Annotated in this window: 143 protein-coding genes and 5 tRNA genes (1 of these 148 only partly in view); 80 read left to right on the top strand and 68 right to left on the bottom strand. The window is 42.6% G+C overall.

The annotated features are described in order from the left end of the window. On the top strand, nucleotides 1–188 hold a 188-nt coding region (locus K7A41_RS07680), incomplete at its 5' end, for a hypothetical protein (protein WP_265713225.1). On the opposite strand, the gene K7A41_RS07675 is transcribed toward K7A41_RS07680, so the two are convergent. Further along, the gene (locus tag K7A41_RS07675; RefSeq protein ID WP_265713224.1) at nucleotides 181–462 is read right to left on the bottom strand and encodes a hypothetical protein; all 282 of its coding nucleotides are present in this window, start codon (nucleotides 460–462) and stop codon (nucleotides 181–183) included. The genes K7A41_RS07680 and K7A41_RS07675 overlap by 8 nt on opposite strands. Nucleotides 463–922: 460 nt before the next feature. Between K7A41_RS07675 and K7A41_RS07670 the strand changes: the two genes are divergently transcribed. The 6 genes from K7A41_RS07670 to K7A41_RS07645 all read left to right on the top strand — a co-directional run bounded on the left by K7A41_RS07670 (nucleotide 923) and on the right by K7A41_RS07645 (nucleotide 10,720). Next, nucleotides 923–2,113: a Pycsar system effector family protein gene (locus K7A41_RS07670; protein ID WP_265713223.1), complete on the top strand. Its 1,191-nt coding sequence runs from the start codon at nucleotides 923–925 to the stop codon at nucleotides 2,111–2,113. 45 nt (nucleotides 2,114–2,158) lie between these two features. Further along, nucleotides 2,159–4,171 (top strand): polyphosphate kinase 1, encoded by a 2,013-nt coding sequence (ppk1, locus tag K7A41_RS07665; protein WP_265713222.1) that lies wholly within the window; start codon nucleotides 2,159–2,161, stop codon nucleotides 4,169–4,171. Nucleotides 4,172–4,174: 3 nt separating this feature from the next. After that, nucleotides 4,175–5,074: a hypothetical protein gene (locus tag K7A41_RS07660; protein WP_265713221.1), complete on the top strand. Its 900-nt coding sequence runs from the start codon at nucleotides 4,175–4,177 to the stop codon at nucleotides 5,072–5,074. A gap of 2 nt (nucleotides 5,075–5,076) precedes the next feature. Then, nucleotides 5,077–7,674: a BamA/TamA family outer membrane protein gene (locus tag K7A41_RS07655; RefSeq protein ID WP_265713220.1), complete on the top strand. Its 2,598-nt coding sequence runs from the start codon at nucleotides 5,077–5,079 to the stop codon at nucleotides 7,672–7,674. A gap of 11 nt (nucleotides 7,675–7,685) precedes the next feature. After that, nucleotides 7,686–10,046 (top strand): GAF domain-containing protein, encoded by a 2,361-nt coding sequence (locus tag K7A41_RS07650; protein WP_265713219.1) that lies wholly within the window; start codon nucleotides 7,686–7,688, stop codon nucleotides 10,044–10,046. A 62-nt stretch (nucleotides 10,047–10,108) separates the two neighbouring features. Further along, nucleotides 10,109–10,720 carry a trimeric intracellular cation channel family protein gene (locus tag K7A41_RS07645; protein ID WP_037533980.1) on the top strand — a complete coding sequence of 204 codons (612 nt, stop codon included), beginning with the start codon at nucleotides 10,109–10,111 and terminating at the stop codon, nucleotides 10,718–10,720. A gap of 32 nt (nucleotides 10,721–10,752) precedes the next feature. Here the strand turns inward: K7A41_RS07645 and def are convergent, their stop codons facing one another. Next, entirely contained in the window at nucleotides 10,753–11,334 is a 582-nt protein-coding gene (gene def / locus K7A41_RS07640; RefSeq protein ID WP_028071170.1) for a peptide deformylase, read from the bottom strand. Between the two features lie 302 nt (nucleotides 11,335–11,636). On the opposite strand from def, the gene K7A41_RS07635 reads away from it, so the two are divergent. From K7A41_RS07635 to miaA, 3 genes are all read left to right on the top strand, one after another. Beyond that, nucleotides 11,637–12,413, top strand: a complete 777-nt coding sequence (locus tag K7A41_RS07635; RefSeq protein WP_265713218.1) for a hypothetical protein — start codon at nucleotides 11,637–11,639, stop codon at nucleotides 12,411–12,413. A 61-nt stretch (nucleotides 12,414–12,474) separates the two neighbouring features. Next, nucleotides 12,475–13,647: a Gfo/Idh/MocA family protein gene (locus K7A41_RS07630; protein WP_265713217.1), complete on the top strand. Its 1,173-nt coding sequence runs from the start codon at nucleotides 12,475–12,477 to the stop codon at nucleotides 13,645–13,647. Beyond that, nucleotides 13,644–14,543: a tRNA (adenosine(37)-N6)-dimethylallyltransferase MiaA gene (gene miaA / locus K7A41_RS07625; RefSeq protein ID WP_265713216.1), complete on the top strand. Its 900-nt coding sequence runs from the start codon at nucleotides 13,644–13,646 to the stop codon at nucleotides 14,541–14,543. The genes K7A41_RS07630 and miaA overlap by 4 nt, the downstream gene beginning before the upstream one ends. Nucleotides 14,544–14,592: 49 nt before the next feature. Here miaA and K7A41_RS07620 read toward each other — a convergent pair whose 3' ends face one another. From K7A41_RS07620 to K7A41_RS07595, 5 genes are all read right to left on the bottom strand, one after another. Beyond that, nucleotides 14,593–16,146: an Rne/Rng family ribonuclease gene (locus K7A41_RS07620; RefSeq protein ID WP_028071167.1), complete on the bottom strand. Its 1,554-nt coding sequence runs from the start codon at nucleotides 16,144–16,146 to the stop codon at nucleotides 14,593–14,595. A gap of 304 nt (nucleotides 16,147–16,450) precedes the next feature. Beyond that, nucleotides 16,451–17,287, bottom strand: coding sequence for a tetratricopeptide repeat protein (locus K7A41_RS07610; RefSeq protein WP_265713213.1), 837 nt, complete (start codon nucleotides 17,285–17,287; stop codon nucleotides 16,451–16,453). An 18-nt stretch (nucleotides 17,288–17,305) separates the two neighbouring features. Then, a complete protein-coding gene (locus K7A41_RS07605) occupies nucleotides 17,306–17,590 on the bottom strand; it encodes an HU family DNA-binding protein (protein ID WP_028071165.1) in 285 nt (94 codons plus the stop codon). Nucleotides 17,591–17,837: 247 nt separating this feature from the next. Continuing rightward, on the bottom strand, nucleotides 17,838–18,905 hold the full coding sequence (locus tag K7A41_RS07600; protein ID WP_265713212.1) for an aminotransferase class I/II-fold pyridoxal phosphate-dependent enzyme: 1,068 nt from the start codon (nucleotides 18,903–18,905) through the stop codon (nucleotides 17,838–17,840). Between the two features lie 142 nt (nucleotides 18,906–19,047). Continuing rightward, nucleotides 19,048–20,028, bottom strand: coding sequence for a D-2-hydroxyacid dehydrogenase family protein (locus K7A41_RS07595; protein ID WP_265713211.1), 981 nt, complete (start codon nucleotides 20,026–20,028; stop codon nucleotides 19,048–19,050). 401 nt (nucleotides 20,029–20,429) lie between these two features. On the opposite strand from K7A41_RS07595, the gene K7A41_RS07590 reads away from it, so the two are divergent. The 3 genes from K7A41_RS07590 to K7A41_RS07580 all read left to right on the top strand — a co-directional run bounded on the left by K7A41_RS07590 (nucleotide 20,430) and on the right by K7A41_RS07580 (nucleotide 23,001). After that, on the top strand, nucleotides 20,430–21,044 hold the full coding sequence (locus tag K7A41_RS07590; protein WP_265713210.1) for a hypothetical protein: 615 nt from the start codon (nucleotides 20,430–20,432) through the stop codon (nucleotides 21,042–21,044). A gap of 7 nt (nucleotides 21,045–21,051) precedes the next feature. Continuing rightward, nucleotides 21,052–22,122: a sensor histidine kinase gene (locus K7A41_RS07585; RefSeq protein ID WP_265713209.1), complete on the top strand. Its 1,071-nt coding sequence runs from the start codon at nucleotides 21,052–21,054 to the stop codon at nucleotides 22,120–22,122. Nucleotides 22,123–22,251: 129 nt separating this feature from the next. Then, nucleotides 22,252–23,001 (top strand): LytR/AlgR family response regulator transcription factor, encoded by a 750-nt coding sequence (locus tag K7A41_RS07580; protein ID WP_028071161.1) that lies wholly within the window; start codon nucleotides 22,252–22,254, stop codon nucleotides 22,999–23,001. Nucleotides 23,002–23,030: 29 nt separating this feature from the next. Here K7A41_RS07580 and K7A41_RS07575 read toward each other — a convergent pair whose 3' ends face one another. The 3 genes from K7A41_RS07575 to K7A41_RS07565 all read right to left on the bottom strand — a co-directional run bounded on the left by K7A41_RS07575 (nucleotide 23,031) and on the right by K7A41_RS07565 (nucleotide 25,258). Then, a complete protein-coding gene (locus tag K7A41_RS07575; RefSeq protein ID WP_197734462.1) occupies nucleotides 23,031–23,495 on the bottom strand; it encodes a hypothetical protein in 465 nt (154 codons plus the stop codon). 10 nt (nucleotides 23,496–23,505) lie between these two features. Continuing rightward, the gene (locus K7A41_RS07570; RefSeq protein WP_265713208.1) at nucleotides 23,506–23,982 is read right to left on the bottom strand and encodes a hypothetical protein; all 477 of its coding nucleotides are present in this window, start codon (nucleotides 23,980–23,982) and stop codon (nucleotides 23,506–23,508) included. Between the two features lie 139 nt (nucleotides 23,983–24,121). Further along, entirely contained in the window at nucleotides 24,122–25,258 is a 1,137-nt protein-coding gene (locus K7A41_RS07565) for an SH3 domain-containing protein (protein ID WP_265713207.1), read from the bottom strand. Nucleotides 25,259–25,467: 209 nt separating this feature from the next. On the opposite strand from K7A41_RS07565, the gene K7A41_RS07560 reads away from it, so the two are divergent. From K7A41_RS07560 to K7A41_RS07540, 5 genes are all read left to right on the top strand, one after another. Beyond that, nucleotides 25,468–26,805, top strand: a complete 1,338-nt coding sequence (locus K7A41_RS07560; RefSeq protein ID WP_265713206.1) for a metal-dependent hydrolase family protein — start codon at nucleotides 25,468–25,470, stop codon at nucleotides 26,803–26,805. Between the two features lie 151 nt (nucleotides 26,806–26,956). Further along, nucleotides 26,957–27,766, top strand: a complete 810-nt coding sequence (locus K7A41_RS07555; RefSeq protein ID WP_028071157.1) for a hypothetical protein — start codon at nucleotides 26,957–26,959, stop codon at nucleotides 27,764–27,766. Then, nucleotides 27,766–28,530, top strand: coding sequence for a methyltransferase domain-containing protein (locus K7A41_RS07550; protein ID WP_265713205.1), 765 nt, complete (start codon nucleotides 27,766–27,768; stop codon nucleotides 28,528–28,530). The genes K7A41_RS07555 and K7A41_RS07550 overlap by 1 nt, the downstream gene beginning before the upstream one ends. Nucleotides 28,531–28,538: 8 nt before the next feature. Continuing rightward, nucleotides 28,539–30,692 carry a 7TM diverse intracellular signaling domain-containing protein gene (locus K7A41_RS07545; RefSeq protein ID WP_265713204.1) on the top strand — a complete coding sequence of 718 codons (2,154 nt, stop codon included), beginning with the start codon at nucleotides 28,539–28,541 and terminating at the stop codon, nucleotides 30,690–30,692. 77 nt (nucleotides 30,693–30,769) lie between these two features. After that, nucleotides 30,770–31,855 carry a sensor histidine kinase gene (locus tag K7A41_RS07540; protein ID WP_265713203.1) on the top strand — a complete coding sequence of 362 codons (1,086 nt, stop codon included), beginning with the start codon at nucleotides 30,770–30,772 and terminating at the stop codon, nucleotides 31,853–31,855. Nucleotides 31,856–31,878: 23 nt separating this feature from the next. Here K7A41_RS07540 and K7A41_RS07535 read toward each other — a convergent pair whose 3' ends face one another. The 3 genes from K7A41_RS07535 to K7A41_RS07525 form a co-directional block, all read right to left on the bottom strand. Next, nucleotides 31,879–32,343 carry a response regulator gene (locus K7A41_RS07535; RefSeq protein ID WP_028071153.1) on the bottom strand — a complete coding sequence of 155 codons (465 nt, stop codon included), beginning with the start codon at nucleotides 32,341–32,343 and terminating at the stop codon, nucleotides 31,879–31,881. A 141-nt stretch (nucleotides 32,344–32,484) separates the two neighbouring features. After that, nucleotides 32,485–32,557, bottom strand: a tRNA-Lys gene (locus K7A41_RS07530). 165 nt (nucleotides 32,558–32,722) lie between these two features. After that, nucleotides 32,723–35,926, bottom strand: coding sequence for a S41 family peptidase (locus K7A41_RS07525; protein WP_265713201.1), 3,204 nt, complete (start codon nucleotides 35,924–35,926; stop codon nucleotides 32,723–32,725). Between the two features lie 407 nt (nucleotides 35,927–36,333). On the opposite strand from K7A41_RS07525, the gene K7A41_RS07520 reads away from it, so the two are divergent. After that, the gene (locus K7A41_RS07520; protein WP_265713200.1) at nucleotides 36,334–37,521 is read left to right on the top strand and encodes an MFS transporter; all 1,188 of its coding nucleotides are present in this window, start codon (nucleotides 36,334–36,336) and stop codon (nucleotides 37,519–37,521) included. Nucleotides 37,522–37,635: 114 nt separating this feature from the next. Here the strand turns inward: K7A41_RS07520 and K7A41_RS07515 are convergent. Both K7A41_RS07515 and K7A41_RS07510 read right to left on the bottom strand, forming a co-directional pair. Beyond that, nucleotides 37,636–37,707, bottom strand: a tRNA-Arg gene (locus K7A41_RS07515). Between the two features lie 346 nt (nucleotides 37,708–38,053). Next, a tRNA-Tyr gene (locus K7A41_RS07510) sits at nucleotides 38,054–38,134 on the bottom strand. A 286-nt stretch (nucleotides 38,135–38,420) separates the two neighbouring features. Between K7A41_RS07510 and K7A41_RS07505 the strand changes: the two genes are divergently transcribed. The 6 genes from K7A41_RS07505 (at nucleotide 38,421) to K7A41_RS07480 (ending at nucleotide 44,523) form a co-directional block, all read left to right on the top strand. Further along, nucleotides 38,421–39,053, top strand: coding sequence for a peroxiredoxin (locus K7A41_RS07505; RefSeq protein WP_028071150.1), 633 nt, complete (start codon nucleotides 38,421–38,423; stop codon nucleotides 39,051–39,053). 81 nt (nucleotides 39,054–39,134) lie between these two features. Then, nucleotides 39,135–39,449, top strand: coding sequence for a thioredoxin family protein (locus K7A41_RS07500; RefSeq protein WP_028071149.1), 315 nt, complete (start codon nucleotides 39,135–39,137; stop codon nucleotides 39,447–39,449). Beyond that, a complete protein-coding gene (locus K7A41_RS07495; RefSeq protein ID WP_028071148.1) occupies nucleotides 39,430–39,684 on the top strand; it encodes a DUF6952 family protein in 255 nt (84 codons plus the stop codon). Before K7A41_RS07500 ends, K7A41_RS07495 begins: the two co-directional genes overlap by 20 nt. Before the next feature lie 387 nt (nucleotides 39,685–40,071). Further along, entirely contained in the window at nucleotides 40,072–42,525 is a 2,454-nt protein-coding gene (locus K7A41_RS07490; protein ID WP_265713198.1) for a PIG-L family deacetylase, read from the top strand. An 8-nt stretch (nucleotides 42,526–42,533) separates the two neighbouring features. Next, nucleotides 42,534–42,743 (top strand): hypothetical protein, encoded by a 210-nt coding sequence (locus tag K7A41_RS07485; protein WP_265713195.1) that lies wholly within the window; start codon nucleotides 42,534–42,536, stop codon nucleotides 42,741–42,743. 97 nt (nucleotides 42,744–42,840) lie between these two features. Further along, nucleotides 42,841–44,523 (top strand): sodium:solute symporter, encoded by a 1,683-nt coding sequence (locus K7A41_RS07480; protein ID WP_265713193.1) that lies wholly within the window; start codon nucleotides 42,841–42,843, stop codon nucleotides 44,521–44,523. Between the two features lie 97 nt (nucleotides 44,524–44,620). Here K7A41_RS07480 and K7A41_RS07475 read toward each other — a convergent pair whose 3' ends face one another. The 8 genes from K7A41_RS07475 to K7A41_RS07440 all read right to left on the bottom strand — a co-directional run bounded on the left by K7A41_RS07475 (nucleotide 44,621) and on the right by K7A41_RS07440 (nucleotide 50,709). After that, nucleotides 44,621–45,475, bottom strand: coding sequence for an N-acetylmuramoyl-L-alanine amidase (locus K7A41_RS07475; protein WP_265713192.1), 855 nt, complete (start codon nucleotides 45,473–45,475; stop codon nucleotides 44,621–44,623). An 11-nt stretch (nucleotides 45,476–45,486) separates the two neighbouring features. Next, complete coding sequence (locus K7A41_RS07470; protein WP_028071142.1) at nucleotides 45,487–46,524, bottom strand: DUF3078 domain-containing protein; 1,038 nt, start codon at nucleotides 46,522–46,524, stop codon at nucleotides 45,487–45,489. A gap of 23 nt (nucleotides 46,525–46,547) precedes the next feature. After that, nucleotides 46,548–47,309, bottom strand: coding sequence for a hypothetical protein (locus K7A41_RS07465; protein ID WP_265713189.1), 762 nt, complete (start codon nucleotides 47,307–47,309; stop codon nucleotides 46,548–46,550). Between the two features lie 61 nt (nucleotides 47,310–47,370). After that, nucleotides 47,371–48,204 (bottom strand): glucosaminidase domain-containing protein, encoded by an 834-nt coding sequence (locus K7A41_RS07460; RefSeq protein WP_028071141.1) that lies wholly within the window; start codon nucleotides 48,202–48,204, stop codon nucleotides 47,371–47,373. A 15-nt stretch (nucleotides 48,205–48,219) separates the two neighbouring features. Next, on the bottom strand, nucleotides 48,220–48,741 hold the full coding sequence (locus tag K7A41_RS07455; RefSeq protein WP_051607168.1) for a glucosaminidase domain-containing protein: 522 nt from the start codon (nucleotides 48,739–48,741) through the stop codon (nucleotides 48,220–48,222). A 22-nt stretch (nucleotides 48,742–48,763) separates the two neighbouring features. Next, on the bottom strand, nucleotides 48,764–49,399 hold the full coding sequence (locus tag K7A41_RS07450; RefSeq protein WP_028071140.1) for an O-methyltransferase: 636 nt from the start codon (nucleotides 49,397–49,399) through the stop codon (nucleotides 48,764–48,766). Between the two features lie 239 nt (nucleotides 49,400–49,638). Beyond that, nucleotides 49,639–50,268 (bottom strand): GTP cyclohydrolase I FolE, encoded by a 630-nt coding sequence (gene folE, locus K7A41_RS07445; RefSeq protein ID WP_028071139.1) that lies wholly within the window; start codon nucleotides 50,266–50,268, stop codon nucleotides 49,639–49,641. A gap of 27 nt (nucleotides 50,269–50,295) precedes the next feature. Beyond that, nucleotides 50,296–50,709 carry a 6-pyruvoyl trahydropterin synthase family protein gene (locus K7A41_RS07440; RefSeq protein ID WP_265713188.1) on the bottom strand — a complete coding sequence of 138 codons (414 nt, stop codon included), beginning with the start codon at nucleotides 50,707–50,709 and terminating at the stop codon, nucleotides 50,296–50,298. A 90-nt stretch (nucleotides 50,710–50,799) separates the two neighbouring features. Here K7A41_RS07440 and mqnB point away from each other — a divergent pair, with 90 nt between their 5' ends. From mqnB to K7A41_RS07425, 3 genes are all read left to right on the top strand, one after another. Then, complete coding sequence (gene mqnB, locus K7A41_RS07435; protein WP_265713187.1) at nucleotides 50,800–51,510, top strand: futalosine hydrolase; 711 nt, start codon at nucleotides 50,800–50,802, stop codon at nucleotides 51,508–51,510. A 123-nt stretch (nucleotides 51,511–51,633) separates the two neighbouring features. After that, nucleotides 51,634–52,620 (top strand): pyruvate dehydrogenase complex E1 component subunit beta, encoded by a 987-nt coding sequence (locus K7A41_RS07430; RefSeq protein WP_028071136.1) that lies wholly within the window; start codon nucleotides 51,634–51,636, stop codon nucleotides 52,618–52,620. 120 nt (nucleotides 52,621–52,740) lie between these two features. Next, complete coding sequence (locus tag K7A41_RS07425; protein WP_028071135.1) at nucleotides 52,741–53,496, top strand: DUF6263 family protein; 756 nt, start codon at nucleotides 52,741–52,743, stop codon at nucleotides 53,494–53,496. A gap of 45 nt (nucleotides 53,497–53,541) precedes the next feature. On the opposite strand, the gene gcvH is transcribed toward K7A41_RS07425, so the two are convergent. Beyond that, complete coding sequence (gcvH, locus tag K7A41_RS07420; RefSeq protein WP_028071134.1) at nucleotides 53,542–53,922, bottom strand: glycine cleavage system protein GcvH; 381 nt, start codon at nucleotides 53,920–53,922, stop codon at nucleotides 53,542–53,544. A 100-nt stretch (nucleotides 53,923–54,022) separates the two neighbouring features. Between gcvH and K7A41_RS07415 the strand changes: the two genes are divergently transcribed. Next, the gene (locus K7A41_RS07415; RefSeq protein WP_028071133.1) at nucleotides 54,023–55,219 is read left to right on the top strand and encodes an anhydro-N-acetylmuramic acid kinase; all 1,197 of its coding nucleotides are present in this window, start codon (nucleotides 54,023–54,025) and stop codon (nucleotides 55,217–55,219) included. On the opposite strand, the gene K7A41_RS07410 is transcribed toward K7A41_RS07415, so the two are convergent. The 9 genes from K7A41_RS07410 to K7A41_RS07370 all read right to left on the bottom strand — a co-directional run bounded on the left by K7A41_RS07410 (nucleotide 55,220) and on the right by K7A41_RS07370 (nucleotide 64,998). Further along, complete coding sequence (locus tag K7A41_RS07410; RefSeq protein WP_265713186.1) at nucleotides 55,220–55,891, bottom strand: DUF2461 domain-containing protein; 672 nt, start codon at nucleotides 55,889–55,891, stop codon at nucleotides 55,220–55,222. It lies immediately after the preceding gene. A 7-nt stretch (nucleotides 55,892–55,898) separates the two neighbouring features. Further along, nucleotides 55,899–56,699, bottom strand: coding sequence for a phosphatidate cytidylyltransferase (locus tag K7A41_RS07405; RefSeq protein ID WP_028071131.1), 801 nt, complete (start codon nucleotides 56,697–56,699; stop codon nucleotides 55,899–55,901). Between the two features lies 1 nt (nucleotide 56,700). Further along, on the bottom strand, nucleotides 56,701–56,910 hold the full coding sequence (locus K7A41_RS07400) for a DUF2007 domain-containing protein (RefSeq protein WP_037533976.1): 210 nt from the start codon (nucleotides 56,908–56,910) through the stop codon (nucleotides 56,701–56,703). Continuing rightward, nucleotides 56,885–57,808, bottom strand: coding sequence for a CPBP family intramembrane glutamic endopeptidase (locus tag K7A41_RS07395; protein ID WP_037533974.1), 924 nt, complete (start codon nucleotides 57,806–57,808; stop codon nucleotides 56,885–56,887). Before K7A41_RS07395 ends, K7A41_RS07400 begins: the two co-directional genes overlap by 26 nt. 242 nt (nucleotides 57,809–58,050) lie before the next feature. Beyond that, the gene (locus K7A41_RS07390) at nucleotides 58,051–61,368 is read right to left on the bottom strand and encodes a S41 family peptidase (protein WP_265713185.1); all 3,318 of its coding nucleotides are present in this window, start codon (nucleotides 61,366–61,368) and stop codon (nucleotides 58,051–58,053) included. Nucleotides 61,369–61,504: 136 nt separating this feature from the next. Further along, on the bottom strand, nucleotides 61,505–62,257 hold the full coding sequence (locus K7A41_RS07385) for a zinc ribbon domain-containing protein (protein ID WP_028071128.1): 753 nt from the start codon (nucleotides 62,255–62,257) through the stop codon (nucleotides 61,505–61,507). Beyond that, nucleotides 62,257–63,357, bottom strand: a complete 1,101-nt coding sequence (locus K7A41_RS07380; protein ID WP_028071127.1) for a Nif3-like dinuclear metal center hexameric protein — start codon at nucleotides 63,355–63,357, stop codon at nucleotides 62,257–62,259. Before K7A41_RS07380 ends, K7A41_RS07385 begins: the two co-directional genes overlap by 1 nt. Then, nucleotides 63,347–63,832, bottom strand: coding sequence for a hypothetical protein (locus tag K7A41_RS07375; RefSeq protein WP_265713184.1), 486 nt, complete (start codon nucleotides 63,830–63,832; stop codon nucleotides 63,347–63,349). Before K7A41_RS07375 ends, K7A41_RS07380 begins: the two co-directional genes overlap by 11 nt. A gap of 455 nt (nucleotides 63,833–64,287) precedes the next feature. After that, nucleotides 64,288–64,998 carry an SAM-dependent methyltransferase gene (locus tag K7A41_RS07370; RefSeq protein WP_265713183.1) on the bottom strand — a complete coding sequence of 237 codons (711 nt, stop codon included), beginning with the start codon at nucleotides 64,996–64,998 and terminating at the stop codon, nucleotides 64,288–64,290. A gap of 147 nt (nucleotides 64,999–65,145) precedes the next feature. On the opposite strand from K7A41_RS07370, the gene apaG reads away from it, so the two are divergent. The 4 genes from apaG to K7A41_RS07350 all read left to right on the top strand — a co-directional run bounded on the left by apaG (nucleotide 65,146) and on the right by K7A41_RS07350 (nucleotide 71,442). Then, complete coding sequence (gene apaG, locus K7A41_RS07365) at nucleotides 65,146–65,532, top strand: Co2+/Mg2+ efflux protein ApaG (RefSeq protein ID WP_265713182.1); 387 nt, start codon at nucleotides 65,146–65,148, stop codon at nucleotides 65,530–65,532. Nucleotides 65,533–65,866: 334 nt separating this feature from the next. Further along, the gene (locus K7A41_RS07360; protein WP_265713181.1) at nucleotides 65,867–67,732 is read left to right on the top strand and encodes an ATP-binding cassette domain-containing protein; all 1,866 of its coding nucleotides are present in this window, start codon (nucleotides 65,867–65,869) and stop codon (nucleotides 67,730–67,732) included. A gap of 92 nt (nucleotides 67,733–67,824) precedes the next feature. Next, nucleotides 67,825–69,684 (top strand): tRNA uridine-5-carboxymethylaminomethyl(34) synthesis enzyme MnmG, encoded by a 1,860-nt coding sequence (mnmG, locus tag K7A41_RS07355; protein WP_265713180.1) that lies wholly within the window; start codon nucleotides 67,825–67,827, stop codon nucleotides 69,682–69,684. 168 nt (nucleotides 69,685–69,852) lie between these two features. Further along, nucleotides 69,853–71,442, top strand: coding sequence for an Ig-like domain-containing protein (locus K7A41_RS07350; RefSeq protein ID WP_265713179.1), 1,590 nt, complete (start codon nucleotides 69,853–69,855; stop codon nucleotides 71,440–71,442). Between the two features lie 40 nt (nucleotides 71,443–71,482). Here K7A41_RS07350 and K7A41_RS07345 read toward each other — a convergent pair whose 3' ends face one another. Both K7A41_RS07345 and nadB read right to left on the bottom strand, forming a co-directional pair. Further along, a complete protein-coding gene (locus K7A41_RS07345) occupies nucleotides 71,483–71,989 on the bottom strand; it encodes a gamma carbonic anhydrase family protein (RefSeq protein WP_265713178.1) in 507 nt (168 codons plus the stop codon). Nucleotides 71,990–71,993: 4 nt separating this feature from the next. Beyond that, a complete protein-coding gene (gene nadB / locus K7A41_RS07340; protein WP_265713177.1) occupies nucleotides 71,994–73,586 on the bottom strand; it encodes an L-aspartate oxidase in 1,593 nt (530 codons plus the stop codon). Nucleotides 73,587–75,940: 2,354 nt separating this feature from the next. On the opposite strand from nadB, the gene nadA reads away from it, so the two are divergent. Both nadA and thiL read left to right on the top strand, forming a co-directional pair. Next, on the top strand, nucleotides 75,941–76,936 hold the full coding sequence (gene nadA / locus K7A41_RS07335) for a quinolinate synthase NadA (protein WP_265713176.1): 996 nt from the start codon (nucleotides 75,941–75,943) through the stop codon (nucleotides 76,934–76,936). A 158-nt stretch (nucleotides 76,937–77,094) separates the two neighbouring features. After that, a complete protein-coding gene (thiL, locus tag K7A41_RS07330; RefSeq protein ID WP_265713175.1) occupies nucleotides 77,095–78,147 on the top strand; it encodes a thiamine-phosphate kinase in 1,053 nt (350 codons plus the stop codon). 70 nt (nucleotides 78,148–78,217) lie between these two features. On the opposite strand, the gene K7A41_RS07325 is transcribed toward thiL, so the two are convergent. Continuing rightward, nucleotides 78,218–79,006: a segregation and condensation protein A gene (locus K7A41_RS07325; protein ID WP_265713174.1), complete on the bottom strand. Its 789-nt coding sequence runs from the start codon at nucleotides 79,004–79,006 to the stop codon at nucleotides 78,218–78,220. A gap of 160 nt (nucleotides 79,007–79,166) precedes the next feature. On the opposite strand from K7A41_RS07325, the gene dxs reads away from it, so the two are divergent. Both dxs and dnaA read left to right on the top strand, forming a co-directional pair. Next, a complete protein-coding gene (gene dxs / locus K7A41_RS07320) occupies nucleotides 79,167–81,095 on the top strand; it encodes a 1-deoxy-D-xylulose-5-phosphate synthase (RefSeq protein WP_265713173.1) in 1,929 nt (642 codons plus the stop codon). A 533-nt stretch (nucleotides 81,096–81,628) separates the two neighbouring features. Then, on the top strand, nucleotides 81,629–83,053 hold the full coding sequence (gene dnaA, locus K7A41_RS07315; protein ID WP_104384755.1) for a chromosomal replication initiator protein DnaA: 1,425 nt from the start codon (nucleotides 81,629–81,631) through the stop codon (nucleotides 83,051–83,053). A 150-nt stretch (nucleotides 83,054–83,203) separates the two neighbouring features. Here dnaA and K7A41_RS07310 read toward each other — a convergent pair whose 3' ends face one another. The 7 genes from K7A41_RS07310 to K7A41_RS07280 all read right to left on the bottom strand — a co-directional run bounded on the left by K7A41_RS07310 (nucleotide 83,204) and on the right by K7A41_RS07280 (nucleotide 88,996). Beyond that, complete coding sequence (locus K7A41_RS07310; protein WP_265713172.1) at nucleotides 83,204–83,608, bottom strand: hypothetical protein; 405 nt, start codon at nucleotides 83,606–83,608, stop codon at nucleotides 83,204–83,206. A gap of 48 nt (nucleotides 83,609–83,656) precedes the next feature. Next, nucleotides 83,657–84,046 carry a hypothetical protein gene (locus K7A41_RS07305; RefSeq protein ID WP_265713171.1) on the bottom strand — a complete coding sequence of 130 codons (390 nt, stop codon included), beginning with the start codon at nucleotides 84,044–84,046 and terminating at the stop codon, nucleotides 83,657–83,659. Nucleotides 84,047–84,410: 364 nt separating this feature from the next. After that, nucleotides 84,411–84,785, bottom strand: a complete 375-nt coding sequence (locus K7A41_RS07300) for a hypothetical protein (RefSeq protein WP_265713170.1) — start codon at nucleotides 84,783–84,785, stop codon at nucleotides 84,411–84,413. Between the two features lie 102 nt (nucleotides 84,786–84,887). Then, nucleotides 84,888–85,937, bottom strand: coding sequence for a tetraacyldisaccharide 4'-kinase (gene lpxK / locus K7A41_RS07295; protein ID WP_265713169.1), 1,050 nt, complete (start codon nucleotides 85,935–85,937; stop codon nucleotides 84,888–84,890). Beyond that, a complete protein-coding gene (locus K7A41_RS07290) occupies nucleotides 85,937–86,401 on the bottom strand; it encodes a gliding motility lipoprotein GldH (protein ID WP_265713168.1) in 465 nt (154 codons plus the stop codon). Before K7A41_RS07290 ends, lpxK begins: the two co-directional genes overlap by 1 nt. Nucleotides 86,402–86,457: 56 nt before the next feature. Next, nucleotides 86,458–87,843 (bottom strand): PSP1 domain-containing protein, encoded by a 1,386-nt coding sequence (locus K7A41_RS07285; RefSeq protein ID WP_265713167.1) that lies wholly within the window; start codon nucleotides 87,841–87,843, stop codon nucleotides 86,458–86,460. Between the two features lie 10 nt (nucleotides 87,844–87,853). Continuing rightward, nucleotides 87,854–88,996 (bottom strand): ATP-binding protein, encoded by a 1,143-nt coding sequence (locus K7A41_RS07280; RefSeq protein ID WP_028071108.1) that lies wholly within the window; start codon nucleotides 88,994–88,996, stop codon nucleotides 87,854–87,856. A 209-nt stretch (nucleotides 88,997–89,205) separates the two neighbouring features. Between K7A41_RS07280 and dnaN the strand changes: the two genes are divergently transcribed. The 6 genes from dnaN (at nucleotide 89,206) to nadD (ending at nucleotide 94,036) form a co-directional block, all read left to right on the top strand. Beyond that, nucleotides 89,206–90,327 (top strand): DNA polymerase III subunit beta, encoded by a 1,122-nt coding sequence (gene dnaN, locus K7A41_RS07275; RefSeq protein ID WP_265713166.1) that lies wholly within the window; start codon nucleotides 89,206–89,208, stop codon nucleotides 90,325–90,327. 14 nt (nucleotides 90,328–90,341) lie between these two features. Continuing rightward, the gene (locus K7A41_RS07270) at nucleotides 90,342–91,004 is read left to right on the top strand and encodes a DedA family protein (protein ID WP_265713165.1); all 663 of its coding nucleotides are present in this window, start codon (nucleotides 90,342–90,344) and stop codon (nucleotides 91,002–91,004) included. 344 nt (nucleotides 91,005–91,348) lie between these two features. Then, nucleotides 91,349–91,921 (top strand): CAP domain-containing protein, encoded by a 573-nt coding sequence (locus K7A41_RS07265; protein ID WP_265713164.1) that lies wholly within the window; start codon nucleotides 91,349–91,351, stop codon nucleotides 91,919–91,921. A gap of 89 nt (nucleotides 91,922–92,010) precedes the next feature. After that, on the top strand, nucleotides 92,011–92,886 hold the full coding sequence (locus tag K7A41_RS07260) for a YicC/YloC family endoribonuclease (protein ID WP_081817939.1): 876 nt from the start codon (nucleotides 92,011–92,013) through the stop codon (nucleotides 92,884–92,886). Nucleotides 92,887–92,888: 2 nt separating this feature from the next. Beyond that, a complete protein-coding gene (gene gmk, locus K7A41_RS07255; protein ID WP_028071103.1) occupies nucleotides 92,889–93,458 on the top strand; it encodes a guanylate kinase in 570 nt (189 codons plus the stop codon). 2 nt (nucleotides 93,459–93,460) lie between these two features. After that, on the top strand, nucleotides 93,461–94,036 hold the full coding sequence (gene nadD, locus K7A41_RS07250; RefSeq protein WP_028071102.1) for a nicotinate (nicotinamide) nucleotide adenylyltransferase: 576 nt from the start codon (nucleotides 93,461–93,463) through the stop codon (nucleotides 94,034–94,036). Nucleotides 94,037–94,133: 97 nt separating this feature from the next. On the opposite strand, the gene K7A41_RS07245 is transcribed toward nadD, so the two are convergent. From K7A41_RS07245 to kduI, 3 genes are all read right to left on the bottom strand, one after another. Beyond that, nucleotides 94,134–94,898 (bottom strand): SDR family oxidoreductase, encoded by a 765-nt coding sequence (locus tag K7A41_RS07245; protein ID WP_171019321.1) that lies wholly within the window; start codon nucleotides 94,896–94,898, stop codon nucleotides 94,134–94,136. Nucleotides 94,899–94,903: 5 nt separating this feature from the next. Next, nucleotides 94,904–96,028 carry a DUF4861 family protein gene (locus tag K7A41_RS07240; RefSeq protein ID WP_265713163.1) on the bottom strand — a complete coding sequence of 375 codons (1,125 nt, stop codon included), beginning with the start codon at nucleotides 96,026–96,028 and terminating at the stop codon, nucleotides 94,904–94,906. 87 nt (nucleotides 96,029–96,115) lie between these two features. After that, nucleotides 96,116–96,961 (bottom strand): 5-dehydro-4-deoxy-D-glucuronate isomerase, encoded by an 846-nt coding sequence (kduI, locus tag K7A41_RS07235; RefSeq protein WP_265713162.1) that lies wholly within the window; start codon nucleotides 96,959–96,961, stop codon nucleotides 96,116–96,118. A gap of 154 nt (nucleotides 96,962–97,115) precedes the next feature. Between kduI and surE the strand changes: the two genes are divergently transcribed. The 8 genes from surE to K7A41_RS07195 all read left to right on the top strand — a co-directional run bounded on the left by surE (nucleotide 97,116) and on the right by K7A41_RS07195 (nucleotide 105,471). After that, entirely contained in the window at nucleotides 97,116–97,925 is an 810-nt protein-coding gene (gene surE, locus K7A41_RS07230) for a 5'/3'-nucleotidase SurE (protein WP_028071098.1), read from the top strand. Continuing rightward, the gene (locus tag K7A41_RS07225; RefSeq protein WP_051607160.1) at nucleotides 97,906–98,175 is read left to right on the top strand and encodes a hypothetical protein; all 270 of its coding nucleotides are present in this window, start codon (nucleotides 97,906–97,908) and stop codon (nucleotides 98,173–98,175) included. Before surE ends, K7A41_RS07225 begins: the two co-directional genes overlap by 20 nt. A 105-nt stretch (nucleotides 98,176–98,280) precedes the next feature. Then, a complete protein-coding gene (locus K7A41_RS07220; protein ID WP_265713161.1) occupies nucleotides 98,281–99,150 on the top strand; it encodes a 1,4-dihydroxy-6-naphthoate synthase in 870 nt (289 codons plus the stop codon). A 266-nt stretch (nucleotides 99,151–99,416) separates the two neighbouring features. Beyond that, nucleotides 99,417–102,704: a preprotein translocase subunit SecA gene (gene secA, locus K7A41_RS07215; protein WP_028071095.1), complete on the top strand. Its 3,288-nt coding sequence runs from the start codon at nucleotides 99,417–99,419 to the stop codon at nucleotides 102,702–102,704. A gap of 20 nt (nucleotides 102,705–102,724) precedes the next feature. Beyond that, nucleotides 102,725–103,183, top strand: a complete 459-nt coding sequence (locus K7A41_RS07210; protein ID WP_028071094.1) for an SPOR domain-containing protein — start codon at nucleotides 102,725–102,727, stop codon at nucleotides 103,181–103,183. Nucleotides 103,184–103,196: 13 nt separating this feature from the next. After that, nucleotides 103,197–104,387 (top strand): M20 metallopeptidase family protein, encoded by a 1,191-nt coding sequence (locus K7A41_RS07205; RefSeq protein WP_265713160.1) that lies wholly within the window; start codon nucleotides 103,197–103,199, stop codon nucleotides 104,385–104,387. Nucleotides 104,388–104,398: 11 nt separating this feature from the next. Then, the gene (locus K7A41_RS07200; RefSeq protein WP_265713159.1) at nucleotides 104,399–104,974 is read left to right on the top strand and encodes a thiamine diphosphokinase; all 576 of its coding nucleotides are present in this window, start codon (nucleotides 104,399–104,401) and stop codon (nucleotides 104,972–104,974) included. Beyond that, nucleotides 104,971–105,471, top strand: a complete 501-nt coding sequence (locus K7A41_RS07195; protein ID WP_265713158.1) for a GNAT family N-acetyltransferase — start codon at nucleotides 104,971–104,973, stop codon at nucleotides 105,469–105,471. The genes K7A41_RS07200 and K7A41_RS07195 overlap by 4 nt, the downstream gene beginning before the upstream one ends. Here the strand turns inward: K7A41_RS07195 and K7A41_RS07190 are convergent. Continuing rightward, the gene (locus K7A41_RS07190; RefSeq protein WP_265713157.1) at nucleotides 105,468–106,772 is read right to left on the bottom strand and encodes a M20/M25/M40 family metallo-hydrolase; all 1,305 of its coding nucleotides are present in this window, start codon (nucleotides 106,770–106,772) and stop codon (nucleotides 105,468–105,470) included. The genes K7A41_RS07195 and K7A41_RS07190 overlap by 4 nt on opposite strands. A gap of 230 nt (nucleotides 106,773–107,002) precedes the next feature. Between K7A41_RS07190 and K7A41_RS07185 the strand changes: the two genes are divergently transcribed. The 3 genes from K7A41_RS07185 to K7A41_RS07175 are packed head-to-tail and all read left to right on the top strand — an operon-like array spanning nucleotide 107,003 to nucleotide 107,859. Continuing rightward, on the top strand, nucleotides 107,003–107,317 hold the full coding sequence (locus K7A41_RS07185) for a rhodanese-like domain-containing protein (RefSeq protein ID WP_028071089.1): 315 nt from the start codon (nucleotides 107,003–107,005) through the stop codon (nucleotides 107,315–107,317). A 1-nt stretch (nucleotide 107,318) separates the two neighbouring features. Further along, entirely contained in the window at nucleotides 107,319–107,615 is a 297-nt protein-coding gene (locus tag K7A41_RS07180) for a hypothetical protein (RefSeq protein ID WP_265713156.1), read from the top strand. Between the two features lies 1 nt (nucleotide 107,616). Beyond that, complete coding sequence (locus K7A41_RS07175; RefSeq protein ID WP_028071087.1) at nucleotides 107,617–107,859, top strand: DUF6358 family protein; 243 nt, start codon at nucleotides 107,617–107,619, stop codon at nucleotides 107,857–107,859. Nucleotides 107,860–107,927: 68 nt separating this feature from the next. Here K7A41_RS07175 and gcvT read toward each other — a convergent pair whose 3' ends face one another. The 6 genes from gcvT to K7A41_RS07145 form a co-directional block, all read right to left on the bottom strand. Continuing rightward, nucleotides 107,928–109,010: a glycine cleavage system aminomethyltransferase GcvT gene (gene gcvT, locus K7A41_RS07170; RefSeq protein WP_265713155.1), complete on the bottom strand. Its 1,083-nt coding sequence runs from the start codon at nucleotides 109,008–109,010 to the stop codon at nucleotides 107,928–107,930. 80 nt (nucleotides 109,011–109,090) lie between these two features. Further along, nucleotides 109,091–109,912, bottom strand: coding sequence for a DUF6929 family protein (locus K7A41_RS07165; RefSeq protein WP_265713154.1), 822 nt, complete (start codon nucleotides 109,910–109,912; stop codon nucleotides 109,091–109,093). Further along, nucleotides 109,909–110,595, bottom strand: coding sequence for a pseudouridine synthase (locus K7A41_RS07160; RefSeq protein WP_265713153.1), 687 nt, complete (start codon nucleotides 110,593–110,595; stop codon nucleotides 109,909–109,911). Before K7A41_RS07160 ends, K7A41_RS07165 begins: the two co-directional genes overlap by 4 nt. Nucleotide 110,596: 1 nt before the next feature. After that, complete coding sequence (locus K7A41_RS07155) at nucleotides 110,597–110,965, bottom strand: DUF4359 domain-containing protein (RefSeq protein ID WP_265713152.1); 369 nt, start codon at nucleotides 110,963–110,965, stop codon at nucleotides 110,597–110,599. Between the two features lie 147 nt (nucleotides 110,966–111,112). Then, nucleotides 111,113–111,613, bottom strand: coding sequence for a DUF4112 domain-containing protein (locus K7A41_RS07150; RefSeq protein ID WP_232048651.1), 501 nt, complete (start codon nucleotides 111,611–111,613; stop codon nucleotides 111,113–111,115). Continuing rightward, nucleotides 111,613–112,329 carry an SIMPL domain-containing protein gene (locus K7A41_RS07145; protein ID WP_028071081.1) on the bottom strand — a complete coding sequence of 239 codons (717 nt, stop codon included), beginning with the start codon at nucleotides 112,327–112,329 and terminating at the stop codon, nucleotides 111,613–111,615. The genes K7A41_RS07150 and K7A41_RS07145 overlap by 1 nt, the downstream gene beginning before the upstream one ends. Nucleotides 112,330–112,586: 257 nt before the next feature. Here K7A41_RS07145 and K7A41_RS07140 point away from each other — a divergent pair, with 257 nt between their 5' ends. Both K7A41_RS07140 and K7A41_RS07135 read left to right on the top strand, forming a co-directional pair. Then, a complete protein-coding gene (locus K7A41_RS07140; protein ID WP_028071079.1) occupies nucleotides 112,587–112,778 on the top strand; it encodes a cold-shock protein in 192 nt (63 codons plus the stop codon). Between the two features lie 112 nt (nucleotides 112,779–112,890). Further along, entirely contained in the window at nucleotides 112,891–113,088 is a 198-nt protein-coding gene (locus K7A41_RS07135) for a hypothetical protein (RefSeq protein WP_028071078.1), read from the top strand. Between the two features lie 103 nt (nucleotides 113,089–113,191). On the opposite strand, the gene K7A41_RS07130 is transcribed toward K7A41_RS07135, so the two are convergent. From K7A41_RS07130 to K7A41_RS07120, 3 genes are all read right to left on the bottom strand, one after another. Next, nucleotides 113,192–113,698: a DUF805 domain-containing protein gene (locus K7A41_RS07130; protein ID WP_081817938.1), complete on the bottom strand. Its 507-nt coding sequence runs from the start codon at nucleotides 113,696–113,698 to the stop codon at nucleotides 113,192–113,194. Between the two features lie 87 nt (nucleotides 113,699–113,785). After that, on the bottom strand, nucleotides 113,786–114,508 hold the full coding sequence (recO, locus tag K7A41_RS07125; RefSeq protein WP_265713151.1) for a DNA repair protein RecO: 723 nt from the start codon (nucleotides 114,506–114,508) through the stop codon (nucleotides 113,786–113,788). Beyond that, nucleotides 114,498–114,743, bottom strand: coding sequence for a signal peptidase (locus K7A41_RS07120; RefSeq protein WP_265713150.1), 246 nt, complete (start codon nucleotides 114,741–114,743; stop codon nucleotides 114,498–114,500). The genes recO and K7A41_RS07120 overlap by 11 nt, the downstream gene beginning before the upstream one ends. Nucleotides 114,744–114,960: 217 nt before the next feature. On the opposite strand from K7A41_RS07120, the gene rpmB reads away from it, so the two are divergent. The 7 genes from rpmB (at nucleotide 114,961) to K7A41_RS07085 (ending at nucleotide 123,366) form a co-directional block, all read left to right on the top strand. Then, nucleotides 114,961–115,194, top strand: a complete 234-nt coding sequence (rpmB, locus tag K7A41_RS07115) for a 50S ribosomal protein L28 (protein ID WP_028071075.1) — start codon at nucleotides 114,961–114,963, stop codon at nucleotides 115,192–115,194. A 76-nt stretch (nucleotides 115,195–115,270) separates the two neighbouring features. Continuing rightward, complete coding sequence (gene rpmG, locus K7A41_RS07110) at nucleotides 115,271–115,453, top strand: 50S ribosomal protein L33 (protein ID WP_002998409.1); 183 nt, start codon at nucleotides 115,271–115,273, stop codon at nucleotides 115,451–115,453. 51 nt (nucleotides 115,454–115,504) lie between these two features. Next, nucleotides 115,505–115,672: a DUF4295 domain-containing protein gene (locus K7A41_RS07105; protein ID WP_081817937.1), complete on the top strand. Its 168-nt coding sequence runs from the start codon at nucleotides 115,505–115,507 to the stop codon at nucleotides 115,670–115,672. Between the two features lie 135 nt (nucleotides 115,673–115,807). After that, on the top strand, nucleotides 115,808–116,770 hold the full coding sequence (gene ftsY / locus K7A41_RS07100) for a signal recognition particle-docking protein FtsY (protein ID WP_028071074.1): 963 nt from the start codon (nucleotides 115,808–115,810) through the stop codon (nucleotides 116,768–116,770). A gap of 81 nt (nucleotides 116,771–116,851) precedes the next feature. Next, on the top strand, nucleotides 116,852–118,189 hold the full coding sequence (gene rimO, locus K7A41_RS07095) for a 30S ribosomal protein S12 methylthiotransferase RimO (protein ID WP_028071073.1): 1,338 nt from the start codon (nucleotides 116,852–116,854) through the stop codon (nucleotides 118,187–118,189). A gap of 190 nt (nucleotides 118,190–118,379) precedes the next feature. After that, a complete protein-coding gene (gene bshC / locus K7A41_RS07090) occupies nucleotides 118,380–119,969 on the top strand; it encodes a bacillithiol biosynthesis cysteine-adding enzyme BshC (RefSeq protein WP_265713149.1) in 1,590 nt (529 codons plus the stop codon). 229 nt (nucleotides 119,970–120,198) lie between these two features. Then, a complete protein-coding gene (locus K7A41_RS07085) occupies nucleotides 120,199–123,366 on the top strand; it encodes a TonB-dependent receptor (protein ID WP_265713148.1) in 3,168 nt (1,055 codons plus the stop codon). A 386-nt stretch (nucleotides 123,367–123,752) separates the two neighbouring features. On the opposite strand, the gene ctlX is transcribed toward K7A41_RS07085, so the two are convergent. Then, nucleotides 123,753–124,697 carry a citrulline utilization hydrolase CtlX gene (ctlX, locus tag K7A41_RS07080; protein WP_265713147.1) on the bottom strand — a complete coding sequence of 315 codons (945 nt, stop codon included), beginning with the start codon at nucleotides 124,695–124,697 and terminating at the stop codon, nucleotides 123,753–123,755. 540 nt (nucleotides 124,698–125,237) lie between these two features. Here ctlX and gcvP point away from each other — a divergent pair. Then, on the top strand, nucleotides 125,238–128,111 hold the full coding sequence (gene gcvP, locus K7A41_RS07075; protein WP_265713146.1) for an aminomethyl-transferring glycine dehydrogenase: 2,874 nt from the start codon (nucleotides 125,238–125,240) through the stop codon (nucleotides 128,109–128,111). A gap of 449 nt (nucleotides 128,112–128,560) precedes the next feature. Beyond that, a complete protein-coding gene (locus K7A41_RS07070; RefSeq protein WP_028071068.1) occupies nucleotides 128,561–129,385 on the top strand; it encodes an N-acetylmuramoyl-L-alanine amidase in 825 nt (274 codons plus the stop codon). 68 nt (nucleotides 129,386–129,453) lie between these two features. Here K7A41_RS07070 and idi read toward each other — a convergent pair whose 3' ends face one another. The 7 genes from idi to K7A41_RS07035 all read right to left on the bottom strand — a co-directional run bounded on the left by idi (nucleotide 129,454) and on the right by K7A41_RS07035 (nucleotide 137,957). Beyond that, nucleotides 129,454–129,984, bottom strand: a complete 531-nt coding sequence (gene idi, locus K7A41_RS07065; protein ID WP_028071067.1) for an isopentenyl-diphosphate Delta-isomerase — start codon at nucleotides 129,982–129,984, stop codon at nucleotides 129,454–129,456. A gap of 73 nt (nucleotides 129,985–130,057) precedes the next feature. Further along, nucleotides 130,058–131,371, bottom strand: a complete 1,314-nt coding sequence (locus K7A41_RS07060) for a hypothetical protein (RefSeq protein ID WP_028071066.1) — start codon at nucleotides 131,369–131,371, stop codon at nucleotides 130,058–130,060. 79 nt (nucleotides 131,372–131,450) lie between these two features. Continuing rightward, on the bottom strand, nucleotides 131,451–131,996 hold the full coding sequence (locus K7A41_RS07055; protein ID WP_322784016.1) for an NUDIX hydrolase: 546 nt from the start codon (nucleotides 131,994–131,996) through the stop codon (nucleotides 131,451–131,453). Further along, nucleotides 131,993–133,729, bottom strand: coding sequence for a phospho-sugar mutase (locus K7A41_RS07050; protein ID WP_265713145.1), 1,737 nt, complete (start codon nucleotides 133,727–133,729; stop codon nucleotides 131,993–131,995). The genes K7A41_RS07055 and K7A41_RS07050 overlap by 4 nt, the downstream gene beginning before the upstream one ends. Nucleotides 133,730–133,765: 36 nt before the next feature. Next, on the bottom strand, nucleotides 133,766–134,449 hold the full coding sequence (locus K7A41_RS07045; protein WP_028071063.1) for a hypothetical protein: 684 nt from the start codon (nucleotides 134,447–134,449) through the stop codon (nucleotides 133,766–133,768). Between the two features lie 11 nt (nucleotides 134,450–134,460). Beyond that, entirely contained in the window at nucleotides 134,461–135,234 is a 774-nt protein-coding gene (locus tag K7A41_RS07040; protein ID WP_028071062.1) for an enoyl-CoA hydratase/isomerase family protein, read from the bottom strand. Nucleotides 135,235–135,272: 38 nt separating this feature from the next. Continuing rightward, nucleotides 135,273–137,957 carry a carboxypeptidase-like regulatory domain-containing protein gene (locus tag K7A41_RS07035; protein ID WP_265713144.1) on the bottom strand — a complete coding sequence of 895 codons (2,685 nt, stop codon included), beginning with the start codon at nucleotides 137,955–137,957 and terminating at the stop codon, nucleotides 135,273–135,275. Between the two features lie 185 nt (nucleotides 137,958–138,142). On the opposite strand from K7A41_RS07035, the gene purD reads away from it, so the two are divergent. The 7 genes from purD to K7A41_RS07000 all read left to right on the top strand — a co-directional run bounded on the left by purD (nucleotide 138,143) and on the right by K7A41_RS07000 (nucleotide 148,584). Next, complete coding sequence (gene purD / locus K7A41_RS07030; protein WP_028071060.1) at nucleotides 138,143–139,417, top strand: phosphoribosylamine--glycine ligase; 1,275 nt, start codon at nucleotides 138,143–138,145, stop codon at nucleotides 139,415–139,417. Nucleotides 139,418–139,506: 89 nt separating this feature from the next. Further along, a tRNA-Glu gene (locus tag K7A41_RS07025) sits at nucleotides 139,507–139,578 on the top strand. A 579-nt stretch (nucleotides 139,579–140,157) separates the two neighbouring features. Next, nucleotides 140,158–141,615: an IPT/TIG domain-containing protein gene (locus K7A41_RS07020; protein WP_265713143.1), complete on the top strand. Its 1,458-nt coding sequence runs from the start codon at nucleotides 140,158–140,160 to the stop codon at nucleotides 141,613–141,615. 11 nt (nucleotides 141,616–141,626) lie between these two features. Next, the gene (locus K7A41_RS07015) at nucleotides 141,627–144,710 is read left to right on the top strand and encodes a SusC/RagA family TonB-linked outer membrane protein (protein WP_232048650.1); all 3,084 of its coding nucleotides are present in this window, start codon (nucleotides 141,627–141,629) and stop codon (nucleotides 144,708–144,710) included. An 11-nt stretch (nucleotides 144,711–144,721) separates the two neighbouring features. Continuing rightward, nucleotides 144,722–146,779: a RagB/SusD family nutrient uptake outer membrane protein gene (locus K7A41_RS07010; RefSeq protein ID WP_028069421.1), complete on the top strand. Its 2,058-nt coding sequence runs from the start codon at nucleotides 144,722–144,724 to the stop codon at nucleotides 146,777–146,779. Nucleotides 146,780–146,794: 15 nt separating this feature from the next. Continuing rightward, on the top strand, nucleotides 146,795–147,778 hold the full coding sequence (locus tag K7A41_RS07005) for a DUF4973 domain-containing protein (RefSeq protein ID WP_028069420.1): 984 nt from the start codon (nucleotides 146,795–146,797) through the stop codon (nucleotides 147,776–147,778). 59 nt (nucleotides 147,779–147,837) lie between these two features. Further along, the gene (locus K7A41_RS07000; RefSeq protein WP_265713142.1) at nucleotides 147,838–148,584 is read left to right on the top strand and encodes an aspartate/glutamate racemase family protein; all 747 of its coding nucleotides are present in this window, start codon (nucleotides 147,838–147,840) and stop codon (nucleotides 148,582–148,584) included. A gap of 5 nt (nucleotides 148,585–148,589) precedes the next feature. Here K7A41_RS07000 and xseB read toward each other — a convergent pair whose 3' ends face one another. Together xseB and xseA are read right to left on the bottom strand one after the other, a co-directional pair. Continuing rightward, a complete protein-coding gene (xseB, locus tag K7A41_RS06995; protein WP_265713141.1) occupies nucleotides 148,590–148,814 on the bottom strand; it encodes an exodeoxyribonuclease VII small subunit in 225 nt (74 codons plus the stop codon). Nucleotides 148,815–148,837: 23 nt separating this feature from the next. Next, nucleotides 148,838–150,136, bottom strand: coding sequence for an exodeoxyribonuclease VII large subunit (xseA, locus tag K7A41_RS06990; RefSeq protein WP_265713140.1), 1,299 nt, complete (start codon nucleotides 150,134–150,136; stop codon nucleotides 148,838–148,840). Nucleotides 150,137–150,303: 167 nt separating this feature from the next. On the opposite strand from xseA, the gene K7A41_RS06985 reads away from it, so the two are divergent. The 3 genes from K7A41_RS06985 to radA all read left to right on the top strand — a co-directional run bounded on the left by K7A41_RS06985 (nucleotide 150,304) and on the right by radA (nucleotide 154,665). Further along, the gene (locus K7A41_RS06985; protein ID WP_265713139.1) at nucleotides 150,304–152,028 is read left to right on the top strand and encodes a serine hydrolase domain-containing protein; all 1,725 of its coding nucleotides are present in this window, start codon (nucleotides 150,304–150,306) and stop codon (nucleotides 152,026–152,028) included. Then, nucleotides 152,025–153,185, top strand: coding sequence for a dipeptidase (locus K7A41_RS06980; RefSeq protein ID WP_265713138.1), 1,161 nt, complete (start codon nucleotides 152,025–152,027; stop codon nucleotides 153,183–153,185). Before K7A41_RS06985 ends, K7A41_RS06980 begins: the two co-directional genes overlap by 4 nt. Nucleotides 153,186–153,279: 94 nt before the next feature. Beyond that, entirely contained in the window at nucleotides 153,280–154,665 is a 1,386-nt protein-coding gene (radA, locus tag K7A41_RS06975) for a DNA repair protein RadA (protein WP_265713137.1), read from the top strand. Here the strand turns inward: radA and K7A41_RS06970 are convergent. Further along, entirely contained in the window at nucleotides 154,654–155,337 is a 684-nt protein-coding gene (locus K7A41_RS06970; RefSeq protein ID WP_265713136.1) for a peroxiredoxin family protein, read from the bottom strand. The two genes, radA and K7A41_RS06970, sit on opposite strands and share 12 nt — an antisense overlap. A 71-nt stretch (nucleotides 155,338–155,408) precedes the next feature. Here K7A41_RS06970 and K7A41_RS06965 point away from each other — a divergent pair, with 71 nt between their 5' ends. The 3 genes from K7A41_RS06965 (at nucleotide 155,409) to K7A41_RS06955 (ending at nucleotide 161,259) form a co-directional block, all read left to right on the top strand. Further along, nucleotides 155,409–156,557, top strand: a complete 1,149-nt coding sequence (locus K7A41_RS06965) for a methionine aminotransferase (RefSeq protein ID WP_265713135.1) — start codon at nucleotides 155,409–155,411, stop codon at nucleotides 156,555–156,557. A 141-nt stretch (nucleotides 156,558–156,698) separates the two neighbouring features. Further along, entirely contained in the window at nucleotides 156,699–158,627 is a 1,929-nt protein-coding gene (nagB, locus tag K7A41_RS06960; protein ID WP_410240496.1) for a glucosamine-6-phosphate deaminase, read from the top strand. Nucleotides 158,628–158,769: 142 nt separating this feature from the next. Beyond that, nucleotides 158,770–161,259, top strand: coding sequence for a TonB-dependent receptor (locus K7A41_RS06955; protein WP_265713134.1), 2,490 nt, complete (start codon nucleotides 158,770–158,772; stop codon nucleotides 161,257–161,259). 113 nt (nucleotides 161,260–161,372) lie between these two features. Here K7A41_RS06955 and K7A41_RS06950 read toward each other — a convergent pair whose 3' ends face one another. Further along, complete coding sequence (locus K7A41_RS06950) at nucleotides 161,373–163,889, bottom strand: family 20 glycosylhydrolase (RefSeq protein ID WP_265713133.1); 2,517 nt, start codon at nucleotides 163,887–163,889, stop codon at nucleotides 161,373–161,375. A 143-nt stretch (nucleotides 163,890–164,032) separates the two neighbouring features. Here K7A41_RS06950 and K7A41_RS06945 point away from each other — a divergent pair. Both K7A41_RS06945 and K7A41_RS06940 read left to right on the top strand, forming a co-directional pair. Then, nucleotides 164,033–164,104 (top strand) — tRNA-Glu (locus K7A41_RS06945). Between the two features lie 287 nt (nucleotides 164,105–164,391). Continuing rightward, nucleotides 164,392–164,516 carry the start of a S41 family peptidase gene (locus K7A41_RS06940; RefSeq protein WP_265713132.1) on the top strand. The gene runs 880 nt beyond the window's last position, so 125 of the gene's 1,005 nt are visible here — the first part of the coding sequence; the start codon lies at nucleotides 164,392–164,394; the stop codon falls past the right edge of the window.

Below are 164,516 nucleotides of genomic sequence, written 5' to 3'. Positions count from 1 at the left end.
AAGGGGAACGGAAGTATGCCCGTTCGGACTGCAGCATTGGAGACAGCAAACCTATGGTACATCGGCATGATCCGCCGGACGGTGATAGACCGGACAGCTTCCGCAGACCATGGCCAACAGCGACGCCCCCCGGAGCCCAGGGAACAGATCCTGAAGACGGATTACCAGAGCCGGCAATACTCAGATAATCCTTGACAGTAGCATGGACTCAGCACGGTGGCTCAGCCCTGTTTCCGTGCTGAGCCCGTGTTGAGTCCGTGTTGAGTCCGTGTCCTGCACGCTCTCAGCGCCCCCCGGCCCTGTTCTCACTCCACGGTCATCCTGCCCCGGAGGCGGATAAGGCGCAGAGCAGCAGTAGATCCGCGGTGCACCGCAGCCCGAGAAAACATGGGGCAGCACCGACACACGCACTCCGGACACACGATCTGCTGACTGCCGGGCTGATACAGGCCGGAGGCGCACGACCAGCTATGGATATCCGGTCCAACGCCCAAACGACAATTTGGTAGAGGACAACATATATATTTAGATAGGCTTTACTTAGGGTTTGTTTAGGTTTAGTTTAGGTATTCGTTAGGTAAAAGCTAAACTAAACCTAACGAAAACCTAACTAAGCAATATGTAATATCTAAGTAAATATGGGACTTGGTCACTGTCAATAGAAAACCAGTTCATACAACATGCCGGACAGTGACAAGGCAACAAATACGGATGAAATTGTAAGATATCGTCAGGTAGTTGTTCATCAAAACATCGCGAACAGACTTTTAGCTACGAGGCAGACAATAAAGCAGAGCAGACAGGAAGGAATAGGCTAATTTTCATTAAATTTGATCTAGGTTAAGAAATTACAAAAAGAGATAATATTTATTTAAGATGTTAAAGATATTAGATACTTTTATTCCGATTAACATATTGGTCCATGATAGATTATAACCAACTTTTAAAACAGATAGAAGAATATTCTGGAACATATATCTCAGAAAACATATCGACATGCCACTGTTTTCACAATAGCTTGCACACCCATTCGGTGGTTCAGGCAGCTGAAGAGATTTCTTCATTTTATCAGTTGGATGAGGTGGATCATTTTATTGTGATCAGCGCTGCTTATTTTCACGATTTGGGTTATGTAAAATCTGACAACGCAATTGGTCACGAAAAAAGGAGTGTGGAGATCGCACTGGACTTCTTAAATGATAAAGGTATCCCCGAAGAGGTAAAGGAGAAGATTAAGGGCTGTATCCTCGCGACAAGAATGCCGCAAGAGCCCAATACCCTATTGGAAAAAATACTTTGCGATGCCGATCTATTTCACCTTGGAAGCGATGACTTTGAAAACAGAAACAAACTTATGAAGGCAGAAGCTGAAGCTGTTCTAGGTAAAGAAATCGATAAAGATATTTGGCGCGCAGGAACCATAAAGCTATTATTGAGTCACCATTACCACACGGACTATGCCCGGCAAAAACTTAATGCGAAGAAAGAAGAGAACTTAAAGGAGTTAGAACGAAAACAGGAAAAGTCTATTTCTAAAAATAAAGAAAGCAAAAAAGACGACAAAAAACCGAAAGAGAAAGACAGGAATGGGAAGCCCGAACGGGGTATAGAAACGATGTTCCGAATTACATCCGCCAACAACCAACGACTGAGCGATATGGCCGACAACAAAGCCAATATATTGTTGACAGTCAACTCGATTATCCTGTCGGTTGTCATTGCTGTGTTGTTTAGAAAATTAGACAGCAACGAACATCTCATCCTACCTACGATTATTTTGACGACTGCAGTCGTCGCTACGATGGTTATGGCCATACTGTCCACCATTCCAAAAATTCCTTCTGGAAAATTTTCAAAACATGAAATTGAACAGAAAACGGTTAATCTGCTTTTTTTTGGAAATTTTTACAAAATGAAGCTTGAAGATTACAACGAAGGCATGCAAAAAGTAATGGCCGACTCAGAGTTCCTTTATGGCATGCTCACCAAGGACGTATATTCCCAGGGTGTCGTTTTGGGCAGGAAATATAAGCTGTTACGTTATGCCTACGGTATTTTTATGTTTGGTCTAGTGATTGCAGTCATCGCGTTTGTATTCGCGACACTATTGTAAACTCACAGTTGACCTATTATTGTCATTTCTTCAATCGTTTTATCGATGAAAAAAAAAGACCTATACATCAACAGAGATATCAGCTGGCTTTCCTTTAACGAGCGTGTCCTCGGTGAAGCGGGCCGCCAGGAGGTTCCTCTTTTAGAAAAGCTACAGTTTCTCGCCATTTTTTCATCTAATCTGGACGAATTCTATCGCGTCCGGATGCCCGTATTAATGGCATGGAAAAAAATAAAAAAGAGGAGCGCCGAGACTGGCGTTCCAAACCTTGATATTGGAACCTATAAAAAGGCGGCCAAAATCATAGATAAGCAACAGGAAAAATTTGGAACGTTCCTGTCCGATATTATCCGTCAGCTGGCCGATGAGCGCATTCTGCTCATTTATAATCAACAAATTCCGCCCGAGATTGAAGCCGAAGTTGCCAAATATTTTTTCAATACCATTGCTTCCTATCTACAGATCGTCAAGCTTGACGAAGAGCTTTCTTTTTTTCCTGTCAACAACCAGCTTTATTTCGCGCTTTCAGATAGCAGTTCGTCCAATCTGTTCATTGTAAATATCCCTGCTGACCGAACGGGCCGGTTTTTCACCTGTGAGGTCGATGCCAAGACCTATGTTGTATTCGTTGATGATATTATTAAACTCTTCCTCCCCAAAGCGCTCAATAATAACAACTTAAAATTCTACTCCTTCAAAATCACACGGGATGCTGAACTCAATTTACAGGATGAGTTTGACGGTGACATCGCATTAAAAATCGAGGCTGAGGTCTACAAGCGGGACCTCGGCTACGCGACACGTTTTTTGCACCAGCCCAATTTTCCGGATCATCTGGTGGAAAGGCTGGCCTCGCTTTTCGATCTACGGAAAAGTAGCATTGTAGAAGGCGGTTTTTACCATAATCTGAAAGACTTCTTTGCCTTCCCAATTAAACGGGAAAAGCTATGCTATCCCAAACAACGACAGATCGAAGTCCATCAGGACTTTGGCCATTCTCTTTTCGAACAGATTGATCAACGTGATATTTTAATCTGCACGCCTTATGAATCATTTGATCCTGTTCTTCGTTTCTTTAATGAAGCAGCCATAAGTCCGGATGTAGAGGAAATTCACACCACCCTGTACCGCATCGCCAGCGATTCGCGCATTGCACAAGCACTGGCTAGTGCTGCAAAAAATGGCAAAAAAGTACACGTGTTCGTTGAGTTAAAGGCACGTTTCGATGAGGCAAACAACATACATTGGTCAAGACTCATGAAGGAGCAGGGGGTAAGGATCAGCTACAGCATTCCCAACCTGAAAGTACATGCCAAAATTGCACTTGTCAAACGAAAAAATGGACAGGAGACGGCATTGTTCGGAACCGGCAATCTAAATGAAAAAACAGCAAAGGTATATACCGATTATTTCCTGATGACGTCCAACCGTCAGCTGACCAGCGAACTAAGGCTTTTATTTGATTTTTTGCCCAGCAGAAGAAAGCCTGAGAAGCCAACGGAGATCCCTTTCCAGCAGTTGCTGGTCGCCCAGTTCAATCTTAGGACAGCATTCCTGTTACAGCTCGACGAGGCTATCCGTCAAGCTAAGGCTGGAACAAGGGCTTCCATAAAAATTAAGCTAAACAATTTAGAGGAAGAATCGTTAATCAATAAACTGTACGAGGCGAGTCGGGCAGGGGTACAATTACAATTATTGATTAGGGGAATTTGCCGATTGAAACCGCAGGTCACTGGATTAAGCGAAAATATTAAAGTAAAACGCATCGTGGGCCGCTACCTTGAGCATGGACGGATTTTCATATTCAGCTACGGTGACGACACAACAGTCTATCTGGGGTCATCCGATTGGATGAATCGTAATATTTATCGGCGCATAGAGACCTGCTTTCCGATTGTCGACCCCGACTTGTCCAGAAGGATACAGCAACTTTTTGACATACAGTTTGCAGATGATGTTGAAGCAACTTTTCTAGATGATCTTGGACAAAATGTTCCAGTAGACAAGCAAAGTGGCATAATATCACAACAAAGAATTGTTGATTACTTAAACAACTAATTAATGAAACCAGCAACATTGATGACAACATTGGCCTTTGGATTGACTGCAGCAATTTTACTAGCCTGCAACCCCAATAGGGGGAAAAATGGGAATTCAGGTGAGCCCTCCACCGTAACAGTGGATCGTGGGCAACAGCAGGGCATTCCCTACAAGCTATCTTCGGGCCAGAAGATAAACCTTCCGGATGAACTGCTTGAAATATCGGGCATCACATTTATTGAAGGGGAGGATGACCATATTTATGCTATTCAAGATGAGCAGGGATTGCTATTTACCTATAATCTAACGACACAAAAAGCAACCTATACCCCTTTCGGTAAAGATGGCGATTACGAAGATATCGCCAGCAGCAAAACACATCTCTTCATCCTAAAAAGCAATGGGACTATTTATTCTTTTCCCATCAGCGAAAAGGATAATATCAAAGCGGTCACAGAGCAGAAAGATCTTGTGCCGAAAGGAGAATACGAAGGTCTTTTCGTTGACAAAAGTACCAATCAGGCTTATGTATTGTGTAAAGAGTGTAAGGCGGATAAAAAACAACCACAGACCTCCGGCTATATCTTCACCATAGGCCCGGACGGAGGGCTAAGCCCACAAGGGGAATTTGCTGTTCAGATTGACGAACTGAAAAAGTTCGATCCTAAGATTAAAAAAACATTTAGGCCGTCAGCCTTAGCTAAAAAGCTAGACAGCAATGAATGGTATATTCTTTCTTCTGTTGATAAGGCGCTGGTGGTAACAGATGATCATTTTCACGTTAAATCTGTGACAACTCTTGATCCAAAACTTTTTCCGCAACCTGAGGGGATCACCTTTGATACAAAATTCAATCTCTATATCAGCAGCGAGGCGGGTAGTCAAGATAAAGGAATCATCTATAAGTTCGAAAAAATATAAGCATGAAATCGGCCTTACCTTTCTTTTTACTTTTCCTATCCTTGCATTCCTTTGCTCAGCAGCAAGACATGTCGGCAGGACATAACGGCCTTCCACTTAGCCCTGCAGTGATCAAAGATAGTATAACCGTAGTTGCCAATGCTAAGTACGGAACAGCGGGAGGGTTCAAAAGATTCTTTCTTGGAGAGAATTACCGAAAAGAATGGGCAGCTCCAACCACCCTGCCACGATTACAGCTTTCGAGGCTGTATGGTGGACTGACCCCCGTGAAACAGGGAGGGGGCATGCAATCCGTCTCGCTGCGGCTGCAAGATTCCAGCGGTCGTCAATGGGCGCTTCGTTCAGTCAACAAACGTACGGAATCGCTGATCCCGGAAGAGTTGCATGGTACCTTTGTGCAGGATGTTCTGGATGATGCAACAAGCGCCCAGCACCCGTATTCGGCCTTGATGATTCCACCTCTGGCCCATGCAGTCCATGTACCATATGCGCATCCAGTGATTGGCGTAGTCGCTCCGGACACGATTTTAGGTGAATATGCTCCGCTTTTTGAAAATACTGTAGCCCTATTGGAAGAAAGAGAGCCGTTAGGCGATTCGGACAACAGTCCAAAGGCGGTCCGTAAGATGCAGGAAGATAATGATGATGACTTTAAAGCCAAGGCTTATCTACGTGCGCGTATGTTGGATGTCATCGTTAGCGACTGGGACCGACACGAAGACCAATGGCGATGGTACAACGAGAATCAGGATACCGATGATAAGGACAAAGATTATATTCCCATTCCAAGGGACCGCGACCAGGCATTACGGGTTACGCAAGGATTGTTGATGAAAGACATTTACCAGCGTTTTGTAAACCCGGTCATGCAAGGATTCACCATGGGAATCCCCAATATCAAATATTCATTATTTAAGTCCAAATTTTTGAATGCCCATCCCAGCAACCAGCTTCCGCATAAAGAATGGTCGAAAGAAGTCAATCAATTTGTTTCCCGCCTGACGGACTCGGTACTCCGGCAATCGGTCAACAGTCTCCCCCAATCATCCATAGCGATTCGTGGCGAGCAGATTTACCAGACACTTCAGAGTAGGCGGGATGCGCTACCGGCGGCGATGGAAACCTATTACCGTTTTATCAATACTATCGTGGATATCCATCTTAGTGATAAAAACGAAAAGGTAGAAGTTAAAAGCACGGGCAAAAAAGGCCTCAAAGTGAACGTCTCGAAGATAAACAAGGAAGGAAAAGTTACCAAAACGCTAATGGACAAAACCTACGATAAAGGTTTGACCAAAGAAATACGCTTATATTTAGGCGCAGGAAGTGACACCGTTTTCGTCGACAACCGTAATTCGCCCATAAAACTTCGTATCATTGGCGACAGCTTACCCAAAACCTATGTTGTCACAAACAGCAGGTCCAACATAAAACTTTATGAAAACTCCAAAAATTCGCTCTTTTTAGGTAAAAAAGAGCGAATCAAGCTCCATCGCAGCAAGGACAGTTCAAATATCCAGTTTGTACCGGTTAACCTGTACAATTCCTGGTTACCTTTGATTACCGCAGGATACAATGCTGACGATGGTTTCTCCTTGGGCTTAGGTGCGGCGTACACCCATCAGCGGGGATTTCGGAAAACACCTTTCACCTACAAACAACAGATTACGGTTGCCGCGGCATTTAGAACAGGAGCCTATAAAATCCATTATCGTGGCGAATGGCAGGACGTTGTGGGCAACGCTGACTTGGTGCTCGATGCCTTGGCAAAAGCACCGGACAACACGCAAAACTTCTTCGGTGTCGGTAACAATTCCTTATTTCTAAAGGAGCAACATGGGGCAAAATATTACCGCAGCCGTTTCAATATTTTTAACGTTAATCCTCAGTTGAGATGGCATTCTGGATCTTCATTGCAGTATGCAGTAGGCCCACACATCCAATTTTATCATCTGGACCCAGCAGAAAACCAGGACCGCTTTATCTTAAATCCACAGGCCCTACACTCTTATGACAGCCTTTCTATCACCAATGACAAGTTTTTCACGGGGCTGAACGCTTTCCTGACCCATGACAGCCGCAACCGCAAGGTCAACCCCAGCAAGGGGCTATATATCAACGCAATATTGAATTCCTATCTGGGCCTGAATAAATACTCCCGCAACTCGGCTCAGATAAGTGGCGAATTCGCAGGCTATTTTAGCGCGTTCGACGAAGGCCTTATTCTCGCCAATCGGGTAGGAGGTGGTACCGTCATCGGAAACCCCGCATTTTACCAGTATTTATTTCTTGGAGGCCACGAAAATTTGCGGGGTTTCCGTCAGTATAGATTTGCCGGGGAGCAGATGGTTTATAATAATCTGGAAGCACGGGTGAAAATACATGATGTGAAGAGTTATGTTCTGCCGGGCGAACTGGGAGTCATGGGAATGTATGATATCGGCAAAGTATGGGCACATGGGTACAACAGCAATAGGATCCATCAAGGCATAGGGGCCGGCTTATATTACATTGTAGCGAATGCATTACCGTTACATGTTGTCATGGCCAAATCCAACGAAGGCTGGTATCCTTACTTTAGTACTGGGTTCCGATTTTAACCGTTCAACGCATGGAAATTAAGAACGTACAACTCACCAAAAGCAAAGGTGTTGTCCATAACAACGAAAGAAGGCTCAACTTCGAGCCTTTTTTCCGATACCTCGAATCCTTTACTCAAAATAGTGCTGCTTCGGATGATATGATCCCAGTGCTCGCCCTCGAACGGGTCAAAGAAATTGAGCTTGTCAGCGGCCGGCTCTGTAAACAGAACCTAAATGCTTATAAAGATATACTGCAATTGATCTATAGTTTATCGGTATCGCTTATTGACACCGATCCAAAAAAATACTGGGCTTTGGCCACTCCGCTTGCTGAAGAAACTTTTTATGGCACCGAAGCCTTTTTTGAGCTTTGCAGTCAGCGCTTGGCAGAGCAGGATATCGACGACCAGATACAAGGTGGGGACACATTGAGCAATCAGGAAAAAATGATCTATTCTTTAATTTTCCAGCGTCTATATGGCCTTCCTACACAAGAGAACAATAGCATCGTCTTTCATCACCTCGATACACGGGGCGAAATTATCGATTATTATGACCTTCATATTGACTTCAAATTTGTCGATATAAAGCCCCGGAACGAACTTCCGCATTTTGATGTAAGCCACCTCAGCCAAAACGCAGACGACACATCTTTATTCGACTGGAATAATGTAACCAGCCAGATCAAAATAGAAGACTTTGAGCTGTCGGGATTTACCATGGTGACTTTTAGAAAAAGTAGTTTAGCCCATACGCAAAAACGTATTCAGTCGATGCTATCGGACCTGGAAACGTATAATTACCATATTTTTCTAACAGAGTTGGAGAACATCCTTAAACCCATATTAAAAGGATCGGATACTATTTTTAGCCTATTTCCTTTATTTCAGCTCAATGGCCTTCCATTTTTTGATTATTCCATTACGAATAAAAGCGTGCTGATTTCGGAGACTTATGGAAAGGATGGTGACACAAATATCCATCCCCAAGTTGCAAACTATCTCAAACATCCGTATTTGATCTTTTACAACGCCATGGACGGTGTCAAAAATACAAAGTCTATTTTTGATGAACAGATACACGACTCTGGGGTCAAAACATACCTTTGTATTCCGCTGACTCACAATCATGCCCTATCCGGTATTATGGAAATCTACAGCCGTCAGTTAGATCAGCTGGATACCGAGACCATACATTCCCTGCGTGCACTGGTCCCTTTACTATCCCAGCTATCTCATGACATTACGATGCAATTTAAAAAACGGATCGACGAAATAATTATCAACCGTTTTACCACCATTCAGCCTGCTGTACAGTGGAAATTTAACTATGTGGCTGCACAGTACATACAGGGACTGGAAAATGACGAACAGAATGCGCATATCAAACCTGTCATCTTCGAAGATGTCTATCCTCTTTACGGCGCCATAGATGTCAAGGACTCGACGATCATCCGCAATGCCTCAATCCTGCGGGATTTTAGCTTTAAGGTAAAGCAGCTCGCGCTGTTGATTGACGAATTGTCCCGGGATGGCCGACATCAATTAATTCTGGACTTTTCCAAACGGGTAGATCAGATTACCGATTCGCTGGACCGTATCTCCTTTGACGAATCCATGGTTAAGATCATCGAGTTTTTCCGAAAGGACGTGCAGCCCTTTCTGGATGAAGCCTACAGACAGTTTCCGGCAAAACACGCGATCATATCACACTATGCACAACACTTTTTTACCAATAGGGAGACTGGCGAGTTTTATCGGAATGAATTTGAAACTTCCTTGCGCAGGATCAACCACCTAATCAGCAAGGAGCTCAACCAGTTCAACCATTTTATTCAAGGCAACTATCCATCTTATTTCCAAAAGTTCCGGACCGATGGCATCGAATACGATATTTATATCGGCAAGTCCATCACGCCCCAACAACCGTTTAGCAAGGAGTTTATCAACATCTTTCGACGCCAGCAAATCATATCGATGGCGAGGATCGCTTTAAAAGCCCATCAGGCAAAACAGAGTTTACCGATCGCGCTGGAAACTACCCAACTGATCTTTATCAACCCGCATAGCATTGATATCAGCTTCCGGGAAGATGAACGTCGGTTTGACGTGGAAGGCTCATTAAATATCCGTTATGAGATTATCAAGAAAAGAATAGACAAAATCCGGATAAAGCGGAGCAAGGAGCGCCTGACTCAGGTCAATAAAATTGCAATCGTTTATCTCTCGGACGAAATTTTGGAGGATCTCAATCTGAGTATTCAGGCCATATACGATATGGGCATCATCGAAAATACAATTGAGCATCTGAAGCTTGAAGAGGTGCAGGGTATCGCAGGTTTAAAAGCCATTCGTCTCACAGTGAATCTAAACTACAAAGATTTCTCCTAAATTTGTGGGAGGGTCTCTTTTCAGGGAAATGTTATGGCAATAATTTTAAAGACAGGAGGACGATGATAACGGATGCCAACTACTTTTATCTGAGCGATTTGCTTGGTACTTTATTTTTTGCAATATCGGGGACTTTGTCTGCCAAACGAAAAGACATAGATATCTTCGGCGCGGCTTTTCTGGGCTTTGTGACAGCCATTGGCGGAGGATCTATGCGCGATGTCTTTTTGAATTTACGGCCGGTCTGGGTAAACGACAGTAATTATTTAATTGCTATCTTCTTGGGAATTCTGATTGCGATTATTTTCAACAGGCAATTATACAGTTATTACCGAACCCTTACACTTTTTGATGCAATTGGAATCAGCTTCTTTACCATTTTGGGGGTACAAAAATCATTGAATTACGAAAGCAGTGTATATGCGGCGATCATCTTCGGTATGTTTACTTCGGTATGTGGTGGCATGATACGCGACATTTTGCTGAATGAAACGCCTCTGATTTTTAAGAAGGAGGTCTATGCGACCGCCTGTCTGGCAGGTGGACTGATGTATATTTTGCTAGTGCACCTCCACTTGGATGTATCCTGGGCAGCATTTATAGGCGCCGCAGTTGTGTTTATGATCCGCATGACCGCTGTCAAATATAAGTTGTATTTACCCCGGCTGGACTGAGGCGATGGCAAAAGAAAAAGCGTTAGGGGAGACTAACGCTTTTTCTTTTGCTGTGGGAATCGCATTTTGTAGCCTACCCGAATATTACCTTTAGAAATAGCATCCAGTTTGCTTTTCAGCATGGTCTTCTTCAGCGTGCTCAATTTATCGGTAAAAAGCTTACCTTCGATGTGGTCATATTCATGCTGTACGACACGGGCCGCCAGTCCAGTGAGCTCGACTTCGTGCTCTTCAAAATTCTCATCCAAATAATTGATCCGAATATTTTTGTGGCGCAACACATCTTCGTTGATATCAGGTATACTTAAACAGCCCTCACCAAAAGCCCATTTTTCACCGGATTCTTCAACCATAATGGGATTGATAAAAACCTTCTTAAAGGATTTAAGCAATTCTTGATTCTCCACGTCATCCTCTGCAAAAGGCGTGGCATCGATGACAAACAGACGTATGGGTAAGCCAACCTGCGGTGCAGCCAGCCCCACACCATGTGCGGCATACATGGTGTCAAACATGTCATCGATTAATTTCTTCAAATCTGGATAATCTTCATCTATCTCATCAGCGACCTTGCGCAATACCGGGTCGCCGTAAGCTACTATCGGAAGTTTCATATGTGTATTATTTGTTTTCGTTACCATAGGAATATTCCACGCAATATGTTTCCAGGCTGTGTGCAGCCCTGACTACCGGCATATTTCCTATGTAAATAAATATTGTTCTGCATTTATTATCTGTGATCAAGGGATCGCACTGCCTCCGGCTGTCCAAACGCCCGGTCTCTCCCTTAATCTCATTTGTATTCATGGGCATTCATTAAGGGCACTCGCACATTAATTATATTTTGCACAAAGGTACGGATAATAATTAAAAGCTAATATTTCGTCACAACTTCTATAAAAGTTACTTTTGCTATATGAATCCATCGTTTAAAGATCTGGTTAATCGGTTTGCAGCCGAACTCGAGCAGTCTCTTGGAGCAAAGCTGAGCCGGACCGAATGCGATGCTTTTATACAGCTTACCGCTCCTGAGACGACGAAGATCTTTCTTTATCCCGAAGAGCAACCGACGCGCCATCAGACCTCCGACCCGAGCATTCATATCGATCAAGATCAGCTGGAACAAAAATTCAGCCTTGTTATTCAGCGCATTGTAGCGAAGATAAAGAATAACCGGCGTATTTTCGCCCGGCACACGGTCGTTGCACGTATTGATAAAAAAGTGAGTATGCAGTTTCTCGTGGAACATCATTTACATGTTGCCATCCCGGGCAAGTACCGTTATGGTCTATATGAGCAGGGGGAGCTGGTATCTATTGCCGTATTCTCCGGGGGCCGCCGCATGAACGACAGTCCAGAATCTTACCGTTCCTTTGAACTATTGCGCTTTTGCAACAAATCGGGTTACAACGTCATTGGCGGGCTGAGCAAATTGATCAAAGCCTTTTGCGCGGATTTCTCGCCCGGTGATATCATGACATTTACCGACCGCGACTGGAGCCAGGACTCCTCGCTGGAAAAAATTGGTTTCGTAAAAAAAGAAATATCTGGGCCCATTCATTTTTGGGTAGACGCGACAGGTCGTTACCCTTATCGCAGTCAGGAGGAGCTCAGGACGTTGATAGCCGAACACCCAAAAGGCTTCCTCAAGGAAAATTTGGGAAGCATCAAGATGATTTTATATATTAAATAAGCTAAATTGTGTATATTGTACACTGTTAAATTGAAAAATAAATAATCAAAATAATAATGTTATGAAGAGAAAACTTCGCATGGGTATGGTCGGAGGTGGAAATGACGCCTTTATTGGGGCCGTACACCGTATCGCCGCTTTTATGGATGGTAAGATTGAATTGGTCTGTGGTGCTTTCAGTATAGATCCACAAATTTCAAAACAATCTGGAGAAGACTTATTTGTAGCTCCCGAACGTGTATATCTGAATTATGAAGAGATGATCGAAAAGGAATCTTTGCTTCCAGAGGGCGAGCGTATGGATTTTGTAACGATTGTTACTCCTAACTTTTTACACTTTGCGCCAGCCAAACTGGCAATGGAAAAGGGATTTGACGTTGTTGTCGAAAAACCAATGACCGTATCTGTTGAGGAAGCCAAAGAACTGCAAGCGACGGTTGAGCGTACAGGCCGTACACTATGCCTTACACATACGTATTCGGGATACCCCATGGTCAAGCAAGCGAAAGCCATGATCAAAGAAGGACATTTTGGAAAAATAAGAAAAATCGTTGTTGAATACCCTCAGGGCTGGTTAAGCCGTTTGACGGAGCGTGAAGGCAATGCTGGTGCGGCCTGGCGTGCAGACCCAAAACGTTCGGGAAAATCGCTGGTTATGGGTGATATCGGTACGCATGCAGCGCACCTTGCGGAATACGTTTCGGGGTTAAAGATTCAGGAGCTATGCGCTGACCTCACTACTTTTGTGGAAGGGCGCTTACTCGACGACGACGGTTCGGTATTGCTACGCTTCGAGAATGGCGCAAAAGGCGTATTGATGGCTTCACAGATTTCTGCGGGAGAAGAAAACGCTGTCCGTATCCGCATTTACGGCGAAAAAGGCGGATTGGAGTGGGCCAATGAGGATCCAAATAATCTGATCATCAAGATGCTGGATCAGCCGCGCCAGCTGTACCGTACCGGAAATGCCTATGCAGCTCCCTATACATTGAGTTCCTTTGCGACACACAATACCCGTGTGCCGGCCGGTCACCCAGAGGGCTTACTGGAATCCTTTGCCAATATCTACCGTAACTTTGCTTCGACTGTGACAGCCAAACGTGAGGGCAGGACACCTACCCCCGAAGAGCAGGATTTCCCGACAGTATACGACGGCGTAAGAGGTATGGCCTTTATCGATACCGTAGTTAAAAATAGCGAGGGAACAGAAAAATGGACTAAATTTGTCGTGTGATAGACAGATTAAACCATATACTTTCTCTTTTGGGGCACAGCGTGACCTCAAGAGAGAAAGTTATTGTTATCCTTGGCCCCACGGCATCCGGAAAAACAAAATTGGCCGTACAGCTTGCCCAGCAGATAAACGGTGAAATTATCAGCGCTGATTCGAGACAGATCTACCGCCATATGGATATTGGCACGGGGAAAGATCTGGCAGAATACCAGGATATTCCTTATCATCTCATCAATATTCGGGAACCCGGAGAACACTATAATCTCGGCCATTTCATTAACGATTTTCATCACGCTTACCAATCCATTTTAAAGAGAGGCAAACAGGCGATTCTATGCGGTGGTACGGGTTTATATCTACAGAGTGTCATCCAGCAGAATCCGTATGCACAGATCCCTAGCATAGCAGGTTTCAAAGAGGCTCTGGCTGACCAGCCAACGTCAGTTTTGCAGGAGCGCTTGGATGATTATGATGTTCCGGCCGACTTTCGGGTAGACCGTTCAACCAAAAAGCGGATTATCCGAGCTATTGAAATCATGGAGTTCTTTCAACAACATCCGGGCTTTGCCATCCAACAAAAGAGCCTGGATACGATAGTCTTCGGGCTCAACCCTTCCCTTGAACAACGGCGGGCCAGTATTAGCGGAAGACTTCGGCAAAGACTACACACGGGATTTCTAGAGGAGGTGCAACAGCTGCTAACCGCCGGGATCTCTCACGAGCAATTGCAATACTATGGCCTTGAATATAAATACGCCTCCTTGTATTTATTGGGGCAGATGGATCATGAAAGCTTTGTTACAAAACTGGAGACCGAAATCCACCGTTACGCCAAACGGCAGATGACCTATTTCCGGAAAATGGAGAAAGATGGCATCCGGATCCATTGGATATAACAAAAAAGGGCTAGCATCACTGCTAACCCTTTTCGTTAATCTCTTTCTATTATAACTTGATTTCCTCATCTTTTGCGTTGAAGAAGTGGAATTCAGTTAGATAATATGACGTCATTGGATTTACTTTGATCCATTTACCGTACTTCATAAACCATTTCATTCTTTTTGAGATCAGACCAGACTTAATGTAGGCGTCTATATAAGGGTGAACACATAAGGTCACCTTTTTTTCGTTCTGTTCCTGAAGAATAAAACTCAAATTATTTTCTATATCATCCATCAGGACAATACTTGAGCGGATTTCACCTGTACCATCACAAGCGGGACATTTCTCATTTGTGACGATATTCATTTCAGGCCTTACGCGCTGACGGGTGATCTGCACCAAACCAAATTTGCTGGGTGGTAAAATCGTATGTCGCGCTCTATCCGAAGCCATACACTCTTTTAAGAACGTATACAACTCTTTTCGATGATTGGGTTTATGCATATCGATAAAATCGATGACTACAATTCCACCCATATCACGCAAGCGCAGTTGTCGCGCAATTTCCTTTGCTGCTTCCATATTGACCAGCAATGCGTTGTCTTCCTGATTCTCCTTATTGGCAGAGCGGTTACCACTATTGACATCGATGACATGAAGGGCTTCCGTATGCTCGATGACAAGATACGCGCCACCCGGTAATGTTACCGTTTTGCCAAAAGCTGCCTTGATTTGCTTCTCAACTCCAAAATGGTCAAAAATCGGTTCTTTATGTTTGTAAAGCTTCACAATTTTTTCCAGATCCGGAGATATATCGTGTATATATGATTTTGTTTCTTCGAAGATCGAAGGATCATTAACATAAATATGCGAAAACTCGTCTGTCAAGATATCGCGGAGAATAGTGGATGCACGATCCATTTCACCGAGAACCTTTTGAGGCGGTTCAGCATTCCGAAGACGTTTGGTAAATAGCTCCCATTTTGAGATCAGGTCCAATAGATCACGTTGCAGCTCTTCGACGCCTTTACCTTCAGAGACGGTACGGATAATTACACCAAAGTTTGGTGGTTTTATTCCTTCCACAATCTTCTTGAGACGGTTGCGTTCATTGCTACCTTTGATACGTTTGGAAATGGAAACAGTACTTGAGAAAGGCACCAAAACGACAAAACGACCGGCTATTGAAAGGTCTGAACTCAGACGAGGTCCTTTTGTTGAGATGGGTTCTTTGGCGATTTGTACTGGCACAAGCATGTTCTTGCTCAAGACATCAGAGATCTTGCCAGCTTTATCGATATCCTTTTCAAGTTTTAAACTATTGAGCAGTTTCTCTTGATAACTGCCATTCTTCACTATACGCGTAAGTTTGAGCAACGACTGCACTTGGGGACCCAGATCCAGATAATGTAGGAAAGCGTCCTTTTCGTAGCCCACATCTACGAACGCCGCGTTTAATCCCGGCATAATCCGCTTGATACGTCCGAGATAGATATCTCCGACAGCAAAATTATTATTGGCGGGTTCGCGGTTAAGCTCAACCAGCTGCTTGTCTTGTAGTAAAGCAATAGTTACCCCTTTATCAGGAGTTGAATCGATAATTAATTCCTTTACCAAAAGCTACTCATTTTTGATGCCTATGCGATATGCTACCGCAATTTTAGGCATCCGATTAAACATTTTAAAGAACGTTGTTACGAAAAAAACAATCTACATACCCTGAAAGACATGTAGATCGTTTCGTAAAAGCTATCTCAGCAAAATGGGCCAAGATGTTTAAAAGCTTATCACAAGACTATTTTTTCTTGTGTCTATTTTTTCTTAAACGTTTTTTACGCTTGTGAGTAGCCATCTTGTGTCTTTTTCTTTTTTTTCCGCTTGGCATAGCTAAATTTTTTAATGATTATAAATAATAAATTAATTACTTGCTCAATTCCGCGATCTTTCGATCGATGAATTGTGATAGGGACGGATCAGCTGCCAGTTCCTTACTTTTTTGAAAAGCAGTTATAGCATCATTTTTCATCCCAATATTTTCATAGCCTGTGGCTAAGTAAAAGTATGACTCTGCATCGGGTTTCTGATCGATGACGGTCTTAAAACGCTCGATGGCTTTGTCAAACTGACGGGACTGTAGAGAAAACAATCCCAAAGTTTTGTTTGCTTCTAAATTTTTAGGATCAGCGGCTACAACCTCCCGCAATAAGGCAATACCTGCCATTGGATTGTTTGTACCTGACACCATTGCGGCACCTAATCCTGTTTTTGCATCCAGACTACTTGAATTGGCTTTTAACGCAGCCTCATATGCACGGATGGCATTTTGGTTCAACGCCTGAGCTAAAGTAGAATCCTGCAGATTTGTATAAGCAGTACGATAAGCATTACCCGCTTTCAGCCAATAATCAAATTTGGGTGAAAGCTTGGCCATCTCCTCATAGACAAATGCCTGAGGGGCAGGCTTTGCAACATCGTCCCACTTATTTGCCAACTGTTGCAACAGCTTTATCTTCTCTTCGCCAGAAGCCTTTGCAACCTGGGCCTCAATATCGGAAATTTCTTTGACTAAACTAGCATCTAACCCCTGTTTTGTCATCGAAGAGATATTTTCCAGGTTCACTTCGTTGGAAGGTTCGGATTCAGATGCTGCAGCAGTGTGTTTTTCTTTGTCCACCAAACCTTTAATAGGTTGCGCAAAAAGCACTGCAACCAACGCTACGACTGCTCCGACTACTATTATCTGTTTGGTTTTCGCCATTTTAATCTATTTTAAAGATTATTTATTGCCATTTTTTACTTTCTCAACGAAAATTTTAGCTGGCTTGAAGCTAGGAACAAAGTGTTCTGGAATAATGATTGCTGTATTTTTTGAAATGTTTCTTGCAGTCTTCTCAGCTCTTTTTTTGACTACGAAGCTACCAAAACCTCTTACATATACATTTTCTCCGCCGATCATTGCGTTTTTGACCACTTTAAAGAACGCCTCTACGGTCTCTTGAACATCTACCTTCTCTAAGCCAGTTTTGTTAGAGATTTCTGCAATAATTTCTGCTTTAGTCATATCTATTTTACTGTAATTATTTATTTTTCAACCCTTAAGCCAACTAATGTTTGGGGATGCAAAAGTATTGTTTTAAAATGAGGAATGGAAATTATTTAAATACTTTTTTGATAAATACGCCTCCAAAAGCCAAACATTTACAATCAATTAACCTTATTTTACCACAAACGGTCTGCTAAATAGAATCCAAAAATAAGAACAATTCTCTAATTTACAACAAGTTGATCCAATGCTTGTCACAGAAAAATCAAGATATGCTCATCGCCTTGCCCAGGAGTTCCAAATCTTCCGGTTTATGGTGTGCATTGATGACAATCCGATTCAATAGAGGATCTGTGGGCAAGGGATACGGAAAACTCGACACCAGTATTCCGGCCTCCACTAGCCTTGTATAGAGCCCGGTATCTTGCGATGAAAAAACTGGGAAGTGAGGTATTGACTTTAAGTTACACTTTCCAGCGCTAACATTCGCAAAGTGAAGAATATTCGCCTGTAATCTTTCAAATTGTTGCCTATAAATGTGTTCACCATGTACAAAGGCGTGGAGCGCGGCGGGAGAACTTGGCGATGCGCCGGTATAGAAGTTGGATCTCCTGAATGCCTCTATACGCTTCTTATTCGCCAAAATCAAGCCTGCGTCGGTAGCTAGGCCCTTTGCCAATGAAGCCACAACAATCAGCTCGATATTTCCTTCCGGAAGTTCTTGAGGAAGCAAAGAAAGTCCATCTTTATATAATACACCGATACCGTGAGAATCGTCCAGCAATAGCACAACTTTTTTTTCCTTTGAAATCCGGCTAAAAATGCTAAAGTCATACCGCATCGGTTTCATGTTATCCAGGCTATTGCTGATGATAACAAATGATGTTTCCGATGCCTGGTTAATATAGTCGACGGTTTGCTTACGCCAATTCTCAAAATTGCCGCTGACATCAGGGTTTTGATTTTTCCACAGGGAAGGGTGACAGGAGGGGGCATACAGCAGTTCGCCCTCTGCTGATAATGCTTTTACGACAAATTGTGCCGCAAGATAACCACTTGACAGCAGCAAGCTGTATTCAAAACCAAAGCGCTGTGCGGCATATTGTTCGGCCTCGTCAAATATCGCCTGCTGAACATTATTACTGCGCGAGGTTCCATTGTTAATACCGTACCGCTTTAGTCCCTCAATAAAAAGTTCGGTATATTCGGGATTGGTTGCCAAACCCAAATAAGAAGTTCCTCCGAAAAAAAGGTATTCTCTTCCGTCTAGATATATGGTTCGCCCGGTAGGCTGATTAAGCTTCGTAAAATCCTTCATCTGCAAAATTCTCATGAGCAATACTTTCTGCCTGCAGGGCAGAGACCAGTTATTGCACTCAATATTACACATTTTAACCCAATAAATAAGATAGGATCTCGATCATGTCTGCTGCAGATCACCTACGATAGCAAAGCGCGCCGGACAAATTCACCGGCTATCCATGCGCCGATGCTATGAGTACTTGAGGGTTCACAATATGCTGAGGACGCCCCTGTGCGAAAGCCACGATATTTTCGAAAGCCAATTTAAACAGTTGCTCGTAGGCATTTTCTTCCACGTATCCCAGATGCGGTGTGCAGATCACATTGGGCAGAAGGAATAGAGGGTGCTGGGGATCCAGCACAGGCTCGGATTCATAGACATCGACTGCTGCAGCGCCCGGGGTACCGTTTCTCAATGCCTGAAGTAAAGCCCCTGGCTCAATCAGTTCTGCCCGGGCAGTATTCACTAGCAAAGCAGAGGGCTTCATGGAGCGCAGATCTTCAAGTTTTACGATTCCGCGGGTTGCAGGGAGCAAACGTAAGTGCAAGGTAATCACATCGGCAAAGTGGAAAAAGTCAGACTTGCTTGATGCTGCCAGGCATCCATCTTTTACCGCTTCTTCACGGGAGCCTTCGCTTCCCCAAACAATTGCTTCTGCACCAAAAGCTTTTGCGTATCTGGCTACCAGCCGGCCAATTTTTCCGTAGCCCCATATTCCGATGGTTTTTCCTGCGACCGACTGACCGATATTTATCTGCCATTTTCCGGCTTTCATGGCCGCTACGGCTTCTGGCAATCTCCGCAGACCGGCCATGATTAAAAGCCAGGTCAATTCCGCGGGGGCGACTGGCAAACCGGAGCTTTCGGCCACCGCCACATGGTAAGCGTTACAGGCGTCCAGATCCAAATGGTTGGAAATTTTACCCGTCTGACTTATAAGCCGGAGCTTTGGAAGCAACTGAAGCAATTCTGCAGTGATTTTGGTACGTTCACGGATCAGGAGCAGCACCTCCGTATCCTGAAGTATAGAAGCTAATTCACTGATATCTGTATAGGATTGCTGCAATATCTGAACATCATGACCATCAAGCAACTTGAAACAATTCAGATGCCTGACAGCATCCTGATAGTCATCTAAAATGGTTATTCGCATCTTCTTGAAGTTATTTAGACCTGTGTCTGGCGACAGGTTTTCTTTTCAACCTTTAATTTACGGCATAAAATCGAAAAAGGGCAATTCGTCGTTGTTTTTTGACATTCCATCCACTCTTATGACGAAAGAGGAGTATTCCTGCTCATATTTAGTCAGGAAAAGGAATATGTGAACGTCGTCCTATCGTACCTACAGCAAAGCGGCTCGTCTTTTGGACACTTTTACCTCCGGAAGAAGGATAATCAACTGGAAAACCTATATGCAATTACAATTCATCTAGACAATCTGATGGTTCATCCTCAATTAATTGCTGAGATTGCCGGTTGTATAGAACTTGGCCAATGATTAGAACATCTTATTATAAAACAGCAATATACAGACAAACGCAATTGATATAAATTATGAAAACAGCAATTTTAATTTTGATGTGCCTGTTGGCCACAAAGGCTTCTGCACAGCGCAACTACGAAAAAAACATGACGGAAGCAATGACTTTATGGCGATCTGGACAGGCTCAGCAGGCCGCAGCTAAACTGGAGAGTATTGCCCAGGCCGCTAAAGACAATTGGATTCCTGCCTATTATCAAGCTATGGTACTGACCACAGCCGCCTTTACGGAGCAAGACCAGGAGCTCCGGGTCAAATATGTCGAAGCTTCGGAAGCCATCCTCGACGACAGCAAACAGGACAATAATGCAGAGTGGCTTGTGTTGAGGGCTATGAACAAAACGGCATTTATGCTAACCGATCCAATGACCAAAGGCAAAGAACTTGCCCCCATCATCATTGGGTACTATCAAAAAGCATTGGCCATCGAGCCAAACAATCCCCGTGCAAGACTAGGAATCGCTGAGTTCCAATTAAATTCAAAGAAATATTTCAATCAAGATATAAGTCAGGAATGTGAGGATGTGCGAAAAGCACTATCTTTATTCGATGAAGAGAAAGTAACGATTCCGTTTGCTCCTTCTTGGGGGCGGGACCGGGCGGTGCAGATATTAAAAGAATGTAAATGACATTGCGGTGAAAAGACTACCTTATAAAACCATTGTACAGGCTTTACTGGCAAGCTTCGTTGTCTGCATGTATTTTGTGGTCGTAGCTAAGCTTGACCGCAGGGATATCCCTTGGTTATCTTTTTTTCTCCATCCCCATATGGCCAGAGGTTTGCTATATGGCTTCTTGCTTTTCCTTGGTAATGTATACCTTTCAAAATGGGTATCCGACAGATATCCGTCGAGCAGAGATTTTGGAAAGAGGATGATCGTTTTTTATACTGGAAGCATCATTTTAACCATACTTGTGGTTTTTGCTGTCAATGCTTTTTTCTCTGGTTTATTTGCTGCCGATGGTCCCAAAAGTTTTTCACAGCGTTTTGTTGATTTTATCTATCAACAGCATGTTATCTATTACTTCCAAATAACGGTCACCTCTTTGTTTATTTCCATGGTTTTCTTTGGCTTTTATTTTTATAAACGATTTAAAGACTACCAGATCAAAGAAAGTCAGCAGGAAAAGCAGCAGATCTCAGCCCAATTTGCCTCATTAAAGAACCAACTCGATCCCCATTTTTTATTCAACAGCTTAAATGTGCTGAATAGCCTTATTGAGGAAGATCCCAAAAAAGCGAGCATCTTTACCACAAATCTTTCCAGAATATACCGCTATGTTCTGGAGCATAAAGATAAGAGTCTTGTTCCCTTGCAGGAAGAACTGACTTTCTCAAAAGCGTACCTCTCGTTACTTAGCCTCCGGTTTGAAGATGGCATAGTTATCCACATGGAACTTGATGAAGTCGTTCCGCAAGAGCAGCTATTACCACTTTCCCTTCAATTACTTATAGAAAATGTAGTTAAACATAATGTAATATCCTTTAAAAATCCCTTACTGTTGCGGATCTATCGAAAAGAAGACTATCTGATTGTGGAAAATAAGGTACAAAAAAAGAAAGTGCTGCATCAACAGTCCGGCATAGGACTGAAAAATATTGCGGAGCGTTATGCGTTGCTTTCCGACCGACCGGTCAATATCTGGCAAAATGACAAAACTTTTTGTGTTGAACTTCCGATCATAAAAACCGATCTAGCTATATAAGTCAACGTATGACAAAACTTTGTAACAACCGGACTGGCAGAATCTTCATCGCTAAACAGATTACCGAACCTGTTTCCATTTATTTATCCGAAATTGAGGATTCATTTTTTATTTGAAATACCGCTTTTTATGAGAATATTAATTATTGAGGATGAATTGCCTTCGGCAAGATTACTGCGGCGCAAACTGGAACATTTGGGCTATACTGTCCTCGCTACATTGCAGACGGTGGAAGAGTCCGTTAAGTGGTTTGCCAAAAATGCAGATCCTGACCTGATCCTGATGGACATTCAGCTTGCCGACGGAATTTCATTCGATATTCTTGAGCAGGTAAAACCTGCCGCGGCAATCATTTTCACAACATCTTATGATGATTATATGTTGCGTGCCTTTAAACAGAACAGCATTGATTATCTTCTAAAGCCAATTGATGATACCGAACTCAAAAATGCTATCGAGAAATTTATTCAATTTCGAAAACCTGTTCAGCAAATGGACTTAAGAGCGCTCGAATCCTTCTTTAGCAGAGGTGGGGCGATGTATAAAGAACGGTTTACCATCCGGATAGGCCAGTTTCTAAAAGTTGTCACAACGAAACAAGTCGAATGTATCTATAGCGAGAACAAGGGAACATATGTCTACACGTCGGAAAACGGAAATTATCTTTTGGACCAAAGTCTTGACGCGCTGGAGATGCAACTGTCGCCCACTGACTTTTTCAGGATCAACCGTAGCGCTATTATTCATTTTGATGCCATCAAAAAGATAGCCGTCCATTCCAACGCTAGATTAAAAGTTTTCCTTCACCATTATGGGTCCGAGGACCTTATTGTATCACGGGAAAAGGTCGCCGCCTTCAAAAAATGGTTAGATAAATAAGGGAAAAACACACGCCCTACCCCATGCTATTATAGATTGAGCCGATAGTTTAATGGGATGCTAAACCGCAGCGACACTGCAAAGCCTTTTATCGGCTGATAATCCGTTTTCTTTTTGATGGAAAAACCATAGCCGAAATCCAGATCCAGCAAAGTGGCCAGGCTCACACCAACTTTCGGTGTCAGCGTATAGGGAGTCAGCTCGGCACGGACAAAAGGTGTCAACACGTACGTTTGGGGATAGTATGACAATGCTCCTTCGGGAATTACGGCAAATTTACTTTGTGTCCAGGTGAAATTGGCTGTAGCATCTGCCCGAATAATATGATCCCCCGAAAAAGGAAATGCGAAGTAGGCGCCCGTTTTAACGATACTTCCTTTTTGAAACTGGTAGCTCAGCGTCGGACCGACCAGATAATCCTGCGCTTTCGCTTTGCCGCCAAAAGCAAAATATATCACGATACAACACAGCCAATAAACACTCTTGTTTCGCATCACTCAAGGTTTAATAAATATGAAAATTCAGAGGGATGTTGACCCCCACGGATACCGTAATTCCATCGAGCGGCTTGAAATCCTTCTTGGTGTTATAGTCAAATCCATAACCTATCCCCAAATCCAGAATTGAAAATAAGCTGGCACCGACCTTAGGCGTGATGGTATAGGGAGTCAATTCGGCCTTTACAAAGGGAAACAATACAAAGTCGTTGAGGTAATAGGTAAAGCCGACCTCGGGTATTACGGTCGTTTGATTCTCCATCCAGCTGAAATTGGCTCCGGCATCAATTTTCATGTATTGGAAATCATTGGGCGCGAACAAACCCCAGCCTGAAACTTTCAGAAAATTGCCACTTTGGTACTGGTACCCGACTGAAGGACCCCAGATCCATTTATTATGTTCCTTCCACGACTGATCCTGCGCGTTCGCCAGTGTGACTGCACAGCATAAAAGGACAAACATTAATCGTGTTTTTAGTTTCATCTGACTAAATTACAAACTTATAATCTATTTTACGGAATACAACAGGCAGCCCACAGAATAGTTTTACCCAAAACAGAAAAACCCCCTCGTTTTATTAAGCAATCATAGTCTTTCTGGACTGCACCAAAGGCCCTATCTTTTAAGGTTCGAGTACCTTGATCCGAAGAAACTGGTATCTATCACTCAAGAATCCCCTCTCGGTCCAGTAGGCATCGATATGATTGACTGCTGCGTAAATATGTCCATCCCTGCCCCAAAAAGTGAGATCTTCCTCTCCCGCCGGCATCCAGCACTTAAAGCTAAAAAAAAGCATGGGTGCAATCTTACCTTGTTTCACGTGGAAGAGCTGCAGGTCTCCGGTCGTTTCGTACGGATCGGCATGCAGGGTCATCAAGTATTTTTTGTCTGTCGAGAAATGCGGATAATCGCCACATTCTACGATCAGATGGCCATCGTTTCGATCAAAGAGCCGCACATCTCCACTCTCCCAATAACTGCCGCTTACCGCATAGGCATTCAGAAAATCGTAATGTCCCATATAATCGTATCTGGCGTGAAGCTCGTTGTCTATGTCATGATCAGTAAAGGTCAACCGTCTACCGTTTTTTAAGGGTAAATCCAAGGTCATTCCCGTCTTTTTATAGGAAAGCGTATCCTTCAGCATTTCATCCTGCGCGGTACGTTTAGCAGCCTGGAAGGTTTGTTCGTCTACCAGCTCCAAGTGCAGATACTTGTCCAAGGGCTGTCCCTTTTCATAATAATTTTCCTTATCACCGACCTTCTGTAGTAGAATAAGATTCAGATCTTTGGGCGAAAGTTTGATCTTATCCTGCGTGCCAAGCTTCGCCTTTGCCACATAGACCTTTTCCCATCTCGTAACCTCAATGGTCTGTCCGTCGGCTTCTTTCTGACTACGCTGGATGCGATCCATCACAGCTATCCAATCACCCTCTTCGCCAATAACGTCCAGCTTTGTACCATAAGGGTATCTTCCGAGCGCGGGAGCCTTCTGATCTGCTCCCTGACGCAGCACGGCTCCTTCGCGGTCTATGACATACACGTTTTTAAGCACCGTGGTCTGGTCATAATTGATCGGTAATGCCGGAAATTCCGGTGCTGCCACAGTATCTCTGGCAGAAAGAATAGCAGACTGCGCCGAATCTCTTTGGCGAACTTGCGTATTTTTTGCCGGATTGCCACAGGAGCAGGATAGCCCAGCCAAAACAGCTACGCTCAGGATCATCCGAATCGGTAAAAAAGGCAGTTTTTTCATCATTGTGAAAATAGCGATTCCCATGCCAAAAAAAATACTGGTATTCAGGGGTTATTGCCTATTTTATAAAATTCTTTTGTTTTTAATCTATCCGCTGAAAAACAAAACGTCAATTTATTAGTTAACCTTAATTAGATGAAGCGAGGCAAATAATCCATTATTAGCTTAATCTTTATCACCTATTGTTTACGAAATGAATTATCGCTTCGCTTATGTATTTACGCCATATATTTACCATCATTTACGTTGCGCTCAGCCTTCATGCTGTAGAAGCACAACAAAAGCTTCTGCTGCTGCAAGATGTCAAACTCATCGATCACTCTTCACAGTCACTTACTGGGCCACGGCATGTACTCATTCGGGGCAATCTGATCGAAAAGATCAGCGATTCTCCTATTAGCCTTCCAGACGAGAATCTGTTGAAGATTGACGCCAGAGGAAAAACTTTGATTCCGGGCTTAATCGACGCGCATGTGCATTTGGTTTTTGGGGCATTGACGATGCCACAGATGATGACAAGCGATCTCTCCGAAGAGTTTCTGCTCGAGAGAGTGGGACAATCGGCACAGAAAATGTTGATGCGGGGATTCACCAGTGTCCGTGACGTCGGTGGACCTATATTTCCGCTAAAATCTGCGATCGACAAGGGCAAACTCGCTGGACCACGGATCTGGCCATCGGGCGCGACGATAAGCCAAACCGCGGGGCATGGTGATTTTAGGACGCCGGAAGAGAAATCGCGTCGATTTTTCGGCATCGTGTCAAGAGCGGAAAGATATGGGGCCACTTTTATTGCCGATGGCCGCGATGAAGTATTGACGGCTGTCCGTGAAAATCTCCGTTTTGGCGCGAGCCAAATTAAACTAATGGCCGGGGGCGGCACTTCTTCTGCCTATGATCCAGTAGATGTGACCCAATATACCCTTGATGAAATGAAGGCCGCGGTAGAAGCGGCGGAGGACTGGGGCACCTATGTCACTGTGCACGCCTATACGGCAAGAGCCGTGCGACGAGCTGTCGAAGCAGGTGTCAGATGTGTAGAACATGGCCAATTGCTGGACGAAGAAACCATACGGCTGCTGGCCGAAAAAGGCGTCTGGCTCAGCCTGCAAAACCTGGTAGAAGATACCCCTGATATGGATCCACAACGCCGCATCAAACGTAGGCCAGTGATTGAGGGCCAGACAAAAGTATGGCCGATGGCAAAAAAATATGGTGTTAAGCTGGCTTGGGGAACGGATTTCCTTTTTGAACCCGACTTAAATGAACAGCAAAACTCATTTTTGCTCCGGCTTCAAAAATGGTTTACCAACGCCGAAATTATTAAAATGGTCACACAGGACAATGCAGCCTTGTTACAGTTGGCGGGACTCCGCAGCCCGTATCCCGGTAAGCTCGGTGTGATTGAAGAAGGAGCTATGGCGGACATGCTTCTAGTTGATGGAGATCCGCTCAAAGATCTAAAGCTTTTGGCAGACCCCAACAAAAACTTCCTGCTTATTGTCAAAGATGGCCAGATTTTTAAAAACATTTTGCAGACTCGACAATAAGTGACCTTCGCACGAATATGTGATGTGCTATCTTTAGGGCCATATACGAATAAGGCGGCAACCGTTTAATGGCTTTTTATTTACTTAGGCCGTAAACAGCTTTGGGTTTTATTGATTAGTTTTGTGTTTGAACGACAAATAAATCATTTCGGTGGCATTATTATTCAACGACGGCCGTCCAGTTGTCCGGCTGAGAGCATTTCGTGCAATTGATGATCCTCAAACCTGCGAACGTTTTATAGAGGGGCATGCTCATGTACTGACGGCCATAGGAGTCAAGAAGGTTACTTCATCCAAAAATGAATGGATGTACAATCCAGCATCATTCGTCCTTATCGTCGAATCCCTGGACGGAGAAAAAGTATATGGTGGCGTCCGCATCCATGTGGCTGGCGGTAGCGAAGCTTTGCCAATAGAGCAGGCTACAGGTGCTATGGACGCCCGTATTTATGACCTCGTATACGACTATGCACAACAAGGTACCGGCGAAGGTTGCGGCCTCTGGAACTCCCGTGAGATTGCAGGCTATGGTATTGGCAGTATCTTCTTGACGCGGGCGGGGGCAGCCATAAGCACTCAGCTTGGCATCAAGTCTTTGTTTGCCTTATGTGCTCCTTACACGGTAAAACTCGCCGAAAGTGTGGGTTATCGAATAGATACCAGCGTTGGCAACAATGGGACCTTCTATTACCCCAAACTGGATTTGTTGGCAACGGTCATGATCATGAACAACCTGGATACCTTAACAGAGGCGGATCAGGAAAATAAAGAAGCCATTCTATCGCTGCGCCAAAATTCTGATATTGTCCGTATCGAGACCCTGCGGAAGAAAGAAATTGAAATCCATTATCAGATCGATATTCCTAATCTTGAACGCTGGAATCTGGCAGAAGTGATCAAAAATCTGAAACATACGTCGACAGATCTCACAATAGATCATCGTCATTTAAATATTTTGTGATGGATAAGAAACATTATGGTGCCGGTTATTTACAAGATACCGCAGATTTTCTAAAACAATTAAAAATACAGTCCTATTCCCCTTTTAACAACATCAAAACAGGTGTAATCGCCGATTTGGGCTGCGGAACGGGAATGGATGCCATCAACCTTGCTCAGATGCTGGGCAGTGAAGTGCGTGTCGTTGGAGTGGATCACGACGAGGCGCTAATTGAGCATGCAAAATCTAGCAGTAAGGATATCGGTAATGTCAGTTTCGTGCAAGGGGAAGTGTACCAGCTCGATTTTGAAAATGAAAGCATCGACGGTGTGCGGATGGAACGTGTGGTGCAACACCTCACTGCTCCTGACAAAATGTTTCAGGAGGTATACCGCATACTGCGTCCCGGACAACCTATTGTGATCGTAGAGACCATTTGGAATAGCCTGACGCTATATACCAATCAGGTCGGTATCGAGGCTAAAATAGGTCATTATCTAACAGAAGAAAAGGTCAATAATGGCTGGGCAGGCAACAAGCTTACGGCAGATCTTCTAGCGCATGGATTTCAAGAGGTGCGATTGCAGACGTCCTGTATGGTCTCCCGATCGAGAGAAGAGGCGAACCGCTATCTGTATTTAGATAAAATCCTCCTGGAGATGTTTGACAAAGGAAAATTAAGTCAATCCGAACTCGACGATTTTCAACTGGCTCTTGACAGGGCCGATGAGTGCGGCTGCTTTTTAGTTTCGATGAATTTAGTCATTGCGGAGGCAAAGAAATAGCGATAACGATGAAGCGGTGGTTGGTCTTTCTATGTCTTATTGTTGTCACCTGCTGGCGGCCGGTGCTTGCGCAGCTTACCATTGATCAGCAGGGAAAGCGTCTGCTGGCCGGGCGCCATTTAGAACGCTACATTGGTGTGGAAAATTCGTCATTCTCGGCGATTTTGGCTTCCTCAGCTTTCGTTCCGCTCGACGCGGATGTGCCTAATCTAGGGACGTCGACATCCGCTGTATGGCTACGTTTTCCGATTAAAAACAGTTCGGAGCGAGACCTTGACCTTTTACTGGAAATCGCCTATCCTTTATTGGATGAGGTGGAACTATACAGTCCCAGTGCTGATGGGACCTATCAGTCTTCAGCACTGGGTGAGCATCGCCCTTTTTCTGCCCGAAAATATAAGGTGCCCCAATATGTCTTTGATATACATCTGCCAAAACAGTCTGAAACTGTTCTCTTCCTTCGCGTCAAAAGCACAGAACAGATTATCCTTCCGATTTACCTCACCGATGAGCATAGATTCATGTCTCAAATGAATAGTGAAAGCCTTATCAGTGGAATCTATATGGGGATCGTCTTTATTATGGCGATATATAATCTTTTTCTGTTTTTCTCTGTGCGTGACAAAGCCTATCTCTATTATGTGCTTTATATAGTTTGTGCAGGGGTTACCCAGATGGGTATCGAAGGCTACAGTTTTCAGTATCTATGGCCCAGCTGGCCTTATCTGGCCACAAGAGGACCTATTATTTTCGGGTGCCTCTCGGGCCTCAGTGCATTGCTTTTTGCCGACGCATTTCTTCAGTTCTCGAGCAACGCGTTGCGGTCCCGGCGCATCATCTTGATCTTTATCGGCCTGTTTTCTTGCGGGGGTATCCTGGCCTTAAGCCACCTCACTCAGTTCGCTTTCTTTCTCATGCAAGCGACGACGGGGGTCGGTTCGCTATTTGTTCTTTATATATCCTACCGGATTATGATAAATGGCTTTAAACCCGCAAAATTCTTTGTCTACGGATGGACAGTACTGCTGCTGGGTTCGATCATATTTTTACTCAAGGACTATAGTCTGCTGGAGTACAATAATTTTACGGGTAATGCAGTACAGATTGCATCAGTTATTGAAATGGCACTGCTCTCTTTCGGCCTTGCTTACCGGATTAACATCCTGAAACAAGAGAAGGAAACATCGCAGGCTCAAGCCTTGGCTATTTCACTGGAAAATGAGCAGCTCATCCGGCAACAGAATCTTGTCCTTGAACAAAAAGTCAGCGAGCGTACCCGTGAGCTGAAAGAGTCCAACACATCATTGCAGACGACATTGACACAACTGAAAGAAGCACAGTCACAACTCGTAGCCGCCGAAAAAATGGCATCTTTAGGCCAGCTTACCGCCGGCGTTGCCCATGAGATCAATAACCCTATAAACTTTGTTTCTTCTAACGTAGCCCCATTGAAAAGAGATATCAAGATGATATGGGAAACCCTTGCCGAAGTTGAGCGAATCGCTTTTAATACAGACCTTACGGATAATGAGAAGCAGGTGCAGATCAAGAAGTTTAAAGAGGATATGGACATTGATTATTTGAAGACTGAAGTAGATTTTCTGCTAAAGGGAATGCATGACGGAGCGCATCGTACTGCAGAAATTGTCAAAAGTTTACGCATCTTTTCGCGTGTGGATGAAGATACGTTACAATTTGCCGATATCAATGAAGGCATTGAATCTACCATGATCATATTGAACAGTCTGATCGATAACTCAATTGCTGTAGAAAAGCGCTATGGAGAGCTGCCCAAGGTCGAGTGCCATGCAGGTAAGCTTAATCAGGTGTTTTTAAATATAATCACCAATGCCATTTACGCGATCAACAAAAAATTTAATGGCCGCGATGGAGGTAAATTATGGGTGGAAACAGGGATCGCTGAAGACCGTTTTTCTATTTTTGTGAAAATCGGCGATAACGGGATTGGTATCCCGCCGGAAATACACGACAGGATTTTTGAACCTTTTTTTACAACCAAGGATGTCGGTGAAGGAACGGGGCTGGGTATGTCAATAGCCTATAATACGATCGCCAAGCACCATGGTAAAATAATGGTTGAATCAGAATTAGGGCAGGGCTCGACCTTCATTTTAAACATTCCAGTGGAGCAAAAGAACTGATTCGAATGAAATTTGTGTAGTGCAAAAAAATATCACTAAATTCAGTCATTTTGGAGAGGGAACCAGACTATAGAATTATGCAGAAGGAACTTGAAATACTTTATATTGATGATGAGTTGAACAACCTTGTGGGTTTCAAAGCAAACTTTAGGTACAATTACATCATCCACACCGCATCGAATACTGCCGAAGCGGAAGCTATACTTCGTTCCAATCCGCATATACGTATTATCTTTTGCGACCAACGTATGCCTGAAGAACAGGGTATCGAGTTTCTCCATCGTATTAAGGGTGTTTTTCCAAAGCCGATCCGAATCTTACTGACAGCATATGCCGATATGAATACCGTGATAGACGCGATCAATAAGGGGCACATCTTTCGATTTGTTCGCAAACCCTGGGAGACCGAAGAAATTATTTCAGCCATCGAGGAAGCCAATAAATTCTATGTAGCCAGCTCCTTATTGGAAACTAAAAACCAGGAGCTCCAACGGGCTTACGACGAGCTTGATAAATTTGCGTACAGTGTAAGTCATGACCTACGCGATCCGTTAACGGGCGTACTGTCGGCAGTCAAACTAGGGCTGGAGTTTGATGATATCAATCAGATCCACGAGTTGCTGACTTTGATGGACAGCTCGCTGGTCAGCCTAGATGCGTATATAGACAGCCTGCGCGATTACTATTTGCTGCGCAGAGGTGAACTGCTGTTGTCTGACATCAATTTTGAAGAGCTTTTTGACAGTGTGAAGGAGTTTTATAAGATGTATACGCAAAATAAAGAGGTCGCATTTAATATCTGTGTCGAACAAACGGAAAACTTCCGATGCGACAAAGCTGTTCTGGAACTTATTCTCCATAATCTATTATCCAACGCCTTTAAGTATCAACATAAGGGCCGCGCGGACCAATTCGTCAGCCTTTCAGTCGAAGTATCCAACCGCCTGGCGAGGATCGTTGTCCGTGACAATGGCATTGGCATTTCGCCAGAACATATCGATGATATCTTTAAGCTATTTTTTAGGGCAAGCGACCAGGCCAAGGGAATGGGCTTCGGTTTATACAACGTACAAAATGCTTTGCTCAAGCTTCAAGGGACTATTGATGTACAATCGCACCCCAATGCGGGCACCACATTTACAGTCAGCATACCTGGAAAATAATCTCTGCTGTCCAAATATAAGCGCTAAGAAAGCAACTTTTGACGCAGCATAAACTCCAATTGGTCATTGGAAGACTCGAGCTTTGCGTTTGTCTCCACGATTTTCTGCCGTTCGGCATAGACTTCATAAGCCCGCTGAATGGTTTGATCGAGCTCCGCTTCGTTCCAGGGCTTATTGAGGTAATGAAATATCTTTCCCTTATTGACAGCATCCACTACCGCGGCCATATCTGTATATCCCGTCAATAGAATCCGCATTGGTGCCGCGTCCATTTTAATGATCTCTTCCAAGAATTGCACCCCTGTCATCTCCGGCATACGTTGATCTGTAATGATAACATGTATCGGGTTACTTTTTACGATAGCAATTGCTTCCGCTCCGCTAATCGCTGTAAACACTTTGTATTTTAATCGGAATGTCGCTTTAAAGGAAAACAAATTGTTTTCTTCGTCATCAACATACAATACCGAAATCTTCCTGTCTTCCATAAGTTTTCGTGTTTGATATACAAATTTACGGAATAAAATAGCTGCATTCACTATTCAATTCGAGTTTTTCATGATCATGAACTGCAGGAGCTGTTCTAATAAAAAAACCGTCCTACTCCTGTAAAACGGTTTTCTAGCAAGTGACCCCGCTGAGGCTCGAACTCAGGACCCACAGATTAAGAGTCTGTTGCTCTACCAACTGAGCTACGAAGTCATTCGATAGATCAAATGTAAGGCTCACCGGAGAAAATGTCAAGTATAAGAATGTATTTTTTTCACTTTTATGACATCGTAATGGTTCTCGCCGACATACCTTCGTCAGAATCGAAGAAAGGGAAGATAGAGCGACAATATTGTCGCTCTATCCTGTGACTTGATATTATTTCAGATCGTTTAAAATTTCTTTAACTGCTCTTTCTAGTTGCGGATCTTTATTCTCCATCCTATCCTGAACCGTGTTTTTGACGAAAATATCAGGTGCTACACCGGTTTGTTCCAGATCCTGTCCGTCCAATGTATAGCATCCCCAAGCAGGGAGGCGATAGAAAGAGCCATCGACCAGTCCTTTGCCCGAAGTGAAAATAATCCAGCGATAGGTTTCATTACCAATAATTTTACCCAACTTGAGCGCTTTGAATCCTGCTGCGGTCATCTCCGCATCGCTTAGCGACTGCTCGTTGATCATTAACACAATAGGCTTAGCTGCGGGAGCAAAGTTGCTTTGCGGTGCCCGCTTACCGCCACGGTATTGCCACTGTAGATATGGACGCTGTGACAAAAAGCGTAAAACTTCATCATGAACGTTGCCGCCGGTATTATAACGCAGGTCTAAAATAATGCCCTGTTTATTATTTTCCTGTTCAGCCATATCGATGAGGAAACGCTGTAATTCGCCACCCGACATATTTTTCATGTGCGAATAGGCTATTTTGTTGTTGCTGAGCTGATCGACACGGCTTCGATTATCCTTTATCCACTGATCATAAATCAGCTCCCTGAACGCGGTGCTCGATATCGGGCGTACATGTGTCTGAATATGTTTGCCATTGCGGCTTAAGGTAAGCTGAACCTCCTCTTCTAACGAAGGCCATGTAAAATAGCTATCCCTGTCCAAAGCGGCATCCAACTTAACACCATTCACTGCCAACAGGATATCGCCTTCCTTAATATCTACTCCTGTCTTGGCGGCAGGCCCGTTGGGTAGAATATGGCTAATTTTAAGCGGGTTCTGACTATCGTATTCCACACCAATTTCATTGGTGACAAAGCCAAATGGTTTCCGCTCTTCCGCTCCTGCTGAACTGAACCCCAAATGAGATGAGTTTAGCTCGCCAAGCATATCGTTTAAGAGAATGCGAAGATCATTCCGGTCGTTGATGCCAGGCAGATATTTCTCATATTTCTTTTTAATAGCAGTCCAATCTACACCGTGGAAAGTACTATCATAGTAATTCTCCTCCAAATTAGCCCAAGTCTCATAAAACATCTGGTTAAATTCTTTCTCCAGATCTTTATTGAACTTGTAACTCATGTTGATCGCGTCCAGCTTGTTCATCTCCAGATTATACTTCTGGATAACGCCACGGTTCAAAACAAAGTATTTGCCCGCAGCCTCCAGTACCTGCCCCATGCCTCCTTCGTTCACCTTTTCTGTTTTTGAGGTCGCAAAAGGTTCATAAACTGTACGGTATGTGCTGAATTTACCCTCGTGGTCTGAAGAATAGAACACATAGGATTTATCACCTTTTTGAATAACCATGGGACTGTATTGTGTTCCAGATGTTGGACTCACTTGTTCGATACGGTCGCGCAATCCTTCTAGATCAAGCTGTACAACGACTGCTTTCTTCGCTTCGGCGATGGGAGAACTCTGTTTTTCCTTATCGGAAATTGTCTTATTTTTATCCTTACTAGTGTTTTCTCTTTTTCGAGGATTTTCCTTCTTCGTAGAGGTGTCTTTTTTCACTGCCGGCTGACTAAATAGCTCATCGAATTTCGTACTGCGATAGGGCTGATCAAAATTGCTCAGCGCCATACGGAAAATACTGGAGTTTTGCATGCCCGTAGGATAAGAAGGCTTTGTGCGATTACTGGCAAAATAAATATACTTGCCGTCGGGAGACCAGTAGGGACTAGTCTCCGAAACCCCGGTGTTGGTCAGATTGGATGTCTGCCCGTTTTTTAGATTATGAACGAAGATATCCTGTTCGAAATTACGGATAGCTGTAAATAACAGATAATTACCGTCTGGTGAAAAAGTTGGCTTAGAGTTTTGGAATGCCCAAATTTCATCTTTAACAATAGTCTGGCTCTTTAAACTGCTCAGATCCATGGTACGGACTTCGTCGCGGCCGCTGAGGTACACTGCCTTTGTCCGGTCTGCATTAAAGCTAATGTCGCGATTGTTGCGTTGATCGTGAGTCAGGTGTTTGACGTCGCCTTGACCGTCTGCTGTTCGTGAGAACCAGTTCTGATAACCCTGGAAGGTTTGGCTGTACAACAAGGTTCTGCTGTCATTAAGCCATCTCACCTCCATCACACGCTCTCCCTGCCCTGGCATCTGCCGAACAAATTTACCTTCACTGTCTGCAACAAACAGCTCTCCGCGCGACACAAATGCGATTTTCTTGCCGTCCGGCGATACATCAAAGTCGCTGATATTACCAGAAATATTAAACTCTTTCAGCTTACCCAGCACCTGATTACGATTTAATGAAATATTGGGCTGTACCGTTTTCTTAGTGCGGACGTCATACAAGTAAAGCTGATATCCTTTTTCAAAGGCGATCTTTTCGCCGTTTGCTGCCACAAATGGGCGTTTTATGGCTTCGGAAAAACTTGTGAGCGCTGTGCTTGTTGTGCCATTCAGCTGGTATAGGTTGTATTCCCCGTTGTTCTCATCCGAAACGTAATATACATTACCTTTTTGATCAACGGTAGGCCATAGGTCTTTGCCAATGTAATCTGTATACTGCTGAAATGCTTTGGTCTTGGGGTTGTAGGCATGTATATCGGGATTGAATGCACCTTTATAGCGCTTGCGATTGGCCGAACTGTAACCTTCCCAGCTATCATTGAACAACAGCTCTCCACCAGGCGTAGGCACGACACCGCTGATATAGTTAAAAAAATGCGGAAATAATCGGGTAGCGGTGCCTCCCGTCAAAGGCAGCTGGTAGGCTCCCATACGATTGTATCGCGTAGACGTGAAAAACAGTGTCTGACTGTCCCAGCTCCAGCTGTCGACTTCGTCTGAAGCATCGTGTGCGGTCAACTGTCGTATATCTCCACCGGCCAATGGCATGACATAAACATCCATATTGCCGTTCTGATTACCTGAAAATGCTAACCACTTGCCATCGGGCGAAATCCGCGGGTTAATCTCATTTCCTTCCATTCCAGTTAAACGCACAGCAATACCACCCTGACTATCTACTTTCCACAGATCTCCTTCATAACTGAAGACCATTTCTTTACCATCTGGTGTCAATGTAGGATGGGACAAAAATGTAGGTTGCTGGGCAACAACATAGGCAGTTCCGCCATAGGCCAGAACTGTACTTAAAAGCAGTTTTTTTATCATTATATCTAGGAGGCTAATAATTGTTTGCCTTTAACAAAAATAGAATAGGTTATTGAAAAATTATTGACGTATTGCGAATTTTACATTTTGATTGTATTTGAACATGCTCTACTACGCCTTCTTGAAACAACTTCGTATATTTAAAGTAAAAAACGGGTAAATAAAAAAGGCAGATAAGTTCAACATCTGGTAGCTGTTCATCGCAGAAGTAGGGTAGGGTCAAACAGCACAACAGAAGATAATTTTTATTTGCTATAGATATAATTTTCAACATCGTTTATTATCATTTCTACACTGCCAAATTCTGATGATCTTGTTCTTTCGAGGTTGAATGATTAAATTTCTTTATTGATCATGTAGTAAAATGAAATACTTATCCGTAACTTTGCGGCCTCAAATTAAAAACAATGAATGCAACCTTAACTGTCTCAGAAGAAGACCTTTATAAAAGACGTCACCGTATTCGTATCGCGGTATCTTTATTCTTTTTTTGTCAGGGGATTGCCTTTGCTTCGTGGGCAAGCCGCATCCCTGTTATTAAAGAGCGACTCCATTTGAGCGAGGCTCAGCTGGGAACTATTTTACTGATGCTGCCTGTGGGGCAACTGGCCACTATGGCTCTTTCGGGCAAGCTGGTTACCAAATATGGCAGCGCCAAAGTACTTCGCATTGTGCCGATAGCGTATGTATTGGTTTTGTGTGCGATCGCTTTTGCACAAAACGCCTGGCAACTGGGTGCCATTTTATTCTTGTTTGGGGTGACGGGAAATATGTGCAATATTTCGGTCAACACGCAAGGCGTAGCCACTGAACAGATTTTCAAAAAATCTATCATGACTTCCTTCCATGGTGCCTGGAGTATCGCTGGTTTTACAGGTGCACTGGTGGGACTGCTGACCATGAATCTCGGGCTGGACACATTCACCCATTTTTTGATTATATTACTTTTCGTGGTTGGTAACACCTTAATCAATCAAAAGTACCTCGTCCCGGGAAAGTCTCCACAAAAGGAAAAACGGAGTTTTTTCGCTAAACCGGAAGGAAGCTTATTGCAGCTTGGCATCATTGGCTTTTTCAGTATGGCAACAGAAGGCGCCATGTTTGACTGGAGCGGAGTCTACTTTAAAGAGATTGTGCATGCTCCCGAAAAATTCGTGGTCGTTGGCTATGCTTCGTTTATGGTGATGATGGCCATAGGCCGTTTTGTTGGTGACGGTGCCATCCGCAGGCTTGGACGTAAGAGGACGTTACAATATAGCGGTCTCCTGATGTTTGCGGGGATGATGACCTCGGTTGTATTTCCACAGTTTTTTGTATGCACACTTGCTTTTATGCTAGTGGGCATAGGCGTTGCCTGCAATGTACCATCTGTGTACAGCCTTGCTGGGCAGAATAAAAATGTCCCGTCGGGGGTGGCACTGGCCATGGTCTCTAGCATCAGTTACCTCGGCTTTCTGATGGGACCGCCCTTAATCGGCTATATTGCGGAAGTCTTTAGCCTCCGTTACTCTTACGGTATCTTCGCCTGTTTCGGTCTGCTGATGTTTTTTATGGTTGGGCGATTATCGTTATTCAAAGAAAATCAAGAGGCTTAACCGTACAAAGAAGGCTTTCCGCAGCAGATCCTGCTTACAGTAAACAAAACAGGAGAAATAACTTCCTGCTATTTCTCCTGGAAAAGGAAAACATGACCGCATGCTTCCTTCTTGTAGCCCCGAGCAGAATCGAACTGCTATCAAATGTTTAGGAAACATCTATTCTATCCGTTGAACTACGGGGCCTTTTCAAAAGCCAAACTTAGGTTTATTTTACAAATAAGTCAATAGTTAGATGAAATTCCATCTGATCTTTTTCTAAAAAAGCACGAATTCGTCATTGAATTGCCCCATAGGGCACCGTCGTTCATGGCCGCTCCGGCAGGACTTATACAGCTCAGCACATAACTGAATCGATCGGCTGTATAACGCCTGTTTTTGGTTCAGAGGCTGCTGTGCCAGCGTCTATGAAAAGGAGTCAAACTAACTGTCCAGCATATATGCTAAATAGGACCTATGCTTCACTTTGTCATTTCTGAGGTGCTATGGGTATTAAAACCGAAAAAATAAGGTGACAGGAAAAGAAAAAATGTGGAGGGAGAAGGATTCGAACCTTCGAAGCCGAAGCAACGGATTTACAGTCCGTCCCATTTGACCGCTCTGGAACCCCTCCAGCATTGTTCTGTGTGGAACAGAACGTCGCAAAAGTAGGTTTTGCATAGCGTTTGTGCAATTATTTCGCGCTATAAATTCGTAACTCCCGCTATATGAATTGCTTTATTTTTTTGACGTGGCCTGCAGTCCAGCAAATAGCGAGGATAGGATTGTGTTAATATAAAAAAAACTTATTGTTATATTCTGGTCATAATAGATTTTGACAATAGTACATTGGTAAAATCAATTCGCTTTTTGGCCGGCTTTGCCTTATCTTTGTGTCAACAAAAAAAGAAAGATATATTATGAGTTTCACAGGTAAAAGTTTTCCAAGCATTACAGTAGATGCAATCGATTATTTAGGTGACAATTTGCAGATCAACGTTTTTGAAAAGGCAGTTAAAGAAGGTAAAAAAGTACTTTTGTTCTGGTATCCAAAAGATTTCACTTTTGTGTGTCCTACTGAACTACATGCTTTCCAAGAGGCAGCCGCTGAATTTGAAAAACGCAACACGATCTTAATCGGTGCTTCTTGCGATACAAACGAAGTTCACTTTGCTTGGTTAAATACAGCAAAAGATAACGGTGGTATTGAAGGTGTTGAATACCCTATCTTAGCGGATACCAACCGTAACTTATCGAGCGTATTGGGTATCTTGGACGTTCAAGAAGTCGAGCATCCTGAGTATGGCACTTTAGCTCAAGGTTCTGCTGTTACTTACAGAGCGACTTATTTGATCGACGAGACTGGCCGTGTATTCCACGAGTCTGTAAACGATATGCCTCTTGGCCGTAATGTAAAAGAGTATTTGCGTTTGATCGATGCTTATGCTCACGTACAAAAGTTTGGCGAGGTATGTCCAGCAAACTGGGAAGAAGGTAAGGATGCCATGAATGCAGACAGAAAAGGTGTTGCTGAATATTTAGCAAAACACTAACTATAAAAGGCCTTTGGTCTTAATCAACAGGGGCCTGTACCCGGCTCCTGTTCTTTTCTCTATCAACTTAATAATAAAATCATGTTACAGGAATTAGAAAACGATAATTTACAAGAAATTGTAAACAACAACGATATTGTCATGGTACAATATGCCGCAACTTGGTGTGGCAATTGCAAAATCATGAAACCGAAATTCAAAAAATTGGCCGGCGAAAACGATTCGGTACCGTTTATCATTGCGGATGCCGAAAAATTTCCTGAATCCCGCAAATTAGCCAATGTCAACAACCTGCCGACATTCGCAGCATTCAAAAACGGCAAATTGGTGAATCAGGTACAAACAAATAAGTTGGACGCATTAGTAGAATTATTCAATGAAGCTACCAGTAATTAAACATCTGACAGAATTCATCGAGCAAAATGATGTCGACTATGTATTGGAGACCATTGAGACGTTGGAAGCGCTTACCGAAGCTCCACTGAAAGATGAGGAACTCGACGTAATCGGTGAATTGATTTCAAACCTATACGGAGCTGTAGAGGTTGACAAATTAATCAAAGAAGGTCATTCCAAAAAAGATGCCTTAAATATGTTCATGAAACGTGTTTTAGGTGCAATTGATAAATAATCTACCGTCTGATTTTAAGTGCATTGAAGTGAAGCTTTCTTTTCATACCATTAGCAACACCGCGCTAAATTGTTGACAAAATTTAGCAATGTGGAAAACTAATTGAAGGAATCTGACAGAACTAAATATTTTCTACATATATTTACTATGTTAAAGGTTGCCACTTGGAGCGAAGCGACAAAATAACTATTCTCTAAAACTATTCGTTTCAAGAAAAAATATTTTAATTGTTAAACGGAAATTCCAGCGTGGTTGGGATTTCCGTTTTTTTATGGACTGGAAGCTTTCCTGCTTCATCATTCTGATCCAAGCTGTTTTAGCAGAATATATACATTAAAATTACAATGTGTGGATGTACGATTTTCAATGAAATCTTTATCTTTAAACATGCGAAAACCGTTTCTTTCTGTCATCATCATTTTGTCCAGTCTCTTCTCAAAGTCAACTGTACAGGCACAAAATCCGCAATGGAACGCTGCAGAAATCAAGCTAAACCTCGAAAAGCTGAATGTCCTGGGTTCCGTTTTATATTTTGCAGCACACCCAGACGATGAAAACACACGTCTGATTGCCTGGCTCGCCCAGGAGAAAAAATATAAAACCGGCTACCTGTCGTTGACACGTGGTGACGGGGGACAAAACCTGATCGGTACTGAGCAAGGTATCGAATTGGGGCTCATCAGGACACAGGAACTGCTGGCTGCACGCCGGATAGACAAGGGTGAACAGTTTTTCTCTTCAGCTTATGATTTTGGATTTTCCAAAACGCCGGAAGAAACGTTTGCCTTCTGGGACAAGCAACGTGTATTGCGTGAAGCCGTATGGCTGATCCGGAAATTTAGACCAGATGTCATTATCACAAGGTTTCCACCCGACGCCAGAGGAGGGCATGGACATCATCAGGCTTCGGCCATACTCGCTCATGAAGCCTTTAAAGCAGCGGCAGATCCCCAACAGTTCCCAGAGCAGCTGGAGCATGTGCAGCCATGGCAAGCCAAACGCCTGCTATGGAATACCTTCAATTTTGGGGGCCAGGACAATACGGCCGAGGACCAGCTGAAAGTCGATATAGGTGCATATAACGCACTTCTCGGAGCTTCCTACGGCGAAATTGCCGCACATAGCCGTTCATCTCATAAAAGCCAGGGTTTCGGATCTGCAGCACAACGCGGTTCATCCACGGAATATTTTGAATATGTAGACGGTGTGCCGGCATCGACCTCTCTGCTAGAAGGTGTTGACACCTCCTGGAAAAGAGTAAAAAACAGTGCTAAAGTTCAGTCCAGGATTTTGAAAATCATCCAAAATTACCAAGTCGACAGGCCCGAAGCATCCGTATCGGATCTGATCCAACTTCATCAGGAACTGGACCAGATCGATGACGTCTATTGGCGCGGCGAAAAGAAAAAAGAGGTAGAAAAGCTCATCCTTGCCTGCAGCGGAATCTGGTTTGAGAGCATTGCAAGAAATACTGATTACGCCGTAGGAGATCGAATCCACATAGACAATGCGATTATCACCAGAGCAACAGGAGTGGATGTTGAGCTGCTAAAATTAAATGGAAAAGCGATCAACAAGAAGCTCGCTGGCAACCTTCTTTTTAAAGATTCGATCTTTGTAAACGCAGATAATCTGACACAGCCCTATTGGCTGATAGAGGCTCATGCCAAAGGCAAGTTTAATGTTAGTGATTTTAGCCTTACAGGCTATCCTGACAACCCCAACAAGCCTAAGGTACACTTCGAACTGGCAGTCAACGGCATGCCAATCGCATTTGACCAGGATATTGAATATAAGTATACGGATCCGGTGCGTGGTGAGCTTTATCATCCGATAGCGATCATGCCGCAGATCACGGCTAAAAGCGAAAGCCCATTGGCCCTGATCCGAAATGGCGAAGCGATAAACATTCGTGTCAGCTTTCAGAAGCATGGGCAAATACCGAATCAAGCGGCCAAGCTCAGAGTGCTTGCCCCTAAAGGATGGGAAATCGTTCCTACGGAACTAGATCTCCAATTTGATGCCCATACAAGAGTGCTCTCGAAAGAAATTCATATCAGACCACTAGACGCCGACATTTCTTCTATTGACACCCTCCGCTTTCAGCAGGAACAGAAGGAACCCTTGACAGAGGTGAAAGCGATAGATTACTCACATATTCCGGAAATTGTCTACTTTCCTGAGACCGCGATTAAAATCAGCAATATCCAGCTGCTTAACGAGGTCAAACATGTGGCTTATGTTCATGGTGCTGGAGACCTTATCCCTGAATCCCTAAATGCCATCGGAATTCACGTGGATGTGCTAAGCAGCGAACAGCTATTAAAAACCGATCTTGCTGCTTATGATGCGGTGATTCTAGGCGTACGAAGCTTCAATGTCAATAAAAATATCGCACAGGTCCAGACCAAGCTTTTGGACTACGTCCAAGGAGGAGGTACAGTACTGACACAATATAATGTTAGCAATGGCCTTGTTTCGAAGAATTTTGGTCCTTATGCTTTTTCCCTTGGAAGAAACCGTGTCACAGATGAACTTGCTCCTGTCCATTATGACGAAAAAGATCCTGTTTTTAACTATCCGAATAAAATCACAGCGGCAGATTTTGAAAACTGGGTACAGGAGAGAGGTCTATATTTTGCGGAAAACATTGACAAGCGGTATAGAACGCCTATCGCCATGCATGATCCGGGCGAAGGTTTACATAAAGGCTCTTTATTGGTCACTTCTTATGGTAAAGGCAAGTTTGTTTATACTTCCTTATCTTTTTTTAGACAATTACCGGCTGGAGTTCCCGGAGCTTATAGATTATTTGTAAATTTGTTATCAAAATCAAAATAAATATCATAATGGAAAATCAGATTGACAACAACTGCACACCAATAGATGCTGGTAAAGCAAAAGGAATTATTCTTTTGGTTGCTGTAATATTCGGTGCATTAATTGGCTTCACTGCAAATGAGACATTTCTAAGCATCATTGGCGGTGCTGTTATTGGATTGATCATCGCTGCGTTTTTTAACAGTGTTATCTATCCGCAAAAACCCTCAGATAGATAAACTATATGATGAATAGCTGGAAACGCTTCTATTGGATGGTCGTTATCTGGCTATTTATATGCATTCTTTTTCTGTACTTTTTTACCCTTTACTATACATGAGTGCAGCAGATTGGATCGTTTTATTGCTGACGCTTTTGCTAATTGTTACCTACGGTATCTACAAAAGTAGGGGTATAAAAAATATTGATGGCTACCTTTTGGGCAATCGCTCTTTGCCCTGGTACCATGTAGGGCTCTCGGTAATGGCGACTCAGGCGAGTGCCATTACCTTTTTATCGGCTCCCGGTCTGGCATACTCCTCAGGAATGAGTTTTGTGCAGTTCTACTTTGGTCTCCCACTGGCGATGATTGTACTCTGCATTACATTTATTCCGATATTTCACCGATTGAAGGTGTTTACTGCCTACGAGTTTCTGGAAAAACGCTTTGATGTCCGCACACGTGGACTTACAGCGCTGTTATTTCTGATTCAGCGCGGCATATCTACAGGCATAACAATTTTCGCACCTGCACTGATTATTTCCACCATCCTGCATATTGACCTTACGCTGACTACCTTGGCGATTGGAAGCTTTGTAGTCATCTATACCACGTACGGTGGCACTAAGGCAGTTTCGCATACGCAATTACTTCAGATGAGCATTATATTTGGTTCGTTGCTTATTGCAGGTCTGCTCGTCATCCACCTCCTTCCTGCAGATATTGGGCTCTCTAAAGCACTCCATATTGCTGGAAAATCCGGAAAGACCAACGCGTTGGATTTTACATTTGACCTGAACAATAATTATACACTCTGGACGGGATTAATTGGAGGCTTTTTTCTGCAGTTATCGTATTTTGGTACTGATCAAAGCCAGGTGGGGCGATATCTGACGGGGTCTTCCGTTAAAGAAAGCCGTATGGGACTCATCATGAATGGTCTCCTAAAGGTCCCGATGCAATTTGCCATCTTGCTGATCGGCATCCTCGTTTTTGTTTACTACCAGTATCACCAACCGCCTATCTTTTTCAATCAGGTGGAAATACAGAAATTAAAAGAAAGCCCCTATGCCCAAGCTTACCAAGATCTGGAACACAAACATGCGGAGTTGTTTAAAGAGCGGCTTTCCATCGTGAATAGTGTAAATGATGCTATGAATCAGGATGATCAAGATCGAGTTTCCTTATCCCGAGACGCATTACAACAGGTAAATACAGCATTACAGCTGGTAAAAGACAGTACACTTACTTTGATTAAGAGGGTCAATCCAGCCGCAGAAACCAATGACAATAATTACGTGTTTCTATCGTTCGTCACCAGAACCTTTCCAAAGGGTTTGATCGGATTACTCATTGCGGTTATCTTCCTTGCCTCAATGGGATCAACAGCAAGTGCCATCAACTCGCTGGCTTCTACAACGACAATCGATATATACAAACGCTTTGTCAATCCCAACGCAAGCGAAAAACAAGATCTTTTATGGTCACGTATTTTTACCATGGTGTGGGGAATCTTTACCGTTATCATCGCTCTATACGCCAACAAACTGGGCAATCTATTGGAAGCTGTCAATATATTAGGTTCACTGTTTTATGGCACTATTCTGGGAATCTTTATCGTCGCCTTCTATCAGAAAAAAGTTAGAGGTAAAGCGGTTTTCATTGCGGCTATATTGTCAGAGCTTATAGTCATTGGAATCTGGCTATTGGACAAAATACCATTCCTTTGGCTCAATCTGGTCGGCTGCCTGGCTGTAATGATCATCGCCCACTGTGTTCAGCGCCTTTCGAAGCCTTAGCGCGCTACATCCTGAGCTATATTCCCGGTCTTCCATCCATACGTTATCCGAACTGACATACACTGATCGGCACAGGGCCCAAAGAGCTACTTTACAGTTAATACTTCTGGTAAATATTGTATAAGACACTTTTGTCGTAAACGGTCAGTTCGGGTGTGGTATCCCGTATAATAAACTTTCGCTTAAATGCCACAATGGCGGCTTTGAGATTGGAAGTATCGTAACCGATGACTTTAAGAGCATCAATAGGGTTAAAATTCTCAGGGGGTGCAACGAGCTGGCCCTCATCATACCAGATACCAAACCCTTTAGAAGCAAGCTTTTTCCATGGAAAAAACACACTAGGGTCATTTTTACGTGCCGGAGCGATATCAGCATGGCCAATAAAGTTGCTATTGGGAATCAAATAACGGGCTTTTAGGGTATCCAAAACCGTGATCAAGGAATTGATCTGTGCATCGGGAAAAGGTTCCCTGCCATTATTGTCCAGTTCAATGCCTATGGAGCAGGAATTCATATCTGTAATAGTTCCCCATTTAGCAACTCCCGCATGCCATGAGCGTATGTAGTCGTTTAACATCTGGATAATTTCACCGTTTCGTCCGATCACATAATGTGAACTGACCTTTGTACGCGGGATCTGAAATGTTTTGATAGTCTGCGCAACGCTGTCCTGCGCAGTATGGTGTATAATGACAAAGTTGGGCTTCCGGACATCATAATGAATTGCTTTCTCCTGTCGCCAATAGGGGTGGGAACCCGTCTTTTGGAGCATGATAACCTTTCGCTCTTCCGGTGTCAGCTGATTCGTGTCCGGCTCCGACAGCACCTTTTCTTCCAGTACAGCACCGGCAACAAATGCCGTGATCAATGGCTTCGATACGGTGGCCTGCACCTTGGACTTACAGCTCGCCAAAGACAACAATACAGAAAGTAAAATTCCAAATGACACCGGTCTGACCATTATTTCGGTAAACTATATACAATACCCATCGCCAATGATTGGCTCAACTGTACCCTTGAAATCACATCCGGGTCATAGATCATGATACCATTTAGGTTGACATTGATCACCCGACTGACTTTTGCCGTGACGGTAACATCCATACGATGCGTGGGATCCGAAATCTTTTCGTAGTCGGCAAATAAATTGTAACGAGCCTTGACATTCAGCTTGTCGGTAAAGTTTTTATCCAAGTTGGCGGTTAGCTGAAAAGCCAGCGCGTTGGCAAATGTGCGGTCTTCTTTCACGCCAAATCTTTCGCCGGTACCGGCTGCGGGATTGTTCGGATCCCTATAGTAACCATATTTTTGAAAAAATCCCTCTCCAGAACGTGGTTTTACCCGTTCATCCAAAATAAACGTCTGCCGCGCGGTACCTGTACCAAAACGCAATGAAAATTCATTGCTCGGCTTATATTCAAGACCGAAAGATTCAGTCAGATAGGCGGGAGCCATAAATGCATTTTCAATATAATCAATAGTATCTTTTCCGTTTACAGTCTTGTATTTATAACCAGCATCAAATTGTGATTCGAAGGTAACGGATGTAAACAGCGCCCAATTTGTGGAAAGCTTATAGGATAACTTGTTATCCCAAAATATACGGTCGTTATTCTTTTTTGCAATGTTATTGTTGTTCTTGATCTTACCATAACGCAAATCTACCTCCGTCACAAAGTTAAAATTGTCGCGGGTATAGTCAGATTTGTGATTAGCATTGAGGCCTACAGCGATAGAACCTACACCACCACCTTTCCAGTTGTCGTTGAAAGAAGCCTGGTTCAAATTGATCCCAAATTTGGTCCAATGTTTCCAGTAATCCACCTCAAGATCCAGTTTAGGAATAACCGGGCGGATCGTTTTGATATTTAAGGGTTGCTCTTTTTGTACAGAAATTACGGTATCTGGTTTTGCTCTAAGATCTTTTAGATCCTGTGCCTGTATGCTCGTAAAAGAAAGGCAAAGCACAGCGATGCCGACAAAATTGAATAACTTCATTCTGAAAATGTCTATATTTTTGTTTACGGTACTAATTTATAATTAATTGTTGGAAAAGGCTCAATAAAATATTGAGAAGGGTTCAATCGATAACGCGAATAGCAATCTTTAATATAGTTTGTCAGTTCATAGTCGCTCGCAGCAAGAATAAAAAAGTACGACGGTCTAAAAATCCTTCTGAACTTTTCGGATTCGTCAAAACTGAGGCCGGTCACTTTACTGATCAGCTCCTTCGTAAATTTATAATCGATAACATTTTCTTTATAATCATTTTCAATAGTCTTGGTCAGCCTTCGCGCTCTTTTGGCTTCTTTACTGAATAAACTATAAATAGAATTTATACTTAGTCCCGCACCATGAGGACCTACGGAAAAGACATCTCCATATCCAGCAAGACGATATGCTTTATTATAATCTTCTCGCGCTTTTTTTAGTATCTCCTCTGGACTCTTACGTGCTAATACCTGCACCTCATCAATGTAAATAGACTCCCGTAATAAATGAAACAGAAGGAGACCTTTGTCATCAACAGCCAATGTGTCCGGAAAATAGCCTTTGCTCATGGCGACAATCCGGTCCCCAATACGTGCCTGAAGATCGAATTCGCCCTTGATATTATTATAGATGACATTGCCCGTCCGCAGGTTAGCGAGCTTCACATTGCCTAAACGCTGTTTGGTGTTTTTATCAAAAACAATACCTTCCACTCTTTTCGTCTGACAGAAAAGTAGCGTATAGCTGCCAAGAACCAGCGCGGATAGCAAGATATATTGTATAAACTTCACTTTCGTAAAACTACTATATAGCTATACAAAACTGAAATATTTAACATCTTTTAAAGCGTAACTATTTAGATATAACTAATAGCTGTCCAAGGGAAAGTGTATCCTCTGTAAGACCATTGAGGGATTTGATCTGCTCAACGGACACATTGTACAGTTTGCTCAGCGAATAGAGCGTTTCCTGAGCTTTGACTTCATGGATACGCATCGCTACAGGGCTCTTGATCGAGTCCGTTGTGGCAAGGGCAGGCGGTGTTTCCTGAACATGTTGTACAATTTCCTCTTTTACAACTTCTTCCCGGATTACCTTTTCACGCGATGTCTCACCACGGTCGTATTGGTCAAGATGATAGCGTTCAATCATCTCAATCAACAGATCCGGATAACGTGGATTGGTGGCATATCCGGCAGCTTTAAGGCCTCTGGCCCAACCTTTATAATCATTTTTGTCCAGCTTAAAAAGCGCTGCGTAACGAGGCCGGAGAAGAAACTCAGAATGGTCACGGAAAGACTGTTGGGGACTATCGTATACACGGAAACAATCATTGATTCGGTCATCTGGTCTTGTTACCGATTTACCTTTCCATACACCACCACATTTTATACCAAAATGATTATTTGCTTCGCGCGCCAGATAACTATTGCCGTTACCGGATTCCAGTAGAGCCTGGGCAAGTTTAATGCTGGCCGGAATTCCATATTTATTCATTTCAGCAATTGCTATATCCTTATATTGGGCAATATAGTCATTGCCAGCCATACTTGGCCGGCCGATTGCAGAAGATGAAGAAGTTTTTGAATTTGAACCGGATTTAGTGGAGGATAACGTGCCTCTCCGGCTTGAACATGATGTAATCAACACCATGAATACACACATGCCATAAAAAAACTTCTTCATGCAATAACTTCGTACTTATTTTTTTGTTGACGAGAATCTATTTTGCCTGGAATCGTTATCAAACATATCAAGATGATATAATCTGATCGTTTTGAGTACTTTGGCTGTCCAGTCCTTACTTGTAGAGTATCCCGAACGGGCAATTGCCTTGACCCAAGCTTCATATTTCTCTCCCGGATGTTTTTCAAAAAGGCTTTGGGTAGTCTTCTTTCTTTTTACTATTCCTACAAAATCATTATAGGAATCTAATACTGAACGATAACCCTTGTAGGCTGATCGAATAACCGTACTGTTATTCCTACCTTTGACCCCAAAATGGTTGTTCAAATTTTTTGCTATCCTGCTTCGTCCATTTCCGCTTTCGTGCATGGCAATGGCCAAGATAACCGATGCTGGAACACCATGTTCCTCCATCATTTCTTTTGCTATTGGACTGTACTTTTCGACATATGCCGGACTTTGAGCTGAAACTTTTGCTGTTCCAAAAATCGCCAAAGCCAGTATCAGTACAAAGCTTTTTAATTGTTTTAAATTCATGAAGAATGTTTTAGTTCACAAATTACTTCTTGCGCAATGCAAAAAGTCCGTCTCGAATTGGCAATATTACCTTTTCTACTCGCTTGTCCTGAGCTAAACGTGCATTCAAATCAATGATCTGCTTTGTTTGATTGTCTGGTTTTGCTTCCAATACCTTACCTTTCCATAAGACATTGTCAATCAAAATAAGTCCCCCAGACGGAACTTGATTTATTATCGTTTCGAAATAATATAAATTTCTCTTTTTATCAGCGTCGATAAACACCAGATCAAATGTTTCATTCAATGTGGGTATTATCGTTGCAGCATCACCAATATGATATCGAATTTTATCCGCAAATTCAGATGCATCAAAATAAGCTTGAACACGTTCCTGCAGCTCCTCGTTGATGTCTATGCTGTGGATGATCCCGTCATGTCTGAGCCCCTCAGCGAGACATAATGTGGCATAGCCAGTAAATGTCCCAATCTCCAGAATACGTTTTGGAGCAACCAATTTACTCAATAAAGAAAGAACCCTTCCTTGATAATGTCCAGATAACATATGGGGCATTGTTTCCTTCAAATAAGTCTCCCGATTTACCCTTTTCAGTAACGAATTTTCTTCGTCTGTAGTATGTTCCAAATAGGACTCTAAATCGTCGGCAACAATTTCCATAACCACAAAGGTATCAAAAAACATCTTTATGAAAAAAATATTTTTTTATAAATACCTAATAATCAACAGCATATAATTACCTCTTTGTAAAGAGCTTTCTGTTATAAATGCCTCAAATGCGCAGAAACGCAGAAAACGATTTTTTTTAATTTGCCTCTTTCCGGATGTTGATTCATAAAAAATATGCCCTCGGAACGCTGAGTTACCGAGGGCATATATTTATTATTAAACAATAAAAATTAGGCAAGATCAGCCGTAATCAGCCTCAAAAATTCAGAGCGGGTTACATCGTTCTGGAAGGCTCCTGTAAATGCTGAGGTTGTCGTTACAGAATTTTGCTTTTGGACCCCGCGCATTGCCATACACATATGTTTACACTCCATTACCACAGCGACACCACGAGCTCCCAAAGTTTCCTGAATGCAATCCCTGATCTCGTTGGTTAGACGCTCCTGAACTTGAAGGCGACGTGCAAAAATATCGACGACACGTGGAATCTTGCTCAGCCCCACGATGTGACCATTGGGGATATAAGCAATATGAGCTTTACCGAAGAAAGGTAACATATGGTGTTCACATAGGGAATAAACTTCGATATCCTTTACCACAACCATTTGGCTGTAGTCTTCTTCAAACATCGCACCCCGCAGTACTTCAGCGGCATCAATATCGTATCCGTGGGTCAAAAACTGCAATGCTTTGGCGACTCGTTCCGGAGTTTTGAGCAGACCTTCGCGTTTTGGATCTTCGCCCAGGCTTTCTAATATATCGGTATAATGCGAAGCGATGCGATCTACCTTCTCCGTATTGTATTTGTCGATCTTGATGTATCCATCCAGCTCTTCGCTTTCAAATGAGTGTTGACTCATAGTTTGTACTATTTAATGTATTAAAGATTAGTCGCCAAAATATTCGACGTAGTTATTTTCGGTTTCATGTAAACGGACACAATGCAATGATACGCCCTGTTGTTCAAACAGCGGTTTGAGGATATTGAATATCTCTATGGCGATGTTCTCGGTAGAAGCCATGACCCCCTGCATAAAATCAACATCCAAATTGAAATTACGGTGATCTACTTTATCGATGATACTGCGGTTGATGATCTCTTTCATGACCTTTAAATCAATCAAAAAGCCGGTTTCCGGATTTACGTTGCCCTTGACCGTGACAAAAAGGTCATAGTTATGCCCATGCCAATTTGGGTTGGAACACAGGCCAAATACCTGCTCATTTTGTTCATCGCTCCAATCTTCACGATACAGCTTGTGAGCAGCACAAAAACGTTCTCGACGAGTTATAAATACCATAATAGTACAAAGATACGGGTTTATGCTCAATTTTAACATTTCTATTTTCGCAATGCCGTCAGAATACCGTAATATAATAGGATGTAGTTTATGTTTTGGAACAGGAACAGATTCATGAAGATTATTCGTAAATTTCGTTTTTATAATGAGATTATCATGAAAGTACTAATCGTAGCTGCAACACAATTTGAACTACAGCCTTTTCTTGAAGTTGCAATTAATTACCCAGAGTGTGACACCCTCATTACAGGTGTTGGAATGGTGGCCACCGCATATGAATTAGGTAGAGTATTGCATCAAAACAACGCATATGACATACTGATCAACATCGGCATCGGTGGCTGCTTTGATCGCAGCTTACCCATCGGCCAGGTCGTCCAGGTTGTGTCAGACAGGTTTATTGAATTGGGGGCCGAAGACGATGAGGCCTTTTTATCAATCGAGCAGTTGGGATATGGCAAGTCCACATTTCGGTCTCCGTTATATTTAGGAAAAGAAATAGCCCTACCTTTTTTACCGCAAAGGCATGGCATCACGGTGAATAAGGTTCATGGTAATGAAGAAACGATACGCAGGATCGCTACATTGTATCCAGAGAGTTGCGTCGAGAGTATGGAAGGCGCTGCAGTCTTCTTTGCAGGTGAAAAAATGGACCTCCCTGTTATCGAGCTTCGTGGTATCTCCAATTATGTAGAGAAGAGGAACCGTGCCACGTGGAACATTCCCCAGGCGATAATGCATAGTAATAAGGCACTTATACAAACCTTGGATTACTTGCGGAACCAATTTGATAAAATTTGATACAAAAGTCATTTACTTATTAAAAAATGACATAAAACTATAGAAATACGTTGGTTGAATCTTCAAAATATCAATTTTAAATAGTAGATTTGTAATCTAAAAATTGACACTATTTTACAACTGATGAGAGAAATACAATTCAGAGAAGCACTTCGCGAAGCAATGAGCGAAGAAATGCGTAAAGACGACAAAATATTTTTATTGGGTGAAGAAGTTGCAGAGTATAATGGAGCTTACAAAGTAAGTCAAGGTATGCTGGATGAGTTCGGTGCCAAACGGATTATCGATACACCTATTGCCGAACTTGGTTTTGCAGGGATCGCTGTGGGAGCCGCAATGAATGGTCTTAGACCAATTGTTGAATTCATGACTTTCAACTTTTCACTTGTGGCGATAGATCAGGTGATCAACGCCGCTGCCAAAATTTACTCCATGAGCGGTGGACAGTTCTCTATCCCAATGGTGTTTCGCGGTCCGACAGGTAATGCAGGACAGCTTGCGGCACAACACTCTCAGAACTTCGAAAACTGGTATGCTAACACGCCAGGTTTAAAAGTTGTTGTTCCTTCAAATCCTTATGACGCGAAAGGTTTGTTAAAATCGGCTATCATTGACCCAGATCCAGTGATTTTTATGGAGTCCGAGGTGATGTACGGTGATAAAGGTCAAGTCCCGGAAGAAGAATATTACCTAGAAATTGGAAAGGCAAATATTATCCAACAAGGTACTGACGTTACCGTTGTATCTTTTGGCAAAATGCTTCCTCGAGTTGTTATCCCAGCAGTTGAAGAATTGACAAAAGAAGGTATCAGTGTAGAACTGATCGATTTACGTTCGGTACGTCCTATTGATTATCCAACGATTATCGAATCTGTTAAGAAAACAAACCGCTTGGTTATCGTCGAAGAAGCCTGGCCGCTAGCATCTATATCGACTGATTTAGGTTTCCATGTACAGCGCAATGCATTTGATTATCTGGATGCGCCGGTAATCCGTGTTAACTGTGCAGATGTGCCGCTTCCATATGCTCCGACATTGATTGAAGCAGCTTTACCAAATGTTGCCAAGGTAGTTAAGGCTGTAAAAGAAGTTTCTTACATCAAAAAATAACATAGACATTTTACGGTTAATTATATAAAAAATCCCTTTTATCGATGATAAAAGGGATTTTTTATATAATTTAGTTTTTCACGTATAGTACATGTCCAATTATTAACAAACGAAAGCAAAATGAAAAAACGCACAATGACAAGTCTTATCGCTGTATTTGCATTTATTGCAACTTCTGTATCAGCGCAGCAGAAATATACGCTCAAGGTAAAACCGGAAGAGGGAAAGAAAATCGCACAACAGGTAGCCATGACAATGGATATCGAAACCCAAGGACAACAGATTGCCACCGACTTGACGATGGGATACGATATGATTAATACTGCAAAAAAAGAGGACACCTACTTATTTGAGATCAAGTACACCGGTATTAACATGAAAATGAACAGTGCAGGACTGGAGATGGCCTACGATTCAAAAAATCCAGAAGCTAATGAATTTGCTAAACAAATGCATGCCACAGTTGGCAAGCTATTGGAGAACAACGTCAGGCTTTCTATCGATCAGTACGGTAAATCGACGGATATCACGTTGCCGGAGGGGGTGAACCTTCCATTTGACAAAAGTATGTTTGAAAATATCAGTACTGTACTTCCCGAACAGCCAGTGGGTATTGGCGAGTCATGGACTTCGAAAACAGAATCAGATGAATCAGGAATGCTGGCCGAAAGTAAACTTACCCTTGTTGAAGTGAATGATCAAGGCTATAAGGTGAATGTAGAAGGTAAAATGTTTGGTCCGGACGCAAAGCAAGCTGGCAGTATCCAAGGCTTCTATATTTTGGACAAGCAAACCTGCCTGACGAAAATAACAGAATTGACGAGTGATATCGATATGACTGAAGTAAAAATCAAAACTGTGCTGAAATGCCAATAGGTATAAAAAAAGGGCTTATAGCCCTTTTTTTATATTATACGCTCATTAGGCGTTTATTTCTTCTTTGTATTGTTCTGCGGATAGCAATGCATCGACATCGGCTGCATTGTTTAATTTAATTCGTACAATCCAGCCCTCGCCATATGGATCAGAATTAACCAATTCAGGAGACGCATCAATTGCCTCATTAACAGCTAAAATTGTTGCTGTAACCGGTAAAAACAAATCAGAAACTGTTTTTACGGCTTCGATTGTACCAAAGACTTCGTTTGCGGCAATTTCCTCACCCACAGTGTTAATATCAACAAAAACGATGTCCCCCAATTCACGTTGAGCGAAATCGGTAATCCCTACAACTGCTTCATCACCTTCAACACGAATCCATTCGTGATCTTTGGTGTATTTCAATTCTGCTGGAAAATTCATTGTATCTAATTTTTTGATTTTTAATGCCGTGAAGTTACAAAATATCTTCAATTGTCAAAAATGATATTCATCATAAGATTTTTGTGTTTATTTTTAGGTCATGAATCCTCAAATTACTAAGCTTTACGAGATCGCGAAAAAAAAAGAACGCCGGATAATTGGCTTGATGTCTGGTACGTCCCTTGATGGACTTGATATTGCCTTGTGCAGAATAGAAAATGCTGGAAAAAAAAGCAAAATAAGCTTAGAAAAGTTCATCACCATGGATTATGAGGAGGATTTCCGTTCGAAAGTACGCGAAATTTTTGCAAAGCGAATAATCGACCAGCAAGTATTCTCAGGGCTAAACGCTTATGTAGGTATTGTGCATGCCAGGCTGATCAACCAAGCTCTCCAAGCTTGGGGTATCTCCGCAGCTGAAATCGACTGCATCGCAAGCCATGGACAAACGGTCTATCACGCCCCACAGTCACTGACAAAAGACCTCGGCTGGCCCAATAGTACACTACAGATAGGGGATGGGGATCATATTGCGGTAGATACAGGGATAATCACCCTTTCCGACTTTAGGCAAAAGCACATTGCCGCTGGGGGAGAAGGCGCTCCATTAGCGGCCTATGGAGATTACTTACTGTTTTCTCATCCGACAGAAAATCGATTTTTGCTCAATATTGGCGGTATTTCCAATTTTACATTCATCCCAAACCAGTACAGCGAGTTAAAAGCGTATGCTACGGATCTGGGGCCAGGCAATACCTTGATGAACCAATTCATGAAAGCTCATTTCGGCGTAGAGATGGATAAAGATGCCACAACCGCTAAAAAAGGCAGTGTTCATAATGGCCTATTGGAACAGCTATTATCCGAGGAATTCCTTTCATTGGATTTCCCAAAAACGACAGGACCTGAACTCTTTAACTTATCCTATCTTAGAAAAGCGCAGCAAAAGTCGGGTACACTTGAGCTGTCGGCACAAAATGTAATGGCTACGCTTAACCGCTTTTCGGCACAGGCCATAGTCAATGCCATCCAAAAGCAGTCCGCCGGATTAGATAATGTTGCCGTATATATCAGTGGGGGCGGGCTACATAACCCCTTGCTTGTAGACCATATCAAGGGGAAACTGGGTAAAATAGCAGTATTGAGCTTTGATGCTTTAGGCATTGATCCTGATGCGAAAGAAGCCCTGCTCTTTGCTCTATTGGCTAACGAAACACTCGCTGGCAACAGATCCCATGTCGCCAACATCAAAGATTCTCCTGCAATATGTATGGGCAAAATAAGTTTACCACAATAGCTAATCACCCGCTATCGCTTCGTGTAAAAACTCTTTAAACGGAAGCATTCTTTTGTAAGAAGTAACAATATCTTGCAGAGCGTTTTTGCCTGAAAGCGCATTAACTGTTAAAGGCTGATCCATAACAAAGCTCTTTAACTTGATCAGATCAATATAGGGATTATCTTCTCCATAACCGGCAGGAGCACGTTTTAGCAGATCTTCCTTGTAAAGTGTAATCTTTCCGTCTTCTAAAACTTGATTTATAATTTTTGTCAGCTGCTCCCCATTATAGTCAATTTCCTGTCTAATGGCATCAAGGTGTTGTTTTTCAGGCCGCCAATATCCACAAGCTATAAATGAGTTTTCAGCACCAATATGAATGTAGTATTCAGGTCCCTGTAATTTACGTCCATCGACAGATATGCCAGCTCCAAACCAAGTTTTATAAGGTGTTTTATCATTTGAAAAACGCGTATCTCTGTAAATGCGGAATAAACATTTATTGGCTTGTATGGACGTGTTGATTTTCGGATCGATTTCGCTCAGTGCAGCGATTAACTCTGTCAAAAAAACACGGACATCTGCCAAGGCAGCTTCATATTGATTGCGGTTTTCAGTAAACCATTCACGCGAATTATTTTCCTTCAGTTCGCTGAGAAAATCAAAGGTCGATTTTTGAATGTAGGCCATAACGAATTTAAGCAATTAAGATTAAGAATATATACACGATAGGCGCTGCCAGTAAAAGACCATCAAAACGATCCAAAAAACCGCCATGCCCCGGAAGAATATTGCCCGAATCCTTGACGTGCAGACTCCGCTTTAACATCGATTCCACCAGATCCCCCAATGTACCGATGATACTAATGACTGCAGCTACGGTAATCCATTGCCAGAGTGGTAAGGTTGCAAAGTATTTATGCAGGTTTATAGCCACAACAATCGCCAAAATAAATCCACCGAAAAAACCTTCCCAGGTCTTTTTGGGAGAGATTCGTTCAAATAATTTATGCTTACCAAAACTTCTTCCTGCAAGATAGGCTCCTGTATCATTGGTCCAGAGCAAAATCAAAAATCCCAAGGGGATGTAATGGTTAAAATCTCCTTGGATGAATCCGAGCTTGGCAAACAGGAAAAAGGGTAGGCTAACGTAACCGATTCCCAAAAAGGTATAGGCAATGTCATTAAATGGAAAAACCCGCTTCTGAAAAAGGGAAACCAAGTAGGTCAGACTAATCAACGGAACAATCAGCCATAGGAATCTGGCCTGTAACAGATTCATTGCGACTAGTGATCCCAGCACGAACAAAGTCAGGTTAATGACGATACCAAGCATTTTATTTGGCGACCGCTCGTCTGATGTCACAATGCCATAAAACTCATAAAGACACCAAGCGCTGAGTAATGTATAAAATGCGTTGAATACAAAGGGCCCCAACAACGTGGACACCACCATTATAACAACAAAAAAGATTCCCGTTATTGCTCTTGTTTTCATATTAACGATCTCCTTCCGCTTCCTCAATCAATCTTTCGGCGATCTCTATAGCGTTTTCATTGACATAGAGTTCGATTTTCCCGAACAGATAGGAAGAATCCTGCTTGTTCAACACCACTGCAGGGATACCGTTTTCCTCAAGCATTTGTTTGACAATCTCAGCTTCAATGGCGTTCGTAAATATTTTAATTCTCTTCCAATCGTTCTCCATGATTTTCTTTTTGGGTTGACATATAAAATAAGAATACAAAAATAACAGTAAAAACGAAGGCTACAACATATATCCACCAAGATTGAGGCTCAAAGGCATTGAGTTCGTCATAGCTCTTCCCATTTCGCGCATAATAAAAAGCCATGACGGTAGCACTTGCATTATTGACAAAATGCCCAAATATAGGAAGTATGATATTCTTGCTCCACAGATACAGATAACCGAAAAATGCGCCTAACAGCATCCGCGGTATAAAGCCAAAAAATTGCAAATGTATCGCACTGAAAACAATAGCCACTATCCAGATCACCATATGCGGATTGGCAATCCATCGTGCGACGATATGTTGCAATACACCCCGAAACAAAAGTTCTTCACCTATGGCAGGGACTAACGCCAATACCAGAATGTTGAACAGGAAGCCAGCGATAGCTGATTCCATAATGATGCTTTTGATAAGCTCTCCCGATTCTCTCTCACTCTGCTCCATCCAACGCTGTACTGACTCCATAGCATCCGGCAGTTGCATCGATTCGTTCCAGTGCCCAATAGCATTCATGAGCGGCATAAATGCCAACATGGCAAGAAATATATAAGCAAACTGCTCTGGCCTACCCTTAGTTTCCCGTCTGAAATACGAGATACCGTACCCCTCACGCGTGTTCATCAGGTATGCAGGCACGACAAAAGAACCTAAGCTGCTCATTAATAACAGAAATCGCATTTCGTTGGCGGAACCTTGCATCACGATACTCAACGAAAAGTCTTGCCCTGTAAATTTATAATAAAAGAAAAGCAATAGGATATAGATTACCTGGGATAGAAAGGTAAATCCGATAATCATCAGAATCAAACGTAATAAAGACTGAAGAGGATGTGTTGTTCGTTCGGGATGCATTTTTATTAAATATGCTTTAAAGATAAGAATAAAAGGCTGTTCAGGGCATATATCCAAGCAATTCTGTCTTTTATTTACTTAAAATCAGCATTAATTCTGGGGATGAACAGGCTGGTCGATCAGTAGATAATAGATTAAAAAGGGGCACATTCAGCAGAATGTGCCCCTTTTGATGAAAATGTTAGGCCGGCTTTTCACCGGATCAGTTTATTTATTAAAGGTATTTCCAATGCTTCTATGGACTAATTAACACGGATTGGATCTACAGGTTTTTGTAGATTTTTGTATGGATAAGTCTTCATCTCTTCCAGCAAAATCTTGACTGTCGTTTCCAATTGTGGATCACGGCCCTCCAAGAGGTCTTTTGGCAGCTGTTCTACGAACACGTCCGGTGCCACACCTTCGTTTTCGATAATCCAATTCCCATTAAGATCATATACACCGAAATTTGGAGAAGTGATACGGCCACCATCCAAAAGCGGCGGATAACCACTAATTCCAACCAAAATGCCCATTGTCGTACGTCCAACCAGCTTACCAAGTCCCTTGAAACGGAACATATATGGCATCATATCACCACCAGAACCAGCATTTTCATTGATAATCATGGCTTTCGGCCCATAAATTCCATTGCCCGGAGTCGTAAATCCTCTTCCATCGCGGATACCCCAGCCAGAAATTAATTCCCGCGACAACAGATCGATGACATAATCTGCTACCCAGCCACCGCCATTGTTTCTTTCGTCCATCAATAAAGCTTTTTTATCCATTTGGGAGAAGTAGTAACGGTTGAAGTAGGTATATCCCTCAGGACCCGTATTAGGCATGTAAACATAAGCGATCTGACCATTACTCAGGTCATTTACTCTCTTACGGTTGCGTTCTACCCATTCCATACTCCGCAGGCTCATCTCATCACTGAACGAAATAGGTTTCACCACCACTTCCCGAGCGCCCACAAGAGAAGGCTTGGAGTTGACCTTTAATGAAACCTGTTTGCCGACTGTATTGTCAAAAAGGCTATAGATATCCCTATCTTCTGTTAATTCAATACCATTTACTGCAACGATATAGTCTCCTTCTTTAATATTCAATCCCGGCTCGGCTAAGGGCGCTTTAAATGAAGGATTCCATTCCAGCCGTGTAAATATTTTGGCTATTTGATAATACCCGTTTTTGACGGCATAATCGGCGCCCAGCACCCCCACAGACACCGAAGGGGTAGAAGGTTGATCGCCCGGATAAATATAATTGTGTCCGACAACCATTTCCCCCATCATTTCGTTTAATAGATAGCCCAAATCCGAGCGATGACTAACAAATGGAAGAAATTTTTCATATTTCGTTTTCATAGCGTTCCAGTCAGCACCATGCATGTTTTCTACATAGAAATATTCTTTTTGCATAGCCCATACCTCATGAAAAACTTGTTTCCATTCAGCTACAGGATCTACTAGTTGCTGGATACCATCCAATTTGACTGCACCTGTTGTCGGAGATGCTACTTTCTGACCCGCAGGAACAATATTATAGCCGTTGCTCGTCTGATACAACATTCTTTTGCCGTCTGCACTGATTGCAAAACTACGAGCATTCTCGACTAAGGTTTTATTTTCCAGGTCTTTAAAATCGTAGGCACCTATAGTGCCTCCGCGCTGGTAAGTTAGCTGATTAGGAACCTGCCCATTTAAGCTCCAATAAGAGCCCACAGGTAAAGGCAGTGCTACGATTCGGTTTTCAATGCGATCAAAATCGACCTCAATGGATTTATCTACGGGCCTAGTTGTGGGAGCTTCTTCCTTCTTATCTTTCTTAGGTGCCTTTTTATCGTTCTCCTTCACTCTTGCGGTTTTCTTGTCCTCTGGTACCTCTGATTTTTCAGCTCTATCATCACGTATCTGTTCTTCATCGCTTTCGTTTTTAAAGAAAGAAGGCGTTTTGCTCGAAAGGATAAAGGCATAAACAGTATAATCAACGTTACGCTGTGTTGCTGACATATGCAGCCCAGAATTGGTTAAACCGGTATTGGTACTCGCTGTAAAAAAGAGATATTTACCATCTTGGGAGAAAGCAGTACTACGAACAGAACTCATTCCGTCTGTAATCTGTTGTGTTTTCTTCGTATCTAAATGGTACATAAACACAGCGGGCACACCGTTTTCCAGGGTACGGATATAGGAAATCCATTTAGAATCCGGAGACCAGCTGGGCTGAAAATGGTTGGATACTCTACCCGTCTGCCCACTTAGTTTATCATCCGCTACCTTTACAATGGCTTTAGAAGCAATGTCTATGTAATAGAGATTAAGATGTGCGTCATTATAAAACAACTTCTTCGAATCCGGAGACCAAGTAGGTTCGAAATAAAAATTACTTTGCCCCAGATTAAAGTACAGAGGTTGATCTTTACCAAATTGATCCACCAATACCAACTGATAAGATCCATTCTTATCGGATATATATGAAACCCATTTACCATTAGGTGACCAGTCTGGAAACCGCTCATGGGATCCGGGGGAATTGGAGAGATTACGGGCTTCCCCTTTTTCTTTGGGGACAGTGAAAATCTCGCCCCGAGCTTCAAATAGCGCCCGCTGCCCAGTAGGAGATAACGTTGCATAGCGAATATCGTCTTTCATATTTTTATAAAAAGGACGCTTAAACATCGCATCTGTATTGACAGAGACATGCAAAGTACTGACTTTATTTGTCTCCAGACTCAATGTATTCAGTCTTCCCGCGTACTCAAAAATCAGATCATTTCCATTTCCATTCAAGGAACGAATGTCATAATCTCTAAAATCAGTTAATTTTTCAACTTTCTTTGATTTGGTATCATAGCTGAAGATATTTACTATTTTATCACGATCTGAGAGAAAATATACTTTATTGCCCAACCATAACGGCTTAACATCGTTGCTTTTAACATGTGGAATTGCTTCGATTTCCTTAGTCTTTGTATCAAAAATCCAGATCGTTGGCATACCACCACCCCTATACCGTTTAAATGCTACGCGATCACGTTCGGTAGGATCAGTATTTTTAATATATGCCCAATAGCGTCCGTCCGGAGAGGGGCTGCCCTGCGTAGCTTCTGGCATCATCAGTGCCTTATCCATACCCAGCCGCTGAATATGAGAACTGTACAACCGGGGACTCAAAGCATAAGTAAAATCGCGCGATGTCGTGTAATACACTTCATCGTTATTTAGCCAGCCACGTAGTACATCTGAGGCTGGATGATAGGTAATCCGCTTCGGTTCTCCGCCCTCAATGGGCATGACGTATACATCCGTATTACCATCATAATTACCCGTAAATGCGATTTTCTTGCCATCGGGCGAAAATATCGGATTTTGTTCGACTCCGGGATTAGTTGTCAGACGGCGGGGATTGGTTCCATTTTTGTCTGCTATCCAGATGTCTCCACCATATACGAAAGCAATATTGTTGACACTGATGCTCGGGTTTCGAAGTAATAAAGTCTCTTGCGCTTTAGCATTTGGAATGGCTGTTCCTACCAAAAACGCTGCGATAAACTTGAAATGAGTTTTCTTCATAAATATTTAGTGGTTAAAATTTATATGCAAAGCTACGATTTTGCCGATTGATTAGTTACTTATATCAACAAAGTTGCATAAAAAAGTACAAAAAAAGCCCTGCTCGCTGAGCAGGGCCTATATACTGTGAGTCAGATTAAAAACCGTATTCTTGTTCAATTTCCAATACGATACCTTCATCAACCAATACGCGACCGCAGTGTTCGCAGATTATGATTTTTTTGCGCTGACGAATCTCAGATTGCATCTGAGCTGGGATTTTATTGTGACATCCTGAACAGCTGTCACGGTCAATGGAAACAACAGCCAGGCCATTTTTGAAAGAATTACGCAGACGATAATACACTTTAACCAGACGTTCTTCAATATTCGCTTCAGCTTCAGATGCCTTAGCCAATAAGGCATCCTCTTCCTTTTGAGTCTCAGCAGTAATTGTCTCCAATTCCTTCTTTTTACCCTCAAGTTCGTTTTTGCTATATTCAAGATTACTTACCGTAGCATCATAGTTTTCTGTTTTGTTACGAATCTCAAACTCAGCTTCTTTGATTCTCTTTTCACAGACTTGAATTTCAAGTCCTTGGATTTCAATTTCTTTTGAAATAGCGTCGTATTCACGATTGTTTTTAACCTCATTGAGCTGCGACTCATATTTTTTGATAGCAGCCTGAGCATCTTTAATCATGTTTTTGCGCTTAACGATCGAATCTTCTAAATCGTCTAAGTCCGTTCTGATCTTCTCGATACGAGTTTCTAAACCCGCAATCTCATCTTCAAGATCTGCAACTTCCATAGGCAACTCGCCACGAACCTGGCGAATCTTGTCTATTTTAGTATGTATGGCTTGCAAAAGCCATAATGCTTTCAATTTTTGTTCTACGGTTTGTTCCATCAACTGTAGTATTTTATAGGATTTGTATCTATTTCTGTTGTTAAGGTTGCAAAGTTAGGAAATTTTTTCGTAATAATGTCGTACAATAATTCTTGCGTAAATTGTTCGCTCTCAAAATGTCCTGTATCGGCGATGACAATCTCGCGTTCCGCATCAAAAAATTCATGGTATTTGTAATCAGCGGTAACAAAAAAATCTGCCCCCGAGCGCTTGGCTGCATCCAGTAGGAATCCACCTGCTCCCCCACAGACAGCTATGCGGCTGACTTTTTTATCTAATAAGGCGGTATGCCGAATGACATTTAAGTTAAGCTTTTCTTTTAAATATGCCAAAAATTCTTTTTCGTCCATCGGCTCCACCAGGTTGCCAATCATACCAGCGCCGATTTCCGTGGCCGTATTCTGTAAATCAAATAGATCATAAGCCACTTCCTCGTAAGGATGTACTTCGTAAAGCGCTAAAAGCAGCTTTCGCTCAATAGAACGTCTATAGATCACCTCAATACGTGTTTCCTCAACGCGCTCTTGGATACCTGTTTCACCAATAGTGGGCTGCGCGCCCTCCAAAGGTCTAAAACTACCATAGCCTGCTGTATTAAAGCTACACTGATCATAATGCTTTCCAATCTGCCCTGCGCCGGCATCAAATAGCGCTTGTCTTACTTCTTCCACATGACTTCGCGGCACAAACACAACCATTTTTCGCAATACATTACTCTTGGATGCCAAAATAGCCTGGTTAACTAAACCCAGTCGGTCGGCGATCTTTGAGTTTACTCCCCCGACGATATTATCCAAGTTGGTGTGGATCGCATACAACGCGATTTTGTTTTCTATAGCTTTGATTACAGTACGTTCCACGTAATTTTTTCCATTAATTTTCTTTAATCCTTTAAAGACAATAGGATGGTGGGAGATAATCAAATTACATCCCTTATTTATGGCTTCCTGAACAACAGCCTCTGTACAATCCAGTGAAATCAGAATGCTGCTGATTTCCCGGTTTGCATCACCTACGATAAGTCCGGAGTTATCATACGACTCCTGCAAATCCAATGGCGCCAATTGTTCCAAATACTGAATGACTTCTTTAATTTTCATGATCTATTACTACCTCCTTTTCTCTAAACTTGTTGTGCTCCTCTAAAATCCTACGATTTGCATTAATGTTAAACCAATAATTGGCTAATGTGACAAAGTGCATAACTGCAAGCAGCCCAGAAATTGAAAACGGCATCGGGATATTTGTCACCAGATAAACCCACGCATACAAAGAGCCTTTCTTAAACGTTGGATTTTCTTCCACAGCTATCTTACGGTCATAAAACTCATTAATAAGCGAGTCCCTTAAACGGGAAGCAACCTGAAAATTCCAGTAAATATTAACTAAGGGAACTGCTACCAACCAGGATTGCCCAGGTGTCATTAATCTATTTTCAACGGCCACCAAATTTAACGTCTTGCGGATAGTATTCGCAAACAAGAGCCAAACGATAATCCGTATGGCCAAAATACCGAAAACAATAACTTGCACTTCCGGTTTACTCAATTCATTGATTAATTCTTCTTGTGTCATTCAACTATGCTACTGTATATCTATTTCTCCTGCTCTAACAAATCTACTAATTCCTGCAATTTTTTATCTACGGATTGTGATCCGAGATCAGTTCAAGTGTTTTAAAATGTCGCTGTTTTTAAATTGCTCGGCACCTCCCAAGCACCATGCATAATGACATAAACAGGAGGCTGTGCATAAGCAATTTTACCCCGTGCAATTATCATAAAAAATAATATAGAAATATCCATCTTTGTAATATTCAACATATTATATGTTTTGTTGATTTCGACAGTTATTTATCATATTATTTGGAACGATCCTATACACCAAATATAATCCGGTTTGGATTATCCACAAGACAGAAACTGTAACCACTTACTCACCTCCAATATAACCATTTAACAGTGTTACCATTTTCAATTAATTCTCCCTATTAAAGCGAGATGGGGGAGGGGAGGCACCAACCTAGGTCCCTATACATAGAGCAAAAATATTGCCGGCTTCTTATGGTAGTCCTCTTTATGTTTTTTCCATTCCGCCACAGTGCGAGTACGGATATATTCTTCGCCTGAGGTTACATTGCAAGCAATACAGAGGCCCGTTGCTGGTTTACAGGTCTTGATAATATCCTCCAGAAGCTGATTATTTCTAAAGGGGGTTTCGATAAATATCTGTGTCTGCTTCTCACGCATAGACTGATTTTCGAGTTCTTTGATCTTTTTTGAACGTTCGTTTTTATCAATAGGTAAGTAGCCATGAAATGCAAATTTCTGTCCGCTGAATCCAGAAGCCATTAAAGCTAATAATATCGAACTGGGGCCCACCAGTGGGACTACTTTAATTCCAAGCTTATGAGCTTCCGCGACAATATCCGCTCCTGGGTCGGCCACTCCGGGACAACCGGCCTCTGACATTAACCCAACGTCCTTTCCTCGTTTCAAACCCGAAAAAAATTCGCTAGAATCACTTTTTTCACGGGCATGTTTTCCATAATCATGGATTTTCAATGCACTTTGCGGAATCTTCAACCCAGCTTGTTTCAGGAACTTCCGCGCTGTCTTTTCATTCTCTACAATATATTCATCAAGTGAATTGATCGTCTCAATCAAAAAAGGGGTGAATGACTTGGACGCAGCATCCTCGCTCAAGGGGACAGGGATCAAATATAATACTCCTTTTGCCATATACAAACCTACTAATTAACGCCCATTTAGAAATAGTATTTTTCAAATTGACTTTTGCTTACCTTTAAAAATCGTTAAAATTTCGAATTTTAAACTCATTATTAGTAATTTAGCGTAAGTATTTGTTGCAACAATAAACATCATCCAATGATCACACAAATTACAGAAGGCGTAAAAATCTCGGTTGAAACTAGCTATCAGTCGGAGTATTCTAATCCTGACCGTGAACATTTTATGTTTGCTTATCATATCAGCATTGAAAATCTGAGTGATTACACGGTACAGCTCATCAGCCGATATTGGAAAATATTCGATGCCAAGGGAGATTATAGAGAAGTCTCCGGAGAGGGAGTAGTAGGCGAGCAACCTATAATAGCGCCAGGCCAAATACATCAATATACCTCAGGTTGCAACCTGAATAGTGAGTTTGGATTTATGGAAGGTCATTATAACATGGTTCGTGCGTTGGATAATAGTAGCTTTCAGGTTGAAATACCTCGTTTCAATCTCATTGCTGATTACGCAATGAATTAAATTTATCAAGGTAATATCATTATTGCCAGATTAGCGCACTACGAAGTTTTTTTGCAGCGAATAAGAAAGTATTTCTTTATTTTTGCGAACGTTCTAGTGACATATATAAAAATGCTAAGTATTGAATACCGTTAGCTGCATCCGAGGTCGTATCGGAAGACACCCAGTAGATTTACACAATCAATAAGATTATTGATTAATATATACATAAATGAAAATCAGATATAAATAATTAACATTTTGATTTTCAATAAGATACAGAATTTACAAAAGATATAATCATATCTCAGGTTTTGTATTACATTTTGATTTAATTTAATTAGGGTGATATAACGTGAGTATTTTAGCTACAGAACAAGTAAGCCATTCCTTTCATGACAGATGGCTTTTTAAGGATCTACATTTCGGATTGCAAAAAGGGGAACGGGTAGCCTTGGTCGGAATAAATGGAACAGGTAAGTCGACATTATTATCTATACTGGCGGGTCAGACAATCCCGACGTCGGGAAAAGTTGTCAAAGAGAAAGGTATAAAAATAGGATATTTAGAACAGGAGCCCGATTTCACGGGCCTTCAATCAATCAATGATTTTATTTATAGTACAGATAATGATCAGCAGCGACTCATTAGAGATTATGAAGAACTGTTAGCTTCCGAGCACATCGATCAGTCTAAACTGGAAGATCTCACTGAAAAGATAAGTTCTTTGAATGCATGGGAATATGAACATAATATTAAAACGATTTTGAATCGTCTGAACATTATGGATTTTCAGCAAAATATTCATAGTCTCTCGGGTGGGCAGCGCAAGCGGCTGGCGCTGGCAAAACTCTTGATTGATGAACCAGATGTATATATTTTGGATGAGCCTACCAACCATCTTGACATCGAAACAATTGAATGGTTGGAAAAGTTACTTACCACTGGAAATAAAACAATCCTACTGGTCACACATGACCGTTATTTTTTAGATAATATCTGTACAGAAATTCGTGAACTTGACCGTGGTAATTTATATACATATAAGGGAAACTACGCGTATTTTTTAGAGAAGAAATCGGAGCGGGAGGCCATTGATGCGGTCATGGTCGAAAAAAGCAGAAACTTGTTACGTCGTGAATTGGAATGGATGCGGCGCCAGCCGCAAGCACGAGGGACTAAATCTAAATCTAGAATCGATGCTTATTATGAACTAGAGGAAAAGTCCAAAGCGATAAAAGGAAATGATACTGTGCAATTGAGTGTCAAAGTAAGTAGGCAGGGGTCTAAAATCCTAGAGCTCGATCACATCACCAAACAATACGGAAAAAAGATCATAATAAAGAACTTTTCCTATACATTCAAAAGAGGAGACCGAATAGGTTTAGCAGGAAAGAACGGAACAGGTAAATCGACATTTTTAAATTTGATTACGCAGGAGGAATTAGCTGATGCAGGCAACATAAGCGTCGGTGAGACCACCGTATATGGATATTATAAACAGGGTGGTCTAGCAGTAAATGAAAATGACAGGGTGCTCGACGTGGTAAAAAATATTGCTGAGTATATTGAGATGGCCAACGGCGAGGTAATTACGGCTTCACAGCTATTAACGCATTTTTTATTTCCACCCGAGAAACAATTTGGCTTAGTGAACAAACTCAGTGGTGGTGAGCGGAAACGGCTTCAGCTCATGCGCGTCTTGATGAAAAATCCAAATTTTCTCATATTGGATGAGCCCTCAAATGATCTTGATATTGATACCTTAAATGTACTCGAGGATTTTCTACATAATTATAAAGGTGTATTAATTTTAGTCTCACACGACCGCTATTTACTGGACAAATTAACAGATCAATTATTCATCTTCGAGGGAGATGGAATCATCCGTATTTACAATGGTAACTACGCTGACTTTAAGTTGGAGCAGGAAGAACAACAGCGATCTGAAAAGGAAAAACAAAAAAAGAGTATACAACAAACGGACCTACCTAAGATAAAGGAGGAAAAGAAAAAATTATCATATAAAGAGCAGCTGGAATATAACAAACTTGCAAGTGAGATCGACGAACTCGAACAGGTATTAAAAACTAAAGTCATTCAATTAAACACATTGACTAACCACACCGAGTTAGCGACAGTAGCGGAAGAAATTCAAAACCTACAAAATTTGATTGACAGTAAATCGGAGAGATGGATGACTCTTGCTGAATTTATGTAAAATTTTTCTTGCGTTTCACGTGGAACACCGGGAAAGACTAAATTTGTAAAATAAAGAAAACTCCACGTTTCACGTGGAACCAGAATAAGAAGATGTTTAAAAAATATAATGTAATAGTTGTCGGTGCAGGTCATGCAGGCTGTGAAGCAGCCGCGGCTGCCGCAAACCTTGGTTCATCAACATTGCTAATCACTATGAATATGGGAGTGATAGCTCAAATGAGCTGTAATCCTGCTATAGGTGGCGTAGCGAAAGGGCAAATTGTCAGAGAAATTGATGCCATGGGAGGGTATACAGGAATTATAGCGGATAAGTCAACAATTCAATTCAGGATGCTTAACCTGTCAAAAGGTCCAGCCATGTGGAGTCCAAGAACTCAAAATGACCGTATGCGTTTCGCAGAAGAGTGGCGCTTACAACTGGAGTCTATTCCTAACTTAGACATGTGGCAAGATACAGTTAAGGAAGTGATCGTCAAAAACGGTAAAGCATGTGGCGTCATTACCTCGATGGGAATAGAAATAGAATCGGATGCAGTCGTACTCACAAATGGAACATTTCTGAACGGTGTTATTCATATCGGAGATAAAAAATTTGGAGGAGGCCGAACCGGTGAAAAAGCAGCGACAGGACTTACCGAGCAACTGGTATCATTGGGTTTCGAATCCGGCCGTATGAAAACCGGAACACCTCCAAGAATAGACGGTCGCAGCCTTAACTATAAGCTGATGGAAGAGCAATGGGGCGATGAAAAAAGAGGAAGATTTTCATACAGCAACGTGCAAGTACCGGAAGAACAACGTTGCTGTTGGATCACATATACAAATGAGAAAGTGCATGAAATGCTCAGAACGGGATTTGAAAAATCACCTATGTTTACAGGCCGTATTAAGGGTCTCGGTCCGCGTTACTGTCCGTCAATAGAGGATAAGATAAATCGCTTCGCCGAGCGTGATAGACATCAAATATTTGTCGAGCCCGAAGGCTTTAAAACAGTAGAAATCTATGTAAATGGTTTTTCCACTTCTTTACCCGAAGACGTCCAGTTAAAAGCACTTCAACTTATTCCAGGATTTGAAAATGCCAAAATGTACCGCCCGGGATATGCCATCGAATATGACTACTTTCCACCCATGCAGCTCGATCTCACCTTAGAGACCCAACTGGTAAAACACTTATTTTTCGCTGGGCAGATTAATGGAACGACAGGATATGAAGAGGCTGCCGCACAAGGTTTCCTAGCAGGAATTAATGCTCACCAGCGCATCAATGACCATAAGGAACTTATCCTGAAAAGGTCCGAATCGTATATTGGAGTCCTTGTTGACGACTTGGTCACCAAAGGAACGGAAGAGCCATACCGCATGTTTACTTCGAGAGCCGAACACCGTTTGTTACTACGTCAAGACAATGCAGATATTCGACTAACACCGCTAGCCCATAGCCTCGGTTTGGTATCTGAGCACAGACTTAAAAAAGTCCAAGAAAAAATAGCCAACTCAAATGCTATCATCAATTACCTCAAACAGCATTCAACAAATTTAGATAAGATGAATGCAGTGCTTGCAGAAGTAGGATCATCTGCGCTCGCTCAAAAAACAAAATTAAGTAACGTATTGGCTAGACCTCAAGTCAATATACAGGATATCATAAAAGGCGATAATGAGTTTGCACAATTCGTAGCAAGCTTTGATGAAGAAACAATAGAGCAGGCGGAGATCAATCTGAAATATGAAAGCTACTTTGAGAAAGAAGTTGAAATTGTCAATCGAATGAAAAAAATGGAGGATAGGGAGATAAATACGAATTTTGATTATACGCAGTTAACTTCTCTCTCAATAGAAGCAAGGCAGAAATTGGCAAAAGTTAAACCCCGTACACTAGGCCAGGCCTCAAGAATATCAGGGGTCTCACCGTCGGATATTAGCGTACTAATGGTACACATGAGTTAAAATACTGTAAATCAATAACTTAAAAGAATAAACATGTAAGGCTTAAAATAAGCTATTTAAGACGATATTTTATTTTTCATGACAACTTATTCAAAAAATAATAAAAGTAGCTCAGAAAGGTTTAAAAGCAGCTTTAAAGCAAGAATGCTTATTTTAAGCCTCTTTATAATGCTAATTGCTCTGTCCATACAGTGTGCCAGCATACAACAGCCTACAGGAGGCCCCAAGGATTCCATCCCGCCCAAAATTCTCCAAGAAAATCCTACGAACTTTTCGAAGAACTTCCACGCAAAAAAAATTGTCATAACGTTCGACGAATATATCAAACTTGCCAATCAGCAGAAAGAATTCAGCGTCACCCCAGAGATGGAAAGCGCTCCTCAGTTCAAGGTCAAAAAGAAGAACCTGGAAATTACTTTACCCGATTCCCTTGAGAAAAATACTACTTACAGTATATACTTTGGAAAAGGTCTCGTAGACTATAACGCGGGGAATGCATTGGTAAACTATGCCTATGTGTTCGCTACAGGAGATAAAATCGATTCGCTAAGCATATCGGGCAATGTGAAAAGCGCCACTACAAAGGAAGTTGTCAAGGAGGTAAAAGTACTTCTCATCCCCACAAGCCAGGATTCAATCTTTGGAAAAAAGAAAGCCAACATCTTCACCACGACTGACACAGCAGGCAATTATAAACTCAACAATCTACGCGAGGGAACATACCGGATATATGCGCTACAAGAAAAAAATAACGACCGTATATATAATGCTGCCGATGAAGAAATAGGCTTTTTAAAGGACTCTATCGTGCTCGATCGCGATTTAAGCAATATAAATCTTGAAATATTCAAGGGCATTCCAAAAAAATTCAGAACCCAAGAAAAGAAATTCGAAAAAAATGGTAGTGTTTTGCTGGTATTCAACCGAAGGGTTAACCAACCAAAGCTGGAAATTCTCAACGATGAAGTCAACAACAAAGATAAAATTGTCCGATTCTCAAAAACTTCAGACTCTGCCAGTATTTTCCTTCCCAATTTGAAAATAGACTCGCTAAAGCTTATTCTCAGTGAAAACGATGCTCCCCTAGATACCATACTGGTGCGCAAAGGAAATGTAAAAATAGATCAAACAATTGAACCCATCTTTTCCCCAAATAATGGAAAAGTAGACCGAATAACACACTTACAGGTATCGGCAATTACGCCTATAAAAAGCATCGATAAAACGAAGGTAAAATTTAAGGAAGACTCTCTTTTACGTACAAACTACCAGCTAGCAGTGGATAGTGCAAACAGCAATATATACCATATTCGTTATAATTGGCGGAAAGAAAAAAAGTACCAGATTGAGTTTACCGAAGGTGCAATTAACGGATACTTTGGAGAAACAAATAAAGATAAGAAAATTGAATTAGTCTACGATGACAGTGAAAACTACGGCGATCTTACCTTTGATTTTACAGATCTGGACAGCAATACCACTTACTTGGTTGAACTAATCAACGAAAAGAAAGACAGGGTATACCGTGTAGATAGAATCAATGCCGATACTCCGAAGGTATTGTATAAACAGTATCCGGGCGGAAAATACACGATTCGGGTCATTCGAGATGATAACAACAACGGCATTTGGGACACAGGAGACGTTGAACAACGCACCTTCCCAGAGCCTGTGGTCTACCTAAACAAAGTATTTACCATACGCGCAAACTGGGAGCAAAAAGATAGCTTTTCACTAAATGGCCTCAAAAAAGAGTAATTGAGGCCATTTACAATTAACCTATGCTAATTCGTTTAAGCTAAAACCAAGAACTATATAATACGTAATTATGCGGTAATTGCTGAAGCAATGCTCTCTGGTCTTCCGTTAAGGGTTTTATTTTTTTAGCTGGTACACCAGCATAAAGGAAGCCGGATTCACAACGGGTGTTTTCCAAAACCACAGCTCCGGCCGCCACGATCACATTGGACTCAACTACTGCATTATCCATTACTATAGCCCCCATGCCGATCAGAACATGGTCGTTAATAATACAACCATGTATCATCGCCTGGTGACCAATATTAACATAATTTCCTAAAGTGGTACCGCATTTTTTATAAGTACAGTGTATGACTGCAGCATCTTGAATATTCGTATAATTACCAATGCGAATATAGTTTACATCTCCACGTATTACAGCGTTAAACCAGACGGAACAATGATGTCCAAGCGTCACATCGCCGACAATCGTCGCGTTTGGCGCCAGGAAGCATTCTTCAGCAATCAGTGGACTCTTGTCCAGAACAGATAAAATAAGTGCCATAAGATTAGAATATTGTATCCTGCAGCACTCCCGCATGCTTTGGATAATCTGTTGTATAATGCAAGCCCCTGCTTTCCTTTCTCAACATAGCAGACTTAGTGACAATGTAGGCGACTTGAATAACGTTCCGTAACTCACATAGCTTCACGGAAAGGCGCGTGTTGCGATAAAAGTCTTCTGTTTCCTCATACAATAGATGTAAGCGTTTAAGCGCTCTCTGCAACCTAAAATCAGAGCGGACAATCCCTACATAATCGCTCATTATCTTCTGACATTCGCGTAAGTTGTGGCTTACAAGAATATCTTCATTGGAAAGTGAGGTTTTGGAGTCGTCCCAATCCGGTACATTGTCTATATGCGATATCGAAGCGATAGATTGACTAGCATCTAAAAATATTCGATGCGCATATACGAGTGCCTCCAACAAGGAATTTGAAGCCAACCGGTTTGCTCCATGTAACCCCGTGGAAGAACACTCACCGCAAGCATAAAGATTCTTGATACTACTCCTTCCAAAGTCGTCCACATATATACCGCCACAAAGATAATGTGCGGCTGGGGTGACCGGTATATAATCCTTTGCCATATCGAGTCCTATGGATAAACATTTCTCATAAATATTTGGAAAGTGTTTAATGATATCCTTTTTGTCCCGATGCGTAATATCTAGGTAGACATAATCAATCCCTGATTTCTTCATTTCAGCATCTATCGCCCTAGCAACAATATCGCGAGGTGCCAATGATGCCCTTTCATCGTATTCCTCCATAAAAGACTCCCCGTTCAAACGCCTTAGAACTCCACCAAATCCGCGGACAGCCTCAGATACTAAAAATGCCGGAGACTCCTTTGGATTATAAAGAGATGTCGGATGGAACTGCATAAATTCCATATTCCGAACCCTGCCTTTAGCGCGATATACCATCGCAATACCATCACCCGTAGCGATCGTCGGGTTAGTTGTACTTGAGTAAACATGCCCAGCACCTCCAGAAGCCATAACAGTTACTTTGCTCAAAATCTTATCCACTAAATGGGATGACGTATTAAAAGCATAAATACCATAGCATGTAATGTCCTCACGATTCTTGTCAACGTACTCGCCGAGATGGTGCTGTGTAATCAAGTCAATGGCAAAGTAGTGTGTTACGATCTCAATATTCGGATCATTATGCGCCTGTACCAACAAGGCCCGCTCGATCTCATAACCGGTAATATCTTTATAATGTAAAATGCGATGTGCCGAATGCCCTCCCTCCTTTGCCAAATCATATACGCCCGATTCTTCCTTATCAAAAGACGTCCCATAGGAAATAAGTTCAGCAATTCGATCCGGCGCCTCTCTAACTACGTTTTCCACAATTTCAACATCACACAATCCATCCCCAGCTATCTGTGTATCAATAATATGCTGTTCGAAGCTATCCGATTTATCCACAACAGCAGCCACCCCTCCTTGCGCATATTTCGTATTGGATTCATCTTCGTTTGACTTGGTGACTATCAACACTTTACCGAATTTGGACGCCTTTAACGCAAAGCTTAAACCCGCTATGCCCGATCCAATGACCAAAAAATCTACTTTTCTATCTGCCATAAACTTTAAAATTCACAAACTTTGCCCAAAAGCGCTGGATCAAATTAACGAAAAATGTGGAAAACGTGTAAATAAAAGGTTAAATAAAAATGAAAAGTATTTAACATTCCACAAGTCCCCTACTTCCTTCCTTAATTTTTGAATTTTTTCCGCAAAAATATCCATAGATTTCCACATTTTTTAGACACAAACTATTCAACAAAAAATTATGGAAAATAAAAAATGTGAAATTTTATACTTTTAAAAATCAGCCTATTAATCGGTCTAATCTGTTGAAAAATTGTTGAAAACTCAGTAAAAACCAGAATTCAAAATCGCCAGACGGCAAATTATTCCAGTTTTCCACAGCCTAATAAACAATAAAAGAACCTTTATTTAAAAAAATTAGTATTTATTGAAAAAGAAGATTGTGGATTACATTCAAAAATCTTTGTTTAGTTTTGTCAACATCGAATAAACCCTCTGAGATTTGGATATCTGGGAATCTATTGGCTCCCCTATCCAAATAGCGAATTGTCATTAGGTTTATTTTCGAAATGTAAAATTCTAGCCGGCTCATAAAGCCTTTTAGAAATGGATATTTATTACATAACTTTTTAAATAGATTTTTATGGCATTTTAGACGGGATTAGTTTCCTTTTTGTAAATCCTGAAGTATTTTAAGCCATGTTTTGTTATCAATCGAGAGACATTTGTTTGGAATTTTTTTCCTGCAGAGCTCTTTAGAATCGGATATTCAATTATTTAAAAGCTTGAGTGATTTTTTTTACACTTCTTAAGGTTTTTAAGTAGACATTTTAGAGCAATTGACCAAATTAAAGGGATATTACTATAAAATAGAGCGAATATGCGTGCAATATTTTTGGGATACTTTTTTTTAGAAGCTTATATGCGCCACTAATCGCCTTAGAATAATAAACGCGATCACATTTCGATGGTTTTGAAATGCTTGGCTTCGGAAATTTTTAAGCGATTCAGAGCGCCTCAACTTACTATAGCAAGAAACAGTTCCTATTGAAAATGTCTGTGGACGGAAATTGTATTTTTAGGGATGTTAGTTAAAATGAATCAATTTACTATATTTGCTCGGTCACTTTGCGTATGCTGGGAAAACGAAATAAAGCCTCTCAGATTGTGCTATACGATACTGAATACGATTTCTATTTTTATATGGAAAGCTCAGAGGCTTTGTCTTACAAAATGAATCGCTTTTGCGAGCCGTAGATTTTTGATAACGGAAATTTATCGAAAATAGCTTATTCTGAATCCATCAGTCTGCGATATTAAATGATTTATATATATAATAAATTTCTTGTATTATTATTTTTTTATTTTAATTTAAGTTTTTCTTCCACTTTATAGTATAGAAGTTTAATATACCTATTTTGATCTTATAATATATTTGATTTTAAATATGTTATGATCGTGTTGCCACAAATATTGCAAACGCATAGGATTGGTCCTATCAATTTAGAATGTTATAATTGTAAGTGTGTTTTTACAAACTTCAAACATTCGATCCTAATAGGTTTTCTATAGTAGACTCAACTTCACAGAACGCGTTTTGGACAGAACAACAACGACGGTAGCAATCAAATGCGCTGAGATTTTAATAATTCCGATTTAAAAGTAGTTAGATAGGTTTATTCGATTGTTGGGAGCTTTGCTGTTTGACTGATCACATCTAACTACATTCTTAACTTTCTACATATACTATGCTGAAGGCCATTTAGAATTAAATAAAAAAAGATTGGCCAAACATGTGCGCAAATAGCTGAATCTGGACGCGCTTAAGATGAGCCGATAAGCGCCACAAACCCTTTTAGATTCCTATATATGTATATTATTTTTCCGAAGGTACAAATAAATCACTCCTAAAGCCTTTACTAAACTATCTATGCGCACAGTTTCCTGATCTATGCATATGTCGAGAACGATTGTAATTTTCCAAATCTGTCGGGTTCGAGTTGTGACTAATTATTGGTGTTGGTAATTAAACTTCGGTTTATCCATTATTTTTCCTTGCTTTGTATTATCCCTAAGAATGTGCGGAGATATGTGCTACGGAAGAATTAAAGAAAGTGATTTTCAATGAGCGAAAGATATCAAAACAAACTCGTTCAGGATGCTATAGAACGATTGATAATGGATATGGTGCCGAATATTACATTCTAGGAGCCTTTGCAGCGGTGTAAAAGTAGGTTTATTTATTTTAAATTAATTAATTTATTTATAATTTACTATTTTTATATATATTAGTTCAGAAACGTAATCTTGTTAATTTGTTTTTTTATTGACTTTTATATATATAACAATGCTTATTTTTGTTGTTCATAACTGTTGAATGTATTCACATGGAAATTGTAAATTATGAGCTTCAAGCAAAAGGTTATATTGATGCTCCCATTGACCCTTCGTTGGACTTAATCGTTGAGATTCAGCGACTGAAGAAGGAGAAAAATGCCGTAATTCTGGCTCATTATTATCAGGAGTCTGAAATTCAGGATATTGCAGATTATATAGGTGACAGCCTCGGCTTGTCGCAAGAGGCTGCCAAAACGGATGCAGATTTAATTGTATTTGCCGGAGTACATTTTATGGCTGAAACGGCTAAAATTTTATCCCCGGAAAAAAAGGTTATCCTACCCGACGCTAAAGCGGGCTGTTCGTTGTCGGATTCCTGCCCACCACATCTTTTTGCGAAGTTTAAGGAGCAATACCCCGATCATTTGGTCATCACATACGTCAATTGTACTGCCGAGTTAAAGGCGCTTTCTGACATCGTATGCACATCAAGCAATGCGGTGCAGATTGTAGAAAGCCTACCTCCTGAACAGGAGATTATTTTTGGTCCCGACCGTAATCTTGGGGCCTATGTTAAGAAGAAAACCGGGCGCGATCTGGTTTTGTGGAATGGGGCCTGTATGGTACACGAGATATTTTCCCAAGATAAAATCGATCGCCTGAAGCGTGAACATCCTGACGCAAAATTCATCGCACATCCGGAGTGTGAAGACCACATTCTGGCCAAGGCCGATTATATTGGTTCTACGGCAGGTATGCTTAAGTTTACCCAGACAGATAGTGCAAAATCCTATATTGTTGCTACCGAATCTGGAATACTTTATCAGATGCAAAAGGCGAGCCCGGATAAAACATTTATTCCTGCTCCTCCTAATAATGCTTGCGCATGTAATGACTGTCCACATATGAAGTTGAACACACTGGAGAAATTATACAATTGTCTAAAGTATGAGTCTCCCGAAATTCTCTTACCGGAAGACGTCATTCTACGAGCGCAACGTCCGATCGAGCGGATGTTGGAGATATCTGCCCGGTTGGGATTGTAATTTGGAGACCGATCTGCTGACTTTACATCGCACTAGTTTCCATTGAGAATTGGCGTGTCAGCTGGATCTTTACCAAGCCGGACAGCACTGACAACGCATTGCCAGCCGTGCTATCGGCTGGTGGACAAATATTAGGATAAAGTATTAAAATAATTAAGATGTTTGATTTTGACAATACAGAGCGGACCAATCTTGAAGAGATAGGTGAATTTGGCTTGATAGATTATATAAGTAAAGCTGTGGAGCTTAATGAAAAGTCGACGATAAAGGGTATCGGTGATGACGCAGCGGTATTGGATTTTGAAGGAAAAAGAACTTTAGTTTCTACTGACCTGCTTCTGGAGGGAATTCATTTTGACTTGAGATACGTTCCATTGAAGCATCTTGGATATAAGGCTGTACAAGTCAATTTGAGTGATATTTATGCAATGAATGGGATCGCTTCTCAAATCACATTTTCGATTGGTCTATCTTCCAGGTTTCCTTTGGAGGCTGTTGAGGAAATCTACCAGGGAGCGCTTATCGCTTGTAAAAAATACCATGTTGATCTGGTTGGTGGAGATACCTCGGCATCGGCACAGGGTCTTGTTATCTCGGTGACAAGCATAGGTTACGCAGATGCCGATACTATTGTTTACCGGAACGGAGCACAAGAGGGGGATTTGTTATGTGTTTCCGGAGATCTGGGCGCTGCTTACATGGGATTGCAGCTTTTGGAACGCGAAAAGAAGATCTATTTGGAAAATCCGAGTGTGCAGCCAGACCTGGAGGGGAAAGATTATATTGTGGAGCGTCAGTTGAAACCAGAAGCCCGGAAGGATATTATTGAATTATTTGCGAAATTGTCAGTTAAGCCGACCTCCATGATGGATGTTTCCGACGGATTAGCCTCCGAGATCCTGCATATTTGTAGACAGTCTGATAAAGGTTGTCGGCTATATGAGGAGAAGATACCTTTAGACCAAATGACTTACGATACTGGCCGCGAGTTTGGTATAGATCCTACAGTAGCAGCGCTCAATGGTGGCGAAGATTACGAATTGTTATTTACCGTTGCTCAGTCTGATCACGATAAAATTAAGAATCAGCCTGATATCAGTATTATCGGTTATATAACGCCCGCATCTGAAGGCTGCGAAATGATATCAAAATCTGGCAATGTGTACCCTATTACCGCACAGGGCTGGAATGCTTTTAAGAAAAAGGATTAATGTTATGCTAACTGAATAATTAGCAGTATTAGGGGTAAAATTGCGATAGATTTTACCCTTTTTATATTTTCTACTGGTCAAGCTCTTCTTCAACAAGTAGCTCTTCTTGATGAGGAGCCCTTTCCTGTACATTGAAATTGTTATATCCCAATCCCACTTCAATCTGCAGCAGACGCTGCTGAAGCATCTCAAGAATGGCCAGAAAATTGTATACAAACTGAATCTTGTTTTCAGAGTTTTTAAGTATCTGCTGAAAGTCCAGCTTCTTGTTTATTTCGATGAGTTCAGCGATCGCTTTTTTCTGCTGCTCAATGGTATAGGGATACTTGATGACGGTATGCGTCACTTCTGGTGGTCTATTCCGGTACTGATACATCATTTGCTCGTAGATCATCATCAGGCCGTAAAGATCAAAGCTGTCCAAGTTTTCGCCTGTAGCATCCAACTGAAGCATTTGTCGTATATCATAGTGAATATTGCCGCGTCTATAGCACTTCAGACGACTTTCTTCCATTGCCCTTAGATCCTCACAGGCTTCTTTAAACTGTTTGTAGAGAATAAGCTTCTGAACAAGGTCCTCGCGCAAGTCAACTTCGTTTTCATTTTCGTCCATTTCGGGGCGGGGCAGAAGCATTTTAGCTTTAATGCGCATCAACGTAGAGGCTACAAAAATAAATTCGCTGGCCATCTCCATATTCAACGCGTGCATCTGACTTAGGTAAGACAAAAAATCGTCGGTTATTCTCGAAATAGGGATATCATGAATATTCAATTCATCCCGCTCGATAAAAAATAGTAATAAATCAAAAGGTCCCTCGAATTGAGGAAGCCTGATTTCGTAACCTTCTTCTACTTGCATAACTTATACAAATTTACATAATAAAATGGTTTGGAATTGGGCATAGGCAAACTATTCCTGTATTTATTTGTTGTAGTTCAATATGTGATTGCGATTTGTTTTAAAGATTAAATAAAATTGTCGTTACTTTGTGTGAACATTTAATGTAATTAGCAGAACTATGCAATTTGAGGCTGGAGAATTATTAAGTAAAATAAACGATCCCTCTGATCTTAAAACGCTAAAGGAAGACCAATTGGAACAACTCAGCCAGGAATTACGTCAATTTATTATTGATCAGGTTTCGGTAAATGGAGGTCACTTTGCAGCAAGTTTGGGAGTCGTGGAGTTAACAGTGGCATTACACTATGTGATGAATACGCCTTATGATCAATTGATTTGGGATGTTGGTCACCAGGCGTATGGTCATAAAATATTGACCGGACGTCGGGAGGTATTCCATACGAATCGCATAGAAAATGGAATTTCCGGTTTTCCTAACCGTTCTGAATCCGAATATGATGCATTTGGTGTTGGTCACTCTTCCACATCAGTTTCTGCGGCTCTAGGTATGGCTGTAGCTTCGCAGATAAAAGGTGAGAAAGACCGTCAGCATATAGCGGTCATCGGTGACGGAGCCTTGACCGGTGGAATGTCCTTCGAAGCACTGAACCATGCCGGTATTTCCAAATCGAACTTATTGGTGATTTTGAATGACAATTGCATGTCTATAGATCCCAATGTGGGAGCACTTAAAGAGTATTTGACTAGTATTACCACGTCAAAACGCTATAATAGATTCCGGGACGATATCGCAGCTGTGCTGACCAAAATTTCGGAAGTGGGACCTAATGCGCTCGGTATAGTTAAAAAATTAGAGAAAAGCATCAAGGGAACCTTGTTAAAGAATGCCAATCTCTTTGAGTCCTTGAATTTTAGATATTTTGGACCTGTTGATGGGCATGATGTAAAAAAACTTGCAAAGACGCTCGAAGACCTCAAACATATTCCCGGACCAAAATTATTGCATGTTGTTACCATCAAGGGAAAGGGCTTTGCTCTGGCTGAAAAAGATCAGACCAAATGGCATGCACCTGGCTTATTTGATAAGATTACAGGTGAGATTAAGAAGTCTTCCAGCGATAGACCGGTGGCTCCTAAATATCAGGATGTTTTTGGTCATACCTTGGTTGAACTTGCTGAAGAAAATTCTAAGATCGTTGGAATCACACCGGCAATGCCTTCGGGGTCTTCGATGAATATTATGATGAAAGCAATGCCTGATCGGGCATTTGATGTTGGTATTGCCGAGCAGCATGCGGTTACCTTCAGCGCTGGGCTGGCTACGCAGGGGTTGTTACCGTTCTGCAATATATATTCATCATTTATGCAACGTGCATACGATCAGGTTATCCATGATGTAGCACTGCAAAACTTAAATGTGGTATTTTGTCTGGACCGTGCAGGAGTGGTCGGAGCAGATGGTGCTACGCACCATGGAGCCTACGATATTGCTTTTATGCGCTGTATACCAAACTTGACGGTAACAGCACCGATGAATGAGGAAGAACTCAGGAACTTAATGTATACCGCGCAGTTAACTGATAAGGGACCGTTTGTTATCCGGTATCCAAGAGGAAATGGTGTAATGCCGGACTGGCGCCGTCCATTTACGGAAATTGAGATTGGAAAAGGTAGGGTGATTACGGAAGGAGAAGAGCTCGCTATTCTAAGTTTTGGAGCGATCGGTAACGAAGCTGTCAAAGCAGTACAGCAGCTCAATGAACATGGTATACATCCTGCGCATTATGATCTGCGCTTTGCCAAACCTTTGGACGAAGAGCTACTGCATCAGGTGTTTAGAAAATTCAAGAAGATTATTACCGTTGAAGATGGTTGCCTCCAAGGTGGTATAGGTTCAGCTGTATTGGAATTTATGGCTGATCATGGGTATAACAGCCATGTTGTGCGGTTGGGGATTCCGGATCGAATTGTTGAACACGCGGAGCAAAATGCCCAATGGAAAAACTGCCATTATGATGCTTCGGCTATCGTGGAGGAAGGTAAGAAACTTTGTGACAGTAAGCTCACCAATACCATGGTTGGATAGCTCTACACCGTATAATAAAATTAGCATTGTATTTTAAAAGGAAATCACGTTTAGGGATTTCCTTTTTTCGTAAATGATATCTCGGGCAGCTAACACTAAGCTGTTACACAATAGCTTTTTTTGTTCTTGCCTATATTATCAAAATTAATTGGCAACAGCCGTGATACTTAATGTTAATAAGGCTTTAAATTCATATAAAATTAATATTAAAAATATATGAAGCAAAGGTTGTATTTCGCTTTTATTTTGGTTAATTTAGTTGTAGACCTTTAAGGCAGAGATGTAGCCTATTTGCTACTATTTTTGTTCTTTTTTTTGAAATAAATTTGGAATGTTAATAATTATTTTTAGAGATCAATTTTAGCTTGAGTTTTCCACATTTTTACACTATAAGTTTCTTATTGTCAGGTTATTAGTAATTATTTTATATTTTAGTTTTTTAGCTGATTTTTTTTTGTCATCTTCGTTCTCAGAGAAAGTTATCAACATATTTTTTGTCGCATATTGTAAATCAACTTATTAACAATTTTAGAATGGAAAAAACGTATTCAAGTGTTTGGAATAACTGTCTTTCGATTATCAAAGACAATATACCGGCGCAAAGTTTTAAGACCTGGTTTGAACCTGTGAAAGCAGTCCGTTTGGAGGGTGACGTTTTGACTATTCAAGTGCCTAGTTTATTTTTTTACGAGTGGCTTGAGGAGCACTATGTAGGTATTCTTCGTAAGACCGTAAAAAAGTTTCTGGGAGAACAAGGTAGATTGGAATACAATATCGTAGTGGAGAAGTCATCGGCTTCGCATCCCTACACGACTAATCTTCCTTCGAATGGCAACGGAGCGGAGGGAAAGAGGCAATCGATCCCAGTGCCAGTCTCATTAAATAGAGACATTAAAAATCCATTTGTCATTCCGGGATTAAAGAAATTGCAGGTTGATCCGCAGTTGAATCAAAACTACACATTTGAGAATTTTATTGAGGGAGAATGTAACCGGCTTGCTCGCTCCGCGGGGTATGCAGTAGCCAATAAGCCGGGCGGTACATCATTCAATCCTTTGATGATCTATGGTGATGTAGGTTTAGGAAAAACGCATCTTGCTCAAGCTATCGGTAATGAAATTAAAAGAAATCTTCCCGATAAGTTGGTCATTTATGTGTCCTGTGAAAAGTTCTGTCAGCAGTTTGTGGATTCATTGAAAAACAATACGATCAATGATTTCGTGAATTTCTATCAGGCAATGGACGTCATCATTATGGATGATGTGCATAACTTTGCTGGTAAGGAAAAAACACAGGATATTTTCTTCCATATATTCAATCATTTGCATCAATCTGGTAAGCAAATTATTTTAACTTCGGACAAGGCCCCAAAAGATTTGGCCGGTTTGGAGGAGCGTTTGCTTAGTCGTTTTAAATGGGGGCTGTCTGCAGATATTCAAATTCCGGACCTTGAAACGAGAATGGCGATTTTGAAGAAGAAGATGTATTCTGACGGTATCGAATTACCTGAAAATGTGGTCGAGTATGTAGCGACGCAAATTGATAATAGCGTTCGTGAGTTGGAGGGAGCTATGGTTTCTTTATTGGCTCAATCTACACTAAACAAAAAAGAGATTGATCTGGGCTTGGCAAAGTCAATGCTGAAGAATTTTGTGAAAAATACGCACAAGGAAATTTCGATGGATTTCATCCAGAAACTGGTTTGTGAATATTTTGAAGTTCCTGTGGATATGGTAAAATCGAAAGTCAGGAAGCGTGAAATCGTGCAAGCCAGGCAAATTTCGATGTATTTAGCAAAAGCTCATACCAAATCTTCGCTCAAATCAATCGGCGCGTTCTTTGGAGGAAGAGACCATTCAACGGTCATCTACGCATGTCAAACCGTTGAGGATCTCATTGAGACGGACAAGAAATTTAAGACTTATGTTAGCGATATTATGAAAAAATTGAAATCATAGTTTTCGCTGTGTCGGGCTAATTAGAAAGGCTGTTCATGAAAATGAACAGCCTTTCTAATTAGTATCGAACTTGATGTTAAGTGATAAAGCAAAAAAACACGGAATAGGTTATTGCTCTATCCAGTGGTAAGTGCTAAAAATAGAGGGTTATTATTGCTGCTTATTTTGTTCATTGTTAGATTCCTCCTGTTCGGTATTTTTTTGTGGCTCTGGAATACTCACTGGAGGTCTTTCTTCGACATATTTTTGATAAGTTGCTTTCTGATCGTCTGTTAGTAACTGCGAAATTTTACTATCCGATTCACTTTGAAGTTTTGCTATATTCTCTTTTTTAGCATCCGCTGTCGTACTGCTGTCTTGGAGAACCGTAGCAACAGCTTTTTCTTGATCTAAAACGATTGTTGATATTGCCGTCTTTTGTTCATCATTTAACGAAAGTTTCGTTACCAGCTCGGTTACGACTTTAGTCGCATTTTCTTCTGGTGTAGTTTGCTGTGCAAATGTTAGGGTGATGGCTAAAAAGAAGCCAATACCTGTCAAAAATAATTTTTTCATACGGTCTAATTTTATGTGAATTATTCAATGAATTTATAGATGTCTTACCTATTTGTGGGCAACTGTGTCGGGTTTAGAAGGCTCAGGCGTGTTTGGGACAGCTTTTGCAGGACGTTCGGAAATGACCTTTTGGTAGATATTCTTTTGATCTTCGGTCAGTAGTTGATTTACTTTCGTATCTACTTCTGTCTGCAGTTTGCTCAGAGCTTCACTTTTCGCCTCTGAAGTTGCACTTTTATCTTTTAAAATAGTGTCTTCTGCTTTGGCCTGATCCAATAGAATGGTTGATACCGCTGTTTTTTGTTCGTCATTTAGATTCAATTTTTGTACCAGTTCAGTCGTCGCTTTCGCAGCTGTTTCCTCAGGGGTACGTTGTTGTGCGAATGTTAGGGCCAATGTCAGGCAAAGCCCTATACCTGTTAAAATAATCTTTTTCATAGCTTTTATATTTAAAAATTATTGTCACACTCTTTTCTATAAAAACTATAGCACTATATATTTTGTTGTATCAAATATGTTACTTTAACGTTATTTTAACATATAATGACTGTTTACTGTGCTAAAAATGAGGCTTTATGTGCACGGTCATGGTAAGGAATGAGGGGTGGGGACAGAATTAAGTGGTTCGCTGACCTATTGCTGTCGAAAAAGCTGAAAGGGGTTTTGATTTGGGTGGGACTAAAAGCAGACTGCTCCAGTAGCTTTCGACACCAGAGCAGCTGTTAAATAAGTGATTGATATTGCGGTTATCGAGCGTTATATACTTGATACGACGAGAGATCAATCATTTCCGTTCTTGTACTTAATTTTGGTTTCCTGAACGTTTTGACATTCTATCTCTCATTTTTTCCTGCTGTTCATCAAATAATTTGATCTGTTCCGGTGTCAGCCATGACTTTATCTTAATAGCCTGTGCTTCTTGCATCTGCCTAAACCTTTCCATGTTGGCTTTACGGTCTCCACCATCTTTTTTCGAGGAAGCGCGCTGTTTAGCTTGTTCTAGTGTCAGGTTATAGATGGAGTCCTTTTGTGTCTGATTGAGTGTTAATAGTTTATCCAAACGTTCCACACGATTTTTAGCTTGTTCTTCAGGACTCCGCTGTTCGCGCTGCTGGGCATAAGTGGCTGTAGTCATTAAGAGTAATGAACCCAATACCGTCAAAATTGTCTTTTTCATCACGTTATATTTTAATATTCTATTTTATACTGAATATAAATTTTCCGAAAAAGTTTAGTGGAACGGTAAGGCTTAACAAAATTTAAGGTTGATTAACAGTATTTAATGTTGATTAACACTGGAAGTGACAATTTGGTTCAATGTACTGCTAAACAGTTGTCTCTTTACGGCATCATTAAACTGTAGGCCGATCGGTAAGTATGCCAGTTCCACTCCGGTAAAATGTTGTATAAATGGCTTCAGACGCTGATAATCTTTTTCGGTGGTTAGTATTAATTTTTGAGGACTGGATATCGACTGGTAGCTTGTAAGAATATGATCAATATCGGACATATTAAACTGGTGGTGATCAGCAAAGGAAACATGTGTAACGATATTTGCTCTTCTGCTGACATAATCTATCAATGGCTGTGGTTTGGCTATTCCAGTGACCAAAACGATATGCTTATCCTGCAAGGTTACATGTCTTCCTTTTCGATCTATAGGATCAAAGTAATTTATATGGGTGAACACTAGCAACGCTTTTTTATTATATTGACGGATCTTTCTTTCGATACGCATTTTAGCCTCAATAGGAAGAAAGAGAGGACATTTGGTAATCGCGATGATCTGGGCACGCTTGGCTTCGAGCAATAAATCTCTAAAATTGCCAGCTGGGAATACGAACATGGGCTGTTCGAACGACTGGAAATCAAAGAGGAGGATATGGAACAAGGCCGATAATCTTCGGTGCTGGTAGGCATCATCTAATATAATTACCTCATGATCTTTCTCTAGCTTTTTAATGCCCTTGCAGCGGTCCTCGCAAACAGCCACAGTTATATCTGGAAACTTGTTTTTGAATTGTAACGGTTCGTCGCCCACTTCGCGCGCAGAAGAGCTTACCGTCACTTCGAAAAATCCGCGGGTCGAACGTCCATATCCGCGGCTAAGTATCGCAATTTTATATTGCTTGCTTAGGAGAGAGGCAACGAATTCGGTCATGGGGCTTTTCCCTGTTCCTCCGACAGCTAAGTTACCGATCACGATGGTAGGTGTAGAAAAGGATTGAGAGCTCAGGATCCCAGCGTCATAGAGACGGTTTCTGACCCACACGATCAGGCCATATAAAACGGAAAAAGGCAAAAGAAGGTATCGCAATGAATTCCGCATTATTTTGGTATTATAGTTAAACCGATATCAGTAATTTCTTTTAAAGGATTTTCACGCATGTTTTGTTCGACGGAGATATTATAGCGTCCAGTATCCGGGAAAAGGTAATTTTGGTGAATCAGTGATTGCTGGCTATAGAGGCTGCCAGACGATGCACCTATCCATTTTCCATCGGATTGTGCCAATTTTATTTCTTTGCGAAAAGTAAGCTGTTTTTTATCCGGACCTTGTTGGTGAATGAGGACAAAGAGATTCGAAAAAGCGTACTCTGGAGTATGGCGTACATGTATGAATACATCATATTTCTTTGTCTTATCAGCAATATGGAACTGAAAATTGGGATGTGATGTATTCAGCCAAGTTTTATTGTCAATAGGTTTATCTTCATTTAAGATTGCCGTCTGCTCACAAGATGTGAAAAGACCCATACATAAAATTCCAACGAGAAAAGCCTTTTGTCTCATGATGATATCTATAAAATAGAATATGCCTAAGATTTTAAATTAGGCATATCCGTTTTTTATTCTGCTTTTGGAGCAGCACTGTTGTTATTGCCTCTATTTTTGTTTCTGTGACGGTTGAAGCGTTTTTTTGGCTTATTTGTTTGTCCCTCTTTAGACTCTTTAACCGTAGTTGCAGATGTATTTACGCCATCTCCTGTGCCTTGCTGTCTGCCGGAAGTCTGTTTTGGAGAAGTTTGTTCCGTTCTGTCGTTTTTCTGATTGTTTTTACCTTCCGACTTTGCGTTAGTGTTTTTTGATTTACGCTTTTTCTTCTTTTTATTACGATCATCCAGTCGTGTCAAACTATCTTGGCCGACTACGTTCTCATAATCAAAATTGGCAATCTTTTCCTCCCTTACATCCTCGGTTGCCAAGGCACTAGATATAGCTTCGGGCTTAATGCCCTGTTTGTTCATTTCTACAAGCTCTTTCACCTGCTGCACTGTCATTGCGATCCAGTTTTCGGCACCGGGGAAAGAAAACCACATCATCTTTTTAAAGATATCGGTTTTCTGTAGGTAAGCAACGCCCTTCTGGGTTTCAATCCGGTCAATATTATTTGGAATATCTTTAAGTGCATCCATGTAGCTATCCAATTCATAATTAAGACAACATTTCAATTTCCCGCATTGTCCTGCAAGCTTTAGCGTATTCAGCGATAAGTTTTGATATCGAGCAGCAGATGTAGATACGGTTTTGAAGTCTGTCAGCCAAGTCGAACAGCAGAGCTCGCGGCCACAGGATCCAATTCCGCCAAGCCGGCTGGCTTCCTGACGCATACCAATTTGACGCATTTCAATCCGAATGCGGAAAGCTTCTGCCATTTTCTTGATCAGCTCCCGAAAATCCACACGGCCTTCGGCTGTGTAATAAAACGTCGCTTTCGTTTTATCTCCCTGATAGTCTACGTCCGAAATTTTCATGGATAAGCCGAGGTCTAAAGCGAGCTTACGGGCTCTATGCATGGTTTCCCATTCTAGATCCTTCGCAGCATTGTATTTCTCAACGTCCACTTCGTTCGGTTTTCGATAGATCTTTTTTGTCACCGATTCCGGCGTCACATTATTCTTTTTCAATTGTAGACGTACTAGTTCACCTGTCAACGACACATGCCCCACATCATAACCACCAGTTGATGGTTCGACGACGACCATTTCTCCCATTTCCAGGTATAGGTTGTCTGTATTGATAAAGAAATCTTTCCGAGATCCTTTAAATCGTACTTCGACGATATTAAATGGTTTATAGTTTGATGGCATATCCATATCGGAAAGCCAGTCATATACATCTAATTTATTACATCCGCTGGTCATGCAGGAACCGTTATTTTGGCATCCTGCTGGTACACCATTTGCTGTGGTACTACCGCAACCTCCGCCGGATGAGCAACTGCCACATCCCATAGTTTTATATTTATATATATTGAGTTCCTTTCGGAATCGTTTTGTATTTGTATATTAATGTTAACTGCAAAGATAAATCTAAAAATAATATTTTGGGATTTGCATTTCTTTCCACAAAATAATGCGTTTCCTCCAATAGATTTATGGTTGCTTCAATTTGTTCAATATTATAATGTGCTGAAAATTTTTGCACAAAGTCCAATTCTTTAGTGGATAGGAATACTAGACTGGAAAGCCCCCCTTTGATCAAGATGATCTGACGCATCATGTTGATAGCATAAAAAAGGAAGCTTTTTTGATTTTCCCGCCCCATTTTAGACAGATCATCCTCCACTAATGAAATCATATTTGTGCCGGCATCCGATACGATAAAACGTAGCCAGTTTACTAAAGTCCCAAAATGGTTATTGCCTTGGGTTTGTAACTGATTAAGGGCCACCTGCATATTTCCGTCAGCGATAAAAGCAATCTCAGAAGCTTCTTGTTCGGTAAGCTGTTGTGTAGCTTTCAAATGCTGAACAACTTCCATATGTTCCAGTTTCTTTATTTTGACCAACTGGGTCCGCGAAATGATCGTATTTAGTATTTTATCCGGATTCTCCGCGACCAAAATAAACAAGGTCTTTTCAGGAGGTTCTTCAATCAATTTTAATAGCGCATTGCCTTGTGTATCTAGATATTCAGGCAACCACATGATCAAAACTTTATACTCGGCTTCGAACGCTTTAAGGCTTAATTTTTTGATGATACCATGTGCTTCTGCAATATTGATATTCACCTGCTTGTTGTCTGCATCCAGCTGGTTCCGCCAATATTCAAGTCCCATATAGGGATTGTTCATAAAAGCTTTCCGCCAGTTCTCTGCATAATCTGTCGCGGTATCTTCTTTGTGTTTCGCGATAAAAGGGTATGACATGTGCAAGTCTGGATGGATCAGTTTACTATACTTGCGACAGGCTGGACAGGTACCACAGCTGTCTGTGGGTTGCTTGTTTTCGCAATTCAGAAATTGGGCATATGCATAAGCCAAAGCAAGGCTCCCAGAGCCTTCGGGCCCCAGAAACAACTGCGCATGACTCACACGGTTTTCCAGAACCGTACGAACGAGATGTTCCTTGATGTCTTTATGCCCAATGATATCCTTAAACTGCATACACTTTCGCTATTATACAAATGTACTAAATATTGTGATTTATCTGGGTGAATTTGATTTCTATACTTTTGAAAGCGTGCTTATTAGTTGAAATACAATCGCTTATTTAAGTACATTAAATGTCTGTGTGTGGAAAGAAAGGCGCTTACAAAACTGAAAAATATTGATTAATTTGTGTATTATTGCACATAATAATTAGTATTTAGGAAATGAGATTCATTGTATCAACATCAATTTTATTAAAGCAGTTACAAGCTATCAATGGAGCATCTAGTACAAGTACTGTTTTGCCAATCTTGGAAAACTTTCTTTTTGAAATAAAAGATAATAACTTGACTATTTCTGCTACGGATCTACAGACAAGTATGGTTACTTCCTTACCGATCGAGGCAAAAGAAGGAGGAAGGGTAGCGATGCCTTCAAAGATTTTGATAGAGACCCTAAAGACTCTTCCGGATCAGCCGGTAGCATTTTCAGTAGATATGAATACCTTAGCTATTGAAATCAGCGCGGGTGACGGTAAATATAAATTGAGTGGCGAAAATGCAGATGACTTTCCTAAAATTCCTTCTATTGACAACGGATCGATTATCCAGATGCCAGCTCCGATTCTCTCAGAGGCTATTAGCAAAACCATCTTTGCTGTTAGCAATGATGAGCTGAGACCAGCAATGTCAGGCGTTCTGGTCCAATTGGCAGAAAAAAATGTGACTTTTGTTTCGACGGATGCACATAAATTGGTACGCTATACCCGGACAGATATCGGTGCTGAAAAACCAGCATCGCTTATCTTACCCAAAAAAGCACTTTCCCTATTAAAATCTTCACTGCCATCTGATGATACTACAGTTTCCATTGAGTACAATCAGACAAATGCATTTTTTAGTTTTGGTAACATCAATCTGATCTGTCGTTTGATAGATGAGCGCTATCCAGATTATGCTGCAGTAATTCCTCAAGTTAATCCAAATAAACTGACTGTTGACAGATTACTTTTCTTAAACACGTTGAGAAGGGTTGTTATTTTTGCTAATAAAACTACACATCAGGTACGTTTAAAAATATCAGGTAGCGAACTTCATATTTCTGCAGAGGATCTGGATTTCTCTAATGAGGCACACGAGCGCTTATCCTGTCAGTTTGAAGGCGATGATATGGAGATCGGCTTTAATGCGAAGTTTTTAGTTGAAATGTTAAACAATCTGGAAAGTGAAGAGGTTGTGATCGAAATGAGCACACCAAATCGTGCTGGTCTATTGGTCCCTGCAACTTCTGAGGACCATGCCGATATTTTGATGTTGGTGATGCCAGTAATGTTGAATAACGCTTAATTTTCATATCGGTTTTGGAAATAATCACACACCTTATTGACTTTATCCTCCACATCGATAAGCATCTGGTTGAGATAGTCAATGACTATCAGCTTTGGACATATCTCATTTTGTTTCTGATTATTTTTGTAGAAACAGGGGTAGTTGTAATGCCTTTTTTACCGGGCGATTCACTGTTATTCGCCGCAGGGATGCTAGCTGCACAACCCAATGATCTGAACGTCTGGCTTATGATTTTTGTCTTGTTGATCGCTGCAATTACAGGTGATTCACTTAATTATTCCATTGGTAAGCACTTTGGCATGCGGTTAACTCAGTTTAAGTTGTTTGGTAAACGGGTTGTCAAGGATGAACAGATCGCCAAGACACATGCATTTTACGAAAAATATGGAAGTAAAACCATCGTCATAGCACGTTTTGTACCAATCGTACGTACGTTGGCACCATTTGTAGGTGGCATAGGGAAAATGAGATATGGGACTTTCATTACCTATAACGTAATCGGCGCGGTATTATGGGTGGGTGGCATTACGTTGGCCGGTTACTTTCTCGGCAATATTCCGATAGTTAGGGAGAATTTCTCTAAAGTGGTATTGCTTATTATAGTTGTGTCTGTACTACCTATTGTATTTGAATTAGTGAGGGAAAAAATAAAAACACAAAAGGGAACTCCATAAGGTTCCCTTTTTACTTGAATAATATACAGCTGTTTTTCTCCAGTTTAAACCAGGTTACCTGCAAAAGCCTCACAGGGTAACAGAAGCATCCTTCATACATGCTTCATACGATAGACCATACCTTTTACACCATGCGGAGTGGCATAGGTAAAGCCATCATATTTATCAGCCTAATTTCCATGATGATACAGTTTTTGCTCTTGAAAACTGCAAAATAGCATTAAACTACAGATACTAAAAACAGTCTTTTTTATGTTAAAGGATTGACATTAATCCATTTTTGGTCGCTACGTACCGATAATATGGATATCCTCAACTAATATTGAAAGACAGTTTGATTACATATGAAATATTTGATTTTCGCATTTACCCTATTTATCGTGCAAGCCGCAACTGCACAGCGGATCCGGGTAGATCAAAGGCAAGCAAAGGAAGCTTATGAATTATTGAATCGTATCCGTTTAAATCCTGAAAAATACAAAAGGGAACTTAAACTTTTTAATCTTCATAAAATCAAACGCACTGAACTTCGTTGGAATAAACAATTGGCTGAAGTAGCTGTATATCGTGCCAAAGATATGGCTAAACGTGCGTATTTTGATCATGTTTCACCAGAAGGCTATGGCCCCAATTATTTTATAGCCCAAGCTGGATATGCTTTAAATCCAGATTGGCTAAAAAAACGAAGTGCTAATAATTTTGAGTCTATTGCGGCCAATCGTGCTAGTGCTACAGATGCTATAAAAGCGCTTATTATTGGACGGGAGGCACCGGGTTACCACCATAGAACACATTTATTGGGTATGGATCAATGGAATGGTTCACTGTATGATGTTGGTATTGGTTATGTTACCTGTAAAGGTGCCATACCTTATGAAAGTTATCTCGTGGTGATCATTGCAAAACATGGCGGATGAAGGGGCAGCACAACAGCTGATTGAAATGACTTTAACAATTAATGCTCAAGCCTGCTTCAACTTTTATTTGAAAAGTTATACCTTTGCATATGATAAAATCCATGACAGGATATGGCACAGCTTCCAAAGAGAATGGTAAAGTTAAATATAGTGTCGAAATAAAGTCCTTAAATTCAAAATTCCTTGAATTAAATCTCCGTTTGCCCAAAGTAGTTTCGGACAAGGAATTAGCCTTGCGGACAGAATGCAGTAAACTAATTGAGCGCGGAAAGGTTAATCTAAATGTATCCGTAGAATATACGGACCAAACAGCCAAGGCATCGTCCATCAACACCGATTTACTAAAACAATATTATAGTCAATTGCTGGCTGTCGCTAACGAGCTGCAGGACAACAAAGCTAATTTATTTGAACTGGCGCTAAGTATGCCGGAAGTTATTAGCAACAATGAAGATACCGTAGATGAAGAAGAAGCGAAGGTACTGATGGATGCTTTCTATGAAGCTGTAAAGCAGTTTAACACCTTTCGTGAAGATGAAGGAAATGTTTTGGCGGAGGATCTAAAAAAACGTGCGGAGCTTATTTTATCTTATTTGGGCGAGGTGGAGAGTTTAGAAGTTGAACGCATTCCTTTGATCAGACAACGTATAGAACAGTTTTTAAATGATACGGTAGGAAAAGATAATGTGGATCAGAATCGTTTCGAACAGGAACTCGTTTATTATATTGATAAACTGGATGTGACTGAGGAGAAAGTAAGGTTGCGTTCTCACTGCAACTATTTTATGCAAGCTTTTGATTCTGCAGACTCCAATGGCAAGAAGTTAGGGTTTATTTCACAGGAAATGGGGCGGGAAATCAATACCCTTGGATCTAAAGCGAATCATGCCGGTATACAGCAGATCGTAGTCAGAATGAAAGAAGAATTGGAAAAAATAAAGGAGCAGTTGCTCAACGTACTATAAGGATGAGCGGTAAATTAATTATTTTCTCAGCACCATCTGGTGCTGGAAAGACAACTATAGTCAGAGATCTATTAAGTAAACATGGCGATAAGATAGAATTTTCAATTTCGGCGAGTACCCGGGATCCGAGGGGGCAGGAGGTCAATGGAAAAGACTATTATTTTATGTCCAAGGAAGAGTTTTTACATCGTGTTGCAAAGCAGGAGTTTATTGAATTTGAAGAGGTGTACTCAGGTACCTTCTATGGAACACTGCGGTCGGAGATCGAACGTATCTGGAAAGAAGGTAAACATGTGATCTTTGATATAGATGTTGTCGGCGGCTTGCGGCTAAAATCAAAATTTCCTGACCGAGCGCTATCTATTTTTGTACAACCTCCATCGCTGGAAGTACTGAAAGAGCGATTGACGGGCCGTGGTACAGATTCAGAGGAGAAGTTGCAGGAGCGCTTTGCAAAAGCGGAACTAGAACTTACTTATGCCAATAAATTTGACGTGATACTGAAAAATTTTGATTTGGAAACTGCTTGTGCAGAAGCCGAAGAAATTGTGATGGATTTCATCAGTACATAATCATGAAAAAAATCGGTTTGTTTTTTGGTTCTTTTAATCCCGTACATGTGGGACATTTGATAATAGCCAATTACATGGCCAGTTTTACAGGGCTCGATCAAGTCTGGTTTGTCGTTTCACCACAGAATCCGTTCAAAAAGAAGTCTACGTTAGCGGATCCCTACGACCGGCTGGAAATGCTTAATTTAGCACTTGAGGGGTGTGATCATTTGCGTGTCAGCGATATCGAATTTCATTTGCCACTGCCCTCTTACACAATAGATACCCTAACCCATCTCAGCGAAAAGTATCCGAATCGCGAGTTTGTGTTGCTGATGGGAGAAGATATTCTTGAATCTTTGGAAAAATGGAAGAACGCTGAAGTGATTTTGCGAGATTATCATATTTATGTTTATCCACGTCCGGGATACAATGGTGGAAAGCTGAAGGAACATCCTTCTGTCACGATGACAGATACGCCCTTAATGGAATTATCATCCACCTTCCTTCGGAAGGCAATTAAAGAAAAGAAGAATATTCAGTTTTTTACACCACAAAAAGTGATCGACTTTATTGACAAAAAAGGACTCTATTCCTAGACTCTTTGATAGTAGTAGAGACTCACATCTCAAAAAAAAGCCTTTATCCCGAAGGATAAAGACTTTTAAAAACAAACTAATCTTTATTGTTGATCTCTTATCTTCCCATCCAGCCACCGTCGACAGTGAGAATAGTGCCATGCACGTAATCTGACGCTTTTGATGCCAAGAATACTGCGGGGCCTTTAAAATCTTCGGGTGTCCCCCAGCGGCCAGCAGGGATGCGGTCCAATATCGATTTCGACCGCTCAGGATCGTCTCTTAAAGCTTCGGTATTGTCTGTGGCAATGTACCCTGGAGCAAAGCCGTTCACATTTATACCCTTGGAGGCCCATTCATTGGCAAAGGCTTTGACTAATGAGCCTATTGCTCCTTTGGATGCTGCGTATCCCGGAACATTGATGCCGCCTTGAAAAGTCAGCAAAGATGCTGTAAACACGATCTTTCCAGTTCCACGTGAAATCATATCTTTGCCTATTTCTCTAGTCAGGATAAATTGGGCATTTTGATTGATTTCGATAATTTGATCCCAGTATTCATCTGGATGTTCTGCAGCTGGTTTACGCAGTATATTTCCGGCATTGTTAAACAGAATATCGATGGTTGGGTGATCTGATTTTACTTGGTCAATGAACTTATAAAGTTCATTCCTTTTTGAAAAGTCACATTGATAGGCGTAAAAGTTTCTGCCAAGTGCCTTGATTGATTGCTCTACTGTGGAGCCCGCGATTTCCAGCGAGGCCGAAACGCCGATGATATCTGCTCCTGCTTCCGCCAATGCTTCAGCAATCGCTTTTCCTATTCCTCTTTTGCAGCCGGTTACTAAAGCTACCTTTCCTGATAAATCAAAAGATTGCAGTATTGACATTATTTCGAATATTTTATGATTAGTGGTTGATTTAAATGATCCCTGAATTGTCTGAGGTACGATTGCCATTGTTCAAAGTTATTTATCTTACCCGCCTTATTAAATGCCGCACCAGCAAAATAGACCAATGGGTTGTTGTTTTCTACGGTCGTTGTCAATAAAAATTGTGTAGGACTGTCTTTGAAAACATAAGATGCCTTCGGAACAATAACGGCGGTTCCGGTAATCTTGTCGCCCTCTGCTGGTTCCCAATACGCAAGGATACCACTTTTGGCATCGTTCAGAAATTGAGGTTTTTCCTCTTTTCTTTTCGCAAGGCCAATAGCAACGGAAGTACTACTAGCAGTACTATTTTTAATTGCATAGCTGATTCTGTTCAGCTGGCTTCCAGCATCTAAAGAAACCGTTTTTTCTACCTGAAGATTTTGGTCTTTTACGTTCTCAGGCTCATAGATAAGCTTGAAAGTAGAACGCAACGGTCCGTTATCCAGTACCTTATACTGACGATAGTGTTTGTGGTAGACTACCTGCCCATCTATAAAAGGGGTAGCATCACCTACACCCAGCGTTTGACCTACAGAGTAGTAGTCCAAGCCTTTACCATGATCGGCATGGTAATCACCTGTTTTATACCATTCGTCAATAATCAGATCATTAGTACGCTTGGCCCAGAAATCAAATCCTTGGGCATCTTCTGAGCTGCCTTCCAAGGCTTTTCCGTAGGCTCTAAACGCAGCAATATCATTTTCCCAGGCAAAGTCATCTTTACGTTCGGGTACATACCGTGCATAGGTTTTAGAAGAAACTGCTGTTGGGGCATTGCCGGTCACAGCAAAGGTCAGAGAACTTTTAGGAGCGAGGCTGACTTGCACCAGTACATTTTGCGCTGTCTGCTGTCCTAATTTCTCGAGCTGGTACGCCAGCTCCTTTTTATTTTCGCTGTCGACAATGCTAAAGCTATTTTCTTTCAGGGCGAAGTGCCTCTCAAATGTGGCATAAGGAATACTGATCAGTTCAGTCCGCGTGAAGGAAGAAGGATTGCTTACAGTGATGGTCTTGTTGTTCTGTGCTAAGGCAATACCCCAAAGACCAAGCGCTAAACTCAATACGAATGTTTTTTTCATGTTGATCATATGATATAGTGACGCTATTATCTAGTTATGTTATCGGATGATTTTGATAAGGCGGAGGGTAGCAGACTATTTTGTCGGCTACTTCAACGCTGTAATGGCACATTTATCCATATCATCATAGTCTAAGTTTTCACCGGCCATTCCCCAAATGAATGTGTAGTTGGAGGTGCCAGCACCCGAATGAATTGACCAGGGAGGTGAAATTACTGCCTGATCGTTCTGTATCCAGATATGACGTGTCTCATCGATTGGCCCCATAAAATGCGATACCGCCTGTCCTTCTGGTAATTCAAAGTAAAAGTATACTTCCATACGTCGGTCATGTGTATGAGCAGGCATGGTATTCCATACAGATCCGGGTTTGAGCTCAGTCATCCCCATCTGCAACTGGCAGGTCTGCACAACTTTATTCAATAACATTTGGTTGATCACCCGATGATTGGATGTTTCAAGTGAACCGAGCTCGATTTTATTGGCATCCTCCTTTGTTACCTTTTTAGTTGGGTAACTGCAGTGTGCTGGAGTAGAATTTAAGTAAAATTTAGCTGGGTTTGCACTGTCCTGACTTGAAAAATAAACCTCTTTAGCGCCTTGGCCCACATAAAGTGCCTCTTTCGTGTTTAAATCGTATCGAGTACCATCCACTTCAACTTGGCCGTTGCCGCCGACATTAATGATTCCCAGTTCTCTTCTGGACAGAAAATAAGGTTCTTTCAACAGCTCAGGGACAGTTTCCAATTTGAGCTTAGCATTTACGGGCATTGCGCCGCCGGCCATATAGCGGTCGTAGTGTGTATAAACTAAGTTAATTTTATCGGTTTCGAAAACTTTTTCAATGAGGAAATTCTCTCGTAATCCATGCGTATCTAACGTCTTGTATTCCCTTGGCCCGATAGCATAGCGGGATTCAAAATTAATGCTCATAACAGAATAATTTGCTTTGTTTAAATGCTAAATTTAGGACTAATATTTATTAAAAGCCATACAATGTTACGCAAACGATGTCGTAGCTATGTAAATGATTTATCGGCACAAGGATTTCCTACAGTTTTATTTTTCAGATTTACTAACTTCGTGTATGGTAAAAAAGAAACCCAATATTTTAGTGGTCAACGACGATGGAATTACTGCACCGGGTATTAAGGTGCTGATGGAAGAAATGCAAAAGATTGGCAATGTTGTGGTTGTCGCCCCTGACTCTGCGCAATCGGGCATGGGGCACGCGATTACACTTGGACGGCCGTTGCGTCTGGATAAGATCAATTTATATGAAGGCGTAGAGATGTATCAATGTTCCGGAACACCGGTAGACTGTGTTAAGCTTGCTGTAAACAAAGTGTTTAAGGGACAGAGGCCGGATATCTGTGTTTCGGGTATCAATCATGGACTCAACAATTCGATCAACGTGCTATATTCAGGTACCATGTCTGCTGCGGTAGAAGGGGCAATAGAGGGGATCCCTTCCGTTGGGTTTTCGCTGGATAATTTTTCGCATGATGCGGATTTCAGTTACTGTAGACCTTATGTTATTTCTATAACCGAACAAGTTCTTGCCAATGGCTTGCCAAAAAACACCTTGCTGAACGTTAATTTTCCGCAAACAAACGGTTTTAAAGGCATTAAGATCTGTCGGCAAGCAGGTGGACATTGGGTAGAGGAGTTTGACGAACGTATAGACCCACATAACCGTGATTACTATTGGACTACAGGAAAATTTGTTTTACAGGACCGTGGTGAGGATACCGATTGTTATGCACTGGCCAATGGTTATGTTTCCGTTGTCCCAACACAGTTTGATATGACTGCGCACCATGCAATTCCCGAACTGAATTCCTGGAGCTTTGATCATTTGGACGAAAATAGCAGGCGTGGAAAAATTGAAAAATAATCTTTGGATAGGCTTTGCAGCCGGCGTTGTTTTTCCTGCATTGGCTTATTTGCTGGTGCGGTTTACAGCAATTGGACTTTATTTTCTACCCGAAAAACCCATGGCTATATACACTATTGCTGTGCTGGTCAACCTGGTATTGTTGCGTTTTGCCTATCGCGGCGGAAAAGACCAGATCGGAAAAGGGATCGTCATGATGACTTTTTTTGCTATGATACTCTATTTAGTCACTCATAAAGTGACCGTATAAAGTAACACTGATGTTCAACATCGCTATATTGGCTGGATCAAGGCTATTAACGGTGGGACAGCTATAGCTGAACACTATTAGATTAATACTATTAAATACAAGCATATGAAATTAACATTGGGATTCTCTCCCTGTCCAAACGATACGTTTATCTTTGATGCGCTTATTCACCATAAAATCGATACCAAAGGTCTTGATTTTGAAGTAGAATATCAGGATGTGGAGACCTTAAATCTGAAAGCTTTTCAAGGTGATCTGGATGTTACCAAACTGAGCTATCATGCCTTTGCCTATGCCGTTGAAGACTATGAGCTGCTGGATGCTGGCAGCGCTTTAGGCTTTGGTGTGGGGCCAATGCTGATCACGAAAGACCCTTCTTTGGCTCTTGCCCTTCAGGAGAAACTCAATAAGGGAGAAGGGCTGGGCGAACACAACAAATTAAGGGTCGGTTATCCCGGCAAGTATACCACGGCAAATTTTCTATTAGGGCTTGCGTTTCCTGAATTAACCAATAAAATCGAACTGGTCTTCTCAGAAATCGAGGGTGCTCTTTTGGATGGCTCAATTGATCTTGGGCTTATCATCCATGAAAACCGCTTTACTTATGCGCAGAGAGGACTATTCAAAGTGGTTGACTTGGGGGAGTACTGGGAAACAACGACAAAATTTCCGATTCCTCTCGGCGGCATTGTGGTAAAAAGATCACTGTCGAAAGAGGTTAAGGACACCTTGAATAAAGTGTTGAAAGAAAGTGTTGAGTTCGCTTTCGCCAATCCAAAATCCGGACTCGATTTTATCCGCAGCCATGCCCAGGAAATGAGTGAAGAGGTGATGTACAAACATATTGATCTTTATGTCAACAAATACTCGGTCGAACTGGGTGCTGAAGGCCGTAACGCTATTACAAAAATGTTTGAAAAGGCTCAGGATCTTGGTTTTATACCCCGTTCTGACCGGAAGCTATTTTTGTCGTAGGAAGTGTATTGCACGGAGTTGATTGACTATAGTTATCTACTGCACAATCCGTATAATTATGATAACTTGATAACCAGTTCGCGAGAGAATGTCATCACTTTGCCAAGCACATAACGGATAACAAAAAAATAAAGCAAAAAAAATAGGTGTAAGCTGTTAGATATCATATCTAATAACTAAATTTGCCCGATTAGTGTCAAATTGTCTGCAATTTTATTTTGGAGTCATTATTGCACAAAATCTTTAGTTGAGATAGAAAAAAAATTATGTTAAAGTTTTTAAGTAAATTATTTGGAAGTAAATCCGAGAGAGATATCAAGGGAATTCAGCCGGTGGTAGAACAGATCAAGGCTGAATACGATAAGCTTTCAAATCTAACCAATGACGAGTTACGTGCCAAAACCGTTGATTTCAAAGAAAGAATTAAAAATTACCTAGCAGATATTGACCAAGAAATTGCGACGCTGAAAACCGAAGCGGATCAGGATGAGGATGATATGGCAAAGAAAACTTCTATTTACGAGCAGGTGGACAAACTGTCTAAAGATCGTGATAAGAAGTTAGAGGAGGTACTGAAGGAAATTCTACCTGAAGCGTTTGCAGTGGTGAAAGAGACAGCAAGACGTTTGACCGAAAATGAAGAACTAGAGGTTACTGCCAATGACTTTGATAGAGAATTGGCCGTTTATAAGCCAAATGTAATTATCAATGGCGATAAAGCCATCTGGAAAAACAAATGGATGGCGGCTGGTACTGAGGTTACCTGGAATATGGTACATTATGATGTACAGCTGATTGGTGGTATCGTATTACACAGTGGTAAGATTGCTGAAATGGCCACCGGTGAAGGTAAAACTTTAGTAGGAACGCTACCTACTTATCTCAATGCTCTTTCCGGACAGGGGGTACATATCGTAACGGTCAATGATTATCTGGCCCGACGTGACTCCGAATGGAATGCACCATTATTTGAATTCCATGGTTTATCCGTAGACTGTATTGATAAACATCAGCCGAATTCGCCACAGCGCCGCAAGGCCTATCAGGCAGATATTGTATATGGTACGAATAACGAATTTGGCTTCGACTATTTACGGGATAACATGGTGCAGACTCCGGATGCATTGGTGCAGGGAAAATTGCATTTTGCTATGGTCGATGAGGTAGACTCCGTTTTGATCGATGACGCACGTACACCATTGATTATCTCAGGTCCTATACCTCGTGGTGATCAACATGAATTCTATCAACTAAAACCACGTATTGAGCGGTTGGTACATGTACAAAAGGCTTATATCAACACGGTACTGAACGACGCTAAGAAAGCGCTGGCAGCAGGAGATTCCGATGTAGAGGGAGGTGGTTTGGCTTTATTGAGAGCTTACAGGGGACTTCCTAAAAATAAAGCCCTTATCAAGTTTCTGAGTGAAGGTGCCAATCGTTCCATCTTGCAGAAAGTGGAAAATTACTACATGCAGGAGCAAAATAAAAATATGCCGAAAGTAGACGCAGAACTTTATTTTGTAATCGATGAAAAAAATAATCAAGTAGAACTTACTGAAAAAGGTATCGAATTGATTACCGCAACCGGCGAAGATCCTTCTTTCTTTATTTTGCCTGATGTGGGTACAGCAATCGCCGAAATTGAAAAATCGGCTATGAGTTTAGAAGAAAAAGCAGCTCAAAAAGAAGATTTGTTACGTGATTACTCCATCAAGGCTGAACGTATACATTCCATCAATCAGTTGTTGAAAGCATATACATTGTTTGAAAAGGATGTCGAATATATCGTTGACGAAGGAAAAGTAAAAATCGTCGATGAGCAAACGGGACGTATCATGGATGGCCGTCGTTACTCTGATGGTTTGCACCAGGCGATCGAAGCAAAAGAGAATGTGAAGGTGGAAGATGCGACACAAACCTATGCGACGATTACATTACAGAACTACTTCCGCATGTATCACAAGCTATCAGGTATGACGGGTACAGCTTCAACCGAGGCTGGTGAACTTTGGGAAATCTATAAATTGGATGTTGTTGAAATCCCTACCAACCGTGGTATTCAACGGGAGGACCGCCAAGATTTGATTTACCGTACAGCGCGTGAAAAATATAATGCTGTCGCTGAGGAGATCCAGCGATTGACAGAACAGGGCCGTCCTGTATTGGTGGGTACTACATCTGTGGAAATTTCGGAGTTATTAAGCCGTATGCTTCAATTGCGGAAGATCAAACATAATGTGCTGAACGCGAAATTACACCAAAAGGAGGCTGATATCGTCGCAGAGGCGGGCCGCCCGGGACAGGTGACCATTGCGACAAATATGGCCGGCCGTGGTACGGATATTAAGTTGACAGAAGAAGTGAAAAAGGCGGGTGGTCTGGCGATCATCGGTACAGAAAGGCACGAATCTCGCCGCGTTGACCGTCAGTTACGTGGTCGGGCCGGACGTCAGGGAGACCCGGGGTCTTCACAGTTTTTTGTTTCTCTGGAAGACAATTTGATGCGTCTGTTTGCATCCGAAAGGATTTCAAACATTATGGTAAAAATGGGTGTGGAAGAAGGAGAAGTCATGCAGCATAGTATGTTGACCAAATCCATCGAACGTGCTCAGCGTAAAGTCGAAGAAAACAACTTCGGTATCCGTAAGCGCCTATTGGAATATGATGATGTGATGAATTCACAGCGTACTGTAATTTATGCAAAACGTAAAAATGCACTGTTTGGCGAGCGTTTAGACGTCGATCTGAACAATATGATCTTCGACGTTGCCGAAGAGATCGTCGCGGAAGCGAAAGAGCAAGGTAATTATGACGATTTTCAAATTGAAGTCATCCGTATTTTCGCTATTACACCAGAAATTACTGCTGAAGAGTTTGCGCAGGGTAAGATTGAAGGGCTCACCGACCGTCTTTTTGATCAGGCAATCCGCGCGTATCACCATAAAATTGATGCTATCGGTGCATTGACTGTCCCTGTGTTAAATAATGTTTATGCAGAGCGTGGCCAAATCGTTGAAAATGTCGTTATCCCGTTTACCGACGGTATTCGAGGTATTCAGGTTTCGGCAAATCTGAAAAAAGCGATCGACAGCAATGGCAAGGAAGTGTTCAAAGCATTTGAAAAAGGCATTGTACTCGCATTGATTGATGAGGCATGGAAAGAGCACCTACGCGAAATGGATGATTTAAAACAATCTGTTCAAAATGCTGTTTATGAACAGAAGGATCCGATCATCATTTATAAAATGGAAGCCTTTAACCTGTTCAAATCTATGCTCGCATCCATGAATAAAGACGTTGTGAGCTTTATTTTCAAAGGCGAGATCCCTGGTCAGGAAACTACGTCAATGCAGCCTAGACAAGTTGCACAGGCACCTGTAAAGACTGTAGAAACGAAAGCCGAGTTAGGCTCGCCAACTGGAGTGAGTGACGAGGACATAAATGAAGGCCCGAAGGAGCCGATTCGTAACGAAAACACTATCGGGCGCAATGACGAATGTCCTTGTGGTTCTGGTAAAAAATATAAAAATTGCCACGGCGCAAATAACTAATCGATAAGAAAGGTTAAACTATGCTGAAGAGAGGATTGATTTTCATACATGCACTTGTGTTGTTAACGTTTGTTCAGGTAAAAGCACAGGAAAAGGGTGGAGTTACAGTAACCAAAGATTCCTTGATTACACAGCTTCAGAATTTTAGGGCAGCAATGGGAATCAATCCTGTCGAAAGCAAAACTACATCGGTGCCGTCCAAACCTGTAGTCCGCTCTGCGGCAACCCGCATTAAGGTTAGAGGTTTTCGGGTTCAGATATTTGCTGGTGCTAGTCGCAATCAGGCATTTTCAGAGCAGACACGTTTTCGCAATATGTATAAGGATATTGATACCTATATTACCTATGATGAACCTAATTATCGGGTAAAAGTGGGCGACTTCAGAAGCCGCTCGGAAGCGAATGCATTTATGCGGGAGCTCCGTCAATATTTTAGTAACGTTTTCGTTTTTTCGGAAAACGTTTTTGTCTATCAATAAATCAATCAACCTTATGGCAAGTACGAAAGAAAAAGTCCTGGCCTTAGCCCATCAATATTTTGAAGATACCGTTTCCAATCGTAGACATCTTCATCAAAATCCCGAGCTTTCTTTCGAAGAATATCATACATCTGCTTTCGTAAAAAGACAGCTGGATCTATTAGGTATTCCCTATGAGTCTAAAGCTGATACAGGGATCGTCGCCTTGATTAAGGGCGAATTGCCGTCTGATCACGTCATCGCTTTGCGTGCAGACATGGACGCTTTGCCCATTCAGGAAGTCGAGGGACGTTCTTATGGTTCCAAAAATCCCGGTGTGATGCATGCTTGTGGTCACGATGTACATACTTCGTCTCTATTGGGGACGGCCAAGATTCTGCACAGCTTAAAAGCCGAATTTGGTGGAGTAGTGAAATTAATCTTTCAACCTGGCGAAGAGCGGCTGCCCGGCGGTGCATCCATTATGATCCGGGAAGGAGCTTTGCAGGACCCTGCCCCCTCTGCCATCATTGGCCAACATGTCATGCCTTTCATTGAAGTAGGCAAGGTAGGATTCCGGGAAGGGAAATATATGGCCTCCTGTGATGAATTGTTTATGACGGTAAAAGGAAGAGGTGGACATGGAGCACATCCACATCAGAATATCGATCCCATAGTGATCATCGCGCATATTATCACTGCTTTGCAGCAGATTGCAAGCCGATTTGCGGATCCGCGCACGCCGACTGTGCTGTCATTTGGTAAAATCATCGCTAATGGTGCCACGAATATAGTTCCGGACCAGGTTTACCTGGAGGGGACATTCCGCACATTCGATGAGAAATGGCGTGCCGAGGCACACGAAAAAATGGTCAAAATGGCGGCAGGCATCGCCGAAAGTATGGGCGCAATCTGTGAATTTGAGGTGCGCAAAGGATATCCATTTTTGATTAACGAACCCGAACTGACAAAAAGTGCACGTACTTTCGCTGAAGAATACCTAGGCAAGGAAAATGTAGTGGATTTGGACCTTTGGCCCGCTGCAGAAGATTTTTCCTATTATTCGCAGGAAATTAACGCATGCTTCTATCGGTTGGGTACGGGCAATAAGGCTAAAGGGATCGCTTCAGCAGTCCATACACCCACCTTCGACGTAGACGAAGCTTCCTTGGAAATCAGCACGGGACTTATGGCTTACATTACCTTACGTAGGCTAGGTTATTAATTCATACCGGTATGTCGTCGCATCATATTGTTCGGGAGAATCAAGAACCGGCTCTGCTTATTGATGATCTGTTCTTAATTAACGAGGAGAATCTTGGGCAGTTGCTCGAGTGGAGCCCTACTGTTATTATAGAAAATAATACAGTGGATGCACTGGACGCCCGTGGATATAAATTTGACATTGTATTTGCGCAGACGAACTCCGACCGGATACAGGAAAATGTAAAAATAGTACCTTATAGCGCTACAAATTTCTTGGAGGCTTCACTTAGCTATTTGATTGAGCAGCATTATCAAGCAGTGAATATTGTTACAGATCAGATCGAACTGCGGCGTTATGAACCCTATTTGGATCACATCAATGTGGTATTATTTATGCACGACATGCGCTATTCTTTTGTCTCAAACGGCTTCACCAAATGGAAACCTGGAGGTGAACGTATTTACATCGATGCGGTGGATGCGGACATAGGCGCTGAAGGTCTCAAAAAGATCAGATCAGGGATATATGAGACGACCAAGGATGGCTTATTTAAGCTGGAATTTTCAAAATCCAACTATATTTTGATAGGAGAGACAATTTTATGATAACGATCGAATTAGCTGAACAAACTGATATCCGCAGTATTTCCACTATGGCACATGTTATCTGGCCAGACACCTATGGTGATATACTGTCAAAGGATCAGATCGATTTTATGCTTGATAAAGGCTATACAGCGGAAGCACTGGCCGAGAGTATGGTCAATGGCCAATTCTTCTATATTCTGAAAGAGGGAGGTATAGGCCAAGGCTTTATTGCGCTCAAAACTCTTGAGGACAAACTTCGGATCGAAAAGCTTTATATCATGCCGGGGGTACAAGGTAAGGGCTTTGGCAAAGCTTTGATTGATTTTGCGGTCGAAAAGGCACGAAGCAAAGGCAGGAGCATCGTCGAACTGAATGTCAACCGAAGTAACCCTGCTTATCATTTTTATCTTAAACAGGGCTTTCATGTGACGGAGCGCGTCGATATTCCGTATTATGACTATATCCTTGATGATTATGTCATGCAACGCGATGTCATGCCGCTGCCAATTGTTTAATCTTTTAATTTCTCGACACGGGACGGTGTTTGTGTACCCTCGACTATGCCAGAAGCTCCGATGGCAATAGCTTCGATACTAGATATAATATTTTGAATATTCAACGTGGACACTTCATCTTTCACAGTATGATAATACGGGTCTTTATCCATTTGGGAGGTCGAAAATGAGTGTGCCGGTACACCGTTTGCTGCTAATACTGCATTGTCACTCCGATAAAATAAGTTCTGCTTCTTGTAAGGGTCGGGATAGAATTTAAAACTGGTATTTTTCAGGTTTTCCTGCATCAGGCGTCCGAGGTCAGAATGATCATATCCCGTGATATAAACGGTATTCGGACCGAATTTTGAATCTTTTCCGATCATCTCCATATTGATCATGGCCACGACTTGTTCAGCGTCGATATGGTTAGAAAAATATTTAGAACCATACATGCCCAGTTCCTCAGCTGTGAAGGCAATGAAAATCAGTGTCCTTTCGTTGTTATTTTTCTTTTTATAATATTCGGCAAGGGCCAGCATGGCTGTTACTCCTGAAGCATCATCATCCGCGCCGTTTGCAATGGAGTCTTGTCCAACTGCTGGTAATATACCAATATGATCATAGTGGCCTGAAAAAATTACAAATTCGTTTGGTTTAGTTTTTCCTGGAATGATCCCTGCGACATTGAAAAGCTCGTTCTTCTGCATATTCCATTCGCTGTCCACGGTAAAAGTCTGAGGTGTTTGAGCCGTCAATATATACACTATCGAGCGTTTTTCAGCATGCTGTTCGTCAACAAATTTTGCTCCACCGAGCATTTGCTTAAACCGGGTAAAATAAGTTTCAAAAGAAGGATCAACACATACGAGTACGTTTTCCTTGGATTGGGAATACGCTCTAAAAGCGAGAGAAAAATCCTCGCCAGAACCAATTTTTGCTATTTTTATGCGCTCTTTATCCGTCCAGTGCAAGGGCGTGTGATCGCCTAATGCCAAGATATGTTCGGGTGCAATTGTTTGTCCGTTGATAACTGCGTATTGTGTTTTAGGTGTGATTTTGTCCAGATAGAAGGTCTGTCTGAAATTCGGCTCTGCATAAGGAACAAGGCCGATCCTTTTCATTTCTCCCGCGATAAAATCTGCGGCGTGTTCAATATCTTTTGTCAGCGCTGATCGCCCACGCATGCTATCGGAAGCCAATGTATTCAATATACGGCTTACTTGCTGCCGTTGCTGACCAGAGATGACCTGCTGCCCCAACAGGGGTAAAGTGGTAGTCAGGAATACTATAAAAAATGATATTTTAGAAAGTATATGCATGTGTAGTTAGTTAATATTACGGGTTGAATATAGTGATTTTATGGACAGAATCATGGATTGTCAGACTATTTAACACAGCTTTATTAAGCATGCCGGTGGCGGGATGCAGCAATAGTAAGCACTCTGCACCCTCAACCACCATCCACAAAAGTTAGCACGTATATTGCTAATGCAATTATAATTGGATATAAATGCAAATTTATCTAAGTTTGAATATAAATTATTTGACAATGAAAGAAGTATCTGTACAGGAGTTAAAAAATAAGATCGATAACAACGAGGATTTTCAGCTGATTGATGTGCGTGAACCGTTTGAATACGAAGTTTCGAATTTGAATGGCCTCAATATTCCGCTTTCGGGAATCTTGATTGAAGCCGATAAAATCGCCAAAGATAAACCTGTGATTGTGCAATGCCGTTCGGGTAAGCGCTCAGCTCAGGCTATTTTATTGTTGGAACAGCAGGGGTTTGATAACCTGGCAAATTTAAAGGGCGGCATTTTGGCCTGGAAAGAGGAAATCGATCCGGAGTTAGACGTGTATTAATATGAAGAACTTGGAGCATCAGACTAAACAAGCCTTCTTGTTTAGTCTTGCTTTTTATATCGTGGCCTTATTGGCCCGATTATTTAACCTTGGTATCTTCCCCATATTAGGTAGCCTCTCCATTTTGCTTTCTCTTCTATGGGTCGTATTGGTCTTGCTGGAGATCATGCGTTCACAAACTATTTCCAATATCGAACGGTTGGGAATGGCCCTAAGCATTGTCTTGTTTAATGTTGTCGGCGGTATTCTCTATTTCTTTGTCTGGAGACCGCGTGTGTTGGGACTAACAAAAAAATAATATGACAAAATATTTTATACTAAATGTAGTACTGAATCTGGCCATTGTATTTTTGGCCTACTGTGCCTTCGAGGGGTATAAAGCTGGAAATATGCTGGTGACGGGATTGTCTATTGCATTTTTGGTAGTTTTGATCTATCTAAAAGTTGTACTTAGCAAGCGGATAAGAGCCGTGATCCAGCAGAAAGATGTTGAAAAAAAACAACAGTACGCAGCAAAGCAGCAGAAGCAAAAAACTAAATAGTAGAGCTTCAAACATAAAGAGCAGGAAACCGGAGTTCCCTGCTCTTTATGTTTGCATATGAAAAGCTCTTATTTCACAAACGGAGGTTTAGTTACCTTAGCTTTAACTTTTTGATTTCGGATAAGGATAAAGATATCGGTGCCGTCTTTGGCAAAAGCTGTATCAACATAACCTAAGCCAATCGACTTTTTCAATGTAGGCGACTGTGTACCTGAAGTCACCCGACCGATGTTGTTGCCTTCAGCGTCCACGATTTCGTAGTCATGACGTGGGATTCCCCGGTCTATCATTTCGATCCCAACCAGCTTTTTCTTCAGTCCGGCTTCTTTTTCGGCTTTCAGTGCAGCGGCATTAACAAAGTCTTTAGTAAACTTGGTGACCCAGCCTAATCCCGCTTCTAAAGGGGAAGTGTTATCGTCGATGTCATTTCCATATAAGCAGAAACCCATTTCCAGACGCAATGTGTCCCGGGCGCCTAGGCCAATAGGTTTGATGCCATAGGGCTTTCCTGCTTCAAAAATGGCGTCCCAGACTTTTTGCGCATGTTCGTTGGCAACGTAGATTTCAAAACCACCAGCACCGGTATATCCCGTTGCAGATATCAAAACATTCTCTACTCCTGCAAAAGTGCCTTTCGCAAAGGTATAATACTCCATTGGAGCGAGTTCAATATCCGTTAAGGATTGTAGTGCATCGGCAGCTTTAGGACCTTGAACGGCAAAAAGAGAGGTTTGGTCAGAAATGTTTTTCATTTCCACGCCTTCCGAGTTGTACTTTGAAATCCAGTTCCAGTCTTTTTCAATATTCGACGCGTTGACAACCAAAAAATAGGTTTGCTCATCAATACGGTAGGTTAAGAAATCGTCCACCACACCGCCCGTTTCATTGGGGATATAAGCATACTGGACTTTACCATCATATAATTTGGATACATCGTTTGAAGAGATTTTTTGAAGCAGATCCAAAGCTTTTTCACCTTTTAGAATGAACTCGCCCATGTGGCTTACATCAAAAACTCCTACACCTGTACGAACTGTTTCGTGCTCATCGTTGATACCAGTATATTGTACCGGCATGTTGAAGCCTGCGAAGGGTACCATCTTTGCTCCTAAAGCAATGTGCGTCTCCGAAAGGGCGGTATTTTTTAACATAAAAATTAAGTTTTAATCAGTTACAAATTTAACAAAATATACGTGATTCCTATTGGCGAATCCATTTTAGAACAAACGATTTAATTCGTTACTTTCAGGGAATAAACGATAAGTTGCTCGTCCTCGCTGTCACTGTCCGCGCAAAGCAGAAAGACTAAGCCATCTTCGTGCGCTTCCTTGAGCGTTATCCCCTCAAATTTATGGTTCTCTGGAATAGGCCAGACTTCTGGGGCAGAACGGAGATCAGCGGAAAGTTTACCGAGCATTGATCCTGCAATTTCACCGTCATGGTAAGTCGATTTCGCATCTTCGGCTGTGGCGATAAAATAGATGTCGTTGCCCACGAGCGTCGCGTCAGAGAAGCCTGTGGCAACACCATTCAGGGTAGGTAAGGCCATAGGGATATAACGAGATCTATTTTCAGATGCTGGATAATACTCCAAAATCCCGTTTATCCCATTGGGCCCATTTCCCCTGTTGAAAAAAAGGATTCGGTCATCGATGTGCAGGACACCCTCAATATTGAAATCTTCTTCACTTATCCTAAATTTCTTCATCAGAAGGGTATATACCCTGCTATAATCTTCGTGGACAAGTTGCTTTCCGTCCCAGATAAAGCGGTCGTTCCTTCTTCCTGTGGATCCCGACCCGTAAAGGTAATAGCTTTTTCCGTCAAAAGCGATGGACTCAAGATCCATTTTAGAAGCTTTGGGTACATTTTCCATGGGGCTTGCTTCCAGAAGGACGGTTTTATATAATCGTTGCTCACCCAAGTGATAATGGTAGAGATAATTGCTGTTGTCAGATACGATATGCAATTCCTCTCCATGGTAAACGAGACCCGACGCTGCGGCGATGCCCGATATTCTGATAAAGGTTTCGAGAATTAGTTTTAACATCATGCCTTTATATCTAGTATGTCAAGGACTCTTTGGAAATCGGCTTGTAAAGGAGCCTTTATATGAATCATATGGTTGGACAATGGATGTTTGAACGTCAGTTGGGAAGCATGCAATAGCATGGTATCCATCTGGTACGTTTCCTTCCAGAACTTATTTTGCTTATTGCAGCCATGCGGCCGGTCACCGATAATAGGATAAAAAATATGCGCAAAGTGCCTCCGCAACTGATGCATGCGGCCCGTAAGCGGGTTTGCTTCAACAAGACTGTAGCGCGATGTCGGGAACTTGCCGAATGGGACGGGAAGTTCACTGTTGGCGAGTAGCCTGAATGTTGTCTTTGCATCCTGCAATGTACCATTTTCTTTTTTTAACGGATAATCAATCACACCATCGGTCGGTGCAAAGCCACGTAGGATAGCCAGATATTTTTTGTCGATCTGATGCTCCTGAAAGCTTTTTTGCAGGTATTGATCTGTTTCTTTATTGAGAGAGAATAAGAGCACTCCACCTGTTTTCCGGTCCAGGCGGTGGGCAGGGTATACGGTTTGACCTAATTGATCTCGCAGTAACTGGAGTGCAAACTCCGAAGTGTCCCGAGCAATGGAGGAACGGTGTACTAATAAACCATGTGGTTTATTGATCGCTACAATGACGTCGTCCTGGTAAAGAATTTCTAAGGGCATATTAGATTTTTTTCAGTGCAGCAATAATCTCATCTGCTTTTTCGTCAATCTTGGGACTTAGCCAGATATACCTAAATGCACCCCCGCCGATCACCTGCTCGGTACCCTGCCATTTAATTTTCGTCAGAGAGAAAAGATAATAATTATCAACAATGACCGAACTCTGGATAAAATTATCCACCAATTTGTTTCCAAAAAGTTGCATACCCAGCCCAAAAAATTCCTGATCCTTGGCATGTATCTGATTTTTTAGCAGCTGCTCTGCTTTAGCACGCACCACCTTTTCATGTTCCTCTTTGCTTGGATTGGTCAGTATGGCTGCAAGCATAATGACGATCAACAGCAGTGCAAATATTCTTTTTTTGCTCATTTAGTGTTGTATTAATGTAGATGGAACGCTATCAGCGTCCGTCTAAGATGTTGTCAAAATTATCAAATTGAAATTAGAAAATTGAGAATTGTTTTATGTTGTACCAAAAGGGGAGTGAGGCGGCAGTTTGCGGCAAAGGCTGAGATCTTAAATGGAAATGCCATTGAGGAGCGAAAATGCCCAGGAGAAGAAAAGCCAGATCAGGTAAAAGGTGAGGCCTGTAAAAATCAATAAAACAAGTAGTATACTCAGAATAATACCCACACCCGATCCGCTGTGTCGACCTTCGTAATAATGTTCGTGGAGCAGTTTGATATTTCTTTCATTGGCTTTGCTGAAAAAATCGAAAATATTGCCGAAAAAAGGAATACTGCCCAGGAGAGCGTCCAAGCAGATATTAAGCAGCATACGAATGACTAACCTAGGGCTAGCGCCGTTTCTCCACATTGCAATGACTAGTACTAGCGATGTGCCGAATCCGGCAATAGCGCCGCCCAGCGGAATAAAGTTCAAGATAGGATCCAGCCCAAATCGAAAACCACCGATGTTGAACTGATTATCCATTAACCAAGATATTCGGTTGATCCAACCGAAATCTTGGTCAATTTGTTTTTTTTTATCTTCGGGAGATAGTACTCTACGCATCATTACAACAATTCGAAAGAAGCGCTGATTTCGCTCGTCACTTTCATTGGCCGGATATCCAGGTCAAGTCCGTTGCCCGCTGCCTGGTCAGCAGATTCCGCCATAGCACTTTTGTACATAGCATTACGCATAGTAGGCTGAACACCAAAGATAATTTGCTGCGGTGTCTCAGACAGTACGATAGCTTTACCGATTTTTTGGCCGGCGGCTTCGGCCAGTATCTGCGCATTGGCTTTAGCATCTAATACAGCTTTTGTTTTCAATGTTTTTTCAAGTTCTTTTTTCTTTGAATAGTCATATTCACTGATATACGTACTTTGGATACCCGCTTTATCGACACCATCTAGTAGTTGACTCAAGTTGTTTAGATTTGTTACTTTGATGCGGTATTGTCTTGACAGTAATATATCGGTATCCTTTTTCTTTTTGTCTGGCGTATTGTAGCTCCAGATATTTTGGATGGTGAAATCTTCCTTTTTTACACCGGCTTTTGTTGCGGAATCAAATAGATCTTTTTCCAGCTTATCTATCGCGACTTTTTTCTTCGTATTTCCATTTTCATAGAATTCCTTTAGCGTGACATCAATATAGATGATGTCCGGTGTTACTTCTTCTTCTGCGCGGCCCACAGTCGATACAAACTCTTTATTTACCATTTGTTGAGCATTTGTTTGTGAAATCAAACCTAAAAAAGCTAGTCCTAATAATAATTTTTTCATCGTTCTAAATTTGTTGATCGTTTTCTTATTTTTTTGATGGCGCAACTGTCGCCGTTGTGGTTGCCGTGGATATATCTTTTGTGCATATCCTGCCGGCGGAATATTTTTTAAAGTTTTGTAATAATACGATTGCTATTATCGCATTGCTACAAGATTGGAGCCAAAGTTTTCAAAAAAGTTTAAAGCATAAAAAAATAAAAAGGTGAAGATTTTTGATTTTATTTCTATACCTTTAGGGAAATTAATAATATAGTGCCATGCAAGAAGGTAAAGTAAAATTCTTTAATGAGACCAAAGGTTTCGGTTTCATCATCCCTAATTCAGGCGAGAGCGAAATTTTTGTTCACGTTTCGGGATTAGTAGACAAAGTTCGTGAGAATGACAATGTATCTTACGAAATTGAACAAGGCCGTAAAGGTCTTAATGCGGTAAATGTAAGAGTTATCTAATTAGATTGAAAATATATTTATTGTGGAAAAGCCCATGTTCAGCGCATGGGCTTTTTTTATTTAACTTTGGACTGATAATTGTATGACTGAACTAAAAAATACTCAAGTGAAGATGAAACGTGCATTATTATTGATTTTTTCGGCGATGGTTGCGATCTCTATGACCGCATGTTATTCGACCCACCACAGACATGGGCATCGGCATGGGCCGAAAGGTATGCCTCCCGGACACGCAAAAAAATATTATGGAGAAAAATCGGCAAAAGAGTTTGCTCCGGGACAGCAAAAAAAGAGAAAGCATAGACATTAATAACGGCCGGGACATCTCGGTACCTGTTACAGCTCAGGGAAGATGTCTCAGCTTGAATAAAAAGAGCTTTTACGCAGGTAAAAGCTCTTTTTAATTAATGGAATTATGCAAATGGATCCTTATCTGTAGCTGGAGGATTGGTGGACTGCGAACTTCCGAATGGGTCTTGCCTTGGTGAAGAGCCAAAGGGATCCTGGCTTTGATTGAATGGGTGATTCGCGCCATTTTCCAGTGCTTTTGGGTCAGGGCCATATTGATTAGGCCCTTTGTCTCCTTCCAAGATTTCGAGGTAAAGAAGATAGAGCCCACCCACAAAAGGGATCAAAGAAACGAGTATAAACCAACCTGACTTATTGGTGTCATGCAACCTTCTAACTGTGACTGCCAAGCTAGGGATAAATAGTGCCAGTCCGAGAAGGCTTATGACGCCGTATACAAGCATGGCCAATGTATCACTTATAATCGAAAGAATTCCGCCCACAATACCTAAGCCTATATACAAAACAAATACAGATAATACATACATCCAGTATTCTTTACGACGCGCGCGGCCTTCAAAATTTGCGTAGTTGTCGCGTACAACTTTTAAAAAAGCTTCTTTTAGTTCCATATGAATATGATTTTAGGTGAAAACTTGTGTTAGTTAATTTTTTATTCAACAGTGTTTTTGTTACAATAAATGTACCAATTACGTGTTTTAACGAAAAATCTCCTCTAGGATATAGAGTGATTTCACTTCCCTAAAGTCGGTACGATGAAGTCTGTAAAAGTCCAATAACTTTTCCAGCAGAAATTGACGGTCCGCAGCTGACATTTTAATGCGGTCACAATTGGAATATTCACTTTCGATAAGTTTGCGGAAAATAGAGGTATGCGGTTCCTGTAAGACCTGCGGATGTTCAGGAAGATTATTTGAAAACGTCGCTTCGTGAAGATTGAAGTAGGGAAGAGCCTGCTTAGAAGTGATCGGGTAGAAACCAAGGAAACGGGTTAACTTGATCAGAAATACCAAGTGAAAATTGGCTAGATTTAAATGAGTTTCATCCAGCCAGCGAATGGATTGGTGGATAAACTCAAATAAATACGGATCGCTTTCCTGCTCCTTCAGAATCTTATAAAGAATTTCATTGAGGAATAGCGCTAGCGAACTTTTTATGATATCATAAGGAATTTCTCGTAGTAAGGGCGTCTGTTGCGCTTCAGCAATTCGCTGCAGCGAGCCATTATCTTTGTGCGTTGCAACTATTTCCAGCAGATGCAAGGGTTGTAGAATATTGGCTTTGATTTTCGCCTTCGGTTTACGCGCCCCGGTGATGAGATAAGATTGCGTACCGAAAGCTTCAGTGTAGATTTGTGCAACCAGACTACTTTCTGAATAGTTGGTTGTCTTTAAAACAATCCCCCGCGTTTTACTCAGCATCTCCCTCTTTGTGTTTCTTGTGAGCTTCCTCGCGCATTTCGACGATAGCATTCCGGTCCACTTTGCGGATCATGCGATAGATTAAGGTCAAAAAGCCAGCACTGAACGCGATAACCCCGACAAGCATCGCGATCTTATACCAGTCCGACCGCCTTTCCATTAGGTAATAACCCAGCCCAACCAACAGCACGCCGATGATTATTTCCCGTAAGCCCTTGCGAAGATATTTGTTCATAAATGTGAATTGTTGAAAACTATTTTATTTATACAGCAAATATAATACAATAAAATGCTTTATTTTTGCCCTTACCGTTCCTGTGAACAACTATTTTTAAAAATAATTCCCACAATGTTGTTGCTTATCTAAAAAAAAATATAGATATTTGCAAACTCTTTGCAGAGAGTGCAAAGGATTAATATATTGTAATAAAGACAACAAAAAAGATAATATCATGTCAAGAATTTGTGATTTAACAGGCAAAGCGGCGTTAACAGGAAATAACGTTTCTCACTCAAACGTTAAAACTAAGCGTAAATTCTATCCAAATTTACAAACTAAACGTTTTTACATTCCAGAAGAAGATCGTTGGATTACGTTGAAAGTATCTACTTCTGCTATCAAGACTATCAACAAAAACGGCATTACAGCGGCAATCAATAAATTTATCGCTAAAGGATCAATCTAATTGATATCTCGCCTGTTACATTAAGATTATTCATGAATTTCAATCCTATGAATAGGATTCAAAATAAAGTAAAACAATGGCTAAAAAAGGAAATAGAGTACAAGTTATCTTAGAATGTACTGAACACAAAGAAAGTGGTCTTCCGGGAATGTCTCGTTACATCACAACTAAAAACAAAAAGAACACAACTGAACGTTTAGAGTTGAAAAAATTCAATCCTGTGTTGAGAAAAGTTACTGTTCACAAAGAAATTAAGTAATTCACCCATCTTAGCACTTGCAATGAGGGCTGAGTAAAATATTTATATACCATGGCAAAGAAAGCAGTTGCATCGTTACAAAAAGGTGGCGGTAAAGAATTTACAAAGGTTATTGTTACTACTAAATCTGCAAAAACTGGCGCTTATACTTTCAAAGAAGGTATGGTTCACAACGATAAAGTGAAAGAAGTAGTTGCAGAAGCTCAAAAAAATAACTAGTAGCATTTTCCTTTTTTAAAGTTTTTCTTTAAAAAGAATTCGATAAAAATAGCCGTTTTGGTATCCTACCGAAAGGGCTTTTTTTGTTGAGGACATTTGTTTATATTTGGACATCAATTTTCACGACTACACCCCATGGGATTATTTGATTTTTTTAAGAAAAAGCCGCAAACACAGGAAGAAGAACAGGCTCTTGACAAGAGCTTGGAAAAAACTAAAGAAGGATTTCTCTCGAAGATTACAAAAGCTGTAGTTGGTAAATCTACTATAGATGATGATGTATTGGATAATCTCGAAGAAGTATTGGTTACTTCTGATGTGGGTGTTACCACGACTTTAAAAATCATCGATCGTATACAGGCGCGAGTTGCCCGGGACAAATATGTCTCAACAGGCGAACTAAATAGTCTTTTGAAGGAAGAGATTCAAGCGCTTCTGGCCGAAAATAACAGTTCCGATTTTGAAAACTTTAATTACGGCGAACATAAACCCTATGTGATTATGGTTGTTGGCGTGAATGGTGTAGGGAAAACCACAACAATAGGTAAGCTTGCTCATCAGCTCAAGCAAGCCGGAAGCAAAGTTGTTTTGGGAGCGGCGGATACGTTCCGTGCTGCAGCTGTGGATCAGCTTAAGTTGTGGGGAGAGCGGGTCGGTGTACGCGTGGTTGCGCAAGCTATGGGATCTGACCCCGCGTCAGTAGCCTACGATACCGTAAAGTCAGCTGTAGCCAACGGCGAAGATGTGTGTATTATCGATACAGCAGGGCGCTTACATAACAAAGTGGGCTTGATGAACGAATTGACCAAAATCAAAAATGTGATGCAAAAGGTCGTTCCGGGAGCGCCTCATGAAATATTGTTAGTATTGGACGCTTCTACAGGTCAGAATGCCATAGAACAGTGCACACAGTTTACGCAGGCGACGGATGTTAACGCCTTGGCCCTGACCAAACTGGATGGTACAGCCAAAGGTGGTGTGGTCATCGGTATCTCCGACCAGTTTAAAATCCCTGTCAAATATATTGGTGTCGGTGAGAAAATAGGCGATCTCCAGTTATTCAATAAAAAGGAATTTGTAGATTCCCTTTTCAAATAAAAAATTAAATCATTGTCAGAATACGACAGCCATCATCTCTTTGGCCTACGTTCTTATTTCTTGACAAACCCTTCTCATAATATGAAGACAAAATACGCGAAGCCAGCACCATTAACCAATAAACCCCGCGTGAATGTGGTTACTTTGGGCTGTTCGAAAAATATTCACGACAGTGAAGTGCTGATGGGCCAGCTGAAAGGCAACCAGATGGAAGTCGTGCATGAAGCATCCAATATTCAGGAGAATGATATCGTAGTCATCAACACCTGCGGTTTCATTGATAATGCTAAACAAGAGTCGATCGACGCTATTTTACAATATTCAGAATTAAAAGATCAAGGAAAGATCAATAAAGTCATCGTGACCGGTTGTCTTTCCGAACGTTATAAACCCGAATTAGAGGCTGAAATACCGAGTGTTGATGCCTATTTTGGGACAAATGACCTACCGGATCTGCTTTCCACCATCGGCGCAGACTATAGACATGAACTGCTGGGCGAACGCTTACTGACCACGCCTTCCCATTTTTCGTATTTTAAAATAGCAGAAGGCTGTAACCGTCCCTGCTCATTCTGTGCCATACCGTTGATGCGTGGCAAACACGTATCAAAATCTATTGAAGATCTGGTTAAAGAGGCTAAATTTCTGGCATCGAATGGAACGAAAGAACTCATTCTGATTGCTCAGGATCTGACTTATTATGGTTTGGATATCTATGGTAAACGTAACCTATCAGACCTGATGCGTCATTTGTCCGATGTGGATGGCATCGAATGGATCCGGCTCCAGTACGCTTATCCCTCCGGTTTTCCTATGGACATACTGGACGCCATGAATGAACGTTCCAATATCTGTAACTATTTGGATATGCCATTGCAACATATTTCCGATCCTATGCTGAAATCGATGCGCAGAGGAACAACCAAGCAGAAGCAGATCGATCTTGTCCATGCAATTCGGGATAAAGTGCCGGATATAGCTTTGCGCACCACCCTAATCTGCGGGTATCCCGGTGAGACCGAACAGGACTTTCAGGAGATGCTGGAGTGGGTCGAGGAAACACGTTTTGACCGCCTCGGCTGTTTTACCTATTCGCATGAAGAAAAAACGCATGCTTATACCCTCGAAGATGATGTACCGCAAGAAGTTAAGGAAGAACGTGTAGAAGCCATCATGGAGGTACAGCAGGGTATTTCATACGATATTAATCAGACCAAGGTAGGCAACAGCTATAAAGTACTGGTAGACCGTATAGATGGTGACTACTTCATTGGCCGTACGGAATACGATTCTCCGGAAGTTGATAATGAGGTATTGATCGCAGCAGCAGCGTCCTACGCCCGGATAGGGGATTTTGTTCAGGTAAAAATTGACCGCGCCGAAGATTTCGATCTATATGGTGAAATTATCAAAAAATAACAACGGCCGTTTGCCGACCAACCGGTCGGCAGAATAATATAGAGCAGAGCTTCCCTATTCAGGGAGGCTCTGCTGCTATATAGAATTGTCAGTAGAATGATATAATTTCAAAGTGAAACAAGCTTTTTATTAAAATTCAGTATTTTGTCAGCCCAAACTAAATACATTTGTATCCAGTACAATAGCATATATGAAAGCAACTTATATTGAATATAGCGAGACAAATAGTTTTTCTAAGACCTTGTTGGCTTATCTAGCGCATGATGAGGAACTGAAACCCTTTGTAGGGAACTGGCCTACATTGGAGGGATTCGATAGGCAGCTGGCAGAGAAGAAACCTTTTAGTCACCGTGCGATTTTGGTCGAGCGGCTCCGCGCGCAATATGGTGAGCTGCTGAAAGACGCGCCTACAGTTGCCGATAACATAGCGCTATTGTTACAGGAAAATACATATACCATTACCACCGGTCATCAATTGAACATTTTTACCGGTCCGCTATATTTTATATTTAAAATTATGACGGCCATACGTCTTGCCGACGACCTCCGTGCGAGACATTCCGATAAAAACTTTATCCCCGTATACTGGATGGCGACAGAGGATCATGATTTTGAGGAAATCAATCATACCAAAGTTTATGGTAAGAAGATTAGCTGGGATACACCCGGCGTATCTGCTACCGGCCGGATGGATACTGCTTCTATCGCGGCTGCGGTAAAGCAGTATACTAATATTCTGGGACTTTCGGATAATTCTGCGAAACTAACCCATATTGTCGAAGAGGCTTACCTCAAACATGCACGACTGGCCGATGCTACGAGGTATATGGTCAACGAGCTTTTTAAGTCTTACGGTCTTTTAATCATCGATGCGGATGACCGGCACCTGAAGGAGCTTTTCAAACCGGTTATTAAAGAAGATATTCTGTCGGAAAATAGCTTTAAAGCAATTACTGCAAGGTCCGCCGAACTGGAAGCGAAGGGGTTTTCCACCCAGGTCCACGCTCGGGAAATCAATTTCTTTTACCTCACGGACGATTTTAGGGAGCGTTTGGTGCTTAATTCTGACGGACGATATGAGGTTCTGCACCAGAACATCTATTTTAGCCGGGAACAACTGATCGCAGAGATCGAAAACCACCCGGAGCGTTTTAGCCCCAATGTTGTCATGCGTCCCATGTATCAGGAGGTTATCCTCCCCAACCTGGCCTATATCGGTGGCGGAGCAGAAATGGTGTACTGGATGCAGCTGAAATCTAATTTTGATCATTATCAGATCGATTTTCCGATTTTAATACCACGGAACTCGGCCATGATTACGGACGATAATGTTGCTGCAAAATTGTTCCGTGTCGACCTGACGTTCAAGAGCATTTTCCGTCCGACGGAGGTTCTGAAAAAAGAATATGTACGCCGGCACACAAAAGAAAGGCTGAACCTCAATGATGAATGGATGGAACTCAATGCCATATTCGGGAAAATAAAGCTACGTACACATAAGATAGATCCAAGTCTAGGGCCAAGTACAGAAGCTGTAAAAGCCCGATTAAAAAAAGCCATCAACAATCTGGAAAAAAAATTGATGAAAGCAGAGAAAAGAAACCATCAGCATGCCCTCACGGATATTGATAATGTAAAGGAGAAATTATTCCCGGGTGGAGGCCTGCAAGAGCGGTCTGAAAATTTTGCGCTGCTTTACGTTAAGTATGGAGATAATTTGTTTAGAGACCTGTATAAATACTTCAATCCTCTTGATTTTAAATTTACCATTTTATATTAAGTCAGCATATTGCTGACTTTTTTGATTCCATCTATTTTATTATCATGCCCTGACCGATTGTTTTATTTGATCTCGTCCTATCTTAGAGCGGCTTCATGTAAAAGTTTGGTTTGTAATTTAAGGCGTCATGAGTTTTTAGAATACTTTGTTTATGATTTCATAATATTTCATTTAGTTTGTCTTAATAGTTTCGAATTAGTTTTGTTGCCGTATTACAACCAACAGCTAAATGAAAGAAATTCTACTGACGACCTGTGCGATAGCGATCGGAACTGGTCTGTATGCCCAAACCACCCAAGCTGGCTTCTCAGGGAAAATTACCGATGAGAACAACAAGGGAATACAGGGGGCTTCCATTGAAGTTCGTAATGAATCTACCGGTTTTACGACCAAAACCTCAACCAATGCCAATGGGGATTACAATTTTAAGGAATTACCTCTCGGCGGTCCCTATACCGTTAAGGTTACTTATATTGGTTATGGCGAACAGGTACGTTCGGGATTTAACCTCAATCAAGGGGATGTCATTCGGTTGAATATCCCGATTCAAAATGCCGCTAATGTATTGGAGACGGTAGAATTGACCGGAGTAAGTACATTGAAGAACAAGATTGAAAATTTGGGTGCCGCGACGGCAGTGACAGCACGTGACATCGCAAAGCTGCCTGTCAATGGCCGCAATTTTACATCTTTAATGGATTTATCGCCGTTGAGTAACAAAGACAATATCAGTGGTCAGTTGGGCTCTTCGACCAATTTTACGATTGACGGAATGAATGCGAAAAATCCTACTTCGGCGGGTTCGACAACAAGCCGTAGTGGTGCCCCCTTTTCGATTTCCATTGAAGCAGTACGTGAATTTAAAGTGGTTACCAATCAGTATGATGTGACCTATGGCAGAGCCGGAGGCGGTACCGTCAGCGCTGTGACAAAGCAGGGAACCAATAAGACACAGGGAAGTGCTTGGGTATATTCGCGGGCAGACTGGTTGTCCAGCCCTTATGATATCAATGGCAAGAAGCGTATGAATGATTTCTCCACGTATCAATACGGATTTACTTTGGGCGGTCCCATCATTAAAGACAAACTCCATTATTTTGTAGCCTGGGATCATCAGCGGGATGCACGTCCACTGATTATTGCCGATATCAGCTCCACTGCCGACGAGGAGCGCTTTGGTATCACACGAGATAACCTCGATCAGTTTGTTGATATCGGACGCCGAAAATATGGACTGGGGCAGGAAGCACAGACAGGCTCATTTGATAAAATACGTCCGTCCAACGCAATATTCGGCCGTGTTGACTGGCAGCTGAATGATAACAATTTATTGACTGTCCGAAATAACTTTACCAGTGACATGAATAGACTGGGATTGCAGGATAATAAAGATATCATGATGTATGAGTCTTATGGCAATGATAAGAACATTGACAACAGCCTCTTGGCGACTTTGCGGACGACCGTCTCACCACGGATCACAAACGAGTTAAAAGTGCAGCACCTGTATACCTATCAGAAAAGTAGCCCCGGAGACTTGTTGCCCAGCCAGAATATTCCCCGCGCGATTGTGGAAGATATCAAATCCTCTACCGGAACCAAGACTCTCCAGCTTGGGGGACATCGTTTTGCACAGGAATCGTTCAAGAACAACGTCTTCCAACTTGTAGATAACATGTATTACAGTACGGATCATATCAACTATACATTTGGTGTTGATCTAATGTATACCCATGCCAGCTCCATCTATGGCAGTGAGGTTAACGGGCGTTTTCATTTTAGGCCAAGTGATGACGGAAAGACTGCTTTGCAGAACTTTGAAACAATGACGCCGTATAACTATTACCGTGAAGTCCCATTGGTGGACGATCCAACCGTCATCGGTAACATATTCAATGCAGGTATTTATGGACAGCTGCAGACCAAATTGGCCAAAGGTCTGGATCTTGTTGCCGGACTACGTTTGGATTATGGCCATTACCCGACTTCGCCACTGAATGAGGATCTACTAAAGGAAGTTGGGATACGTACTGATCACAAGCTGAAATCTTTTGTCGTACAGCCTCGATTTCAGATGACCTGGGATGTCAATGAGGAGCGAAAAGACTTCTTCCGTATAGGTGGCGGGATCTTTGCGTCAGATATCAACAATTACATGACAATTAATAATCTGACTTTCGATGGAAAACATTTTGCAACTGTCGACGTACGGGGCAAGGATGTGCCGGCACCGGATTTTATTGCCTACAGAAAAGATCCTTCAACGACGCCTACCTTGGCACAATTTCAGACACCGACGATCAATACCTATGGACCAGATGCCAAGATTCCCGTGGTGTACAAAGCAAATATATCTTACACCCACTTCTTTACAGAAAAATTGAAAGCCAGTCTTTCAGGTTACATGAACCTGGGTCGTAATAACTATATGTATGTAGATCGTAATATGGTGAAAGATCCTTTCTTCAGATTGGCTAATGAGGACAGCAGAGGCGTGTTTGTTCCAGCCGCCTCCATACAGGGAGGAGCTCCCGACTGGAAGCAAGGACGCATATCCAATAAATATGGCCGTGTACTGGAACTGAATTCAGAAGGAAAAGTCAATCAATTTGCCGTCGTCTTTGATGCCAGTTACCAATATTATAAAGATGGGGCTATTTCCGTAAGTTATACCTGGAATGATGCCAAAGACAACACTTCATTCAATGGGAATGTGGCGAATACTGCAACATTGTCATTGGCTGTGAAAGATGACCCGAGAGATTTGAGTGTGATGAGCTATTCCAATACACAGTTTCGCAATAAAATTGTTATCTATGGTACTCTACCAACATTTTATGGTGTCAGTGTGGGTATACGGTACTCGGGAATTGGCGGTACACGCTATAGCTTATTGGCTGGAGGAAACATCAACGGAGACTTCGTTGCGGGCGATAATGATTTGGCTTTTATTTTTGACCGAAATAATTCAAATACACCTAAACGCATCGTGGAAGGTCTGAACAATTTGTTGGATAATGCAGCAAGCCAGAGCCTGAAAGATTATCTCAAAAAATATGAAGGCAAAATGGCCGAGCGAAATGGAGGCGTTAACGGTTTCTATGGATTAATCGATCTACGTATAGCCAAGAAGTTTAACTTGTATAAAAATCATGCCCTTGAAATATCCGGAGACCTGTTCAATGTGGCCAATTTGTTTAAGAAAACATGGGGAGTCAATGAGTCGCTTGGCAACCAGCGTCTTTATGCTTTAGGTGGAAAAGATGCGGATGGCAATGCCCTTCCTCAATTTGACACAGCATTACAGCAATTCAACTATAGTGTTGCCAATACAGGGGTGATCTCGCGGTCGGGCAATCCTTATCAGTTCCAGCTGGGTTTGCGTTATTCTTTTTAGCAAAACATACGAGCTGCATACAGATTTAGCATTTGAGTCCAACAATACTGTTTGGCTCAGTAAGTATACTAAAATAAGGACCAAAATCACATTTGGTCCTTATTTTAAGATTTGGGAGTCTCTCTCTTCTTTAAGATATTGAAAAAAGCTGTGGCTTTTTACATGGCGCCCTTCCCTGCTGCTTCGAGTTTATAGGGTATCAAGTTACCAAGTTCGCCCTCCAGGTACAGTGAGTACACAGTGAGTCTACAATGAGTCCACCTTTTTTAGTGTTTTTCACTGTGGCTACATGTTTTTTTCAAACCGCGAGCAGGCCGAACTTATCCTTAACTTGTTACGGTCTTATTGGCAAGAAGGTAGGCGGGAACTGCAATCTCTGTATTTCATCACTTTTTCTCCTTGGGTAGAAATACTTCTGCCATCATGTGGCGTACACTACCGCCACCGCAGGTTTCGATGACATGTAAATCTTGGTGGATGATTTTACCATGTTTCTCCAATTGGGCCGTTTGATACAGTGTGAGTGATGACAGGGCCTTATCCGATAACACAATAAAGCGGTTTCCGTATTTATTTCTAACCTGCAGGCAATTTGCTGCAAAGTGCTCCAATTGATTCTCGTTGATTTCGATGATTTCCTTTCCAGTTTCCCTGAGTTTTTTCAGCAATGTTTCGCGTTCTACCGGATCGTCGATGGCCGAAGGGCACAAAATGGCAAAGTCTTCTCCTACAGCCAATACTACATTGGTATGGTAGATAGGACGCCGCTGACCATTGACAGTCTGGTAGGCATGGAAGACGACAGGACTATAGTTTTCCGTCCGGCAGTATTCCTCCAGCATTTCGCGGTCTGCCCGTTCGGAAAGGGCACAGTAGGCGACGCGATGTGCACGATCCAATACAAGAGCGCCCGTTCCCTCCAGATATTGTTTGTTATTCTCAGCGTTACTCAGGTCTTTAATCAGTTTGACGTAGTAGCCATTCTGCTTTAAGGGACCTTCGAAATCCAATAAATGTTCTTTGCGGCGGTTGGGAGCGAACATCGGATAAAAAATAATCTTACCGTCCTGGTGGAAGGATACAATGTTGTTGGGAAATATACTGTCTGGACTTTCTGATTTTTCATCGTCCTGAATGACGGTGACCAAAATTCCATGTGATTTTAGCTCATTGACCAAATTGTCAAACTCGCCCTGGGCCTCTTTGTTTAATTCTTCACCGCTTAAATTTTCGATGTCTTTCTGAAAGTAATTGTTGACTGCGGTCTGCTCATTTTTACGGAAGACAGAGGGTCTTACTAAAAGCACACTGTCTGTTACCTGTTTTCTCATGATTTATAATCGTTACTTCGCTGGTTTATATTTGATAAAAGAAATGATCTCATTCGCCTATTGCCGTATCATGGGCTGCTGATCTGTAATTTCGCAATTATGCGCTTTATACCGATATTGTGTATTCAGTTCGGAATGCAGTGCATTGCAGCGGGGACACCCTTTCAGCTGGTCCTTATACTAATGTATCGAAAAATCAGACGCTTTGCAAAAAGAATATCATTTAGAACAGATTTTGGTCTTAAGAAATTAGGGGTATATCGGTTTGTTTTTTGCCAATATATCAAATGAAGAAGCCGCTAGTTGTTATATTCTTAATGACACAAGTTCTTGGTTGTTTTTATTGAAATTTTAATCCGCCAAGGACAATCGATTGCATATTAAACCTTCGATAAAACTGACTTTTTATCCACTTTTTTGCTTCGTTTTCAGCCATTTATTTTGCTATCTTTGCTCATCCAAAAAACGACTGTTTATAAGAGAGTTAATTACCTAATTATTATGTCGCTAACTATCTATAAGCGTTAACTTTTTGCACACATGAGCAATATACACTTCCAAGAAAAATTCGAAAGTCGCCACAATGGCCCAAGTCCAGTTGAAGCGAATGAAATGTTGGCCAAATTGGGCGTAACGTCAATTGACCAGCTAATTGACCAAACGGTCCCTTCACAAATCCGCGCTCCAAAACCTTTAAATCTTCCAAAAGCGTTATCCGAGGTCGCTTATTTAAAGCGCATTGCAGAGATCGCGGAGAAAAATAAAGTTTTCAAATCTTTTATCGGCCAAGGTTATTACGACGTCATCCTTCCCGGTGTTATTCAGCGCAACGTATTTGAAAACCCCGGATGGTACACGCAGTATACACCTTATCAGGCGGAGATTGCACAAGGTCGTCTGCAGGCATTGTTAAATTTTCAGACCGTTATTTCTGATTTTACAGGACTGGAGATCGCAAACGCATCCCTTTTGGACGAAGCTACAGCAGCGGCAGAAGCCATGTTTATGTTATACTCGGCTAGAAAAAATAAAGACGCCAATGTCTTCCTGGTTTCTGAGAATACATTTACCCAGACGATTGATGTGCTCAAAACACGGGCATTGTCTTTTGGTATAGAACTAAACATTACTGCGATTTCCGAGGAAGCATTGACCGATGATGTCTTTGCCGCATTTGTTCAATATCCGGCCGCAGACGGTACCATTTTCGATTATAAATCATTTACTGAAGCCGCTCACGCTAAAAATATAACGGTCTGTGCAGCTGCTGACCTCATGAGTTTAGCTTTGTTGACTCCTCCGGGAGAATGGGGTGCCGATGTGGTTGTAGGTAACTCGCAACGCTTTGGTGTACCGATGGGCTTTGGTGGTCCTCATGCAGCATTTTTTGCGACTCGGGATAGTTTTAAACGTAATATCCCTGGCCGTATCATTGGAGTAACGTCCGATTCGAATGGTAAATATGCATTGCGTATGGCACTTCAAACGCGCGAACAGCACATCCGTCGCGATAAAGCTTCGTCCAATATTTGTACGGCGCAGGCGCTATTGGCTATTATGGCTTCGTTCTATGCAGTCTATCATGGGCCTGAAGGAATCAAGAATATTGCATCCCGCATCCATGCATTGGCCAACCTGCTGGATCAAGCCCTACAAGCGCTTGGATATACACAGTTGAATAACGCTTATTTTGATACACTGCGTGTAGACTTAGGCGCACATGCCGGCGCATTGAAGTCAGAAGCGTTAAACAATGAACTGAATTTCTATTATAAGAGGTCACAGGTTTCTGTTTCCATTGACGAAACAACCACTTATGAGGATATTAAAACAATTGTCAAAGTATTTGCAAAAATTCAGGGTAAGACCTTGAACGATGTAGATTTTGACACTTTAGAACAACAGGTAACTTCAGCGATCCCAACCGAGCTAGTTCGTACGTCTGCCTACTTAACGCATCCAAACTTTAATAGCTACCATTCAGAGCACGAAATGTTGCGTTATATCAAGTCATTGGAGGCCAAAGATCTGTCTCTTTGCCACTCCATGATTCCGTTGGGGTCCTGTACGATGAAGTTGAATGCGACCGCTGAAATGATCCCCGTGACCTGGGCAAGATTTGGCGGGTTGCATCCATTTGCTCCTGCGGATCAGACCTCAGGTTATATGCAGATGATCGGTGAACTGAACGACTGGTTGTCCGAAATCACTGGATTTGCGAAGATGAGTTTTCAGCCAAATTCGGGTGCACAGGGTGAGTATACGGGGTTGATGGTGATACGCGCGTATCACGAAAGCCGTGGGGATCACGATCGTAATATCTGTCTGATCCCTGCTTCGGCTCATGGTACCAATCCTGCTTCGGCATCAATGGCTGGTCTTAAAGTCGTCGTCGTGAAATGTGATGAACTTGGGAATATTGATATTCCGGATTTAAAAGCGAAGGCAGAAGAACATGCTGCTCACTTGAATTCATTGATGGTAACTTACCCATCTACGCACGGGGTATTTGAAGAGTCTATCATTGAGGTCTGTGAAATTATCCATGCAAATGGTGGTCAGGTATATATGGACGGTGCGAATATGAATGCACAGGTTGGATTGACCAGTCCGGGTCATATCGGAGCCGATGTTTGTCACCTCAACCTCCATAAAACATTCTGTATTCCGCATGGTGGTGGAGGTCCGGGCATGGGACCTATCGGTGTAGCTAAACATCTTGTACCTTTCCTACCCAACCATGAAGTTGTCTCTACTTCTGGAGAGGAAGGTATCACAGCCGTATCAGCCGCACCATTTGGCTCGGCATCGATCTTGGTTATTTCACACGCTTATATTTCCATGATGGGCGGTGAAGGGCTGACCAATGCGACCAAGACAGCGATCATGAACGCTAACTACATAAAGGCACGTCTTGAAAATGCTTATCCTGTACTTTATTCGGGCAGCAATGGCCGTTGCGCACACGAAATGATCTTGGATTGCAGGGGCTTTAAAAATGCAGGTATCGAAGTGGCGGATATTGCTAAACGTTTGATGGATTACGGATTCCATGCACCGACGGTATCTTTCCCTGTTGCTGGAACTCTGATGGTAGAACCGACAGAATCTGAATCGAAGGCCGAACTGGACCGTTTCTGTGATGCGCTGATTGCCATTCGTCAGGAAATTGCTGCGGTGGAAGCCGGAGAAGCTGATAAAGCAAATAACGTGCTGAAGCATGCGCCTCATACCGCTGCGGTGGTGACTGCCGATGAGTGGGATAGACCCTACAGCCGTCAGACAGCTGCGTATCCACTGGAGTATGTCAAAGAGCGTAAATTCTGGCCTTCTGTTGGCCGTGTCAATGATTCACAGGGAGACCGCACATTAATTTGTTCCTGTCCCTCTATTGAAGAATATGCTGAGGCATAAGGTCCTGCATAAATAGAAACTGCGGGCTGCCAATATTTTTGGCAGCCCTTTTTGTTTCGTAACTCTTCTGTTATTCGTCGCTCTGACTCCTGATACCATACACTTAGGCGCATCCTTTTATTCACGTTCGTTTCTGCGTACACCCAATACATCAATACCGGTCTGATATGGCGATTGTATCAATTTAAGCTACATTATGGGGTATATGGGATTTTGGGAGTATATTTGTTCGGAAACACGCCGGAGCCATCAGAATGATGTATTTACATTTGTTCAGTAGAAGATGACATCACCGCTCTATTCACAGTATCGGTAACACTATAGAGGCTAGTTTGGGTGTATGTGAACCGTGGACAGGCTAAAGTTGATGCTGTCGGATTTATTCGCACAGTGATGTCCGTGAAAATGAAACGATCATTCCAATACGCTTGGAAAGCAAATTTAAATAAATGAATATAACAGCAAGATTCAGCCTTATAGCCGCAGTAGCATTGATGACCTCCTGCGCAGGCGGCAAGTATGCCAAGACCGAAAAGATATACAAGCAGCAGGCAAAGACTTTTTCTAAGTTGTATCGCCAGTCTCCCGTAACGGGGCAGTTAGAAAAAGTAAATGTAAACGATCAGCAGTGGATCGCTTCGATTAACTTCGGCATCCGGAAGCCTAATTTTGTCGTGATCCATCATACTGCCCAGGACTCCATGGGTCAGACTATTCGTACGTTCCATTCGGCAAAAGCAGGTGTGAGCTCCCATTATGTCGTGGGACGAGATGGAAAGGTCGTGCAGATGGTCAATGATCTTTACCGGGCACATCATGCCGGTCTCGGCAAATGGGGAAATGATACCGATTTAAATTCCTCCTCTATTGGTATCGAACTGGATAATAATGGTACTACGGATCCTTGGACAGACGTGCAAATCAATGCGTTGATCCAATTGCTGACCTACTTAAAAAATACATATAGGATTCCGCAGGCCAACTTTATCGGCCATATGGATTTGGCTCCGACCCGTAAAAATGATCCATCACGATTCCCATGGAAAAAGCTTGCAGATCAAGGGTTCGGTTACTGGTACGAGGAGTTTTTGGAAACACCGCCGGTGGATTTTAACCCCAAGATGGCGTTACGCATAATTGGTTACGACGTCAGCAATCTGGATGCAGCCATCAAAGCATTTAAAATACACTATATCCAAACGGATGTAAATACGGCTTTTTTGAACGAAAATGATCTTAAGATTTTGTATTCGATCTATAAAAAGTTTTTATAATAAATAGTTTTGAATTTTTTATAGGAGCAGGCCCAAGCGGTTTTACAAGGCAGTTTGCAGATAATTAATTATTTATATCGCGTAATATACTGGTCAAACGCGCGCTTGTAGATCAATTTGAACCAAGGCGTAAAGTGGCTGGGCTGGAGGCTGATTTCACGATCAATGCTTTTTTGGTCCAGATAGCGGACGGCAGCGACTTCGGCAGGGTTAAAGCTTGGTGTGCCAGTGAATTTACCTAAAAGCACATGATCAAATTCGTGTTCGGTGAGGCCGTTTTCAAATTCCGCTCGATAGACAAAGGAAAAGACATCGCGTAAGTCAGATGCTTCTATCCGAAGTTCTTCCTGCAGGCGCCTTTTGGCTGCCTCTAAATTTGTTTCACCCAGGCGCTGATGCGAACAGCAGCTATTGGTCCACAAGCCGCCGCAATGGTATTTGTCGAGTGCGCGTTGCTGTAGAAGAAGCTCATCATGGTCGTTAAATAAGAAAACACTGAACGCACGATGTAACAGACCTTTTTCGTGCGCCTCGTACTTTTCCATGCTTCCGATCATCGTATCCTCGTGGTCGACCAATATGACATTGTCCTGCTTCATAGGCTCAAAATAACAAAAATAGCCCAATTTTCGAAAAATTGGGCTATCATTCCTAATATTTGCGATAGACGTCTTAAACGGTTTTTACAAATTTCTCATCGTAATTTTCAATATCGATAATATAACCGTTTTTGATTAAGAACTCAAACAACGGCTTTGCCTCTTCCGAAACCGGCATATTTTGCGTCGTGATAATTTTGTTTTCTTTTTTCAATAAATAAGGGTAAGCGTAAAGCTTCACATTTTTATTGAACATACCCGAAATATAAGACAGGAGTTCATTGGTATACAGTTCCTTGTTATAGTTATCGGAATTAAAAATATTTTTTAAGTTGTAAACGTTGGTTGCGATGCCGATATTTTTTGGTTTAAAGTTGCTGATGAATTCAGCAAGGTGATTGTTCCTACGAAAGTTGCTGACAATAATATTGTTTCCTGTTGCGCATAATTCATCTGCCCGGGAAGCAAATTCCTGCAGGTCCGCATCGGTAATCTCATGTGTATCTTCCAGTAGGTTTCCCATCAGTACCTCGATCAATACAATCGTGTCGGCATCTGTGGCCCCCGTATTTTTTTTAAACTGTTCGACAGCAAGGTTGAAGAGATCAAAGTTGGGCAGCGATTTTTGGCGATATTTTGTCCGTAGTAGGATGATGTTCTTTTTGTACAGAAAATCTTTGATCTGCACGGCTTTTCCATCGGGCTGAAAGATCGCAGCTTTCGCAAATCCCTTGGCAATGAGATAAAGATTGATAAGCCGCTGATTGACATTTTCAAAAAGAGGTCCGCTCAACTTGACCAAATCGATTTCGACAGATCCTATGGATAGATTGTCGACCAACGATTCAATCATGGTCTGTACATTGTCGGCATAATAGTATGCGGCAAACAGTAAGTTAACACCAATAATTCCCAGTACTTTTTGCTGTAACTGATTATCACTGTCCAGCAGCCTTACATGGACGATGATATCGTTAGTAGGACCGCCGACTTCGTGCTGAAAACGAAGGCCGATCCAGCCGTGCGGCTCATTGGTCTTGGTAAAATTGAGCGTGGTCACTGTATCCGCAAAGGCAAAGAATTTTTTATTGCAGTATTTGTCACCATGTAACCGTTCGGTGAGGAGATTGAATTCGTGCGAAAGCATCTTTGTCAGCCGCGTTCTGCTCACGTACCTTCCATCTTCTTCTTCACCATATATTGCATCACTGAATGCCATGTCGTAGGCAGACATGGTTTTAGCGATTGTGCCTGAAGCAGCCCCTGCGTTGAAAAAGTTACGTGCGACTTCCTGTCCCGCACCGATCTCTGCAAACGTCCCATAAATCTCTGGGTTTAGATTTATTTTTAGGGCCTTTCGCTTGGTTTCAAAAATTTCTCTTGCCATGTTACAAAGGTACAAAAATCAGCAGGCTAGTGAAAATTAAAAGTATGAAAGCTAAAAACAGAATAAAATTAGGCTTGTTCTAAAACAAGCCTAATTTATTAAAAGCGTAGAATAAAGCGCTACTATGTAGAGCCTGACTGAATTTGTTGTCCAGAAGCATTTTTTTTGCTTCTGGAAGGGGGACAAGATACACGTCGATCTCCTCATGATCATCCAATGCCTGTTCCTGCACTTTTCGTCCACCGGTCATCAGGTAAGTGTACGTCACATTTCCGCTCGTCGCCGGATTGGCATAGAGCGTTGCGATCTCCTCTATATGATCAAATGCATAACCAGTCTCTTCCAGCATTTCACGGATTGCGGCATCCACAGGATTTTCGCCGGGTTCCATCGTACCTGCGGGGATTTCCAGTGATAGCATACCAGCACCATGACGGTACTGCTTGATCACCAGTAGTTCATTCTGCTCCGTGATGCCGACCATATTCACCCAGTCCGGATATTCAAGGACATAATAATGATCATTGATCCTACCATCGGGCAGTTCACAGGTATCCTTCCGTAAGGTGGCCCAAGGTTCCTTGCAGATGTACTCCGAAGAAAGTAATTTCCACTTTTCCATCATCCTATAATATCTTTCATCATACGGTCTACTTTTTCTTCCAGCACCTGCTGCAGCTCAGGATACTCCGCTGTGTCGTTCAGCTGCTCTTTGACAGAACAGTAAAATTTGATTTTGGGCTCTGTACCCGACGGCCGGGCCGATATTACGTCGCCATCGACGGTGATGAACTGCAGCACATCGGACTTGGGCAGTGTGATCCCAGTTTTTTTGCCTGTTTTCATGTCGGTGGTCTGCGAAAGCTGATAATCGCGGATTTCCTTTACCTCAACTCCGCCCAGTGCGGTCGGCAGATTGCGGCGTAGACCCGCCATCATGGCCTGAATTTCCTCCGCACCCGCTTTACCCTTTTTGGTCAGGGAAATCAGTTTCTCCTGGTAGCAGCCAAACTGTTTGTAGATATCCAGGAGCACTTGATAAACTGTTTTGCCCTGAGATTTGAAATAAGCGGTCATTTCAGCCAGAAAAGCACATGAATTAGGTGCGTCTTTGTCACGGACAAGGTCGCCCACGAGGTAACCGTAGCTTTCTTCGCCGCCGGCCAGATACTGGGCCGAATCCCCCAGCTCGGTGATCAGTTCGCCTATGTATTTAAAGCCTGTGAGGGTTTCGTAATGTGTCACACCATAATGGTCAGCGATGTCGGCCTGCAGGTTGCTCGTTACGATAGTTTTGACGATATACGGATTTTGGCCCAGCTGTTTTAACTCACTTTTTGTACTCAGTACATAGTAGATCAGCAGGCTGCCGATCTGATTGCCGTTGAGCAGCTGGAATTGTCCCGCGCTGTTTTTGACAGCAATGCCCACCCGGTCTGCATCCGGGTCGGTGGCCAGCACAAGGTCGGCATCGATTTCTTCCCCTTTCTTTGTCGCCATCGCCATGGCATCCTCTTCTTCCGGATTGGGATAGATCACGGTCGGAAAATTGCCGTCCGGTGTAGCCTGCTCGCTGACGACCGTAACGTTTTCAAAACCCCAGGAAGCAAGCATTTTGGGTACAATCGTGATCCCTGTACCATGGATCGACGAATAGACGATTTTTAGGTCTTTCTGCTCAGCCACAGCCTCCGGATGGATGCTCAGCGCTTTATTGGCGTCGATGTAGATCTGATCGATCTCTTCGCCAACTGGCACAATATTCTGCGTATTGCCCTCGAATTTAATATCCTTAACCGAAGCAATCGCATTCACTTCGTCGATTACATTTTTATCATGAGGTGCAGTGAGCTGACAGCCGTCGCTCCAGTAAGCTTTATATCCATTGTATTCCTTCGGATTATGGGAAGCCGTCAGCATGACTCCGCTCTGGCATCCGAAATGACGGATAGCAAAGGACAGCATCGGCGTGGGGCGAAGCTCATTGAAGAGATAGACCCTGATGCCGTTGGCGGCAAATACCTGAGCCACGAGCTGGCCAAAAGCCTGTGAATTGTTGCGGCTGTCATACGATACGGCGACCTTGATATCCTGATCCGGAAATTGCTTCCTCAGGTAATTGGCAAGCCCCTGTGTCGCTTTGCCGATCGTGTATTTGTTCATGCGGTTGGATCCTACGCCCATAATGCCCCGTAGGCCGCCCGTTCCAAATTCAAGATCTTTGTAAAATGAATCAATAAGTTCTGTCTCAGCCTCTTCATCGATCAGCTTTTGAACAGCAGCGCGTGTTTCTTCATCGTAGCTTGAGGTTAACCAACTCTCGACCTTCTGTTGTATCTCTTTATCTAAATTTCCCATTACGTGTTAAAATAAGGCTAAATGTAAAAAAATCTTTTAAGCGTCACAACCGGCATATGCACGGTCGATGACCGTGATATACCACTTTCCTCCCTCTTTCGTGACGTGAAATACCAAGGGCTCTTCCGTGTCGCTGGAGGTCATGATGGCGCGGTAGCTTCGGGCTTCCATATTTTTTAGGCGCTGCAATTCGCTGCTGCTAATTTTTGCATCCAAAATTTCGTTCATAAATCTCGCCGTCTGTGAAAGTTCGTTCGGCCGGCTTTTCTTGTCATAATAGAAGCCCGATTTGTCCCATTTCATTGTTCCGCAATCAAACGCAGGGAGTTTGCCCGATTTTAATGGCCCTTTATAGCTTAATTTTTCGTAAGAATGGTACTCAGGTACCGGCTTGGAAAAGCTAAAGCTGTTTTGATGGACATACGAATCCAGAGCGCCCGGACGATAAATGATATATATGCCCAACTTGGGATGAATGTAGTTGTTGATGGTTTTACCATCCTGTTCGGTGTAGGCCTTCGCTATGTTTTCGAGTACCTCTTCTACTGTCTCTATGTCCTCTTTCTTAGGCTCCTTTTGTAGGGTATCGGGCTTGCTCACCGTATCCAAGGGGATGGAATCCTGGGCAATGCGTATCGCTTTGTCTTCTTTTTTATTATTTCTGCAGGACGTTATTCCGGCCGAAAGGGCGATAAGAACAAAGAAAAGGAGTTTTCTCATGTTGTGTTTATTTATTTGATCGTATTTTTTGACGCCAGATTCTCGATAATGGATTTTAAAATCGCGCGTGTAGCGGGCAACCACCATTGCTCCAGAATCCGCTGTATGGTTTCGTCTCTATTTTCGCGCAATTTAAGAATTATTTCCTTTCTGAAGTTTAGTTTTGAGGTTTGCCAGGTGGACTGATTTAATTGCGTGATCTGCTTTATTTTCTTTGTCGCCGTATTAAAGAGGACATTCGCAGGAACAACCTCGTCTACTAAACCCTGTGCTTTTGCTTCCACAGGAGATAACAGTTTTCCTTCAAGTAAGTTTTGGTAAGCATGGCGTTTTCCGATCCAGAATGCATAGAGCAGAAAGATGCTTTCGGGGACAATCAGGCCGACAGGTATTTCGTTGAGGCCAATGACAAAGTTGCCTTCGGCCATAATCCGATAGTCGCAGCATAGCGCCAATACGCAGCCCCCTGCGGGACTATGGCCAGATATAGCGGCCACAATTGGCTTCGGAAAAGCAGCTAGAAGTGTGGTGGTCTCCATAAAAAGTATCCAGAATTCGCTGATCTGCTCTTCATTATAGTTGTATAGGGTGATCAGGTCAAGCCCGGCACTAAAAAAGTTCTCTTTTCCGATCAGGATGATCCCTTGCACGCTGTCGTTGTCCTGGGCGGTTTCCAGTGTGACAATAAGTTCTTTCAGCAACAAGGTGTCGATTGCATTGGACTTTCCACGGTCCAGGAAAATACTTAAGATGCGGTCTTCTATTTTGGTTTTTATATGTTCCATACGCAGCAGTATATAATTATAACGGTTTGTTTGTTGCACTATTGTGGTTTTACTTCTATTAAGTGTTCCTGATGGCCAATTTTTCCTTCCATATCTACTCCTTCGATTGTGATCTTGTATGTTCCGGGTTCGTCGGCGGTGAAAAAATCGAATTGTGTTTTTCCATTTTTATCGGTGATGAGATTGGGCTCCCAGGCAATAGTAGTTCTCAGATCGCGTTTAAGTGCTTGTTTTTGCGTGGCATCATACTGTGGTTTGAAAAAGTTGCGGTTTACATGTAGCCCTTTGGGTACAATTGTAACAATCCCTGTCGGCGTATAGGATGATAATACGGCGTCGCCCGATTTGGTCGTGATGACCAGGACACCATTGCCGCCATAGGACCCATAAATTGCCGTGGTGCTGGCAGTACGTAGTACTTCAATGCTGGCGACATCCTGGACATTGATCATGCTGATCTGCTCCGCCTCAATGTACATGCCATCCAAAACGACCTGCATGGGGCTTCCACCGTTTAGTCCCATCGATCGCGTGCTATAGGGTACTCCATTTCGAAACATCACACCTACAAGCCTACCGGCAAGACATTGTTCCAAGGTCGTACAAGTCGACAATTCCTCTGCCGTGATGACCTGATCCGCATTGCCGGGACCATTTAAATTTCTAGAGTTCTTATCAGCCTTGTTAACTCTCGTTCGGCTGATCTGGACCTCTTCGAGTACAATGCTTTTCTGGATAATGCCCGCGGCCTCCAGTTCTGCTAAAAACTGCTGGTTGTTTTTAAGCTGGCTGATCAATTCAGTATTGATATCATTGGTCATCAAGGGGTCGTCTTTGCTCCCTTCAATTCGTGGGATCACCGGTTCATCGACAACGATATCCACTCTATTTTTTTCCTTTTTACCCTTGCCTGTCACAATAAATTTGACGCTGTCTGCAAATAGCAGCTCGTCAAAGGCAAATTTGCCTTCTTCGTTGGTTAGGGTATCGATGCTCAGCATCATATTGCTGGTAGGTATCAAGGTAACCGTGGCACCCGGTACAACGGCTTTCCTACCCGTTTTCTTCACGGTGCCTGAAACGGTAAGTCCCTTTTCGGGAGGATACTGCTTTTGGGTGCTGTCAAGATAGTGTTTCCAGTCAAGTTTTCGCCACCCCTGAATGAACATGAGGTTGTCGAGCTCATCCAGCTTGACGTTATTTAAATCCGCAAAGTAGTAGTTGGGGCGTTCAATGAAGCCCCGAAGATCCGATTTTAACAAAAGTTCCGAAACGATGGAGGAGTAATGAAGACCTGTAAGGGTATCGATTTTTGTCAGGTTAACAACAGATGCCGAAAGCGCGGCTATTTTTGAGGTATCACTGCTGCCTTCATGAACGGTGAGACTGGCAAGGACATGGTCACGTGTGCCGAATGCCGGTTTGTTTAACTGTACAGCAATCGGCAGCATTGTTTTTGCGGCGTTGTAGTTAAATACAAGCCTTTCGATAACCGGAACCAGTTGTGCATTGAGAATGGATAGCTGGAGTACTCCTGAAGGAAGTTCTTTCTTTGGAATATTGAACAAGATCTCACCGTGATTTAACTTTTGTTTAGCAGCATGGAGTACCAGACCATTGTACTGTGCAATCAGATACATCTCCTGGCCATTGACGAGGTCCGCAGTCGCCGACAGCTGCGTTACGATTTTGTCTTTGAGGCCTGAGTTAACTGTAAGCGCATAACCCGAAGCTGCTATGGGCGGTATGGAGGCACTTACCGAGCTGCCGTCTTCAAAGGTTGCAGTCGCGATGTATTTTTTTTCCGCATTCAGGATCAGCGGTATACTGCCCATACCGAGCGGATTTGTTTCAAATTCCATCAGTGGAGTCAGATTGTCTTCCAATATTTTTATTTTAGCTTTAAGTCCAAGGCCTGTCGGGGAAAGCACTTTGAAGCCAGTTTTACATAATATATTGTTGACCAGTTCACCACTTTCCGGAAATATCTGGATACTGTTCTGCCGAGTGGGATCGGGGATTCTAAAGCTCTTTAATATCCGTCGTTTGTCTGAGGAGAGAAAGTGCAAAGACAGTAGGCCACCTTTAAAGTCATCTTTTAATTCAAGCGATATGGTTCCGTTTTCGTCGGATTTTAGCCTTCCGGTTCGCTCTTTTTTACCTTCCTGCTTTAATGTGTACTGCACATTGTTGTTTAAAAGGGGCGCCCCTTGGAAAGTCTTCATCCTGATCTGAAAGAATCTCTCCGGACCATCGTTGACAAGTGTACTCTGCGTAACGATGTTGTCCGACCTTCCATTGGTAATCGGGACGACACGTTCGTAAAAATTGGAAGTGGAGTCATTTTGCATCCACTGTGTGTATGCTCTGATTCGGTAGGCTCCTTCAATGAGTGTATCCGGTAGATTGAAGTCGCCGATCCCAAGTCCTAGCGTGACGGGTATTTTAATGCTTTTGACGATGGTATTTGACGGTGAGATCAATTCGATGTTAGCGATCTTGCTGTTGTTGCTGAGGTAATTGAACGGGGCGATCGTACAATACAGTTTAAACCAGATATTTTCACCTGCCGTGTAATCATTCTTATCCAGATGCAGGTAGATTTTTTCGACGGGATGATGTGCACGGTAAGAATCCAGTTTCTGCAGCGTCTGATCAATCTGAGCAAAAGTCAGTAAGGGGAATACCAGGCAATTGATTAATAACAGTATTTTGGCATACATATGACTAAATGTTTCTGGTAAATTAGAAAATATTTTTTCTTTAATCAACTTATAAATCAAAATATTATATCGTGGCAGAGTATTAGCAGCACCGGAAGCCGGCTTGCTCACGGATACAAATTTAAAATGTGTTTTTAAGGTCCGCTGATGGCTGAAAATTAATATAAAAAAAATATATTTGTGCTATGAAAATCCTTATCATCGGTTCGGGAGGCCGTGAGTCCGCCTTCGCCTATACATTGTCGAAAAGTCCACGTTTAGATCAGCTGTTTATTGCGCCCGGTAACGCGGGTACTGGCGCCTATGGGGAAAACGTAAATATAAAGGTTACAGATTTTGAAGCTATCGCTTCCTTTGTGCTCGAAAAAGACATCACGATGGTTGTTGTGGGCCCCGAAGAGCCTCTGGTTAAAGGTATTCATGACTATTTTTTAAACCGGGACGATATAAAACATATTCCGGTGATCGGCCCGCAGCAGGAGGGAGCGCAACTAGAAGGGTCAAAAGATTTTTCAAAACAGTTCATGGATCGCCATGGAATCCCTACAGCAGCGTCACGGTCGTTTGATGCGGCGTCGTTGGATGAGGGATTGTTGTACCTCGAAGGTCAGAAGCTGCCCATCGTATTAAAAGCAGATGGTCTGGCAGCTGGTAAGGGCGTATTGATCTGTGAAACACTTGAGGATGCCAAGGCAGAACTGAAAGCGATGATCGCAGAGGCCAAATTTGGCGATGCGAGCCGTGTCGTTGTAGTGGAAGAGTTTCTAAAAGGGATTGAACTTTCCGTATTTGTGCTTACGGATGGAAATTCATATAAAGTGTTACCATCAGCTAAAGATTACAAGCGCATTGGTGAGGGTGATACCGGTTTGAATACAGGTGGAATGGGTTCCATCTCTCCAGTTCCTTTTGCAGATGATATTTTTTTGAACAAGGTCGAAGAACGTATTATCAAACCTACAGTCGAAGGGCTGAAAAAAGACGGCATTCCTTACAAAGGTTTTATTTTCATCGGTTTAATGAATGTGGGTGGGGATCCATATGTTATTGAGTACAATGTTCGTATGGGAGATCCTGAGACCGAATCTGTGTTGCCACGCATCGAGTCTGACCTCTTGGATCTTCTGGAGGGCGTAGCACAGGGCAACCTCGAGCAACGTTCTTTTACTGTTTCACCGAAGACAGCCGTGACAGTCATGCTGGTCGCAGGCGGCTATCCGGGAGCGTATGAGTCCAGCAAGGAAATCACCAATATAGAAAATGTAAAAGAGTCTCTCGTATTTCATGCCGGTACGAAAGAGCAGGACGGAAAAGTCGTCACAGCCGGAGGAAGGGTCATCGCAGTAACAACCTTGCAGAACACGCTTTTCGAGGCGTTACAGCAAGCTACAGCAGATGCCGGAAGGATCTATTTTGAAGGCAAATATTTCAGACGGGACATCGGCTTCGATCTGATCTAAAAAATATTCGAAATTATTTTTTGCAATTCTGATTTTAAAATCTATATTTGCAGCTCCAAAAGCAATAAAAGCTTCTGGAGCTCATAAAAGGCCCGTTCGTCTAGGGGTTAGGACGCAAGATTTTCATTCTTGAAACAGGGGTTCGATTCCCCTACGGGCTACACATCTAAAAGGCAAAAAAGCCTGCAAATATTCAATTTGCAGGCTTTTTTGCCTTATGGTGTTTGCCGTTAGAAAGCCCCATTCATAATCAATTCATCCACAGTAGTTTTATTTTTCCTCCTTTGATACAAAATAGCAGACTATTGAGAAAAATCGTTAGTCTCAAAAATTTTACGTTCTCTAATTTTGGATAATCAATTATATAACGCAGTTCCTAAGAGAAGTATTTGAAAACGTAAATTATAATAATCAACGTTTATCTTCTGGCCTAGCAGCCCAATAAACGAAATAGAATTAGTAAAAATGATTTTAACAGGACGTCATGTCTTTTTTTTAGTAAAAATAAGCTAATACCATTTAGCTTTTATAAAATAATCAATTATGTGGAAATCAATTCAAACAACTTGCAAGAGCGTAGGGCGGGTGTCGATCCGTTCGTCCTGAAATTGACCTTTAGAAAGGAGTTAAAACCAGATGCTTTTAAATAAAGAATGCTGAAGTGAACAGGTCAAGGACCTGTTCGTTTAGGCATATGTAGAAGGCAGTATTAAGAACAAATTATAACCGAATAATACCTTATGAGAACAAAACAAGTAGCCCACGGAAGGCAGCGCCTCCGTAGCAGGCTTTGGGTTTTTATGCTACTCATGCTTGGACTCTGGGCATGCAAAAATGATACACCTGAGATTGGCGGTGAGGCAGCACCTTTCGATCCATCTAAACCTGTTGTGGTCTCCGACTTTGCACCCAAAGCAGGCGGAATGGGGCAACGGCTAGTAATCTATGGGAAGAATTTTGGCAATGATCCAAAAAATGTAGAAGTCTTTATCGGCGGGAAAAAAGCTATAGTAATCAATGTTTTGGGTGAGTCACTTTATTGTCTGGTGCCCAAACAGGCTTTTAAAGGAGATATTGAAGTGCGTGTGGGCGGCGACGAAAAACCTGTTGTCGGCAAAGCAGAAGCGCTTTTTGACTATCAACGCAAACTGGTTGTGTCAACCTTGGCTGGTTATAGAAATGCACGTGGTGATGAGCCCTGGAAAGACGGTAAGTTTAAAGATGCGGATGAAAACAAGATGGCCAGCGGTTTTTGGCTGTCGTCGTTCATGAGGTTTGATCCGCTTAACCCAAAACACTTGTGGGTTACATTCGATGAAAATAACGGTCTTTACCTGATTAATTTCGAGGACAGTACAATCACCAAAAAACGCTCAGATTTCAGTCGACCGCGAAGCGTTGACTTTTCACTGGATGGGAAATATATGATTGTAGCGCAAGACAGGGGAGGTGAAAATGATGAGTCTACCTTATTGTTTTCCCGGGCAAGGAATTTTTTGGATAAAGAAGTACTGACAAAAAGCAAGCAATGCAATGGGGCATCTATCCACCCGGTCAATGGTGAAATGTACTTCAATAGCTATGCAAAAGGCGAATTTTACCGTTTCGACCTGAATCAATATTTTATAGATAAAACGACTAAATCAGAGTTCTTATATGTAATCCAGGATCCGCAGTGGGAATATCGGGCGCTGATCCATCCAAGTGGAAATTATGCCTATATCTTGGTCATCAATCAAGGATATATTATGCGGGCCGATTACAATTGGGAAAAAAAGCGATTCAACCAACCCTATCTTATCTGTGGCAAAGTACGGGAATCTGGTTATAAAGATGGAGTCGGGTCTTCGGCAAGGGTCAATCAGCCTTATCAAGGGGTATTCGTCAAAAATCAGGCATATGTGGATGCCGGTAAGCCAGACGTATATGATTTTTATTTTACAGACATGATGAATCATGCGATCCGTGTACTCACACCGGAAGGTGCTGTGACAACTTTTGCCGGCAGGGGAAGTTCAAGTCTCAATAGCAATCCCTATGGTTATGTCAACGGAGACCTGCGCGAAGAAGCCCGTTTTGACCGCCCATCGGGCATCGCCTATAATGAAAAAGAAGGTGCTTTTTATATCGGGGATCGCGAGAATAGACGAATCCGCAAAATAGCATTGGAAGAAATGGATGAAAATGACCAAGATTAACCTAGCATAAAATGATGAATAAAATAGTATTAACCTGTATGTTGCTTCTCGGTATCACCTTCAGTGCGTTGGCACAGGATATTGTGGAAGTAACCGGAGTTGTTGTTGATCCTCAAAAAATTCCATTGATAGGGGTCAGTATTTCTGTGAAAGACGCACCCGGTCTAGGCACAACGACGGACAATAAGGGGCATTATAAGATAAAGGTCGAACGCTACAAAACGCTAGTCTTCTCCTCTGTCGGATATCAAAAACAAGAGATTCTTGTTAAAGATGTCCATTCTATTAATGTGACATTGAAAGAGTCGGAGACCAGCGTGTTAGATGAAGTCGTCGTAACGGGTACCGGTACGCAACGGACGCTCACATCGACTGCTGCAACCAGTAGTGTGGATCTGAGTACGATGAAAGGGAATCCGACATCGAGCATAAGCAACGCGCTGATCGGAAATGCGCCCGGGGTCTTGGGGATGATGCAGTCGGGCCAGCCCGGAAAGAATATTACTGAGTTCTGGATCCGCGGTATTTCTACCTTTGGTGGAGGAGCCTCAGCGCTTATTTTGGTCGATAATATTGAACGTGATATTAATGATATCAATATTGAAGATATCGAAACCATTAATATCCTTAAGGATGCAGCCGTGACCGCGATTTATGGTTCCAAAGGAGCAAATGGCGTTATCTTAATCACAACCAAGCGTGGTAAAGACGGTAAAATTAGTATCAACTTCAAAGATGAGAATATTTACAATACCCGCACGATTACCCCTGAATTTGAAGATGGTGTTAGCTATGCCAATTTATTGAACGAGGCACGTATTACACGGAATTTTGAACCCATTTATCAACCCGAGGAACTGGAAATCTTACGTTTAGGATTGGATCCAGACCTTTATCCGAATGTCAACTGGAAAGACCTCTTGCTAAAAGATGGCGCAATGACTTACCGTGCTAATCTCAATATGACCGGCGGTGGAGCTACTGCGCGTTATTTTTTGTCCGGAAGTTATATCGATGAAGGTGGTATGTATAAAACCGACGAAACATTGCGGAATGACTACAATACAAATGCGAACTACAAAAGATATAATTATCGGTTGAATACAGATATTAATGTGACCAAAAGCACGGTGTTAAAAATCGGTGTTGCTGGTTCGCTCAATAAAAGAAATAGCCCCGGCTTGGGAGATAATGATTTTTGGGGAGTGTTATTTGGTTACTCACCAATTCGGACACCAGTACTATACTCAAATGGATATGTTCCTGCCATTGGAACCGGCAATCAGACCAATCCCTGGGTCGTGGCCACACAGACAGGGTACAATGAAAATTGGCAAAATAAGATACAGACGAATATTTCCATCGAACAAAATTTTGATTTTATAACCAAAGGGTTACGTTTTAGAGGTATTATTGGTTACGACACAAATAATGATAATAATATTTACCGCCGAAAATGGCCGGAGCAATGGCGGGCAGAGCGCGCCCGGGATGAAAATGGAAATTTAATATTTACTCATATTTCCGATCCGCGTGAGTTATTTCAGGAAAGTAGCGCTAGTGGTGACCGTCGCGAATTTTACGATATGATGTTCAACTATGACCGAAGTATAGGGAACCATAATATTGGTGCTGTTGCCCGTTTTACGCGCGATGCACTCGTTCGAACCGTCAATCTTGGCGATGATATTAAAAATGGAATCGCAAGAAGGAATCAGGCCTTAGCGGGACGGGTTACCTACAATTGGAAATCACGTTATATCGCCGATTTTAATTTTGGTTATAATGGCTCGGAAAACTTTGCTCCGGGGAGGCAATATGGTTTTTTCCCGGCTGTTTCAGGGGCATGGAATATTGGGGAGGAACCTTTTGTGAAGGATAATATCTCCTGGATGAATATGTTTAAGGTCCGCTATTCTTGGGGAAGAGTGGGTAACGACCAATTGGCCGGAGGAGCACGATTCCCTTATTTATCGACGATCTCGGAAGTTGATGGTGGATATGACTGGGCCGATTATGGGTTTATTCGATCGTATCAGGCAATTAAATATAGCCAGGTGGCCTCCCCAAATGTGACGTGGGAAATAGCGACGAAAAGGAACTTAGGATTTGATTTGGCACTCTTTAAGGATAAAATTATTGCCAACCTGGATTTCTTTAATGAAAAACGTACGGGCATTTATATGGCTCGAAATTATTTGCCTGCTCTCGTGGGATTGGAATCCGTTCCTAGTGCCAATGTGGGTGCGGTAAAATCCAGCGGTTTTGATGGTCGTCTATTATATAACCAGAAAGTAGGGGAAGTGAATTTAACTGCCAGAAGTAATATAACCTATAGTAAGAATGAGATTACGGAAATTGACGAAGAAAACAATGTCTATGGTTATCAAAATCAAAAAGGATATCGTGTTGACCAGGCGAAAGGGCTTATCGCTTTAGGCTTGTTTAAAGATTATGATGATATACGTAATAGCCCGAAACAAACATTCGGTACATACCAGCCAGGAGATATCAAATATAAGGATGTTAATGGCGATGGTATCATAGACGATGGTGACCGTGTTGCTATTGGCGCTACGAGACGCCCCAACTTGGTTTATGGGGTGGGTGTATCAGCAAGCTGGAAAAGTCTCGACGTCAGTGTCCACTTCCAGGGAGCGGGAAAATCGACCTTCTTTACCTATGGAAAAACAGTATATGCTTTTAGCGAGGGAGAGTGGGGACAGGTGTTAAAAGGAGTAATGGGCGATAACCGCTGGATTTCTGCCGATATATCGGGCGATCCATCCACCGAAAATCCGAATGCATCGTATCCACGATTAAGCTATGGGCCCAATCCGAACAACTTTAGGGAATCGACCTTTTGGTTGAAAAACGGCCAATATGTGCGGTTGAAAACCATCGATATTGGGTATACATTGCCGAAAGAGCTAACGAATCGCATCAAAACCAATAGCATTCGGATTTTTGTCGTGGGATCGAATCTATTCACCTGGTCAAAATTCAAGCTTTGGGACCCGGAGCTGGCGACGCCACGGGGAGAAGATTACCCATTGCCTAAGTCATTTACCTTTGGCATCAATGTTAACCTATAAAATTTATAAAGATGCAACGAAACAAATTATATATTGTGATAACGCTTGTCCTGGGAGCAAGTCTTGTCTCATCTTGCAAAAAAGATTATCTCAAGTCGGATCAGTATTTTAAGGATCGGCTCAATATAGAGAAAACCTTTAAAAGTAAGCGCTATTCGGAGGAATGGTTAGCCCATATATTTGAGGAATTTAAAGGTGAGAATGCCGATGTAGCCAGCAAGGGATTGACACCACATTGTTTTGCAGATGACATGTATTATGGTGATCGGGACAAAGATTATGACCCGTCGAAGAATGAATTGTCGTATAATATGTTCAAAATGGGGCAATATACCGAAAGTGATAAGCAGGGTACATGGGTACAGTCCTATCGCGGTATTCGTAATGCGTCAACCTTCATTCAGTATATTTATATGAATACGGAAATGTCGGCTGTTGAAATATCGGATTATCGCGGTCAGGCACGTTTTGCCCGGGCCTATCTCTATTGGTTACTGCTTCGTAAATACGGCCCGATTCCGTTATTGCCCGACGAGGGGCTAGATTATACCGACAGTTACGACGATTTGGCTATTTCGAGAAATACCTATGAAGAATGTGCTGAATATATCAGTAATGAATTGTTGCAGGCCGCTAAGGAGATGGAAGCTCTCGGTATGAAGCGTGGACAAGATGGTTCAGCACGTCCGACTGTTGGGGCTGCATTAGCTGCGCGGGCCAAGGTACTACTCTATGCCGCGAGCCCATTGGCCAATGGCAATAACTCAAGCTATGCGGCATTGCTGGTGGATAAACAAGGGAAACGTCTGCTCTCTGCAGATTATAAGGAGGAAAAATGGGCCAAAGCAGCGGCGGCGGCGCGGGATGTGATGGAACTGGGCATATATCAGCTGTATACAGCTCCTTTTCAGGAGACCGGTGATGACGCTACTATCACACCTCCTCAGGATCATAATTTTTCCGATAAAAATTGGCCTGCAGGCTGGGCCAATATAGATCCTGAAAAATCTTACGCTCAAGTTTTCGATGGCACACTTTCCGCTTCGGGTAACCCCGAATTAATCTTTACACGCGGGAAAAATCAGCAGAATGAGGGGGTTGACCAAATGGTAATCCATCAATTACCGCGTTCTGCAACAGGATGGAATACACATGGGCTCACGCAGAAACTGGTGGACGCCTACTACATGAATGATGGTACAGATGTGCCTGGTAAAGATAATGAAATCGGGCGTGGAAATGGTTCACACAGAGTTGCGGGTTACGTTAGCCAGGAAGATTATAACGCAAAAAAATACAGGCCATTACGTCCGGGAGTTTCGCTGCAATATGCTAACCGTGAGCCTCGGTTTTATGCCTCGGTGGCTTTTAATGGCAGCTTTTGGACTTTGCTTAACGAGACGAAAGAGGAAAATCGCAACAAACAAATCTTTTATTATAGCGCGGACCCCAAAGGAAATGGCTTTAACTCTGCTAATGGATATTGGTTGCGCACAGGCTTTGGGGTGAAAAAGTTTGTTCACCCAAGTGATACGTACGAAGGCGGCCTTGGCTCACGTATTGTCGCTAAGGCCGAACCTGCTATCCGTTACGCAGATATTCTGCTTATGTATGCAGAAGCATTAAATGAGTTAAGCGGTTCATATACAGTGCCGTCTTGGCGCGGCGGAAGTTATACGATAAGCCGTGACATCGCCGAAATTAAGAAAGGTATTCAGCCTGTGCGCATCCGTGGCGGCGTACCTGATTATGCTGCCAGTACCTATAGTAGTAAAGACGAACTGCGCAAAACGATAAAGCGAGAGCGTTTTATCGAACTTATGGGCGAAGGGCAACGTTATTACGATTTACGACGCTGGATGGATGCGCCGGTTGAAGAATCCTTGCCTGTGTACGGATGCAATGTCTTGATGAATGAGCAGGAACGGGATCTTTTTCATCAGCCCGTCGCCGTCTGGACATTAAAAACAACTTTTGCAGACAAAATGTGGTTCTGGCCGATCAGTCATACCGAACTTAAACGCAATAAAAACCTGACACAGAACCCAGGATGGACCTATAACGATTAATTAAATCCGAAGCTTATGAATAAGTTATATAAACTGTTGCTGTTGGCCATTTCACTTTTTATCTGTGGCTCATGTAACGACGAATGGAAGGACGAGCAATTTCAACATTATGTTTCTTTTAAGGCCCCTTTAGAAAACGAGGGGGTCACTAACATCTACGTCCGGTATCGAGAAAGTGTTAAGACAACTTTTTATCAACCCTTGGAAGTTAGTGGGTCGACTACAAATGATACAGATCTGCGGGTTAACATAGGTGTCGATGCTGATACGCTCGGCGTGATCAACTATGCGCGCTTCCAGAACAGAGAGGACTTTTATTATAAACAATTACCTGAAAATTACTATACCATTCCTCCAATCGTCAATCTTAAATCTGGAGATAACACCGGACTATTGCCGATAGACTTTTCCTTAAAGGGCATCGATATGGTGGAAAAATGGGTGCTTCCCTTGACCATATTGGATGACCCGTCCAACACCTACAAAGCCAATCCCCGCAAACATTATAGAAAAGCGTTGTTGCGCATCAATCCTTTCAACAATTATTCGGGGACCTATAGCGGGACCGCCCTGAAAGTCGTTATGGAAGGGCATGAAAACGAAACGCCGATCGTAAAAAGCGAGATCAAGAGTTATGTCGTCGATGAACATACGATTTTCTTTTATGCCGGAAATATTGATGAGGAGCGTAAGGATAGGAAAAATTATAAGGTTTTTGCTACGTTTAACGATAAAGGAGGCGTAAGTTTTCATGCCGAAAACCCTAATATGAAATTTAAAGTCAATAAAGATGCAAGCTATACGGTATCCGAGCAGATGGACGCTGTTCGTCCTTATCTATTGCACCGGTACATTACCCTTAACAATATTGATTATGAATTCACCGATTACACCTTGGTTTCGACTACGGCTATTAAGTTCAAGGTATCCGGTTCATTAATATTGGAACGTCAGCTCAATACGCAGATCCCCGACGAGGATCAAGCGATTGAATGGTAATTTTCTACAAACCATTCGGCATGCTATTGGTTATATCTAAGGTATAGTAATAGTAATTTATGATTGGTATAGTAGGAGGGCTTGGCCCTTATGCAGGCTTAGACATAGCCCGTAAAATCATTGATGAGACAGTGGCAAAGTCCGATCAGGAACATTTGCCACTGTTGTTGTTTTCTTGTCCCGGTTTGATTCCGGACCGTACAGCTTATTTATTGGATCGTACAAATGAAAATCCGGCTAGAGCCATTGCGGCGGTATTAAAGCAGCTGGAGCAGGCTGGTGCGACTGTTGCAGCCATACCATCCAATACGGCCCATGCAGCACCCATCTTTTCGGTCATTCAGGATGAGATGGCCCAGTTCGGCAGTCAGCTAAAATTGCTGCATATCGTCCATGAGACGGTGCGCTTTGTCGAGCAGAATTATCCGCAAAGTACAGTTGGCGTGCTGTCGACGGCAAGTCCCGAATCGTACGGTTTGTACCGGGAACTCTTCATGAAAAAAGGATTCTCTGTGGTCGAGCCCGAAAGTGCGCAGCAGGACAAAGTAAACAGTGCGATCTACGATAAGGATTACGGGATCAAGGCCCAGCCGGAGCCTGTTGCCAACAAAGCGAGAGAAGACCTGCTGATGGTGATGGATGAACTGAAGAAACAAGGGGCACAGGTTATTGTGCTGGGGTGCGCAGAGTTGCCATTGGCCATTCCAGAACGAGATCATAACGGCATGGCCGTGGTCGACCCAAACCGTGTCCTTGCCCGTGCACTTGTCCATGCAGTAGATCCTGCTAAGCTCAGGGCACTCTGATTGTATTATTCCTCTTGGTCGGACTCCTGCGCAGGAGATATCTTCTGCAGTAAGCTGCTGACTTCGTCTTCGGTGGCCGTTAACTTGGCTCTGCATACCTCGATGAGCAGAGAGGCCCGACTGATTTTTTCGGCCAGCTCATCGATATTCGTTGTGCCGTTTTCAATGTCTCTTACAATGGATTGCAGCTCATTGTAGGCATCGGTATAGGTGTAGTTTGTTGGATCCATAAGGTACAAATTACGATTTTTCTTTAATTATCGTCCGGTTTGTGATTTTCTTTTGTCGTATCGGCAGGCTGCATGTCCAGAACGGTGCTGACAACAGTGCCATTTTCCAATAGCGTGTGGATGACATCCCCTGGCGAGAGCTGCTCAATGGACTGAAGTAATCTGCCATTGACTTTTGTGATCGAAAAACCCTGTTTTAGCAGACGCATCGGGTCCGACAGCTGCACGATGCGTTCGGTATGATTCAATGCGGTACGGTGTTCATAGAAACGTAGGCGGATAAGAGCACGGAGTTCATTCTGGAGAACCTGCACGCGGGTACGAGCCCCCTGGAGCTCTCTTTTGCCAGCCCACTGGATCTGAGTCGTCAGTTGGGAGAGCATGTTGCGCTCTTCCTTAAAACGGGAGCGGACGAGTTGCTGTATTCCTTCTGCAGATCTGTCTATGGGGATCGCGAAATTATGGAACTTCTGAATCAGAAAGTCGGCAAGCTCACTGGGCGTTATAGCATTCTTGTAGGCGACCATCTCACTTACTGTATAGTTGGTAGAATGGCCAATTCCAGTTAATACTGGGATTGGAAAGATCGCTATAGCCCGTGCCAGCAGATAATTGTTATAGCTCGATAGGCCCACCTCGCCACCGCCGCCGCGAATAATGGCAACAACGTCAAATTCAGAGATGCGTTCCGCGACAACCGCTAACTGCCTGATGATGGAAGGAATGGACTTATCGCCTTGTAGCAACGCAGGAAACAGCGTGCACTCTAGCCTATAGCCCCAGGGGTTCTGATGAATGATCTTGTAAAAATCGGAAAGGCCTTTGCTGGTTTCTACCGAAATAATTGCTATCCTTTTCGGAACTAGCGGAAATGGTAGCATCTTGTTGGCACCATAGATTCCCTCTTCCTTAAGTTTACGGATACTTTCCAGTTTTTCTTTTTCGAGCTCCCCCAAAGTAAAGGTCGGATCGATATCCACTATTCTTAAACTCAAACCATACATGGGGTCGTAGGAAATGGCCGCCTGAAACAGCATCGTTATGCCTTCCCTGAGCGGTTCCTGTGCAACTTTCAGAAAATTGGAATTGATGCGGTTAAAATCGGCCTTCCACAGGGTCGATCTGATCTCAGCGACTATTTTGCCGTCCTGCTTTTCAACCAGTTCGGGGTAACAATGCCCCGAATGGGTGTAGTGGTTGAGTTTGTTCATTTCTGCCTTGATCCAATATAAACTCTTGTACCGTTCGGCCAATGTCTTCTGGATACTGCGGCTTACCTCCAGCAGGGAAAAAATCGTTCTATCGTGAATCAGTTCTGGCATTGATCAAACTTACAGAAAAAAAAGATTTTTACCTATGCCCAAAGATGCGGGAATAAGCCGCTTGAAGATTATACGTAACAAAAATGATTTTTTTGGCGGAAAGGTCGACCCGTGTACAATTTATTCGTATTTTTATTTGATAGAACCTAAAAAACGATAAAAACAGAATGAAAAAACGATTTTTTGGGGTGTTATTTGCAGGTTTGTTCTGTATTTCCCCCTTGTTCGCCCAATATAAGTCCAGCTTAAAAAACGAAACCGTCCTTTATAACAATATCGATCAGCTATTGCCTTTAACGCATCTGGACCAACTGCGTATAGCGGTTGTGGTACCCCATGCAGATATGTACGCAGCTTTTACAGCGCAGTTGTCGCGGTATGCACAAGTCGACCTATTGGATTTCAGCAAGTTTGATGAGGATATTAAATATTATAATACCATCATTGTTGGGGGAAAGGAAGATGACCTGGATGCAGATTGTCTCACCCAGCTCAATCAGGCTGTACGCAACAATAAGAAAGTTATACTTTGTCATTTTGTCGAGAATGAGGTTCAGAAAGAGGCTTTGTCCGGGCATCTGCAATCGGACCTGATTGAACTACAGGCTCCATTTACCGAACTTGGCCAGCGTAATGCGGCGATGTCTATTTTCGGTGGTGTCCCGATTACGGCCGGCGACGTGAAGACTGCCCAAACCAGATTGCAGTACAGTTATGGCACCAGTTCCGGACTGGACCTAAAGAAGCTGACCAAGAAGATCGATGCCATAGCCCAGGAGGCCATCGATAAACAGGCGACGCCGGGAGCTGTCGTTATGGTGATCAAAGACGGGCAAGTGCTGCTCGAAAAATCTTACGGATATCATACCTATTCCAGAGCTGTGCCGACACGGATAAACGATATTTTTGATCTCGCGTCGGTCAGTAAGATAGCAGGCACGACACCTGCTATCATGCGGCTGACTGAACAGAATGTGATCAATCTGGACAGCACAATGGGGTATTACCTCTGGCAGGCACGGATGACCAATAAAAGGGATATCAAACTACGTTCTGTCATGCTCCATGAAGCGGGCTTTACACCATTTATTCCTTTCTACAGACATCTGAAGCCCGGCGATGTAGTAGCTTCACCGGATCCGCAGCATCAGGTCAAGATGGCTGACAACAGTTATATCCTAAACCATTATTATCGCGATGTAATGTGGCCCGAAATGTTGCGCTCAGCTGTAAAACCTACGGGAAGCTATGTCTATAGTGATATCAGCATGTATGTCATGAAAGAAGTTGCCGAACACCAGACGGCGACACCGTTACAGGAGTATGCGCAGGAACACTTTTACAGGCCTCTCGGTATGATCCGTGCGGGATATCTGCCAAGAGAGCGGTTCTCGCCATACGAGATTGTTCCGACCGAACAGGATACTTCTTTCCGCCGAACGCTGCTGGAGGGTTACGTACACGATCAGGGAGCAGCCATGGCCGGGGGCGTTGCAGGTCATGCCGGTTTATTCGCGACTGCCAATGACTTGGCGATCTATGGACAACTCCTGCTCAACAGAGGCGAATATGGTGGCGAGCGGTACTTCAAATCCGAAACCGTCGATCTCTTTACCTCCAGACAATCTGCGACAAGTCGCAGAGGGTTGGGCTTTGACCGTTGGGATCCGAATCCAAAAAACGAATATCCCTCCAAGCTGGCCAATAGCAGTGTATTTGGCCATACCGGCTACACAGGTACATGCATCTGGATCGATCCGCAAAACCAGCTGATCTATATTTTTCTGTCCAATCGTGTACACCCGCAGGTCAGTACAAAATTACTCGACCTCAATATCCGCAGCCGTATTCAGGATGCTATTTACGAAACAATCAATGAAGCTAAGAAATGATACGTAACCTGTTGTTGATAGTAGGTATGATAGCTTTTAAGCTGGTCAGTGGGCAGGATGACCGACTGTTTCACGATGATCTTGTCGTGGTCGATGGACACAATGACGTGATCTATGAATCGATTTTGCCCGGAAAAGATATCGGTCAGCGTCTGTCCTCGGGATCCACGGATCTGCCACGGCTAAAAGAAGGAGGTGTGGATGTGCAGGTATTTGCCGTCTGGTCGGACGATGCAAAATGGCGGTCAGGGGCCTTCCGGCATGCCAACGAGCAGCTAGACGCACTGGAAAAAATGATTGCTGCCAATACAGATAAAATTGCGCTGGCCAAATCGTCAGCCGATATTGGTCCCATCCTGCAGGCAGGAAAGATAGCGGCGCTGATAGGTATAGAAGGTGGAAACATGATTGAAAATAGTATCGAGAACCTCGTCAGGCTACATGAACGAGGCGCCATATACCTGACCTTGACCTGGAACTATAATCTGGCCTGGGCAAGCTGTGCCGCCATGGAGTCTGATAAGACGATGGCGGCGGAAGGAAAAGGACTGACAGCCCTTGGAAAGGAAATCATAAAGAAAATGAATAAGATCGGCATGATGGTCGATTTATCACATGCCGGCGAACAGACCTTCTATGACGTTATCGCGGTTACTGACAAACCCATATTGGTGTCGCATAGCAATGCCTACAGCCTTTGTCCGCATCCCCGCAACCTGAAAGATGCGCAGCTGGAAGCCCTAAAGAAAAACGGCGGGGTCGTTGGTGTGAATTTTTATTCTGGTTTTCTGGACCCAGATTACGAAACAAGACTTAAGGCGATCTATAGCAGACACTTTGGGCGGCCAGATGTGAGCATGAGTACCTGGGCCATGTACGAACAGTTGCCTAAGGAGCTGCAGCGTCAGGCCGATGCGCCCTTGTCCAAGTTGTTGGACCATATAGACTATTTGGTCCGCAAAGTGGGCATTGAGCATGTGGCTGTCGGATCTGATTTCGATGGCATAGAATCTGCCCCACAAGGCCTGGAAGATGTCTCTAAATTTCCTGTGCTGACAAAAGCGCTTCTGGAAAGAGGGTATAACAAGGAAGATATTGCCAAAATCATGGGGCAAAATTTCCTGAGGATCTTAAAAGAGAATGAAGCCGTACGATAAACGCGCGTACCGCAGATTTAGTCCATACTTCGCCAGTGCGGGAACAGCTGTAATGTGATTGCTCATTTAACAGTATAATTTGTAATTTCGTAGAATGGCAAAATCAAAATCAGCATACTTCTGTCAAAACTGCGGTTACGAGTCTCCTAAATGGATGGGGCAATGTCCTTCCTGTAAGCAGTGGAACAGTTTTGTGGAAGAAGTAGTCGAAAAGACGGGTTCGAAAGTTCCGGAATGGCGTAGTACGACAACCGTAGGAAACACCAAACGGGCCAACAAAGCCGCGATCATCCATGAGATCGTCTACCAGGACGAGTCGCGCATTTTGACGCCTGATCAGGAGTTCAATCGCGTGCTCGGCGGAGGCATCGTGCCCGGGTCACTGGTTTTGATAGGCGGTGAGCCTGGAATAGGCAAATCCACTTTGATGTTGCAGTTGGCGCTGTCCATCCCGCAGGTTAAGACGCTTTATATCTCGGGCGAAGAAAGCGAACAGCAAATCAAGATGCGTGCCGAACGATTGTCGCAGTCGTCCAAAGCCAATTGTTATATCCTGACCGAAACGTCCACACAAAATATATTTAAGCAGATTGAGGCCGTGCAGCCCAATGTGATTGTGATCGATTCGATCCAGACTTTGCATTCTGCGCAGATCGAATCCGCGCCCGGTTCGGTGTCCCAGGTACGTGAATGTACTGCCGAATTACTACGCTTTGCCAAAGAGACCAGTACACCCGTATTTATCGTGGGACATATTACCAAAGATGGATCCATCGCTGGGCCGAAAGTCCTCGAGCATATGGTGGATACGGTGCTGCAGTTTGAAGGAGACCGCCACCATGTCTATCGTATATTGCGCGCAGTTAAAAATCGATTCGGTTCGGCTTCCGAGCTCGGTATTTACGAAATGCAGGGATCTGGCCTGCGCGAGGTATCCAATCCTTCAGAGATTATGATCTCGCAACGCGACGAACCGGTGAGCGGCGTTTCTATCGCCGCCATGCTGGAAGGGATGCGGCCGATGATGATCGAAGTGCAGGCGCTGGTCAGCAATTCTGCTTTTGGTACAGCACAACGTTCCTCCACAGGTTATGATACCAAGCGGTTAAATATGCTGTTAGCTGTTTTGGAAAAGCGATTTGGTTTCCGGCTGAGTGCACAGGATGTTTTTTTGAATATAGCCGGCGGCCTCCGTGTGGAAGATCCCGCGATCGATCTGGCTGTCATCGTCGCCATTATATCTTCACAGCAGGATATGCCAGTCCGTACCAATCTGACCTTCGCCGGCGAAGTGGGACTTTCAGGGGAGATCCGCGCCGTAAACCGTATCGAACAGCGCATTCAGGAAGCAGAGAAGCTCGGCTTTGACGGTATTTTCATTTCCAAATTCAATACCAAGGGGCTGGACGCCAAAAAATACAATATCGCTATTCGGCCGGTGGCCAAGCTCGAAGATGTCTTTACCGCTTTATTTGGCTAATACTTCTTTGAGCTTGGCCCGCAAAGCATCGCCGTGCAGGTTTTTTGCAATGATTTTTCCATTGGGGTCGATCAGTACATTCTGCGGAATGGATTTCACACCATACAGTGTACCTACATCGTTTTGCCAGCGCTTTAGGTCCGAAACATGGCGCCAATACAATTTGTCGGCGTGGATGGCTTTGATCCATGAGTTGCGGTCTTTGTCAAAGGAAATGCCGAGAATTTCAAAGTTGTCGCCCTTAAACTGTTGATAGGTTTTCACCAGGTCTGGACTTTCCACGCGGCAGTCGGGGCACCAGGAAGCCCAAAAATCGAGCAAAACATATCTGCCCTTAAAGTCTGACAGCTGCACAGGATTACCCGAGGTATCATTCTGTGTAAATGCAGGCGCCATCTTTCCGATCTGAACGGTCTCAAGTGTATTTAGATATTCTTGAAACTCTTTACCTTCCTCAGAACTCTTGACGGCATCACTTAATGTATTATAAAGCGCCTGTAATTCGGTATATACAGGATCATAACCCCCTACACGCCGTAGATCCACCAAAGTAGAGATCGAATCCGGAGCAGCTTTGACCCTTGCGATATACTCCTCTTTTGTTAGTTCTTTTTTCTGGGCAGACCCTACAAAAGGTATGATCAAAAAAAGTAGTGTGATGTATTTTATCATATTGCTATCTTGTATATATTTACAAATATAATAAAATCCACTAATCAGGTAGATTAATTAAATGTCAAAAAATGAACTTCAGCCTAATCACTAAACTCCCACATGTCGGTACGACGATCTTTACCAAAATGACAATGCTTGCCAACGAATATGGAGCTCTCAATCTCTCACAGGGATTCCCTGATTTTGATACCGATCCAAGACTCACAGGGTTGGTGGCCGACGCCATGAAAGAAGGGCACAACCAATACGCTCCCATGATTGGTGTGCAGGCACTGCGTGACACCATCGCAAAAAAATACGGGTCTATATATAATATTTTGGTTGACGCTCAGGATGAAATTACCGTAACGGCCGGCGGGACACAGGCCATATTCACAGCCATAGCGACTATCGTCAGACCGGAGGATGAAGTGATTATATTCGAACCCGCTTACGACTGTTATGCCCCTACAGTCGAACTGTTTGGTGGAAAGGTCGTTCCGGTGCGTTTGCTGGCACCGGATTTCCGTATTGACTGGACATATGTAAAGGGGCTGATCAATGACAGAACGAGATTGGTCATCATCAATAACCCGAGCAATCCAACGGGCAAAGTGCTTGGACGAGAAGATCTGGAGACACTTGCTGTACTGCTCGACGGAACGAATGCCCTGCTGTTGAGCGATGAGGTTTACGAACATCTCGTGTTCGATGGCGCGCAGCCCCAGTCTGTTCTGAACATTCCGAGATTGCGGGAGCGGAGTTTTGTGGCAGCATCATTTGGCAAGCTATTACATACAACCGGTTGGAAGGTCGGCTATTGTATAGCCCCTGCGGCCTTTACACACGAGTTTCGGAAAGTGCACCAATTTAACGTGTTCAGTGTCAATACACCCATGCAATATGCGATTGCCGAATATCTGCATGACATCGCATACGTGCGTGGGCTGGCGGATTTTTTTGAAAAAAAGCGTGATTTACTTAAAGCAGGACTCCAGCAGTCCCGTTTCCATGTTCTGCCCTGCGAAGGGACCTATTTCCTGAATTTGGATTACAGCGCCATCAGCAGCGAAAAAGAGTTTGACTTTGCCTGCTTGCTGACCCGGCAGCACAAAGTAGCGACCATACCCCTGTCCGCGTTTTATAAAGAGCCTACAGATCAGCAGGTTTTGCGTGTCTGCTTTGCGAAGCAGGATGATACCTTACAGAAAGCGATCCGTATTTTGGCCCATATTTAGGCGCTTTTCATGCTGTGATCTGCTGCTAAAAGGTTTTATTTAAAATATGGTTAAAAACTAGGGACTTTATTAAAATTTTGCTTCAACTTAACTCACTAATTTCATAAATTTGTAATTCACGTTTATCAATATATCCATAAAATGGCTAGATTAAATTTATTGGAAGAAACGCGCTTCGAAAGAGTCCCCGTAAGCGTCTATCCAGATCAAAATTCAGCTTCGAAAAACGTTGCAAATCGTATCGCTGAAATTATTCGTGCAAAGCAGGAGAAAGGTGAAAAAGCAGTTCTAGGTCTCGCAACTGGAGCTACGCCGGTGAAGGTTTATCAAGAACTGATCCGCTTGCATAAAGAAGAAGGTTTAAGCTTTAAGAACGTGATTACCTTCAATCTTGATGAATACTACCCCATGCAACCTGACGCCGATCAGAGCTATGTGACATTCATGAACAAAAACCTGTTTGATCACGTGGACATTGATCGGGCTAATGTAAATATTCCAGATGGTACCCTGGCGCCTGATCAAGTGAATGCTTTCTGTGAAGCATATGAGCAGAAGATTACGGCAGCTGGAGGTTTAGATATTCAATTATTAGGCATCGGACGTACTGGCCATATTGGTTTTAACGAACCCGGTTCCGCGCCCAACTCAGGTACGCGTATCGTTACTTTGGATGACCTGACGCGCCGCGATGCCTCACGTGCTTTCGGTGGTAAAGAAAATGTACCTCGAAAAGCCATTACCATGGGTGTAGGTACGATCTTCAAGGCCAGAGAGATCATTTTGATGGCCTGGACCGAAACGAAAGCCGAGATTATCAAAAAAGCTGTAGAAGGCGAGATCTCATCCGAGATTCCGGCAACCTATCTACAGTTATCCGATAATGTGGAGTTTATTCTGGATGAAGCTGCAGCGTCCCTGTTGACCCGCTTCGATCTTCCCTGGCTCGCCGAAGATGTTACCTGGACGCCTTCATTGATTAAAAAGGCCGTTGTATGGTTATCCTTGGAAATCAACAAACCGATCTTAAAGCTGACAGACGAAGACTATAACAACCACGGTATGGCGAAGTTGGTGACAGAGAATGGCCCCGCTTATAACATCAATATCCGTATTTTTAATGAACTGCAGCATACCATTACCGGATGGCCCGGAGGTAAACCCAATGTGGATGATTCACAGCGTCCGGAGCGTGCTAATCCGGCCAAGAAGAATGTTATCGTGTTTTCGCCGCACCCTGACGATGATGTGATCTCGATGGGAGGTACCTTTATCCGTTTGGCGGATCAGGGACACAACGTACACGTGGCCTATCAGACCTGTGGGAATACCGCGGTATGGGATGATGATGTGGTGCGCTATCTGGAATTTGCCGAAGACTTGGCCAAGCAGATCGGAGCAGAAGCAGAAGCAGCACAGATCAATAAGATCTATGACGAGGAAAGAGCGATCTTTGCAACGAAAAAACCCAATCAGATTGATACGGAGCTCGTCCGCAAAATAAAAGCATTGATCCGTAAGGGTGAAGCCATTGCAGGTGCCCGGTTAGTCGGACTACCAGATGAGAATATTCATTTCCAGGATTTGCCATTCTACGACAGACAGAAATTTGCCAAAGAGGTGTCTTTCGAAGATGATATCCAGCAGACCATGGAACTATTGCGTCAGGTCAAACCGCATCAGGTATTCGCTGCAGGCGATTTTGCTGATCCGCACGGAACACACAAAGTATGTTTCGATATTTTGTTTGAAGCCCTGAAAAGATTAAGCAAAACAGATGAATGGACTAAAGACTGCTGGTTGTGGCTGTACCGGGGGGCATGGCACGAATATCCGATTCATGAAATCGAAATGGCAGTTCCGCTCTCTCCGCAGGAGGTCTATCGCAAACGTCTTGCGATCTTCAAACACCAGTCGCAAAAAGATTTACCTGTATTTCCGGGAGATGATCCGCGCGAGTTCTGGGTCCGTGCAGAAGATCGTACGAGTGAGACTGCAGCCCTGTACGACCGCTTAGGTTTGGCTAACTATGAAGCTATCGAAGCGTTTGTGCGATGGAAGTTTGATTAATACCCTTCGTGTTTAAACAGAAAAGCCCTGAATCTGAGAAGATTCAGGGCTTTTCTGTTTTTAATTGTTCTAAATAAAATAAATTTTATACCTTTGCAGCATCTATTTAGATTAATTAAAAATAATTACCAGTATTATTAACATGGACAAACACTTACTTGCACTTGCCTCCACTTGCTTATTTGCGAGCGCTTTATATGGTCAAACTTCCGGAATAGTCAAAGGAAAAGTCGTTGATGCCAACGACAATCCACTAAGTTCAGTAACCGTTTCAGTCGGTGATCAAACCGTGCGTACCGATCATAAGGGTCATTTTAGATTACATGGCGTGGATAAAGATGCGGTGATCCGATTTTCCTATTTAGGTTATCAATCGACATCCATTGATTATGTATTTAGTTCTGCAAGCCGTGAAGTGGTCATAAAGCCGGTGGTTTTAGTGAGCAATGAGCAGGCTATTGATGAGGTTGAGGTGTTCGGTGAGCGTAATAAGAAGCCGAAAGGTCTGGAAATGATTACGCGTATGCCATTGAAACCATCGGATCAGATTCAGAGTATTTCTGTTATTTCCAGCAAAGTTATCCAGGATCAGGGTATTCTGACGTTGACAGACGCGGTGCGCAATATTCCAGGGGTCACCCTATTCGGCTCCTACGGTGGTGTCAAAGAATCGCTGTCCACCCGGGGTTTCCGTGGAGTCCCCGTGTTAAAAAATGGGGTACGGATGGACTCACAGTTTCAGACGGCTTCCGGCGTTGTGGATATGCAGGGAGTGGAATCCATTCAGATGATCAAGGGATCTGCAGCCGTGACTCAGGGCGTTATTACCGATCTCGGTAACGCAGGGGGGGTGATCAATGTGGTAACGAAAACACCAAACTTCACAAATTCGGGCGAAGTCGGGGTACGCGTGGGTAGCTGGGGACAATTCCGGCCTACTTTTGACTTTCAGACCGTACTGGATAAAAAACAGACCGTGGCAATCCGCATGGATGGCGCCTACGAACGGGGCGACAGTTTCCGTAAAGGCGTATCGGCCAACCGGGTATACCTAAACCCTTCGCTGGCCTGGAAACCGACCGACCGAACCACCATAACGATCGAAGGAGACTACTTTAATGATAATCGTACACCGGTCAATTCGGCAGTTAACTTAAATCCGTCGCAGGGAGTGAATGCACTCTATGTTATTCCAAATGATAAGTTCCTCGGATTTAACTCCGACAACAACAATACGGAGATGAAGAGCTTTATGGCACAGATCAACCACGACTTAACCGACCGTTGGAGTATCCGTGCTTCTATCGCAACTTCTTCTTACCAGGTTGACAATCAGTCCACCGCGACGTCTTTGATCAAAGATGACGCCAAGGCGTATAATACCTTCTCACGCGCCATGAACAGAAGTTTACGGGACGATAAAAACAAAGCGTTCCAGTTCGACTTAATTGGAAAGGATCTGTATACAGGCAAGGTCAAACATTTGGTACAGGCCGGGGTCGACTACCGTATAGCCGACGCAACGACAACATCTTTTGCAGGGAAATTAAGTCCGATAGAAGACAAGGTCTTGCTGAAAAAAGCTGATCAGAATAGTTCTGTCATTGACATTGTCGATATTCATGGTGAGTGGACAAATGACCTCGCAGAGGTTCTTTACGTAGATTCTTTAGGTAATCAGCGAAAAGGAAAAAAGATTGCTTATACAGCAGGGACTCCGGTAAGAAACTACTACACGTCGATAGGTTTTATGGGACAAGACGTGATTGAGTTCAATAAATATATCAAAGCGGTTTTAGGATTGAGATATTCCGAGATTACGACCAAAGATTTTACTTCGAATGGAAATAAAAGAGAGTCGGCCTGGAATCCGATGGCCGGCATTATCGTGACTCCATTTGAGAATTTCAATATTTTTGGTTCGTATACAAACTCGACCGATTTGCGAAACACCGCAAGGCAGTTAACAGATGGTTCGAAGGCTGGCTCCACCAAGACCGAACAATTTGAAGGTGGTATTAAATCCGATTGGTTGAACAATAGATTACGTTTTAATTTAACCTATTTCCATATCTACACCTCCAATCTGACGAATGCAGAGTACACGCCCGGAACAAATACACCAACTGGTTTATACTTTAAGGCTGGAGATCTGGTGCGCGATGGCATAGAAGCCGAGTTAAATGGCCGTGTATTGGAAAATTTGACCGTTATGCTGGGATATGCCTATCTGGATGCGCGGTATAAAAATTCGCCGTCCTACATGGATGGATCCGCACCGATGAATGCTCCAGAACACACCGCAAACGCGTGGGTGCAGTATGTCTTTAATCAGGGTGCCTTAAAAAATCTGAGTTTGAGTGCCGGGGTTTATTATGTTGGAGACCGTCCGGTCAATGAGTACAGCTTGACACCGAATGGCCATGGCGAGTATTATGGTACCGAGCCATTCAATATGCCAGCTTATACCACTTTAAATGCACAGGTCGGGTACAAATGGCGGCGGTTTGATGCCAAAGTGTTTGTCAACAATATCACCAACGAGATCGGTTTAAATTCATACTTCCGTGGCGGATTTATCAATCAGATCGATCTGCGGAATGTGGCAGCTGCATTGAGCTACAAATTTTAATGCACAGTATTAGTTTCTTATTCTGTATACCATGGCCGGTTTTGAAAAACCGGCCATGGTATATTTATTTCGCATCGAGCTGCTGTATCGTCACCCCCCCGCGTAGCTTTATGCTAGTAAATGATCACATCGCTAGACCGGCCTGCGGTATCAAATACTTTAAACTGATATTTTTTGCCTTGCTGATAGGGAATACTTCCATCCACCTGTTTTGACTGTGTTGTCGGGACGCTGCCATTATCCGTATAGTAAACCTTAAATCCAGGATAATCGGTATTGATCAAGAGTTGATTATTTTCCTGTTTGACACCAATTTTTGGCATTCGGTACCTGTAGCCCCCATTTATGAGCCCAAGCTTTCGCAGTTCATCTTCTCCTAATTTTTTCGCAAAAGCCGTATATGCTTTCCGGTAAGCGGCTTCGTCAAACGAATCCCCTTTTTCCCAGGCCTGTTCTGGTCCCCAGGCGCGGTCGGCAATGGCGATCAGCCGTGGGAATATCATTTCTTCCAGGCGTTGATTCGTTGCGACTTTTTCAGACCACAGCGCCCCCTTGATGCCCAGCAGATTTTGCCTGCCCGTGGCTGTAAGCGGTTCTTTGTTGGTATAAGCTTCTTTTACCAGATCTTTTCCCGTATCGTCCTTACGCAGGTTGATGAAGAAGTTTTCCGGTGCAAATGAGTACGTTTTGTTCAGATTGACGGTGCCTACCCAGCTGTGTCCGGGATCTGCAAAGTCACGATCCCACGACATATCGAGATAGTTGTTGGCGGCGCTGGTGTAAACCACCTTGTAGCCGGCGTTAGCCAGACGGTAAGCCAGATCTTCCTGTCCCTGTCCGGGCAGGTTGTTCCAGACATTGAGCTGTATACCCGCTGTGCCCAAGTCGGCATTGACTTGCATGCCTTTCCCTTTGTTGCGCATACCCATTTCTTCCCAGCCAGACATTGTTAGCCCTTTTTCCTGCACCAATTTGTTGATTTTGGCAATGTATAGTGGCCATACATCCAGTACGTTGCTGATGTTGTTCTGCTGCATGAAGGCGGCCACTTTAGGTGATTTTTCCCAGACGCCGTTAGGAGTTTCATCTCCGCCGAGATCAATGATTTTCAGCGGAACGCCGGCTTTATCGTGTATGGCCTTGATTTCGTCGACGACAGTGCTCAAAAAATGATAGGTAGAGGGCAAGGCTGGGTTCATGACGTTGTCGTTCCAGTTTTGCGCCGAGTTATAGACGGACTTGTCCGCTGCGTCGTCAAGCAAAAACTCCTCCGCTTTCTGTTTATTACCATTCTTCATAAAGTGTTCGTAGCGTGCACGCATCGCTTTGATGGCTGCTCTGGCATGTCCCGGAGTCTCTACCTCGGGGATGACCTCTATATGCCTGGCCTGTGCATATTGTAAGATCTCTATGTAATCAGCCACGGTATAATACTGTTTTGAGCGGGTTCCAGCTCCAGATCCGTATGCCGGCTGGATGGCCTTTCCACTTTCAAAATCCGTTGAACGATTGGCTCCGACAGCTGTGAGCTCGGGCAGCGAAGGGATTTCCAGGCGCCAGCCTTCGTCGTCAATAAAATGGAAGTGAAACTTGTTCAGTTTATATGTAGCCATCAGGTCAAGGATGCGCAACACTTCGTCCTTGCTGTGAAAGTTGCGCGCTGCGTCCAGCATAAAACCGCGGTAGCCATAACGAGGACTGTCTTCGATCCGGCTGTGTGGTAAAGCAATTGACTTTGCTGTTTTGTGCCATTGCTGATGGTTGAGTAGTGACTTTAAGGACTGGATAGCATAGAAAGCGCCAGCGTTGTCCGTGGCTTCTATGCGGACACCGGCTGCGTCGATTGTAAGGCGGTAAGATTCTGGTTTTAAGCCATTGGTCTTGATTATACGGATACTGCTTTCTTGTTCCCGACTATTCGAAAGGTTGATCCCCGTATATCTGCTCAGGAAATCGGTCAGGAAAGTACCTTCTTTTGCAAAACCGCTATCGACGAAATATTTGGTGCCTGCTTTAAGCGTGAATTTTTTCGTATTGTCGGTCTGTATGCTGGCCGGCATCGGAATGATAGGCTGTGCTGCAACTCCGTCTACGAGTTTATTCTGATCGTACTTATAAGCAAAGTAATTGATTTTTTCAGTTTCTGATTGAGGAGCTGTTTTGCTGGGCGCGTAGTCCACAACATCAGTAGCTTTGCCACTTCTGTTATTTTTGAGGTATAAGCCTATCGGGCCATCGGTATAGTTGACCAGTCCGGTGGTTACAAAATCGATATGAACGGTGTCCTGCGGTTTCAGGATGAAATTAGGTCTGTGAAAGTTCACTTCGAAAAGATCTCCATTTCTGTGTGCAATGGCAAAGCGCTTATCAATGGCATTTGGGTCGATGGACCGGATAAAGTTAAACCAGAGACTCCAGTCGTTGAGCTGCAGATTGCTTTTTCCTTTATTTTTGAGGATAAGCGTCGAAACCGGATTTTTTCGAATGTTCTGTCTTTCTTTTACCTGCCAGCTGACCTGTAACTGATCGGCGCTGCTGCCGCGATCCTGTGCAAAGGCAGCTTGACCCAAAAGCGTCATGCTAAGGCCAGCATAGAGTAATGGTCTTTTGATTTTTTTTAAATTAGTCATGTTGGTTACTTTTTTCAATGAACCTTAAATATAGCTATTTTACAAGTTCTTAGGATACGCCCCCGAAAAAAATGAATAAAAATTTTATAAAAATTTGGTGATATTTAGAAAGCTTTCTATATTTGCACACCGAAACACAAAACGGCCCGTTCGTCTAGGGGTTAGGACGCAAGATTTTCATTCTTGAAACAGGGGTTCGATTCCCCTACGGGCTACCGAGAGGCTCCAAAGAGAGCCAATAAGAGTCAAAAGCCGTCTTTAGATATTCTAAAGACGGCTTTTCATGTTAGAGGGGGGTAGCTTCTTTCCTTATTTTGGCCGTCAAACAAAGATCAAAGGTAGACTTATGCTGAAAAGAAACGGGCAGGCGCGAAAGAAGGAGTAGGCAACAAGCTGCTCCTTGGTGCTGTTTGAATCGAAGGACTACAATGCGTGAAGGATTCATTATCTTTGTAGACGCCTGAGTTAAATACAATATCACGCGATTCGGACTATTTATTATATGCATAAATACATACTGCTGGGTTTTATTTTTATTTCTCATCTATCATTTTCTCAAACGAATGATAGTATCAGGACGTTTATAGACAAGTCTTTTGACTTTATCGAAACAAACTCAATTAATAC

The sequence above is a fragment of the Sphingobacterium sp. InxBP1 genome, assembly GCF_026191775.1.
Classification (GTDB): Bacteria; Bacteroidota; Bacteroidia; order Sphingobacteriales; family Sphingobacteriaceae; genus Sphingobacterium; species Sphingobacterium thalpophilum.
The sequence above is the reverse complement of the archived record's forward strand: the minus strand, read 5'-3'. Positions and strand labels throughout refer to the sequence as shown.

Coding starts and splice junctions, on each gene's coding strand:
- K7A41_RS07670 (WP_265713223.1), top strand. CDS start 923: ATGATAGATTATAACCAACTTTTAAAACAGATAGAAGAATATTCTGGA.
- ppk1 (WP_265713222.1), top strand. CDS start 2,159: ATGAAAAAAAAAGACCTATACATCAACAGAGATATCAGCTGGCTTTCC.
- K7A41_RS07660 (WP_265713221.1), top strand. CDS start 4,175: ATGAAACCAGCAACATTGATGACAACATTGGCCTTTGGATTGACTGCA.
- K7A41_RS07655 (WP_265713220.1), top strand. CDS start 5,077: ATGAAATCGGCCTTACCTTTCTTTTTACTTTTCCTATCCTTGCATTCC.
- K7A41_RS07650 (WP_265713219.1), top strand. CDS start 7,686: ATGGAAATTAAGAACGTACAACTCACCAAAAGCAAAGGTGTTGTCCAT.
- K7A41_RS07645 (WP_037533980.1), top strand. CDS start 10,109: ATGATAACGGATGCCAACTACTTTTATCTGAGCGATTTGCTTGGTACT.
- def (WP_028071170.1), bottom strand. CDS start 11,334: ATGAAACTTCCGATAGTAGCTTACGGCGACCCGGTATTGCGCAAGGTC.
- K7A41_RS07635 (WP_265713218.1), top strand. CDS start 11,637: ATGAATCCATCGTTTAAAGATCTGGTTAATCGGTTTGCAGCCGAACTC.
- K7A41_RS07630 (WP_265713217.1), top strand. CDS start 12,475: ATGAAGAGAAAACTTCGCATGGGTATGGTCGGAGGTGGAAATGACGCC.
- K7A41_RS07610 (WP_265713213.1), bottom strand. CDS start 17,287: ATGGCGAAAACCAAACAGATAATAGTAGTCGGAGCAGTCGTAGCGTTG.
- K7A41_RS07605 (WP_028071165.1), bottom strand. CDS start 17,590: ATGACTAAAGCAGAAATTATTGCAGAAATCTCTAACAAAACTGGCTTA.
- K7A41_RS07600 (WP_265713212.1), bottom strand. CDS start 18,905: ATGAGAATTTTGCAGATGAAGGATTTTACGAAGCTTAATCAGCCTACC.
- K7A41_RS07595 (WP_265713211.1), bottom strand. CDS start 20,028: ATGCGAATAACCATTTTAGATGACTATCAGGATGCTGTCAGGCATCTG.
- K7A41_RS07590 (WP_265713210.1), top strand. CDS start 20,430: ATGAAAACAGCAATTTTAATTTTGATGTGCCTGTTGGCCACAAAGGCT.
- K7A41_RS07580 (WP_028071161.1), top strand. CDS start 22,252: ATGAGAATATTAATTATTGAGGATGAATTGCCTTCGGCAAGATTACTG.
- K7A41_RS07575 (WP_197734462.1), bottom strand. CDS start 23,495: ATGCGAAACAAGAGTGTTTATTGGCTGTGTTGTATCGTGATATATTTT.
- K7A41_RS07570 (WP_265713208.1), bottom strand. CDS start 23,982: ATGAAACTAAAAACACGATTAATGTTTGTCCTTTTATGCTGTGCAGTC.
- K7A41_RS07565 (WP_265713207.1), bottom strand. CDS start 25,258: ATGATGAAAAAACTGCCTTTTTTACCGATTCGGATGATCCTGAGCGTA.
- K7A41_RS07560 (WP_265713206.1), top strand. CDS start 25,468: ATGTATTTACGCCATATATTTACCATCATTTACGTTGCGCTCAGCCTT.
- K7A41_RS07550 (WP_265713205.1), top strand. CDS start 27,766: ATGGATAAGAAACATTATGGTGCCGGTTATTTACAAGATACCGCAGAT.
- K7A41_RS07545 (WP_265713204.1), top strand. CDS start 28,539: ATGAAGCGGTGGTTGGTCTTTCTATGTCTTATTGTTGTCACCTGCTGG.
- K7A41_RS07540 (WP_265713203.1), top strand. CDS start 30,770: ATGCAGAAGGAACTTGAAATACTTTATATTGATGATGAGTTGAACAAC.
- K7A41_RS07535 (WP_028071153.1), bottom strand. CDS start 32,343: ATGGAAGACAGGAAGATTTCGGTATTGTATGTTGATGACGAAGAAAAC.
- K7A41_RS07525 (WP_265713201.1), bottom strand. CDS start 35,926: ATGATAAAAAAACTGCTTTTAAGTACAGTTCTGGCCTATGGCGGAACT.
- K7A41_RS07520 (WP_265713200.1), top strand. CDS start 36,334: ATGAATGCAACCTTAACTGTCTCAGAAGAAGACCTTTATAAAAGACGT.
- K7A41_RS07505 (WP_028071150.1), top strand. CDS start 38,421: ATGAGTTTCACAGGTAAAAGTTTTCCAAGCATTACAGTAGATGCAATC.
- K7A41_RS07500 (WP_028071149.1), top strand. CDS start 39,135: ATGTTACAGGAATTAGAAAACGATAATTTACAAGAAATTGTAAACAAC.
- K7A41_RS07495 (WP_028071148.1), top strand. CDS start 39,430: ATGAAGCTACCAGTAATTAAACATCTGACAGAATTCATCGAGCAAAAT.
- K7A41_RS07490 (WP_265713198.1), top strand. CDS start 40,072: ATGCGAAAACCGTTTCTTTCTGTCATCATCATTTTGTCCAGTCTCTTC.
- K7A41_RS07485 (WP_265713195.1), top strand. CDS start 42,534: ATGGAAAATCAGATTGACAACAACTGCACACCAATAGATGCTGGTAAA.
- K7A41_RS07480 (WP_265713193.1), top strand. CDS start 42,841: ATGAGTGCAGCAGATTGGATCGTTTTATTGCTGACGCTTTTGCTAATT.
- K7A41_RS07470 (WP_028071142.1), bottom strand. CDS start 46,524: ATGAAGTTATTCAATTTTGTCGGCATCGCTGTGCTTTGCCTTTCTTTT.
- K7A41_RS07460 (WP_028071141.1), bottom strand. CDS start 48,204: ATGAAGAAGTTTTTTTATGGCATGTGTGTATTCATGGTGTTGATTACA.
- K7A41_RS07455 (WP_051607168.1), bottom strand. CDS start 48,741: ATGAATTTAAAACAATTAAAAAGCTTTGTACTGATACTGGCTTTGGCG.
- K7A41_RS07450 (WP_028071140.1), bottom strand. CDS start 49,399: ATGGAAATTGTTGCCGACGATTTAGAGTCCTATTTGGAACATACTACA.
- folE (WP_028071139.1), bottom strand. CDS start 50,268: ATGAGTCAACACTCATTTGAAAGCGAAGAGCTGGATGGATACATCAAG.
- K7A41_RS07440 (WP_265713188.1), bottom strand. CDS start 50,709: ATGGTATTTATAACTCGTCGAGAACGTTTTTGTGCTGCTCACAAGCTG.
- mqnB (WP_265713187.1), top strand. CDS start 50,800: ATGTTTTGGAACAGGAACAGATTCATGAAGATTATTCGTAAATTTCGT.
- K7A41_RS07430 (WP_028071136.1), top strand. CDS start 51,634: ATGAGAGAAATACAATTCAGAGAAGCACTTCGCGAAGCAATGAGCGAA.
- K7A41_RS07425 (WP_028071135.1), top strand. CDS start 52,741: ATGAAAAAACGCACAATGACAAGTCTTATCGCTGTATTTGCATTTATT.
- gcvH (WP_028071134.1), bottom strand. CDS start 53,922: ATGAATTTTCCAGCAGAATTGAAATACACCAAAGATCACGAATGGATT.
- K7A41_RS07415 (WP_028071133.1), top strand. CDS start 54,023: ATGAATCCTCAAATTACTAAGCTTTACGAGATCGCGAAAAAAAAAGAA.
- K7A41_RS07410 (WP_265713186.1), bottom strand. CDS start 55,891: ATGGCCTACATTCAAAAATCGACCTTTGATTTTCTCAGCGAACTGAAG.
- K7A41_RS07405 (WP_028071131.1), bottom strand. CDS start 56,699: ATGAAAACAAGAGCAATAACGGGAATCTTTTTTGTTGTTATAATGGTG.
- K7A41_RS07400 (WP_037533976.1), bottom strand. CDS start 56,910: ATGGAGAACGATTGGAAGAGAATTAAAATATTTACGAACGCCATTGAA.
- K7A41_RS07395 (WP_037533974.1), bottom strand. CDS start 57,808: ATGCATCCCGAACGAACAACACATCCTCTTCAGTCTTTATTACGTTTG.
- K7A41_RS07390 (WP_265713185.1), bottom strand. CDS start 61,368: ATGAAGAAAACTCATTTCAAGTTTATCGCAGCGTTTTTGGTAGGAACA.
- K7A41_RS07385 (WP_028071128.1), bottom strand. CDS start 62,257: ATGGAACAAACCGTAGAACAAAAATTGAAAGCATTATGGCTTTTGCAA.
- K7A41_RS07380 (WP_028071127.1), bottom strand. CDS start 63,357: ATGAAAATTAAAGAAGTCATTCAGTATTTGGAACAATTGGCGCCATTG.
- K7A41_RS07375 (WP_265713184.1), bottom strand. CDS start 63,832: ATGACACAAGAAGAATTAATCAATGAATTGAGTAAACCGGAAGTGCAA.
- K7A41_RS07370 (WP_265713183.1), bottom strand. CDS start 64,998: ATGGCAAAAGGAGTATTATATTTGATCCCTGTCCCCTTGAGCGAGGAT.
- apaG (WP_265713182.1), top strand. CDS start 65,146: ATGATCACACAAATTACAGAAGGCGTAAAAATCTCGGTTGAAACTAGC.
- mnmG (WP_265713180.1), top strand. CDS start 67,825: ATGTTTAAAAAATATAATGTAATAGTTGTCGGTGCAGGTCATGCAGGC.
- K7A41_RS07350 (WP_265713179.1), top strand. CDS start 69,853: ATGCTAATTGCTCTGTCCATACAGTGTGCCAGCATACAACAGCCTACA.
- K7A41_RS07345 (WP_265713178.1), bottom strand. CDS start 71,989: ATGGCACTTATTTTATCTGTTCTGGACAAGAGTCCACTGATTGCTGAA.
- nadB (WP_265713177.1), bottom strand. CDS start 73,586: ATGGCAGATAGAAAAGTAGATTTTTTGGTCATTGGATCGGGCATAGCG.
- nadA (WP_265713176.1), top strand. CDS start 75,941: ATGGAAATTGTAAATTATGAGCTTCAAGCAAAAGGTTATATTGATGCT.
- thiL (WP_265713175.1), top strand. CDS start 77,095: ATGTTTGATTTTGACAATACAGAGCGGACCAATCTTGAAGAGATAGGT.
- K7A41_RS07325 (WP_265713174.1), bottom strand. CDS start 79,006: ATGCAAGTAGAAGAAGGTTACGAAATCAGGCTTCCTCAATTCGAGGGA.
- dxs (WP_265713173.1), top strand. CDS start 79,167: ATGCAATTTGAGGCTGGAGAATTATTAAGTAAAATAAACGATCCCTCT.
- dnaA (WP_104384755.1), top strand. CDS start 81,629: ATGGAAAAAACGTATTCAAGTGTTTGGAATAACTGTCTTTCGATTATC.
- K7A41_RS07310 (WP_265713172.1), bottom strand. CDS start 83,608: ATGAAAAAATTATTTTTGACAGGTATTGGCTTCTTTTTAGCCATCACC.
- K7A41_RS07305 (WP_265713171.1), bottom strand. CDS start 84,046: ATGAAAAAGATTATTTTAACAGGTATAGGGCTTTGCCTGACATTGGCC.
- K7A41_RS07300 (WP_265713170.1), bottom strand. CDS start 84,785: ATGAAAAAGACAATTTTGACGGTATTGGGTTCATTACTCTTAATGACT.
- lpxK (WP_265713169.1), bottom strand. CDS start 85,937: ATGCGGAATTCATTGCGATACCTTCTTTTGCCTTTTTCCGTTTTATAT.
- K7A41_RS07290 (WP_265713168.1), bottom strand. CDS start 86,401: ATGAGACAAAAGGCTTTTCTCGTTGGAATTTTATGTATGGGTCTTTTC.
- K7A41_RS07285 (WP_265713167.1), bottom strand. CDS start 87,843: ATGGGATGTGGCAGTTGCTCATCCGGCGGAGGTTGCGGTAGTACCACA.
- K7A41_RS07280 (WP_028071108.1), bottom strand. CDS start 88,996: ATGCAGTTTAAGGATATCATTGGGCATAAAGACATCAAGGAACATCTC.
- dnaN (WP_265713166.1), top strand. CDS start 89,206: ATGAGATTCATTGTATCAACATCAATTTTATTAAAGCAGTTACAAGCT.
- K7A41_RS07265 (WP_265713164.1), top strand. CDS start 91,349: ATGAAATATTTGATTTTCGCATTTACCCTATTTATCGTGCAAGCCGCA.
- K7A41_RS07260 (WP_081817939.1), top strand. CDS start 92,011: ATGATAAAATCCATGACAGGATATGGCACAGCTTCCAAAGAGAATGGT.
- gmk (WP_028071103.1), top strand. CDS start 92,889: ATGAGCGGTAAATTAATTATTTTCTCAGCACCATCTGGTGCTGGAAAG.
- nadD (WP_028071102.1), top strand. CDS start 93,461: ATGAAAAAAATCGGTTTGTTTTTTGGTTCTTTTAATCCCGTACATGTG.
- K7A41_RS07240 (WP_265713163.1), bottom strand. CDS start 96,028: ATGAAAAAAACATTCGTATTGAGTTTAGCGCTTGGTCTTTGGGGTATT.
- kduI (WP_265713162.1), bottom strand. CDS start 96,961: ATGAGCATTAATTTTGAATCCCGCTATGCTATCGGGCCAAGGGAATAC.
- surE (WP_028071098.1), top strand. CDS start 97,116: ATGGTAAAAAAGAAACCCAATATTTTAGTGGTCAACGACGATGGAATT.
- K7A41_RS07220 (WP_265713161.1), top strand. CDS start 98,281: ATGAAATTAACATTGGGATTCTCTCCCTGTCCAAACGATACGTTTATC.
- secA (WP_028071095.1), top strand. CDS start 99,417: ATGTTAAAGTTTTTAAGTAAATTATTTGGAAGTAAATCCGAGAGAGAT.
- K7A41_RS07210 (WP_028071094.1), top strand. CDS start 102,725: ATGCTGAAGAGAGGATTGATTTTCATACATGCACTTGTGTTGTTAACG.
- K7A41_RS07205 (WP_265713160.1), top strand. CDS start 103,197: ATGGCAAGTACGAAAGAAAAAGTCCTGGCCTTAGCCCATCAATATTTT.
- K7A41_RS07200 (WP_265713159.1), top strand. CDS start 104,399: ATGTCGTCGCATCATATTGTTCGGGAGAATCAAGAACCGGCTCTGCTT.
- K7A41_RS07195 (WP_265713158.1), top strand. CDS start 104,971: ATGATAACGATCGAATTAGCTGAACAAACTGATATCCGCAGTATTTCC.
- K7A41_RS07190 (WP_265713157.1), bottom strand. CDS start 106,772: ATGCATATACTTTCTAAAATATCATTTTTTATAGTATTCCTGACTACC.
- K7A41_RS07185 (WP_028071089.1), top strand. CDS start 107,003: ATGAAAGAAGTATCTGTACAGGAGTTAAAAAATAAGATCGATAACAAC.
- K7A41_RS07180 (WP_265713156.1), top strand. CDS start 107,319: ATGAAGAACTTGGAGCATCAGACTAAACAAGCCTTCTTGTTTAGTCTT.
- K7A41_RS07175 (WP_028071087.1), top strand. CDS start 107,617: ATGACAAAATATTTTATACTAAATGTAGTACTGAATCTGGCCATTGTA.
- gcvT (WP_265713155.1), bottom strand. CDS start 109,010: ATGTTAAAAAATACCGCCCTTTCGGAGACGCACATTGCTTTAGGAGCA.
- K7A41_RS07165 (WP_265713154.1), bottom strand. CDS start 109,912: ATGATGTTAAAACTAATTCTCGAAACCTTTATCAGAATATCGGGCATC.
- K7A41_RS07160 (WP_265713153.1), bottom strand. CDS start 110,595: ATGCCCTTAGAAATTCTTTACCAGGACGACGTCATTGTAGCGATCAAT.
- K7A41_RS07155 (WP_265713152.1), bottom strand. CDS start 110,965: ATGAGCAAAAAAAGAATATTTGCACTGCTGTTGATCGTCATTATGCTT.
- K7A41_RS07150 (WP_232048651.1), bottom strand. CDS start 111,613: ATGATGCGTAGAGTACTATCTCCCGAAGATAAAAAAAAACAAATTGAC.
- K7A41_RS07145 (WP_028071081.1), bottom strand. CDS start 112,329: ATGAAAAAATTATTATTAGGACTAGCTTTTTTAGGTTTGATTTCACAA.
- K7A41_RS07140 (WP_028071079.1), top strand. CDS start 112,587: ATGCAAGAAGGTAAAGTAAAATTCTTTAATGAGACCAAAGGTTTCGGT.
- K7A41_RS07135 (WP_028071078.1), top strand. CDS start 112,891: ATGAAACGTGCATTATTATTGATTTTTTCGGCGATGGTTGCGATCTCT.
- K7A41_RS07130 (WP_081817938.1), bottom strand. CDS start 113,698: ATGGAACTAAAAGAAGCTTTTTTAAAAGTTGTACGCGACAACTACGCA.
- recO (WP_265713151.1), bottom strand. CDS start 114,508: ATGCTGAGTAAAACGCGGGGGATTGTTTTAAAGACAACCAACTATTCA.
- K7A41_RS07120 (WP_265713150.1), bottom strand. CDS start 114,743: ATGAACAAATATCTTCGCAAGGGCTTACGGGAAATAATCATCGGCGTG.
- rpmB (WP_028071075.1), top strand. CDS start 114,961: ATGTCAAGAATTTGTGATTTAACAGGCAAAGCGGCGTTAACAGGAAAT.
- rpmG (WP_002998409.1), top strand. CDS start 115,271: ATGGCTAAAAAAGGAAATAGAGTACAAGTTATCTTAGAATGTACTGAA.
- K7A41_RS07105 (WP_081817937.1), top strand. CDS start 115,505: ATGGCAAAGAAAGCAGTTGCATCGTTACAAAAAGGTGGCGGTAAAGAA.
- ftsY (WP_028071074.1), top strand. CDS start 115,808: ATGGGATTATTTGATTTTTTTAAGAAAAAGCCGCAAACACAGGAAGAA.
- rimO (WP_028071073.1), top strand. CDS start 116,852: ATGAAGACAAAATACGCGAAGCCAGCACCATTAACCAATAAACCCCGC.
- bshC (WP_265713149.1), top strand. CDS start 118,380: ATGAAAGCAACTTATATTGAATATAGCGAGACAAATAGTTTTTCTAAG.
- K7A41_RS07085 (WP_265713148.1), top strand. CDS start 120,199: ATGAAAGAAATTCTACTGACGACCTGTGCGATAGCGATCGGAACTGGT.
- ctlX (WP_265713147.1), bottom strand. CDS start 124,697: ATGAGAAAACAGGTAACAGACAGTGTGCTTTTAGTAAGACCCTCTGTC.
- gcvP (WP_265713146.1), top strand. CDS start 125,238: ATGAGCAATATACACTTCCAAGAAAAATTCGAAAGTCGCCACAATGGC.
- K7A41_RS07070 (WP_028071068.1), top strand. CDS start 128,561: ATGAATATAACAGCAAGATTCAGCCTTATAGCCGCAGTAGCATTGATG.
- idi (WP_028071067.1), bottom strand. CDS start 129,984: ATGAAGCAGGACAATGTCATATTGGTCGACCACGAGGATACGATGATC.
- K7A41_RS07060 (WP_028071066.1), bottom strand. CDS start 131,371: ATGGCAAGAGAAATTTTTGAAACCAAGCGAAAGGCCCTAAAAATAAAT.
- K7A41_RS07055 (WP_322784016.1), bottom strand. CDS start 131,996: ATGATGGAAAAGTGGAAATTACTTTCTTCGGAGTACATCTGCAAGGAA.
- K7A41_RS07050 (WP_265713145.1), bottom strand. CDS start 133,729: ATGGGAAATTTAGATAAAGAGATACAACAGAAGGTCGAGAGTTGGTTA.
- K7A41_RS07045 (WP_028071063.1), bottom strand. CDS start 134,449: ATGAGAAAACTCCTTTTCTTTGTTCTTATCGCCCTTTCGGCCGGAATA.
- K7A41_RS07040 (WP_028071062.1), bottom strand. CDS start 135,234: ATGGAACATATAAAAACCAAAATAGAAGACCGCATCTTAAGTATTTTC.
- K7A41_RS07035 (WP_265713144.1), bottom strand. CDS start 137,957: ATGTATGCCAAAATACTGTTATTAATCAATTGCCTGGTATTCCCCTTA.
- purD (WP_028071060.1), top strand. CDS start 138,143: ATGAAAATCCTTATCATCGGTTCGGGAGGCCGTGAGTCCGCCTTCGCC.
- K7A41_RS07020 (WP_265713143.1), top strand. CDS start 140,158: ATGAGAACAAAACAAGTAGCCCACGGAAGGCAGCGCCTCCGTAGCAGG.
- K7A41_RS07015 (WP_232048650.1), top strand. CDS start 141,627: ATGATGAATAAAATAGTATTAACCTGTATGTTGCTTCTCGGTATCACC.
- K7A41_RS07010 (WP_028069421.1), top strand. CDS start 144,722: ATGCAACGAAACAAATTATATATTGTGATAACGCTTGTCCTGGGAGCA.
- K7A41_RS07005 (WP_028069420.1), top strand. CDS start 146,795: ATGAATAAGTTATATAAACTGTTGCTGTTGGCCATTTCACTTTTTATC.
- K7A41_RS07000 (WP_265713142.1), top strand. CDS start 147,838: ATGATTGGTATAGTAGGAGGGCTTGGCCCTTATGCAGGCTTAGACATA.
- xseB (WP_265713141.1), bottom strand. CDS start 148,814: ATGGATCCAACAAACTACACCTATACCGATGCCTACAATGAGCTGCAA.
- xseA (WP_265713140.1), bottom strand. CDS start 150,136: ATGCCAGAACTGATTCACGATAGAACGATTTTTTCCCTGCTGGAGGTA.
- K7A41_RS06985 (WP_265713139.1), top strand. CDS start 150,304: ATGAAAAAACGATTTTTTGGGGTGTTATTTGCAGGTTTGTTCTGTATT.
- K7A41_RS06980 (WP_265713138.1), top strand. CDS start 152,025: ATGATACGTAACCTGTTGTTGATAGTAGGTATGATAGCTTTTAAGCTG.
- radA (WP_265713137.1), top strand. CDS start 153,280: ATGGCAAAATCAAAATCAGCATACTTCTGTCAAAACTGCGGTTACGAG.
- K7A41_RS06970 (WP_265713136.1), bottom strand. CDS start 155,337: ATGATAAAATACATCACACTACTTTTTTTGATCATACCTTTTGTAGGG.
- K7A41_RS06965 (WP_265713135.1), top strand. CDS start 155,409: ATGAACTTCAGCCTAATCACTAAACTCCCACATGTCGGTACGACGATC.
- nagB (WP_410240496.1), top strand. CDS start 156,699: ATGGCTAGATTAAATTTATTGGAAGAAACGCGCTTCGAAAGAGTCCCC.
- K7A41_RS06955 (WP_265713134.1), top strand. CDS start 158,770: ATGGACAAACACTTACTTGCACTTGCCTCCACTTGCTTATTTGCGAGC.
- K7A41_RS06950 (WP_265713133.1), bottom strand. CDS start 163,889: ATGACTAATTTAAAAAAAATCAAAAGACCATTACTCTATGCTGGCCTT.